This is a genomic window from Streptomyces sp. NPDC041108, assembly GCF_055592645.1.
In genome coordinates this window covers 1-229,241 of the sequence record NZ_JBVIYK010000007.1, presented here as the reverse complement: position 1 = coordinate 229,241, position 229,241 = coordinate 1, and the positions used below count along the sequence as shown (strand labels likewise).

At 69.9% G+C, this 229,241-nt stretch carries 194 protein-coding genes and 21 pseudogenes (1 of these 215 running past the window's edge); 128 read left to right on the top strand and 87 right to left on the bottom strand.

Translation table 11 applies throughout. The features are described 5' to 3' along the window. Both ACZ6BB_RS21660 and ACZ6BB_RS21655 read right to left on the bottom strand, forming a co-directional pair. Positions 1-259, bottom strand: partial view of an SHOCT domain-containing protein gene (locus tag ACZ6BB_RS21660; protein ID WP_471616778.1) — the 5' portion only. 35 nt of this gene lie to the left of the window's left edge; 259 of the gene's 294 nt are visible here — the first part of the coding sequence; it begins with the start codon at positions 257-259; the stop codon falls past the left edge of the window. Positions 260-298: 39 nt separating this feature from the next. Further along, positions 299-745, bottom strand: a complete 447-nt coding sequence (locus ACZ6BB_RS21655; protein ID WP_471616777.1) for a DUF6325 family protein — start codon at positions 743-745, stop codon at positions 299-301. A 151-nt stretch (positions 746-896) separates the two neighbouring features. Between ACZ6BB_RS21655 and ACZ6BB_RS21650 the strand changes: the two genes are divergently transcribed. After that, complete coding sequence (locus ACZ6BB_RS21650) at positions 897-2,216, top strand: hypothetical protein (RefSeq protein WP_471616776.1); 1,320 nt, start codon at positions 897-899, stop codon at positions 2,214-2,216. Between the two features lie 184 nt (positions 2,217-2,400). Here the strand turns inward: ACZ6BB_RS21650 and ACZ6BB_RS21645 are convergent, their stop codons facing one another. After that, positions 2,401-2,769: a PAS domain-containing protein gene (locus ACZ6BB_RS21645; protein WP_471616775.1), complete on the bottom strand. Its 369-nt coding sequence runs from the start codon at positions 2,767-2,769 to the stop codon at positions 2,401-2,403. Positions 2,770-2,809: 40 nt separating this feature from the next. Next, a complete protein-coding gene (locus tag ACZ6BB_RS21640; protein ID WP_471617007.1) occupies positions 2,810-3,316 on the bottom strand; it encodes a pyridoxamine 5'-phosphate oxidase family protein in 507 nt (168 codons plus the stop codon). Positions 3,317-3,770: 454 nt separating this feature from the next. Between ACZ6BB_RS21640 and ACZ6BB_RS21635 the strand changes: the two genes are divergently transcribed. Continuing rightward, positions 3,771-6,146: a glycoside hydrolase family 65 protein gene (locus ACZ6BB_RS21635; RefSeq protein WP_471617006.1), complete on the top strand. Its 2,376-nt coding sequence runs from the start codon at positions 3,771-3,773 to the stop codon at positions 6,144-6,146. Between the two features lie 26 nt (positions 6,147-6,172). Here the strand turns inward: ACZ6BB_RS21635 and ACZ6BB_RS21630 are convergent, their stop codons facing one another. Next, entirely contained in the window at positions 6,173-6,850 is a 678-nt protein-coding gene (locus ACZ6BB_RS21630; RefSeq protein ID WP_471616774.1) for a DUF4389 domain-containing protein, read from the bottom strand. Positions 6,851-7,198: 348 nt separating this feature from the next. On the opposite strand from ACZ6BB_RS21630, the gene ACZ6BB_RS21625 reads away from it, so the two are divergent. Continuing rightward, positions 7,199-7,936, top strand: coding sequence for a flavodoxin family protein (locus ACZ6BB_RS21625; RefSeq protein WP_471616773.1), 738 nt, complete (start codon positions 7,199-7,201; stop codon positions 7,934-7,936). A gap of 62 nt (positions 7,937-7,998) precedes the next feature. On the opposite strand, the gene ACZ6BB_RS21620 is transcribed toward ACZ6BB_RS21625, so the two are convergent. Then, positions 7,999-9,321, bottom strand: coding sequence for a hypothetical protein (locus ACZ6BB_RS21620; protein ID WP_471616772.1), 1,323 nt, complete (start codon positions 9,319-9,321; stop codon positions 7,999-8,001). A 115-nt stretch (positions 9,322-9,436) separates the two neighbouring features. On the opposite strand from ACZ6BB_RS21620, the gene ACZ6BB_RS21615 reads away from it, so the two are divergent. Further along, positions 9,437-10,699 (top strand): molybdopterin-dependent oxidoreductase, encoded by a 1,263-nt coding sequence (locus ACZ6BB_RS21615; protein ID WP_471616771.1) that lies wholly within the window; start codon positions 9,437-9,439, stop codon positions 10,697-10,699. A gap of 349 nt (positions 10,700-11,048) precedes the next feature. Here the strand turns inward: ACZ6BB_RS21615 and ACZ6BB_RS21610 are convergent, their stop codons facing one another. Genes ACZ6BB_RS21610 through ACZ6BB_RS21600 form a run of 3 tightly spaced genes read right to left on the bottom strand, consistent with a single transcriptional unit; the run spans position 11,049 to position 13,143 of the window. Next, a complete protein-coding gene (locus ACZ6BB_RS21610) occupies positions 11,049-11,819 on the bottom strand; it encodes a class I SAM-dependent methyltransferase (protein WP_471616770.1) in 771 nt (256 codons plus the stop codon). Then, positions 11,816-12,433, bottom strand: coding sequence for a TIGR04282 family arsenosugar biosynthesis glycosyltransferase (locus ACZ6BB_RS21605; protein ID WP_471616769.1), 618 nt, complete (start codon positions 12,431-12,433; stop codon positions 11,816-11,818). Before ACZ6BB_RS21605 ends, ACZ6BB_RS21610 begins: the two co-directional genes overlap by 4 nt. Beyond that, positions 12,430-13,143 (bottom strand): glycosyltransferase family 2 protein, encoded by a 714-nt coding sequence (locus tag ACZ6BB_RS21600; RefSeq protein WP_471616768.1) that lies wholly within the window; start codon positions 13,141-13,143, stop codon positions 12,430-12,432. Before ACZ6BB_RS21600 ends, ACZ6BB_RS21605 begins: the two co-directional genes overlap by 4 nt. A 115-nt stretch (positions 13,144-13,258) precedes the next feature. On the opposite strand from ACZ6BB_RS21600, the gene ACZ6BB_RS21595 reads away from it, so the two are divergent. Both ACZ6BB_RS21595 and ACZ6BB_RS21590 read left to right on the top strand, forming a co-directional pair. Continuing rightward, positions 13,259-14,020 carry a response regulator transcription factor gene (locus ACZ6BB_RS21595; RefSeq protein WP_471616767.1) on the top strand — a complete coding sequence of 254 codons (762 nt, stop codon included), beginning with the start codon at positions 13,259-13,261 and terminating at the stop codon, positions 14,018-14,020. Next, a complete protein-coding gene (locus tag ACZ6BB_RS21590; protein ID WP_471616766.1) occupies positions 14,017-15,129 on the top strand; it encodes a sensor histidine kinase in 1,113 nt (370 codons plus the stop codon). The genes ACZ6BB_RS21595 and ACZ6BB_RS21590 overlap by 4 nt, the downstream gene beginning before the upstream one ends. Positions 15,130-15,157: 28 nt before the next feature. Here the strand turns inward: ACZ6BB_RS21590 and ACZ6BB_RS21585 are convergent, their stop codons facing one another. Continuing rightward, positions 15,158-16,159 (bottom strand): NAD-dependent epimerase/dehydratase family protein, encoded by a 1,002-nt coding sequence (locus ACZ6BB_RS21585; protein WP_471616765.1) that lies wholly within the window; start codon positions 16,157-16,159, stop codon positions 15,158-15,160. Between the two features lie 236 nt (positions 16,160-16,395). On the opposite strand from ACZ6BB_RS21585, the gene ACZ6BB_RS21580 reads away from it, so the two are divergent. Next, complete coding sequence (locus tag ACZ6BB_RS21580) at positions 16,396-16,959, top strand: DM13 domain-containing protein (RefSeq protein WP_471616764.1); 564 nt, start codon at positions 16,396-16,398, stop codon at positions 16,957-16,959. 166 nt (positions 16,960-17,125) lie between these two features. Continuing rightward, a complete protein-coding gene (locus ACZ6BB_RS21575) occupies positions 17,126-17,995 on the top strand; it encodes a universal stress protein (protein ID WP_471616763.1) in 870 nt (289 codons plus the stop codon). Between the two features lie 164 nt (positions 17,996-18,159). Here ACZ6BB_RS21575 and ACZ6BB_RS21570 read toward each other — a convergent pair whose 3' ends face one another. Beyond that, positions 18,160-19,755, bottom strand: a complete 1,596-nt coding sequence (locus tag ACZ6BB_RS21570; protein WP_471616762.1) for a TIGR03086 family metal-binding protein — start codon at positions 19,753-19,755, stop codon at positions 18,160-18,162. 236 nt (positions 19,756-19,991) lie between these two features. Between ACZ6BB_RS21570 and tap the strand changes: the two genes are divergently transcribed. Together tap and tpg are read left to right on the top strand one after the other, a co-directional pair. Next, positions 19,992-22,262, top strand: coding sequence for a telomere-associated protein Tap (gene tap, locus ACZ6BB_RS21565; RefSeq protein WP_471616761.1), 2,271 nt, complete (start codon positions 19,992-19,994; stop codon positions 22,260-22,262). Positions 22,263-22,274: 12 nt separating this feature from the next. Then, complete coding sequence (gene tpg, locus ACZ6BB_RS21560; RefSeq protein ID WP_471616760.1) at positions 22,275-22,832, top strand: telomere-protecting terminal protein Tpg; 558 nt, start codon at positions 22,275-22,277, stop codon at positions 22,830-22,832. Positions 22,833-22,996: 164 nt separating this feature from the next. Here tpg and ACZ6BB_RS21555 read toward each other — a convergent pair whose 3' ends face one another. Both ACZ6BB_RS21555 and sigJ read right to left on the bottom strand, forming a co-directional pair. After that, entirely contained in the window at positions 22,997-24,223 is a 1,227-nt protein-coding gene (locus ACZ6BB_RS21555; RefSeq protein WP_471616759.1) for an NAD(P)/FAD-dependent oxidoreductase, read from the bottom strand. 156 nt (positions 24,224-24,379) lie between these two features. Further along, the gene (gene sigJ / locus ACZ6BB_RS21550) at positions 24,380-25,324 is read right to left on the bottom strand and encodes an RNA polymerase sigma factor SigJ (protein WP_471616758.1); all 945 of its coding nucleotides are present in this window, start codon (positions 25,322-25,324) and stop codon (positions 24,380-24,382) included. A gap of 224 nt (positions 25,325-25,548) precedes the next feature. Between sigJ and ACZ6BB_RS21545 the strand changes: the two genes are divergently transcribed. Both ACZ6BB_RS21545 and ACZ6BB_RS21540 read left to right on the top strand, forming a co-directional pair. After that, positions 25,549-26,145: a hypothetical protein gene (locus ACZ6BB_RS21545; RefSeq protein ID WP_471616757.1), complete on the top strand. Its 597-nt coding sequence runs from the start codon at positions 25,549-25,551 to the stop codon at positions 26,143-26,145. A 292-nt stretch (positions 26,146-26,437) separates the two neighbouring features. Next, a complete protein-coding gene (locus ACZ6BB_RS21540) occupies positions 26,438-26,809 on the top strand; it encodes a DUF418 domain-containing protein (RefSeq protein WP_471616756.1) in 372 nt (123 codons plus the stop codon). Between the two features lie 26 nt (positions 26,810-26,835). Here ACZ6BB_RS21540 and ACZ6BB_RS21535 read toward each other — a convergent pair whose 3' ends face one another. The 3 genes from ACZ6BB_RS21535 to ACZ6BB_RS21525 form a co-directional block, all read right to left on the bottom strand. Then, positions 26,836-28,482 (bottom strand): glycoside hydrolase family 27 protein, encoded by a 1,647-nt coding sequence (locus ACZ6BB_RS21535; protein ID WP_471616755.1) that lies wholly within the window; start codon positions 28,480-28,482, stop codon positions 26,836-26,838. Between the two features lie 85 nt (positions 28,483-28,567). Next, positions 28,568-29,980 carry a non-reducing end alpha-L-arabinofuranosidase family hydrolase gene (locus ACZ6BB_RS21530; RefSeq protein WP_471616754.1) on the bottom strand — a complete coding sequence of 471 codons (1,413 nt, stop codon included), beginning with the start codon at positions 29,978-29,980 and terminating at the stop codon, positions 28,568-28,570. 164 nt (positions 29,981-30,144) lie between these two features. Then, positions 30,145-32,451 carry a beta-L-arabinofuranosidase domain-containing protein gene (locus ACZ6BB_RS21525; RefSeq protein ID WP_471616753.1) on the bottom strand — a complete coding sequence of 769 codons (2,307 nt, stop codon included), beginning with the start codon at positions 32,449-32,451 and terminating at the stop codon, positions 30,145-30,147. Positions 32,452-33,069: 618 nt separating this feature from the next. On the opposite strand from ACZ6BB_RS21525, the gene ACZ6BB_RS21520 reads away from it, so the two are divergent. The 3 genes from ACZ6BB_RS21520 to ACZ6BB_RS21510 all read left to right on the top strand — a co-directional run bounded on the left by ACZ6BB_RS21520 (position 33,070) and on the right by ACZ6BB_RS21510 (position 37,674). After that, positions 33,070-35,022, top strand: a complete 1,953-nt coding sequence (locus ACZ6BB_RS21520; RefSeq protein WP_471616752.1) for an alpha-L-fucosidase — start codon at positions 33,070-33,072, stop codon at positions 35,020-35,022. 149 nt (positions 35,023-35,171) lie between these two features. After that, positions 35,172-36,251: a homoserine dehydrogenase gene (locus tag ACZ6BB_RS21515; RefSeq protein WP_471616751.1), complete on the top strand. Its 1,080-nt coding sequence runs from the start codon at positions 35,172-35,174 to the stop codon at positions 36,249-36,251. Then, the gene (locus ACZ6BB_RS21510) at positions 36,244-37,674 is read left to right on the top strand and encodes an aldehyde dehydrogenase family protein (RefSeq protein WP_471616750.1); all 1,431 of its coding nucleotides are present in this window, start codon (positions 36,244-36,246) and stop codon (positions 37,672-37,674) included. The genes ACZ6BB_RS21515 and ACZ6BB_RS21510 overlap by 8 nt, the downstream gene beginning before the upstream one ends. Positions 37,675-37,927: 253 nt before the next feature. Here ACZ6BB_RS21510 and ACZ6BB_RS21505 read toward each other — a convergent pair whose 3' ends face one another. Continuing rightward, positions 37,928-38,881, bottom strand: a complete 954-nt coding sequence (locus ACZ6BB_RS21505; RefSeq protein WP_471616749.1) for a LysR family transcriptional regulator — start codon at positions 38,879-38,881, stop codon at positions 37,928-37,930. Between the two features lie 174 nt (positions 38,882-39,055). On the opposite strand from ACZ6BB_RS21505, the gene ACZ6BB_RS21500 reads away from it, so the two are divergent. Together ACZ6BB_RS21500 and ACZ6BB_RS21495 are read left to right on the top strand one after the other, a co-directional pair. After that, the gene (locus ACZ6BB_RS21500) at positions 39,056-40,174 is read left to right on the top strand and encodes a PrpF domain-containing protein (RefSeq protein ID WP_471616748.1); all 1,119 of its coding nucleotides are present in this window, start codon (positions 39,056-39,058) and stop codon (positions 40,172-40,174) included. A gap of 106 nt (positions 40,175-40,280) precedes the next feature. Beyond that, complete coding sequence (locus ACZ6BB_RS21495; protein ID WP_471616747.1) at positions 40,281-41,534, top strand: SLC13 family permease; 1,254 nt, start codon at positions 40,281-40,283, stop codon at positions 41,532-41,534. Positions 41,535-41,629: 95 nt separating this feature from the next. On the opposite strand, the gene ACZ6BB_RS21490 is transcribed toward ACZ6BB_RS21495, so the two are convergent. Both ACZ6BB_RS21490 and ACZ6BB_RS21485 read right to left on the bottom strand, forming a co-directional pair. Further along, positions 41,630-44,638 carry an aminotransferase gene (locus tag ACZ6BB_RS21490; RefSeq protein WP_471616746.1) on the bottom strand — a complete coding sequence of 1,003 codons (3,009 nt, stop codon included), beginning with the start codon at positions 44,636-44,638 and terminating at the stop codon, positions 41,630-41,632. A 50-nt stretch (positions 44,639-44,688) separates the two neighbouring features. Further along, on the bottom strand, positions 44,689-45,129 hold the full coding sequence (locus ACZ6BB_RS21485) for an Lrp/AsnC family transcriptional regulator (RefSeq protein ID WP_471616745.1): 441 nt from the start codon (positions 45,127-45,129) through the stop codon (positions 44,689-44,691). Between the two features lie 384 nt (positions 45,130-45,513). On the opposite strand from ACZ6BB_RS21485, the gene ACZ6BB_RS21480 reads away from it, so the two are divergent. From ACZ6BB_RS21480 to ACZ6BB_RS21455, 6 genes are all read left to right on the top strand, one after another. Next, a complete protein-coding gene (locus ACZ6BB_RS21480; RefSeq protein ID WP_471616744.1) occupies positions 45,514-46,131 on the top strand; it encodes a TetR/AcrR family transcriptional regulator in 618 nt (205 codons plus the stop codon). Positions 46,132-46,827: 696 nt separating this feature from the next. Beyond that, positions 46,828-48,408 carry an ABC transporter substrate-binding protein gene (locus ACZ6BB_RS21475; RefSeq protein ID WP_471616743.1) on the top strand — a complete coding sequence of 527 codons (1,581 nt, stop codon included), beginning with the start codon at positions 46,828-46,830 and terminating at the stop codon, positions 48,406-48,408. 123 nt (positions 48,409-48,531) lie between these two features. Continuing rightward, positions 48,532-49,959 carry an amidase gene (locus tag ACZ6BB_RS21470; protein WP_471616742.1) on the top strand — a complete coding sequence of 476 codons (1,428 nt, stop codon included), beginning with the start codon at positions 48,532-48,534 and terminating at the stop codon, positions 49,957-49,959. Continuing rightward, positions 49,956-50,987, top strand: coding sequence for an ABC transporter permease (locus ACZ6BB_RS21465; protein WP_471616741.1), 1,032 nt, complete (start codon positions 49,956-49,958; stop codon positions 50,985-50,987). The genes ACZ6BB_RS21470 and ACZ6BB_RS21465 overlap by 4 nt, the downstream gene beginning before the upstream one ends. Beyond that, positions 50,977-52,827, top strand: a complete 1,851-nt coding sequence (locus ACZ6BB_RS21460; RefSeq protein WP_471616740.1) for an ATP-binding cassette domain-containing protein — start codon at positions 50,977-50,979, stop codon at positions 52,825-52,827. The genes ACZ6BB_RS21465 and ACZ6BB_RS21460 overlap by 11 nt, the downstream gene beginning before the upstream one ends. Beyond that, positions 52,827-53,651: an ABC transporter ATP-binding protein gene (locus ACZ6BB_RS21455; protein ID WP_471616739.1), complete on the top strand. Its 825-nt coding sequence runs from the start codon at positions 52,827-52,829 to the stop codon at positions 53,649-53,651. Before ACZ6BB_RS21460 ends, ACZ6BB_RS21455 begins: the two co-directional genes overlap by 1 nt. 94 nt (positions 53,652-53,745) lie before the next feature. Here ACZ6BB_RS21455 and ACZ6BB_RS21450 read toward each other — a convergent pair whose 3' ends face one another. The 3 genes from ACZ6BB_RS21450 to ACZ6BB_RS21440 form a co-directional block, all read right to left on the bottom strand. Continuing rightward, positions 53,746-54,117, bottom strand: a complete 372-nt coding sequence (locus tag ACZ6BB_RS21450; protein ID WP_471616738.1) for a hypothetical protein — start codon at positions 54,115-54,117, stop codon at positions 53,746-53,748. Positions 54,118-54,167: 50 nt separating this feature from the next. Continuing rightward, the gene (locus tag ACZ6BB_RS21445) at positions 54,168-54,377 is read right to left on the bottom strand and encodes a hypothetical protein (protein WP_471617023.1); all 210 of its coding nucleotides are present in this window, start codon (positions 54,375-54,377) and stop codon (positions 54,168-54,170) included. Between the two features lie 83 nt (positions 54,378-54,460). Further along, positions 54,461-55,897, bottom strand: a complete 1,437-nt coding sequence (locus tag ACZ6BB_RS21440; protein ID WP_471616737.1) for an FG-GAP and VCBS repeat-containing protein — start codon at positions 55,895-55,897, stop codon at positions 54,461-54,463. Positions 55,898-56,124: 227 nt separating this feature from the next. Between ACZ6BB_RS21440 and ACZ6BB_RS21435 the strand changes: the two genes are divergently transcribed. Continuing rightward, positions 56,125-56,271, top strand: a complete 147-nt coding sequence (locus ACZ6BB_RS21435) for a hypothetical protein (protein WP_471616736.1) — start codon at positions 56,125-56,127, stop codon at positions 56,269-56,271. Positions 56,272-56,493: 222 nt separating this feature from the next. Beyond that, on the top strand, positions 56,494-57,255 hold the full coding sequence (locus ACZ6BB_RS21430; RefSeq protein WP_471616735.1) for a LamG domain-containing protein: 762 nt from the start codon (positions 56,494-56,496) through the stop codon (positions 57,253-57,255). 256 nt (positions 57,256-57,511) lie between these two features. Here the strand turns inward: ACZ6BB_RS21430 and ACZ6BB_RS21425 are convergent, their stop codons facing one another. Then, entirely contained in the window at positions 57,512-59,566 is a 2,055-nt protein-coding gene (locus tag ACZ6BB_RS21425; protein ID WP_471616734.1) for an alpha-L-fucosidase, read from the bottom strand. Positions 59,567-59,984: 418 nt separating this feature from the next. Continuing rightward, positions 59,985-60,257, bottom strand: a complete 273-nt coding sequence (locus ACZ6BB_RS21420) for a hypothetical protein (RefSeq protein WP_471616733.1) — start codon at positions 60,255-60,257, stop codon at positions 59,985-59,987. Between the two features lie 137 nt (positions 60,258-60,394). Here ACZ6BB_RS21420 and ACZ6BB_RS21415 point away from each other — a divergent pair, with 137 nt between their 5' ends. From ACZ6BB_RS21415 to ACZ6BB_RS21405, 3 genes and pseudogenes are all read left to right on the top strand, one after another. Further along, the gene (locus tag ACZ6BB_RS21415) at positions 60,395-60,544 is read left to right on the top strand and encodes a hypothetical protein (RefSeq protein ID WP_471616732.1); all 150 of its coding nucleotides are present in this window, start codon (positions 60,395-60,397) and stop codon (positions 60,542-60,544) included. 43 nt (positions 60,545-60,587) lie between these two features. Beyond that, complete coding sequence (locus tag ACZ6BB_RS21410) at positions 60,588-61,028, top strand: VOC family protein (protein ID WP_471616731.1); 441 nt, start codon at positions 60,588-60,590, stop codon at positions 61,026-61,028. Between the two features lie 49 nt (positions 61,029-61,077). Further along, positions 61,078-61,777 (top strand): annotated as a pseudogene (locus ACZ6BB_RS21405) (SDR family oxidoreductase). Positions 61,778-62,113: 336 nt separating this feature from the next. Here ACZ6BB_RS21405 and ACZ6BB_RS21400 read toward each other — a convergent pair. From ACZ6BB_RS21400 to ACZ6BB_RS21390, 3 genes and pseudogenes are all read right to left on the bottom strand, one after another. Next, positions 62,114-62,209 (bottom strand): annotated as a pseudogene (locus tag ACZ6BB_RS21400) (hypothetical protein); the annotation flags it as partial. 185 nt (positions 62,210-62,394) lie between these two features. Beyond that, positions 62,395-62,721 (bottom strand): annotated as a pseudogene (locus ACZ6BB_RS21395) (hypothetical protein); the annotation flags it as partial. Then, positions 62,694-63,965: an acyltransferase family protein gene (locus ACZ6BB_RS21390; RefSeq protein ID WP_471616730.1), complete on the bottom strand. Its 1,272-nt coding sequence runs from the start codon at positions 63,963-63,965 to the stop codon at positions 62,694-62,696. The pseudogene ACZ6BB_RS21395 and the gene ACZ6BB_RS21390, both read right to left, overlap by 28 nt. A gap of 216 nt (positions 63,966-64,181) precedes the next feature. On the opposite strand from ACZ6BB_RS21390, the gene ACZ6BB_RS21385 reads away from it, so the two are divergent. Continuing rightward, complete coding sequence (locus ACZ6BB_RS21385) at positions 64,182-67,808, top strand: nSTAND1 domain-containing NTPase (protein WP_471616729.1); 3,627 nt, start codon at positions 64,182-64,184, stop codon at positions 67,806-67,808. A gap of 10 nt (positions 67,809-67,818) precedes the next feature. On the opposite strand, the gene ACZ6BB_RS21380 is transcribed toward ACZ6BB_RS21385, so the two are convergent. From ACZ6BB_RS21380 to ACZ6BB_RS21355, 6 genes are all read right to left on the bottom strand, one after another. Next, positions 67,819-68,070, bottom strand: a complete 252-nt coding sequence (locus ACZ6BB_RS21380; protein WP_471616728.1) for a S1 RNA-binding domain-containing protein — start codon at positions 68,068-68,070, stop codon at positions 67,819-67,821. 96 nt (positions 68,071-68,166) lie between these two features. Continuing rightward, complete coding sequence (locus ACZ6BB_RS21375) at positions 68,167-68,328, bottom strand: hypothetical protein (RefSeq protein ID WP_471616727.1); 162 nt, start codon at positions 68,326-68,328, stop codon at positions 68,167-68,169. Between the two features lie 520 nt (positions 68,329-68,848). Further along, on the bottom strand, positions 68,849-69,871 hold the full coding sequence (locus tag ACZ6BB_RS21370; protein ID WP_471616726.1) for an aminotransferase class I/II-fold pyridoxal phosphate-dependent enzyme: 1,023 nt from the start codon (positions 69,869-69,871) through the stop codon (positions 68,849-68,851). After that, the gene (locus ACZ6BB_RS21365; RefSeq protein ID WP_471616725.1) at positions 69,868-71,208 is read right to left on the bottom strand and encodes a radical SAM protein; all 1,341 of its coding nucleotides are present in this window, start codon (positions 71,206-71,208) and stop codon (positions 69,868-69,870) included. The genes ACZ6BB_RS21370 and ACZ6BB_RS21365 overlap by 4 nt, the downstream gene beginning before the upstream one ends. A gap of 236 nt (positions 71,209-71,444) precedes the next feature. Further along, positions 71,445-72,395 (bottom strand): hypothetical protein, encoded by a 951-nt coding sequence (locus tag ACZ6BB_RS21360; protein WP_471616724.1) that lies wholly within the window; start codon positions 72,393-72,395, stop codon positions 71,445-71,447. 311 nt (positions 72,396-72,706) lie between these two features. Further along, entirely contained in the window at positions 72,707-73,177 is a 471-nt protein-coding gene (locus ACZ6BB_RS21355) for a winged helix-turn-helix transcriptional regulator (protein WP_471616723.1), read from the bottom strand. 104 nt (positions 73,178-73,281) lie between these two features. Between ACZ6BB_RS21355 and ACZ6BB_RS21350 the strand changes: the two genes are divergently transcribed. Continuing rightward, positions 73,282-73,785, top strand: a complete 504-nt coding sequence (locus ACZ6BB_RS21350; RefSeq protein ID WP_471617005.1) for a PaaI family thioesterase — start codon at positions 73,282-73,284, stop codon at positions 73,783-73,785. Positions 73,786-73,794: 9 nt separating this feature from the next. Here ACZ6BB_RS21350 and ACZ6BB_RS21345 read toward each other — a convergent pair whose 3' ends face one another. Further along, on the bottom strand, positions 73,795-74,370 hold the full coding sequence (locus ACZ6BB_RS21345) for a DUF6328 family protein (RefSeq protein ID WP_471616722.1): 576 nt from the start codon (positions 74,368-74,370) through the stop codon (positions 73,795-73,797). A gap of 226 nt (positions 74,371-74,596) precedes the next feature. Between ACZ6BB_RS21345 and ACZ6BB_RS21340 the strand changes: the two genes are divergently transcribed. The 3 genes from ACZ6BB_RS21340 (at position 74,597) to ACZ6BB_RS21330 (ending at position 77,092) form a co-directional block, all read left to right on the top strand. Next, on the top strand, positions 74,597-75,130 hold the full coding sequence (locus ACZ6BB_RS21340; protein ID WP_471616721.1) for an AAA family ATPase: 534 nt from the start codon (positions 74,597-74,599) through the stop codon (positions 75,128-75,130). 120 nt (positions 75,131-75,250) lie between these two features. Next, positions 75,251-75,964 carry an AAA family ATPase gene (locus ACZ6BB_RS21335; protein WP_471617004.1) on the top strand — a complete coding sequence of 238 codons (714 nt, stop codon included), beginning with the start codon at positions 75,251-75,253 and terminating at the stop codon, positions 75,962-75,964. A gap of 276 nt (positions 75,965-76,240) precedes the next feature. Further along, complete coding sequence (locus tag ACZ6BB_RS21330; RefSeq protein WP_471616720.1) at positions 76,241-77,092, top strand: RCC1 domain-containing protein; 852 nt, start codon at positions 76,241-76,243, stop codon at positions 77,090-77,092. A 231-nt stretch (positions 77,093-77,323) separates the two neighbouring features. Here the strand turns inward: ACZ6BB_RS21330 and ACZ6BB_RS21325 are convergent, their stop codons facing one another. After that, the gene (locus ACZ6BB_RS21325; RefSeq protein WP_471616719.1) at positions 77,324-79,852 is read right to left on the bottom strand and encodes a GH32 C-terminal domain-containing protein; all 2,529 of its coding nucleotides are present in this window, start codon (positions 79,850-79,852) and stop codon (positions 77,324-77,326) included. 557 nt (positions 79,853-80,409) lie between these two features. Between ACZ6BB_RS21325 and ACZ6BB_RS21320 the strand changes: the two genes are divergently transcribed. After that, positions 80,410-81,054, top strand: a complete 645-nt coding sequence (locus ACZ6BB_RS21320; RefSeq protein ID WP_471616718.1) for a dihydrofolate reductase family protein — start codon at positions 80,410-80,412, stop codon at positions 81,052-81,054. A gap of 769 nt (positions 81,055-81,823) precedes the next feature. After that, the gene (locus ACZ6BB_RS21315) at positions 81,824-82,759 is read left to right on the top strand and encodes a hypothetical protein (protein ID WP_471616717.1); all 936 of its coding nucleotides are present in this window, start codon (positions 81,824-81,826) and stop codon (positions 82,757-82,759) included. Positions 82,760-83,168: 409 nt separating this feature from the next. On the opposite strand, the gene ACZ6BB_RS21310 is transcribed toward ACZ6BB_RS21315, so the two are convergent. Continuing rightward, on the bottom strand, positions 83,169-83,840 hold the full coding sequence (locus ACZ6BB_RS21310) for an adenylate kinase (protein WP_471616716.1): 672 nt from the start codon (positions 83,838-83,840) through the stop codon (positions 83,169-83,171). A 217-nt stretch (positions 83,841-84,057) separates the two neighbouring features. Further along, on the bottom strand, positions 84,058-84,189 hold the full coding sequence (locus ACZ6BB_RS21305; RefSeq protein WP_471616715.1) for a hypothetical protein: 132 nt from the start codon (positions 84,187-84,189) through the stop codon (positions 84,058-84,060). 101 nt (positions 84,190-84,290) lie between these two features. Between ACZ6BB_RS21305 and ACZ6BB_RS21300 the strand changes: the two are divergent. The 6 genes and pseudogenes from ACZ6BB_RS21300 to ACZ6BB_RS21275 form a co-directional block, all read left to right on the top strand. Next, positions 84,291-84,398 (top strand): annotated as a pseudogene (locus ACZ6BB_RS21300) (IS5/IS1182 family transposase); the annotation flags it as partial. Between the two features lie 29 nt (positions 84,399-84,427). Next, complete coding sequence (locus tag ACZ6BB_RS21295; RefSeq protein ID WP_471616714.1) at positions 84,428-84,820, top strand: hypothetical protein; 393 nt, start codon at positions 84,428-84,430, stop codon at positions 84,818-84,820. A 275-nt stretch (positions 84,821-85,095) separates the two neighbouring features. Further along, the gene (locus ACZ6BB_RS21290; protein WP_471616713.1) at positions 85,096-85,347 is read left to right on the top strand and encodes a hypothetical protein; all 252 of its coding nucleotides are present in this window, start codon (positions 85,096-85,098) and stop codon (positions 85,345-85,347) included. 95 nt (positions 85,348-85,442) lie between these two features. After that, complete coding sequence (locus ACZ6BB_RS21285; protein WP_471616712.1) at positions 85,443-85,925, top strand: RNA polymerase sigma factor; 483 nt, start codon at positions 85,443-85,445, stop codon at positions 85,923-85,925. A 266-nt stretch (positions 85,926-86,191) separates the two neighbouring features. Next, positions 86,192-86,386 carry a helix-turn-helix transcriptional regulator gene (locus tag ACZ6BB_RS21280; protein WP_471617003.1) on the top strand — a complete coding sequence of 65 codons (195 nt, stop codon included), beginning with the start codon at positions 86,192-86,194 and terminating at the stop codon, positions 86,384-86,386. A 193-nt stretch (positions 86,387-86,579) separates the two neighbouring features. After that, positions 86,580-87,188, top strand: a complete 609-nt coding sequence (locus tag ACZ6BB_RS21275) for a YdcF family protein (RefSeq protein WP_471616711.1) — start codon at positions 86,580-86,582, stop codon at positions 87,186-87,188. Between the two features lie 228 nt (positions 87,189-87,416). On the opposite strand, the gene ACZ6BB_RS21270 is transcribed toward ACZ6BB_RS21275, so the two are convergent. Next, positions 87,417-88,880, bottom strand: a complete 1,464-nt coding sequence (locus ACZ6BB_RS21270; protein WP_471616710.1) for an FG-GAP-like repeat-containing protein — start codon at positions 88,878-88,880, stop codon at positions 87,417-87,419. A gap of 959 nt (positions 88,881-89,839) precedes the next feature. Here ACZ6BB_RS21270 and ACZ6BB_RS21265 point away from each other — a divergent pair. Beyond that, a complete protein-coding gene (locus ACZ6BB_RS21265; protein WP_471616709.1) occupies positions 89,840-90,940 on the top strand; it encodes a hypothetical protein in 1,101 nt (366 codons plus the stop codon). Between the two features lie 313 nt (positions 90,941-91,253). After that, on the top strand, positions 91,254-91,844 hold the full coding sequence (locus ACZ6BB_RS21260) for a DinB family protein (protein ID WP_471616708.1): 591 nt from the start codon (positions 91,254-91,256) through the stop codon (positions 91,842-91,844). Between the two features lie 266 nt (positions 91,845-92,110). On the opposite strand, the gene ACZ6BB_RS21255 is transcribed toward ACZ6BB_RS21260, so the two are convergent. Further along, positions 92,111-92,677, bottom strand: a complete 567-nt coding sequence (locus ACZ6BB_RS21255) for a rhodanese-like domain-containing protein (RefSeq protein ID WP_471616707.1) — start codon at positions 92,675-92,677, stop codon at positions 92,111-92,113. Positions 92,678-92,753: 76 nt separating this feature from the next. Between ACZ6BB_RS21255 and ACZ6BB_RS21250 the strand changes: the two genes are divergently transcribed. Continuing rightward, positions 92,754-93,035: a metal-sensitive transcriptional regulator gene (locus tag ACZ6BB_RS21250; protein WP_098750301.1), complete on the top strand. Its 282-nt coding sequence runs from the start codon at positions 92,754-92,756 to the stop codon at positions 93,033-93,035. Between the two features lie 36 nt (positions 93,036-93,071). Here ACZ6BB_RS21250 and ACZ6BB_RS21245 read toward each other — a convergent pair whose 3' ends face one another. From ACZ6BB_RS21245 to ACZ6BB_RS21235, 3 genes are read right to left on the bottom strand one after another with little or no spacing between them, the layout of a single operon-like run. After that, positions 93,072-93,824 (bottom strand): sulfite exporter TauE/SafE family protein, encoded by a 753-nt coding sequence (locus ACZ6BB_RS21245; protein ID WP_471616706.1) that lies wholly within the window; start codon positions 93,822-93,824, stop codon positions 93,072-93,074. Continuing rightward, positions 93,821-94,183, bottom strand: a complete 363-nt coding sequence (locus ACZ6BB_RS21240) for a rhodanese-like domain-containing protein (protein WP_471616705.1) — start codon at positions 94,181-94,183, stop codon at positions 93,821-93,823. Before ACZ6BB_RS21240 ends, ACZ6BB_RS21245 begins: the two co-directional genes overlap by 4 nt. A gap of 39 nt (positions 94,184-94,222) precedes the next feature. Continuing rightward, on the bottom strand, positions 94,223-95,599 hold the full coding sequence (locus ACZ6BB_RS21235; RefSeq protein ID WP_471616704.1) for an MBL fold metallo-hydrolase: 1,377 nt from the start codon (positions 95,597-95,599) through the stop codon (positions 94,223-94,225). A gap of 411 nt (positions 95,600-96,010) precedes the next feature. Between ACZ6BB_RS21235 and ACZ6BB_RS21230 the strand changes: the two genes are divergently transcribed. Next, positions 96,011-96,898, top strand: coding sequence for an aldo/keto reductase (locus ACZ6BB_RS21230; RefSeq protein ID WP_471616703.1), 888 nt, complete (start codon positions 96,011-96,013; stop codon positions 96,896-96,898). A gap of 18 nt (positions 96,899-96,916) precedes the next feature. On the opposite strand, the gene ACZ6BB_RS21225 is transcribed toward ACZ6BB_RS21230, so the two are convergent. Both ACZ6BB_RS21225 and ACZ6BB_RS21220 read right to left on the bottom strand, forming a co-directional pair. After that, on the bottom strand, positions 96,917-98,035 hold the full coding sequence (locus ACZ6BB_RS21225) for a fatty acid desaturase family protein (RefSeq protein ID WP_471616702.1): 1,119 nt from the start codon (positions 98,033-98,035) through the stop codon (positions 96,917-96,919). Between the two features lie 7 nt (positions 98,036-98,042). Then, positions 98,043-99,104 carry a ferredoxin reductase gene (locus ACZ6BB_RS21220; RefSeq protein WP_471616701.1) on the bottom strand — a complete coding sequence of 354 codons (1,062 nt, stop codon included), beginning with the start codon at positions 99,102-99,104 and terminating at the stop codon, positions 98,043-98,045. Positions 99,105-99,191: 87 nt separating this feature from the next. Here ACZ6BB_RS21220 and ACZ6BB_RS21215 point away from each other — a divergent pair, with 87 nt between their 5' ends. Beyond that, on the top strand, positions 99,192-100,331 hold the full coding sequence (locus ACZ6BB_RS21215) for a PucR family transcriptional regulator (RefSeq protein WP_471616700.1): 1,140 nt from the start codon (positions 99,192-99,194) through the stop codon (positions 100,329-100,331). A 494-nt stretch (positions 100,332-100,825) separates the two neighbouring features. Then, positions 100,826-101,374 carry a YciI family protein gene (locus ACZ6BB_RS21210; RefSeq protein WP_471617002.1) on the top strand — a complete coding sequence of 183 codons (549 nt, stop codon included), beginning with the start codon at positions 100,826-100,828 and terminating at the stop codon, positions 101,372-101,374. Positions 101,375-101,664: 290 nt separating this feature from the next. Here the strand turns inward: ACZ6BB_RS21210 and ACZ6BB_RS21205 are convergent, their stop codons facing one another. Further along, complete coding sequence (locus ACZ6BB_RS21205) at positions 101,665-101,820, bottom strand: hypothetical protein (protein WP_471616699.1); 156 nt, start codon at positions 101,818-101,820, stop codon at positions 101,665-101,667. A 587-nt stretch (positions 101,821-102,407) separates the two neighbouring features. Beyond that, the gene (locus ACZ6BB_RS21200; RefSeq protein WP_471616698.1) at positions 102,408-104,408 is read right to left on the bottom strand and encodes a serine/threonine protein kinase; all 2,001 of its coding nucleotides are present in this window, start codon (positions 104,406-104,408) and stop codon (positions 102,408-102,410) included. A 1,225-nt stretch (positions 104,409-105,633) separates the two neighbouring features. Between ACZ6BB_RS21200 and rph the strand changes: the two genes are divergently transcribed. The 3 genes from rph to ACZ6BB_RS21185 all read left to right on the top strand — a co-directional run bounded on the left by rph (position 105,634) and on the right by ACZ6BB_RS21185 (position 110,233). Continuing rightward, positions 105,634-108,237 carry a rifamycin-inactivating phosphotransferase gene (gene rph / locus ACZ6BB_RS21195; RefSeq protein WP_471616697.1) on the top strand — a complete coding sequence of 868 codons (2,604 nt, stop codon included), beginning with the start codon at positions 105,634-105,636 and terminating at the stop codon, positions 108,235-108,237. A 377-nt stretch (positions 108,238-108,614) separates the two neighbouring features. After that, positions 108,615-109,115, top strand: coding sequence for a peptidylprolyl isomerase (locus ACZ6BB_RS21190; RefSeq protein ID WP_471616696.1), 501 nt, complete (start codon positions 108,615-108,617; stop codon positions 109,113-109,115). Between the two features lie 734 nt (positions 109,116-109,849). Further along, complete coding sequence (locus ACZ6BB_RS21185) at positions 109,850-110,233, top strand: AQJ64_40280 family protein (RefSeq protein WP_471616695.1); 384 nt, start codon at positions 109,850-109,852, stop codon at positions 110,231-110,233. A 411-nt stretch (positions 110,234-110,644) separates the two neighbouring features. Here the strand turns inward: ACZ6BB_RS21185 and ACZ6BB_RS21180 are convergent, their stop codons facing one another. Both ACZ6BB_RS21180 and ACZ6BB_RS21175 read right to left on the bottom strand, forming a co-directional pair. After that, positions 110,645-112,084, bottom strand: coding sequence for a hypothetical protein (locus ACZ6BB_RS21180; RefSeq protein ID WP_471616694.1), 1,440 nt, complete (start codon positions 112,082-112,084; stop codon positions 110,645-110,647). A gap of 37 nt (positions 112,085-112,121) precedes the next feature. Next, positions 112,122-112,592, bottom strand: a complete 471-nt coding sequence (locus tag ACZ6BB_RS21175; protein WP_471616693.1) for a GtrA family protein — start codon at positions 112,590-112,592, stop codon at positions 112,122-112,124. Between the two features lie 99 nt (positions 112,593-112,691). On the opposite strand from ACZ6BB_RS21175, the gene ACZ6BB_RS21170 reads away from it, so the two are divergent. Continuing rightward, positions 112,692-113,684, top strand: a complete 993-nt coding sequence (locus ACZ6BB_RS21170) for a glycosyltransferase family 2 protein (RefSeq protein WP_471616692.1) — start codon at positions 112,692-112,694, stop codon at positions 113,682-113,684. A 48-nt stretch (positions 113,685-113,732) separates the two neighbouring features. Here ACZ6BB_RS21170 and ACZ6BB_RS21165 read toward each other — a convergent pair. Together ACZ6BB_RS21165 and ACZ6BB_RS21160 are read right to left on the bottom strand one after the other, a co-directional pair. Next, positions 113,733-114,046, bottom strand: a pseudogene (locus ACZ6BB_RS21165) (helix-turn-helix domain-containing protein); the annotation flags it as partial. 108 nt (positions 114,047-114,154) lie between these two features. Continuing rightward, complete coding sequence (locus ACZ6BB_RS21160) at positions 114,155-115,078, bottom strand: hypothetical protein (RefSeq protein ID WP_471616691.1); 924 nt, start codon at positions 115,076-115,078, stop codon at positions 114,155-114,157. A 312-nt stretch (positions 115,079-115,390) separates the two neighbouring features. Here ACZ6BB_RS21160 and ACZ6BB_RS21155 point away from each other — a divergent pair, with 312 nt between their 5' ends. Together ACZ6BB_RS21155 and ACZ6BB_RS21150 are read left to right on the top strand one after the other, a co-directional pair. Beyond that, entirely contained in the window at positions 115,391-116,080 is a 690-nt protein-coding gene (locus ACZ6BB_RS21155) for a hypothetical protein (RefSeq protein ID WP_471616690.1), read from the top strand. 299 nt (positions 116,081-116,379) lie between these two features. Beyond that, on the top strand, positions 116,380-117,012 hold the full coding sequence (locus ACZ6BB_RS21150) for a DUF2461 family protein (protein ID WP_471616689.1): 633 nt from the start codon (positions 116,380-116,382) through the stop codon (positions 117,010-117,012). A 251-nt stretch (positions 117,013-117,263) separates the two neighbouring features. On the opposite strand, the gene ACZ6BB_RS21145 is transcribed toward ACZ6BB_RS21150, so the two are convergent. Then, on the bottom strand, positions 117,264-117,641 hold the full coding sequence (locus ACZ6BB_RS21145; RefSeq protein WP_471616688.1) for a nuclear transport factor 2 family protein: 378 nt from the start codon (positions 117,639-117,641) through the stop codon (positions 117,264-117,266). A 330-nt stretch (positions 117,642-117,971) separates the two neighbouring features. Further along, complete coding sequence (locus tag ACZ6BB_RS21140; protein WP_471616687.1) at positions 117,972-118,118, bottom strand: hypothetical protein; 147 nt, start codon at positions 118,116-118,118, stop codon at positions 117,972-117,974. Positions 118,119-118,395: 277 nt separating this feature from the next. Here ACZ6BB_RS21140 and ACZ6BB_RS21135 point away from each other — a divergent pair. From ACZ6BB_RS21135 to ACZ6BB_RS21125, 3 genes and pseudogenes are all read left to right on the top strand, one after another. Then, positions 118,396-118,592 (top strand): annotated as a pseudogene (locus ACZ6BB_RS21135) (ISAzo13 family transposase); the annotation flags it as partial. Positions 118,593-118,627: 35 nt separating this feature from the next. Continuing rightward, positions 118,628-119,446 (top strand): annotated as a pseudogene (locus tag ACZ6BB_RS21130) (transposase); the annotation flags it as partial. A 90-nt stretch (positions 119,447-119,536) separates the two neighbouring features. After that, a complete protein-coding gene (locus ACZ6BB_RS21125) occupies positions 119,537-121,297 on the top strand; it encodes an RNA-guided endonuclease TnpB family protein (RefSeq protein ID WP_471616686.1) in 1,761 nt (586 codons plus the stop codon). Positions 121,298-121,543: 246 nt separating this feature from the next. Here ACZ6BB_RS21125 and ACZ6BB_RS21120 read toward each other — a convergent pair. Beyond that, positions 121,544-121,962: pseudogene (locus tag ACZ6BB_RS21120) on the bottom strand (NF041680 family putative transposase); the annotation flags it as partial. A 41-nt stretch (positions 121,963-122,003) separates the two neighbouring features. On the opposite strand from ACZ6BB_RS21120, the gene ACZ6BB_RS21115 reads away from it, so the two are divergent. The 3 genes from ACZ6BB_RS21115 (at position 122,004) to ACZ6BB_RS21105 (ending at position 123,912) form a co-directional block, all read left to right on the top strand. Next, on the top strand, positions 122,004-122,339 hold the full coding sequence (locus ACZ6BB_RS21115) for an ArsR/SmtB family transcription factor (protein WP_471616685.1): 336 nt from the start codon (positions 122,004-122,006) through the stop codon (positions 122,337-122,339). Beyond that, on the top strand, positions 122,339-123,055 hold the full coding sequence (locus ACZ6BB_RS21110) for a cation efflux transmembrane domain-containing protein (RefSeq protein WP_471616684.1): 717 nt from the start codon (positions 122,339-122,341) through the stop codon (positions 123,053-123,055). The genes ACZ6BB_RS21115 and ACZ6BB_RS21110 overlap by 1 nt, the downstream gene beginning before the upstream one ends. A 71-nt stretch (positions 123,056-123,126) precedes the next feature. Then, positions 123,127-123,912, top strand: coding sequence for a TSUP family transporter (locus tag ACZ6BB_RS21105; protein ID WP_471616683.1), 786 nt, complete (start codon positions 123,127-123,129; stop codon positions 123,910-123,912). Between the two features lie 65 nt (positions 123,913-123,977). Here the strand turns inward: ACZ6BB_RS21105 and ACZ6BB_RS21100 are convergent, their stop codons facing one another. From ACZ6BB_RS21100 to ACZ6BB_RS21055, 10 genes are all read right to left on the bottom strand, one after another. Next, positions 123,978-124,649: an MBL fold metallo-hydrolase gene (locus ACZ6BB_RS21100; RefSeq protein ID WP_471617001.1), complete on the bottom strand. Its 672-nt coding sequence runs from the start codon at positions 124,647-124,649 to the stop codon at positions 123,978-123,980. A gap of 2 nt (positions 124,650-124,651) precedes the next feature. Continuing rightward, complete coding sequence (locus tag ACZ6BB_RS21095) at positions 124,652-124,885, bottom strand: hypothetical protein (protein WP_471616682.1); 234 nt, start codon at positions 124,883-124,885, stop codon at positions 124,652-124,654. A gap of 59 nt (positions 124,886-124,944) precedes the next feature. After that, positions 124,945-125,154, bottom strand: a complete 210-nt coding sequence (locus tag ACZ6BB_RS21090) for a hypothetical protein (protein ID WP_471616681.1) — start codon at positions 125,152-125,154, stop codon at positions 124,945-124,947. 324 nt (positions 125,155-125,478) lie between these two features. Continuing rightward, positions 125,479-128,415 carry a discoidin domain-containing protein gene (locus tag ACZ6BB_RS21085; protein ID WP_471616680.1) on the bottom strand — a complete coding sequence of 979 codons (2,937 nt, stop codon included), beginning with the start codon at positions 128,413-128,415 and terminating at the stop codon, positions 125,479-125,481. 93 nt (positions 128,416-128,508) lie between these two features. Then, on the bottom strand, positions 128,509-129,984 hold the full coding sequence (locus tag ACZ6BB_RS21080) for a glycoside hydrolase family 32 protein (protein WP_471616679.1): 1,476 nt from the start codon (positions 129,982-129,984) through the stop codon (positions 128,509-128,511). A gap of 137 nt (positions 129,985-130,121) precedes the next feature. After that, positions 130,122-132,338 carry a glycoside hydrolase family 3 N-terminal domain-containing protein gene (locus ACZ6BB_RS21075; RefSeq protein WP_471616678.1) on the bottom strand — a complete coding sequence of 739 codons (2,217 nt, stop codon included), beginning with the start codon at positions 132,336-132,338 and terminating at the stop codon, positions 130,122-130,124. A gap of 247 nt (positions 132,339-132,585) precedes the next feature. Continuing rightward, positions 132,586-133,473, bottom strand: a complete 888-nt coding sequence (locus tag ACZ6BB_RS21070; RefSeq protein ID WP_471616677.1) for a carbohydrate ABC transporter permease — start codon at positions 133,471-133,473, stop codon at positions 132,586-132,588. Between the two features lie 6 nt (positions 133,474-133,479). Beyond that, positions 133,480-134,466, bottom strand: coding sequence for a carbohydrate ABC transporter permease (locus tag ACZ6BB_RS21065; protein ID WP_471616676.1), 987 nt, complete (start codon positions 134,464-134,466; stop codon positions 133,480-133,482). Positions 134,467-134,500: 34 nt separating this feature from the next. Beyond that, positions 134,501-135,799, bottom strand: a complete 1,299-nt coding sequence (locus tag ACZ6BB_RS21060; RefSeq protein ID WP_471616675.1) for an extracellular solute-binding protein — start codon at positions 135,797-135,799, stop codon at positions 134,501-134,503. Positions 135,800-136,196: 397 nt separating this feature from the next. Next, complete coding sequence (locus ACZ6BB_RS21055; protein WP_471616674.1) at positions 136,197-137,204, bottom strand: LacI family DNA-binding transcriptional regulator; 1,008 nt, start codon at positions 137,202-137,204, stop codon at positions 136,197-136,199. 543 nt (positions 137,205-137,747) lie between these two features. On the opposite strand from ACZ6BB_RS21055, the gene ACZ6BB_RS21050 reads away from it, so the two are divergent. The 7 genes from ACZ6BB_RS21050 to ACZ6BB_RS21020 all read left to right on the top strand — a co-directional run bounded on the left by ACZ6BB_RS21050 (position 137,748) and on the right by ACZ6BB_RS21020 (position 146,462). Then, on the top strand, positions 137,748-140,309 hold the full coding sequence (locus tag ACZ6BB_RS21050) for a GH32 C-terminal domain-containing protein (RefSeq protein ID WP_471616673.1): 2,562 nt from the start codon (positions 137,748-137,750) through the stop codon (positions 140,307-140,309). 1,199 nt (positions 140,310-141,508) lie between these two features. Beyond that, positions 141,509-141,844, top strand: a complete 336-nt coding sequence (locus ACZ6BB_RS21045) for a helix-turn-helix domain-containing protein (RefSeq protein WP_471616672.1) — start codon at positions 141,509-141,511, stop codon at positions 141,842-141,844. A gap of 946 nt (positions 141,845-142,790) precedes the next feature. After that, positions 142,791-142,994 carry a cold-shock protein gene (locus ACZ6BB_RS21040; protein WP_471617000.1) on the top strand — a complete coding sequence of 68 codons (204 nt, stop codon included), beginning with the start codon at positions 142,791-142,793 and terminating at the stop codon, positions 142,992-142,994. Positions 142,995-143,318: 324 nt separating this feature from the next. After that, entirely contained in the window at positions 143,319-144,830 is a 1,512-nt protein-coding gene (locus ACZ6BB_RS21035) for a DEAD/DEAH box helicase (protein ID WP_471616999.1), read from the top strand. 52 nt (positions 144,831-144,882) lie between these two features. Then, positions 144,883-145,290, top strand: a complete 408-nt coding sequence (locus ACZ6BB_RS21030; protein ID WP_471616671.1) for a CBS domain-containing protein — start codon at positions 144,883-144,885, stop codon at positions 145,288-145,290. Between the two features lie 52 nt (positions 145,291-145,342). Beyond that, entirely contained in the window at positions 145,343-145,654 is a 312-nt protein-coding gene (locus tag ACZ6BB_RS21025; protein ID WP_471616670.1) for an SCO5918 family protein, read from the top strand. A gap of 196 nt (positions 145,655-145,850) precedes the next feature. After that, positions 145,851-146,462 (top strand): hypothetical protein, encoded by a 612-nt coding sequence (locus ACZ6BB_RS21020; protein ID WP_471616669.1) that lies wholly within the window; start codon positions 145,851-145,853, stop codon positions 146,460-146,462. A 259-nt stretch (positions 146,463-146,721) separates the two neighbouring features. On the opposite strand, the gene ACZ6BB_RS21015 is transcribed toward ACZ6BB_RS21020, so the two are convergent. Together ACZ6BB_RS21015 and ACZ6BB_RS21010 are read right to left on the bottom strand one after the other, a co-directional pair. Then, positions 146,722-147,186 (bottom strand): hypothetical protein, encoded by a 465-nt coding sequence (locus ACZ6BB_RS21015; RefSeq protein WP_471616668.1) that lies wholly within the window; start codon positions 147,184-147,186, stop codon positions 146,722-146,724. Positions 147,187-147,594: 408 nt separating this feature from the next. Then, the gene (locus ACZ6BB_RS21010; RefSeq protein ID WP_471616667.1) at positions 147,595-148,032 is read right to left on the bottom strand and encodes an Lrp/AsnC family transcriptional regulator; all 438 of its coding nucleotides are present in this window, start codon (positions 148,030-148,032) and stop codon (positions 147,595-147,597) included. A 181-nt stretch (positions 148,033-148,213) separates the two neighbouring features. Between ACZ6BB_RS21010 and ACZ6BB_RS21005 the strand changes: the two genes are divergently transcribed. Continuing rightward, the gene (locus ACZ6BB_RS21005) at positions 148,214-149,488 is read left to right on the top strand and encodes an ArgE/DapE family deacylase (protein ID WP_471616666.1); all 1,275 of its coding nucleotides are present in this window, start codon (positions 148,214-148,216) and stop codon (positions 149,486-149,488) included. Between the two features lie 76 nt (positions 149,489-149,564). On the opposite strand, the gene ACZ6BB_RS21000 is transcribed toward ACZ6BB_RS21005, so the two are convergent. Next, positions 149,565-149,735, bottom strand: coding sequence for a DUF5670 family protein (locus ACZ6BB_RS21000; protein ID WP_045562163.1), 171 nt, complete (start codon positions 149,733-149,735; stop codon positions 149,565-149,567). 1,108 nt (positions 149,736-150,843) lie between these two features. Here ACZ6BB_RS21000 and ACZ6BB_RS20995 point away from each other — a divergent pair. Continuing rightward, positions 150,844-151,383 (top strand): TetR family transcriptional regulator, encoded by a 540-nt coding sequence (locus ACZ6BB_RS20995; RefSeq protein WP_471616665.1) that lies wholly within the window; start codon positions 150,844-150,846, stop codon positions 151,381-151,383. 8 nt (positions 151,384-151,391) lie between these two features. On the opposite strand, the gene ACZ6BB_RS20990 is transcribed toward ACZ6BB_RS20995, so the two are convergent. Further along, positions 151,392-152,018 carry a ScbR family autoregulator-binding transcription factor gene (locus tag ACZ6BB_RS20990; protein WP_471616664.1) on the bottom strand — a complete coding sequence of 209 codons (627 nt, stop codon included), beginning with the start codon at positions 152,016-152,018 and terminating at the stop codon, positions 151,392-151,394. Positions 152,019-152,091: 73 nt separating this feature from the next. Next, positions 152,092-152,907 (bottom strand): response regulator transcription factor, encoded by an 816-nt coding sequence (locus ACZ6BB_RS20985; protein WP_471616663.1) that lies wholly within the window; start codon positions 152,905-152,907, stop codon positions 152,092-152,094. A gap of 277 nt (positions 152,908-153,184) precedes the next feature. On the opposite strand from ACZ6BB_RS20985, the gene ACZ6BB_RS20980 reads away from it, so the two are divergent. The 23 genes and pseudogenes from ACZ6BB_RS20980 to ACZ6BB_RS20870 all read left to right on the top strand — a co-directional run bounded on the left by ACZ6BB_RS20980 (position 153,185) and on the right by ACZ6BB_RS20870 (position 175,275). Continuing rightward, the gene (locus ACZ6BB_RS20980) at positions 153,185-154,207 is read left to right on the top strand and encodes a ScbA/BarX family gamma-butyrolactone biosynthesis protein (protein WP_471616662.1); all 1,023 of its coding nucleotides are present in this window, start codon (positions 153,185-153,187) and stop codon (positions 154,205-154,207) included. Continuing rightward, a complete protein-coding gene (locus ACZ6BB_RS20975) occupies positions 154,204-155,124 on the top strand; it encodes an NAD-dependent epimerase/dehydratase family protein (RefSeq protein ID WP_471616998.1) in 921 nt (306 codons plus the stop codon). Before ACZ6BB_RS20980 ends, ACZ6BB_RS20975 begins: the two co-directional genes overlap by 4 nt. 94 nt (positions 155,125-155,218) lie before the next feature. Further along, positions 155,219-155,715, top strand: a pseudogene (locus ACZ6BB_RS20970) (biotin carboxylase N-terminal domain-containing protein); the annotation flags it as partial. A gap of 1 nt (position 155,716) precedes the next feature. Continuing rightward, positions 155,717-155,944, top strand: a pseudogene (locus ACZ6BB_RS20965) (transposase); the annotation flags it as partial. An 845-nt stretch (positions 155,945-156,789) separates the two neighbouring features. Next, a complete protein-coding gene (locus tag ACZ6BB_RS20960; protein ID WP_471616661.1) occupies positions 156,790-158,265 on the top strand; it encodes an FAD-dependent monooxygenase in 1,476 nt (491 codons plus the stop codon). Between the two features lie 230 nt (positions 158,266-158,495). Next, positions 158,496-158,627 carry a hypothetical protein gene (locus ACZ6BB_RS20955; RefSeq protein ID WP_471616660.1) on the top strand — a complete coding sequence of 44 codons (132 nt, stop codon included), beginning with the start codon at positions 158,496-158,498 and terminating at the stop codon, positions 158,625-158,627. A 37-nt stretch (positions 158,628-158,664) separates the two neighbouring features. Then, the gene (locus ACZ6BB_RS20950; RefSeq protein WP_471616659.1) at positions 158,665-158,994 is read left to right on the top strand and encodes a TcmI family type II polyketide cyclase; all 330 of its coding nucleotides are present in this window, start codon (positions 158,665-158,667) and stop codon (positions 158,992-158,994) included. After that, positions 158,951-160,300 (top strand): beta-ketoacyl-[acyl-carrier-protein] synthase family protein, encoded by a 1,350-nt coding sequence (locus ACZ6BB_RS20945; RefSeq protein ID WP_471616658.1) that lies wholly within the window; start codon positions 158,951-158,953, stop codon positions 160,298-160,300. Before ACZ6BB_RS20950 ends, ACZ6BB_RS20945 begins: the two co-directional genes overlap by 44 nt. Further along, positions 160,297-161,514, top strand: coding sequence for a ketosynthase chain-length factor (locus ACZ6BB_RS20940; RefSeq protein ID WP_471616657.1), 1,218 nt, complete (start codon positions 160,297-160,299; stop codon positions 161,512-161,514). The genes ACZ6BB_RS20945 and ACZ6BB_RS20940 overlap by 4 nt, the downstream gene beginning before the upstream one ends. 100 nt (positions 161,515-161,614) lie before the next feature. Further along, complete coding sequence (locus tag ACZ6BB_RS20935) at positions 161,615-161,884, top strand: acyl carrier protein (protein ID WP_471616656.1); 270 nt, start codon at positions 161,615-161,617, stop codon at positions 161,882-161,884. A 141-nt stretch (positions 161,885-162,025) separates the two neighbouring features. Further along, on the top strand, positions 162,026-162,811 hold the full coding sequence (fabG, locus tag ACZ6BB_RS20930) for a 3-oxoacyl-ACP reductase FabG (protein ID WP_471616655.1): 786 nt from the start codon (positions 162,026-162,028) through the stop codon (positions 162,809-162,811). Positions 162,812-162,883: 72 nt separating this feature from the next. Further along, entirely contained in the window at positions 162,884-163,828 is a 945-nt protein-coding gene (locus ACZ6BB_RS20925) for an aromatase/cyclase (protein WP_471616654.1), read from the top strand. A gap of 2 nt (positions 163,829-163,830) precedes the next feature. Next, positions 163,831-166,164 (top strand): SDR family oxidoreductase, encoded by a 2,334-nt coding sequence (locus tag ACZ6BB_RS20920; protein ID WP_471616653.1) that lies wholly within the window; start codon positions 163,831-163,833, stop codon positions 166,162-166,164. A gap of 192 nt (positions 166,165-166,356) precedes the next feature. Further along, positions 166,357-167,748, top strand: coding sequence for an MFS transporter (locus ACZ6BB_RS20915; protein WP_471616652.1), 1,392 nt, complete (start codon positions 166,357-166,359; stop codon positions 167,746-167,748). After that, complete coding sequence (locus ACZ6BB_RS20910; protein ID WP_471616651.1) at positions 167,738-168,322, top strand: NADPH-dependent FMN reductase; 585 nt, start codon at positions 167,738-167,740, stop codon at positions 168,320-168,322. Before ACZ6BB_RS20915 ends, ACZ6BB_RS20910 begins: the two co-directional genes overlap by 11 nt. A gap of 83 nt (positions 168,323-168,405) precedes the next feature. Beyond that, positions 168,406-168,816: an acyl carrier protein gene (locus ACZ6BB_RS20905; protein ID WP_471616650.1), complete on the top strand. Its 411-nt coding sequence runs from the start codon at positions 168,406-168,408 to the stop codon at positions 168,814-168,816. Further along, positions 168,813-169,682 carry a 4'-phosphopantetheinyl transferase family protein gene (locus tag ACZ6BB_RS20900; RefSeq protein WP_471616649.1) on the top strand — a complete coding sequence of 290 codons (870 nt, stop codon included), beginning with the start codon at positions 168,813-168,815 and terminating at the stop codon, positions 169,680-169,682. The genes ACZ6BB_RS20905 and ACZ6BB_RS20900 overlap by 4 nt, the downstream gene beginning before the upstream one ends. Further along, the gene (locus ACZ6BB_RS20895) at positions 169,679-170,665 is read left to right on the top strand and encodes an ACP S-malonyltransferase (RefSeq protein WP_471616648.1); all 987 of its coding nucleotides are present in this window, start codon (positions 169,679-169,681) and stop codon (positions 170,663-170,665) included. The genes ACZ6BB_RS20900 and ACZ6BB_RS20895 overlap by 4 nt, the downstream gene beginning before the upstream one ends. Before the next feature lie 79 nt (positions 170,666-170,744). Continuing rightward, the gene (locus tag ACZ6BB_RS20890; RefSeq protein ID WP_471616647.1) at positions 170,745-172,307 is read left to right on the top strand and encodes an acyl-CoA carboxylase subunit beta; all 1,563 of its coding nucleotides are present in this window, start codon (positions 170,745-170,747) and stop codon (positions 172,305-172,307) included. A 14-nt stretch (positions 172,308-172,321) separates the two neighbouring features. Next, the gene (locus tag ACZ6BB_RS20885; RefSeq protein WP_471616646.1) at positions 172,322-172,537 is read left to right on the top strand and encodes an acyl-CoA carboxylase epsilon subunit; all 216 of its coding nucleotides are present in this window, start codon (positions 172,322-172,324) and stop codon (positions 172,535-172,537) included. A gap of 674 nt (positions 172,538-173,211) precedes the next feature. After that, the gene (locus ACZ6BB_RS20880) at positions 173,212-173,709 is read left to right on the top strand and encodes a nuclear transport factor 2 family protein (protein ID WP_471616645.1); all 498 of its coding nucleotides are present in this window, start codon (positions 173,212-173,214) and stop codon (positions 173,707-173,709) included. 35 nt (positions 173,710-173,744) lie between these two features. Further along, positions 173,745-174,626 (top strand): SCO6745 family protein, encoded by an 882-nt coding sequence (locus ACZ6BB_RS20875; protein WP_471616644.1) that lies wholly within the window; start codon positions 173,745-173,747, stop codon positions 174,624-174,626. A 43-nt stretch (positions 174,627-174,669) separates the two neighbouring features. Beyond that, positions 174,670-175,275, top strand: coding sequence for a dTDP-4-dehydrorhamnose 3,5-epimerase family protein (locus tag ACZ6BB_RS20870; RefSeq protein WP_471616643.1), 606 nt, complete (start codon positions 174,670-174,672; stop codon positions 175,273-175,275). Positions 175,276-175,335: 60 nt separating this feature from the next. On the opposite strand, the gene ACZ6BB_RS20865 is transcribed toward ACZ6BB_RS20870, so the two are convergent. Further along, positions 175,336-176,007, bottom strand: coding sequence for a hypothetical protein (locus ACZ6BB_RS20865; protein ID WP_471616642.1), 672 nt, complete (start codon positions 176,005-176,007; stop codon positions 175,336-175,338). Positions 176,008-176,197: 190 nt separating this feature from the next. On the opposite strand from ACZ6BB_RS20865, the gene ACZ6BB_RS20860 reads away from it, so the two are divergent. The 10 genes from ACZ6BB_RS20860 to ACZ6BB_RS20815 all read left to right on the top strand — a co-directional run bounded on the left by ACZ6BB_RS20860 (position 176,198) and on the right by ACZ6BB_RS20815 (position 188,813). Then, positions 176,198-177,688: an FAD-dependent monooxygenase gene (locus ACZ6BB_RS20860; RefSeq protein WP_471616641.1), complete on the top strand. Its 1,491-nt coding sequence runs from the start codon at positions 176,198-176,200 to the stop codon at positions 177,686-177,688. Positions 177,689-177,731: 43 nt separating this feature from the next. After that, positions 177,732-179,045 (top strand): activator-dependent family glycosyltransferase, encoded by a 1,314-nt coding sequence (locus ACZ6BB_RS20855; protein ID WP_471616640.1) that lies wholly within the window; start codon positions 177,732-177,734, stop codon positions 179,043-179,045. Beyond that, positions 179,042-180,631 (top strand): MFS transporter, encoded by a 1,590-nt coding sequence (locus tag ACZ6BB_RS20850; RefSeq protein WP_471616639.1) that lies wholly within the window; start codon positions 179,042-179,044, stop codon positions 180,629-180,631. The genes ACZ6BB_RS20855 and ACZ6BB_RS20850 overlap by 4 nt, the downstream gene beginning before the upstream one ends. Positions 180,632-180,760: 129 nt before the next feature. Then, positions 180,761-181,936, top strand: coding sequence for a DegT/DnrJ/EryC1/StrS family aminotransferase (locus tag ACZ6BB_RS20845; protein WP_471616638.1), 1,176 nt, complete (start codon positions 180,761-180,763; stop codon positions 181,934-181,936). Positions 181,937-181,949: 13 nt separating this feature from the next. Continuing rightward, positions 181,950-183,029 carry a glucose-1-phosphate thymidylyltransferase gene (locus tag ACZ6BB_RS20840; protein WP_471616637.1) on the top strand — a complete coding sequence of 360 codons (1,080 nt, stop codon included), beginning with the start codon at positions 181,950-181,952 and terminating at the stop codon, positions 183,027-183,029. Then, positions 183,026-184,024 carry a dTDP-glucose 4,6-dehydratase gene (gene rfbB / locus ACZ6BB_RS20835; RefSeq protein ID WP_471616636.1) on the top strand — a complete coding sequence of 333 codons (999 nt, stop codon included), beginning with the start codon at positions 183,026-183,028 and terminating at the stop codon, positions 184,022-184,024. The genes ACZ6BB_RS20840 and rfbB overlap by 4 nt, the downstream gene beginning before the upstream one ends. Further along, positions 184,017-185,333, top strand: a complete 1,317-nt coding sequence (rfbH, locus tag ACZ6BB_RS20830; protein WP_471616635.1) for a lipopolysaccharide biosynthesis protein RfbH — start codon at positions 184,017-184,019, stop codon at positions 185,331-185,333. The genes rfbB and rfbH overlap by 8 nt, the downstream gene beginning before the upstream one ends. Beyond that, positions 185,330-186,742, top strand: a complete 1,413-nt coding sequence (locus tag ACZ6BB_RS20825; RefSeq protein WP_471616634.1) for an NDP-hexose 2,3-dehydratase family protein — start codon at positions 185,330-185,332, stop codon at positions 186,740-186,742. The genes rfbH and ACZ6BB_RS20825 overlap by 4 nt, the downstream gene beginning before the upstream one ends. Next, positions 186,742-187,722: a Gfo/Idh/MocA family protein gene (locus ACZ6BB_RS20820; protein ID WP_471616633.1), complete on the top strand. Its 981-nt coding sequence runs from the start codon at positions 186,742-186,744 to the stop codon at positions 187,720-187,722. The genes ACZ6BB_RS20825 and ACZ6BB_RS20820 overlap by 1 nt, the downstream gene beginning before the upstream one ends. Positions 187,723-187,931: 209 nt before the next feature. Further along, positions 187,932-188,813, top strand: coding sequence for an alpha/beta hydrolase (locus tag ACZ6BB_RS20815; RefSeq protein ID WP_471616632.1), 882 nt, complete (start codon positions 187,932-187,934; stop codon positions 188,811-188,813). A 467-nt stretch (positions 188,814-189,280) separates the two neighbouring features. Here the strand turns inward: ACZ6BB_RS20815 and ACZ6BB_RS20810 are convergent, their stop codons facing one another. Next, positions 189,281-190,186, bottom strand: a complete 906-nt coding sequence (locus ACZ6BB_RS20810; protein ID WP_471616631.1) for an NADP-dependent oxidoreductase — start codon at positions 190,184-190,186, stop codon at positions 189,281-189,283. A 426-nt stretch (positions 190,187-190,612) separates the two neighbouring features. Between ACZ6BB_RS20810 and ACZ6BB_RS20805 the strand changes: the two genes are divergently transcribed. The 3 genes and pseudogenes from ACZ6BB_RS20805 (at position 190,613) to ACZ6BB_RS20795 (ending at position 192,382) form a co-directional block, all read left to right on the top strand. After that, positions 190,613-190,969, top strand: a complete 357-nt coding sequence (locus ACZ6BB_RS20805; protein WP_471616630.1) for a MerR family transcriptional regulator — start codon at positions 190,613-190,615, stop codon at positions 190,967-190,969. 557 nt (positions 190,970-191,526) lie between these two features. Next, positions 191,527-191,710 (top strand): annotated as a pseudogene (locus ACZ6BB_RS20800) (site-specific integrase); the annotation flags it as partial. Between the two features lie 339 nt (positions 191,711-192,049). Then, entirely contained in the window at positions 192,050-192,382 is a 333-nt protein-coding gene (locus tag ACZ6BB_RS20795) for a hypothetical protein (RefSeq protein WP_471616629.1), read from the top strand. A gap of 212 nt (positions 192,383-192,594) precedes the next feature. On the opposite strand, the gene ACZ6BB_RS20790 is transcribed toward ACZ6BB_RS20795, so the two are convergent. Together ACZ6BB_RS20790 and ACZ6BB_RS20785 are read right to left on the bottom strand one after the other, a co-directional pair. Next, positions 192,595-193,575 (bottom strand): NADPH:quinone reductase, encoded by a 981-nt coding sequence (locus ACZ6BB_RS20790; protein ID WP_471616628.1) that lies wholly within the window; start codon positions 193,573-193,575, stop codon positions 192,595-192,597. A 20-nt stretch (positions 193,576-193,595) separates the two neighbouring features. Beyond that, positions 193,596-194,174, bottom strand: a complete 579-nt coding sequence (locus ACZ6BB_RS20785) for a PadR family transcriptional regulator (RefSeq protein ID WP_471616627.1) — start codon at positions 194,172-194,174, stop codon at positions 193,596-193,598. Positions 194,175-194,301: 127 nt separating this feature from the next. On the opposite strand from ACZ6BB_RS20785, the gene ACZ6BB_RS20780 reads away from it, so the two are divergent. From ACZ6BB_RS20780 to ACZ6BB_RS20770, 3 genes and pseudogenes are all read left to right on the top strand, one after another. Then, on the top strand, positions 194,302-194,694 hold the full coding sequence (locus tag ACZ6BB_RS20780; protein ID WP_471616626.1) for an ester cyclase: 393 nt from the start codon (positions 194,302-194,304) through the stop codon (positions 194,692-194,694). Between the two features lie 635 nt (positions 194,695-195,329). Then, the gene (locus ACZ6BB_RS20775; RefSeq protein ID WP_471616625.1) at positions 195,330-196,751 is read left to right on the top strand and encodes a hypothetical protein; all 1,422 of its coding nucleotides are present in this window, start codon (positions 195,330-195,332) and stop codon (positions 196,749-196,751) included. Between the two features lie 111 nt (positions 196,752-196,862). Beyond that, positions 196,863-197,397: pseudogene (locus ACZ6BB_RS20770) on the top strand (hypothetical protein). Positions 197,398-197,788: 391 nt separating this feature from the next. Here ACZ6BB_RS20770 and ACZ6BB_RS20765 read toward each other — a convergent pair. The 5 genes and pseudogenes from ACZ6BB_RS20765 to ACZ6BB_RS20745 all read right to left on the bottom strand — a co-directional run bounded on the left by ACZ6BB_RS20765 (position 197,789) and on the right by ACZ6BB_RS20745 (position 201,484). Further along, a complete protein-coding gene (locus ACZ6BB_RS20765) occupies positions 197,789-197,941 on the bottom strand; it encodes a hypothetical protein (RefSeq protein WP_471617022.1) in 153 nt (50 codons plus the stop codon). Positions 197,942-197,993: 52 nt separating this feature from the next. Next, positions 197,994-198,098: pseudogene (locus ACZ6BB_RS20760) on the bottom strand (IS5 family transposase); the annotation flags it as partial. A gap of 319 nt (positions 198,099-198,417) precedes the next feature. After that, positions 198,418-198,954, bottom strand: a complete 537-nt coding sequence (locus ACZ6BB_RS20755; protein WP_471616624.1) for an SMI1/KNR4 family protein — start codon at positions 198,952-198,954, stop codon at positions 198,418-198,420. Between the two features lie 167 nt (positions 198,955-199,121). Then, positions 199,122-199,702 (bottom strand): annotated as a pseudogene (locus ACZ6BB_RS20750) (transposase); the annotation flags it as partial. 354 nt (positions 199,703-200,056) lie between these two features. Next, positions 200,057-201,484, bottom strand: a complete 1,428-nt coding sequence (locus ACZ6BB_RS20745; protein WP_471616623.1) for a non-reducing end alpha-L-arabinofuranosidase family hydrolase — start codon at positions 201,482-201,484, stop codon at positions 200,057-200,059. Positions 201,485-201,753: 269 nt separating this feature from the next. Between ACZ6BB_RS20745 and ACZ6BB_RS20740 the strand changes: the two genes are divergently transcribed. Beyond that, positions 201,754-202,368, top strand: coding sequence for a helix-turn-helix domain-containing protein (locus ACZ6BB_RS20740; protein WP_471616622.1), 615 nt, complete (start codon positions 201,754-201,756; stop codon positions 202,366-202,368). A gap of 872 nt (positions 202,369-203,240) precedes the next feature. Continuing rightward, positions 203,241-204,713: a non-reducing end alpha-L-arabinofuranosidase family hydrolase gene (locus tag ACZ6BB_RS20735; RefSeq protein WP_471616621.1), complete on the top strand. Its 1,473-nt coding sequence runs from the start codon at positions 203,241-203,243 to the stop codon at positions 204,711-204,713. Positions 204,714-205,183: 470 nt separating this feature from the next. On the opposite strand, the gene ACZ6BB_RS20730 is transcribed toward ACZ6BB_RS20735, so the two are convergent. Next, the gene (locus tag ACZ6BB_RS20730; protein WP_471616620.1) at positions 205,184-206,944 is read right to left on the bottom strand and encodes a PucR family transcriptional regulator; all 1,761 of its coding nucleotides are present in this window, start codon (positions 206,942-206,944) and stop codon (positions 205,184-205,186) included. A 260-nt stretch (positions 206,945-207,204) separates the two neighbouring features. On the opposite strand from ACZ6BB_RS20730, the pseudogene ACZ6BB_RS20725 reads away from it, so the two are divergent. The 13 genes and pseudogenes from ACZ6BB_RS20725 to ACZ6BB_RS20665 form a co-directional block, all read left to right on the top strand. Beyond that, positions 207,205-207,315: pseudogene (locus ACZ6BB_RS20725) on the top strand (general stress protein); the annotation flags it as partial. Positions 207,316-207,367: 52 nt separating this feature from the next. Next, positions 207,368-207,733 (top strand): hypothetical protein, encoded by a 366-nt coding sequence (locus ACZ6BB_RS20720; RefSeq protein ID WP_471616619.1) that lies wholly within the window; start codon positions 207,368-207,370, stop codon positions 207,731-207,733. Between the two features lie 67 nt (positions 207,734-207,800). Next, entirely contained in the window at positions 207,801-209,717 is a 1,917-nt protein-coding gene (gene dnaK / locus ACZ6BB_RS20715) for a molecular chaperone DnaK (RefSeq protein ID WP_471616618.1), read from the top strand. Between the two features lie 10 nt (positions 209,718-209,727). After that, positions 209,728-210,312 (top strand): nucleotide exchange factor GrpE, encoded by a 585-nt coding sequence (locus ACZ6BB_RS20710; protein ID WP_471616617.1) that lies wholly within the window; start codon positions 209,728-209,730, stop codon positions 210,310-210,312. Between the two features lie 6 nt (positions 210,313-210,318). Further along, positions 210,319-211,254: a DnaJ C-terminal domain-containing protein gene (locus ACZ6BB_RS20705; protein WP_471616616.1), complete on the top strand. Its 936-nt coding sequence runs from the start codon at positions 210,319-210,321 to the stop codon at positions 211,252-211,254. Beyond that, on the top strand, positions 211,254-211,622 hold the full coding sequence (locus tag ACZ6BB_RS20700) for a chaperone modulator CbpM (RefSeq protein WP_471616615.1): 369 nt from the start codon (positions 211,254-211,256) through the stop codon (positions 211,620-211,622). The genes ACZ6BB_RS20705 and ACZ6BB_RS20700 overlap by 1 nt, the downstream gene beginning before the upstream one ends. Next, positions 211,613-214,252, top strand: a complete 2,640-nt coding sequence (gene clpB, locus ACZ6BB_RS20695; RefSeq protein ID WP_471616614.1) for an ATP-dependent chaperone ClpB — start codon at positions 211,613-211,615, stop codon at positions 214,250-214,252. Before ACZ6BB_RS20700 ends, clpB begins: the two co-directional genes overlap by 10 nt. Continuing rightward, complete coding sequence (gene trxA / locus ACZ6BB_RS20690) at positions 214,249-214,707, top strand: thioredoxin (protein ID WP_471616613.1); 459 nt, start codon at positions 214,249-214,251, stop codon at positions 214,705-214,707. Before clpB ends, trxA begins: the two co-directional genes overlap by 4 nt. 6 nt (positions 214,708-214,713) lie before the next feature. Next, complete coding sequence (locus ACZ6BB_RS20685; protein WP_471616612.1) at positions 214,714-214,974, top strand: UBP-type zinc finger domain-containing protein; 261 nt, start codon at positions 214,714-214,716, stop codon at positions 214,972-214,974. Beyond that, positions 214,974-216,755 carry an FAD-dependent oxidoreductase gene (locus ACZ6BB_RS20680; protein WP_471616611.1) on the top strand — a complete coding sequence of 594 codons (1,782 nt, stop codon included), beginning with the start codon at positions 214,974-214,976 and terminating at the stop codon, positions 216,753-216,755. Before ACZ6BB_RS20685 ends, ACZ6BB_RS20680 begins: the two co-directional genes overlap by 1 nt. A 41-nt stretch (positions 216,756-216,796) precedes the next feature. Beyond that, positions 216,797-217,120, top strand: a pseudogene (locus ACZ6BB_RS20675) (Hsp20/alpha crystallin family protein); the annotation flags it as partial. A 313-nt stretch (positions 217,121-217,433) separates the two neighbouring features. Continuing rightward, on the top strand, positions 217,434-217,718 hold the full coding sequence (locus ACZ6BB_RS20670) for a hypothetical protein (protein WP_471617021.1): 285 nt from the start codon (positions 217,434-217,436) through the stop codon (positions 217,716-217,718). Between the two features lie 21 nt (positions 217,719-217,739). Then, complete coding sequence (locus ACZ6BB_RS20665) at positions 217,740-218,132, top strand: DUF2267 domain-containing protein (protein WP_471616610.1); 393 nt, start codon at positions 217,740-217,742, stop codon at positions 218,130-218,132. A 176-nt stretch (positions 218,133-218,308) separates the two neighbouring features. On the opposite strand, the gene ACZ6BB_RS20660 is transcribed toward ACZ6BB_RS20665, so the two are convergent. Further along, complete coding sequence (locus ACZ6BB_RS20660) at positions 218,309-218,767, bottom strand: SpoIIE family protein phosphatase (RefSeq protein WP_471616609.1); 459 nt, start codon at positions 218,765-218,767, stop codon at positions 218,309-218,311. Between the two features lie 145 nt (positions 218,768-218,912). Continuing rightward, positions 218,913-219,353: a hypothetical protein gene (locus ACZ6BB_RS20655; protein ID WP_471616608.1), complete on the bottom strand. Its 441-nt coding sequence runs from the start codon at positions 219,351-219,353 to the stop codon at positions 218,913-218,915. 298 nt (positions 219,354-219,651) lie between these two features. Here ACZ6BB_RS20655 and ACZ6BB_RS20650 point away from each other — a divergent pair, with 298 nt between their 5' ends. The 4 genes and pseudogenes from ACZ6BB_RS20650 to ACZ6BB_RS20635 all read left to right on the top strand — a co-directional run bounded on the left by ACZ6BB_RS20650 (position 219,652) and on the right by ACZ6BB_RS20635 (position 224,231). Then, positions 219,652-219,774 (top strand): hypothetical protein, encoded by a 123-nt coding sequence (locus tag ACZ6BB_RS20650; protein WP_471616607.1) that lies wholly within the window; start codon positions 219,652-219,654, stop codon positions 219,772-219,774. Positions 219,775-219,866: 92 nt separating this feature from the next. Further along, positions 219,867-220,997 carry a hypothetical protein gene (locus tag ACZ6BB_RS20645; RefSeq protein WP_471616606.1) on the top strand — a complete coding sequence of 377 codons (1,131 nt, stop codon included), beginning with the start codon at positions 219,867-219,869 and terminating at the stop codon, positions 220,995-220,997. Positions 220,998-221,150: 153 nt separating this feature from the next. Then, positions 221,151-222,639, top strand: a pseudogene (locus tag ACZ6BB_RS20640) (FUSC family protein); the annotation flags it as partial. 554 nt (positions 222,640-223,193) lie between these two features. Beyond that, positions 223,194-224,231 carry an acetate/propionate family kinase gene (locus ACZ6BB_RS20635; protein ID WP_471616605.1) on the top strand — a complete coding sequence of 346 codons (1,038 nt, stop codon included), beginning with the start codon at positions 223,194-223,196 and terminating at the stop codon, positions 224,229-224,231. Positions 224,232-224,383: 152 nt separating this feature from the next. Here the strand turns inward: ACZ6BB_RS20635 and ACZ6BB_RS20630 are convergent. Continuing rightward, positions 224,384-224,581, bottom strand: a pseudogene (locus tag ACZ6BB_RS20630) (ATP-binding protein); the annotation flags it as partial. Between ACZ6BB_RS20630 and ACZ6BB_RS20625 the strand changes: the two are divergent. Further along, positions 224,580-224,801, top strand: a pseudogene (locus ACZ6BB_RS20625) (hypothetical protein); the annotation flags it as partial. The pseudogenes ACZ6BB_RS20630 and ACZ6BB_RS20625 sit on opposite strands and share 2 nt — an antisense overlap. 95 nt (positions 224,802-224,896) lie before the next feature. Here ACZ6BB_RS20625 and ACZ6BB_RS20620 read toward each other — a convergent pair. From ACZ6BB_RS20620 to ACZ6BB_RS20605, 4 genes and pseudogenes are all read right to left on the bottom strand, one after another. After that, positions 224,897-225,151, bottom strand: coding sequence for a hypothetical protein (locus ACZ6BB_RS20620; RefSeq protein ID WP_471616604.1), 255 nt, complete (start codon positions 225,149-225,151; stop codon positions 224,897-224,899). Beyond that, complete coding sequence (locus ACZ6BB_RS20615) at positions 225,139-225,783, bottom strand: hypothetical protein (RefSeq protein WP_471616603.1); 645 nt, start codon at positions 225,781-225,783, stop codon at positions 225,139-225,141. Before ACZ6BB_RS20615 ends, ACZ6BB_RS20620 begins: the two co-directional genes overlap by 13 nt. Before the next feature lie 29 nt (positions 225,784-225,812). Next, positions 225,813-226,631, bottom strand: a complete 819-nt coding sequence (locus ACZ6BB_RS20610; RefSeq protein ID WP_471616602.1) for a hypothetical protein — start codon at positions 226,629-226,631, stop codon at positions 225,813-225,815. Between the two features lie 316 nt (positions 226,632-226,947). Next, positions 226,948-227,108 (bottom strand): annotated as a pseudogene (locus tag ACZ6BB_RS20605) (M15 family metallopeptidase); the annotation flags it as partial. A 733-nt stretch (positions 227,109-227,841) separates the two neighbouring features. Here ACZ6BB_RS20605 and ACZ6BB_RS20600 point away from each other — a divergent pair. Next, on the top strand, positions 227,842-228,333 hold the full coding sequence (locus ACZ6BB_RS20600) for a hemerythrin domain-containing protein (RefSeq protein WP_471616601.1): 492 nt from the start codon (positions 227,842-227,844) through the stop codon (positions 228,331-228,333). Between the two features lie 365 nt (positions 228,334-228,698). Here the strand turns inward: ACZ6BB_RS20600 and ACZ6BB_RS20595 are convergent, their stop codons facing one another. Together ACZ6BB_RS20595 and ACZ6BB_RS20590 are read right to left on the bottom strand one after the other, a co-directional pair. Continuing rightward, positions 228,699-228,869 carry a DUF5670 family protein gene (locus ACZ6BB_RS20595; protein WP_045562163.1) on the bottom strand — a complete coding sequence of 57 codons (171 nt, stop codon included), beginning with the start codon at positions 228,867-228,869 and terminating at the stop codon, positions 228,699-228,701. A gap of 238 nt (positions 228,870-229,107) precedes the next feature. Beyond that, positions 229,108-229,241 (bottom strand): annotated as a pseudogene (locus ACZ6BB_RS20590) (IS5/IS1182 family transposase); the annotation flags it as partial.

Genomic DNA, 229,241 nt, shown 5'->3' with positions numbered 1-229,241 from the left:
ACTCGGTCTCGGTGAGCACGCCCTGTGCCTTGAGTTCCCCGAGCTGCTTCAGCTGTTCGATCCGGTCGGCCATGTCGGGGGCCGCGGAAGCCGCCGGGGGCTCCGGGGCGGGCGTCGGCCGAGGGGCGGGCGCTTCGTAGGCGTACTGCTGCTGTTCGGCCCATCGTCCTTGCTGACGGCGGGTCACACGGTTCGACACCGCGGTCGCCGTTCCGGCGACGACGGCGGTGCGGGCGACCCCGCGGATGAGACCTGGCATGGCCGTTCTCCTTCTGTCGGGTCGACCGTCCGGCCGCCCTCACCGAGTGGGTTCGGTGGCGTCCAGGGCGGCGACAAGAGCGGGCACCGGGATGCGTCCGGACGCGACCAGCTCGGCGCCGCCGCGGCGCAGCGCCGCGGCGAACGGCGCGGCCCACCGGTTCTCGTAGACCAGGATCCCGGCGGAACTGCCCGGCTGCAGGGCGACGGCCGCCTCCTCCACGTCGTCCTGACCCAGCAGCCCGGACGACGCGCCCTCGAAGACGGACAGGTCGAGTTCGCCGTCGCCGGTGAGGTCGGCGATCTCCATGCCGGCCACGGAGCCGTCGTCGTTCTTCCTGATGAACACGAGATCCAGGATCCTGATGAGGCCGCGGTCCACGAGATCGACCAGGAGGGGAAGACCCTCGCCCGTCATCCGGCTGCCGGGGAACTCGACGACCAGGTAGTCGATCGGGCCCACTTCTTCTTCGAGTGCGTCGCTCATGGTGTCATCCCTGGTGCCGACGGCTTCCCTCTGAGGCGTCCCCCACGGACCCATTGCATCACCGGGCCACGACGCGCGCACGCCAGCCGCCGTTCACCCGCGCGGTGCTCCCGGGTGGCGCACCGCCCGCCGCGCGACTCTGCTGGTCACCATGAGCGACACAGGTGGTGAGGAGCTCTCCGCCCGGGAGCGCGGCGAACTGGATCAACTTCGGCACCGGGTGAGCGCTCTGGAAGGCACCCGGTCCGGGCGGCATCACCCGTTCCGGTCGTTCGGCGCGTTCCTGCTGATCCTGCTGGCCGCGATCCTCTCCCTGCTGTCCGTCGTCGCCGTGTGGGCGAACAGCATCGTGCAGGACACGGACCGCTACGTCGCCACCGTCGGACCGCTGGCCGAGGATCCCGACGTGCAGCGGGCCGTCACCGACCGGGTCACCGACGCCGTGCTGGACCGCGTCGACGTGGACGCGCTGGTCGCTCAGCTGACGGACGCGGCCTCGCAGCAAGGCGTACCGCCGAAGGCCGCCGACCTGCTGAAGAACCTGGACGGCCCGATCGAGAGCGGCCTGCGGCAACTGGTCAGCAGCACGGTGGAGCGGGTGGTCGGCAGCAGTGCCTTCGAGAAGGTCTGGGTGGAGGCCAACCGCAGGGCGCACGCGGCCGTGGACGAGGCCCTGACCGGTGAGTCCGGCGGCGCCGTCGAGCTGAAGGACAACCAGGTCGTCGTCGACGTCGGCCCCATCGTCCAGCAGGTCAAGGATCAGCTGGTCGACGCCGGGTTCTCGCCCGCCGCGAAGATCCCGGACGTGAAGACGGACTTCGTGGTCTTCGCCTCGAAGGACATCGGCGAGATCAAGACCTACGTACGCGTACTGGAGATCCTCGGCGGCTGGCTCCCCGTCATCGCGCTCCTCGTCGCGGCCGCCGGCGTGTACGTGGCCTTCAACCGCCGGCATGCCGTGATCGGCGCGGGCCTCGCGGTCTTCCTCGCCATGCTGTTCCTCGGCATCTCCCTCACCGTCTTCCGTGACATCTACCTCGACCGGCTGCCCCCGGGGACCTCGCAGGCGGCGGCGGGAGCCGTGTACGACGCCGTGGTCAAGTTCCTGCGGGCCGGTACGCGGGCCCTGGGAGCGACGGCCCTGTTCGTCGCCGCCGCGGCCTTCCTCGCCGGACCGTCCCGGCCCGCCGTGCTGACGCGCACGGGCTGCCGCAGGAGCATCGGCGCGCTGCGCGACGTGGCCACCTCGGCCGGGTTCCGTACGGGACCGGTCGGCCGGTTCGTCCACCGGTTCAAGCACTGGATCGGCGTCGCCATCCTGCTGATCGCGGGCGTGGTCCTGTTCACCTGGACCTATCCGACCACGGCCGTAGTGGTGTGGACCGCGGTGATCACGCTGGCGGGCTTCGCGATCCGTGAGTTCCTCGACGACACCTCCACACCGCCGGCCCGGCCGCCTACGCGAGCCTGACGGTGAACCAGGTGGTCTTTCCGTCGTGCGTGGGGCGTACCCCCAGCTGTCGGATCAGCACGCCGACCCGGCCCGCGCCCAGCGGAACGAGGTCGAACCAGTCGCCGCCGACGCCCGCGCCCTGGGTGGCGGGACGGTAGCGGCTCGCGGTGGCCAGCCCGGCGATCGCGGGCGGGGGTCCCCATCAGGCTGCGCTGCAGGGTGAGCGCGATGTGCCGCTGCTGCTCGTACAGGGCCGTGGTTCGGCCTCCGCGCGCTTGCGGTCGCTGATGTCCCGCACGATGGCGCAGGCGCCGACGACCGTGCCGTCGGTGTCCCTGGTCGGCCACAGCGTGACGTCGACGTCCAGCAGCGCCCCGGCCCGGGTGACCCGGAGCGTCTCGAAGTGCTCGACCTTCTCACCCCGCCGCAGCCGCTGCATGAGCGCGCTGATCTCGTCCCTGCGGTCCACCGGAGCGAGGAACGACATGTGGCGGCCGATGGCCTGCTCGGCCGTGTAGCCGTACAGCCGGTGGGCGGCGGCGTTCCAGTGTGCGGCCCCCGCGCGTGCCACGGGAACGGGAGGACAGGGGGGTGCCGGATCCGGGTCGTCGTCAGCCGCCCCTGTCGATGCCCGTGTCGATGCCCGTGTCGACGCCGACGTCGACAGGAGCGTCGACGGCCGTGAGACGGATGCCGGTGACCAGGTCCGGGCGGATGCGGACCGCGTGGTCCATGGTTCCGCTCACCCAGGGGCGCAGCATCGCCCGATAGCGGGCCAGCTCCTCGGGGTCGGTGACCGGGCGGGCGTAGCCGGTGACGACCACGCTCCAGCCGAGGTGGGTGTCGGGGTCGATGACGTCGGCCTCGTACGCCACCACGACGCCCTGGCCGTCCGCCTCCTGGGCGCGAGCGGTCAGCGCCGTGCCCTCCAGGGTACGGATCACGATCTCGCCCCCGTCCAGCACATGGTTGACGGGGCGGACGGTCGGCAGCGCGTGCCGGGTGAAGACGATCCGCCCGAAGGACACACTGCCGAGCAGCCGCAGGGCCTCGTCGCTGTCGAGGTCGACCGACCGTCGGGGCGTGGCGGCTCTTTCGTGGTGGCTGCTGATCGGCATCGTGGTCTTCCGCGCGGGTGAGAGGGGGCTGTCGGGTTGCGGCATGGACGTCCTCCATGGAACGGCGGCGGGGTCGGCCGCGGTAGGGCCGATCGGCCCCGGTCCTCCGGGAGAGCGGCCCGGATGGCCTCCGGATGGCCTCCGGATGGCCTCCGGATGGCCACGGAGGCGGAGACTCCGCCTTCCCACCCACTCTCCACCTCCGCCGGTCACCCCTCCACGGGCCGGCCGGCCCCGCCCGGGGACCTGCGGTCCCCGATCCCCACGACGTCATGGCCACTGGCCGCCGCCGTCCGACCACCGAGGGTGCCGCGCGCGATCCCCCGTCCGGCGCCGCGCCCGCGTCGAACCGGGAGCGCGGCTCTAGGCTCGGCAGAGCGACGGGACGCCCACGGGCTGTGCCAGGCCCCGCCGCCGAGGCGGCCTCGCGGAGCCCGACGTGCCGGAGGACCGGATGCGCGACTGGATCTGGGAGTACGAGGGCTACGACCCGGAGCAGGAGGGTCTGCGCGAAGCGCTGTGCACCCTCGGCAACGGCTATTTCGCGACCCGTGGCGCGCTGCCCGAGTGCGGCGCCGACTCCGTGCACTATCCGGGCACCTACGCCGCCGGCTGCTACGACCGGCTCACCTCCGAGGTGGCCGGTCACCGGGTCGACAACGAGGACATGGTCAACCTGCCCAACTGGCTGCCGCTGCGCTTCCGCCTCACCGGCGAGGACTGGCTGAACCCGGACCGCCACCGGCTGCTCCACCACAGCCTCGGCCTGGACCCGCGGACCGGCCTCCTGGAGCGCCGCTCCACCTACGCCGACGGCGCCGGCCACCGTCTGCGGGTGCGGCAGCTGCGGCTCGTGCACATGGGGGATCCCCATCTCGCCGCGCTCCGCACGGAGTTCACCGCCGAGGACTTCGCCGGCGAACTGGAGGTGGAAGCCTCCCTGGACGGCCGGGTGCGCAACACCGGAGTGGCACGCTACCGGGACCTGGAGACCCGCCACCTCGTGCACGTCCACACCGGCTCCGCGGACGCCGACACCGTGTGGCTGCGCTGCCGCACCAGCACCTCGGACATCCGTGTCGGCATGGCGTCACGGACCGTCAGCCTGAGCGGGGAGAGCGCCGAGACCCGGCACGACGGTCGACGGGCGGTCCAGCGGTTCCGCCTCGCCCTCACCCCCGGCCGTACCGTCACCGTGGACAAGACCGTCGCCCTGTTCACCTCCCGTGACCCGGCCATCGACGACCCGCTCCGGGCGGCCGTCGACCGCGTCGGCCGCGCACCCGGCTTCGATCAGCTGCGGGAGTCCCACGTCACCGCGTGGGACCTGTTGTGGCGCCGGGCCGACCTGGAGGTGCCGGGCAAGGCCGGCCGCGTCCTGCGGCTGCACCTGTTCCACGTCCTGCAGACCCTCTCCCCGCACACCGCCGACCTCGATGTCGGCGTCCCCGCGCGAGGACTGCACGGCGAGGCCTACCGCGGACACGTCTTCTGGGACGAGCTGTTCGTCCTGCCCTATCTGAACCTGCACTTCCCCGAGGTCTCCCGAGCGCTGCTGACCTACCGTCACCGCCGCCTGGCACGAGCCCTGGCCGCGGCCGAGGACAGCGGCCGGACCGGGGCCATGTACCCGTGGCAGAGCGCGAGCGACGGCCGTGAGGAGACCCAGCGGCTGCACCTCAACCCGCGCTCCGGGCGCTGGCTGCCCGACCACTCACACCTCCAGCACCACGTGGGCTCGGCCATCGCCTACAACGTGTGGCGCTACTACGAGGCCAGTGGCGACACCGAGTTCCTGCACACCAAGGGTGCCGAGACGCTGCTGCAGATCGCCCGTTTCTGGGCGGACGCGGCCACCTGGGACGAGCACCTCGGCCGCTACCGCATCCGTGGTGTCGTGGGGCCGGACGAATACCACGACGCCTACCCCGGGGCCGACCGGCCGGGAATCGACGACAACGCCTACACCAACGTCACCGCCGCCTGGGTCCTCGCCCGTGCCTGTGAACTGCTGGAGCAGCTTCCGTGGCCCCGCCGCCGCGAACTCGCCGACCGCACCGGCTTCGACGGTGGCGAGACCGCACGGTGGCAGGAGATCTCCCGCTCCCTCCACGTCCCGTTCCACGACGGCGTCATCAGCCAGTTCGAGGGGTACGGCGAACTCGCCGAACTCGACTGGACGGCGTACCGGGCGAAGTACGGTGACATCCGGCGGCTGGACCGGATCCTGGAGGCCGAGGGCGACACCGTCAACCGGTACAAGGCGTCAAAGCAGGCCGACGCGCTGATGCTCGGCCACCTCTTCTCACCCGCCGAACTGCGTACCCTCTTCGGCCGACTGGGGTACCGCCTGGACGACGACACCTGGCATCGAACCGTGGACCACTACCTGGGCCGTACGTCCCACGGCTCCACGCTCAGTGCCCTCGTCCACGGCTGGGTCCTGGCCAGGGCGCGGCGCACTGAGGCGTGGACCTTCGTCCAGGAAGCACTCGCCGGGGACATCGCCGACCTGCAGGGCGGTACCACCGCCGAGGGCATCCACCTGGGCGCCATGGCGGGCACCCTCGACCTGGTACAGCGCGGGCTGACCGGCCTGGAGACGCGAGAGGAGACGCTGAGGCTGGATCCCGTGCCGATCCCTGAGCTGTCCGAGTACGGGTTCTCCCTCCGTTACCGGGGCCACTGGGGTGTGCACCTGCGGCTCCGGGCCGGGCGGCTGGACATCGCCGTGCCCGAGTCCGACCGTGCCCCCGTCACCGTCGCGCTCGCCGACCGCACGTTCAGCGTCGGACCGGGGGAGTCCCGCACCCTCGACCTTCCCGACTGAGCGGGGCGGGACGGCGACGACCCGGGTCACGGCCGTGTCCCGGGTTCGCTGCCGCCCTGGTCGAGCCGGAACGGCGGGTAGACGTCCGTGAGGAGGGCCGCGTACGCGGCCACCCGCAGCACCCACCGGTCGAGGCCGATCACCAGGTCGAAGATGCCGCGCGGATAGACGCCCGTGAAGAGCAGGGCGACGCCGGCGAAGAAGGTCAGGAGCCCGATGAGCCCTCCCGAGGTCCAGGTCATGTGGATGCCGCCCCCGATGATGCCCAGGACCAGGTAGTGGGGGATCGCCAGGAGCCACCACTTCACCAGGACCAGACCGCGGGACAACTGCTCGGGGTACGCCACGTCCAGGTGGGCCGGGTAGTCCGGCACCTCGGCGAGCGTGAAGGGCGGGTAGCGGTCGGTGCCCAGGGCGCCGTACGTGTAGAAGGCCACCCGCCAGCTCCAGCGCAGGACCCCGGTGGTGAAGTCGAACAGAGGGCGCGGATAGCGGCCGGTGAACAGGATCGCGAAGAACGCCACCACGCCCACCACCGTGAACGCCACCCACAGGAAGACCAGGACGACATAGTGGGGGAGCGCGAGCAGCCACTTCACCAGCCACAGCCACCGGGACAGCTGTGGATCACAGGTCGCGGTCAGCCGGACCGGCTGCACCGGCTGAGGCGGATTCACACTCGGCGGGACTGTTTCCGAAGCCATGGTTCCAGCTCCCTTCCCGGGATCTTCGGCCCCCTCGCGGCCCGGGACCAGGCGTGCGCCGGGGCCGGTCGGCCCCGCGCGGCCCCAGCCCGCGGCCCCCCACCATCCAGTACACGCCTGTCACCGGTGGCCCCGCCTGCCGGAGGGCGGGACCGCGCCCGCCCCCAGCGGCAGCCGGCCCGGCTGATCGACGTCCGGCCGACCGACGAGCAGACCGAGAATGCCGCGCGGGAACATCAGCCGGTGCGTCGCAACGGGACAGTGCGCGCACTCCGCGAGAAGCTGCTGCCAGGGCGCGCGGAGTGCCGCCCGCCGACCCCTGCCCGCTCTCCTCCCCAGGAAGTCGCCATGGCCGTACCGTCCGCCCCGTCCGCCGAGAAGAGCTACCGCTTCGACGACCTGCGCGCGCTCTTCATCAACTGCACGCTCAAGCCCTCACCCCAGGTCAGCCACACCGAGGGACTCGTGGCCAGGAGCAGGGCGATCATGGAAGCGCGAGGGGTGGCCACGGAGGTCGTCCGAGCGGTCGACGAGGACATCGCGCCCGGCGTGTACCCGGACATGACCGAGCACGGGTTCGCCACCGACGCATGGCCCGCGCTGTACGAGCGGGTGATGGCCGCGGACATCCTGGTGCTGGCCGGGCCCATCTGGCTGGGTGACAACAGCTCTGTCACCAAGCAGGTCATCGAGCGCCTGTACAGCTGCTCCAGTCTGCTCAACCCCCAGGGCCAGTACGCCTACTACGGGCGGGCCGGCGGTTGCCTGATCACCGGCAACGAGGACGGGGTCAAGCACTGCGCCATGAACGTCCTCTACAGCCTGCAGCACCTCGGGTACGCGATCCCGCCGCAGGCCGACGCGGGCTGGATCGGAGCGGCGGGTCCCGGTCCCTCGTACCTCGACCCGGGGTCGGGCGGTCCGGAGAACGATTTCACCAACCGCAACACCGCCTTCATGACCTGGAACCTCATGCACCTGGCGGCCATGCTCAAGCGCACCGGGGGTTTCCCCGCCCACGGCAACCAGCGTTCGGAGTGGGACGCGGGCTGCCGACCGGGCGCGGACAACCCCGAGCACCGCTGAGCCGGGCCCGAGGCCCGGTCGCGGCCGGCCGGCCGGGGGACCGCACGGTCTGCCGCCGGCACTCACCAGCCCGTCAGCAGCAGGTGGTTGAGGAGCAGTCCCAGCCCCGCCTGTGAGGTCAGCCAGACGCGGGGGCGGTCGAGGAGGGCGCCGGCCGCGAGCAGCCACACCGCGAACGGCAGCCAGATCCGTTCCGTCTCCGCCTTGCTCATCCCGGACAGGTCGGCGACGAGCAGCATGAGCAGGGCCGCGGACAGCAGCAGTCCCATACGGCGCTCGGGGCCGGGCGAGGCGTGCCATCGGGCGAGAAGGGCGCCCGTGCGGCGCAGCCCCGCGACCGTGGCCGGGCCCACGACGAGGACCGTGCAGGCGAGGTTCGCCCACACCCAGTAGCCGTACGGGCGGAAGCCGCCGGCGCCCTGGTAGTAGCGCTCGACCAGCAGGTGGTACGCCTCCCACCAGTCGAAGCCCGCCGTGGTGAACACGAGCGGGGCGACGACGAGTCCGGCGGTCACGAAGGGGAGGAGGGCCACTCTCCGGGAACCGAGGAGCAGGACGGCGGCCGCCATCACGGCGAACAGGGTGAGGCCGTACGACAGGTAGAGGACCAGGCCGAAGAGGAGGCCGGCGAGGACGGCGGTGGTCCGCGGTCGGTGCCCCGTCGCCGCGAGGGCGAGGAACGCCACGGCCCAGGCGGCGACCGCCGTGAAGTAACCGTCCGCCGAGGTGCCCATCCATACCGCCGCCGGGGCCAGGACGAGGAACGGGGCGGCGCGACGGGCCAGTGCCTCGCTCGCCAGTGTCCGTACGGTGACGAGGACCGCGACCGCGGCGGTCGCCCCGACCGTGATGACGAAGGTGCCCGCCCAGCCTCCGCCTGCCAGGCCGACCCGGTCGAGGAGGACGAAGGTGAGCGTGGCTCCCGGAGGGTGCCCGGCGACATGCGGGGGCCAGTGGTCGGCGGTGCCGAGCAGGATGTGGTCGGTGAAGCTCCGCAGGGTCGCGGGGATGTCGTCGAACCGGTCGATGACCCGCAGGTACTCGTACCTGGTCGTCAGCCGGCGGGCGATGCCGCGGTGCCAGCCGTCGACGAGGGCGAGGGAGAACGTCCATGCCATGGCGGTGGCCCACACGGTCCACAGGAGGAGGCGCCAGGGCAGTCGGGCGGCCAGCGGGGGGCCGTACGCGACGACGGTGACGGCGACGGTGACCGCGACGGGGGTGCCGGGGCCGATGTGGGGCAGCCAGTCGGCGTACAGGGGCGGCCGGCCGACGTGCAGGACGTCCTCGGCGCGTTTGACGGCGATGCCGACCGATGCGGCCGTCACGACCAGCAGAGCGGCGGAGGCGACGGCGTACAGGTCGTGGCGGAGATCGCGGTTCACGCTGGGAGACGTTAGGCCGCAGGGGAGCCGGTGCCCGCCCGACAGGCGCGGACGTCAGCGTTTCGTCATGAGTCGTGCGCCCTCTCACCGGGTGCTGCGGGCCTAGCGTCGGGGCATGCAACGGTCACCGTCCTCGCCCGCCTTCTGGCGCAGCCCGCTGCGCGGCCCCTGGTTCACCTCCCTCCTCGGCGTGGTCCTTCTCGCCGGGATCACCGTGCTGTTCGTGACCGGGCTGCTGTCGTACGCCGCCTACAACCCGGATCTGTCACCGGTGAACGACAAGACCCCGGACAAGGGTCTCCTCGGCTTCTATCTGTTCTCCTGGCCGACGGACCCGCACTGGCTGTACCGGCTCACCCAAGGCGTGCACGTCACGCTCGGGATCACACTGGTCCCGGTCCTGCTGGCCAAACTCTGGTCGGTGGTGCCGCGGCTGTTCCAGCTGCCTCCGGCCCGGTCGGCGGCCCATGCGCTGGAGCGGATCTCGTTGCTCCTGCTGGTCGGCGGCGTGCTGTTCGAGTTCGTCACCGGAGTGCTGAACGTGCAGCTCGACTACGTCTTCCCCGGCTCCTTCTATCCGCTGCACTTCTACGGGGCGTGGGTGTTCATCGCGGCGTTCGTGGTCCATGTGGTGCTGAGGGGGCCGACGGCCGTACGCAACCTGCGCCGGATGCGTGCGGGCGAAGCGGATGGGGCTTCGCCCGAGGTGTCGCCAAAGGAGCCCTCGCTGGTCTCCCCGGCCCCGGCCGAGCCCACGGTGTCGCGACGTGGGGCGGTGTGGCTGGTCGGGGGTGGCTCGCTGCTGCTGTTCGGGACGACCGTGGGGCAGACCGTGGACGGCCCGCTGCGGCGCACCGCCCTCCTCGCCCCGCACGGCGGTGCCGAACCGGGCAGCGGGCCGGGCGGCTTCCAGATCAACAAGACGGCCGCGTCGAGGGGGATCGACGCGGCCGAGACGAGCGAGGAGGGGTGGCGGCTGGTCGTCACGGGTCCTTCGGGGACCGTCCGGCTGAGCCGCGCCGAGCTGCTCGAACTGCCTCAGCACAGTGCGGCGCTGCCGATCGCCTGCGTGGAGGGCTGGTCCACCTCCGACCAGTGGTGGCGGGGCGTGCGCCTGGCTGACCTCGCAGTGCTCGTCGGACACCCGGTGGGCGCGGCCCCCGATGTCCTGGTGGAGTCCCTCCAGCGGCACGGTGCCTTTCGCCGGGCGGCACTGCGTGCCAACCAGGTCCGCGACCCCCGCTCCCTGCTCGCCCTGGACGTCAACGGTGAGCAGCTGTCCCTCGACCACGGCCGTCCGGCGCGGATCATCGTGCCGGCCGCGCCCGGTGTGCTCAACACCAAGTGGGTGGCCCGGATGACGTTCGGAGAGCTGTGATGGGGAAGTTCCGTCCGCCGTTGGGCAGCCCCTTCCAACTGCTGCTCCTGGCATGCTCGTTCGCGCTCGCCGGGTACGCGGGGGTACGGCTGCTGCAGGACGACTGGCTCGCTGTCGCGCTGTGGTTCGTGGGGGCCGCGGTGGTCCACGATCTGCTCCTGCTGCCGCTGTACGCGGCGGCGGACCGGGCGCTCGTCCGCGCGATGTCCGCCGCCGGTCACCGGGTGGGGACGCCGCCCATGCCCTCCGAGCGGGAGGGCCGGGCCGCGTACGTCCGCGTGCCCGCGGCCCTGTCCGGGCTTCTGCTGCTGGTGTGGTTCCCGCTGATCAGCGGGCGGGTGGCGGACCGTTACGAGTCCGCCACCGGGATGCCGGCGAGTGGCTTCCTCGGCCGCTGGCTGCTGATCACGGCCCTGCTCTTCGGCGGTTCGGCGCTGCTGCTGGCGCTGCGGGTGCGCAGGGCGACGAAGGAGCGTCCGCCCGCCGTCCACTGATCGGCGGCGCGCCAGCCGTGCGGGCGGGCGTGCCGCAGCAGCGCGGGTGTGCCGAGGCGGGCCCAGGGGAACGCGGCCTCGCCCTCCGCGTCGGTCCCGACACCGCTCACGAGGCGGACCTCGGCACGCTCGTCCACGTCCATCGGCACAGTCTCGGCGATCAACAGGCCGCCTGGGCACAATAGTTGGGCCGTCCGGTGCAGGAGAGCGGACGGGTCGCCGCCGATGCCGAGGTTGCCGTCGAGGAGCAGGACGGTGGCCCAGCGCCCCTCGCCCGGCAGCGGTTCGAACACGGAGCGGGTGAGGGCCTGACCACCGAGCCGCAGCGTGCGGGCGACGGCGGCCGGGCTGACGTCGATGCCGAGCACGGGCCGCCCGCGGGCGGCTAGTTCGGCGACCAGCCTGCCCGGCCCGCACCCCACGTCGAGGACGGCACCCTCGCACCGCTCCAGGACCTGAAGGTCCACGGTGTCGGCGCGGGCGCACCACCGCTCCACCTCCAGCGGCAACAGCCAGCCGTCGCCCCGGCGCAGGAAGAGCGGTCCGCGACCGGAGCGCAGGGCGTCGGAGTAGGGGTCCGAGGACCAGTCCGGCCGCCGCATGGTGTCCTGTCCCGGCCCGCTCATCGGCCGCTGACCGCTCGCAGCCGGGACAGTTCCGCCGCGAACCGGCTGTGCGGCGCGAGGGCGGCGACGGCTTCCGCGTCGGCGGCCGTGTCGACGTCCCTCAGGACCGGCAGGTCGCGGACCCGCAGGCCGGCGGAGACCAGCCGGGCCCGCTGGACCGCGCCGGTGACGGGGGTCGACATGGGCACCCCGCGCAGGAGCGCGGGGTCCGGCCGGGCGAGCCCGAGAGCCCAGAATCCGCCGTCCTCGGCCGGACCGAAGCACGCGTCGCACCCGGCCGGGTCCATGGCCAGCAGTTCCGGCGTGACCTGCGGGGTGTCCATGCCGATGAGGAGGGCCGGGCCGTCGCAGGCGGCGAAGGCCGCGGCGAGCCGCTCGTCGAGCCCTCCGTCCGGCTGCGGTACGACGTCGAAGCCGGGCGGCAGCCAGGGGCCCGGCTTCCCGGCCAGTACCAGGACACGGCGGTCCGCGGGGGCCGTGGCCACCGCGCACAAGGTGTCCACGAGGGCGGCCTCGGCCAGCGCCGCCGCCTCCACCGGGGTGAAGGGCGGGGTGAGCCGGGTCTTCACCCGGCCCGGCCTCGGTTCCTTGGCGACGACGAGGAGCGTGGTCACCGGCGGACCCCCGCCTCGGCCGACTCCGGCGCCTCGTTGAGGACGCGGCTCATGTCCCGTACCGCCTGCCAGGTGCCGCGCCAGGTGCCGGTCACCTTCGACGCCCCCTTCCGGGGCAGGTACGGCACGTCGTGCTCGGTGACACGCCAGCCCGCGTCGGCGGCGCGCACCACCATCTGCAGGGGATAGCCGCTGCGCCGGTCGGTCAGTCCGAGGGTGAGCAGCCCTTCGCGGCGCGCGGCGCGCAGCGGACCCAGGTCGCGCAGACTCAGGCCCGTGCGGTGGCGCAGCATCCGGGAGAGCGCCAGATTCCCGGCCCGGGCGTGGGCCGGCCACGCGCCCCACTCCTGCGGACGCCGCCTGCCGAGCACCAGATCGGCGCGCCCGTCCGCGACTTCGGCGGCGAAGGGTACGAGGAGCGACGGATCCAGGGAGGCGTCGCAGTCGCAGAAGCACACGACGTCGGCCGTGGCGGCGACCAGTCCCGCGTGGCAGGCGGCGCCGAAGCCGCGGCGCGGTTCGTGCACCACGGTCGCGCCCAGCCCACGGGCGATGTCCGCCGAACCGTCGGTCGAGCCGTTGTCCACGACCAGAGCGCGCCATCCGGCCGGGATCCTGGCCAGCACCCAGGGCAGGGCCTCCGCCTCGTCCAGGCAGGGGAGCACGACGTCGACGCCCGAAGGCGGGGGAGAGGTAGTCACGGCTTTCACCCTACGAGGACGAATTTCGCATACCGGGCGCAGCGTCCTTACGAAACGCGGACGTCGCGGACCTCCGCACGGTCCGGAGGGGTCTCGACGCGGGGTGAGGTGCGAGGCTGACCGCATGGAAGAGCAACCGAGCGGACCAGCGGCCACGCGCGTGCTGGTGGTGGACGACGACCCCACGGTCGCGGAGGTCGTCACCGGCTACCTCGACCGGGCCGGATACACGGTGGACCGCGCCGACGACGGTCCGGCCGCGCTGGCCCACGCCGCGGCGCACCGGCCCGACCTGGTCGTGCTGGACCTGATGCTGCCCGGCATGGACGGCCTGGAGGTCTGCCGCCGGCTGCGGACGCGTGGCCCGGTGCCGGTCATCATGCTCACCGCGCGCGGCGACGAGGACGACCGCATCCTGGGGCTGGAGGTCGGCGCCGACGACTATGTCACCAAGCCGTTCAGCCCGCGCGAACTGGTCCTGCGCGTCGAGTCCGTGCTGCGCCGAACCCGGCCCGCCCCCGACGCCCGCCACGTGAGCTCCGCCGGTCTCCGCCTCGACCCGGCCGCCCGGCGCGCCACCCGCGACGGCGCCGAACTCGCCCTGACCCTGCGGGAGTTCGACCTCCTCACCTTCTTCCTCCGCAACCCGGGCCGCGCCCACAGCCGCGAGGACCTGATGCGCGAGGTCTGGGGCTGGGACTTCGGCGACCTGTCCACGGTCACCGTCCATGTCCGCCGTCTGCGCGGCAAGATCGAGCACGACCCGGCGCGCCCCCGGCTGATCCGGACCGTGTGGGGCGTCGGTTACCGCTTCGAGCCGGCGGACACGCCGGTCGACGGCGAGGGACAGCACGCCCCGTCCGAAGAGGGCAGGGATGACGCATGAGCGACACCCTGCTGATCGCGCTGTACGCGTTCCTCGGCGCCGTCGTCGCCGGTGTGCTGGGCGCGCTCGCGCTGTGGCCGCTGCGCCGTCGCTCGCTCACCGCGTCGCTCACCGTCGTGGCCGCCGTCGCCGTGACCGCCATGCTCGCCGGCACCCTCGCCGTGGCCTGGGCCATGTTCCTCTCCCCGCACGACCTGAGCGTCGTCACCACGGTCGTCGCGATGGCCGCGGTCGTCTCACTGGCCACCGCGCTGCTGCTCGGCCGATGGGTCGTCGCCCGTAGCCGAGCCCTCCAGACCGCCGCGCGGTCCTTCGGCGACGGCGGCGACTTCACGGCCCCCGACGGGCCGGTCACGGCCGAACTCGCCGCGTTGGGAGCCGAGTTGGCCGTCACGAGCGCCAAGCTCGCCGCGTCCAGGGAACGCGAACGTGCCCTGGAGTCCTCCCGGCGCGAACTCGTCGCCTGGATCTCCCACGACCTGCGCACCCCGCTGGCCGGTCTGCGCGCGATGGCCGAAGCCCTGGAGGACGGGGTCGCCGCCGACCCCCACCGCTACCTCAGGCAGATCCGTACCGAGGTCGAGAACCTCGACGCCATGGTCGGCGACCTCTTCGAACTCTCCCGCATCCACGCGGGCAGCCTGACCCTCACCCTCTCCCGGATGTCCCTCTACGACCTCGTCGGCGACGCCCTGGCCGGCGCCGACCCGCTCGCCCGCGAACACGGCGTGCGGCTCGTCGGCGCGCGCGTCGAACCCGTACCGGTCGAGGTCGACGGCAGGGAGATGAGCCGCGTCCTCGCCAACCTGCTGGTCAACGCCATCCGCCGGACCCCGGTCGACGGGACGGTCGCGGTGGCGGCCGAGCGGTCCCCCCACGGCGTGGTGGTCTCCGTCACCGACGGCTGCGGCGGCATCGCCGAGGAGGACCTGCCCCGCGTCTTCGACACCGGCTGGCGGGGCACGCACGCCCGCACACCCCCGGCCGGCGCGGGCCTCGGCCTGGCCATCGTCCGCGGCATCGTGGAGGCCCATCGAGGGCACGCCACCGTGCACAACATTCCCGGCGGCTGCCGCTTCGAGGTGGTGCTGCCCGCGGCCGCTTCCTGACACGGACAGCACCACCGGTCCAGGGGGCCTACGATCCCCGCATTCCGGCCCGCGCGAACTCCCGCATCCCCTCCACGAACCCGACCTCGGGCTTCCACCCCAGCTCGGCCCGCAGCCGCGACGAGTCGGCGGTGATGTGCCGGACGTCCCCGAGCCGGTACTCCCCGGTGACCACCGGCTCGGGTCCGCCGGACGCGGCGGCCAGCGCCCTCGCCATCTCCCCGACGGTGTGCGGTTCACCGCTCCCGGCGTTGTACGCGGTCAGTGCGCCCTGAGCCGCCCCCGCCTCCAGCGCCGCCACATTGGCCGCCGCCACATCCCGGACATGGACGAAGTCCCGCCGCTGGCGGCCGTCCTCGAACACCCGGGGCGCCTCCCCGCGGGCGAGCGCCGAACGGAAGAAGGAGGCCACCCCGGCGTACGGCGTGTCGCGCGGCATCCGGGGCCCGTACACGTTGTGGTACCGCAGCGAGACCGCGGTACCGCCCGTCGCACGGGCCCAGGCCGCCGCCAGATGCTCCTGGGCGAGCTTCGTCGTCGCGTACACGTTGCGCGGGTCGACCGGTGCACCCTCGCCCACCAGCGACGGCGACAACTCGGCCCCGCACCTCGGGCACAGCGGCTCGAAACGTCCGGCCGCGAGGTCGGCGACGTCCCGAGGCCCCGGCCGCACGACCTCGTGCCGCGCGCACCGGTACCGCCCCTCCCCGTACACCACCATCGAGCCCGCCAGCACGAGCCGTCGCACGCCCGCCTCCGCCATGGCGGTGAGCAGCACGGCTGTTCCCAGGTCGTTGTGGGAGACGTACGCGGGGGCGTCGGCGAATCCCGTGCCGAGACCGACCATCGCCGCCTGATGGCACACCGCGTCCACCCCGTCCAGCGCACGGACGACGGCCTCCGGGTCCCGCACGTCGGCGCGGGCGTCCGCCGCGGTGTCGAACACGAGGGGGTCATGACTGTGTTCCGCCAACGCGTCGACGACATGGGACCCGATGAACCCGGCACCGCCGGTGACCAGTACTCGCATACGGACCACGCTAGAACCGACTGCCGGCCGCATCGCAGGCCCACGCCCGGCATGTCACGGTTCCGTAAGACGACGACGGCCGCACGACCTGCGGGCGGCCGATACCCGGCCGGACGCATGAGCGGGGGTCCGGGACGTAAGGATTTCGTCATCGACGGAGCCGGGGCAGGGGGACCGTGCTCCCCGTTGAATGGAGGACGGCAGGGACACACCGAGCAGGAAGAAGGACGGATCGCATGAGACACACGCCGAGGAAGCGACTGATCACCGGTCTCACCGTGGTGACGGTCATGGGCGTGGCCGCCGGGCTCCACTGGTTCCAGCCGTGGAAACTCTGGCAGGACGAGACGGTGACGGAATCCCTGCCGGGTACGGTCGTCGTGGAAGCCTCCCCGCCCTCCGAAGCGAACGCGGGAGCGTCGTCCTCCCCCTCGGCGCCGAGGGGACCCGTCACCGTGGCGAGCGGCGCGCTGATCAGCCACGAGCACACGACCACGGGCACGGCGAGACTCGTACGTCTCGCCGACGGCACCCACGTGGTCCGCCTGGAGCGCCTCGACACCAGCAACGGCCCCGATCTGCGCGTGTGGCTGACCGACGCCCCCGTCAAGGAGGGCCGGGCCGGCTGGCACGTCTTCGACGACGGCGCGTACGTCAGTCTCGGCAAGCTCAAGGGCAACAAGGGAAGCCAGAACTACCCGCTGCCCGATGACGTCGACCCCTCCGGCTACACCAGCGTCACCATCTGGTGCGACCGTTTCGACGTCTCCTTCGGCGCCGCCGAACTCACCGCCACCTGATCCGGAGCGGCTCCACATGCGAGGCTGCCGGGATTGGGGTAGTTGTCGAAGGAGGGAACACAGCACCCGCTCGGCATGTCGGCGAGGTTCGGGCCGCAGGGGCGGACGGGCTCGTCGCCGTCGGCCACCGGCGTATCCGGCCTCGTCCGAGAAGGAGGCCGCCGCCATGGAACCAGTCGTCACCGTGGGCCTGGACGGTTCACCGGAGAGTCTCGCCGCCGCCCGCTGGGCCGCCGAGGAGGCCGAGAAACGCAGGCTCACCCTGCGGCTGATGCACGCATGGCCGCTGCTGGCACCGGAACCGGCCGGCGCCCCTACCGAGGTCGACCAGAACTACTGGGCCAAGCGCCTGGTCCACACCGCTCAGGCGGAGCTGAGCGCACGCCATCCCGGGCTGTCCGTCGTCGGCAGCCTGGTCGCCGACGACGCGCGGGAGGCGCTGCTGCGGGCCGCCTCCGAGTCCGAGATGCTGGTGCTGGGCTCACGGGGGCTGGGGTCCGCCGAGAGCTATTTCATGGGTGATGTCAGCCTGCCGGTCGTGGCGCGGGCCGGACGGCCCGTGATCCTGGTCCGCTCGGAGCCGGCCGGCAATCGGCCCGCCCCCACCGCTGCCGACAAGGTCGTCGTGGCGATGGAGACGCACGGATCCGGGGACGAGCTGCTCGACTTCGCCTTCCACAGCGCCGCGGCCCGGGGCATTCCCCTCCTCGCCGTCCAGGGGCACAGCGTGCCGCTCCACGCGCGCATGCCCTGGGGCGCCGACCACGGTGTCACCGAGGAGCTGACCAGGGAGGCGCGGGAGGCCCTGAGCAAGGTGCTGAAGCCCTGGCGCGAGAAGTATCCACAGGTGGAGGCGGAGGACAGCATCCGCCTCACGAGCCCCGCCAAGGCCGTCGTGCACGCCGCCGAGGGCGCCGCGCTGCTGGTGGTCGGACGGCGCATGCACCGGCACGGCGCTACGCACCATCTGGACCACGTGGCGCACGCCGCCATCCACCACGCACGCTGCCCCGTCGCGGTCGTCGCCCACGACTGAGTCGCTGCCCAGACGTCCGTGACGGGGACCGCGCCAGGTGCGGATCCGCCGAGATGGGCGGGACCGGGTCGGTCCGTGACGACCGCGTCGACGGGAACCCGATCCGGCACTCGTGAGCCGCTGCGACACCGGCGCGGCCCCCTGCCGCCCGGTGGACCTGGACCTCAAGCCGGGCGATCGGCGCCCAGGATCTCTCGGCCCAGGAACGCGGCCACCCGGTCGAGGGCCGGCGCGTGCTCGGGTGCGGGCCGGGCCGGGGCGATGGATCCGCCGGCGGTACGTGGCAGCGCGCCGTAGATGTCCCGGACGACCGGCAGGGAGGCGCGCGCGATGTCCGGCACCAGGTCGCGGTCGCGGCCGAGCGCGGCCGCGAGGTCCCAGCCGTGGACGAGCAGTTCGATGAGGAGCTGCTCCACCACGCGTCGGCCGGGGGCGGGACCGAAGGAGCGCTCCAGCAGGCCCGGTTGCCGGAAGACGTCGCCGGCCTGGGCGGCGGCGGTCTCGAAGGCGGCGACGTGGTCGTCACCGAGGTGGTCCTCGGTGTGGCCGTCGGCGGGGGGCGCTCCCTGGGCCAGCCCGCCCCAGATGAGGTGCTCCCACACCAGATGGTCGAGCAGATCCCGTACGGTCCAGCCCTCGCAGGGGGTCGGCAGGCCGAAATGGTAGGGCGTCGTTGCCTGGACGAGCGTGCGGACGGTGTCCTGGACGCGTGTGAAGGCGTCCAGGACACCGCCCGGCCAGGGGTCGATCTCGTCCGCGTAGAGGGCTTCGAGACGGGCCTCGCGCTCGCCGGGCACGGGGTTCGCGCGCAGTGCGGTGGTCAGCCACTGTCCCGCCTCGGCGATCCCGGCGGGTGCGGGGCGGCCGCCGAGGACGCACAGCAGTTGCCAGAAGCGCTCGACGGTGGGCTCGGCCGCCGCGGTGAGCTGGTCGAGCAGGCGTGCGCGTGCCGTGGCACCGTCCGAGGTCAGGGTGGGGTCCGAGTTCGCGCGGCTGGGCAGCCAGGCGGCGACGACGTCCGCGACGACGCGGTCGGCAGCGGGGGAGTCCGCTGCCGTGCCGGCCCGCATCGCCGTGCGGACGCGCGCGGTCCAGGTGTGGGTGAGGACGCGCATCTCCTCGGCCATGGCGGGGTCCTGCGCCCCCTGCCCCTGACGGGCGGCGTACTCCGCGATACGGCGCATGGCGCGGCCCAGCTCCCCGCCGGCGACCAGCTCACCCAGCTCCAGCCAGGCTTCGACCTGCTCGTCGCTGGGACGGTCGGGAAGCTCGGCGCCGGCCGAGAGCAGTCCCTCGCGGAAGTGAGGTACATCCAGGTCGCCGAGCGTCCCGGTGAGGAAATCGTGGACGAGCCTGTGGCGTTCGTCGGGGGACATGTGGGCGGTCCGGGTCATGCGGGCCAGTCCTTCGGAGGTCGTGCGGCGGGTGACGGTGCGCAGGACGGCCTGGCGGGTCCGCAGGCGGCGGATCTGTGTCTCCAGAGCGTCGGCGTGGGCCGCCGCCACCTCCGCGAGTCCGTCCCCGCGGTCCAGGGCGGCCCGTATCTCACCGAGCCCCAGCCCCAGGTCCCGCAGGGTTCGGGCCAGGTGGAGCCGGGCCACGCCGGCGGTGTCGTAGCGGCGGTAGCCGCCGGCGGTCCGGCCGACCGGCGCCACGACGCCCAGGTCCGACCAGTGCCTGACCACCTTCACCGGCAGTCCGACCTGCCGTGCCACCGCGCCGATGCTCCATGTGGGCCGCGACCCGTCGTCCGTACGCATGCGCTCCACCTTCGACTCTCCCTTCGTAGGAGAGTCAAGCAGCACGTACGGGGGCCGACACGTCACCCGTCCGAGTCGGGGCTGGTCTCCGTCCGGACCGCGAATTGCACCTTCGCCGAGCCGCCACCGTGCCGTGCAGCCGCACCAGGGGCGACGCGTGAACGCTCTCCGTACGCGCCACGTACGTCGAACGTGCGCTTCACGCTAGGGTTGGGCGGAACAGGAGGTGTCACCCCATGTCCGAGCTGTTCGACGCGGTCGACGCGCTCATCGCGTCCCGGTCCCCGCTGCCGCCCCCGGCGGAACGCAGGCGACTGCGCCAGGCTCATGGCCTGACCCTGGACGAGGTGGCCACCGCACTCCAGGTGCGGCGCGCGACGGTCAGCGGCTGGGAGGCAGGCAAGACCGAGCCCCGGCCCCCGGAGCGCGACGCCTACGCCCGCATGCTCAAGCAGCTCGCCCGGCTCTACCCAGCCGACCCCACGGCCGCCGCGCCCGCGACGGACACGGCGGCCCCCGAGCCGCCAGCCGTTCCCGCCGTCCCCGAGACCCCCGCCCTCCCCGAGACCCCCGCCGTCCCAGCCGCTCCCGCGGCGGCAGCCGAACCGGCCGCCGTCCGCTCTCGGCCAACAGGCCCGGCCCCGGAGCCTGCCTCCGAGAGCACCACGCCCCACCCGGCCCCCGCCGAGCCACGTCCGCCAGCCACGACCAGGCCGACGCCGACCCGCCCGGGCACCCGGAGCGCTGACCCTGCCCGAACCCCGGCCGACGGCACCGACGCGCGGTTCGAGAACGGCCCGTTGGCTGTCGTCGACGTCGAGGACGGCAAGGTGCTGGCGTACTGCACCGGCGGCCTGGTCCTTGACGTGCCCGCCAGGAGCCTGCCCTCACTGGTGGACTGGACGCTCAGGGAAGCGAGGCTGGGGCAGCCCAGGCTGTCCGGTCCCGGCAAGGACGCCGACCCGCTGCTGGTGCTCACCGAGTCGGCGCTGGAGCGCTACGGTCTGCCGGTCGCCCTCACGGAACAGGAGCGGCTCGCCGGGCGGATCCCGGAGAGCCACAAGGTCGTCAAGCAGCTGGTGCGCGCGCAGTGGAAGCTCACCAAGCGCGGGTTCGGGCCGTGGGCGCGGATCTACCGCCCGGCCACCGGTGCGGAGCGGGCCTGCGTGCAGCTGTGCATCCCGGCATGGAACGCGCTGGACACCCGGCACTGGGGCGAGGCCGGGCGCCTGGCACCGGCGGAACTCGCGCGCGTGCTGGGCGTGTACGCGACCCGGGTGATGACCCCGCGCGGATCGACCGCCGTGACCGGTCTGGAGCTGATGACCGCGCTCCACCCGCCGACCCGGGCCTCCGAGCCCGACGCGACGGGCACGCGGCACTCCCAGTACAACCCCGGCTCGCTGGGGAAGGACCCGGTGGACTGCGCGCCGTGCGAGGCCCCCGACGGACACCCGCTGCTCAAGGACCTGCCGAGATTCCACGTCCGCGGCCCCGGCGAGAAGCTGTTCGAGGAGGCGTACGACTGGGCGCGGGCGATGACCGATGCCGAGTGCACCCTGCGGCACCTGGTCGGCATCGATGTGAACATGGCCTTCGCCGCGGGCGCCAACGGCCTGGTCGTCGGCCTCGGCGAGCCGACGCACGTCCACGCGCCGGCGTTCGACGCGAAGCTGCCCGGCTCGTGGCTGGTCGACCTCAGCCATGTGGACCTGTCCCGGGTCAGGGTCGGCAAGGACAAGTGGGCCGACCTGGACGCGGGTCTGCTGCCCAGCCCGTTCACGCCGAAGGGCGAGCGCCCCGAGGGCCCGGCCTGGTACGCGACACCGACCGTGGCGTACGCGGTGGAGCTCGGCTACGACGTCGAGCCGATCGAGGCGTACGTCCGCTACGACCACGGCCGCTACCTGGACGCCTGGTACAACCGGCTGCGTGACGCGTACCTCGCCACGATGGCCGACCTGGGCGTCGGCGCCGACCTGCCGCCGGCCGACTTCCTCGCGGCGATGGACGGCTGGGCGAGCCGTGACCCGGAGCTGGCGATCGTCGTCTCGGCGGTCAAGGCGACCGTGAAGGGCGGCCTGGGCAAACTGCGCGAACGCCCGCGCGGCGAGGGCTGGCGGCCCGGCCAGCCGTGGCGCGCGCTGTCCCGGCCGACGTGGCGCCCCGACATCCGCGCGGCGGTCATCTCCCGCACCCGGATCAACCTGCACCGCAAGATCGTCAAGCACGCGGCCTTCACCGGGCAGTACCCGGTGGCGGTCCTGTCCGACTGCGTCGTCTACGCGGCCGACGGCACCTCGCCGCTGGACTTCCTGCCGTACCGGGACGGCAAGCCGCTGCCCGGCGGGTTCAAGCTCGGCATCAACCCGGGCCTGGTCAAGCACGAGGGCACCCAGAGCGTCCTGTGGGGCGAAGAGGTCCGCGAGCGGTTCGACGCCCCGGAGCTCAATCTCGCCCGGTACATCAAGGACGGCACCGTCACCGACGTCGACAACGGAGAGTAGGAAAAGACGACGATGGCCCTGTTCGGGGACGGCCTGGACGCCGCGGTGCAGAAGGCGTTCACCCGCCCGGCGCCCAAGAGCGCGGGCCCGCAGATGCGGTACCTGGTCAAGAAGCTGGGCAGCACCAAGCAGGTCGCCCAGCTGCTGCGGATCTCCCAGCGCACCGTCGAGCGGTATGTGAAGGACCAGATCAAAAAGCCACGCCCGGACCTCGCCGCGCGCCTGGAGCGCGAGGTGAAGAAGCGCTGGCAGCCGCAGATCCGGGCCAGGGCCCGCCAGAGGGCGGCGACCACCGGTGGCATCGTCATCGACACCCGCGCCCGGCTCGGCTACACCGCGCCGATCGGGTCGACGGACCAGGACCGCGTCCGGCACCTGACCGTCGCACTGCCACCCCGGTACGCCGCGCGCCTCTTCGACGCCCAGGACCAGGGTGCCACCGAGCAGCACCTCCGGGAGATCGCCGCCGAGGCGCTCAGGGAGGTGTACTTCCAGGACGGCGGCCGCCGCGCCGGAAGCCTGGAAGAGGTCCGCTTCACCGACATCGAACACCTCGACTTCGACCTGTAGAGCTCCGACAGCGGGTCCGATCGGCCGGCGGGCGCCCGAGGGCCGGAGTACCGCGGGTCCGGACCCTCGCGTCGAGGGTCCGGTTCCCGTTGTACTGCGGTGCGGACGCTCCGGCGCAGTACGGGCCGGACCACGTCGTCCGGGGCCGGGCCGCGCCGGCGGGGTCAAGCCGCGGCCTCCACCGCCGAGTCCGCCTGCCCCGCCGGGGCGTACGCACCCACCTGGTCCGACGGCTGTACCGCTCGGCGCCGGCGGACCGGCATGCCCACGGTCGGGTGGGCGACGCTCCAGGCCGCGCCCTTGCAGATGATCTCCTTGTAGGCGGCGGCGAGGCGGCCGGTGAGAGCCTTGGGGAGCGTCTGGTCGTCCGCGGTGACGAACTGGATCAGGCCCTCCTTGCGGCCGAGCGAGATGCACTGCTGGAAGTAGCGGATCGAGTTCTTCGGCAGCTTCGTGCCGGTGAGGCGGGCCGCGACGGTGTCGGCGGCCAGCCACGCGCTGGGCACGCCGGAGGCGCACGACATCCGCAGCGGCTTGTCTCCTGGGCCCATCACGAGGGCCGCGTCGCCGATCGCGTACACCTCGGGGTGCGAGACCGAGCGCAGGCTCGCGTCGACCACGATCTGGCCCGTGCCGGAGACCTCCAGTGCGCTCGCCTCGGCGATCGGGTGGACGGCGAAGCCGGTGGCCCACACGGTGACGGCGGCCGGGAGGGACACGCCGTCGGCCAGGACGTGGTCGGCCTCGACGGCGGTGACGGCGGCGTGCTCGTGCACCGTGATGCCGAGTCCGGCGAAGACCTTCCGCAGATGCCCTCGGCCCTTGTCGGAGAGCCAGTCGCCGAAGCCGCCGCGAGCCACGAGAGCGACGTCCAGGTCCGGGCGGGACTCCGCGATCTCGGTCGCGGCCTCCAGGCCGGTGAGTCCGCCGCCGACGATCACCACGGGCTGTCCCGCGTCCAGCCGGGCCAGCCGCTCGCGCAGCCGGAGCGCTCCCGGGCGGCTGGAGATCTCGTGGGCGTGCTCGGCGGTGCCGGGGACGCCCTGGGGGTTCCAGCCGCTGCCGAGGGCGTAGACGAGGGTGTCGTACTCCAGTTCCTGCTGCCCGGCGCCGTGCGCGTCGGTCACGGTGACGGTCCTGCGGTCGGCGTCGACGCCCGCGACCTCGGCGACCTTCACCTCGACGCCGGTGCCCGCGAACATCTCCGCGAAGGGGCGGGACTTGAGCTCCTGGCCGACCGCGACCTGGTGCATCCGGACGCGTTCGACGAAGTCGGGCTCGGAGTTGACGAGGGTGATGGCGACGTCTGCGCGGTGCAGCCGCTTGGCGAGGCGCCCGGCGGCGGAGGCTCCGGTGTAGCCGGCTCCGAGGACGATGATGCGGTGCTGCATGTTCTGCTCCTGTCTGCGCGGATCTGACGCTTGCCCTGCTCGGTTACGCCCCTTGAACCGGGCAGCCCGCGATTTCCTGACAGGATCGGGATGTGAAGCAGGTCACACTCTCCTCGGAGAGTGTGACCCGGTGCGCAGAAGGGTGCCGGAAGCGGCTCAGAAGGCGTGGAACAGGGGTTCTCCGTGCTCGGTGGCCGCCCACACCTCGGTCGCGCGTTCCAGCTTGTCGGGGTTGACCTGGCTACGGAAGGCGAGGATGCCGTCCGCGCCGATCTCCAGGCAGACGATCCCGACGACCCGGCCGTCGACGACCGCGAGGATCGCGGGGCCGCCGTTGGCCGTCGAGATGTGGATCTCGGGTGAGCCGCCGACCATGGCCCGCTTGACCGGAGCCGGTTTGAACAGGCCCCGCATGAACTTCGCGACCGCGAGAGCGCCCTCGAACGCCTTGGCGCGGGCCGGGACCTTGCCACCGCCGTCGCCGACCGCGATGGCGTCCGCGGTGAGCAGCTTGACCAGCGGCTCGGTCCTCCCGCTGGTGGCCGCCGCGAGGAACTCCTCGACGATCAGCCGGGCCGCCGCCTCGTCGATCTCCGTACGGGCCTTGCCCGCCGCCACGTGCTTCTTCGCACGGTGGAAGATCTGCTGGCTGGCCGCCTCGCTGATGTCGAGGATCTCGGCGATCTCCCGGTGCGGATAGTCGAAGGCCTCCTTCAGCACGTACACCGCCCGCTCGTTGGGACTGAGGCGCTCCAGCAGGGTGAGGACCGCGTACGAGACGGATTCGCGCTGTTCGGCGGTGTCGGCGGGGCCCAGCATCGGGTCACCGGCGAGCAGCGGCTCGGGCAGCCACTGGCCCACGTACGTCTCCCGGCGTGCGCGGGCCGAGGTGAGCTGGTTGAGGCACAGGTTGGTGAGCACCTTCGTCAGCCAGGCCTCGGGGACCTCGATGCGGTCCATGTCGGCCGCCTGCCAGCGCAGGAACGTCTCCTGCACGGCGTCCTCCGCCTCGCCCGCCGATCCCAGGAGGCGGTAGGCGATCGCCTCCAGACGGGGTCTCGTCGCCTCGAACCGGTCCACGTCGTGCGTCGTCAGCGCCATGGTGCGGATCTTAGTACTGGGACGGTTCGGGGGCGTCGACTCGTTGCCGACCGGATGCGGACCTGACCGTGCGTCACCCGACGGCTGCCGGACGGCAGTCGATCGCGATCACGCAAGTGCTCCTCAGCCGATCGCGTTCACAGAACGGCTCCTTGGGATCGGTCCGCCGACTCCAGCCGACCGCCTATACCGCCTATGCTGCGGCGAGGTGAGGGGAGACGTGTATGAGTAGGCCCGGCAGCCGGATGCTGACCTGGGGTTCGGCGTCGGTGTGGGTGATGGCGGCAGTGGTGGCCTGCGGTCACTCCGACCCGGCGGCGGACGACGCCTCCGGGGGCCCCTCCCAGGACTCCTCGGAGTACGCCTCCGAGCTGGGCAGGAGCGACCTCCCCTGGAGCGGCGGGCGCAGTCCCTACAACGCCGAGGTGCGACTCGACGACGGCCGCCGGGTGGCCATGTACTACCTCCGGGACAAAGGGCTCGCCGAACAGCACTACAGTCCTCGCGCGAAGGCGTGGACCGAGGCGACCGTCATCCACCGCACCGAGGCCGACGCCTGCCAGGGCATCGAGCTGCGGGCCCAGGCAGGGACCGTCGCCGCGATCGCGGACTTCGGGCCCTACTGCAACGACGGAGAACCCCCGACCGAGTCCATCGCGGCCGTCGGGGTGGACGGCCTGACCCGCTGGGACGTCAACGTCACCAAGGATTTCGACGGCTGGGAGCGGGCCTCCGTCTCCGAAGACGGGAGTGAGGTCGTCTTCAAGAGGAGCACCACCCTGCGCTGGAGCCGTGCCGACGGGTTCGCCGAGCAGCAGTAGCCGCCGTCGGCCCCGAGGGCCGTGGCCGGGGCGTCGCTCGCCCGCGACCGAACGCACCTGAGACGGCGGAGCGGGTCGTAGGCGTCGGCGATCTCGGGCATGGCGCCGGGCCGCCTCGGCCTGTCCTCCGGTACGGTCCGCCGGCGCCCGGCCGCGCTCGGCGCCGCCCTCACCGTCACCGCGTACGGCATGTCCCTTCTGCTCGCCGGCCAGGGCGCGTTGCGGACCCTCATGAAGGCGGGTCGTCCTCGGGTTCCGGTTCGATGCCCCCGGCGGCGGGTCGCTCCCCGACATGCCGGCCTCGTTGCTCCTGACGGCCGGGCCGCACAGCGGCACCACGTTCGACCTCATCGGCAGCGTCGGAGTCGCGATCCTCGTGATCGTGGGCGCGACGGCGGCGACGGACCGACTGCCCCGGTTGCGCCGCCCGGCGCAACCGGTCGTCGCCGTAGGGACCATGTCCCTGACCGCCCATGTCGGCCTTTTCCTCGCACAGTCCGTCCTGCCCGGGGCCGGGGGACGGCGTTCAGCAGTCCTGGGTGCCGCTGCTCACGTACGTCACGGGGCGATCGTGTTCGCCACGATCTGGTCCCGCTTCTTCCGCCGCGGCCCCCCGGAGTATCTGCTCAACGCCGCCACCGAGCCGGTCAACCACGTGCGGTGAACCACATCAGGTGAGGCCGGGGCGGGTCACGGGAGCCTGGTCCACCTCTGGTTGTTCTGGCCGTTGCAGGTCCACAGGATGGCCGGGGTCCCGTTGACGGTCGCGCCCTGTTGGGCGTCCAGGCACAGGCCGGCGTGGACGTTGCGGACCGACCCGTCGGCCTGCACGGTCCACTTCTGGTTGTTCTGGCCGTTGCACGGCCAGATGATGACCCGGGTGCCGTTGGTGGTGCCCTGGTTGTACGCGTCCAGGCACTTGTCGCCGTAGACACGGATCTCGCCGCCCGCCCAGGTGGTCCAGAGCTGGTCGGCGGTGGTCTGGCAGTCCCAGATCACCGCCGCCGTCCCGGCCGCGGTGGAGGACCGGTCCAGGTCCAGGCAGCGGCCGGATCCGGTACCGCGCAGGCGGGCGGTGGTGGAGGCCACCGGGCTGCCGCCGGTCATCCTGAACACGGCGGCACCGTGCGCCGGTACGCTCGCGGAGATCTGGCCGGAGGTGCTCGACGTGCCGCCGGTCCACAGGTCGGTGAGGGTGAACGGCCCTCCGGTGAGGCCGACCTGCGCCGCCGTGGCGGTGACGGTCGTGGCGCTCCCTCCCCGGTTGAGCAGGCCCACGGCGACCGAACCGTCGGAGAGGGGCTTGGCGAACACCTCGGTGTCGCCGTCGTCGCGCACCCTGCGTCCGCCCGCGCCGAGGGAGTCCTGGTTCACCGCGATCAGGCGCGGGTTGCGCAGGATCGCGCTCACGTCGGCCGACATGGTGCGGATGTCGTTGCCGGCCATGAGCGGGGCCGAGAGCAGCGACCACAGGGCGAAGTGGGAGCGGGACTCGGTCAGTGACAGACCGGGACGGCCGACGACCAGCATGTCGGGGTCGTTCCAGTGGCCCGGACCCGACTGGGCGGCCAACGGAGCGGTGATGTCCAGGACGTTGCCGACGCCCATCGGATAGCTGTTGGTGTTGCCGTTCTGCCAGATGTCGAGCAGGTCCTCGGTCGTCCGCCACAGGTCGGCGACCTGGCCCCAGTCGTAGGTGTTGCCGGTGGGGGCGTGGAAGCTGTTGGGGTTGATGCTGTAGACGATCGGCCGCCCGGTGGCGCGCAGGGCGTCGCGCATGAGGGTGAACTGCGCGATCTGCTGATCGAGGGTGCCGCTGCCGGAGCACCAGTCGTACTTGAGGTAGTCCACGCCCCAGGAGGCGAACGTGGTGGCGTCCTGGGCCTCGTGCCCCTTGCTGCCGGTGGAGCCGGGGTAGGTGCCCACGCCCTGCGCGCAGGTGCGCTCGTTGGGAGCCTGGTAGATGCCGAACTTCAGGCCCTTGCCGTGGATGTAGTCCCCGAGCGCCTTCATGCCGCTGGGGAACTTGGTCGGGTTGGCCCGGAGGTTGCCCGACGCGTCGCGCTGGGGATCGAACCAGCAGTCGTCGACCACCACGTACCGGTAGCCGGCGTCCCGCATCCCGGAGGACACCATCGCGTCGGTGGCCTGGCGGACCTGCGCCTCGGTGATCCCGCACCCGAAACTGTTCCAGCTGTTCCAGCCCAGCGGCGGGGTGACGGCGGGGCTGCCCGGCGCGGCCTCGGCGCTCGTGCCGGCGGAGGCGGTGACGCAGGCGGTGAGCGTCAGTGCGGTGGCCGCGAAGAGACGTAGCAGTCGCTTGTGCAGGGGAACCATGGGAGGTCCTTCCTGGCCCGTACGGCGGAAGCCGTCCGTGCGGGCCTCGGGGGCACGGTCACGAGCTGGTGATCATGTGCGGAGGTCAGCGCTGCAGGGTGAGCAGCCCCGGCCTGTACGGCAGTTCCACATAGGGGGTGTTCGACGGGGTGTTGGGGGACAGGCCCTGGTAGAGGAACTGCAGGTTGCAGGGGTCGACGGTCATGGTCTGGTCGGGGTTGTCGCGGACCAGGTCGCCGTGGCTGATGTCGTTGGTCCAGGTTGCGCCGCTGTTGGCCTTGCCGGCGAAGGGGTTGCTCTCCGTGGCGGCCTGCGGGGTCCACGCACCGTTCAGGCTGGAGGCCGTGAACGAGCGGAAGAACCGCTGCTCGTTCGCGCCCCGAGCCTCGACGATCATGAGGTACTGGTTCTGGCCCTGGACCTTGTAGACCTGCGGCGCCTCGAACAGGTTCTTCACGGTGTCGCTCATGATCGTCGTGTACGACGAGCCGAAGCTCGCCGGGAAGTTTCCGATCGGCATGGCCGACCTGTAGATCTGGCCGTTGTCACCGGCGAAGAACATGTACATGTTCTGGCTGTCGGCGATCAGGGTCGGGTCGATCGCGCTGCCGTTGGGGACACTGCCGGTGAACAGCGGCTGCGGCGCGGACCAGCCGTTGGGGTTGGTGGGGTCGCTCGACGTCCGGTAGACGAAGGGCCACTGGGTCCCCCACCCGTTCGAGGTCAGCACCCAGATGTTCTTGGGCGCGAAGTGGAACAGCGTGGGAGCCACCGCCCCCTGGTTCATCTGGGTCTGGGGGGCCGAGGCCATGTCGGACCAGTTCGTGAAGGGGCTGAACATCATCGAGTGCCATCCCGATCCCGAAGCGTTCGTCGCGTAGACCAGGTGCTTGCCGTTGTACGTCACGGTGGTGAAGTCCTTCAGCGAGTACCACCCGTTCGACGGCTGCGCCAACGGACCGGTCGAGCTCCACCGGTACGTCGACGGGAGAGAGCACGCGCTGCCCGACCCGGACAGGCCGGTCCACTTCTGACTGCCGGAGCCGTTGCAGTTCGCGAGCTGCACCGCCGTGCCGTTGGCCGTGGCGCCGCCCGACACGTCGAGGCACAGCCCGGACTCCACGCCGACGACCGTGCCGTCGGCGTTCACCCGCCACTGCTGGTTCGTGCCGCCGTTGCAGGCCCAGATCACCGGTCGGGTCCCGGCCGTGGTGGCGTGCCCCGGAACGTCCAGGCACTTGTTGCCGTACACGGTCAGGCGGTTGTCGTCCGTCAGTGTCCATTGCTGGTTGGTCCCGCCCCAGCAGTCCCAGATCTGCACGTTCGTCCCGTCGGCCTGGTTGGCGCCCGGCACATCGAGGCACCGGCCGGAGCCGGCACCCCGCAGGGCGCCGCTGGTGGCCGCCTGGGCGGGGTGGGCGACGAGGGTCGTCGCCGAGGCGACCAGGGCCGCGAGGAGCAGGGACAGACGTCCACGGCGGAAGGTACGGCGGGGCACGGGGACCTCGTTTCTTCGGGGAGCGGTGGTCCCCTCGGTCCGGCACGGAACGCCCGGACCGAGGGGCGGCGACCGGACCCTGCCGTTCGGCCATTCGAACGACGGTCGGGGCGTCGGGCAGTCGTAGGGGTGGGGCGCGATCAGGACACGGCTGTGTGGTGGTCTCAGTTCTTCACGATGCGCCAGCGGTTGTCGGCGGTGCCGTCGTCCGGGGCCTGGACCGCGAACGCGCCGACTGCGGTGGAGTTGTTCGCGATGGCGAGGAGCTTGCCGCTGTTCGCGTTGCGGATCTTGTAGGTCCCGTCTCCCTGGTCGAGCAGCGTCCACCGGTGGTCGGCGGTGCCGGTGTCCGACCACTGCAGGACCGTCGCGTTGTCGGCCGTGGACATGTCCTGGACACCGAGCACCTTGCCGCTGTGGGCATTGCGGAGGCGGACCGCGCTTCCGTCGGTGATCATCTGCCAGTCGTGGTCGGCGGTGCCCGAGTCGTTCCACTGCAGGGCCCGGCCGCCGTCGGCCGTGGACATGTTCTGGATGCCCAGCACGAGTCCGCTTCCGACGTTGGTCAGACGGACGGTGTCGCTGGTGTTCCAGTAGACCGTGTAGTTGTGGCCGTGCGCGTCGTGGAAGGGACCCAGGTTGACGGTGGAGCCGTTGGCGGTGGCGGTGAAGGCGAGCGAACTGCCGCTGGTCCGGGTGATCGACGACGTGTTCAGCGACGGCAGGGAACTGAGCGTGGAATCACCGTAGTTGCCGGACAGGACGACCGGGCCGTAGGTGATCGCGGCGACGTTCGCGTTGTCGTTGGCCGCTCGCATGACGATCCGCATGGGCAGACGGACGGTGACCGTGTCGCCGGAGGTCCAGGAGCGGGTCAGGGTGGCGTAGTTGCCGGGTGTGGTGGTGATGTTCTGTGCCGTGCCGTTGACGCTGACGGTGGCCCCGGCGGTCCATCCCGGGATGCGCAGGCGCATCGACCAGGTTCCGCCGACGCTGCCGGTGACCCGCAGGGTGGTGGTGTCGCCGGCAGGGTAGGCGGTGGTCTGGGTGACCGTGATTCCGCGCTCCGACCAGTTGAGCACCGAGGGCACGAACAGGTTCACGATCAGGGTGGTGTCACTGCGGAAGTAGATGGAGTCCATCAGCCTGGTGTGCATCTCCAGGCCCGTTCCCTGGCAGCACCAGAACGTGCCGTAGTCGGTGCTCCAGGTGCCGCCGCCCCACGCCGGGCCCACGCCGCGTCGGCCTCCCGGCTTGAGCGGGGTGAAATAGGTGACGTGGCCGTGGTCGTCGGCCGGGTTCTGCTGTCCGATCATCTGGTTCAGCCAGGCCCGCTCGTAGTAGTCGAACAGCGCGACCCGGTCCGGGTCCAGGGCGAACAGTTCCCGGGTGAGGACGAGCATGTTGAAGGTGTTGCAGCTTTCGCAGGTGTCCTGGTTCAGGTAGCCGGCGATGGCGTTCGGGGCGCGGAAGTGCTCCGCCTGGCTGTTGCCGCCGATGGCATAGGTGTGCGCGCCGACGCAGATGTTCCAGGCGTTCGTGGCGATGTCCCGGTAACGGGTGGTGCCGGTTGCCTTGTACGCGCGGGCCGCCCCGATCCACTTCGGTACCTGGGTGTTGGCGTGCAGTCCGCTGAGCCGGTCCTGGTTCGACGCCAGCGGGTCGAACACCGCGGCGTGGTCGAACCGCCGGGCGGCGGTGAGCCACCGGGCGTCGCCGGTCTGCTGGTAGAGATCGGTCAGTACGGCGTTCATGCCGCCGAACTCGGTCTGCAGCATGGCCTGCATCTGCTGGCCGCTCAGCCGGCCGGTACGCCAGTCGACCCAGCCCGCCAGAGCGAGCAGCACGTCACGGGCCTGAGTGCTGCCGATGTGGCGCCAGACGTCCAGAAGGCCCACGAGGGTCTTGTGGATGGTGTAGTACGGCACGTTGCCGTTGCTCAGGGTCCGCTGCTCAAGAGCGGTGAAGTCGGACTCGGGATAACCGGAGAGGTACCCGGCGTTGAAACCGGCGGCGCTGTTGTTGGCCTGGCACTTGGCCAGTTCCGCGACCATGCGGGTCGCCTTGTCCCGGCAGGTGGTGTCCCCGGTCACCGCGTAGAGCTGGGCCCAGGCCGTGAGGAAGTGCCCCTGGACGTGGGTGCGGAAGGGGAACGTCGGCGCGTCCCAGCCGCCGGTGGCGACGGCCCCGGCGGTCGACAGCCGGTGGTTGGCGCGGAAGTTGTACAGCAGCCGGTCGACATCGACGAATCGCAGGTAGTTCCGCGTACGGTCCTGGTTGTCCAGCCACCGGCCGGCGGTGAGCCGGACCTGGTCGAGTCCGAAGGGGTGTGCGGAGACGCCGATGTCGGCTCGTGCGGGAGGGACGGCAGCGTGGGCGGCGGACGAGCCGATGAGGGATCCGGCGGCAGAGGCGGCCGCGGTGGCCCCGGCGGCTTGCAGGAGGCGCCGTCTGCTGACGGGGGAGGCCATCTTGGACCTTTCGGTGAGGAGAGAGCGACAGCTCGGTCGCTGTGGCGTTGACTCACGGATCCGGCAGTCGGGTGCGGCACGAACACGGGCATCGGCATCGCGGCGGAGGCCTGGAACGCGGCCGTCGTCCTGACCGCCGGGCCCGAGTCCACGGAGGGCCCGGTCCCCTCTGCCCGCTCCACTGATACATGGGATGGATTAAGGGACAAGAAGTTGTCCGTGTCTAGTCATGCGGCAGGAAATACTCGGCTGCTTCGGGGAGATGTGTCCGACTGGCGCTCTGGTGCTGATCCAGACATTGGATGTGCGCCGGGGTGAGTTCGACAAGCGCAAGAGCTGAATGTGGTCATCGTGCCCGTCGACCCGGAGAGCGTCCTGCGCCTCGAAACATGGCATGTCTGGGATGGTTCGGTCAGGAGCTTATCCTGATAAATCTAGCCAACTCATACTCTGTGAAGACACTTTCATCCTCTTACCCGTTGACATGGGGCAGCCGCGTCATCGAACTTCATGCGTAACACCCGGCGCCGTAGAGCCAGAACCGCTCCCAGCCCGCCAGCCGCCCCACCTGCCCCACTCCGGCCATCTGAATCACCGTCAACAGGAGTGAGTACACCCATGTCGTCAGGAAACCTGTCCCGCCGCGCGCTGTTGGGTGCCGCGGGGGCCGCTGCCGCCACCACCGCCCTGCCCGTGATCCCCGCGTTGTCGCCGCTGCTCGCGCAGGCGGCCGCGGCGGACCCCCAGACGAATCTGGAGAAGCTGGTGAACATGCGGTTCGGCATGTTCAACCACTTCAGCCTGGGCACGTTCACCGACGAGGAGTGGGCGGCCCCGAACCAGAACCCCGCTCTGTTCGCGCCCACGGCCGTGGACTGCGCCCAGTGGGCCGCCGCCGCGGCGGCGGCGAAGATGAGCTACGGCATCCTGACCACCAAGCACCACGACGGCTTCGCGCTGTGGCCGAGCGCGTACGGCACCCAGAACGTCGCGAACAGCTCCTACAAGCAGGACGTGGTGAAGGCGTACTGTGACGCCTTCCGCGCGAAGGGACTGAAGGTCGGGTTCTACTACTCGATCTGGGACCGCACCTTCGGCGTCGAGGCGTGGGAGAGCCGGCACAAGGTGTCCGGACTTGAGGCAACGGACGCCATCCAGCCCGGCGACATGACCTTCATGCTCGGTCAGATCACCGAACTGCTCACCGACTACGGCACCATCGACATGTTCATCACCGACGGCTACGCATGGCAGATGGGCCAGCAGTCCGTCTCCTACCAGCGCATCCGCGAACACGTGAAGTCTCTCCAGCCGGACATCGTCATGATCGACCACGGTGCCCTGTCTGTGCCGTTCCTCGGCGACGCGATCTACTTCGAGGAGCCGCTGGGCGTCTCGGCGCCGGCCGGGAACACCTACGCCGCCACGCAGGGGCAGACGATCAGCAATGGCTGGTTCTGGCATCCGTCCACGCCGACCGAGGGCCTGATGAGCAAGGACGCGATCCTGTCGCATCTGGCCGACCTGGAGCCCAAGTACACCTCGTTCATCCTCAACTGCCCGCCCAACCGCAACGGCAGGCTGGACACCAACGTCGTCAACCGACTCGCCGAGGTCGGAGCGGCCTGGAGCCCCGACACCTCAAGGCCACCCCTGCCCACCCAACTGCCGCGCGCCGAACACCCCGTGACCCCCGTCAGCGCCTACGCGACCGCGTTCCGCGCCGGTGAGGGCCCGCTGAACGCCATCGACGGACTGAGCGACAAGGGCTACGAGACCTGCTGGTCGACATGGGGGCTGTCGACGCCCCTGCCCCACTCGATCACGATCGATCTGGGCGGTGTGTGGAGCAATGTCTCCACCTTGGAGTACCTGCCCAAGCAGTGGAACCGCACCGGCACCACCGACGGCGACATCACCTCGTACACCATCTCCACCAGCACCGACGGCACGACCTTCACGCAGGTCGCCACCGGCACCTGGGCCGGCGACCGCGCCACCAAGGTCGCCGAATGGCCGGCCCGGAACGTCGGCTTCGTGCGGATCCGGGCCAACGCGGCCACCGGCGGCTATGCCAACATGGGCGGCGTCCACATCGGCGGCCGGACGGCCGAGCCGGCACTGGTGTCGAGAGTCCTGCCGGGCGACGGCACCGTCTACCGCCTCGTCAACCGCAAGAGCGGCAAGGTGGCCGACGTGTACGACTTCGGCACCGCCAACGGCACCAACATCCAGCAGTGGCCCTGGCTGAACAACGCCACCCAGAAGTGGACCTTCACCTCCACCGGAGACGGCTACCACGAGATCAAGGGCGTCAACAGCCGCAAACTCATGGAAGTGGCCGGGCTCTCCCGCGACGACGGCGGCAATGTGGCCATCTACGCCGACTCCGACGTCCCCCAGCAGCACTGGGCCGTCACGCCCACCGGCGACGGCCACTACTTCCTCCTCAACCGCTACAGCGGACTCTGCCTCGCCGTCGACGAGGGCAGCACCGCCGACGGAGCCAACATCGAACAGCAGTCGTACGCTGCACAGCCCCAGCAGCAATGGCAGATCATCGCCCTGTGACGACAGGGCCCAGGGGCGGGCGAATCGCCGCCGGACACGGCAGATCGGCATGCGTCGTGGCCGTTGTGACAGGGAGCGGGTGACAGGCGGACAAGCGAGGCTCTGAGCAGCCGCACCGTCAAGGCGGCGGACTGCGAAGGAGCGATCTCATGGGCCGATACGATCTCGCCCTCATCGGCTTCGGCGGCGTCAACCGCGCGCTCGCCGAACTCATAGCCCACAGCGGGGAACGCCTGGCGAAGGAACTGGGCTTCGCCCTGCGGGTGGTGGCGATCACCGATCTACGGGCCGGTTCCCTGGTGGACACCGACGGCATCGATCTGGCGCCGCTCCTGGCCGCCGACCCCGGAGAACTGAGCTTCGCGGACCTCGCCGGCGGCAGCGCGGAGCCTCGCAACGAGTGGGTGATCCGCGAGGTCCCGGCCGACATCGTCGTGGAGGCGACGTTCACCAACCCCACCGACGGCGAGCCCGCCCTGTCCCACGTGCGCTGGGCCCTGGAATCGGGCAAACACGTGACCACCACCAACAAGGGGCCCGTCGCGCTCGCCGGCCGCACGCTGAAGCGCCTCGCCGCCGAGCGCGGCCTCAGCTTCGAGTACGAGGGTTCGGTGCTCAGCGGCACCCCCATCCTGCGCACCGCCGAGCGCATGTTCGGCGGCCTGGAGATCACAGGCGTCGAGGGCATCATGAACGGCACCTCGAACTACATCCTCGGCCGACTCGAAGAAGGCGTCGACCTGGCGGCGGCCATCGCCGAAGCCCAGGAGCACGGGTACGCCGAAGCCGACCCCACCGCCGACGTCGAGGGTCACGACGTCCAGCTCAAAGTCATGATCCTCGCCAACGAGGTCCTCGGCGCGGACCTGCGCCGAGAGGACGTCTTCTGCGAGGGCATCTCCGCGATCACCCCCGAGGAGGTGCGGAACGCCGCCTCGAAGGGCCTGCGTTGGAAGCTGGTCGGCTCCGCCACCCGTCACGAGGACGGCAGCGTCGACGCCCGCGTCGCCCCGCTCGCCCTGCCCGCCCAGCACCCGCTCGCGGGGATCTCCGGCCCCGCCAACGCGGTCGCCTTCCACACGGACCTCCTCGGCACCGTCACGGTCTGCGGACCGGGCGCCGGCCGCGTCGAGACCGCCTACGCCCTGCTGTCGGACATCATCGCCATCCACCAGCGCCACGCCGACGACGACGCGCGCCCCGCTCTCCAGGAGACCCACCGTGTCTGACACCGCCGTGCCCGCCGCCATCGAACTCGACACCGCCACCACGCCCGTGCACAACCCCTACACCGGCGAGGTCATCGCCTCGGTGCCCACCGTCGACGAGGGTGCCGTCGGCAGCATCCTGCAGCAGGCCAGGTGCGGGCGACGTACAGCCGCCGCGCTGTCCCGCGCCTCCCGGGCCGCGATACTGGAACGCGCCGCCCACCTGATCGAGCGGCGCGCCGAGTCCTTCGCCCGGCTGATCGTCAGCGAGGCCGGCAAGACCATCACCCAGGCCCGCAAGGAAGTCTCCCGCGCGGTCAACACCCTGTCCCTGTCCGCCGCCGAGGCCCGGCGCAACGCCGGCGAGGTCATCCCCTTCGACTCCTTCGAGGGCTCGGAGAAACGGCAGGGCTGGTTCACCCGCGAACCGCTGGGCATCATCGCCGCCATCACCCCGTTCAACGACCCCCTCAACCTGGTCGCCCACAAGCTCGGCCCGGCCGTCGCCGGAGGCAACGCGGTCATCCTGAAACCGTCCGCGCTGACACCGCTGTCCGCGCTGCGCCTGGTCGACACCCTCATCGAGGCCGGCCTGCCCGAGGAGATCGTCACCGTCGTCAACGGCGACGCCGGGATCGGCGCCGCCGTCGTGGCCGCCCCCGACGTGCGCATGGTGTCCTTCACGGGCGGATTCGCCACCGGCGAGGCCATCTCCCGGACGGCCGGTCTGAAGAAGCTCGCCATGGACCTGGGCGGCAACGCCCCGGTCATCGTCATGGACGACGCGGACCTGGACGAGGCCGTGGCGTCCTGTGTCTCCGGCGCGTTCTGGGCGGCGGGCCAGAACTGCATAGGCACCCAGCGCATCCTGATCGCCCGCGAGGTCTACGAGCGCTTCCGCGACGCCTTCGTCGCCCGCACGGGTCTGCTGCGCGTCGGCGACCCGCTCGACGAGCGCACCGACGTCGGCCCCATGATCACCCCGGAGGCCGCGGCCGCCACCCGGACCAAGGTCGACGCGGCGGTGGCCGAGGGCGCGGCGCTGTTGTGCGGCAACGAGGCCACCGGCGCCCTGTACGCGCCGACCGTCCTGGAAGACGTTCCGGCGACCTGCTCGATCTGGCAGGAGGAGGTGTTCGCCCCGGTCGTCGTGCTGCAGCCGTTCACGTCCTTCGAGGACGCCGTCGAGCAGGCCAACGCCATCGACTACAGCCTCCACGCGGGCATCTTCACCTCTCGCCTGGACCACGCCCTGAACGCGGCCAGGCTGCTGCAAGCCGGCGGAGTCATGATCAACGACTCGTCCGACTACCGCTTCGACGCCATGCCGTTCGGCGGATTCAAGTACGGCAGCATGGGCCGCGAGGGCGTGCGCTTCGCCTTCGAGGAGATGACCCAGCCCAAGGTCGTCTGCGTCAACCACATCGGCGAGGCGACGCGATGACAGCCGTCCGTACCGGACACATGTGACCCTTCCGCGGTACCGAGCACCTGCCGGCGCGGTTCCGGCCGTGGCGGACGGGGCGCGAGAGAGCACCTGGCCCGTGGGCACCCACCGATGTGTTCGACGGGTGCCCCGACCGAGCACATCGAGGTACGACGATGGCGCCGGCCGTCCAGGTGCTCTTCACCGTTGCCCTCCGCGCGGCCGGTCGGCGATGCCGGACAGGGCGAACCCGGTCACCGTGTCCGCGCCGTCAGCCCCGCCGGACCGCGCCGAGCTGGGTCCGGTGCAGATCCGCGGCGGTGAAGCGTTGCGCCACCGTGCGCAGGACGCGGGCCATGGCCTGGGCGGGTGGGGTGGCGGGGCGTGCCGCGGCGCGTGCCAGGAGGATGCGGCGGGTGGGGGCCGGGACGTCGGAGGCGAACGGCAGGAGGCGTACGTCGCTGCGCCGGCTGGTGAGGGCCAGGCGGGGGGCCAGCGCGATGCCCAGACCGGCGGCGACCATGGCCTGCGCCTCCTGGTAGTCGTGCGACGAGTAGGCGATGCGTGGCTCGAAGCCCGCCTGGCGACAGCTTCGGCGCAGCACGTCGGCGACGGGATGGTTGTCGGCGCGGATGATCCACTCCTGGTCGGCGAGGTCGCCGAGACGCACGGAGGGGTGCGTGCGCAGAGGTGAGTCGGCGGGGACGACCAGCACGGTGGGGTCGTCCAGCAGATGGGTGAGGGCGAGCGCCGGGTCGTCGAGGCGGTTCCACTCGTAGTCCCAGAGCAGTCCCTGCTCCACCTCACCGGTGTGCAGCATCTCCCTGAGCTTCGCGAGGACTCCGGCGCGCACCTCGATGCGGATGCCCGCGTGACGACGCCGGAACCGTGTGAGTGCCAGCGGCAGCAGGGACGCGCTCGCGGTGGGGAAGGAACCGAGCCGCAGGGTGCCCTGGTCGAGGGCGGTGAAGGAGTCCAGGTCGGCCTGGGCGGCGCGCAGTTCCCGGCGGATGGTCCGACCGCGCTCGGCCAGCGCGGCACCCGCCGGGGTGGGACGGATACCGCGGGGCAGCCGCTCGATGAGCGGCTGCCCCGCCTCCTGCTCCAGCAGGGACATCTGCTGGGAGGCGGCGGAGGTCGTCATGCCGAGGGCTTCCGCCGCGGCGGTGAGCGAACCGCGTTCGGTGGCCTCGGTGAGCAGCAGCAGGCGGCGCACGTTGAGCATGCCGACGACTTTAGCTGAGCTAAACCCTGGTGAAGCGAACTGCGATTGTTCCCAAGTCGTGGCTCTGCGAAGGTCTCCGCAGCCACCGAGCGGTTCACCGGTCCCCACCCTGCGGCCGTGACGGCTCGTCGGCCCTTCCGCCTCCCCTCCGCTGCCCCAGAAAGAGCCTCAGACGTGCACATTCCCGCGACCCTGGTACGTGGCGGCACGAGCAAGTGCTGGCTGTTCAACCAGGTCGATGTCCCCGCCGACCGCGGCCACCTCGAAAGGCTGCTGGTCGCCGCGTACGGCGCCACCGATCCCGTGGAACTGGACGGGGTGGGCGGGGCGACCCCCACCACCTCCAAGGCGGCCGTGGTCAGCGCCTCCTCCCGGCCCGATACCGACGTCGACTACCTGTTCGCCCAGGTCGGCATCGGGACGGGCTCGGTGGAGTGGACGAGCAACTGTGGCAACTGCGCCACCGGCGTCGCCCTGTACGCGGTGAGCAAAGGGCTGGTGCCGGTCACCGGCGACCTGACCCGCGTGGTGATGCGCAACATCAACACCGGCGCCGTCCTCGAAGGAACCGTGGACACCCGCGGAGGAGTGGTGCACCACTTCGGCCGCCAGACGGTACCGGGCACCCGCGCCGGCGGGGTCGCGGTCGGCCTCACCTTCCGCGACCCCGCCGGCACCGCCGCCTTACTGCTGCCCACCGGCCGGGCCGCCCAGGACCTGCGGGTCGGCGCCGCGGAGCCGGTACGCGTGAGCATGGTGACGGCGGGAGCGCCGGTCGTCCTCGTCGAAGCCGCCGGAGCCGGACGTACGGGCGCCGAGTCACTGGAGCGGATCAGCGCGGACGTCCCGTGGCTGCGCACCGTCCGTCACGCCGCCGCGCCCCTGATGGGGCTGGTCCGGCCGGGAGAGGAACCGGGTGACGCGGTGCCCAAGGTCGGCTTCGTCGGCCCACCGGTCCCGTACGTCACCACCCTCGGCGAACCGGTCGCCGCCGAGGACCACGACGTGTCGGTGCGCATGCTCAGCATGAACGCCCCGCACCCCGCGATCGGCCTGACCTCCGCCGTCGCCGTCGCGGCTGCCGGACTGGTGCAGGGCTCCGTGGTCTCCCGGATCACGGGCGGCCCGACCGACGAATGGCTGCGACTGGGCACGCCCGCCGGTGTCGTCGCGGTCCGCTGCACCGATGTACGGGACGGCCTGCCGCACCGGGTCACCGTGCAGCGCGCGGCCCGGCTGCTAGCCGACGCCCGCATCTACGTACCGGAAGCCGACAGCACGCAAGCCGCCTGATCCGCGACGAACATCACCTCGGCCGGGCCGGTTCTGTGCCGTCCGCACCGGGATGACCTCGCGCCCTCGGGGCGCGCCACCCGTCCCCACCGCACCAAGGACAAAGATGTCTGCTGAAGTGATCTCCATAGGCGCCCTGCTGGTGATGTTCGTGGTCGGCACCGTACTGCCGATCAATCTGGGCATCCTGGCCTTCGTCGCCACCTTCGCCGTCGGCACCGCCTCGCTCGGCCTCACCGAGGACGAGATCTTCGAGGGGTTCCCGGCCAAGCTCTTCGTCACCATCGTCGGCGTCACCTATCTGTTCTCCGTCGCCCGCCGCAACGGCACCATCGACTGGCTGGTGGCGGCCGGGGTGAGACTCGTCCGCGGCAAGGTCGAACTCATCCCCTGGGTGCTGTTCCTGGTGGCCGCACTGCTGACGGCCTTCGGCACGTTCACCCCGGCCGCCGTCGCGATCCTCGCGCCGATCGGCATGAACTTCGCCTACCGCTACAAGCTCAACCCGCTGGTCGTCGGCATGATGGTGATCAGCGGCGGGCACGCGGGGGCGTTCTCCCCCCTGGCCGTCTCCGGTGCGCTGGTGCTCGGCCTCGTCGACAAGACCGATCTGCAGGTCTCCGCCGTGGCGCTGTTCAGCGCCAGCTTCGTGATCAACCTGGTGCTCTCGATCCTCACCTACGCCCTGCTCGCCAAGCGTCCAGCCCCGCTGGCCGAGGATGCCGTGGAGATGACCGACGACGAGGACCTCACCGTCTCCGGCAGGCCGGACTGGCGGCAGTGGCTCACCCTCGGCTGCCTGGTGGCGCTGGTCGTCGGCGCGCTCGGCTTCCACCTGGAGATCGGCTTCCTGGCCCTGGCGGCCGGCGCGCTGCTGGCCCTGGTGGACATGAAGCGGCAGGAGAAGGCCGTGGACGGCGTCAGCTGGTCCACCCTGCTCCTGGTCGCGGGCATGATGACGTACATCGCGATGCTGGAGAAGGCCGGCATCATCGAGAAGATCTCCGAACACGCCGCCGATCTGGGCGCCCCGCTCGCCGTCGCCCTGCTGCTGTGCTTCACCGTGGCCATCACCTCGGCCTTCGCCTCTTCCACCGCGATCCTCACGGCGATCATCCCCATCGCCGTACCGCTGCTGCTCTCCAGCCACCTCAGTGCCGCCGGACTGATCGCCGCGCTCGCCGTCTCCACGACGATCGTCGACACCTCTCCCTTCTCGACCAACGGGGCGCTGGTCCTCAGCAACGCCCGCGGGGTGGACGGCCGGCGCTTCTACCGCCAGGTCATCGGCTACACCGGCGGAATCGTCGCCCTCGGCCCCATCGTCGCCTGGGGTGCCCTGGTCCTGCCCTGGTCATAGAGACAGAAGAGGTGGGCGGCGGGCCCGCGCCGATGAGCGGGCCCGCCGCCCGGCCGGATGCCGGCACGGGGGCTACGAGGCGGGAGAGCCCGGTGTCAGTGGGAGTGGCCGAGTTGGGTGAGGGCCAGGTCGAGCATGTCGGCGAAGAAGTCGGCCGCGGCGGTGTCGAGGCACAGCGGTGGCTTGATCTTGAGGATGTTGAGGTGGTCCCCGGTGGGCTGGACGATCACGCCGAGGTCGAGCATACGGTCGCAGAGTTCGGCGGTGTCCTCCGTGGCGGGTTCCAGGCCGGTGCGGTCCCGGACCAGTTCGAGGCCGAGGTAGAGGCCCGAGCCGTGGACGGCGCCGATGATGCCGTGCCGGTCGGCCAGTGCCTGGAGCCGGCCCTTCAGACGACCGCCGACGCGCGCCGCGTTGCCCTGGAGGTCCTCGTCGCGCAGGGTGTCCAGCACGGTGAGGCCCACGACGCTGGAGACGGGGCTGCCGCCGGTGGACGAGAAGAAGTAGCCCTGGTCGCGGTACCGGTCCGCGACCTCCCGGGACGTGATGACGGCGCCGAGGGGGTGTCCGTTGCCCATGGCCTTGGCGACACAGACGATGTCGGGGACGACCCGCTGCTGCTCGAAGCCCCAGAACCAGTGTCCCAGGCGGCCGTATCCGACCTGGACCTCGTCGGCGACGGCCAGGCCGCCGTGGCGTCGTACGGCCGCGTACACCTGGGCGAGATAGCCGTCGGGAAGGGCGACTCCTCCGGCGTTGCCGTAGAAGGTCTCGCCGATGAACGCTCCCGGCGGCCGGCCGGTGGAGGCGAGTTCGTCGATCACCGCGACGGCCTCGGGCGCGTAACGCACGGCGTCCGCCCCGCGGTGGCGGCCGCGGTACGAGTTGGGCGAGTCCACGGTGTGCACCCAGCTCGGGCGGGTGGCCAGGGCGTTGGGGTTGTCCTGGAGCGAGGTGGAGACCGCGTCGGAGGCGTACGTCCAGCCGTGGTAGGCCTCGCGCAGCGCGACGACGTCGTGCCGGCCGGAGGAGCCCATGGCAAGGCGCAGGCCCAGATCCACCGCCTCCGAACCGGAGTTGACGAGGAACACCGTGTCCAGGGGGTCGGGGAGAAGGGCGGCGAGGCGCTCGGTGAACTCCACCACGGAGGCGTAGTGGAAGCGCGAGTTGGTGTTGAGCCGCCGCAACTGCCGTGAGACCGCCTCCTCGACGCGAGGGTGGGCGTGGCCCAAGGGGGTGACGTTGTTGACGATGTCGAGGTACGACCGGCCGTCGGTGGAGAGCAGGTGGTGGCGCCAACCACGTTCGATGCGCGGGGGGTTGGCGTAGTAGTGCTCCTGCACGGTGGCGAACGCGGCGTCACGCCGGCCGAGCAGGTCCCTCTCGTACGTACGGTCGCGGGTGGTGGCCGGAAGGCCGAGGAGCGGGGCGGGGTCTGCGGTGAGCGCGAGCCAGCCTGCCGCGTACTCCGGGCGGACCAGATGGGGCACGGCTGGGCCGTCGGTGTCGCGCAGCGCGATGTGGACGCAGGAGCCTGAGCCGAGCCGGGCGACGCCGTCGCCCGCCCGCACCGTCGCACCTGTGGTGACCAGCGGCTGGAGCGCGTCGGGGAAGACCAGTGACAGGGTCCGTGGGCCGTAGGTGAGTTCCACGCGGCCCGGCACCGCGGTGAGGACCCTCCCGGGGGCGGGTGCCTGGACCACGGTGTCCCGGCCGAGCCGGAGGTCCACTCCTGTGGGCACCGTGGCGGGGGAGACCGCCGACAGCGCAGAGGTCCGAGTGAGCCGCGCGTCGGCGTACCGGGTGGCCACGGCGGCCGCGCCGGCGGCGAGTGCGGAGGTCACCAGCCGGTCCTCGGCGTCGGCGTCCGTCCAGGCTCCGTGATCCATGGAAACGGCGTCGGTCGACAGGTCGAGGAGGGTGATGTCCGCGGGGGCGAGGTCCCGCAGGAGGGGGCGTCCCGGCGTCCCGGCCTCGGTGGCACGGGCGGTGCGGGCGGTGCGGGTGGTGCGGGTGGTCCGGGCCGGCGTGCCGGCCGTGCCGGTCGCGTCCTTGACGAGGCGGATCATCACGGGCAGGGGCAGCGAGGTGGCCTGCTCGAAGATGCGCCATTCGTGGTCGAGCGCGCCCGTGGCGTAGGCGTTGTCCTCGTCGACGGCGGCCTGGTGGTGGCCACTTGCCACCAGCACGGCGGCGCGCAGGACCACGATCGGCCACACCGCCTCGGCTTCCTCGGCGGAGAGCGGCCGAACGGCGTGGAAGGCGCGGACGGCCGGCAGCACGTGGTGCGGCTCGACACCGTCGTGGTGGAGTATCGAGGACACCGACACGGCGAGTTCGCCGACCGCCCAACTCGTGGTCACGTCACCGAAGTCGATGACCCCGTCCGGCACGGGCGGGCGGCTGCCGGGACGGCGGATCAGGTTGTCGTCGGTGAGGTCCAGGTGCACGGCCTGCGACGGCAGCGAGGCGGCGAGCCCCTGGACATGGGCCCAGGCTTCGGCGGTCGCCGTCCGGACGGCGGTGCGCCGCTCGGGCTCGCCGATGTGCCCGGCGAGTCTGGCGACGACGCGGTCGGCGTGCCGCGGGTCCCACTGGAGTACGCGATCGAGGCCCGGGTGCCGGAAGTCGCGCAGGGCGGAGCTGACCTTTCCGGCGATCGTGCCCATGCCCGCCACGGTGCCGGGGGACAGGTGCCGGGGTCCCGACAGTGTGCCGCCGGGCAGGTGGCGCAGCAGACGTGCGACGGCCGGACCGTTCTCGGTGTCCACCGTCGTGAGCCGCGGGGAGCCGTCCGGGCCGCGCAGGACCGTGGCGATCCGCAGTTCCGGGCAGGTCCGGGCGATCAGGTCGGCCGCCGCGTCCTGGGCCTCGATCTCCACCGTTCCGAAGGCGGGGTTGGCGATCTTCAGAACCGCCGTGGGCGTCCCGTCGGCGGCGTGCAGCAGGAAGTTGGCGTCCTGCTGGCTGCCCAGTGCCTGCGCGCGAGCGGTGATGCCGAGGTGCTCGGCGGTGATGAGTTCGGCTTCGGCCGCTGTGGTGCGGGGCGCGGGGAGGGCGTCCTCGGTGAAGAAGTCGATGGTGCGGTACTCGTCGGGCAGCATGCGGGTTCCTCGGCTGGTGTGGGCGAACAGGGCTCGGACGCTCGTCTGCCTCAGTCGACGTGCCACAGGAAGCGGTGCGTGTGAATCGCGAAGTAGGGGAAGTTCTCCACGGACGTGACACCCTCGACGGGCCGGACGACGTCGTTGACGAAGTCCAGGAGATCCCGGGGCTGAGGGCACACCACCTCCACGAACAGGTCGAAGCCACCCGCCGTCAGGACCGTGTACACGACCTCGTCGTGCCGGGACAGTTCATCGGCGACCGCCCGGGGGTCGCCGTCGATGCGCAGGCCCAGCAGCGCCATCGTCTGCTGGCCCATGGTCATCGGGTCGGTCACGCCGACGACCTGGACGGCGTGGCTGTCGATCAGCCGCTGCAGCCGGTGCCTCGCGGCCGAGGGTGACAACCCCACCTTCGGCCCCAGATCGGCGTACGGGATCCGGCCGTCGACCTGCAGTTCCCGCAGGATGGCGCGGTCGATGTCGTCCATGGGACACCCTTCCTCCCTGCGCGTGACCCGGCAGGCATGGTGCTTGTTTCAAGCACCATGGCGGATTTACTCGCTCGATTCAAGTGTGCGAGCGATGGAATCGAGCGAGTGCTGAGTTCGCTGTCTGCATCGGCTGCCCCCTGCTCGGCCGGTGACCGGAGGGAGCGGTCCGGGGCCGTGGCCGCCCCGGTGACCGAGCCCTGGGCGTTCCCTTCGACATCAGTCGCTTAGGCTGGCTTCTCGTCGCCGGTGAGGAGACGCAGGTTCACAGGTTGCGGCGGCGTGAGCGCTCGCCGTCCGTCCGAGGGAGGCGTTCGCGTGGCAGTTGCTGGGGGGCGGTCGCCGAAGCGGCTCCAGCGGGGGACCCTTTCCCAGGGACTCATCGTGGACACCGCGCTGCGGATCCTCGACGAGAACGGGCCGGACGCGCTCACCTTCCAGCGGCTGGGCAAGGAGCTGTCCTCCTCCGCGACCGCGGTCTACCGGTACTTCGCCAGCCGCGACCACATCATGGTCGGCGTGGCGGACGAGCTGGACAGGATCTCCCTGGAGGGGTACGAGCCGCACGAGTCGTGGACCGAGTCGCTGCGGGACCTGGCGACCCGGGCCTGGGACACCGCGCTGGACCACCCGGCAGCCGCCGCGCTCTGCATGGGCAGAGTCACCCGGGGCGTCCACGAACTGCGTGCCGTCGACGCCGTCCTGGAGGCGTTCCACCGCGGCGGCTGGCGCGGCCGGGCGGCCGTCCTGCACTACCAGGCGTTCTCGAACTTCCTGCTCTCCGTCGCCAGCAACAACGCCTGGCGGCTCGTGAACCAGCGGTTCGGCACCGAGGTGAACTGGGTGCAGGAGTACCAGCCGGCCAATCCTGACGAGTACCCCTATGCCGAGGCGGCGAAGGAGTATCTGCGCAGCATCGACATGACCGACGTCTTCCACCGGCAGACGGACCTCCTCCTCGCCGCCCTGGAGGCAGAGGCGGCGACGCTCCCGCGCGACTGACGCCCGGCGTTCTCGCGTGGCGGATGCGGCTCCCACCGGGGGTGGATGCGGTTCCCGCCGCGTGACCGGCGCGTGACGCTCCCGGGGGCGGCCGGTGCGGGTCGCTTCCGCGCGACTGACGCGCGAAGCCCCCCCCGCCTGGCGGACGCGTGGCGTTGCCGTGCGACTGGCCTACGTCGCTCCCGTGTGACGTGGGCGCGGTGTTCTCGCGTGGTGGACGGGGCCGTCAGCGGGGGCTGGGCCCGCGGCGTTCTCGCGGGGTGGATGCGGTCCCTGCCGGGCGGCCGACGCGCGATGCTCCCGCTTGGCGGATGCGGTCCCTCTCGCGTGGCTCACACGCGACGCTTCCCGGCAGCCGGCGCGGGTCCCTCCCGCGCGAAAGAGCGGCCACGCCCACACGCCAAGGGCGCGGGTCGCCCCCGCGTGTGCTGACACGCGTCACTCTTCGGCGGTGTCGACCGGCGGCGCCCGCGCCGCCGGAACCAGCGGCAGCACCGGCCCGCGCAAAGATAGTTAACGGTATTGACTACGCCGTTCACTTGGCTGCATCCTCTCCACACCGAGTGCTCCACGGCTCGCTTCCCAGCGGCGTCCACCGAGCGCCGCGCGCACCGCCTCCACCCCGAACTGCTCGCGCTCGTCCCGCCCGATCCCGTGCGACCTGCGCAGAGCGCGACTCCCTCTCCAGGAGCACCCATGCGCCAGACCCGTACCCGCGCGGTCCCCGTGACCGCTGCCGTCGCCATGACGGCCGTACTCGCCGGCTGTACCACCACGGGATCGACGTCCGGAGACGCGAGCGGCGGCGACGCCGCCACGACGACGAAGATCCGCACGACGATCGATGTGCCGGCCGGCTTCGACCCGGCCAAGGCCCTGTCCCTGCCGGACTACCAGCTCGCCCGGAACAGTTACGACACCCTCGTGCGCAAGGACGACGGCGGGCTGGTGGGCGGGCTCGCCACCAAGTGGACGAGCACCCCCACCTCCGCCACGTTCACCCTCCGCGCCGACGCGACCTGTGCCGACGGAACACCGATCACGCCGGCGGTCGTCAAGGCATCCCTCGACCGCTACGTCGACCCGAAGACGGCTGCGCCCGATCTCCCCACGGTCTTCGGCCCCGGCAACACGGTGAAGGTGACCGCCGACGACGCGGCGCGCACCGTGAAGATCACGCTTGCCAGGCCGTGGGGCGACATGGTCACCGGTCTGTCGGTCGCGAGCACGGGCATCATCTGCCCGGCGGGACTCAAGGACCTGAAGGCGCTCGCCGCCGGCAAGGCCAAGGGCTCCCAGTCCGGCCCGTACGTCCTCGCCAAGTCCCAGTCCGGCGTCTCGTACTCCTACACGCTGCGGCCCGAGTACAAGGCATGGCCGGCCTGGCGCACGAAGATCCCCGGCAAGGTCGCCACGACGACGGAGTACCTGGTCTCGCCCGACCCGACCGCGACGGGCAACCTCGTCACGAGCGGCCAGCTCGACATCGGCAAGATCGACGCCTCCGGCATCCCACGCTTCGACGGCGTGGACGGCCGCAGCGTGAGCGTCAGCCGGTTCTCCGACTTCTACCTGCTCTTCAACGAACGCCCCGGCACGGTCTTCGCGGACGTCGCCACCCGCCGGGCCGTCGCCCAGGCCGTGGACCGCGCGGCCTTCACCAAGGTCGTCTCCAAGGACACGGGCGAGCCGTCGACGATGTTCGTGCAGAAGGGCATCCCCTGCAACGACCCCGCCACCTCCTTCCTCGTACCGAAGGACAAGGCCGCGGCGGCCGGCGTGCTCAAGGGCAAGAAGATCCGCCTCGTCGGCCCCCAGGTCGTCGGGCCGGCCGGCGCCGGGAACCAGTACATCCAGGAGGCGCTGCGGGCCGCGGGCGCGGACGTCACCCTCGCCAACGTCGACGTCGGAGCCTGGGTCGGGACCGTGTTCGGCAAGCCCGACGCCTGGGACCTCACCGTCTTCGCCGACCTCAACTTCCTCGGCAGCCTCGCCAACCCGCTCGCCCACTTCGTCGGCCCGACCGTGCCCGACGGCGGCGGCAACCTCGGCGCGGTGAAGAACCCCGCGTTGGACAAGGCCTTCGCCCAGGGCACCGAGGCGAAGACCGCCAAGGCTCGCTGCGCCGCCTACCAGAAGGCCGCCAAGGCCGTGATCTCGCAGGTGGACGCGGTGCCGCTGGTCAACGACCCGTTCATCTACGCACTGCGCAAGGGATTCAGCGCACGGATGCTCGGCGGCTCGCTCGACGACCCCATCCTGCGCATCACCGGCTGACGGTCTCCGCCCGCACGGCGCAGACCCCTGCCGCCGGACCCCACGGCGTCCGGCACGGCCAGTCCCGCGCCGCCGCGGAGCCCCGCACCGCGACCCTCGCACCCATCCGACAGGAGTCCCCTGGTGATCGACCCCTTCAGTACCGCCCAGCAGATCGCCGACCTCGTGCGCACCAAAGAGGTCAGCCCCGTGGAGGTCGCCGAGACCTACCTCGACCGCATCGAGCGGATCAACCCCGCCGTCAACGCCGTCGTCTGGCTCGACACCGACGCCGTGCGCGCGGCGGCCGTCCGGGCGGAGCGGGCGGTGCTGCGCGGCGACCGGCTCGGCCCGCTGCACGGCGTCCCCGTCCCCATCAAGGACCTCAGCTCCGTCGCGGGACAACCCAACACGATGTCCTCACTGGCGATCCGCGACACCCCGCAGACGGTCACGGACCCCGACGTCCAACTCCTCCTCGACGCCGGCGCGATCCCCCTCGGCCGGACGAACTCGCCGGAGTTCGGCGCGCTGACCGTCTCCGAGAACGCCCGGCACGGCAAGACGCGCAACCCGTGGAACCCGGCGCACACCTCCGGCGGGTCCAGCGGCGGCGCGTCGGCGGCCGTCGCGGCCGGGCTCGCCCCGGTGGCGCACGCCGGCGACGGCGGCGGCTCGATCCGGGTCCCGGCGTCCGTCACCGGCCTCGTCGGCCTCAAGCCGAGCCGGGGACGCGTGCCCGCACTGGTGCGGGGCTGGGAACACTCGACGACCGAAGGCGCGATCACCCGGACCGTGCACGACGCGGCCCTCATGCTCGACGTCATGGGCCGCGCCGACCGGCTCGCCTGGTACAGCGCACCCGAACCGGTCCGCCCGTACATCGAGGAGATCGGCGCCGATCCCGGGCGGCTGCGGATCGGCCTGCTCCTCGACGCACCGACCGGGCTGCCGGTCGACGACGAGTGCCGCACGGCGGCGCTGACGGCCGCGCAGGCCCTGCGCGACCTGGGACACGACGTCGTCGAGGCCCGCCCGAGGATGTTCTCGTACGAGGCGATCATGGGCTTCACCTGGACCATCATCAGCGCCTCCACCTACGCCATCGAGGTCGACGACCCGGACGCGGTGGACCCCTACATCCGGCGCCGCCGCGAGACCGCCCTGGAGGTCAGCGCGGGCGACTACGCCCGGACGGCGGCGCGCCTGCAGGCCGAGTCGCGCGACGTGGTCGCCCAGTGGGGCAGGGACTTCGACGTTCTCCTCACCCCGACCACGGCGGTCGTGGCGCCTCCGGTCGGCCCCGTGTACGACGAGGCGAACTCCGACCCGGACGGCCCGCGGGCCACCGAGACCCGGATGGTCTCGTTCACCGCGTTCGTCAACATCGCCGGGCTGCCCGCCATCTCCCTGCCCGTCCACACGACCGCCGACGGACTGCCGGTCGGCGCACAACTCATCGGCGCGCCCTACGACGAGGCCACGCTGCTGCGCCTGTCGGCCCAGCTCGAACCCCGGTTCCGCTGGCACGAGCGGCACCCGGACGACGCGGCACTCGCGGCGGCGCTGTGAGCGCCGGGTCCGCGGCCCCGGCAGGGCCGCTGCCGGCCGCGCCCGTCCGCCGTGCTCCCCGGCTGCGGCTGCGCGGTGGCTGGGCCGGGTTCGCCGTCCGCCGGGCGGGCGGGCTGCTGATGTCCATGCTGCTGCTCGTCCTCGTGACGTTCCTCATCGTGCCGCTGCTGCCCGGGGACCCAGCCCGCGCGATCGCCGGCACCAGCTCGTCCCCGGCCACGCTCGCGGCGATACGCGAACGACTGGGCCTCGACGAGCCGTTGGCGACGCGGTTCGTCCACTACCTCGGCGACATCGCCTCCGGACGGCTCGGCACCTCGTTCCGGTTCGACACCCCGGTCGCGGACATCATCGCCACCCGGCTGCCGTACACCGTCCAGCTCGTCATCCCGGCCGTCCTGCTCTCCCTGCTCATCGCCGTCCCGCTGGGCATGACCGTCGGCGTCCTCACCCGTGACGGACGCCGCCGCCGGCTCGGCGTCGGATTCGGCACGCTCGCCGGGCTCCTCGCGTCGGCGCCGGTCTACGTCGTCGCGACCCTCCTCATCGTCCTGTTCTCGATCAGTCTCGGGCTGCTGCCGTCCGGTGGTGCCACCACACCGAGCGCGCTCGTCCTCCCGATCGCCGCGCTCTGTGTCGGCCCGGCCTTCGCCATCGCCCGGGTCGTCCGGCAGGAGACGGCCTCGGTGCTCGCACAGGACTACATGAGGACCGCCCGCGGCCACCGTCTGGGATCCGTACGCCTCCACCTTCGCCACGCGCTGCCCAACCTCGTGACGAGCGTCCTCACCCTGAGCGGTCTCGTCCTCACGTCCCTGCTCGGCGGAACGATCATCCTGGAGAACGTCTTCACCTATCCGGGGCTCGGCACCGAGGTCGTCCAGGCGATCATCTACAAGGACTATCCGGTGATCCAGGGCATCATCCTCGTCGTCGGCATGCTGGCCCTGCTCGTCAACCTCCTCGTCGACGTCGTCCTCGGCATCGTCGACCCCCGCACCCTCGAGGGAGGTCGTCGTGGCCACTGAAACGACCGTGCGCCGATGGCGCCGCAACCCGTCGCTGCTGGCCGGCGCCGTGATCCTCGGACTGCTCCTCGTCGTCGCCCTCGTGGCCCCACTGCTGCTGAGCGGCTCCGCCGAGACGCTCACCGGCGACACCCGGCTCGGACCCGGCGCCGGGCATCTCCTCGGCACCGACGCCTTCGGCCGTGACGTCCTCGCCCGGGCGCTCGTCGCGACCCGGCTCACCCTGCTCATGGCCGCCGCGGCCACCGCCGTCTCGTTCGTCGTCGGCGTCGGGATCGGCGCGCTGGTCCACCTCGCCCCCGGGTGGCTGCGCGAGACCTGTCTGCGGCTCATCGACTCGGCGGTGGCCTTCCCCTCGCTGGTGCTCGCCCTCGTCATCGCGGCGGTGCTCGGGCCGGGCACGGTGTCCGCGATCGTCGCGATCGCCGTCGCCGGCGTCCCCGGCTTCGCCCGCCTGACGGCGAATCTCGCTGCCACCGTCGCGGACAAGGACTACGTCCTCACCGCCCGCCTGCTCGGCGTTCCCGGCCTGCGCATCCTGGGCCGGCACGTCCTGCCGAACATCAGCGGGCCGCTGCTGGTGCTCCTCAGTTCCAGCTTCACCCTGTCCCTGCTCGACATCAGCAGCCTGTCCTTCGTCGGCCTCGGTGTGCAGAACCCGCAGTACGACTGGGGCCGGCTGCTCAACGAGGCGCTGCCGTCGATCTTCGCCCAGCCGTCGCTGGTCCTCGCCCCGTCGATCATGCTCATCGTCACCGGTGTGGGCGCCATGCTCCTCGGAGACGGCGTGGCCTCACTCGTCGACCCGCGCACCCGCGGCACGGCGCCCGCACCGGCCAGGTCGGCGGACGGGGCCGGGCAGGCCGTCCCGGCACGGAAGGGCGGGACACAGGTGCCGGCGTCGGTCTCGGACGGTGCGGGGGCAGCGGCCGATCCGGATCCGGACGGCCTGCTCACCGTCGCCGGGCTGACCGTGCGGGCCGGCGACCGGACCCTCGTCGACGACGTGTCGTTCACCATCGGGGCCGGCCAGATCGTCGGCCTCGTGGGGGAGTCGGGCTCGGGCAAGTCCACCATCGCCATGGCGGTCGCCGGGCTGCTCCCCGAGGGCGTGCGGGCGAACGCCGCACGCCTGGCCCTCGACGACCTCGACCTCCTCGCCGCCCCGCCGGAGCGACGTCTCGCCACCGAGATCGGCATCGTCTACCAGGACCCGATCGGCACGTTCAACCCCGCACTCAGGCTCGGCACCCAGCTCACCGAGGTGACCCGGGTCCACCTGGGGACACCCCGGCGTCAGGCGGCACAGGACATGGTCCGTGCCCTGGCCGACATCCGCGTCACCGAGCCGGAGCGGCGGCTGCGCCAGCACCCGCACGAACTGAGCGGCGGCATGCTCCAACGCGCCTCGATCGCCTCCGCGACGACGACGAACCCGCGCCTGCTCATCGCCGACGAGCCGACGACGGCCCTCGACGTCACCGTCCAGGCGGAGGTGCTGCGCCAGTTCCGGCGCATCAACCGCGAGCACGGCACGGCGATGCTGTTCATCTCGCACGACATCGGCGTGGTCGGCGTGCTCTGCGACACGGTTCTGGTGCTCCACGGCGGCCGGGTCGTCGACCGGACGACGGGCGCCGACCTGCGCCGGGGGACCGTCACCCATCCGTACACCCGCGCACTGCTCGCGGCGACCCCCGCAGCGGTCGAGGCCGGTGGAACCCTCAGCGCGGTCCGGTGGACGGCCGACGCCCACGCGGCACCGCCGGGCGGGGCGCCGGCGGACGACCTTTCCGACACCGCCGCGGACCGTTCCCCGGCCGCGGAAGGGAGCCACTGATGTCCGCCACCGCCAACCCACCGGAGCCGCGGGCGGCCACCCCGCTGCTGCGCGTCGAGGACCTCACCGTCGAGCTGGGCCACGGCGTCGCGGCCCGCAGGGTGCTCAGGTCGGTCTCCTTCGACATCCCCCGGGGCAGCACCCTCGCCCTCGTCGGGGAGTCCGGATCGGGCAAGACGACGCTCGCGCGGACACTCGTCGGCGTGCACAGACCGTCCGGCGGCCGGATCCTCGTGGACGGCGCCCCGCTGCGCCTCGCGCGCGGACGGGCGGGGGCGGCGACGGTCCAGATGATCCCGCAGGACCCGTACTCCTCGTTCGACCCGCGGCGCACCGTCGCGCAGTCCCTCGCCGAGGCACTCGATCCCGTCCGGGCCAGGGTCGGGCCGGCCCGGACCCGGATCGCCGAGCTGCTCGGCCAGGTGAGCCTGGACCCCGACAGCATGGACCGCTACCCGCACGAGTTCTCCGGCGGCCAGCGGCAGCGGCTGGCGATCGCACGGGCCCTCGCGCCGGGTCCCCGGTTCGTCATCGCCGACGAGATCACCTCGGCCCTCGACCTGACGACCCAGGCCGAGATCCTCAACCTGCTCGCCGACCTGCGCCGCCGGCTCTCGCTGACGATGCTGTTCATCTCGCACGACCTGGCCGTGGTCCGGCACGTGAGCGACTCCGTCGCGGTCCTGCTGCACGGGGACCTCGTCGAACTCGGCCCGACCGGGGCCACTTTCGCCGAGCCGAGCCACCCGTACACCGCGCAACTCCTCGCGTCCGTACCGGGCGACCCGAGGTTCCGTCTCGACGAGGAACCCGCCACGGCGTGAACCACGCGACGCGGCACGCCCTTTCGGGCCGCCGACCGGCTCGCGCCGGCGGCGGGCCGAGCCGCGCGACCCGGATGGGGCGAGCCGTGTGCGGTCACGCCAGGAGCATGCGGGTTCCGGTCACGGCCAGGAACGTACAGGCGAGAGTGAAGAGGCCCTGGACGACGCAGGTGATCGGCATCCGGAGCAGGGCGTGCGTGACCGCGCTGGTCGCGCCCACGGCCGGGATGCCCCAGAGGATGAGCCACGTCAGGACTGGGACGCCGTCGGAGTCCGTGGCCGAGGAGGGCGGCGAGGCCATGATGCTGTAGCCGAGCATCATGAGCAGGTACCCGGCGACCACGACGATCACGGTGTCCACGATCAGGAACAGCAGGGCGACCGCGATGTCGAGGAGCCAGGAGGGGCGTTCGCGGTCCCGAGACGACACCGGGGTGTCCTGGTCGTCCTGGGGTGGTGAGGCCATGTGTCGACTGCACCACGGAATGGTCCGTTCGACTCCCCGCGGGCCGTCAGTTAGTGGTCGTTGGAGAGGATGTCCAACTCGGGTGCCCAGCGCCAGTGGTCCAGCGAGTCGAAGGTGCGCAGCACCATGAAGTTGGTCGTGGCGCCTTCTGCTGGAGCGGGGAGTACGAGGAGACGTCGGCCTTTCCTGGAGGCGGCGATGCCGGGGCCGGCCTTGAGGTAGAGCTGCTCGGCCTCGGGGGTGCCGAGGAACTCCGCCATCCGCCACCCCACCGACCGCCGGGCCCGCCGACCGGAGATCGGCGTGCCCGGCGGTCGGTGGCCCGTGACGGGCGAGTCGGTGCCTAGAGGCCCAGCACCTCGCCGTACTTGAAGACACCGTTGACCAGCGCGAAACCGTACGGGGTCAGCGCCTTGCCCGGCGTGTACGTCTCCACGGTGCTGCTCGGCACGAACCAGACGCCACCCGACGTGGGCCCACCGGCGTTCTCACCGGGCGCGCTCACCGCGGTGTCCCGCAGGCCGTCGCGGTTGTAGTCGCCGACGGCCACCTGCGCGCCGAAGCGGTCACCGGCCTCGGCCGCGCCCTGCATGTTCGGCGTGCTCTGGCTGCGGGCGAGGCCCCCACGGGGACCGTCATCCGTGCCGTTCAGGACGACGTAGCCGCCCGCATCCTTCAGAGTGCCCACGTCCTCACCGGGCACGCCGACCACCAGTTCGGGCAAGTCGTCGCCGTTCAGGTCACCGGCGGCCAGCGCGGCACCGAAGTCGTCGCCCTCCTCTGCGTTGCCCCCGACATCAGGGCTCGACTGGGTGATGCACTCGTTCTCGGTGCCGAATGCCGTGCTCTTCGAGCCCTTGAACAGGAGCACCGCACCGCCGAGCCGGTCCTGGCAATGGGTCGTTTCCGACTCGGAGTTGGGCTGTACGGGACCGACCGCGAGGTCGTCGGTGCCGTCCCGGTCGAAGTCGGCGACGGCGAGCGCACTGCCCCGGTCGGGGTCGGACCACCACTGGGCGGGCTCGGCCCGGTCGTCCCAGCGCGTGATGAAGGTGCCGGAGTCCTCCAGGGCCCGCCAGGTGGTGGCGAGGTCGTCCCGGCCGTCGCCGTCGAAGTCGCCGGTCGCCAGGTCGAGGGTGCGACCGCCCATGCTGTACCTGCGCAAGGAGGTGCTGGTCACCGGGTCGGAGGTGAGCGGGCCCGGGCGGAACCGGAGGGTGCCGTCCTCCTCGCTGTTCTCCCCGTACGCGAGGTCGGCGTCACCGTCGCCGTCGTAGTCACCCGCGGCGACGGTGCTGCCGATGCCGCTGTACTCGGTCGTTCCCCTGGCCACGGTGGTGCCCTTGATGTTCCCGTTCGAGTAGTCCAGGACGGTGATGATGCCCTCGTCCTGGTACTGGTCGGAGGTGAGCGATTCGCCGCTCGCGCCGACGGCGAGTTCGAAGTCGCCGTCGCCGTCCACGTCGACCGGCGTCACGGAGGAGCCGAAGCGGTCGCCCGCCTCGGGCGTGCCGGGTATGCCCGGCTCGGCCTGGCCGATTTCACCGTTGGACTGGTACGGGGCCCCCGAGCCGCCGTAGATCACGCTGACATAGCCCGCCTTGGCCTTGCCGTTCACAGTGGCGTCCGGCATGCCGACCGCGATGTCCATGTATCCGTCGCCGTTGAAGTCGAACCGCACGGTCGTCGCAGCCGCGGCGCTCCCTGCGAGCGGCAGGGTCAGGCCGGTTGCGGTCAGTGCCGCCACGGCGGCGGTGGCGGCAAGGGTGCGTGCGCGCACGTTGAACTCCCCAGTAGAAGCGGATGAAGAGGGCGGAGGTGAACCGCTCTCGGGGGTGTGACACACGAGGTGTACGAAGGGTTGTGTGAAGGTGGCCGCCCGGACAACACGACGTGGGACCACCGCCCGACGCGGCGGCACGTCCCAGCCGCTGGGAGGGCTGAGTCGGCACACAGGGGGTAGCCGGACCGTAGGAGACACTCGCCGATACCGAGGGACGGAGTCCCATGCCACGCATGCTGGAACGCATCAAGCAGTTCGCAAGGAGCCCGCAGGGGCGCCGGATGGCCGAGCAGGCGCGACGGGCCGCTGCCGACCCCCGCCGCCGGAGTCAGGCCAAGAGCCTGCTGGGCAGACTCCGCGGCCGTCGCTGACCGCACCCTCCTGGCGGGTGTCCGGGTCGGCGAGATGTCATCTTTCTTTTCCAGCGGGGCGGTTGCCTTCTGGCAGGACTGGACTCTCGCGAACGCGACCGTGGAAATCGCCTGAGCGGCCGTAGTCGGATACGTCCCGGCGTATTCGCCCGTACGAGTTGTCTTCGCCGCGGGTTCACCGGTATTCGCATGCCCAAGTCGGAAGCGGAGCAGCCTTCGTGCATGGAGAATGCTGCATCTGACGGAACACCGTCGGCAGAGGGGATCCTGTCCGGACCTGAGATCGTCTTCACGGCGGACTTCGCGTCCACCCGTCAATGGGTGGCGGGGCGTTCGTGGGCATATCCGAACGGCGGACCGGTCAACCCCGGTGACAACAAGCTGGATTACCTGACGGCGGACCCCTCCTACAGCCGCTCGGGCACATTCCGCGCCACCCGCCGCAGGGACGGCCGATGGAACGCGGGGCTGCTCACCACGGAGGAGAGCGAGGAGGGGTTCACCGTCCGCGCGGGGGACGTGCTGGAGGCGCGGGTCAGGTTGCCGTACGAGGCCGGAGCCTGGCCGGCCATCTGGACCTGGCGGGACGGCGACCAGGAGATCGACGTCTTCGAGTACCACCCCGACAACCCCGACCTCCTGGAACTGACCAACCACGTCCGCGGCGCCAACCTGTACTACCGTGACCCCGCCATCAGCCCGGGCGCCTGGGTCGACCTCCGCGTCGAGTTCGGCGTGCGGTCCGTGATCTGGTGGGTGAACGGCATTCGGGTGTTCGCCGACCGCCGAGGCGTGGGACGTTCCTGGCACGCCTACCTCATCGTCAACCTGTCGGTCTGCGCGGGCCGCTACCACCCACCGCCGGCTCCCCAGGTGAAGGAGATGTCGTACACGGTCCAGCACCTCGTGGTGCGGCGGCCGGCCACGCTTCTGGAAGAACCGTCCGACGAACCCGAAGAGGTGGCGGACAGGGACGGACCGTGAGCCTCGAATTCCTGGATCAATCTCTTTGGGCACGAGGAGAAAATGCTTCTCGGGCGCGACGAGGGGGAAATCGTGCAGGTCGTTGAAGTGCTCCGGTAAATGGCAGCTGAAGGCCCCCGATTTCGTCCGTCCATGGGTGATCAAGGAATAGGGTGGGCGTCCATCGGTTTTTGATCGCATCCGCGCCCCTGCGGGCGCCTACCGTTTCGTAGGCGCCCGCAGGGGATTCCGCGATTGTGCCGCCGGGCGGTGTCGGTCAGGCGACGCCGTCGAAGGTCCACAGCAGGTTGTTGTTCTGCTGCCACGTCCACTGCTTGGCCACGGATCCTTCAGCGACCGTTCCGCCGCCGTCGAGGACCAGCCCTGTGCTGCGGTTGGCGATCGAGTACCGGCCCTGGCCGCGGTGGGTGATCTGCCACTGCTGGGTGTTGCCGCCGTCCCAGGCCTTCTGCCGGGCCGGGTCTCCGTTGGCGGTGGCGCCCCAGCCGTCGGCGACCATGCCGTTGGTGCGGTTGACGAGCCTGTAGTACCCGTTTCCGAGCTCGATCGCCTGCCACTGGAGATTGGAGTGGACCACCGCCTCCCACAGTTTCAGGTTCGATCCGGAGGCGACATTGCCACCGCCGTCCAGGGCCAGATGGTTCGTGACGTTGGTCAGCCGGAAGTACTTGTCGGGTCTGAACGTCACTCTCAGGGACCTGATCGCGTCGTTGTTGCCCGTCACCCGAAGGTCCGGGGTGTTGGCCGTGAACGTCCAGGCCGTGCCGGTGAAGTTGTCACCGGAGTAACCCGTCACCTGGAATCCGGCGGGCAGCAGGATGGACGACGCCGTGGCGGGCGCGAGGCCGGCCGCGGACAGCTGGGAGGAGGTGTAGCTGCCCAGCGGCAGGACGGTGCGGCCGGCTTCGTAGTCGACGTTCTGGAACACCAGGGCGGAGACCCTCACGGGCATGCCCTGGACCTCGACGCACACCACGGAGTCGTTGGCGTTCGGAGCCGTGGCCGGCACGGTGACGTTGATCTGGTCGGTGACGGTGTAGGGGAGCGAGACCGAGGGGTTGTTGAGCAGATAGACGCGGCTGATCGCGTTGTCGACCACCGGGATCCGCAGCTGGCCGTTCGTGGGCCAGGTGAAGACATGGGCGAAGAGCTTGCCGCTCTTCCTGGTGATCTTCCCCCATGTGGGTTCGGCGGCGAACGGGCTGCCGCTCGTGCCGTGGATGCTGTCGCTGTACGTCGACATCCATGAGGCGAGGCCGTTCAGGACGGTCTGCGTTCCCGCGGTGACCGAACCGTCGCCCTTGGGCCCGATGTTCAGCAGGAGGTTGCCGTCCCGGGAGACCACGGTGACGAGTTCCTGGACGATGTCCTTGAGGGATCGGTAGGAGTTCTCGCTCGACGCGTTGTAACCCCAGGCGCCGTTCATGGTGCTGCACCGCTCCCACGGCCGGCCCATCGGCTCGGAGGGTATCCCGAACTCCGCGACCGCGTAGTCACCGAGACCGTGGTCCCGCTTGACGCGTTCGTTGACGATGAGGCCGGGCTTGCGGGCGATCAGCCAGTTGTAGAGGTCGACGCCGTCCGCTTCCAGCCACCAGTCCTCCAGGGTGGGGCTGGAAGGATTGTCGAACCAGTCCCCGTCGAACCACAGCAGTGCCGGGTCGTAACGGTCCAGCAGTTCCTGAAGCTGGGCCTTCATGTCGGTGATGTAGGCGGTGCGGGCTGCCTGCGACGACATGGTCGTGAGGCCGCTCTCGTGGCGGTCGATCTGGGACGGGTGGTTCCAGTCGAGGATCGAGTAGTACAGGCAGAACTTGATCCCGCGGCTCTCGCACTCGCTCTTGAGCTCCTGGAGCGGATCGCTCTGGATGCCGTTGTAGTCGCGCAGGTTGTAGAGCTTGGTGGCCGTGGTGTCGGTGAAGCTCGCCACGTCGGAGTTCCACATCGCGTAGCCCTCGTGGTGCTTGGCCGTGATCACGAGGTACTTCATGCCGGCGTTCTTGGCCAGTTCGGCGATGGTGGCGGCGTTGAACTGGGCCGGATTGAACTTCTGGGTCACCTGGGTCTGGTAGTTCGCCTTGCTCCACTGCTGGCTGTCGAACGCCCACTCGCCCTGGCCCAGCTGCGAGTAGGACCCGAAGTGGATGAACATGCCGAACCGGGCCTGGTACCACCAGTCCATCTTGGAGGGGACGGCGTACGCCTCGGCGGTGGCGGGCCACAGGGCCTGCGGCAGGCCGACGGCCGCCATCCCTCCGGCGAGGGCGGCGGCCTTCATCAGTGCGCGTCTGCTGAGACGGGCTGAGGACATGGTGCGGCTCCGTGGGTCAGGGAGAGGCAGGACAAAGCGGCACGGGCACGGGGCCGGTCCGGCACCGTACTTGTGAGTCGAGAGGAGACATCGGACGATAGAGACATCGGATGGATTTATAGAAGCGTGAGAGTGTCTTTGTCTAGAGGTGTGACAAGGCCATCTGCGATGATGCTTGCCAATAGGGGTGATTGGGGTCGATGCGGAGAGTGCTCATCCGTCGACTGTCGGCATATACGTAGGATCTATTTGATGGTCGGTGCGCTGTCGTGTCGAACACGGCGTCGTCCCGGACTCCGCCCGCGTCGCGCGGCTGTCGGCTCGAACGGAAGCCCTGTGGCGTGATGCCCTGTTCGTGATCGCGCGGGCGGACAGATCGTCCGGGCGGGGATCGTCGGCTCCGTCGAGTACGCACCCCTCACCTCCGGTTCCCTCGCCCTGGACCGGCCGGGAACTGCGCCGGGCCGGATGTCGGACCCGCCGTCTGCCGTGCCCGGTCATTGCCGATGACGTACTCGACCACCAGGGCTGCGGCGTCGACCACTGGATCACCGAGTACGGGAACCCGGACCAGCGGCGCTGGGTGCGCGGCGACACCGAGCACCTCGGCAGGTCGTACGTCGAGCGGCCCGAGGATCTCGCCGCGGGCGAGTTGCTGACCGGCGGCGAGGCGTGGGGTCAGTATCGTCAAGGATCGGTCGACGGGCAGGAGTCCGGGGTTGCCGGTGTCGATCACGCCTGGGGGCCGGCCGAGATCAGCGGCAACTGGTCCGCGACCTCGCGGCGCTCTGCAAGAGGGAGATGCTGCGCCGGGACGAAGGGGCCCGGATGAGCGACGCCTGTCAGGGCAGGACGGGCCCCGACCACGACCGGCTCATCGACGAGGTCGCCGAAGCCTGCTCCCAGGACGATCCGCTCGCCCTGGCCGGTCTCTTCGCCCGAGCGGACCTGGCGGTGCCCCACGCCACGGCCGGATGACCGGAACCGAAACAGGCAGCACGAGGAGCAAGGAGGGACCAGCATGGCGATTCAGCGGATGGACAACGTCGGCATCGTCGTCGAGGACATGGATGCCGCCATCGCGTTCTTCGTGGAACTCGGCATGGAGCTGCAGGGCAGGGGGCAGGTCGAGGGCCCCTTCGCCGACCAGTGCACCGGGCTCGACGGCGTTCGCTGTGACATCGCGATGATCCGGACCCCGGACGGTCACAGCCGGCTCGAACTGGCGAAGTACCGCAGCCCAGCGGCGATCAGCGCCGGACCGCGAGACCGGCCGCACAACATCGTGGGCACGCACCGTGTCATGTTCGCCGTCGACGACATCGAGGACACGGTAGCCCGCCTGCGCCCGCACGGTGCCGAACTCGTCGGCGAGATCGCCCGGTTCGAGGACAGCTACCTGCTCTGCTACGTCCGCGGCCCGGAAGGCATCATCGTCGGCCTGGCCGAGCAGCTGCACTGAGCATCGGACCGACCTGCTCCCCGGAGTGAAATACCGATATGGGGTATGTATCACTCTATGGGAGTTCATTTTCGTCACAGGTGCCGGTTCGGGGATCGGCGCGGCGGTCGCGGAGGTGTTCGCCGAGCGAGGGGAGGAGCAGTTGCTGCTGGCGCGGGACGAGGCGCGGGCGGGTGAGCTGCGTGACCGGTTCCCGGCGAGCCGGACGCTGGTGGCCGACCTGTCCGCGCCGGGGTCGATACGGGCCCGGCTGGCGGCCGTTGCCCTGCCCGAGCGGCTCGACTCGTTCGTGCATGTGGCCGAAGGTCGTCGAGTCGGGCCGGGTGGAGGAGCTGGACGCGGCCCTCTGGAAGGACACGCTCGCGGTGAACCTCGTGGCCCCGGGCGAGCTGACGGGCGTGTTTCTGCCGGCGCTGCGCGAGGGCGGGGCACACGTCGTGTTCGCCAACTCGGGCGCCGGTGTGCACGCCCCACCACGGCTGAGTGCCTACGCGGCGTCCAAGTTCGGCCTGAAGGCGCTCGCGGAGTCGCTGCGGGCCGAGGAGTACGCGCACGGTGTCCGGGTCACCACCGTGTATCCCGGGGAGACGGACACCCTCATGCAGGTCAAGCTGCACGAGCAGTTCGGTCTCCCCTACGAGCCGCAGGCTCATATGCGTGCGGCGTCGGTCGCGCCCGCGCTGGTCATGGCGCTGGATCTGCCGCAGGACGCGACGATGAGCGATGTGATGCTGCGCCCGGGGTGCTGAGCCCCGTCCCCGGCGCGGCCGGCGCCGGTGCGGCCGGTCACGGGCCGCCCGGTCCCGGCCGCGTCGTCGTGCCAGTGGCCCATCAGGTCGGCGTAGAACGGAACCCGGGCCAGGAGCGTGTCGTGCGTGCCGATGGCCGGGCGGGTTCCGTCCAGGAGCAGCACCCGGTCGGCGCGGCGGGCCACGGACAAAACGGTGTGCGACGGTGACGACGGTGCCGGGACGACGCCGGAACGCCTCCTCGACGCGTCGCTCGGCCGTCGCGTCCAGGTGCCGGGTGGCCTCGTCGAGGATGACCAGCCGGGCGTCGGAGACGTAGACGCGCGCCAGGGCCACCAGTGCGCGTTCCCCGGAGGACAACACGGCGGGGTCGACCGGCCCGTCCAGGCCTCCGAGCCGTTCGGCCAGCGCGTCCATCCCCAGTTCCCCCATGGCGGAGGCCAGGACGGCACCGGGTGTGTCCGGCGCGAGATAGCAGAGGTTCTCGCGCAGGGTGCCGGTGACGACGTAGGGGTTCTGCGGTGCCAGGACGCGGGCGCGGGCCAGGTCGTCCCGGGCGCGACACGCTCCAGGGGCACGCCGCCCAGGACGACTCGTCCCCGGTCGGGCGGGAGCATGCCGGCGAGGACGTCGGCCAGGGTCGACTTGCCGATCCCGGACGGGCCGACGACCGCCAGGTGATGGCACACGCGTCGGGCTCGACGGCTCGGGGTGTCGTCGGCGAGGGTGGGGAGGGGGCCGCGAGCGGTGGCGGCCGCGGACGTCCCCGGAGCGGGCCGCGTCCGTGCAGGGGTGTCGTGACGGCGCAGGTGTGCGGAGGCCGGCCCTGCGGGCGCCGGGGTGTCGGGAGCCTGGCATTGGTGGCGGGCCGCGGCGTGGTCGCCCCGTATGTGGACCCGGACCCGAGGCCGGATCGTCAGCGCTGTTGTGCGCGGCGTGCCCATCCGCGCCCGAAGCTCTGGCTCGGCGCTTCGATCCAACGGTAGGTCAGCAAGCACAGCGGAAGCAGCGCGATGAAGAACGCGACTTCGAGCGCGAGGCTGTCGTGCCGGCGTCGGCCGACAGTGCCGTCGACGACCGCCAGCACCACCGGATGCACCAGATAGACCGAGTAGCTGATCGTGCCCAGTGCTGTCAGGACACGCGGCAGGCTACGGCCGCGTATCGCCGGTCCGGCACCGAAGGTGACCAGGGCCAGGAGGAACGCGCTGATCCAGCCGCGCCCCGTGAAGTGCTCCCCGCCGCCGTAGCAGTACGCACTCCCCACGGCGCAGACGGCCACGACGACGGCGATGCCGGCGGCGAAGCGCCAGGTGCACTGACCTTTCTCGGCGCGGTGGACGGTTGTCCCGAGGAACATCACAGCGAGGATCACCAGCCCCTCCCACAGCGGGACCGTGCCGTTGAAGGGAAGCAGCGCGAGTGCCAGTACGCCCCCCAACACGCCGCCGAACCAGCGGAGTACGGCCGGCCCGGCACTCGCGCAACAGACGGCGACTCCCATGGCGATCGAGGCGAACGCGATCACCGGGCCGGTGCCGAACACTCCGGACAGGGCGGAAGGCGGCAGCGCCACCCCGGCCGCCACGCTCACGGCGGCGAGCACGGCCAGGACGATCGCGACCGAAGCGGAGCTCTGGTGGAGGCGGAGGGTGAAGAGAGCGGCGACAAGCAAGTAGAAGGCCATCTCGTAGGAGAGCGTCCACAGGACGAGCAGGAGACTGGGTGTTCCCAACAGTTCCTGCAGCATGGTGATGTGAGCGACCGTCACGCTGATCGTGCTCTGCCGACCGAAGTCACGGATCTCCGCGATGCCGAGACCATCGAGGACCAGCAACATGGTGACGACGGCCGCCCACAGCGGATACACACGGAAGATCCGCCCGACCCAGAACGTCCGCACACAGCCCCGACGCTCCAGTGAACGCGGAATGATGTAGCCGCTCACCAGGAAGAACACCATGATGCCGTAGCGGCTGGTGTTGAAGTGGGGCATCAGCTCCCGCCGGAACTCCGGCATGAAGGTGTACGAGGAATGGTCGAACACCACGACGAGTGCGGCGATACCACGCAACGCGTCCGGCCAGTCCAGCCGCGACGGCCCGCCCGGAGAAAGGGTGCCGAGTAGTCGTCGTGCGACGGATGGTGACGGGTCTGGTGGAGTGGAGTCCAGGGATGGGAATCGCATGGGTGAGCAGCAACCTCTTCGGTCAGGAAGGCCCCGGTCAGGGTGTGTTGATCACCGAGTTCAGCGGCTGGGGATTTGTTCGGCAGTACCGTTCCGGCAGTTGAACAACGCTGTCGCGCACGCGGCTGAAGGGGTGAGGATGTGGCGGGACGTCCTGAAGTGCCGGTGGATCCGGCAGCGAGTCCGGTCCAGCGATTCGCTTTCGGATTACGCGAGTTGAGGGCGAAAGCGGGCGGCATCACCTACCGCTCGCTGGCCCAGCGGGCAGGCTTCTCGGTGACCACCCTGTCGCAGGCGGCGGCCGGAGAGCGGCTGCCCACGCTGCCGGTCACCCTGGCCTATGTGAGGGCGTGCGGTGGAGACCTGACGGAGTGGGAAGCCCGGTGGAAGGAGACGGTCACGCAGTCCGCCGCCGACGGCACCCGGGACGATGGGGGATCACCTACGCCTTACCGAGGGCTGGCACGGTTCGAGACCGGCGACAGCGGCCTGTTCTTCGGCCGGGAACAGCTCACCGACGACCTGGTCGACCTGTTGCGCCGCCGACGCTTCGCCGCGGTCTTCGGCCCCTCCGGCAGCGGCAAGTCCTCCCTGCTGCGGGCCGGCCTGATACCCGTCCTCCTGAGTGCTCAGGGGCGGGACCTGCGCCCGGCGGCCATCCGGATCCTGACACCCGGCGAACACCCCGCCCGCAGCCACGCACCCGTGCTCATGCCGGCGGTCTCCTTGGACGGTGCCGGCGGGGATACGGTCATCCTCGTCGACCAGTTCGAGGAAGTCTTCACGCTCTGCCACGACCCGGACGAGCGCGCTCGCTTCATCGATCTGCTGCTGACGGCCCGGCAGCCCGGCAGCCGCCTGCGGGTGCTGTTGGCGGTGCGCGGCGACTTCTACGGCCGCTGCGCCGAGCACCGAGACCTGGCCGAAGCACTGCGTGACGCCAACCTGCTCGCCGGAGCGATGAGCCCGGCCGAACTGAGGAGTGCCGTCGTCGGACCGGCCACAGCCGCCGGTCTGACTGTGGAACGCGCCCTCACCGCCCGGCTGGTCGAGGAGGTCGCCGACGCGCCGGGCGGGCTGCCGCTGCTGTCGCACGCGTTGCTGGAGACCTGGCGCCGCCGCCGCGGGAAGACCCTCACCATGACGGGCTATGAGGCGGCCGGGTGCCTGGACGGAGCGATCGCCAAGACCGCCGAGGAGGTCTACGAACGGTTCACCCCTGCCCAGGCGACCGCCGCCCGCCGGGTGTTGCTGCGCATGGTCGTTCCCGGCGACGGCACCGCCGACACCCGACGCCCCGTGCAACGTGCGGAACTGCCCGATGCAGATCAGGACGACTGCGCGGGTGTGGTGGAGGCACTCGCCAAGGCGCGGCTGCTCACCCTCGACGGCGACACGGTGGAACTGGCCCACGAGTCGCTGATCACGGCCTGGCCCCGGCTCAGCGGCTGGATCGAGGAGGACCGCGAACGCCTGCGTGTGCTGCGGAACCTGACCGAAGGAGCGTACGCCTGGCAGGATCTCGCCCGTGAGAAGGACGCCCTGTTCCGCGGAAGCCGACTCGCCTCCGCCCAGGAACACTTCGGCGACGCGGCGCACGGGGAACTGACCGACCTGGAACACGCCTTCCTCAAGGCCGGCCGCGATCATGAGCAGCGGGGCCGCCGCAGATACCGGCTGGTGCTCACCGCGGTCACAGCCGCCCTGTGCCTCGCCCTCGTGGCCGCCGGTCTGGCCATCGGGCAGCGGACGAGCGCGATCACCGCGCAGCGTCTCGCCGAGTCCCGGCAACTGGCCGCCCAGTCAAGTGCGTTGCTGCAGTCCGATCCCGAGCTCGCCTCGCTGCTCGCCGTCCACGCCTACCGGACCAGCCCGACCCGCGAAGCCGGCGCCGCCCTGTACGCCGCCGCGGCACTGCCGCTGCGCAAGCGCCTGGTCACCGGTACCCAACCTGTGATGTCCATGGCCCTCAGCCCGGACGGGCGCAGTCTCGCCACCCACAGCAAGGACGGCCGCACAGGGATCTGGGACCTGCCCGAGGGCCGTCCGCGGCACTCGTTCACCGCACACGGCAGTGGAGACGTCGCGGCGTTCGGGCCCGGCGGGCGCGTTCTCGCCGTCGCCACCGAAGGCACGATCGGCCTGTGGGATGCGACCACCGGCAGGAAGCTCTCAACCCTGCACGCCACCGACGGAGCAGTCCGCGGTGTGGCCTTCAGCCCGGACGGCCACACCGTGGCCGCGGCCTTCCCCTCGGCTGTACGGGTGTGGGACGTGGCCACCGGACGCATCCGGCATCACTTCACCGGGCACGGCGCTCCGCAAGCTGTCGTCTTCGGCCCCGGCGGACGAACCGTCGCCGCAGTGGGCCACAACGGCCTGGTGCGGGTGTGGGACACGGCCACCGGCCGCACCCGCATCGTCCGCGACGGGCGGAGCGGAGGCACCGCGGTGGCCTTCAGTCCTGACGGCCGGACCTATGCGACGGTCCGCACCGATGGCTCGACGCAGCTGCGGGAGGTGACCACCGGCAACCTCCTGCGTACGATCAGGGACGGCTTCGAGAACTCCCGCACGGTTGCCTTCTCCCCGGACGGACGCATCCTCGCTGTCCCGGGCTCCGGGGGAACCGTGCGCCGGTGGGACACCGCCACCGGCACCGAGCTGAGCACCCTGACCACCGGTCACCGCGGGCGAGGGATCCTCCGGGTGGCGCTCGGCCCGGACGGCCGCACCATGGTCACCGGCAACAACCTTGACCCCGCCGTCCGCGTGCACGACCTGTCCGCCGACCACCCATGGACCACCCTTGCGGGCCGTCCCGGCACATCCATCACCGACCTGGCATTCAGCCCGGACGCAAGCACGATTTCCACGGTCGCCCAAGGACCGCTCGGTCGGGCGGCGGTACAGCTCTGGGATGCCAGGACCGGCGATCGCAGAGCCACCCTGGCGCTCGACACGGATCCGGCACCGCGAGGAGGGCACCTGCCGGTGACGGTTCTACGCCCCGCGGCCTTGGGATTCGCCCCGCACGAAGAGGCCCTGGCCGCCCGAGTCGGCGAGAGCGGCAAAGCGGAGGTTCGCGACATCGCCACGGGCCGCTTGCGTCAGAGCCGTGCCCTGATGAACATCGACAAACCAGTCTTCAGTCCTGACGGGAGGCAGCTCGCCTTCGTCGGGAACGAGGGGGCACTGAGGATGTGGCATCTGGCCACCGGCGTCCTGCAGACCCTGCGCACCGGCCGCCACCAGTCCGTCAGGACGGTGGTCTTCGCTCCGGACAGCCGCACAGTCGCCGTCGTGACCGTCGGGGCCGACGGCGACCGGATCACGCTCCTCGACGCGGCCACGGGGCGCGCTCAGCGCACCATCGAACCGAGAGTACGGACCTCGCTGTCGCTCGCATTCAGTCCCGACGGACGCACCCTGGCCACCGCGAGCAGGGGCGGGTCGGTGAAGACGTGGGACCCGCGCACCGGCAGGCTCCAGGACAGCTTCCGCGCCGACGGTGAGGTGACATCGTTGGCCTTCGGCTCCGACGGACGCACGCTGGCCCTGGGTACCACGGCGGGGGTGGGCCTGTGGGATCTCGCCACCACCCAGAACCGAACCACCGTGCCGACGCGCTCCGTCGCAGCGGTGGCCTTCAGCCCGGACGGGCATGCCCTGGCCATCGCCACGGGCAGCTCTGTCGCACTGTGGACCATCGACCTGCCCGACCCGGCCCGCGCGATGCGCATCATCTGCGAAGCCGTCGACCGTACGCTCACCTCACCGGAACAGTCCCGGTACCTCCACGACCAGTCCGCTCGCACCGGCTGCCCACCGGCCGCACGGTGAGGCGGCCGCATCACTTGCCGGACACGCCCGGCTGGAGTGCTTTGAGCGACAGCTGCACTCGTTCCCGGACCATGTCGACGTCGAGGACCTCGGCGGCGACCTCCTGGCCGACGGTGACGACGCCGGAGGGGTGGTTGAGGTGCCGCCGGGACAGTTCAGGAGGGTGGGTCGTCGCGGTGAAGCCGCCGATGTCCACGAAGGTGACACCGCGGTCGGCGAACTCGGTCACCGTCCCGGTGACGACCTCGCCTCGGCAAGTCACAAGTGGTCATCGCCCCATGGACGCGGCTACCGTGCGCGGATGTCATACCGACTCAACGCCGCCATCAGCGATTTCGACCGCCTGCGAGGCTGGGCGTCAGGGGTGCCGTGGGCAGTGGTCGCCCCGCTCGCGCAGCGCATGGGGCTGCTGGTGCTGCCGACCGCGCTCGGCGGTGACCTGTCGCGAACGCTGAGCGACCTCTCGCAGGGCGGTCCGGTCGCCCATGTGGAAGCGGACTTCTGGGCCGGCGACGGGCATCAGACCGCCTCCCTGTGGCGGGCCGGCGTGCTGGACTGGGGGCCGTTGCACACCTCGGAGTTCGGCGGTCGTCGGGAGGAGTGGCCGATCAACGCGGCGCTGGCCAGGCTCGGCGTGGTGGGGGCCGACCCCTGCGCGGCGTCTGACCGAACCGATGGCCGCGCTCGTTGGGCCACGGCAGTCTCCCGGACCGGACCGGACCGGACGGGCGGACAAGAGGTTCCACGCTGCGCGCGTGCAAGGCCACCCGCCCGCCGTCGCGTTTGGCACCAGGTTCGTCCAAGTACGGATCGACCCGAACTCGCCTGCGTGCGTCGACGCCGACGTACCCCGGGCGGACGTGGTGTTCGTCGGTGCGGCAGGCCAACGCGACAGGCCAATTCGGAGCTTCTGACGGGCCGCCGAGATGCGGCCGTCGACGGTAGTGCGCGAAGCGCTCCGTCGTACTTCGGCGAGTCCGGCTCGTCGGGAAGGCGTCCTGCCGCGTCCCACCGGATGCCGTGCGAAGTCAGGAGCAGCTTCATCGTGCCACCGTCGGCGTCGGCGTCGGACCGAAGGCGTCGGCGAGGCTGGTCAGGACCGAGCCGGCCCAGTTGTTCTCCCCGAACACGCTCACCGGCGTGGCGAGTACGCCGTACTCGCGCTGGAGCACCTGCGCCGGAATGCCGACCGGAAAGAAGTAGTTGCCGGGACAGGTCCGGCTCGCCGTGGGGATCGCCCCGAGCACGTCCTTGGGCAGCCGTTCGAAGAGCCGGTCAGCCCTTGCGGCCAGTTCGTCGACGACCTGCCGAGGCACGTCGCTGTGCTCCGTCAGCAGCTGGTCGGCGAGCTGCAGCTGTGCCGGGGTCGGCGGATCCGTCCGGAACGCGTCGGCCAGTTCGGCGTCCGCCGGGCCCAGCAGGACCACCCCGAACGTGCGTGGCCACAGCCACCCCTTGGTGACCGAATGCAGCAGGACCGCACGACCGGTGTCCAGCAGACGCCGGGTGCCGGAAGCGAACGGTGCCTCCAGGTCGTAGACGGTGTCGATCAGCAGGCGGCGGTGTGGCGATTCCCTCAGCCACGAGATCAGCTCGGCGCACTCGGCGTCCGACAGGTGTCGGCCGAGCGGCTTGCTGGGGTTGGCGAGCAGCAGGTACTCGGGTCGAGGGGCCGCCGGCGACCTCGGCAGGGCCGGCGCCGGTAGCGTCGGATAGGAAGCGGGATCCAGACCCGCAGCGCGGGCCAGCTCGAAGTACACCGGGTACACGTCACTGGGCAGCCACAACCGCCCCTGCACACCACGCAGCCAGTGGAACACCACACCGAGCCCGTGCCGGACTCCCCGGCAGACCATGGCGTGGCCGGACCACTCTGCCGGCAGTTCGGAGCGCCGCAGCCAGGCACGGGCGAGATCACAGCGGTGCACTGTGCGTGTGCCGGTGGGTGGTTGCGGTCGTATCGGCGCGAGCGCCCTGTACACATTGGTCTCGGAGGCGTCCAGGAGCGAGGGGGAGGCGCTGAGCTGCCGCTGCCGGAATTCCTGGAACTCCTGGAACCTCATGCCGTCGCGCCTTCCGGCACGATCTCGCTGGCGCGGTCCTCCAGGGAGGCGTAGCAGCGTCCGTCGGCCATGACGTTCCAGCTGCGTGCGATCCCGTTGGCGCGTTCCCAGAGCAGGCTCGGTTCGGTGTACGCGGCGATCCGTATCGGCCGGCCGTCCCAGGCGCCGTCGTAGACCGGTGACCCCCAGGGCAGGCGGCTCGCCAGCTCGAAGCCGTGCTGCTCGGCGAACCGGGTGACGATGGACAGCGAGACCTGGTGCTCTCGGCTCCAGACGTTGGCGGCGCGGTCGAAGTAGAGCGACTCGGTGCTCGTGGATACGTAAAGCTCTTTGAAGCAGACTTCCTCGACACCGAGAGCCACGGCCCACGAAAGGAACCCGGCGATGTCGGCCGCGTCGGCGACGCCGCCGTGCTGGAGCACGCAGATGAGCCTGGTCCGCAGCCCCGGCCAGCGGTCACGGTCCACGCGCCAGGTGTCGACGACCGAGCTGACCGGAGTGCGCAACATCATCAGCCGCTCGTTGACGGCGTCGTCCTGATGGTGCCGGGAGACGGCGAGCACGCTCAGCCCCGCGGCGCTCAGAGCCGCGAGACGCTCGGCTCGGTCGGCGTGCTCGCCCTTCGCCAGCGTGTGTGCGTTGGTGATCAGGACGACTTTCGGGAAGGCCGCCGAGCAGGCCGACACCAGGCGCAGTTGCTGGTCGAAGGGTATGAGCGTGGGCTCCCCGCCGCCGGTGATCACCGCGCGCTCCGCGCCTGCCGCACGGGCGCGCTCCAGCCAGTGGGCGACCGCGTCCCACGGCACCCGTGCCGGCGGCTGGTCGCTGGAGATCGAAGCGGAGGAGAAGCAGAACGAACACCGGGCCTGGCAGGCGGAGGCGACCGGCAGCAGCGACACCGAGCGCGGTCGTGTGTCGGCGTAGCGACGCTGTGCCGAGGGGTGAAGGTGCAGGGAGGCCGCCATCGCATCCTCGACGGTCGTCGGGCGCAGAGTGAACTCGGCGCCCGCTTGGTCGAGTTCGTACAGGGCCGACAACCGGATGCGGGACTGGTGCAATTCCATGCCGAGTCCGGTCGACACGTTGGGCACCAACTCGTCGGGGTCCACCATGGTTTCCAGCACCAGCAGCCGGTCGCCCGGAATCGCCAGACGGTCCAGCAGCCGGCGTGCCTTGCCGACGCCGATCCCCAACTCCGCACGGGTCAGCAGGTGGAACCGGTCGGAATACGTGCTCTCCGGGATCCCCGCCTTGCCGTAGGCGTAGGCGTACTTGTCGAAGCCCTTCGCGAAGTTCGACAGCACGATGACGTGGAAGCGCTGGTCACTATGGTTCATTCCGTCATCATGCATGAACGGGCATCGGACGACAGGGGTCGAACTGCAGGCGGAGCGTGGCGCTCCGGGCTGGTCGGCCGGCCACGGCAGCCCCTGCCCTGTCGCGTTCCTCGACACTCCCAACGGCTCGGCGCCGGCACCGTCGGGCAGGTCGCCCCACCACACGCGGTCCCCGGCCGGCCGCAGCCAGTGGCAAGCACAGCCGGCCCTTGACGATGGCGCCCACCTCCGCAGGGTCAGCATCCTCGGTCGTAGATCGCCCGCAGCCACGGCTCCCTGACGACGGGCGTCCGCGCGAGCGTGTACCGGAACGCCTCCGGGGACGGACGGAACGGGTACCACGGGTGCGGCGGCAGTGGGTCGTCCCGCTCCACGCCTGCCGGCAGCCCGCCGAGCACCGGCAGCCGGGTTCGGTGCGGTGGGAAGGCGAGCTCGGCCCAGAGCGCGGCATCCATGGGTACCGGCACCGCCCCGGTGCTCGGCTGCCACATGGCTCCGGTCTGAGGGTGGACCGGTACCAGCAGCAAGTCGGCGGTCGGCTCGCCGACCTCCGGTCCCCCCAGGTCCAGCCGCTGCGCACCCTCCCCGGTGGGCAGCAGTGCGCCGAGCGCCCGGCCGAGGAGCTCGGCCACCGGCCCGGGCGCCACCTCGACCGGCGCGCCCCGGGCTGCCATCACCACCTGGGCGAGGGCCACGCCCGCCGGGATGTTCCGGTACTCGCTGAGCCGGTGCCACAGCGCGCCCGTGGCCAGCAGCTCCGCCCAGTCCATGACCGGCCGCTCAGGTGGGCCGGGCAGCCGTACCACCGCCTGCGGATCGAGCCGGACGACCTGCCAGCACCCGCAGTCGTCCATCCTCGTCCCGACCGGCAGATCGCAGCTCAGGCAGGCAAGGTTCGGGCCGTCCCTCCCGTCGATGCCCATGCAGTAGCCCCCGGCCCGCTCCAGGATCAGCTTCGTGCCGCGTGTGTCGCCGGGCGCGAGAAGGATCGTGTCCGACGGTCCGTCGGACAGTGCGCCGAACGGCGCGAAGCGCCCCTGTTCCGTCGCCTCGTGTGCCCCGGCCTCGTCCCACTGCCGCCACGGAGGCCCGTACGGCGCGGGGTCGACGGCGTAGGACCCGGCCTCCAGCAGGGGCGGGTGGAGCCTCTCCCAGTGGGTGTCGGCCAGGTGGATCGGCAAGGCCACCTCCGACACCGCCGCCGTCAGGACCGCACCGCAGCACGCACAGCCGAACACCGCCAAACCGTCCCCCCGACCTCGAATCCTCGCATCCCACCAAGCAGGCCGACCGGGGAGCAAGGGGTTTTCGGACGACGCCGACGTCCCGCCGACAGGCGGAGCAGCCTCGTCGTCCCGGTCGCGGCCCCTCCCTGAGCCGGAGGGGGCATGCGGGCAACCTTCGGTGACACACATGGGAGCGCGTTCTTCTTCGCGGCAATCGGTCAGTCTTCGATCGGTACGGCCTCACCCTGCCCGGACAGGGGCGAGGCCGGCGCTCAGCCGCTCCGGCGGCGGGCTCCCGGACCCGGCCGGGCCGTGACATCCCTGGGGGTCAGCGCGGAGTGCTCGGTGGCGCACTCGACCACCACCCGGACCTGCGCCCCGCAGTCGGAATGGTGCAGGTCGAGCACAGGGCCCGCCGGGTCGGCGGCATACGTCTCCCCCCACTGGCGCAGGGCGACCAGGACCGGCCACAGATCCCATCCCTTGCGCGTGAGCCGGTACTCGTTGCGGGCACGGCTGCCGGGATCCTGGTAGGGGACGGTGGTGAGGATGCCCGCCGCGGTCAGTTTCCGGAGCCTGTCGCTCAGGACCGCCTCCGACAGGCCCATGTGGCGGCGGAAGTCATCGAACCTGCGTACGCCGTTGGTGGCGTCCCGCAGGATCAGCAGGCTCCACTTCTCGCCGACGACGTCGAGCGTGCGCTGCACGGGGCAGTTGTCCGTGCTCACCTCAAGCCACTCCATGCCGTCATGGTAGGGACTCTGACTTCGTCATTGACAGTCAGAGAAGGTCACGGCTAACTTCGGTCTGCGAAGTCAGGTGAGAGTGGGCAGCGGGAGGCGTGACTGTGGGGCGGACGCGGACGTACGAATGGGAGGACCCCCAGCTTTCGGCAGCAGCCGTCGGCCGCGTCTCCGGTCTGGAGTTCCTGCGTGACGTGAAGGACGGCCGACTGCCCGCCGCGCCCATCGCGGCCACCCTGGACATGGGCCTCGAAGAGGTGGAGTTCGGCCGGGTCGTGTTCTCGCTGATGCCGGGGGAGGAGCACTACAACCCGATCGGCAGTGTGCACGGAGGCGTCTTCGCGACGCTGCTCGACTCGGCTGCGGGTTGTGCCGTGCAGTCCACACTGCCGGCCGATATGGGATACACCTCCCTCGACCTGACCGTGAAGTTCCTGCGGCGCATCACGGTGGACACCGGCAAGGTGCGCGCCGTCGGAACGGTCCTCAACGGCGGCCGCCGGACGGCACTGGCCGAGGCGACGCTCATCGACGGCGAGGACCGCCTCCTCGCTCACGCCACGAGCAGTTGCATGCTGTTTCCGCTGCCGCCCCGGTCACAGACCTGACAGCGCCGGTCAGGCATCCTCGCCGGACCGGCCGCGCCGGGTGGCACGACGGCGCAGCAGAAGCGGCAGCGCGTACCAGCACAGGCCGAACCACAGCATGACCGCGCCGACGAGCACCTCTGCGAGGACGCCCGGGACCACGAAACGCAGGATCAGCAGAAGCGTGCAGCCGATGGTCAGGGCGAGGAGGACCATGCCGCACATCATCATGCGGGCGGCGGTCTCCACCAGGTCGTCCTTCATGCGCTGACCCGACAGGAAGCGGTGCATGGAGACGGGCGCTATCAACGCTCCGGTGGCCGCCGCGCCGAGCACCACGGTGGTGACGTAGATATTGCGGTCCAGCGTCTCCAGCTCCCGGAACAAGGGCGTGAAGGCCACGCTGAGAAGGAACCCGAAGAGGATCTGCACGCCGGTCTGGGTGACCCGCGTTTCCTGCAGGATCTCGTTCCAGCGGCGGTTGACCCTCTCGTGCGCCGATTCCGGCGCTTCGGCCTCCGCAGTCGGGTGCTGGTGATCGCGCCGGGCGCAGCAGGCGGTGTCCTGTTCTGCCGCCGGTTCGGCCGGCCGCTCCGTCAGGGCCATGGCATCCTCCAGGTTCAGGGAGCCACCGTTTGCCCGCCCGGGGAGCTTTCATGCCTACGGAGCGGAGAGAAGCCGCTGCTTGGACAGCCCCGCGGGGGTGCTCCGCCGGAGGGCGGAGTTCGTCGCCACGGTGCCGGCCCTGGCGGAGAGAACGAACCCTGAGATTGCGAGACAGCGTGCAGTGGGTAGGGGTGGTGCCGTCGCTACCTTGGCACGGGGAGGCCCCATGGTGGGAACCGACGGAACCAGGCTGGTCGTCATCCGAGGCAACAGTGCCTCGGGCAAGTCGTCCGTAGCGGAAACGCTCCGCGAGAAGTTCGGCCGCGGCCTGGCCCTGGTGAGCCAGGACAACCTCCGCCGCACCGTCCTACGTGAGCGTGACCGGCCGGGAGCCGTGAACATCGGCCTGATCGACCTGACCGCCCGCTACGCCTTGGACGCCGGCTATCACGTCGTCATCGAGGGCATCCTGTACGCCGATCACTACGGCGACATGCTCGCGCGCCTGCGTACCGACCATCGCGGCCCGACCCATGGCTACTACCTGGACGTGCCGTTCGCCGAAACTCTCGCCCGGCACGCCACCAAGCCGTTCGCCGGAGACGTCGGCGAGCCGCAACTGCGGGAGTGGTACCGGCCGGGCGATCTGCTGCCCGGCGGCATCGAGACGGTCATCGGTGTGGACAGCACACTGCACGAGACGGTCGACCGCATCATGTTCGAGACCGGCTTGGCATACCTGCCTGCGGTGGACCGCTGACCGGCGCACGCCCCGTGCTTCGCCCACAGCGGACCGGCTTCGCGTCGAGGCCGCTTGACCGAAGCGCTGACGGGCGAGCGAGCGTGCGTGCGTGCGCCGAGCCCGGGTGACACTGGTTGGGTGATTGTCGAACGCGCGTATGCGCATCTCCCTTCGTACGACGAGGATGCCTGGCCTTGGTCGGTGCCCTGCGTGCGACAGATGCTCCACGAAGGGCTGCGGTTCACCGCACCGGTGACCTTTCTGGTGGGTGAGAACGGTTCGGGCAAGTCGACGCTGGTCGAGGCGCTTGCGGAGGGGTTCGGCCTGGACTCCTACGGCGGCTCCCACGACTGGCGTTACGCCTCCCCGCGCGGCAAGTCCGTCCTGGGTGAGCGTATGAAGTTCGACGCCGCTTCGGGGCGCGGCCGCCGGATGGCCACCAGCTGGTCGGCCCGCAAGGGCTTCTTCCTGCGTGCCGAGACCGCGCTGGACGCCTTGGACCGGGAGGGGTTCTCGCCGGAGGACGTCAGCCATGGCGAGGGCTTTCTCGCCGCGTTCCGCGGGAAGTTCGTCCACGCCGGGCTCTATGTTCTCGACGAGCCGGAAGCGGCGCTCTCCTTCTCTTCGTGCCTTGAGCTGATCGGGCACATCGACCGGTTGGCCAGGGAGGGCGGCCAAGTCATCTGCGCCACGCACTCGCCCTTGCTGACCGCGCTTCCGGGGGCGGACATCATCGAGGTCGGTGAGTACGGAATGCGAAGAGTCGCCTGGCGGGAGCTCGGCCTCGTGGATCACTGGCGCCGCTATCTCGCCGATCCGCACGCCTATCTGCGGCACATCGTGGAACCGTAGGAGGCTTGCCCTCAGCCCCTCAGCCCCTCAGCCCTGAACCCCGGGAAGGTCACACGGGCATGATCGGGGGAGTGTCCACGACCCTGTTGGACGGCCGGGGCCGTCGCCGTGACCGGCAGCAACGACAGGACGGTACGAGTGGGGGACCTGGCCGGGCTTGCGGGGCTCGCCCGCGGACACACCGGTTGACCCCGGCCAGGTCACCAGATCGGCAACAGCACGGCGACCTGCGCTGCCAGGTCTTCGACCATCCACATCCAAGGACGAGGAGTCGGAATGTTTGCCCATTCGTCGCCGCTGGCGGCCGGAAGGCGTCATTCGGTCGGACGGCGCTCGGACGGAACCGTTCTCGCCGTGGGACATGACGCAGCCCGTGAATGTCGTGTCGAGGGGTGGAGAGACGTCGTCGCGGTGGCGGCCGGCAACGTCCACACCGCGAGGAACACGGGCAAGTCCCATACGGTGGGACTCCGGTCGGACGGCACCGTGCTGGCAACGGGCTGGAACGGCGATGGGCAATGCGATGTCGCCGGATGGCGTGGTGTCACGGCTGTGGCCGCGGGCTGGCGCCGCACGCTCGGACTGCTCGCGAACGGCCGTGTGCTGGCGACTGGCCGGAATGCGGAAGGACAGTGCGACGTGCGGACCTGGCGCGAGACGGTTGCCCTTTCGTGCGGTGACTGGCATTCGGTCGGCGTCCGGTCGGACGGTTCCGCACTGGCCGCGGGTAACGGCCGACGACGTCAGTGCGCCGTCGCAGGGTGGCGTGACCTCACCGCCGTCGCGGCCGGGTACTTCCACACCGTCGGTCTCAAGGCCGACGGGCGAGCCCTCGCGACCGGAGACCGGACAACCGGTGCGTGCGAGGTCGACGAGTGGGAGGAAGTCGTGGGGCTCGACGCGGGCAGCTACCACACCGTCGGGGTCACTGCGTCCGGGCGAGCCCTCGCCGCGGGAGACAACGGCTATGGCCAGTGCGACGTCGGTGACTGGCGCGACATCGTCGCGGTGGCGGCCGGTTCGACGCACACGCTTGGCCTGCGTGCCAACGGCACAGTCGTGTCGACGGGCAACAACGCCGACAGACAGTGTGCGGTCGAAGCCTGGTCCGGAGTCGGGCTTCCTTGAGTCTGCGCGCCGCACCCGCCGCGAACTGGCTCTCGTGGTACGGGCATCGCCCCACCGACCGTCCTGGGGTGGCCAAGCAGGGCGGCTGACCGCGCGGACGGCCGCCCTGCTCGTGCCCTAGACGACCGCCCCGGACGCCGAGACATACATCGACGTCTGAGAGCGCCGCCCAGCTCGACGCGCAACGATGTCGTGTCCTTTGCGTGTTGTGGCGCTGGGCGGCAGCCGGGATCAGTCGTGGATGGAGTCGAGATGCCAGACGGTTGCCTTGTCGAGCTTCACCGAGCCGTTCTCGGCGAAGACCTGGACTCCCTGGCTGGCGGGGTCGGGGAAGATCTGGTCGGTTATCACGGCTTCGCCACTGCCGCCGAAGACCTCGACGGACGACCAGTCGACCAGGATCCGTAGCTTGATCTTGCCGTTCGCCGCCTTCAGCGGTGCGGTCTGGATGCCGGGGAAGGTGGTGTTGAAGTCCACGGCGCCGGAACGGGTTCGGTCGACGTACAGCTCCTGGGTCGTGGTGTCGTAGCCGATGACCGTTTCCTCGCCTGCGGTGCCGGTGCGTACCTTCAGTCCGAACCGTTCGGCATCCTCGGGGGAGAAGGTCGCCTCGATGTCGAGTGCCTTGCCGTGGGCGGCGGGACCGATCAGCGCCTGCGAGGTGTTCGTCACGACAGTGGTGGTCGCGGTCGCCGTGGGGTCCTGGCGCAGGGACTTCACACTGTTCACCGGCTCGCTGGTCAGCCGGACGCGGCCGTCGACGGTGCGCAGGGCCATCTGGCGGGGAATGCTCTGTGCCCCGCGCCAGGGGGTGGTGGGGGTGGCGCCGGCGTAGTCCCAGTTGCTCATCCAGCCGATCATGTGCCGCTTGCCGCCCGGGGTGTTCTCCCAGGACACGGCCGCGTAGTAGTCCTTGCCGTAGTCGGCCCAGCCGGCGCGCTGCAGGACGGAGTGGGCGGGGGAGTCGGCGGTGGTGAACTGGTCGGCGAGGATGTGTCCCCAGCCGCCGGTGTTCAGGTCGACGAGCTGGATCTGTGCCTTCTTGCCGCGGTAGGGGCGCATGTCGAAGGAGGCCCAGTCCAGTGTCTCGCTGTCGGATCCGGTGGCGCTGCGGACCACCTGGCCGTCGACGACCAGATTGACGGCAGTTTCCTGGGAGCCGGGCTGGGCCTTGGTGTCGGACAGTGTGATCTGGTCGGCGTTGATGTGGCCCCAGCCACCGGTGTTGTCGTCGACCACTCTGATCCGCGCCGTCTTGCCGGCGAGGTCACGGACGTCCCAGGAGGCGGCCTGGAGCGCCTCGGCGTCTCCTCCGGTGGCGCTGCGCACGACCTGGCCGTCGACGAGGAGTTCGAGGGCGGTGGGGTTGGCGGATCCGGCGGGGTGGTTGCCGCCGCCGATGAGGAAGTTGACGTAGCGCTTGTCGATGGTGAACTCGGGTGAGGTGAGGGTGCCGGTGGTGGCGTCCCCGTTCAGGAACGTGTTGACGAGGCCGCTGCCCTGGAAGCCGGTGACCTGCTGCTGGCCGGAGAGGGTGCCGGTGGCCGGTGCCGTGCCGAAGGCGTCGCCGGTCGTCGTCCAGTCGCCGTAGGTGCCGCCCTCGAAGCCGGCGAGGGTCTTCCCGGGCGGGTGCGGGTGCCGGCCGCCGCCGATCTTGAAGTTCAGATAGGGGCTGTCGACGGTGAAGGAGGGGGAGGTGAGGGTGCCGGTGGTGGCGTCGCCGGAGTGGAAACTGTTGGCGAGGCCCTTGCCGTCGAAGCCGGTGACGGGCTGCTGCCCGTCGAGCGTCCCGGCTGCCGGTCCCGGGCCGAACGCGGTGCCCGTGGCCGTCCACGAACCGAAGCCGGTGCCCTCGAAGCCCTGCTCGACGGTCCCGGCGGGCGGGGTGTAGGTGCCGTTGTCCTCGGCGGTGAACTTCGTGCCGTCGAAGTCGCCGATGAAGTACTGCGCTGCCGAGCCGCCCGCGATACCGCCGGGGTTGATGTTCACGACCAGGACCCACTTGACGTTGCTCTTGTCGCCGTCGACGGGGAGGGGGAACAGGTCGGGGCACTCCCATACGCCTCCTGTCGCGCCGGCCGGGCCGAAGTCGCTGAGGCGGGTCCAGTCCTTGAGGTTCTTGGAGGAGTAGAACCGCACCTTGTGCTCGGTGGACAGCGACACCGTCATCAGCCAGCTCTGGGTGGGCGCGTACCACTGGACCTTGGGGTCACGGAAGTCCTTGGAGCCGATGTCGATGACGGGATTGCCCTGGTACTTGGTCCAGGTGCGGCCGCGGTCGGTGCTGTAGGCGAGCGACTGGGCCTGCTTGCCTCCGTCCTTGTAGGCGCTGGTGTAGATCGCCACCATCGGCGGGTTCTTCTTGGTGCCGAAGCCGGTGGTGTTGTTCTCGTCGACGACCGCGCTGCCGGAGAAGACCATCTCTTCGTCGTCGTGCGACAGGGCGAGCGGCAACTCCTCCCAGTGCACGAGGTCCTTGCTCACCGCGTGTCCCCAGGACATGTCGCCCCACGCGTTGCCGCTCGGGTTGTACTGGTAGAAAAGGTGGTACTCGCCCTTGTGGTACACGAGGCCGTTGGGGTCGTTCATCCAGTTCTTCTCCGGAGTGAAGTGGAACTGGGGACGATAGGTCTCGGAGTACGGCGGCGCGTCGGCCGCGACGGCCTGAGGGGCGAGCAGGGCGGCTGACAGCGCGCAGACGGCCGCCGCGGCTGCTGCTGTCCGCAGGCGGGCCCGTCGGGCTGCACGTGCAGGGCTCATGGTGTCTCCTGTGATCCGAGCTCCACGCGCCCCAGCCTGCGGCGGGCGGCCCGTGAAATGTGACGCCCCGGTCCGCGACTGAGATCCACATCGCCGACCAGGGATGTCAACGATGACTTGTGTCAACGATGACAGCGGGTGGCCCGATGATGAACGCCATCCGGCCGACGCGTCAACGGTTCGGACGGGATTACCCGATGGCCTGTCAATCCGCCTGCCCGTCAGCCTGTCCGCCTGCCTGTCCGTCAGCTTGGGCGCGTCCGACGGCTGAACGGGACCGCGGGCCGGCACGCGAGGCTGCAGTCGTCCATGTGGGCCGTCGTCCGGCGAAGAAGCTCGGCGCGGCTGCCGACTGCGCGCGGGACGAACAGGGAGGTCGAGGGTCTGACGGCGGTCTGCGTCGTCGGTGTCGCCGCCGGCCCCGGGGGCGGCGAGTGCTGACCTGTACCGGCTTGATTCAGCCGTTCCTGGTCGACTTGGGTCGGCGCGGCGATGAGTACGCCGGTCCCCGCAGGTCTACGTTTTGACCGCGACGACCATCTCATCGGGAGCAAGCCATGGGCCTCATCCACATCGAACTGTTCGCGACACTCGACCTCGTCGGGCAGGCGCCCGGCGGTCCCGACGAGGACCCGGCCGGATTCCCGTTCGGCGGCTGGCAGGCACCCCTGCTGGACGAGGTCGCCGGGGCACAGGTGGGCGCCGCGTACGAGGGCACGGATGCCCTCCTGCTCGGTCGGCGGACGTACGACATCTTCGCCGGCTACTGGCCGCACCAGAAGGGCGGCGAGGACGGGGAGATCGCCGACCTCTTCAACCGTGTCCCGAAGTACGTGGCTTCGCGCGGCAGGCCCGATCTGTCGTGGGCGGGGTCCACGCAGCTCGGCCCGGACCTCGCCGCCGCGGTACGGGAGATCCGGGACCGGCACGAGCACGTGAAGGTCGTCGGAAGCCTGGACCTGGTGCAGAGTCTCCTGCGCGAAAAGCTCTTCGACCGTCTCGACCTGTGGGTACACCCGATCCTGCTCGGAGTCGGGAAGAAGGTGTTCGACGGCGGTGAGGTGCCCACGAACCTCACGCTCCTCGAACCTCCGGCAGCCGGCCCCAAGGGCACCGTGTATCTGCGCTACGGGCTCGCCGACGGTACGCCCCGCACAGGGGACATGAGCGCACCTGATCGCGGCGTCGGGAGCGCCGACTGAGGCCGGTCTTCTGATCGCGTTCACAGGTGGCGGTGTGCGATCGCTTCGCCGACTGCAAGGTGGGACAGGGCGTACGCCGCCTGCTGAACGCGCGACCGGCTGTGCTTCTGCGAAACCACGTGATCCCATGCCGCGCCGACGATCGACTCGCGCTGGACACCCGCCCCGCGCCGTCCGCCGCCTGCGGGGCCGTGAGACGGAAGCCGGGCAGGGCGCCCGGCACGAGGGAACACCCCTTCGGCGCCCGAGCAGGGGCCTGGGCGGGAGACTCGACGGCGCCCACGTAGCGCTCACACGCGTTCATCTGCCGGCGGTTGTGATCACGGCTTGACGTCCGCGCGCGGTAACCGCGGCTCTGCGCGTACCGGAGGCGTCCAGGGGGTGGCCAGGACGGCACAGGCCCGTCTCCGCGTCTCAGGACGGCGTCCCAGGCAGTGTATGTTTCCGCAGCTCAGGGTGGGTGGGATGGTTGCGTTGTTGCGGTTGGGCGGCGGCGGTTGCGGCGGAGCCCCACCTTCTTCGAACCTGTGGGTGTCGCACCGGCCGGAACGGGGCTGAGGGTCCCGGCACAAGCCTGGTGGCGACTCCCGTCTGCTGCCTGCCTACCGGGCATCGGTGCGCCCGGATGAGGTGCACCGCGGCCCCGGCGGCGGTCTGCCCGACGACGGCGTTCGGCGATTGACGTTCGGCGTTCGGCGTTCGGCGGGACAGGAGTCGGCCCGGGCTGGGAGCGGCCCCGTACGGAACACGAGAAGAAGGAAGACACGACATGAGCAGGAACATGCACGCACGCCGTCGTCCGGGCCGCTGTGCGGCCGTCGCCGCCGGGCTCGTCCTGGCCGTCGGACTCGGCGTGTCGACGCAGGCGGTGGCACAGACCGCCGCTCCTGCGGCTGCTACGGCATACGGGAATGCGTCCACCGCGCCGCGGTCGGTCACTGGCGTCAACGGTGACCTGGTGACGCGGGTCGCCGACTTCTACGGCGCGTACGTCGACGCGAAGGTCGACTCCGAGGACCCGGACACCACCCTGGCCAAGGCGCTGCGTGCCCACTACCTGACGCCGGCCTTCGCCAAGCGCCTGGGGGCATGGGAGAAGAAGCACACCGTGGACGGAATTCTGCGGGCCCAGAACGTTCCGGTGGAGTGGACGGTGAGCGAGGGCGGCAAGGGCCTCGAGGTCGTCGTCACGCTGACCTTCGGCGGAGGGGAGTCGCCGACGGTAAGGACCAAACTCGTCGTGGAACTCGAGCCGGTCTACGGCCAGATCACCGGCATTCGCACCAAGAGCATCACCCCCGCGAAGGCCGCCCCGAAGGCGTCCGCAACAGTGCGGTCGATCAGTGGCAGGACTGGTGACTCGGTGACGCGGGTCGCCGACTTCTACGGCGCCTACGTCGACGCGAAGGGGTTCCCCGAAGGCCCGGACACCAGGTTGTCCAAGGCGCTGCGTGCGCACTACCTGGCGCCCGCCTTCGCCAAGCGGCTGAAGACCTGGGAGAAGCAGCACAAGGTGGACGGTGTCCTGCGTGCTCAGAACGTCCCGGTGGACTGGGTGGTCCGTGAGGGGCGCAAAAGCCGCGAGATCATCGTCACCCACTCCTTCGGCGGCGGGGAGTCGCCGACGGTGACGACCGACCTCGTCGTGAAACTGGAGGCGGTCCACGGCGACGTCACCAACATTCGCACCGAGAACGGCCACTGACGCCGCGCCCGCTCCGCCCGGCCCACTGACGCCGCGCGCTCCGCCCGCCTCGTCGCTGCTTCGGCCGACAGCGGACCGAGCCTGACCGACCGCCCGCGGTTGCGCAGTGGGGGCGGGCGGTGCGGCGGGCCGGGGCGGAGGACGCGAAGCGGCGCGTCGGTCGGCGTTCGAACAGCCCGGAGACCCTGCAGGAGAAGCTCGCCGCGAACCACCACCAGGCCGGGACGAAGGAGTGGCCGCGACGGTGACCACCGTTTTCCCGCCTGAACGGATCCGCATCGTAAGCGTTCGGTCAGCCCCGGCGTCGCCAAGTCGGGGCGCCTACAGGCCTCAGCGGACGGGGCTACTGTCCTCGGCGCCGGGCCGTCGGGGAGGACTGCCCCGCGCCTTCCCGGCGGTGGGGAGGGCATCACCCCGACGCGCCGGGGACATCGACCTGGCCGATCGCATGCAGTACGCGGTCCAGTACCTCCTGGACGTGGCCGAGGGCCGAGATCGTGGTCACCAGACCCATGGCCTGGTAATGGTCGACGACCGGCGCCGTCTCGCGACGGTGAACCTCCAGTCGCAGACGAACAGTTCGCTCGCGGTCGTCATCGCGCTGGTACAGCTCACCGCCGCAAGCGTCGCAAACTCCCGCCACTTCAGGTGGGCTGTAGTCGACGTGGAAGATGTGGTCGCGGTCCTGACGGCACAACCGTCGTCCGGCGATACGCCTGACCACCTCGGCCTCGGGAATCTCCAGAGCGAGCACGGCATCCAGCGCCGACCCCGAGTCGGCAAGGATGCCGTCCAGCGCCTCCGCCTGGGCAAGATTGCGAGGGAAGCCGTCCAGCAGGAATCCGCGCTCGATGTCCGGACGGGCAAGGCGCTCTTTGATCACCTCGATGGTGACGTCGTCCGGAGCCAGAAGGCCGGCGCGCATGTGTGTGTGGGCGTTCTGCCCGAGCTCGGTGCCTTGGCCGATGTGCTCGCGGAACAGGTCACCGGTGGAAATATGCCGGATCGACAGACGCGCGGCCAGGCGCACTGCCTGCGTGCCCTTGCCGGCTCCGGGCGGCCCCATCAGGAGGACGCGCATCGATGAGGTATCCCTTCGTCGTACGCAGCCATCGGGTCGTCTCTGGGACACACGATCGCCCCGCATCAATCTCGTTGTCTCATGCCCTGATCGTTCGGACAGAGCCAGGCCCAGGCCCAGGACGATGAGCACCGTGTCCGTGGCCGATCAGGGTTCCTCAATACGTATTCGGCCAGACGTCCATGGTCCGGCGTCGGCCTTGGGTCTTGCTTGTGCGTCAGTCCCATGCGTTGAACAGCACGCCGCTCAATGTGGTGATGCCGTAGCGAACTTCGCGCCACTCGCCAGGAGTGAGGACCGAAGTGTCGATACCCGAAAGCGGCAGAGTGAGCTGCGCGCGATCAAGCACGGTAAATCCTAGGTCGGCAAAGGCCTGAGCCCAAGGTGGCGGAGAGGCCGACTGCGGTGAGCTTCACCGGCCCTGGCCGGAGCGGTCCACGATGTAGGGGCGCCACCCTCAATTCCTGGCGGCTCCTCCGCGAACTCCGCTGCTCAACGACCCGGATCACGAACGTTGTCCGGGCCGCCCTGACCCTCCACCCGGCAGTTTCAGACTGAGGCCGTCACCGAATTCGTATGATCTCGCGGTGAGGATCTGGACGGAGCACCCTGCCAAGGCGGACGTCGAAGCTGTCGTTCACCGCTACTTCAGCCTGCTCCGAGCCGGGAGGATCCCCGAGGCCGAACAGCTCATCGATCACCACCCGGTCCGTCATGTGCTCAAGTCGCTGTGGACCGGCACCGTCGAGGCAAGCGCCGATGGGGACGAGGCGAGCGGAAGCCCTGCTGCCGACGAGTGGGAGCAGGATCTGTCCTGGCTCGGTGAACTGGATCTCGCGGACTTCCGTTGGGGCCACACCGACAGCCATGTCCACGTAGAGATCACCTACCGCGTGCAGATGATCGAGGTCGCACTGGGCTTCTGGGTAAGGCCCACCGACGCCGGCTGGGTCCTCACGGGACCGGCCACGTACTGGTAGGACACGCGAAGAGCAGCACGATCCCGGTGTCGGCGCGCACCCCTCCCACTGGCAGACCGTCACATGCTGTCGATCAAGCACCTGGCCGGTCAGGGTCGCCGCGCCCTGACGGACTCCTGAGGCATGGCGGAGCCAGGCGGTCCAATGAGCGGTGTTCGAGCGCGTGGCCCAGACTCGCTGCGGAGTTGGCCCGTGAGTTCACGATCATGGCCTGTTCAGGCTCTTACCGAGTGACAGGCCTCCTGAGGCCGCGACCGGAAGAGAAGGGCAAGCCCATGGACACGGCCACGACCGTCGTCACCATCGTCTCGATCATCGCTGCGAAGACGTGTGCCTTGCTGGGATTGTGGTTGCGCTTGCGCTGGCGTGTGCGTCGCGAGCAGGCGCATCGCCAGTACCTCCTCAGCGTCGCCGAGGCGGTGGCAGAAGGCGGTCAGGTAGAACTCGACGATCAGGACGGCGACGGATGCCACCTCCGGATGAAGATCACCTGCACTCCGGCTCGGCGGCTGGACTCGGCAGCGTGAGCAATCCAGAACCGTCAGACGGCCGGAACCGTCCGGCAATCAGTCCCGCAGCGCACGGCGGTTTCCCTGAGGGACGCCACGAGGAACGCTTGGAGGTGGACGAAGAGTTCTCCGTGTTCTACCGAAGCACCATCCGCCAACTGGTCGCTTTCCTGATCAATCAGGGTGCCGCGGTGCACGTCGCCGCAGACATCGCTCAGGACACGATGGTCAAGGCATACCGACGCTGGGCCGAACTCCACAACCCCCGGGCATGGGTTCACACGGTCGCCTCTCGCGCACTGGTTCGTATGATCGCCGCGGTCCATGAGGACCCGGTCGAACAGGTGCCTGAGCCCACGTCGTTGCTGACCTGCCCGGACGCCATCGCGGAATGGGAGGGCCGGTACGACGTGCTGCCGGTGCTGCGGAGCCTGCCGTCCCGGCAGCGCCAAGTCCTGGCCTGGACACTTGCCGGCTACAAGCCGAGCGACATCGCCGAGGAACTCGGCCTGTCGTCCGAGACGGTACGCGCCAGTCTGGTGAAGGCCCGCCGCGCCGCAGCCGCCCACCTCGAGAAGAGGGAGGCGCGGCAGTGACCCCCCAGCCAGAGTCCGACGCGGGCGGTGAGGTCGTGGAGCGGCGGCTGTACCAGCACCAATGCGCCCTGCTCGACGGACTCGACAGTCTCCTCGACGTCGAAGCCGGCCTGGGGGACGCCATCGTCCAGTCCCGTCACGATGCCGCTGTCGAGGAACTCGGTGACCTCCTGGATGCGGAAGCCGGACTTCGCGAGGCACTTGGGGGACGGCCCGGCACGGACACGGTTGTCCCTCTTCGAACTCCGCGCCCTGCAACTGACCGCGTGCTGTGGTCGTACAAGGAGATCGCGGCGTACGTCGGTGTCCGGACCGACGTGGTGCGTTCCTACCGCAAGCACGGCCTGCTTCCACCTCCCGATCTGGTGGAGGGCGGCAAGCCGTACTGGCTCGCGGATACCGTCCGGGCCTGGTTGGCCCGTAGTTCCGTCAACCGCCCCCGCCGTGACACCAACGACTAGGTGCTGCGGGTCAGGATGTTGGTGACGGCGCATAGTCGTTGGCAAAGGCTCCGTCGCGCTCGCTCGATCTGGGTCCGGTCGATCGAAATGGGATGGCGGAGGTGCTTCTGCCAGGGCGAGGATCTGCAATGTGTCTTCTCCAAGGCGGCTGATTTCTTCGCTGCCCAATACGGCGCTGTTCTAGAGTCGCCGCATGCGACGAAGAACAGGGCTGGCGATGGCTGGTGCTGCGGCGCTGGCCTGGGGCGAGTGGTTGAACTGGCGCTGGTCCCGAGCCCTCGTGGGGAGCATGGGGAGCAGTGGGGGTGTTTCCGAGGCCGTGGTCGTGTTGGGCTACCGGAACCCACGATCGACGGCGAATTTCATCAACCGCTGGCGCGTTCGTGCCGGGATTCGCTCCGTTCCCGCTGACGGTGCGCGAGGCACTCTCGTGATCTTCAGCGGTGGTGCGGCCGGCAGTTACGCCGCGGAAGCGGAGCTGATGGCTGACTACGCGAAGTCGGTGCTGGGGTTCGACGGCACCGTGCTTCTCGAGGACCGGAGCGCGACAACATGGGAGAACATCACGAACGTGATCCCGCTGCTTGAGGATGTCGACCGCATCAAGATCGCCTCCCAACCAGCTCACGCGCTCAAGGCCCGTGCGTACTTGCGGCGGCAGCGCCCTGATCTTGCTGAGAGGCTCGTGCGAGCGGATGACTACCGTCCTGGCGAGTGGATGATGGGTAAACCGCTGCTGGCCTTGTACGGGCTTTGGACACTCCGCGGCCTCAAAGCCGATGAGCGGAGGGTCTCGCTGTAGGCAGCCGCTGTCGCCCAGGTCTCGCACACGGGATTCTTGAGCCGTCGCCGGCAGACGGGTGCGCATCCGGGGGTGAGGGAGGCTTCGTGGATGCCGCCACGGATCTCCCAGCGGATCCGCAGGCGGCGGAACCAGTGCAGGTCCGTGCCGCCGCACGTGCCGGGGGCGGTCGTCGGGCCCGCCCGGAGTTCCCGCTCCGGGCGGGCCCGTCCGTATGACGCCGGCCGGTCAGCGGAGGAAGCTGCCGAACAGGGCGTTCGTCGAGGGGGCCGACAGGTCCTTCGGGCCGAAGGCCAGGGCCGACTTGGTGGTCAGGCCGGACGCGTTGCCGTGCAGCAGCCAGACGGCGCCGCTGGAGGCGTTCTCCGCCGTGGACGCGGCGGCCAGGTCGCGGTGGCCGTCGCCGTTGACGTCGAGCAGGGCGGTCGTGGCACCGAACTGGTCGTTCTCCTCGGCCACTCCGGGGACACCCGTGGTGTTCTGGTGGAAGACCTGCGCCCCGGTGCCGGTGAGCCCCGCGGCGCTGCCGTGCAGCAGGGCGACCGAGCCGGCGTCGGCGACGCTGCCGACGTCCTCGCCCTCGATGCCGAGCGCGACATCCCCGTAACCGTCCCCCGTCACATCGGCGATGGACACGGCGGAGCCGAGGCGGTCGCCCTCTTCATCGGCGCCCGGGAAACCCGGCAGATCCTGGGTGAAGGCATGGGTGTTCCCGGGAGTGAGACCGGCCGCCGAGCCGTAGGTGATGTGCGCCTTCCCGGCGCCGTAGCCGGACACCACGTCGTCGTAGCCGTCGCCGTTCACGTCCCCGGCTCCGATGGCCTCGCCGAGACGGAGTTCGGACGTCTCCTGCCCGGTGAAGCCCGTCGCGCCGCCGCCCAGGAGCAGACGGTTCCCATAGTTGCCGTCGCCGCGGTAGGCCGTCTGGAGGATGTCGTCGCGGCCGTCGCCGTTGAAGTCGCCGACCTCGCCGGCGACGACCGGGCCGGTGATCGACGCGGGGCCGTTCTCGCAGCCGCCGCCCGTCTCGCAGGAGTCGTCCTCCTCGGACCAGCCCCACCACAGGGACCTGTCCAGGAGGGGCAGGACGGCGGTGGGCTTGCCGTCCCGCTTGATCGGCCCCTTCCACAGCGCTGCCGGGGCGCCCGACGGGTCGTCGCCGCTCACCCGCTGTGCGGAGAACAGTGCCAGGTCGGTCTTGCCGTCGCCGTCGAAGTCACCGGCCTGGGGCGAGGCCCCGTACGCGATGCCCGTACCGCCGGTCAGGCCGGACGCGGAGCCCCACAGGATCACCGAGCCCTCCTTGCCGCCCGCGATCACGAGGTCGCCGTAGCCGTCGCGGTCCAGGTCGGCCCTGGCGAACGTGGCGCCGAAGGACTGTTTCACGGTGGCGGCCCCCGGGACCCCGGCGGTCGAACGACTGACGATCTTCTTGTTCGCCGTCGACAGTCCGTTCGCCGAGCCGTACGTCACGGCCACGTACCCGGCTTGCGTCTTGCCGGACACGGCCGCGTTCGGCGCGCCGACGACCAGGTCGGCGTAGCCGTCCCCGTTGAAGTCGTCCGCGGCCGGAACGGAGGCCGGGGCGGCCGACGCGGAGCCGGAGCCGGTCAGCACCACCGAGGCGGCCAGGGGTACGGCCAGGAGGGCGCTGCTGATCCTGCGTCGGGTGGCTCGGGGCGCTCGGAACATGGACGGTGCCTTTCGAGTCGGTCGTGAGAGCTGCTGCTCGGCAAGTGCGACTCCGACAGAGGGACGAGGGTTGTACGGGACGCGCGTGGCGAACCGGCTCTGGCGCGATCAGTGGCCTGTGGCCGGAAGCTCTGCCCGCACTGATGCCGTCAGGCTTCGGGCGACCGGCTCTTTCCAACCGGGCGCCATCCAGCACGAAGCGCTGACCCCCTCGGCCGCACTCCGCCTGCCCTTCGTCGAGTTCGACAGGACGCCGGTGGCCGTGGACGACATCGGCCGCACCACCGGCTCCGAATCGGGGGCACCGCTGCGGCTGAGCTTCGCCGCCCGCGCGGCCGGAGGGCCGAGGAGACCGAACTGTCAGTGTCCCGCCGTAGGGTGTGGGGTGTGGTCGGTCATCGGCCTCGACCAGCAGTTGTGCACCACCGCACCGGCCTCGCACCGTCGCCCGGAAAGCCCGTCAGAGAGCAGATCCCGCTGTGTTCCAGGAGACCCCCATCTTCAGCCGCCTCGTCGACGAGCGTGGCGATGTCCCCGCCCAGGTGCGTGGTGAAGCCGAGCGCATACGCCGCGACCTGGAACGGGTACTGCACCGGACGGCAGGCTCCTTCCCGAGCGCACCGCCGAACCTCCCCGGTCCGAAGGCTCCTTCCGCCGGTCTGTAGGGCGGAAGGAGACGGCAACCGGCCGCGTCGGGACGCTCCGGTCGAATCCGGACGCGGCTTGACGCCGTCCGGATTCGTCTCCCGTGCCGGTGGTGACGAGGCGTTGGGTGTCCGCAGACGCGTTCAGCCGTTCGGCGTGTGCCTTGCCCTCTGATGCGTCCTGTACGGCGACTTGAGAAATGGGGCGCGGCCACACCGTCCGCCCAGTCGGCCCGGCTGTCTGGGCTCTGTGTCATTGTGCGGGCGCGTCCCAGGGGGCGGTCGCACGGTCTACTGAAAGCCAGGGGGTAGGGGATGGGAGCGGGGAGGGAGCCGGACGGCTCGTCCAGGTCCGACGAGGAGTGGGACCAGTTCCTGCGCGAGTCCGTGGCGGGTGCCGCCGACTCGCCCAAGGAACCCTCGGCGCGGGCCCGTGGCGTGGCGAATCGGCTGCGCGAGCAGCCTGGACCGGGTCCCGAGGGCCGGCGCACCTACACGCCCGCGCAGCCCGGGCGACGCACACGCTGGTATGTGGTCGGACTGCTGGCCTCGTTGGTGCTGCTCGTCGTGGCGCTCGCGCCGGGGCGGACAGTGGACCTGTTCGCCGGCGACGACCCCGACTCCTCGCCGCTGGCGGCCGAGAGCGCCCGCCCGACCCAGGCACCCCCGACGGAGGTGGCCCAACGCCCCACCATGGACAAGCCGTTCCGTGGTTCGCCGGCGGCGGCCTGGGCGAGCGGAGCGGCGGGGATCACCTTGCCCAAGGCCGAAGCGGTCGGCTGGATGAGCGCGGCCGAGGCCGAACGGGCCCTCGCCCGCAGCCGGGACTTTCTCGTCGAGTCCAGCCTGGACCGCGCGGTTCTGCGGGGCGAGCGCCCCAGGACGGCGATCGCACTGATCAACCCGCACCAGAAGGACGTCCAAGACCTTCTGAGCACCGCTTTCCGCTCCCCGAGCGAGAAGAACGACCCCCTTCTCCTCTTCAGCCGTTTCCAGCCCTCCGGGACCCGCCTGGTCGGCGACGTCGTGAAGACCAGGGGCAGGCTCACCTACCGGGAGGGCGAGCGCGGCGCACTCCAGGTGACCGCCGATGTCACCTTCGTCTACCCGGTCACCCGCGCGGACCCGGGCGGCGACGACGAGATCGTGCGTACGATCGTCCGGCGCGAGCTGGTCCTGAGCTGGGACGACCCTGACAAGGTGATCACCGAGCCGGGCACGTTCTCGATCGTCTCGTACAAATACGACGTGACCAACGGTGGCTGTGGCGCCCCCACGGGCTACTTCACCCCACCCTTCGGCGCGGACCGGCGTACGGACGAGACCGGCACAGAGGTCGACCCGTACGACCGCAGCGTGCCGGTCGGGAGAGCCGGGTCCTCGGGGGAGGAGTGCGGGGCGGCGACGCGTTCCTAGCGCCGCTGCTCGGCCGGGGGAGCCCTGAACGACCGCCGTGGGCCTTCGGGTTGGTGAGTGGGACGCTGGCGCTGTGACAGAACAGAAGTCTTTCCGGACCCATCTGTGCCTTCTGGATCCTCGACGGCTTTGACAAGCTCGGCAACGTCCCTGAGGACCCGTTCGGCGCCCCGCTCTACGAGGAGAGGGCCAGGAACCTCGGCATCCGGTACGACGGCGAGTTCGCTCCTGCCCAGAGCCACTCGTCGACGGCGGCCGGCCTGCCCTTGCTGGATCTTGAGACGACGACCGGCCCATGGCAGGCTCATGCCGCATGATCGATGAGTTCGCGAAAGACCATCTGCACGGGAGACTGCGGCGGGACCGCCAGGCGCTGCTCTGGAAACTCGACGGCTTGTCCGAGTACGACTCCCGCCGACCTTTGACGGCGACCGGAACCAGTCTCCTCGGCCTGGTCAAACATGTGGCCACCGTCGAGGCCAGGTACTTCGGCGAGGTCTTCGACCGCCTTCCGCCGGAACCGCTGCCCCGGTGGCAGGATTCCGACGGCAGCGATCTGTGGGCGGCCGAGGATGAGACCCGCGATCAGATCGTCGGGTTCTACCGGCGGACGTGGGAACAGTCGGACGCGACGATCAACGCGCTTCCCCTCGACGCCCCCGGCCATGTGCCGTGGTGGCCGGAGCCTCATGCCGACACGAACCTGTTCGCCGTCATGGTGCATGTCATCGGCGAGTCCATCCGGCATGCCGGGCACGCCGACATCCTGCGCGAGGGCCTCGACGGCCGGACCGGGTTGCGCGCCGAACACGAGGAGCAGATCGACGAGGAAGCCCGTGCGGCCTACTGCGCGAAGATCGAGCAGGCCGCCAGGGCGGCCGCACCGAGCAGGGCCTGGCGGTAGTCGCACGTGACTTGATGTTCGTGCGGCATGATGCCGGGCGCGGGCGCTGTCCATCTGAAGCGCCTGGTTCCTGATGAACTCTGGAAGCCGGCCGCCCCGTTGCTGCCGCGTTCGCTGCTCGCCCGCTGAGTGGGTTGCCCAGGACGCCCCGACTCGATGCAGGCTTCCGGGGTGCGTACTTCAGTGTCGCTACCGTCGGAACTGCCGGACGACGCGGAGCCGTCGCCCTCCCCGGATAACACGTCACCCGCCCTGAGACCAGGGTGTCAGCCGGTCAGGGTCGCGAGGGTGTCGTCCAGGTCGGTGGTCCTGGGCTGGTTGTGGGGGAGCTTGGCGAGGATCGTGGCCATGCCGCAGGTGTTGGTGAGGGCGGAGAAGACCAGGCCGCCGGCGATGCCCGCGGAGAGCCACCGGGCCGAGTTCCAGCGTCGTCCGGCGACGAGGCCGGACAGGACGAGGGAACCGGCGAAGAGGCGGACCTGCCGGTCCATGGCCCAGGGGGTGCGGGTGCCGGCCGGGCGGTGAGTGTCGTGGCCGAGCTGCGTCCAGGTGGCGGTGCCGCCGGTGAGAGTGGCGGCGCTGATGCCCTGGTCGGCCAGACGCCGGCAGGCTCGGTCGGAACGGGCGCCGGAAGCACACACGATGAGGAGGTCGCCGCGGTCTGCGGCGGCCTTCAGGGCGGGCAGGGCGGTATCGAGGCGGTCGAGGGGGATGTTGTGGGCGCCGGGCAGGTGGCCGGAGGCGTATTCGCCGGGGGTGCGCACGTCGATGACGGTCAGCTCGTGCAGGCGGGTGAGGGCCTGGTCGGCGCTCAGGGCGGTGACGGGTGCCATGGGGATCTTCCTTTGCGTGGTCCGGGTCACCCCTTCGGTAGGATACCCAAGGGGGTATCTCGAAGGAGCGTGGGTTGTGGAACTGGCGATGGCGGCCGAGGAACTGAAGACGGTGGTCAACCGGCTGCGCCGGGCGCAGGGGCAGATCGCGGGTGTGATCAAGATGATCGAGGAGGGGCGGGACTGCGAGGACGTGGTCACCCAGCTCGCGGCGGCGTCCCGGGCACTGGACAAGGCCGGTTTCGCGATCATCGCCACCGGCCTGCAGCACTGCCTGACCGACGAGGACATGGCGGCCTCCGGAGACCGGGAGCAGATGCGCGCCCGACTGGAGAAGCTGTTTCTGTCTCTGGCTTGAGCGGGTGATGCTGAGGCGCCGCGTTCGTCCGACTCCTCAGGTGAGGGTGTCGATGAGCATGAGGGCTGCCACGGCCGACAGCACGACGGCGAAGGTGCGTTGCAGCAGGTTCCCGGTGATCTTGGCGGCCAGGCGCCTGCCGTCCCAGGCGCCCAGGATCGCCGCCCCGGTGAAGGGGCCGATCACCGCCCAGTCGACGCCGACGGTGGTGGCGCCGCGGGTGGCCAGGGAGGCCAGTGAATTCGCCGAGATGACCAGCAGGCTGGTGCCGACGGCGGCCTGCATCTCGAATGCGAGCACGGTGACCAGGGCCGGGACGGTGAGGAAGCCTCCGCCGACCCCGAGCAGACCGGTCAGTGCACCCAGCCCCGCGCCGGTGCCGGCGGCCCGGGCGGGCTGCACCTCGCCGGCTGCCGGGCCGGCGGCGGTGCGGCTGGGGCGCAGCATCGTGACGGCTGCGAGTGCGGCGACGACCGCGAATGCGGCGGTCAGCAACGGCTGGGGCAGGGCGGATGCCGCAGCCCCGGCTGCGGCGGCGGGCAGGAGCCCGGCCGCGGCGAACAGAGCGCCGGCTTTCCAGCGGACGTTGCCGGTGCGGGCGTGGGCGTACAGAGCGGTGAGCGAGGTGGCCGTGACGATGATCAGACTGGCGGTGGTCGCGGCGGCCGGAGTGAAGCCGAGCAGGTAGATCAGCGCCGGAACGGCCAGGACGCTGCCGCCCCCGCCGAGCGCGCCGAGCGCGAGCCCGATCACTGCCCCCGCGACGAGGGCCAGGGCCGCTGCGCTCACGCTATGACACCGTTGCTGCCGTCCTGGCCGATGACCGGCAGGCCCGCACGCGCCCAGGCGGTCATGCCGCCGGCGACATCCGTGGCCTTGACACCGCGTTCGACCAGCAGCTTGGCGGCCTGCTGGGAGCGGTGACCGGAGCGGCAGATCGTTATCACCGGCCTGCCCTGCGCGGCTGACGGGAGCGGGGCCCCCGCCGTCAGACGGGAAAGGGGCAGGTGCAGCGCGCCGGGCGCGTGGCCGGCATTCCACTCCGGCGACTCGCGGACATCGAGCAGGACGGCGGTGCCGTCGCTGGTCCGCTCGTGGGCCGGCCGGGGGGTGAGGCGGCCGGGGCGGCGGCGTAGAAACGAGAACATCGTGTGATCGCTTTCGTGCAGATGGCGGGGAAGGGCGGGTCAGTCGGTGCGGCCGGGGCGAATGAGCGTCAGTCCCGCCTCGGCGGCGGCGTCGAAGGCGTCGTCGACGGCGACCACGTCGCGACCGGCGCCATCCAGCAGCGAGGCGGCGATCGCCGCGCGCATCCCGCCGGCACAGTGCACCCACACCACCCCGTCCGGCACCTCGCCGATGCGGCCCTGCACCTCGTGGATGGGCAGGTGGACCGAGCCGTCGATGTAGCCGCCCGCACGCTCCGCGTCACGGCGCACGTCCAGAACGACCACGCCTTCGCCGCGCTCACGGGCGTCGGCCAGGTCGGTGAAGCGGGCGCGAGGGAAGGAGGCGAGCCGTTCGCCCTCACGGATCCAGTCGGCCGGGTCGCCGATGGCGATGGCGGCCGGGCGGTCGATGCCCACCCGCGCCAGCTCCCGCTGTGCCGCGGCGACCTTCCCGGGTGTCTCGGCGAGCAGGGTGACGGGCTTGCCCCATGGGATCAGCCAGGCCAGATAGGTGGCGAGCTTGCCGTCGCCCTCGAAGTTGAACGACCCGGCCACGTGCCCCTCGGCGAAGGCCATGCGGCTGCGCAGGTCCACCACCCACTCACCCGCGGCCAGCCGGTGAGCGATCTCCTCCGCGTCCGCACGCCCTGGCGGGGTGAGGTCGACCGGTGCGGGACCTGCGGCGTTGGCCGGGCCCATGTGGGTGTAGTAGGCGGGCACGTCATCCAGCCCGGCGAGCATCCGGGCGACGAAGCCGTCCACGTCGAGAAGCAGCGCGTCGTTGGTCTTGCGCTCCTTGCCGATCGTGGTCGCGTCCCCCTCGGTCTGGGAGGAGGAGCAGAAGCTGCCGAACCCGTGCGTGGGCAGCACCGGCACGTCGTCGTCCAACTCGTCGGCGAGCCGATGGGCGGAGGCGTACTGGGCGCGGGCCAGCTGCTCGGTGAGTCGTGGCTCGACCAGGTCCGGCCGGCCGACCGTGCCGATGAGCAGGGATCCACCGGTGAACACCGCCACACCGCGCCCGTCCTCGCTGAGGACGTAGGAAGTGTGGTGCGGGGTGTGCCCGGGAGTGGCGATCGCGCGCAGCACCAGCCCCTCGTCGACCGCCGCGGTGTCGCCGTCGGCGACCGGGGTGCGGGCGAACGACACGTGCGCCCCGGCCGGCACCAGGTACTGGGCGCCGGTGACACGGGCCAGCTCCAGACCGCCGGTGACGTAGTCGTTGTGCACATGGGTCTCGGCCACGCAAGCGATGCGCACTCCACGGCGGGCCGCTGCGGCAATGACCTGGTCGATGTCGCGCGGCGGGTCTATGACCACCGCGGCACCGGGCCCGCCGGCCAGGTAACTGCGGTTGCCCAGGCCTTCGAACTCCAGGGTGTCGACGAAGAACACGGCTCACGACTCCTCTCGGACGATGTACCCCGGGGGGTATATGGCCTTCACTCTAACAGCTATACCCGGGGGGGTATTCCAGAGATGGAGGACGCCTCTCGCAAGGATTCGCCTGAGGTCGGCTCCCCGGTGGGGTGGGAGAGGCATCAGTAGCCGTTCAGGGACCGACGCCCGGTGATTGCGGGCATCGCCGCATGCCGGTGCAGGACTGTCTGACGGCCGCGGAGACCGGCCTCGACGTCCCCAAGACGGTGCGGCCAAGGTAGGAGGCCCTCGGCACGTTTGGTGAACCGAGTCAGTCGTCGATCAGGTGGCTGCGTTCGGATCGGGGGACGGTGTCTGCCGGTGGACGCGTGTCGTGGCCAACTGCGCTGTTAGCGTTGTCGCTTCAGCGAGGGGGAAGACGTCAACGTGACATCGACCGCGTTTTGCATCGGTGGAGATCTGAACGTACGGCGGTTGGGGTTCGGGGCCATGCACCTGCCGACGGAACCGGGCCCCGGCCGCGAGACCTCTCTCGCGGTCGCCCGGCGAGCCGTCGAGCTGGGTGTCACGCTGATCGACACCGCGTATCTCTATGGTGAGGGAGCCAATGAGGAACTCCTGGCTGAGGCCCTGCACCCTTACCCGAATGAACTGCTGATCACGACGAAGGTCGGCGTCGCCCGATCGGGCTCCTCGGGCGAGTGGAAGCTCGACGGGCGGCCGGCCGTCCTGCGGGAGCAGGTCGAGCAGGCGCTTCGCCGGTTGCGCGTCGAACGGATCGAGCTTCTGCAACTGCACCGCATCGACCCCGAGACGCCGCTCGCCGATCAGGTCGGCACACTGCGGGACCTGCAGGCTGAGGGCAAGATCGGCCGGATCGGACTGTCCGAGGTCACCGTCGACGAATTGGACCAGGCGCGGGAGATCGTCGACATCGCGAGCGTGCAGAACCGATACAACCTGCTCGACCGTGAGCACGAACCCGTGCTCACGGCCTGCGAAGCGGCAGGGACGGCGTTCCTGCCGTGGCGACCCGTCGCCTGGGGCGAGTCAGGAGCGAAGGCCGAGGTCGCCTCCGTGGCGACCGAACTCGACGTCACCCCCACGCAGGTTGCGCTCGCCTGGCTCCTCGGCCACTCGCCCGTCATCCTCCCGATCCCTGGCACCGCCCGGATCGATCACCTGGAGGAGAACCTCATGGCGGAGAAACTCGACTTGAACCCGGCGCACCGCGCCCGCCTCGACCGTCTGTACGAGGCGGTGTCCGTAACGGATCTCCCTGAAGGCCGCGGTGCCGCCGGTACGGCCGAATGATCCGAACCGATACCGCGATCAGGCCGCGACGAGCTCCTGCTCACGGTCCGGCGTCCTGACCTTGGGCTTCCTGTTCGGCAGCGAGAGCCGGAAGACCTTGTGCCACGCGGAGAACACCTGCTTGGGCAGCGGCCCGGTGACGTACTCCAGCTCGTACTTCTCGAACAGCGCGCGGACCTTCACCGCGACCTCGGCGTACCGGTTGCTCGGCAGGTCCGGGAACAGGTGGTGCTCGATCTGGTGCGACAGGTTGCCGGTCATGAAGTGCATGGCCTTGCTGCCGCTGATGTTCGCCGAGCCCATCATCTGGCGCAGGTACCACTGGCCGCGTGTCTCGCCCTTGATCGACCGGCGCTCGAAGACCTGCACGCCCTCGGGGAAGTGCCCGCACATGATCACCGAGTGGGTCCAGATGTTGCGGACCAGATTCGCGGTGAAGGTGGCGGCGAGCGTGGGGAGGAACGACGGGCCCGACAGCAGCGGGTGGATCACGTAGTCCTTGAGCACCTGCTTGCGGATCTTGCGGCCCACTGCCCTGGCTCGCGCGCGGAACTCCGGATCCTTGCGGCGGCGCTTGCGCAGGTTCTTGCCGAGCTCCAGGTCGTACGCGGCGATGCCGTACTCGAAGAAGCAGGCGTTGATGAAGTTCCACAGCGGCTGGCCGAGGTGGAACGGGTACCACCTCTGGTCCTCGTCGACGCGCATGATGCCGTAGCCGAGGTCGTTGTCCTTGCCGATCACGTTGGTGTACGTGTGGTGCAGCTCGTTGTGCGAGTGCTTCCACTGCTCGGACGGCGAGACGTGGTCCCACTCCCAGGTGGTGGAGTGGATCTTCGGGTCCCGCATCCAGTCCCACTGGCCGTGCAGGATGTTGTGGCCGATCTCCATGTTGTCCATGATCTTCGCCACGGACAGACCGGCGGTGCCGATCAGCCACGCGGGCGGGAAGATCGAGAACAGCAGCACGCCCCGGCTGACCAGCTCGAGCTTGCGCTGCGCCGAGATGACCTTGCGGATGTAGGCGGCGTCCTTCTCACCACGGCTGGCGATCACCTCGTCGCGGATCGCGTCCAGCTCGCGGCCGAGTTCCTCGATCTGCTCCGCGGTCAGGTGGGCGGTGGGGTCGATGGCGGTCAAGGTGCTCCTACCGTTCGATGTCGCAGGGGCCCGCCGCGGCGGACACGCAGGTCTGGATGAGGACGCCCGGCTCGGCCTCGGTGATCTCGCCGGTGCGCAGGTCGCGGACGGCGCCCGCCTTGAGCGGCGTGACGCAGCCGAAGCAGATGCCCATGCGGCACCCGGACGGCATGAGCACGCCGGCTTCCTCGCCGACGTTCAGCAACGGCGTGACGCCGTCCGCGTCGACGGTCCTGCCGGTGGTACTGAACGTGACCGCGCCACCGCCGCCTTCGTCGGCGACGACGACGTTGGGGCGGAAGCGTTCGGTGTGCAGGCGCTCTCGGACGCCGTGCTCGCTCCAGTGCTCCTCGGCGGCGTCGAGCAGGCCCGCGGGCCCGCAGGCCCAGGTCTCGCGCTCGGCCCAGTCGGGCACGAGTTCGTCGAGACGAGTGATGTCGAGCATGCCGTCCGTGTCGGTGTGCAGCTCGGTGAGACGCAGCTTCTCGTCCGCGACCAGGTCGTGCAGCTCGTTGCGGAAGATCACGTCGTGCGGCTGCGGCGCGGAGTGGACCATGACGACGTCGTCGAACTCGGTGTCGCGGAGCATGCCCATCACAGGGGTGATGCCGCTGCCGGCCGTCACGTAGAGCACCTTGGCGGGCTTGGCCTCAGGCAGCACGAAGTCACCGGTCGCCTGGTCGAGCTGGACCAGTGTGCCCGGTTTCGCCCTGCGGACAAGGTGGTTGCTGACCTTGCCGTCCGGTATCGCCTTCACGGTGATCGTGACGCGGCCGTCCCGGCGGTTCGTCGGCGAGGTGAGCGAGTAGGCACGCCACAGGCGCACCCCGTCGACGTCGACCCCGATCCGCACGTACTGACCGGCCGTGTGGCCGCGCCAGCCCCGTCCCGGCCTGATCACGATGGTCGCGGCGTCACCCGTCTCGGGGTGCACGGCCTCGATGCGCCCACGCAGGTCGCCGCCCGCGCGCAGCGGGCTGACCAGGTCGAGGTAGTCCGACGGCAGCAGCGGCGTCGTGACCATCTCCAGCAGTTTCCACGCCCCACTGCGGAGGGTTGCACTCGTCATGGCTCCAGCTTGATGCGCCACAGGGTGTAAAGTCCTGTCCGCAGGATGTGAATCTGGTCGGCTGAATTGTTCGCAAGGAACAAAGACGTGAGTCATGCAGTCCGGAGGGCCAGCGAACTGACCCTCGATGAGACGACGGTCACCGCACTCCGCGCCGCGCTGAGGACCACCGCCGACGAGGTCGTCCAGGCGATCATCGACGAGGTCCCTCCCTACGCCAACGCTCTTTCGGGCCGGATGGGCGGCACCATCCGCCGAGCCGTCCGCACCGCCCTGGGGCACTACCTGGACCTCGCGAGCGGGAACGCCACGGGCGGCGATGCGGGTGACGCGGCCTACGAGCTGGGCCGCGGCGAGGTGCGCGACGGCCGTTCGATGGACGCCCTGCTCGGCGCCTACCGCGTCGGCGCCCGGGTGGCCTGGCGATGCCTGGCAGCGGGAGCCGTACCCGCAGGTCTGCCCGCCGCCGAGGTCGCCAAGTTCGCCGAGCTGACCTTCGCCTACATCGACGAGCTCTCCGCCGCGAGCGCCGCGGGCCATGCCGACGAACTGGCGGCCCGGGGCCGGGCTCACGAGCGCCACCTGGAACAACTGGTCCGCGACCTCCTCGCGGACGCGAGCCCGGACGTGCTGCTGGCCTCCGCTCAACGGGCGGGGTGGCAGCCTCCGGTTTCGCTGACCGCGGTCCTGCTGCCCGCCGCCCAGGCCCGGCCTGCCTGGCGCATGCTCGACCCGAGCACCCTCGTCCTCGACGATCTGCCGGACTCCGTCGGCGTGCTGCTCGTCCCCGATGCCGACCGAGCCCATCTCCTGAGGCAGCTGACCGACCGCAGCGCCGTGGTCGGACCGGCCCGGCCATGGACGCGTGCGTCCGCCTCGTACGCACGAGCCGTACGCGCGCGCTCCCTCTCCTCCGACATCCGCGACACCGAGGAGCATCTGCCCGAGCTGGTGCTCAGCGCCGACGTGGACGCGTTCGCAGACCTGCGTGCCCGAGCCCTCGCCCCGTTGCGGACCTTGCCTGTCGCGACCGCCCGGCGGCTGGAGGAGACGTTGCGGGCGTGGCTGCTGCACCAGGGCAGGCGGGACGAGGTGGCGGCGGCGTTGTTCGTCCACCCCCAGACCGTCCGGTACCGGATGGCGCAGCTGCGGGAGCTGTTTCCGGATCTCGCATCGCCGCACCGGGTCCTTGAACTGACGCTGGCGGTCGGTCTTCGGGACAGCTGAGGGGCGGTCTTCGACCGTTCACGGCTGTCCATGACCGCCCATGACCGTCCATGACCGACTAGAGGTGCGATCCGGCGAAGCGTTCTCGTTGCGTACGGACGGGCCCACCGGTTCATCGCGGGAGCAGTGCAGTACTGGCACAGGGGAGGGTGATCCCGCTGGCGAGATAGATCCTCTGCCAGGAGGTGATCCCCCTCACCGAGTTCCCGGTCGAACGGATGAAAGCAGTGGGGCTGTACCGAGCCGGGTCGAACGGCGCGGCCCGGTACAGCCGTTGAGGCGCTGGTTCACAGCCATCACAGCCCTCGTCAGCCGGCGGTCGGCTTCCGGCGAGGCTTCGAGTTCGGCCTCGTGTTTCTCCGCGGCGGAGGTCAGGCTGAGGTTGCCCTGTTCCAGTCGGATGTCGTCTGCCGATCTGGCTCGCTCGGAGCGCGGGGTCGCCGGCGCCGAAAGCCAGTTGAGATGGTGCCCTTGATGGGGAAGGGTCTGTGGCCATGGAGTTCTTCTGCTACCACCGTGATCGGCCCGGCTCCCTCGCCTTGCGCGAGGAGTTGGTGGAGGAGCACTGGTCCTACATGGACCGGTACGCGAAGGAGCTGATCGCTCGCGGCCCGACCTTCGCCGATGATGGTGAAACACCGACGGGCAGCGTACACATCGTCGACCTGCCCGATCCGGCCGCCGCCCGAGCGTTCGCCTTCGACGAGCCCAACTACCAGGCCGGCGCGTACCGGGACGTGCTGCTCCGCCGGTGGCGCAATGTGCTGGGGCGCACCATGTGGGATTTCCCCGGCGGCCGGTCCGACGGCAACCGGTACCTGGTGCTCGGCCTCGGCGAGGGCCCGGCCGCCGACCTCGCCCTGCCGCTCGACCAGGAGGAACTGGTCGCGTACGGGCCGCTGCTGTCCGACGACGGCGGCACCTGGCTGGGTACGGCGGTGCTGCTCAGGGCGCCGGACGCGGACACGGCACGAGCCGTCCTGACCGCGGACCGGTATGCGGACATCGAGGTCCACGACTGGGAGTTCGGCGGGCGTCGTTGAACCACGGAGGCACCGGGGGGTGAGGTCACCTCCGGACCGCCTCGACCGTGGACCGGAGCTGTGAGGTGCCGCGTTGGTCGCCCGCGTGGACCGAGGAGCAGTACCAGGACCCGTCGGCCTTCGGGGTGACCTTGATGTCTTCGGGGTGCCGGAGTCCCCGGACGGTAGAGGTCGCAGTGCGGTGGCGTGGCTGACCGGCCGGGTGGGCTGCGGCGCGCCAGTTCTCGCCTGCTGTTGCCCTGAGCAGGGCGCTGCAGGACAACTGTGTGCCCTCCCGGCCGCCAGGCCGGTCACCCGCTTCTTTTGTTGAACCATCCGAGCGACTGGACGACGGACGCGCCGGTAACCAGAATGCCGAGCGGAACGATCGTGAACCAGGTGGCATCGGCCTTCACGGCCGCGAGCAGGGCGATGGCGCCGCCGGCCAGCGCCAGCAGCACGAGCATGCCCAGAAGGACACGGGTCTTGGAAACCAACGGAGACTCTCCAATGTTCAACTGGGCTCTATGGGCTGGACAGCGTTCGCTACCCGAACCCGTCGAACCGCTGGCGACAGTTGTCCGGGAGGAAGGCAGCAGGCTCCCCGGCGTGACACCACGACTCCCTCGGGAACCTCATGGGGCGAGTCTCCCAACGCGGCCTTCCGCAGGCGCCAGTAGAACTACGTAATCGAATACGTAGGCTCACCGGCAGGGGCGGAAGGAAGCAGCGGACAGCCGTACGGTGAGCCGCTTCCCACCTCACCTGGCGGAGGGGGCAGCCCGCACGTTCCGTCAGTGGGCGCCGACCACGCCCAGGACTTCGGGTGATCCTTGCGCCGAGCGACCCCGCCGACATCCTGGCCTGCGGCGCTCCGGACGCCGTCCGCTCGGACTGCTTCGACCACAACGCGTCCGGCCGGCCGCTGACGCGTTCGTTGCCGCTGGCGACGGAACCTGTCACACCGAAACACTTCTCCGAGCGAACCGGCATCAGAAGGGAGAAGGCTTCGACCGTGCCGCGAGTCGACCTCGCCTCCTCCCCCCTTCCCCGATCAGGTGGGGCAGTCGGCGAGCGTGGTGGCCGTGCCCCAACGGATCATGAGATAGCCCGAACCGCCGATCTCCGCCACGGCGTAGCGCGTGTACGGCCAGCCCGAGCCCGCGTTCTGCCGCTGCTTCACCAGAGCACGGCATGCCTCACCCGCGGCCATGCCGGCCCAGCTCTCGACCTGCCCCTGGTTCCACATCAGGTAGTCCGACCACACGTACATGGCCGAGTGCGCGGGGTCGAAGCCCACCTTGATCTCATCGTGGCCGAGGACCTGACCGGTGCCGAGCGTCGGACGCATCTCGTTGCTCCGCTCGATGACCTTCTTGGCGGCGCGGTCCGCAACCCGGATCTCGTCACCGTCGGTACTGGGGACCATCGCCTCCCCGAGGCCGTTCTCGTCCGGTTCCCATTCCGACTCCGCCTCGGTGCCGTCGCTCTGCGCTGTGCCGTCCTCGGCGGCCGACCGACACCGTTCGTCGGCGACGAAGTCCTCCTGCCACGTCACCTGCGGGCCGCGGCCGACCTCCTCGCGCACCGTGACGTAGGTGCGATACGGCAGATCCGGGTGGACGTTGAGAACCACATCGCGCAACGACAAGCACATCGCTCTCGCGATCTCGGTCTCGGCGATCAGCGTTCCGTGCGCGTCGGTGTCCAGGCTGTACGAGAAGTAGACCTCTCGGCGTGCCTCATGGAACGTCACGCTCCCCGTAGAGAGCCCGACGTCGCTCATCTCCCCGGACAGAACACTTTGGTCGTGCAGTACGGAGCGTGCCACGTCGTGTTCGCCCTGCCCCTGAGCCGTACGGGCTTCCGCCCAGCTCACCGCACTCGCCGCGCCGTCGCTCACGACCTTGCCCCGCTCCGCCGCGGTATCCGCCCCATCGGATTTCACGGCCCGCGGCCCGGACCCGGCGGGCGCGGAAGGTGAAGCCGATGCCCCGCTCTTCCCGCCATCGGACGTGTCGGGCAGCAGGGCCGTCACTCCGCCGACCAGGGCGCCGATCAATGCCGCCGCCACGACCACCGCGCCCACCCGTCGCCTGGTCGATCGGCCCGGCGGCGCCTGCCATACCGGGTCCTCTCCGGCCGGCACATCCCAGACCTGGGCGACCACGTCCCCGGCCTGGGTCGGCAGCGCGTGGACGCCCACGACCTGGGTCGCCTGGGAAGCCAGCAACGCCCCGCACAGCTGTGCCACTTCGGTGGCCGTCGGACGGTCCCCCGGTTCCTTCGACAGTGCCTTGTCAAGGATCCGGCGCAAGGACGCGGCGACGCCGTCCAGGTCCGGTTCCCCCGACATCACGCGGAAGGCGACCACATCGGGTGGGCCGGCGCCGAAGGGCAGCCTTCCGGTCGCCGCGTAGGCCACGAGCGCTCCCCACGCGAACATGTCGCCCGCCGGGCCCGTGGTGCCCTGGCGGTACTGTTCGGGGCTGATCCAGCCCGGTGTCCCGGTCATGACTCCGGTACGGGTGACACTGGTGCCGTCGGAGGCGTGCGCGATACCGAAATCCAGAACGCGGGGGCCGGCGGGCGTGAGAATGACGTTCTGAGGCTTCACATCGCGGTGCACCACGCCGACGGCGTGGATGGCGGCCAGTGCCTGCGCGGTGGCCGCCGCGAGAGCGTACAAGCTCCCTTCGGAGAGCGGCCCACGTTCGTGCACGTGCTGGTCCAGGGTCGGGCCGGGGACGTAGGCGGTGGCCAGCCACGGGGTCGCCGCTTCGGTGTCGGCTGCGAGCAGCGGAATCAGATACGGGCCGGTGACCCGGGACGACAGGGCCACCTCACGTGCGAAACGGGCCCTGAACTCCGGCTCCTGCGCCTGCTCGGGATGGATCACCTTGACCGCAACGCGCGTTCCGTCGGAGGTGACCCCGGCGTGGACCGTGCCCATGCCGCCCGCGCCGAGACGACCGACGATGCGGTAGGGGCCTATACGGGAGGGATCGCCGGGACGGGCCGGTTGGACTCTTCCGCCGGAGCCGATTGCGCTCACGCGTACTTCCTTGCACTGAGGGACGGTCTGGAACAGGCTGACAGGAGGTGACGGATCGACAGGTGGAGTGTCTGCGGGAAGACCGACGGCCGGTGGGCGGACGAGGTGTCGAGTGGGCACGAGAACGGCACCCCGAGCCCTCAGCCGCAGCGAACACCGGCCACCTCATGCGCGCCCGCTGCCGCTTCAGACTCCCTTCCGGGTCCGGCCGGCCGCCCAAGATGTCAGCATTCATCGCATCATCATCCCTGATCTCGCAGCTCGTCATGGCGTGAACGGCGCTAATACACGCGCCCGTTGACGGGATCGCGGCGCTCGGGGTCGTTCTCCTCGCAGGTCTCGACGTAGAAGCCGAGGTCGGCCGGCTGCCCTGTCAGTGAGGACTGGGCTCTGGCACAGATCTTGGGGTGGGTCGCGGAGCGCCACTGCGGCGTTTGCTTGCAAGAGCCAGGGAATCGCGCGAGAGGGTGTACGCCGTCCCGCCCTGCAGCGGAGAGTGACCGTCCGTCAGGTCTGTGCTGGACCTTTCCGGTGAACCCTGAGCGAAGACAAGCACCCTGCGTCGAGACCTCGACGCGGTGACCGCCGGCCTCACCCTGCCCTGGAGCCCTGGAGCCCTGGAGCCCTGGAGCCCTGGAGCCCTGGAGCCCTGGAGCCCTGGAGCCCTGGAGCCCTGGAGCCCTGGAGCCCCGGTGGCACGGGAGGCGCCGTGAACCGCATCAGTGGGGAGCCGTGCGCACTCCTGGCTTTGGCCGCGCCGTCGGCACCGGAGATGACAGCTGGAGTCGAGCCCCGCACCCCGCCTGACGCCGCATTGGCCCGTGCCGGTATGCGCCTGCTGGTGCCCACCGGGAAGGCGAGGCGCGTGATTTCCCTCAAATGGGCGGCGACCTGGTCCCATTGCTCCGGGTCGACGTCGCGCGACCTCTTGCCCCGGATCGTCACCCGGACATGGCCGAGGGTAAGGAGTCCTCTCCTTACCCTTCTCAACGTATAGCGCACCTGGGGGCTTGCGGCAAGGCCCGGGTGATGCCGCAAAATCGTCGGCCGAAGCCACAAGCTGCGGAAATGAGGGCACTGACGTGCGTGTGTTGTCGACGTACCGGGGACGCGATGACGTCGGACCAGCGGTGGGAACGGAGTGGCCGTCGGGACCGTCCGCGCCGGCGAGGCGATCGGACGGTGCGGTGCGACGACGGGACACGACTGCTGCGGAGGCACGCCGATGAACGGGCCGTACGTGTGGAATCTTCACGACGTCGACGAGAAGCAGGTCGCGGCCGTCGGCGGCAAGGGCGCGAACCTCGGCGGGCTGTCGCGGATCGAGGGTGTCCGAGTGCCGGCCGGATTCTGTGTGACGACGGACGCCTTCCGCCAGATCATGGCGCAGGTGCCGTCGATGGACGAACGGCTCGATCAACTGTCGCGTCTGGACCCGGAGGACGGGGAGGCGATCCGCACGCTGAGTGCGGAGATCCGCCGGACCATCGAAGGGGTCGTCGTGCCGGACGAGTTGGCGTATGCGATCGCCGCCGCGCTCGCCGAGCTGGGCGAGGGGACCGCCTGCGCCGTTCGCTCCAGCGCGACGGCGGAGGACCTTCCGACGGCGTCCTTCGCCGGCCAGCAGGACACGTATCTGAACGTCGTGGGACCGGCGGCGGTACTCCGCCACATCAGCCGGTGCTGGGCCTCGCTGTTCACCGAGCGCGCCGTGGTGTACCGCCGACGCAACGACATCGACCACCGCACGGTGCACATGGCCGTGGTCGTGCAGCAGATGGTCTTCCCCGAGGCGTCCGGCATCCTGTTCACGGCCGACCCCGTCACCGGCAACCGCAAGGTCGCCACCGTGGACGCCGGCTTCGGCCTCGGTGAGGCCCTGGTCTCCGGCCTCGTGAACCCGGACGTCTTCAAGGTGCGCGACGGCGAAGTCGTGACGCGGACGATCGCCGCCAAACGCCGGGCCCTGCACGCTCTGCCGGACGGCGGTACGCGAGAGGTGGCCGTCGATCCGCAGCGGCAGGAGCAGCCGGCGCTGACGGATGCGCAGGCGGTGCGGCTCGTCGGAATCGGGCGGCGGATCGAGGCGCACTTCGGCCGTCCGCAGGACATCGAATGGTGCCTGGTCGACGGCGACTTCCGGATCGTCCAGAGCCGGCCGATCACGACGCTGTTCCCGGTCCCCGTCCCAGAGACCGGCGACCGGGAGAACCACGTCTATGTCTCCGTCGGTCATGGGCAGATGATGACGGACCCCATGAAGCCCCTGGGACTGTCCATGTGGCGGCTGACGGCCATGGTCCCGATGCACGAGGCAGGGGGGCGGCTGTTCGTCGACGTCACCCCGCGTCTGGCCGCGCCCGCGAGCCGCGCCGGTCTCCTGGACGTCATCGGGAGGGGTGATCCACTGACCAGGGACGCGCTGGAGACCGTCCTCCAGCGAGACGACTTCGTGGCATCGCTGCCGGATACGACTCCGGGCCGACCGCCGGTCGGCGGTGAGTTCGACCCGGCCGACACCGACCCGTCCGTCGTCGCCGAACTGATCGGCCGCAGCCGGGCCTCCGTCGCCGCCCTGGAGCGTGACATCCGCACGAAGAGCGGACCGGCGCTGTTCGACTTCCTGTCAGAGGCATTCGAGGAGCACAAGCGCATCCTCAGCGACCCGCTGAACATCCGGGCGATCATGGTGGCGATGGAGGGCACCTGGTGGCTCAACGACAGGTTGCAGGAGTGGCTGGGCGAGAAGAACGCGGCTGACACGCTCACGCTGTCCGCCCCCGACAACGTCACGTCGGAGATGGGACTGGCGCTGCTCGACGTCGCGGACGTGATCCGCCCGTATCCGGAGGTGGTGGCGTTCCTCCAGGGCGTCCGGGACGAGGACTTCCTCGACGAGCTGGGCCGACTCCCGGGCGGGGCCGAGGCGCGCGACGCCATCGAGGCGTACCTCGACCGGTACGGCATGCGGTGCGTCGGCGAGATCGACATCACACGACCGCGTTGGAGCGAGCGCCCCACCACGCTCGTGCCCGTGATCCTCGACAACGTCAGGAACATCGAGCCCGGCGCCGCCGAGCGGCGCTTCGAGGAGGGCCGGCAGAAGGCGCGGAAGAAGGCGGCGGAGGTGGTGTCTCGTTTGCGGGCTCTGCCGGACGGTGACCGCAGGGCCGACGAGACGCAGCGGATGATCGACCAGGTCCGCGCCTTCATCGGATACCGGGAGTACCCCAAGTACGGCATCATCAGCCGCTACTTCCTCTACAAGCAGGCCCTTCTGAGGGAGGCCGAACGCCTCGTCCGAGCCGGTGTGCTCGCCGCGGAGGAGGACGTCTTCTACCTCACGTTCCAGGAGTTCCACGAGGTCTCGCGCTCGAACCAGGTGGACGACGGGCTCATCCGGCAGCGCAAGGACGCGTTCCGGTCGTACCACGCGCTGACGCCACCCCGGGTCCTCACCTCGGACGGCGAGGCCCTCACCGGGGCATACCGACGCGACGACGTACCGGCCGGAGCCCTGGCCGGTCTCCCGGTCTCGGCCGGGGTCGTCGAGGGAAGGGCCCGCGTGATCCTCGACATGGCGGAGGCCGACCTCGAGACGGGCGACATCCTGGTCACCACCTACACCGACCCCAGCTGGTCGCCGCTCTTCGTCGGGATCACGGGCCTCGTGACAGAGGTGGGTGGGCTGATGACCCACGGCGCGGTGATCGCCCGGGAGTACGGACTGCCGGCCGTCGTGGGCGTGGAACAGGCCACCCGCCTGATCCGGGACGGGCAGCGGATCCGGGTGCACGCGACCGACGGGTACGTCGAGATCCTGTCCTGACCGATCCGACGACCCCGGAGTCCCGCAGGCGCCCCGCGCGGGACCATCGGGGAGGTGCCGTAGAGCAGATGGGGGCTCTGTCCTCGACCGGCGTGCTCCTTTGCAGGAGGGCCAGGTCGTAACCGGCCTCGCCCTTGCCGTAACGGGGGTGCACGACGATGCTGTCGACGTAGAGCAGCTTGCCCTGCCCGCCGGAGCTGTCCCGGGCGCCGTGCACACCGACCTTGGCCGCCGGCCCGGGCCGTACCAGCGTCACTGTTCAGGCTCTCCCGGCTGCTGCCTCACCCGACCGGCGCGGGAGGCGACCGTGGTTCCTGGAGGTGACGGCGCCGACGCCGATTCACGCGGATCTGAAACCATGGTGGAGAATCGCTGCCATGAGTGAGAACGTATATTTCCAGGTTTCCGCGAACGGTGAGGACCTCGGCCGCATCGTCTTCCGGCTGTTCGACGACGTCGTGCCGAAGACCGCCCGCAACTTCCGCGAGCTGGCCACCGGCCAGAACGGCTTCGGCTACAAGGGTGCGCCCTTCCACCGGGTCATCACCGAGTTCATGCTGCAGGGCGGCGACTTCACCAACGGCAACGGCACGGGCGGCAAGAGCATCTACGGGCAGAAGTTCGCCGACGAGAACTTCCAGCTCAAGCACGACCGACCGTTCCTGCTGAGCATGGCCAACGCGGGTCCGAACTCCAACGGCTCGCAGTTCTTCATCACCACGGTGGTGACCCCGTGGCTCGATGGCAAGCACGTCGTCTTCGGCGAGGTCGTCGAGGGAGAGGACATCGTCAAGACGATCGAGGCACTCGGTAGCTCCTCCGGCGCCACCAAGAAGAAGATCGTCATTGAGGAAAGCGGCGTCGTCCCCACCGTCTGATCCTCGTTCGTTCGGGGCGCCTGTCCAGCGCCCCGAACGGATGTCCAGGTGCCCGTGCTGCCCGTCCGCGAGGCCCACCGCCTGTCCGTGCCCGCGGTTTCGCAGGTCCTGTCGGCTTGAGGGCTCCGCCTCGGCAACGGACGGTGACTGCTGACATCCGCGCCGAAGAAGTCGGAGTTGAGGTCGTCGGCGCCGGTGTCGATGCGTCTGGATGATCTTCAGCGGTCGTGCCGGGCGCTGAGCTGCGACGCTGCGGGTCTGCTGGTCGCGGACCCGCCGCTCGGACAGGAACTGGCCGTGGGCGTCACTGGCCCGGCGGGCTGCGGTGTCGAAGACCTCCCGGTACTCCTCGTGCAGAACCTCTGATCCGCGCCCTTCTCCTGGTGCGGCGTCAGCAGCATCGCCGGACCCTCTCTGCCCGGCAGCCGGGCGGACGTCTCGTACGCTTCCGCTTCGGCCTGCGCGTTCAGCCGGATGAGCGCCCCCTTCCGCGCGCCGAGTTGGTTGGTGGGGCGGTTGGATGTGCGGTGCTGTTCGGTCCGGCCGCTGGGTCGCGCAGGCCTGGAGCGTGGACGGAGCAGTCGCGGATCGTTCGGTGCTGTGCTCGTTCCGTGTCGAGCAACCTTCGCGCAGGGCCGAGCGGTCTTGCTGGGTGCAGGTCGGGGCACTGCCCTTGCCGATGGGTCGGCATACGGGCAGAGGGCGCCTTACCGAGTGCCTGAGCGAGGGTGGAGATGACGAATCTGAACACCGTGGTGACGTGGGTGGACGCACGCGACAGACTGCCTCGGAGCGGTACACCGGTGGCAGCAGCGATCACGGGTCGGTACCCGGCTGACAGCGGCGCTGAGTCCGATGCGGCCATGGGGGAGGAGTTCTGGCTGGTGCGCCCGATGTACTTCACGACTCGGCACTGGAGTGAGGACGGGACAGAGTACGGCGACTGCTTCGTCGACTCCGATGGGATCGTCCGTTTGCCTCACGGTCGTACCAGCGCCGAAACCGTGACTCACTGGGCTGAGCTGCCCACCCTGCCAGGCGGCATGACACACATGGTTCTCGGGAAGGACGTGCAGACAGCTCTCCAGGACGCATGGGGTCTTCCTCCCATTGGCTGACCCACAGCCTGCGCGGACAGCCTGCGCGAGTGCTTGCACAGCCGATCGGCTGCGAAGGGCGAGGGGCATTTCGTGCGATGGCCGGGGCCAGGGTGTCGGGCGACTTGGTGAGCGCAGCCCACCAAGGCCGGTTCAACGGTCGTGACCAGGCACGCAGAATCGTCTGTCTGGCAGGCCGATGCCGAGCCGCCGCTTGCTTCGCGTGGTGGCATCACCACGAACTCCGAGCGGCCGCCTGCCTCTCCGGGAGGAGCATGCCGAGTTTGCCGAGCGCCCGATCGGGATGGAGTCCGGCGGGTCGAGCAGGCGCTGGAGCCGCGGTCGCACCGGCGGTGAGGGAGTGCGATGGGCAGCGGGGATTCGTACGAACGCCCGTGCGGACGCCCCCCGGCACACGCGGGTGAGAGGTCATCACGTCGCAGGCCGATCCTCGGGGGGAGCCGGCTGATGTGCCGTCACGGCGCTGGGGACGGTGACCGCGGCGCTGCCGCGCTGGACGCCGGAGCCGGCTGTGGTCCGGCCCGTTCTGCCGCGGTCCAGCCAGAGCAGGACGAGACCGAGCGCGCAGGCGAGCGCGGGCCAGTAGACGTAGCGGTAGTTCGTCGCCGGCACGGTGGGCAGGTAGCCGAGCACGTACGCCAGCGAGCTGATGCCCAGGGCGCGGATCGGCAGGGAGAACGTCCCGCGGCCCGGGCGGACGGCGAGCACGAGCGCGACGGCGACCCAGAACCATCCCCGGAAGAGCGGCTTCAGATCGGTGGCCGCACCGTTGACGTACGAGGCGAGGGTGGCCTCCAGTCGGGGGCGGGCCACCTCGATCCCGAGGTCGTTGGGGAAGACCCCCGCCTGGTACGGGTATCCGGTCTCGAAGAGCAGGGCGGTGAACACCCGCAGCCGGTACTGGAGATAGCCGGAGGCGTGTCCGCGCATCTCGCGCAGCCACAGGGACGTGAGCTCGTCCGCGTCCCGCGTCAATCCGTCCGCCCGGCGTTGGTAGCAGGCCCAGTAGGCGTCCGTCAGGGCGCCGACCCGCTCGCATTCCTGGGCGGCGGCCACCAGGCGGTCCCGCAGGTCCGGCCGGACGTCGGCCGACCGCAGTTCCTCCACGGTCAGGACGTGGAGGAGGTCGTCGAGCATGATCTGCGCGCCCTGATCCGTCTGTACGGGCCGTGCGATCAAGGAGATCGCGGCGGCGGGCAGGACGACGGCGGCCACGAGCGCCGCTGTGCACGCGGCCCATGTGCGGCGCCCGGGGGAGCGCCACAGCGCGAGGACGAGCAGGACGAACATCGGGATCGCCGCGAGGAAGGCGTTCTTGCGCACGAGCACCGCGTAGGAGAGGAAGAGCACGCCCAGCCAGAGCAGACCCCAGCGCGTCCTGGCGGAGAGGCCGCGGTCCCGCAGCCGCAGTCCGACGAACGCCACCGCGCAGGCCGCCAGCAGCGCGCAGGCCGCGTGGACGTCCTTCCACACCACGCCGACGAACGTCAGTACGGGGGGAGTCAGTCCGAGGCCGAGAACGGCGAGCGAACCGGCACGGCTGGCGGTCAGCTCCCAGACGCACCGGGCGAGCACCCACAGCGCGCCCCACAGGACGACGGACTGGAGGGCGGCCATGGCCGCGGGCGTGCCGGTCACGGCGATGAGCGCGCGCCACACCAGGCTCAGGACGGGCGGATGCCAGTCGGTCAGGGGCGTCCTGCCCATGGCCTGCCGTAGCTGGTCGATGCTGTCGGGACTCATGTATCCGGGGACGAAGACGACGGTCGTGGTCAGGCAACACGCCACGGCAACTGCGGCCAGCCACCAGTTCCAGCGCCTTTCGACCTGAATACGGATGTTTTGTCCCATGCGGCGGATGTTAACAGCGCCGACCGGGCCGTACGGATCAGGGCGCGACGAAGACGTAGCGCCGGTAGGTGAAGAAGCGGAACAGGGTGGCGAGGCCCCAGCCGAGGACGCGGGCGGCGTTGTCGCTGGCCATCGATTCCAGTCCGAGCAGATGCCGTGAGGCGAAGACCGTGCCCGCGGTGATCGCGACACCGGCCGCGTTCACGACCAGGAACAGCGCAAGCTCCTGCGTCATGTTCTCGCGATGCTGACGGCGGTAGGTCCAGTAGCGGTTCCCCGCCCAGCTGAAGAGTGCCGCGGCAGCCGTCGCGACGACGGAGGCGCGCACGGGGGCGGACCGCATCACCCCGCCCTCGGCGCCGCCTGGAAGGCCGAACACCAGCAGGTTGTAGCCGCCGTTGTCCACCACGAAGGCCAGCGCCCCGACGACCCCGAACTTGGCGGCCTCGCGCCAGACACCCCGTACGGCGTCACGCACACGCAGCGTCATGGATACGAGGACCAGCACACGGCGAGAGTAACGACCCGGCGCGCCACGACCGCTCGGACGCGCCCATAACGCATTATTTCGTATCGTAATCCGACGCCGGGTCAGGTAAGGAGCGCCGTGCAACCGACGATCGCGTGTGTCGTGCCATGCCACAACGAGGAGGCCACCGTCGGCAAGGTGGTGCGCGACCTGAGGATGGCACTCCCCGAGGCCGACATCTACGTGTACGACAACGCCTCGACCGACCGCACGGTCGAGGTCGCCCGTGAGGCGGGTGCGATCGTCCGGGAGGAACTGCGCAAGGGAAAGGGCAACGTCATCCGGCGAGCCTTCGCCGATGTCGACGCCGACGCCCTGCTCATCATCGACGGTGACGACACCTACGACGCGTCCCGGGCGCGCGACCTGGTCAACCTCCTCTTCGAAGGACCGTACGACCAGGTGGTCGGCGCCCGACGCGAAACGGTCAGCGCCGCCTACCGGGCGGGGCACGCGACCGGCAACAGGCTGCTCACGGGCGCGGTGCGGTCCCTGTTCGGCAACGACGTGACCGACATGCTGAGCGGCTACCGCGTCTTCTCGCGCCGCTTCGTCAAATCCTTCCCGGCGCTGGCCCGCCAGTTCGAGACCGAGACCGAGATGACCGTCCACGCGCTCCACCTCCGGCTCCCCACGGCCGAGGTGGAGGTGGACTACCGGGTCAGGCCGGCCGGGAGCGAGAGCAAGCTGCACACCTTCCGGGACGGCTGGCGCATCCTGCGGGTCATCCTCGATCTCGCCCGGCGCGAGCGGCCCTCACTCGTCCACGCCGTGGCCGCGGGGCTCTTGGCCCTCGTCTCGGTCGTCCTCGGTATCCCCGTCATCGCCGACTTCGTCCGCACGGGCACCGTGCCGCGCATCCCCACGGCGATCCTCGCCGCCGCGATCATGACGATCGCCGTGCTCGTCCTGCTCGTCGGGTACATCCTGGAGTCCCTCATGCACATGCGTCAGGAACACTCCCGGCTCGTGCACCTCGCCTACGCGGCGCCGGGCCGCACACAGCGCCACACCAGGCCCCGGCCCGGCTCCGGTCCGGCGCCCGCCACCAACATCTCCAGCAGTCGCTGACCGGCCGGAACGTCCAGGTGTGGCTCGTGGGGGCGGGAACGGAACCCCCGGCGGCGCCATCGCGAACCCGGCCTCGTCCTCGAAGACGAGCCCCGCCCGCAGGTGCCGCCGCGGTGCTTCCACCCGCGGCCACACGTCCTTCTTCCACAGCCCGACGGCGGCTTCGTCGCGCTTGAGCGCGCGACGCGACGGGCTCTGCCAGGACCATCCGTGCCGGTGCAGCAGCCGCCAGACCCCCGCGATCGAGCAACCGACCTGGAACCGGCGGCCGATCAGCGTCCTGAAGCGTTCCAGATCCACCGCTGGTCCTCCCGGCCGTGTGCCGCCGGCCCTTTCGCCAGTTCCTCCTCCAGTACAGCGAACCCGCTCATCCGATCAGTACCGACGGCAAGACCATCGGGCGCGCGCAGGCATTCCCCCCGAACCGGGCTGAGACGGGAGCGGACGCCCGCCCTCGGCAGGCCGCGCGCTCAGGATCCCTGGCTGATCGTCTTCTCTCGCATCATGTTCTCCAGTTCCTCGTCGGACAGCGGGTGCAGTGTGTCCAGCAGGTGGCGCAGGCCGGCTTCGTCGAGGGACTGGCTGGAGACCTCGACCTCCGCGCCGCGGTGCCCGCGGATCAGTCTGATGTGGTGGCCGTCGTCGGGGAGAGCACTGGCGACCCGGATCTCGCCGCGCTCGTCCACGGTGCACGCCACGTCCTTCTGCACGAGCAGAGCGCATGTCGCTTTCGGCGTGTGCGGCGAGCGAACCGTCAGGTTCACGTATCCACCCCGGCCCGGCTCGACCGGGAGGTAGTCGACGCTGAACTGGCCGCCGCCCACCACGGCATGGGAGACCCGCATCCCCGCCGGGGTGCTCCCCACATACAGCAGCTCCGGACGCTCCCGGTACCCCGCGACCTCGGCAGCGTGCCGACGCCGCTCCGCCTGCTCCGGACCGACGAGACCCCCGTAGACCACGCATGCCGCCAGCACGGCGATCGCCCCCAGCCGCACCCACCGGCTCGGTACGAAGAACGCCGCGGCCACGGCGTACGGCATTCCGGTCAGCGCGATCCGCATGCCGGCGCTCCCCAGGTCGACCTCCCCGCCGTAGGCGGCCAGGCCGGCCAGGACGCCGACGGTGCCGAGGACGAACACCAGGACCGCCCAGCCGAATCGACGCGGCGTGGATTCGCACAGCGGCACGACCCTCCGCGCGGGGAGGCCGGCCGTGGCCAGCAGGATCACCGTCAGCGGCACGCCCAGGGCGAAGGCAGACGCGACCGCCCCCGCGCCGCCGCCCCAGCCCGCCATCAGCAGTCCGAATCCGAGTATCGGCACCGCGGCCGCCATCGTCGCCCAGACCAGAAGGAGATGAAGTGCCGTCAGTGCGCCTCTGCCACGCGTCATGTCAGAAGGCTGTCAGCCCGTGTTCCGGCGGACATGAGTACGCCTACTCAGTCCATGCCCCTCCCTCATCGGCGGCGTGCAGGCGGAAAGGCCCGCCGCGTCGGCGGCCTGATCGGACGCGGCTGAAGCCGCTGGGCCGGCCCCGTCCGCTCCGCTGGGCAGGGGCCGGGAGTTACAGAACAGGGACAACTCGGTGCAACCGTCCCCCACCCGTCCACGTCTCCGCTCCTGCCCAGCGGGAATGCCGGGCCAAGGTGCGACGGGGAGTGACGAGTGAACCGATCCAGGGGTTGGGCGAGACGGGTGTCCCAGATGGCCGCCGCGGGGATGGTCGCGGGGCTGGTCGTGGCCTGCGGGCCGAAGGACTCGGCTGCGGGGGAAGCGGCCGTGAGCGGGAAGCCGGACAAGACGTCGAAGCCGGCGACCGCCACACCGACGAAGACGCCCGACAGCCCGGCGAAGACACCCGGTACCCCCACCGCGCCGCCGTCCCCGAAGCCGAGCGGTACGGCAGCCGGCGGCGCCAAGGCCCTGACCTGCGAGCAGCTGCGGACCGCGTCTCTGGACGGCGGAGGGCTGGAGGGATACGGCATCTCGGGAGCCGCCCTCAGCGCAGGACGCTGGGAGGGCGCGGACGGTGTCGTGATCGAGTTGCAACCGCAGTGCGCGATCGGTGACATCACCGGGGACGGCGCGCCCGACGCCGTGGGAGCCCTGAAGATCTCGACCGGCGGCACCGGAAAGTTCTACACGCTGGTGACCTGGCGCAACGACGGGGGCACCCCCGTCCCCGCGGCCGTCGCCGAGCTCGGCGACCGTACGCCTGTGGTCTCCATCGACTTCCCGTCCGGCGGGGCACCACGACAGGTGACCGTCGTCTACCGGACTCGCGGCGACGACGATCCGGCGGCCGTCGTCACCCTCACCCGTACCGCTGTGTACGAAGTCAGCGAGCCCACCATGGTGGAACTCCACCACAGCGACGCCCCGTACACCCCGTAACCGGCGACAGCCTGGACCGGCGGGCACCGCCCGGGACGGCTCCGGTCGAGGAAGGGGGGAGACGTCGCTGACGTCGCGGGGCGAGGCGGGCATGGCGCTGCCGGGCCCGCTGCGCGGCTGGTGTGCCTGGGTCGGCGCACCAGTTCCCGCCTGCCCACGGTGCCCCCCCACAACACCCGTCCGGTCCCCGCCGTATCCGCCCGCGCGGCCGCCCTCGCCCACCTCGCACGACGCAGCGACATCCTCCCGCTCCTTTCACTCCGCCCGCGCGCGGATCGTGCGTGAGCTATCCTCCGTGCATGCGCGGACAGTTCACCGGCTGGCCGGAGCAGGCCATGGACGTGTTGTGGCAACTCCAGGGCGAACCGACCCACGCGACCCGCGAGCGCTACCGCGCGGACCGCGAACGCCTGGTCCGGCAGCCGATGATCGCCCTGCTCAACGAGGTCGCGGACACCGACCCCCGGTACGAGGACTTCTCCGTCTGGCACTACCGCACCGACTCCTGGTGGTGGCAGCACCAGGGAGCGGTGATCAGGCTCGGCCGCAAGATCGAGATCGGACTGCGGTTCGACCTGGACGGCCTGCGGATCCAGGGTGCCTGGTGGTACCCCGATCCAGGCCAGGTGGAGATGTTCCGGATGGCCGTGGCCTCCGAGGGGAGCGGCCGCGAACTGTCCGCCATCGTCGAGGACGTGCGGAAGAAGGGTTACGACATCTCCGGGGACGTGATGAAACGCCCCCCGCGCGGCTATCCGACGGACCACTCCCGTACGGGCCTGCTGCGCCACCGTTCGCTGATCGCCGCCCGTCCCCTCGGCTGCGAGGAGTGGCTGCACACCCCCGAAGCGGTCGACCGGGTCCTCTCGTCCGCCGCCGACCTGGACGCCCTGCTGATGTGGCTGGTCCGCCACGTGAAGCGCGCCACCTGACATCAGGAGGGGGCCGCGCGGCATGGGAGGAACCACATCACGCGCCGTCGGCCCCCGCGCCCAGAAGATGATGCGCACCTTCAGCGCCGACCAGTCGTCCATCGCCCGGTAACCGTACGGCACCGCAGTCGGGGGGACCGGCACCGGTCGAAGACGGGCAGGGCCCTGCGCAGCGTCGCCGGCACCGCCGTCCGGGCCTGTATCGACCTCCCCCGAGCACCGCCGGTCCCCCCACACCGAAGAAGGATGACTCAGGAGGCGGACGCCTCGATCTCCCCCGCGAAGACGATGACCTGGTCGATGAGGCTCCGCCGCAGATGGACGACGTCCGTTCCCGCCAGGCGGGGGCCTCCGTCCGGCGTGGTGAAGACCCACTTGTACCGGGCCCACTCGTCAGGCATGTCCACCGCTGAGCAGCGCACCATCGTGCCGGTCCCCGCTGGGTGGCGCCGGATGTCCAGCACGAACCGCTCGACCGCCGCGATTCCTTCGCTGCGGCCCAACGGCCCCCAGAAGACCACGTCTGAGGTCAGGGCCTGGGAGAGCAGGGCAGTCACATAGCTGTCGTCCGAGGTGTTGAACGCGGAGATGAACGTGTCGATCGCGGAGCGTGCGGTCTCTTCCTGCATGCTCCAGTAATACCAGCCGTTTCGCGTGTGCTCGTCCCGCGAGCCGCCTTCCGATCGCGGTGAACCATCCCGGTCACAGCACTGGTCGACCTCTGAGGTCTCGTCGTTCGTGGGGCACTTGTTCGAGCACGTCGTCGATGCTCCGGCGGGCGTGACACGGCGCGGGCACGTGCTTCTGGCGCGGTTGCGCCCCGGTAATCCGTCGGTAGTGGAGGAATGCCCTTCCTGATTGAGGTGCTTCCGGCGGGCGGTGTTCCGAGGTGAATCCGGAAAGCCGGTGGTGTGGCGGCGTCGTACGACCCTGCTTACCGGCCCGTTACTGTCCGAGCGTTACTTGTCGTGGTCGTAGCCCCGGTCGGCCAGCAGCGCGTCCGGCCGCCTGCGCGGTCTGCCGACCTGGTCCGCGATGGCCGGGAGCTTGTCGAGCGGGGACAGAAGTAGGGCGACGGCGTTGCGGTTTCCGCCGGCCAGTGACACCGCGAGCGGGATGCCCCGCCCGTCGACGAGGGCGTGATGCCTGCTGCCCGGTCGTGCGCGGTAGACCGGGCTGGGACCGCTTTTGGGCCCCTGCGGGCCGCCCGCTCAGGGGAGGAGTCGATCACCGTCCGAGACCGGTTCAGCCGCTTCGCCGACCGCAGCTCCTTCAGCACCACGTGCAGCTGGTCCCACACACCGGCCTCGTTCCAGGCGGCCAGGCCCCGCCAACAGGTCATGCTGGGATCGTTGTTCTGGTACGGGGAGACCGGAGGGGGGCGTGGCCGTCCTGGCCGTGAAGGTCCAGGTGTTGTTGCCGCATCTGGACGAGCGTCGGCGTCGCCTGGCGAGAGGGGGCGGGAAGCTCGGTCGCTGAGGCATGGCGGGATCAGGCTCGTCGCCGCTGCGGCCGGAGTCCGGAAGGACACGGTCTCGCGCGGTGCCGCTGAACTGGAGTCCGGCCAGGCCCCGTTGGGGGCCCTCGTCATGGTGGAGGCCGTCCTCGGCACAAGGACTTCCTGCCCCGGCGCATGTGTTACGGGTTCATGGCCCGCTTGGCAGCCGTCGGCGTCATCGGACAGATCCGTGACCAGCTCCGCAAACGCATCCGCCGCGAGATGGGCAAGGCGCCCGGAGCGGGCGCCACCGTCGTCGACTCCCAGTCGATCAAGGCTGCCGACACCGTCGGCAAGGACTCCCGCGGCTACGACGCCGGCAGGGAAATCAACGGCCGCAAGCGCCACCTGGTCGTGGACACCAAGGGCCTGCCGCTGTTCGTCATGGTCACCCCGGCCGACATGACCGACCGCAACGCGGCCAAGGAAGTGCTGCTCCGGCTGCGGCTGATGCACCCCGAGATCACCATCGTCCGGGCCGACTCCGCCTGTGCCGGACAGCTCGTGACCTGGGCGAGGGCTTGCCTGAACCTGACGATCAAGACCGACGGCCGCCCGAAGAACGTCCCCGGGTTCGTCGTTGTGCCCCGGCGCTGGGTCGTCGAACGCTCCCACGCCTGGCTCATGCATGCCCGTCGGCACGCGCGCGACTATGAACGGCTCATCCAGCACTCGGCATCGCTCGTCACCCGGGCCGTGATCACCCTTATGACCAGGGCCGCATCACCTGCCGAAACTCCCGCAGGAGCGGACGGCCCGGCTCCCGCGAGGCCCAACGCGACTGATCATCTCGGCCCTGACGGCAAGGAGCCCCAACAAGAGGCCACCGGGCCCTCGAACCGACCTCCTTGTCGCACCACCACGACAGCCCCATCAGCACAACCGGCAACACTGGGGCCCGATTTCGGCATATGCCGAAAGAGCCCATACGCGTGATCACTGGCTGGCTCACCGCTTTCCCCACCTTCTACAGTACGGAACGAGGTGATCACCTGGGTCACGAAGTCATGTGGGGAGGGAACGTTCATGCCCGGAACGGAGGTGTTGCGGGCGTACCGGTTCACCCTGGACCCCTCCGATGCCGAGCTTGCCGCCCTGTCCCGCTATGCCGGCGCCTGCCGGTGGGCCTACAACTACGCCTTGGCCAAGAAGACCCAGGCCCATCAGGCATGGGCCGGCCGCCGGGCCGCCTACCTCGAGAGGGGACTGAGCGAAGCCGAGGCGAAGGAGCGGATCAAAGCCGACGGCGCCGAGCTCACCGACCGCATCAAGGTGTGGGACCACCACCGCAAGAGCCTCACTCTCACCGTCGCCGGAAAGCCACCGCTGCCCGCGATGCAGCCCCCGGCCGGGCAGGAGGCCCTCGTCCGCCGACTGGCCGCTGTCCGCGCGGACGCCGCCGGTACCAGCCGTGAACGCGAGGTCCTGGCCGAAGGCCGTGCCACGGTGAACGCGCTCAAGGCCCAGGCGTTCAGCGCCGGCTTCCGCACGCCGACCGCCACCGACACGAGCGCCCTGTGGCGGATGGAACGGGATCTGCCCAAGGAGGAGGGCGGCAGCCCCTGGTGGGCCGAGGTCAACGTCTACTGCTTCACCTCCGGCTTCGACCGCGCCCAGGTCGCCTGGAAGTACTGGCAGGACTCGCTCGCCGGCCGCCGAGCCGGCGAGCGCCAGGGATACCCCCGCTTCAAGAAGAAGGACCAAGCAGAATCGTTCGCTCTCTTCCACGACGTGAAGAGGCCGATCATCCGCCTGGAGGGCTACCGGCGCCTGGTGATGCCAGGCCTGGGCAGCATCCGCGTCCACGACTCCGGCAAGCGCCTCGCGCGGCTCGTAGAGCGTGGGCGGGCGGTCATCCAGTCCGTGACCGTCACCCGCGGCGGCCACCGCTGGTACGCCTCAGTGCTGGCCAAGGTGCAGCAGGACGTGCCCGTGCTGTGGGAGCACGTCCACGACGACGGCACTCGCACCCGGTACCTGAGCCGCACCCAGGCCGAGAAGGCCGCCGCCAACGGCGGACACGTCGAGCAGATCGGCCGCCCCACCGCCCGCCAACGCGGCGGCGGGATCGTCGGCGTCGACCTCGGCTCCCACCACCTGGCCGCCCTGTCCAGCCCCCTCGACCCGGCCGACCCCACCACCGCCCTCGTACAGCACCCCCCTCTACTCGTCGACAGCCTGGCCAAGCTCGCAAAGACCCAGCGCGCGATGTCCCGTTGCCGACAGGGGTCGGGGCGGTGGAGGAAGGCCACCGCCCGGGTCTCCCGCGTCCACCAGCAGATCACGGTGCGACGCGCCTCGTTCCTGCACGGCCTGTCCAAGAAGCTGGCCACCGCCTTCACGCACGTGGCGATCGAGGACCTGGACATCATCGCTCTCACCGCGTCGGCCAAGGGCACCCGGGACAAGCCGGGCAAGAACGTCAAGATCAAGGCCCGCCTCGACCGGCATCTCCTGGACGCCGGCCTGGGCAGCCTGCGCAAGAAGCTCGCATACAAGACCGCCTGGTACGGCTCGCAACTCCTCGTCCTCGACCAAGGAGAGCCCGTCACCGGCACCTGCGCGAAGTGCAAGGAGCGAAACCCAAGCTCCGACCCATCGTGCAACACGTTCCACTGTCCCTCGTGCGGGGCCGTCGTACCCCGACACGAGAACAGCACCGCGAACATCGTCGACGCGGCGCACAGGCATCTCAAGACGGTCGCCTCCGATAGGGGGGAGACCCAAAACGCTCGCCGAGCCACTGGAATCCCGAAGCCCGCAAGGCTCCCGGGCAAGGGGCGCTGAAGCGAGAAGACACCGGCCGACGCCGGTGCCACCCCCGGAGAGCAATCTCCGGGCGTCCCACAACAGCCCCACAACCAATGCGGCAGGGCAGCCACCACCGAGGGTCACCAGACCATTCGGCCGCCGCCCCCTACGCGCCTGGGACGATCCGTGTTCTGGCAGATCGACAACTGCACCACGATGCCTCGGACGAGTCAGTGCCTCCCACTCACTCTCCGTCGGAGACCGTCCGCCACGCACATCGGGTCCGACCCGGTCATGTTCGGCGATGGTCTCGGGCCGCCTGACCGTTTTGCCCACGTCGTAGCTGGTGGCGGGGCGGCAGTCCTTGGAGCCGGCGGGCCGTGCCGGCCCTGGCCGTGATGGTTTGGGTCCGCGGGCCGGACAGGCGTGGTGCGGGCGGAGGTTCCTGAAGCCCGGCGGACCCGTGCGAGGGTGAGCCGGCCGGGCTCGGCGGGCTTCTCCAAGGGCGGCGGAGGTCCGCGGTCAGCGGCCGGGCGAGGGCGGATTCGGGCGTGGGCGGCGACGACCAGCCTCGTCCACCGGTCCGCGGCTTCGGGTGTGCGGAGCTTCGGGCGGGTCCAGCCCAGCGTCTGCTTGATCATCCGAGACGTGTGCTCCAGATCGGATCTGCGCAAGCACGACTGCCGGCGCAGGTCGACGTCCATGGTTCTGTGAATTCAGGATTCCCTGTACTGTCGTGGTCGTGTTGACCGTTGCCTCCGACATCGACGTGCTGGCCCGCTTCGGCCGCGCGCTCGCCGACCCGATCCGCTGCCGGATCCTGCTCGCCCTGCGCCAGGCGCCGGCCTACCCGGCCGACCTCGCCGACGCGTTCGGCGTCTCCCGCACCCGACTGTCGAACCACCTGGCCTGCCTACGGGACTGCGGCCTGGCCGTGACCGTCCCGGACGGGCGGCGCACCCGCTACGAACTCGCCGACGAACGCCTCGGCCACGCGCTCGACCACCTGCTCGCCGCGGTCGTGGCGGTGGAGACGGACAAGACCTGCCCCGACGCCGCCACGGAGGGCTGCTGCTGATGGTGTCCATATCCCTGGGGCCCACCCCGGCCCGCCGCGAACAGCTGGCGAGCCGCATACGGCTGCTGGTGGCGGCGACGATCACCTACAACGTCGTCGAGGCCGTCGTCGCGCTGACCGCGGGGACCGTTGCCTCCTCCACCGCGCTGATCGGCTTCGGACTGGACTCCGTCATCGAGGTCTCCTCCGCGGCCGCGGTCGCCTGGCAGTTCTCCGCCCGCGAGCACGCGGTCCGTGAGTCCCGGGAGACGACCACCCTGCGGATCATCGCCCTCTCCTTCTTCGCCCTGGCCGCCTACGTGAGCGTCGACGCGATCCGCGCGCTGGCCGGCACCGGCGAGGCCGACCGCTCGATCACCGGCATCGTCCTGGCCGCACTCTCCCTCGCGGTCATGCCGTTCCTGTCCGCCGCCCAGCGCAGGGCCGGCCGTGAGCTCGGCTCCGCCTCCGCGGTCGCGGACTCCAAACAGACCCTGCTGTGCACGTACCTCTCCGCCGTTCTCCTCGTCGGCCTGGTCCTCAACGCCACCCTCGGCTGGACCTGGGCCGACCCGATAGCCGGCCTCGCCATCGCCGCCATCGCCATCAAGGAAGGCCGCGACGCCTGGCAGGGCAAAGGCTGCTGCGCGCCCGCCGCGGCGAGCAGCGCGGCGCCGGGGGCCGGCGCGGACGAAGACGGGTGCGGCTGCCGTCCTGGATGCTCCTGCTGCTCGTGAACATCAACTCGCCGTTGGCTCGCTCGCTCCGCTGATACTGGCCGGGCAGCGACGGGAGGGTGGGAAGCAGCGTGGAGTGGACGGTGTGGGCGGGTCTGGCCGCGGGGCTGCTGATCGCGGTGGTGACCGCGCCGGTAGGGGTGTCCGGCGCGGTGTTCCTCCTTCCGGTCCACCTGAGCGTCTTCGGTGTGCCGAGTCCGGCGATTACGCCGACGAATCTGCTGTTCAATGTGGTGGCCGGGCCGGGCGCCCTGTGGCGGTACCGCCACGACGGCGCTCTGCGCGGCGGCCTGGCCCGGCGCCTGGTCGTCGGCACCCTGCCCGGCGTCGTCCTCGGAGCCGCGATCCGCATCTTCGCTCTCCCTGGTCCCGGCGTCTTCCGGTTCCTGATCGCCGTACTGCTGCTGCCGCTCGGCTTGTGGCTGTGCGTCCGTACCCTCTCCCCGGCCCGCCATCGGCCGGACGTCGCGGCGGAGCCGTCTCCGGCCGCGCTCACTGCCCTGGCTCTCGGGGTGGGCGTGATCGGTGGCATCTATGGCATCGGCGGCGGCTCCCTCCTCGGGCCGGTCCTTGCCGCCCGCGGCCTGCCTATGACCCGGGTGGCGCCGGCGGCCCTCGCGGCGACGTTCGCCACCTCCGTCGTCGGTGCCGCCGCCTATGCGCTCCTGTCCTTGCTCAGCTTCGGGGACGTCGTTCCCGACTGGTGGCTGGGGCTGGCCTGCGGGGTGGGCGGCCTGGTCGGCGGCTACGTCGGGGCCCGGCTTCAGCCCCGTCTGCCCGAGACCGTGCTGCGGCTCCTGCTCGGCATTCTCGCCACCACCGTCGGCGGGATGTACGCGCTCCAGGCCCTGACGTGAGCCCGTCCGGCCTCAAGCTCGCTGTCTGCCGCATCCAGCGGAGCGGCTGATCGTCTGGCCGGCGATCAGGCGGAAGGCTCGGGGCTGCCGTGGAAGGCGAGGACGGTGGCCCCGGTGAACTCTCCCCGCTCCCAGGTCCTCCAGCGGGCACCGGCCTCTAGGCCGAGCTGTGCGGCGACCTCCTCGAAGGGGAGGCCGGCGGTCTTCAGTTGCGCTACGCGGTCGCGGATGTGGGCGAGGAAGTCGCGGTCCTGGCGCAGGACACTCACGTCGGTGACCTCGCCGTGCCCGGGCAGGACCGTGCGCGGGGCGAGGTCGAGCAGCTGGTCGAAGACCTCGATCCAGTGGTTGCCGTCCGCGTCCGTGTCGTGGGGGCCGTGCATCATGTAGGGCACGATCGGGAACATGCGTGTCACCGCCAGATCGCCGCTGAAGAGCACACTGTCGTCGACGAGCACGGTCTGGTCCCCGTGGGTGTGCGCCGGGCCCCATTCGCGCAGCACCGCGATGCGCCCCCCGAGGTCGAGGTGCAGTTCACCGTCGTACGCGATGTCCGGGTCCACGAACTCGACGTCCGCCAGTTCGGCGGCGATGCTCTCGGCGAAGCCCTTGAACATGACCAGGTCGGCGGCGCCCTCGCGCTGAAGCTCGCGGTGCTGCCTGCGGTCGTGGACGATCGTGGCCGAGCCACGGAACGCCTGGGCGCCGAATCCGTGCTCGGGGTGGCAGTGAGTGATGGTCAGATACGGGTGACGGTCGCCTGCCAGGCGCTTGGCCTGGTCAAGGACGTAGGCACCGTTGCGGGGCCCATGCAGGTGTCGATCACGAGGGCGGCGCGGTCGCCGAGGACGATGCCGATGTTGGGGACGGCCGGCTTGCGCTGGTCGGGGATCACGAAGACGCCGTCGGCCATTTCATGGGGCTCGCCCTGCACCAGGGGTGCCGGAACGGCGCTGAGGTCAGGAGTGGTCATGGAAGGACTCCGATCTGAGGAGCTGGGTGTCCGGCTGGGACAGGCCCGGCCCGGAAGGTTCATCCGGAGGTGGAGGGAGAGGGCTGTGGACCTGTGAGTTGGGCGGAGCGGTCCCACAGCTGCCGGGCCGGCTCGGGGTCACGGGCTTGCCCCGGGGCGGGGTTCTCGGGCGTGAGGCGGTTGAAGCAGGCGCCGTTGACCGCCAGCGGGTCGGCGACGGTGGCCATGTGCAGCAGGGGTGCGGCGCCCTGGGCGGGCGTGGACAGCACAGCCCTGCCCTGCCCAGCGGCGAGTTCATGAGCCGGAAGAGGGCGTGGCGGGCATGGCCCGCCACTTGATCCCGTTGGCGGCGAGGTAGCGGATCGCGTCCAGCATCGCCCGGTGGCAATACGCCTCCGGCTGCCCGCCCCGACCGCGCAGCCAGCCAGCCAGCCGGGCACGGGCAGTGACGGCCGGACCTCAGCCCACTCCGCGTCCGTCATGCCCGTCGGATACCGGCGCGCTGCGGCTCAGCCCGGTCACCCGCGTTGCCGTACACGTGCGCGAGGCAATCACGCGATGGAACAGCCGAGTTGGAGCTGGCCCGGCCATGATCAGCTGTAGACGTTGAATTCTGCGACTGACCACCAGCTACGCGCCACATTGCCGGTATTGACGACCTTGATGTAGCGAGCTGTCTGCGTCGGGAAGGAGACCAGGTGGACTCGTTGGCCGTCCGCTACCGAAGAAACCTTGGTCCAGTCGGTTCCATCCGCAGATACGTGGACGTCTGCGCTTCGCGCATAGTCGCTGAAACTGCCGCCGACATCCAGCACGATCTTGTCGAAAGTCCGCGTCTGCCCCATGTCCACTTGGATCCAGAGACCGTCGTACTGCCCTGTTCCGGAGCTGTACCGAGTGTCGGCGTTTCCATCCAGCATGTTTCCGGGCGCATCCCACTGGCTTGCATCCGAAGCCTTTGCGGTCCACCCCGTCCGCGGCAGCGCAGGACCCAGATCCGTGACCTCGAACGAAGATCGACCTGCGTCCACTCCGCTCGTTCCCTTCACGGAAACCGTGACCTTCCCCGACGGAAGCCCTTTCGGAACGTAAGCGCTGATGCTCGTGTCAGACCAGCTGTCTATTTCGGCATAGCTTGTTCCGAAATACACCGTGCCCAGCCCTTGCGCGTCGCCGAAACCAGTACCGCGAATCGTGAACTTGGAGCGCGGCATGCCGTGTTCCGGAGCCAGACTGCTGAAGACCGGCGTCGGGAAGCCGGACAGCTTCTGGGTGGTGAACATCGCCGAGGTCCCGCTCGGCAGCGTATAGGCGTACGAGCCGTCGCTGGACATCTTGAAACTCTTGCTTCCGGAGGTTCCGTTGAACACTACGGTGACCTGGGCCCCTTCCTTGCTGCTCCAGGTTTTCAGCTGGAGGCCGTTCGACACCGCTGTCGGAGCTGTGACCGAACCGGTTCCACGCGAAGAGCCGTACACCTCGATGTCGCCGATGGCCCACCAGAAACCGGATGCCGCGGTGCTGACGACGCGAATGTACCGCGCCGTCCGGGTGGGCAGAGTGACGGCCACCTTTCCTATGCCTCCGCTGCCGCCGGCGATCGCGCTGCCCCAATCGGCACCGTCGTTCGACACGTATATCTGGTACTTGGGGACGTAGTCGAACGAGTTGTTCACGCCGGTGTCGAGCACGATCTTGTCGAAGTTCGTAGGACTCCCCAGATCGATCTGGAACCAGTCGCCGCTCGTCGTCCCGTGCCCGAGACTCCATCTGGTGTTGATGTCACCGTCGATCGCGTTCGCGGCCACCCCCCAATCCGGCTGCGCCGAAGCCGTGGCGGTCCACTTGCCGCGGCTCAGCGCCCTTCCTGTCGTCTGGATGGAAGCGCCGACCGGAAGGGAGTACGTGAGCAGCTTGTTTCCGGTGCGGATCGAATTTTGGTAAGGCAGGAGTGCCGGATCGTACGTGACGGTGACCGGGCCGGATGGCGACTTGAACGTAAAGTCGTGGGTCGGGTCCGAGACCTTGGTCGCCGCAGGGGTGCGGCCGCTCTGCGCAGGCCCGGAGTACGTGAAGGTGACGGCGTCGCCGGCGTCGAGGGTGTAGTCGAACGATTGCGTCCCGTCGGCCACGCTGAAGGTTTTCGTGGCGCTTCCCGAGTTGTACGCGATCAGGACCTTCGATCCGTCCGGGTTCTGGAACGCGACGTTCTCCATGCTCCCGTCCCCGAAGATGTTCGAGTAGATCCGACGTGCTCCAGGCCTGACGAACCTGCTGGCGTGAGCGAGGGCGTAGTAGTCCACGTTGTAGGACACCCGCCCGTCGGCGGGATCGATCGTGAGCAGGCCCCGGCACATGGGTATACCGCCGGTGTCGCTGTTGAGCGGACCCAGATCGGGGTCGAGTGCGATGTTCCACAGCATCACCCCGTTCGCATAATTGCGCACGCCCTTGATGATCCAGGTACCAAGAGCCTCACCGAACGCTGTCTGCTTGCTGTCCTGCCAGACACCTCCAGTGGCTTCCGTGATGTAGGTCTCTTTGCTCGGATAGTCGTTGTGGACCAGAGTCTGGGAGGTCGGATTGCCGCTGTAGATGTGCCATCCGGTTCCCGCGGTGTACTTGGAGGCAGCGGGGTCGCTGAAAACTGTCTCGGGATACGAGGGCACATCCCAGTTGTGGTCCCAGGCCAGGATCTTGGTGGAGATTCCGTTGTCCTCGAACGCCTTGCCGATCTCCTGAATCAAGTCGGACTCCTGGTAGGCGGACAGGAACATGCCGGGCCAGGAGGGAGTGCCCATCGGTTCGTTCTGCGGCGAGATGTAGGAGATGGGCACGCCGGCCTCACCGTAGGCCTGGATGAACTTCACGAAGTAGTCGGCCAGCGCGGACGTGTACTCGCTCTTGAGAGTGCCTCCTACCATGGAGTCGGAGGTCTTCATCCAGCCTGGTGGGCTCCACGGATTGGCCATGACCTTGAGGGACGGGTTGAGCGAGAGAGCCTGCCGCAGTGCCGGAATGATGTACGACTCGTCGTGCTGGATGGAGAAGTCGGACAGCTTCGGATCCGTCTGCCCCGCCGGCATGTCGTTGTAGGAGTAGTTCCCGGAGGCGTTGAAATCCGTGGCGCCCATCGGAGAGCGCAGCAGGCTGAGGCCGATGCCCTTCGAGGGGTCAAATAGCTTCTTCATCAGCTTGGCCCGCTCGGTATTGGACAGCTTGTCGATGAGCCAGGCGGAGGAGTCGGTCATGGCCGCCCCGAAACCCTGGATCTTTTGATACTTGACGCTGTCGTCGATCTTGATCGTCAGCGGATTGGCCGCTTTCTCGGTCGTGAACAGCACATCGCTCTGGCCGGCAACCCACTTGTCGGCCGATACGTCTGTCAGCCAAACCTGCACGGAGTTGCCAGGTGCGGCTTTCTTCGGCCGCGGGGCGGCGATGGCATGCCCGGAGACCTGGGTCCAGGCGGCGGCGACACCAACGGCGGTGGCCAGGAACTGGCGTCGTCCGAGACCGTACGAGCTCATGGAAGATCCTCCTTCGGACCTGCTTGATCAGTACTTTTGAGGCGGGGTGGGAGACCAGGCCGAGGTGGGGGGACCGACCGGATGAAGTCGGCTCTACGGCGACACCGGCGCCGGCTCCGTGGCACCGGTGCTCGGCTCCTTGATCACGAGCGGGTGCAGCTCCCACGCGTCGATCGCGTAACCGAGGCGGGTACCCGGTGTGGCGGTGCGGGCCTGGAGTCGCCACGGGCCCTGTCCCGTCGGGTAGCAGCGCAGCGTGAGCACCTGGCCGGTGGTGGTCAGGAAGATTTCGGCGATGGAGTGGTCGACGACCACGCGCAGGCCGACGGGCTGGTCGGCTGGGCAGGGCATCCGGTAGGAGCCACCGTGGGCCCGGGGGTCCAGTGAGGCATGGTCACGGTCGACGACCAGTTCGCCTGCGTCGGCATCGAGGCGGATGTCGAGGTACTCGGAGCCGTCGGGGGTGGTGAGCAGCCGCAGACCGGCGCCTCTGGTCGGCTCCAGACGTGCCGTCAGATCGAACGCGTGCCCCACGCTGCCGAGGTCCACCGGCCGTGGGCCGTGCGTCTGGCCTGCGGCGTGGATGAGGTGTCTGCCGCGCAGGGCGAGCAGTTCGGTGGCGGGCTGCTGGCGCAGTGTGCCGTCGCCGTCGACATGGATCTCGCGGGGCAGGGTGAGGACGCCGGCCCACCCGTCCGCGACCGCCCAGGCCTCGTCGCGGGCTTCCCATGACCAGCCCCACAGCAGCCACCGGTTGCCGGGTGCACGCAGGAGGGCGGGTGCGTAGCAGTCGGGGCCGTGGTCGGCGGGTACCGCCGGGCCGGCCCTGAAGTGGCCGTCGTGCTCGTCACCGATCAGGGCTGCGACGCTCTGCGGGCCTGTGGGTTCGGTCCATGTGCTGACGATGAGGGCGCCGCGTCCGTCGGTTGCCGGGAGGTACTGGGGGCATTCCCAGCCTTCCCCGGTAGGTGAGCCGGTGCCGCCGACGGGCTCCGGACGGCGGGCCGCGAAGGGCCCCCGGTAGGTCCAGGTCTCCAAGTCGGGTGACTCGTACAGGAGGGCGGCGGCGCGGCCGTCCGCGAGGGCGGCGCCGACCAGCATCCGCCAGCCGTCGCCGTCCTGCCAGACGTACGGGTCGCGGTACATGGTGCAGTCCTCGGGCAGCTCGGGGATGAGCAGTTCGCCCCGTGGGCTGAAGCTTCTGCCGCCGTCGCGGGAGACGGCGCAGGTGACCGGCTGGTGCTGGAACGAGCGGTCCTCGCGGTGCGCGGAATAGAAGGCGACGACACGGTCGCCGTCGGAGACGGCGTTGCCGGAGAAGCAGCCGTCGGTGTCCACGCCATCGGGGGTCGGGGCGAGGGCGATCTGCAGGGGCTCCCAGGTCAGCAGGTCGGGGCTGCGGAAGTGGCCCCAGTGCAGGTTCGCGTGGGTCGCTCCGTACGGGTTGTACTGGTGGCACACGTGGTAGTGGCCGTCGTGGAAGACCAGCCCGTTGGGATCGTTGATCCAGTTGTGGGGCGGGCGCAGGTGCGCCACGGGGCGGTGTGGGTCGCGAGGTGGGGTGGACACACGTGTGCCTTTCGGTATGTCAGACGGTGCCCGCCCCGCCGGCCCTCGGTTCGGCGGGGCGGCAGGCCGGCGGGGCGGGGGTCTTCGAGCCTGAATGCGGGCTCACCGGATACGGGCTTCAGATCCGTGTACGGCCTTCAGGTCCGGACGCGGAATTCTGCGCTCAGTTGCTGCTCCCGTCGTGAGTTGGGGCCGACGCGGAGTGCGAACTCACCTGGTTCGACCACTCGGCGGTTGTCGGCTGTGACGAGTGAGCACTGCGCGGCCGGGATGCCGATGCGGACGTCCAGGCTTTCGCCGGGCGGGATTTCGACCTGGGTGAAACCCTTCAGCTCCTGCTCGGCCCAGGTGACGCTGGTGGTCAGGTCGCTGATGTACGCCTGGACCGTTTCCAGGGCCGGGCGGCTGCCGCTGTTGGTGAGTCGTACCGTGGCGTCGACGGTGCCGTCAGCGGTGACGTCCGGGTCGTGCACGACCAGGTCGGAGTAGGTGACGGTGGTGTAGGTGAGGCCCTCGCCGAACGCGAACAGGGGGTCCTGGGTGAGATCCGCGTAGCGGTTCCCGTGCTGGCCTCGCACCTGGTTGTAGAAGACCGGTTGCTGTCCGACGTGGCGGGCGAAGGAGACCGGGAGCCGGCCACTGGGTTCGATGAGTCCGAGGAGCAGTTCGGCGACGGCGCGGCCACCGCGCATGCCCGGGTTGAACGCCTCGATGAGTGCTGCCGCGTCCAGGGCCGAGTCCGGGAGGGTGCTCGGCTTGGATTGAACGAGTACGACGATCATCGGTGTGCCGGTGGCGGCGACCGCGTCCAGCAGAGCGATCTGGCCGCCTTGGAGGTCGAGTGTGGCGGTGGAGCGCACCTCGCCGGTGAGGTCGATGGTGTCCCCCACGACCACGACGGCGTAGTCGGCGGCCTGTGCGGCGGCGGTGGCCTCCCGAAGTTGTGCCTGGTCGACCGGGGCGGGGGTGAAAGCGGGCGGCTGTGGTTGGCCGTCGGGCCCGAGGGACCACTCGGAGTCGGAGGCGGGGCTTGCGATGTCGGCTCCGCGGGCGTACGTGATGGTCCAGTCGGCGGGTGCGACGGCGCGAAGGCCGTCGAGCACGGTCTCCACCGACTCGCGGGGATGTCCTTCGGGCATCCAGGGGACCTGGCCGGTGGCGCCCGCCCAGTCGCCGAGCATGGCTTCCGTGCTGTCGGCGTTGGGGCCGATCACCGCGATCGTCCGCGGTGCGCCCTGGCTCGCGGATCGGCCGGCTCCGTCCGCGGTCAGCCCGCCTTCCAGGGGCAGGATCCCTTCGTTGCGCAGCAGCACCAGGGAGCGTCGGGCGGTCTCCAGGTTGAGGTCGGCGTGTGCGCGGGAGCCGATCACCTGCGCCTGCCGCTCGGGGTCGGGAGTGCGGGGGTCCTCGAAGAGTCCGAGCTCGAACTTCAGCCGCAGAACCCGCCGTACCGCGTCATCGATCTGTTTCTCTTCGGTCAGGCCGCGGGCGACCGCCTCCTGGGCGCCCTCGAAGAACGCGGGTGTGGCCATGATGAGGTCGTTGCCGGCGTTGACGGCGACAGCCGCCGCCTCGGCGTGGTCGGCGCAGGTCCGCTGGTCGTAGACCATCCGGCCGACGTTGTCCCAGTCGGTCACCAGCGTGCCCGTGAAGCCCCACTCGCCCTTGAGTACATCGTTGATCAGCCACTTGTTCGCGGTGATGGGCACGCCGTCGATCGACTGGTAGCCGAGCATGAAGGCGCGGCAGCCGGCCCGAGCCGCCTGCTCGAACGGGGGCAGGAACCACGAGCGCAGCTTGCGCGGGCTGAGATCGGCTTCGCTCGCGTCGCGCCCGCCGAGGGTCTCGGAGTAGCCCGCGAAGTGCTTGGCGTACGCCAGCACGGCGGTCGGGTCGCTGAGGCCCTCACCCTGATAGCCGCGCACCATCGCCGCCCCGAGTTCACCGATCAGGAACGGGTCCTCGCCGAATGTCTCGTTGATCCGGCCCCAGCGCAGGTCGCGGGTGATGCACAGCACCGGGGAGAACGTCCCGTGGATTCCGGTCGCCGCGATCTCGATCGCGGCGACACGGGCGACCCGACGGAGCAGAGCGGGGTCCCAGGTGCAGGCCATGGCCAGCTGGGTCGGGAAGATGGTCGCGCCCGGCCAGAACGAGTGGCCGTGGATGCCGTCGTCGGCTGTCAGCAGCGGAATGCCGAGCCGCGTCCGCCGGGCCAGTTCCATTGCCTGAGGCATCAGCGTGGGTGACACGTGCAGGACCGATCCGGCGAGCTTGGCCGACACGATGTCCGTCAGGTCCCCGTGTTGTGCGTCGAGCATCAGCAACTGCCCGACCTTTTCCGGCAGGGTCATCCGGGACAGCAAGTCCTCGATCCTTGCTTCCACGGATGCTTCCGGATCCAGGTACGCGGCAGGGCGGACCGGCTGTCCCACTTTGGTCTCCAAGGATGAGTCGACACAGGTCAGAGAGTTGGTTGGCGACGGCGTGCGTTTCGTCGCAAGGACGCGTTCACCTGCCGCGGCGGGGCTCGCGCGCCTGCTGCCCGCCGCATCGGGCGGGGCCGGTGGCGCACAGGGCGGCGGGGTGGGAGCCGGGGTGTCACTTCAGGCCGGTGGTGGCGATGCCGGCCACGAACTGGCGTTGGAAGAGGAGGAAGACGATCATCACCGGCAGCAGGACGACGACGGCGCCGGCGAGCAGGATGCCGAAGACGGTGAAGGACTGTCCGCTGCTGGCCAGCGCGAGCCCGACGGGGAGGGTGTACTGGCTCTCGTTCTGGGCCACCACCAGCGGCCACAGGAAGTTGTTCCAGGAACCGAGGAAGGTGATGATCCCGAGGGTGGCGAGGGCCGGCTTGGTCAGCGGCAGGATGATCTTCGCGAAGATGGCCAGTTCGCGGCAGCCGTCGACGCGGGCGGCGTCGATGAGTTCGTCGGGCAGGGTGGAGATGAACTGCCGCATCAGGAACACCCCGAAGGGTCCGGCCAGGAACGGCAGGATCAGCCCGAGCAGGGAGCCGGTCAGCTGCATGTTGGACACCAGCACGTAGAGGGGGACGAAGGTGACCAGGCCGGGGATCATGAGTGTCCCCATGACCAGCAGGAAAACGGCGCGCCGGCCGCGGAACTCCAGCTTGGCCAGGGCGTATCCGAGCATCGAGCAGAAGATCAGGTTGCCCGCGGTGACGGCGAGGGCCACGATCACGGAGTTGGCGAACATGCTCGTGAAGTCGAGCGAGCTGAACAGCTCACCGTAGTTGGCCGTTGTGGGCGCCGTGGGTATCAGGACCGGCGGTACTCTGCGGATGTCGGCCTCGGGTTTGAAGGAGCCGGAGAGCATCCACAGGAACGGCGCGATCATCAGCAGCAGGGCACCGGCGAGCGGCAGATACAGCCAGGGTCGGCCCCAGGTCTGGCGGATGCGGCGGCGCCTCAGCACGCGGTCCGTGCCCGGGTGCGGCGTTGGGAGAGTGGAGAGGGTGCTCATGGGTCGTCAGTCCTTGTCTCGCAGCACGCGGAACTGCAGCACGGTCAGCGCCACGATGAGGACGAAGACGACGTAGCTGGCGGCCGACGCCATCTCGTAATTGCCGTTGCCGAACTGTTTGTAGGCGTACAACGTGGCCGACAGGGTGGAGTCCAGCGGTCCGCCGCCGGTCATCACGAACGGTTCGTCGAAGAACTGCAGGTAGCCGATGCCGGTGGTGACGGCGGTCAGCAGCAGGGCAGGACGCAGGAGCGGGAAGGTGACACGCCAGAACCGCTGCCAGGGCCCGGCGCCATCGAGTTCGGCCGCCTCCATCAGGGACTGGGGCACGGACTGCAGCCCCGCCAGCATGATGATCATGACGGTGCCGAGGTTGCGCCACATCGCCATCACGATCATGACGGGAAGAGCGAAGCGGGTGTCCGCCAGCCAGGCCGGGCCGTCGATCCCGAACCAGCCCAGGACGAGGTTCACCAGTCCCGCGCGAGGTTCGAGGAGCGTCTTCCACACCACGGCGACGGCCACGATGCTGGTGATCACCGGCAGGTAGAAGCCGACCCGGAAGACGGCCCGGAAGCGGCGGATACCGCGGTCGAGGGCGACCGCCGCGGCGAGCCCGGCGGCCAGCGTCAGAGGCAGGGCCACCAGGACGAACACGGCCGTGTTGCGCAGGGCCGTGAAGAACTGCTCGTCCTGGAAGAGCCGTACGTAGTTGTCGAGGCCGGTGAACGACACGTTCAGCGGCGTGCGCAGGTCGGCGCTCCGGGTGTCGGTCAGGCTCATCAGCAGCGACCAGACCACCGGCAGCAGCATGAAGGCCGCGAACAGCGCGAGGAACGGGGCGGCGAGGGCCCAGGCGGCCCGGGCCTGCCTGCCGTGCGCCGTGCTCCGCAGCGGGGAGTGCCGGCGATCGGCGCTCCGCTCCGGCCCCTTGGTGCCCTGCTTGCTGATGGCGTCCCGCCCGGGGAGCGTTTTCGTGGACATGGATGTCATCCGTCCGTACGAGGGGTGCTCATTGCGGTGGCGCTCAGCGGCCGGTGCCGATGCCGGTGGCCTTGGACTGCAGCGTCTTCTGCACCTCGGCGACGGTGGCCTTGCCGAGGATCAGCTTCTCCAGTTCGGAGTCGATGGCGTCGGCGATCTGCTGCCAGGTCGTGATGGCGGGCGGCGCCTTGCTGACCTTGAGCTGCTCGTCGAACGCCTTCATGTTCTCGTCCGCGCTCAGATTCCCCTCCGACCACGCGCCGGGCGAAGCGGGCAGACTGCCGGTGGCCTTGGCGTAGGTCGCGAGGTTGGCGGGCTCGGTCAGGAACCGGGCGAACTTCCATGCGGCGTCGGGGTTCTTGGCTTCCTTGAACACCGCCAGGTCGCTGCCGCCGGCGAACCCGGCGGGCTGCTCGGAGTAGGGCACCGGCATGGTCTTCCACTTGCCGTCCAGCTCCGGGGCGTCCTTGTGGAAGCTGCCGCCGGCCCACGCGCCCTCCTGGTAGACGGCGATCAGCCCGTCCCGGAAGCCCTGCACGTTGTCCGCCCTGTCGGTCGGCGCCAGGCCCTGCTTCGGGACACTCGCGTAGTACTCCAGCGCCTTGGCGACCTCGGGCGAGTCGAAGGTGAACTTCCCGGTCTCGGCGTCGTAGATGTCACCGCCCTGCTGCCAGACCATCGGCACCCAGAAGATCCAGGAGTTGAAGCCCATCACCAGCCCGCTGGCACGGCTCAACTTGGGGTTCTCCTTGCCGGCGGTTGCCTGAATGGCCTTGAGGTCCTTCAGGTATCCGGCCCGGTCGCCGGCCAGGGCGCCCTTGATACCGGCCTTCGTGGTGATGTCGGTCCGGTAGTAGATCGCTTGGGTGTCGGCGATGAACGGGACGCCGTAGGAGGTGTCCTTGTACTTGGTGGTGTCCCACTGGCCGGGGTAGAAGTCCGACGACCTGATCGACGCCGGGGTGGCCTGGAAGCCGTTCATGGCGGCCATCTCGGCCATCCAGGTGGTTCCGACCACGGACATGTCCGGGGTGTTGCCGCCGGCGATCGAGGTGGTCAGCTTGTCGTGGGCGGCGCTCCACGGGACCGCGGTGATCTTGACGTCGGCGTCCGGGTTCTCCTGCTCGAACTTCTTGGCCAGGGACTTCAGGTTTTCGTCGGGGTCGCCCATGGACCACATGACCACGGTCCCCTTGGCCTTGCCCGCGCCGATCTCGGCGGGCGCGTCCTTGCCGGGGCCGGAATCCTCGCTCCGGCCACAGCCGGTGGCCACCAGGGCGGCCGTGACGGCGAGGCACAGGGTCTGGACGGTCCTGACGGTGTGACGGGTGGTGATGCGCATGATGCGGCTCCTTGCCGTTGGGCGATACAGGCGCGGGGGGGCGAAGGGTGAGGGCGGGCGGGTGCCCGGATGAGTCAGCACACGAGGGGAGACCGTCTGCGGTGGCAGCGCCGTACGGCGGTCGGTCGCGGGTCGCGCCGGGAGCGTCCGACGCGAAGTGGGTAGCGGCCGGGCGAGGTGTGCCAGGCGCATCGTTCGGTGTCCCGGATCGGGAACGCACGGGCGGAAGGGTGCATGTGGGCGGTGCCGCGTGAACGCGGGTGCAGCCGCCAGGGTTCGTGAGAGGCGAGACCTGAGTAGCTCGACGAGGATTCAATGAGACAGGGGGCGGTGCGCCGCCGGCAACGCACCGCCCGGCTGCGAGGCGCCATCATGTGCGCGTCGCGATGACTCCACGTCAGTTCGAGTTCGGCTCCAACGTCGAGCCACGGATCACGAGGCTGGTGGGAATGATGCGCGAGGGGGCGGCCTCCGGCGATCTGCGCACGTGGTCGAGCAGCAGACGGGCCGCCGCCTCGCCCATTTCCCGCATCGGCTGGCGGATGGTGGTCAGTGCCGGATAGGTGTACGACGCCAGCTCGATGTCATCGAACCCCACCACGGCGACGTCCTGCGGAATCCGCAGGCCGGCCTCGTGCAAGGCCGTGAGCACGCCGGCCGCCGAGGGGTCGTTGTGTCCGAAGACCGCGTCGAACTCCACGCCGTCCGCGAGAGCTCGTGCGACCGCGCTCCGGCTGCTGTCGAAGAGGAAGTCTCCGTCAATGATGCGGCGTTGGTCGAGCTCGATCCCCGCCTGCGCATAGACGTCGACGAAGCCGCCCAGCCGTTCCTGAGTACAGCCGTACGCCTCAGGACCGGTCACCACCAGAGGACGGCGGCGGCCGAGGTCCAGCAGGTGGCGCGCCGCCTGCTCACCGCCCTCCCGGTTGGTGGTGGCCACGTACGGGAATCCCGGCCGCTGGAAGCGGTCGTCGATCAGCACCACCGGCAGTCCGGCTTCGTGCAGTTCCGTGATGGCTCCCAGGGCCCCCTCGGGCTCTATCACCAGCAGACCGTCGAACGACTTGGCAGCGACCTGCAAGCCCAGCCTTCGCAGTGACTCCTCACCTCGGTTCACGGTCAGCATGCGCAGTCCGAAGCCCTCGGTCTCCAGCGTCTCGACCACCGCCTGCACGATGCCGGCCCAGGCCCAGGCCATGTCAGGGACCAGCATGCCGATCATCTGGGTCGTGCCGCGTGCGAGCCCCACTGCCCCGGCGCTCGGCACATAGCCGAGCTCCGAGATCGCCTGGCGGACCTTCAGGACGGTGTTCTCGTTGAGCTCGCCCTTGGCGTTCAGCACCCGCGAGACCGTCGTCTTGCTGACCCCGGCATGCGCGGCCACGTCGGCGATAGTGACTCCCATGTCACCTCCCCTCCTTCCCTGCAGAGGCGGAAGACGTCCTCCCGCACCGAAGGGCCGATCGTACACAGACCCGTGGAAGCGGTACCGGAAGCGGTACCGGAACCGGTTTCGGTACCGGTTCCGGAAGTGAAGCACCGAGAGGCCCGACCGGTCAACAGGCCGGAAACAACTCGTTAACTTGCTGATCTCGGTCACTCGCGATGCAGGCGGAAGCGCGCTGGTTCGCCACCCAGGTCACCGCCCTGACCTGGATGTTTACCGACCTCAGCCCGCCTTGCCCGAATCAGGCGGCGAAGTTCGCGACCGCCGGCGACGCCTGATGGTCTGCGATCGGCACCGAAACAGTCGCGCCCGCACCGTTGACGCACTGGCGGGATTGCGCTTCATAATCGGGCACTCGATGTCATCGCTGACATAGGTCAACGTTGACACCTCTGGTCGACGGCGTGGACGCCGCGTCGGCCAGGGTGTGTCACTTTTCGGTCCGTCCGCGCCGGGGCCGCAGTCACCGCTGCGCGGACGACCGCGGGACAAGGAGACACCATGAGCTCTGTACACGTATCCCGGCATGCCCGCATGCGGCTGATGGCGGCGGTGACGACGGTCTGCGCCCTGTCCGCAGCCCCGCTCGCCCCTCAGGCCGTCGCGGCCGGCGCCCCGCCGTACTCCGAGACCTACAGACCCCAGTTCCACTTCACCCCGCAGAAGAACTGGATGAACGACCCCAACGGCCTCGTCTACTACAAGGGCGAATACCACCTCTTCTACCAGTACAACCCGAACGGCAACTCCTGGGGCGACATGTCCTGGGGGCACGCGGTGAGCAAGGACCTCGTGCACTGGGAGGAGTTGCCGCTCGCCCTGTCGCACGACGACGAGGAGATGGTGTTCTCCGGCAGCGCGGTCGTCGACGAGAACAACACCACCGGCTTCGGCACCAAGAAGAACCCGCCGATGGTGGCGATCTACACCAGCGCCTACAAGGACGGAGGCAAGCAGGCCCAGTCGCTCGCCTACAGCACCGACCGCGGCCGCACCTGGACCAAGTACCAGGGCAATCCCGTCATCGACATCGGCTCCAAGGACTTCCGTGACCCGAAGGTCCAGTGGTACGCGCCGACCAAGAGCTGGCTCATGACGGTCTCGCTGTCCGAAGAGCACAAGGTGCGGTTCTACTCGTCGAAGAACCTCAAGGACTGGGACCTGCTCAGCGAGTTCGGGCCGCAGGGTGCGACGGGCGGCGAGTGGGAGTGTCCGGACCTGTTCCCCCTCGCGGTCGACGGGGACAAGAAGAACATCAAGTGGGTCCTGGTCGCCAACATCAACCCCGGTGGTATCGCGGGCGGGTCGGGCTCGCAGTACTTCATCGGCGACTTCGACGGCAAGAAGTTCACCGCCGAGGACAAGGGCACCTACACCCCGCCCACCGGCACGGTGATGCAGGACTTCGAGGGCACCGACTTCGGTGAGTGGACGACAGTCGGCGCCGCGTTCGGCCAGGGACCGGCAGCCGGGGCGGTGGACTGGCAGGGGGCCGTCACCGGCTTCGACGGCAAGGGCCTCGCCAACAGCTTCCACGGCGGTGACGGCGCCACCGGCATCCTCACCTCCCCCTCCTTCACCGTCGACAGCCCCTACCTGAACTTCAAGGTCGGTGGCGGGCGGCATCCGCACGAGGCCGGAACCGTCATGGACAGGACTCCACCCGAGGGCACGGTCCTCGCCGACTTCGAAGGCGGAACCTATGGCGACTGGGCGGCGACCGGGGACGCCTTCGGCACCGCACCGGCCACCGGCACCCTCCCCGGCCAGGGACAGGTCTCCGGCTTCCTGGGAGACGGGCTGGCCAACACCTTCCAGAACGGCGACGCCACCACCGGCACCCTCACCTCACCCGAGTTCACCATCGACAAGAAGCACATCAACTTCCTCATCGGCGGCGGCAACCACCCGGCCGACTCCGACAGCCCCACCGCCGTCGAACTCCTCGTCGACGGCCAGGCCGTCCGCAGCGCCACCGGCAAGGACGCCGAGACACTCAACTGGGCCTCCTGGGGCGTCAGCGACCTCGCCGGCAAGAAGGCGCGGATCAAGATCGTCGACAGCAACACCGGCGGCTGGGGCCACCTCAACGTCGACCACATCATGCTGTCCGACACCAAGGCCCAGCCCGTCTCGCAGGAGACGTCCGTCAACCTGCTCCTCGACGGCAAGATCGTCCGCAGCGCCACCGGCGCCGACAGCGAGAGCCTGGACTGGGCGTCCTTCGACATGCGCCCGTACGTCGGCAAGAAGGCGCAGATCCAGGTCGTCGACATGAACACCGCCGGCTGGGGCCACGTCATGGCCGACCGGTTCACCGCCGCCGAGAAGCCCGCCAAGTCGGTCGTGCAGCGCGCCGACTGGGCCGACTACGGCAAGGACTACTACGCGGCCGTTTCCTGGGAGAACGCCCCGGGCGGCAAGCGGTACATGATCGGCTGGATGAACAACTGGGACTACGGCCAGTCCGTCCCCAACGTCCCCTGGCGCGGCGCGCAGAGCGTTCCGAGGGAGATGGCCCTGCGCACCGTCGACGGCCGAATCCGGCTCACCGGCAAGCCGGTGGGCAGCCTGGATTCCCTCCGCCAGAAGCGCCCGGCCGCGACCGCGTCCGGCGTCACCGTCAAGAACACCTCCAAGCGCCTGACCGGCCCCGCGGCCAAGGGCAAGGCACTCGACATCGAGGCGACCTTCTCCCTGAAGGACGCCGACCGCTTCGGTCTGAAGCTGCGCACCGGCGCGGGTGGCGAGGAGACCGTCATCGGCTACGACAGCACGACCCAGGAGCTGTACGTCGACCGCACCCGTTCCGGCGCCGGAGACTTCAACAGCACCTTCCCCAGCGTCCAGACCGCACCGCTGAAGGCGGCGAACGGCAAGATCAAGCTGCGGGTCCTGGTCGACCGGTCGTCCGTCGAGGTCTTCGGCGGCAGTGGCGAAGCCGTGATCACCGACCAGATCTTCCCCGACCCTTCCAGCACCGGCGTCGAGGTCTTCGCCGAGGGCGGCGCCGCCACCCTCGACCGCATGCAGGCGTGGCAGCTGAGGTCCATCTGGCGGTGACGGTTCCTGGTCCGTGCGCCTTCGCAGGCAGGATCAGCTGACACGGGCCCTGCTCTGCCGCGCCGTCCGGACGAGGCAGAGCAGGGCCGACCAGCGAAGCGCGGTGAGCCGTGCTCGTTCCGACGGCGACCGCTCCCGGGCCCGTACACCACCGTTCCCACTCGCCTGATCGGCCGAGGCTCGGGGAGCAACCACGCCGAAGCCATAGGCGGCGTGCTCCCTGTCGGACGACCGGCCGGGACCACGCTCAGACGGCCTCCAGCAGGCTGGGTTCCCGAACAGCCGCTCGGAGTCGCCTGTCCATGAGAGCGAGCCCGCCGTCGATCTCCTCGTCGCTCGGCTCGCCGGCGGCGGTAGCCCTTCGGCCGGGATCGTTCCGGAGAACCGCCAGGTCGACGCCCCCTCGACGTCTGTGGCGAAGGCGTCCTCATCTCCGTGGACAGCGCCGCGAACCGGAACCAGGTGTCTGTTTGTTCGCTGTTCCGACCGTGGGCGACTACCTCGCCGTCAGACTCACGAAAATCTGCATCGGTCAGAGTAGACATTGGGCGCTGGGCTGGTTATGGTTTCTCTCGTAGCCGAGATCAAGAGGGCCCGGCAGAGATGAACTGCCGGGCAGCAGTACGCAGTTGCAGTACGCAGGGCGGTGCGGCGGTGGAGTTCCGAAGCCAGGGTTGTCGCAGGACGGTGACGGGACTGACGGCCGGACCGGGTGGCCCGCAGTGATCAGGGGCCGCCATGAGCAGGACCGCAGTACCCGCAGTGCATTTTTCGAGTGGTACCCCGGTAAAGGCGTCTGACTGCGGGCGCGCGTGCCGGGAGGTTCGGCAGTGGGGTTCTAAGCCAGAGCAGATGCAGGACGGGCGACGGGGCTGGCTGCCGAAGGGTGGTGCTGTGGCAGGCCACCAGCAGTACCGCAGTACCGGTTCGGCAAGTGAGTGATCAGAGGAAGAACGGAGGAGCAGAGCGCCATCAGGATCGCCCGGACGAGCAGTGGGTCCGGGTACCGCAGGACATCGATAGTGAGGTGGTCTCCGGTCACGCATCCGCGATCCCCGCACCCCCGGCAGCGTTCAGGCCGGGCTCGCGGAAACAGAAGGCCGGCGCATTACTGGGGCCGGCAGATGGTGTAGCAGTTCCTTCGGGGCCCTGGTGCAAAATGGCACCAGGGCCCCTCCACGCGTCCACAGAGAGGTGCGATGACAGCAGACGATTTCTTCGGGCGTCTCGACGATGACGACTATCCCGCATACACCATGGGCCGGGCCGCCGAGATGCTCGGCACCACCCAGAGCTTCCTCCGCGCCGTCGGCGAAGCCCGCCTCATCACCCCGCTGCGTTCCGCAGGCGGACACCGCCGCTACTCCCGCTACCAGCTGCGCATCGCCGCCCGCGCCCGCGAGCTCGTCGACCAGGGCACCCCCATCGAGGCAGCCTGCCGCATCATCGTCCTCGAAGACCAGCTCGAAGAAGCCCAGCGCATCAACGCCGAACACCGCCGCGCCGCCGAAGCATCCAAACCACCCGCAGCCTGAGGCGGTGGGATCATTGCCTCAGATGACAGAGTCCACGGCGTGCAGCGCCTGCGTCAGCTGTCATGGCGTGAAAGTTCTCCCTCGCCCACGTCTTCGGCGTGGGCGTTCTGCTGTGCTACTGGACCAGGCGGTCACCTCCGCCTTGGAAGTGGCGACGCGGCGGTCCTGGTCGCCTGCGTGCTGGTCCCCGGCGACCAGGGTGTGGCTCGGAAGGGGCAGGGGCACCGGTCCGGAGGATGAGGGCTGCGAGGCCCGTGGCTGCGGGCGGCGTGGCGGTCGGGGGCCGCAAAACCGGTGTGGCAGTCGTGCGGTTTGGGGGAGCGGGCGTTCGGACACTCGTCCAGACTTCGAATCCCTGGCCGCGCCGCGTTCGGGCCGGGGTATCTCATCGACAGCCGAGACGATCCGTCGGGTCAGGCCGGTTCCTTCACCTGTCAGGGCCTGCAGCACCTCGGCCTTGATGTCGGCGGGCAGCGGGTGAGTGAGGCCCGAGGGTCACTGCACACCTGGCGGCCTGCCCGTCGGCTCGGCTCACCTCACCAGCGCCCGGATGCGCGGCGGGACCAGCGCACGGGTCACTGGAGTGCACGCCGGGCAGGCAATCGCCACCGGAATGCGCGCTCTTTTGAGCGCTCAACGGTCCGCTGTTCCTGAAACCCTGCGCTTCGGGTCGGTCAATATCTATATCCGCGACATGAGGGTTTGGCACGTGGCACGGAAAGCGTTTTTGCTGCAATCGGCAGGATGGAGCCGCTTATTGCACCCGGCCCGCCATGTCATGCTACTGTCGATCTCAGTTGCAGTTGTGGTTCCCAAAATCTGCGTCGGCACTTTCCGCCGCCGGCGGCTTTTCGTATGGCCGGTTGTTTCCGGACGGGGCATCATCGCGGCGACCCGGTATCCGTGCATCGCGGGTCCCGGCGTACTGCCCAAGAGGAGACATGACATGGCGTCAGGCACTGTGAAGTGGTTCAACGCGGCCAAGGGATTCGGCTTCATCGAGCAGGACGGTGGAGGGCCCGACGTGTTCGCCCATTTCTCGAACATCGCCGCCCAGGGCTTCCGTGAGCTGCTCGAAGGCCAGAAGGTCACTTTCGACATCGCGGCGGGCCAGAAGGGCCCGACGGCCGAGAACATCGTCATCGCCTGACGCTGACGCGCACTTCGTAGCTGGGGCCCGCATCCCTCGGGGTGCGGGCCCCAGCTACGGACATGCCCCGCAGTGGTGCGACCTGCGGGACGAGAGGCGTCCGTGGTCCCTCGTCCAGGGACACGCGCCTGGTCCTGGTGCGCAACCGGTAGGCGTCCGGGATTCACGTCCTTATGGTGCCAGAGATTCCGTCGATGCAATCCGCGCCAGATCTGCCGCACTCCTAATTCTTTTCGCATTCAATTCGGTCCGTTCTTGCGATTCTCCGCGCTGCTTCTGCTGCGGGAATTCCTTGATACGTGCCGTATCAAGGAAGGGTTCTCGATGAACTCCGCACGTACGAATACTCGTTCTTCCCGCCGCAGCCGTGGCGACGGCACCGCTTTCGGCGCCGGCGGCGGTTCGAGGCGGGGCGGCCGTTTCGGATCGTCCGCCCCGAGCCGTTCCGGGGGTCCGAGCCGTTCGGGCGGCTACGGCCGGCGGCCCGCAGTGGTCCAGGGCGAGTTCGCCCTGCCGGAGACGATCACTCCCGCACTCCCCGCGGTCGAAACCTTCGCCGACCTCGACATGCCCAAGCCACTGCTGGCGGCGCTGACCGCGCAAGGCGTGAGCGTCCCGTTCCCGATCCAAAGCGCGACCCTGCCCAACACCCTCGCGGGTCGCGACGCCCTGGGACGCGGGCGCACCGGCTCCGGCAAGACCCTCGCTTTCGGCCTGGCCCTGCTGGCCCGCACCGCCGGACAGCGCGCCGAGCCGCGCCAGCCGCTGGCCCTGATCCTCGTCCCCACGCGTGAGCTGGCCCAGCAGGTGACCGACGCCCTCACCCCCTACGCCCGCTCGGTGCACCTGCGTCTCGCCACAGTCGTGGGAGGAATGTCGATCGGCAGGCAGGCCAATGCGCTTCGCAGTGGAGCCGAGGTCGTCGTCGCGACGCCGGGCCGTCTCAAGGACCTCATCGACCGCGGGGAGTGCCGGCTGAACCAGGTCGCGATCACCGTCCTGGACGAGGCGGACCAGATGGCCGACATGGGCTTCATGCCCCAGGTCACCGCGCTCCTGGACCAGGTCCGCCCCGAGGGCCAGCGGATGCTGTTCTCCGCCACCCTCGACCGTAACGTCGACCGCCTGGTCCGCCGCTATCTCGTCGACCCGGTCGTCCACTCCGTCGACCCGTCCGCGAATACGGTCAGCACGATGGAGCACCACGTGCTGCACGTCCACGGCGCGGACAAGAACTGGACGACGACGCAGATCGCGGCGCGCGAAGGCCGGGTGATCATGTTCCTGGACACCAAGCACGCCGTAGACCGGTTGACGCAGGACCTGCTGAACAGCGGGGTGCGGGCTGCCTCCCTGCACGGCGGCAAGTCACAGCCGCAGCGCACCCGCACCCTGACCCAGTTCAAGACCGGGCACGTCACCGTGCTCGTGGCCACGAACGTCGCCGCCCGCGGCATCCACGTCGACAACCTCGACCTCGTCGTCAACGTCGACCCGCCGACCGACCACAAGGACTACCTGCACCGCGGTGGCCGCACCGCCCGCGCCGGCGAGTCCGGCAGCGTCGTCACCCTGGTCACCCCCAACCAGCGCCGCGACATGACCCGCCTCATGGCCGCCGCGGGCATCACGCCCCAGACCACGCAGGTCCGCTCCGGCGAGGAGGCACTCGGCCGGATCACCGGCGCCCGGACACCTTCCGGCATCCCGGTGACGATCACCGCGCCGGTCACCGAGCGGCGTCAGCGCAGCACGTCGTCCTCACGCGGCCGACGCAGCCCCGCCTCGTCCGCCCGGCGCAGGACCCGGCAGTCCTCGCTCGACCCGGCGGCGTAAAGACTTCGTGTTCAGGTCCAGGAAGCCGGCCCACCTTCGGAGGAGACACGTTTTGACGATGGTTCAGATGCAGCTTCGTTCGACGGGCGCCGCCGCCCCCGTGCCCAGGACGGTGGCCGATGTCATGGAAACCGCCGGACCGCAGGTCTGCGACGACATGACCGTCGAGGTGGCCCTGTCCGTCATGGCGAGCGCCCGCACCGGGCACCTGCTCGTCTGCGACGACGACGGCGTGTGCACCGGACTCGTCACCCGGGCCCAGCTCACCGCCGTCCTCGACAGCTCGGTGTACACGGACCGGGTCCAGCTGCGGGACATCCTCGTCGACCCGGGGCCCTTCGCCTCCCCTGTGACCACGATGGCCGAAGCCGAGCACGCGATGCGCTACCGGCGCCTCGTTGCCCTGCCCGTGGTCGACGAACACGGCAACGCCCTGGGTGTCCTCGCCCTGGCCGGCTGACGGCCTCGACCGTGACAGAACCATCCCCTCGTCCTTCTCCCTGTGAGGCATCATGCGCTGTGTCATCGCCCGCTTCCCCTTCGACCTCACCAAGAGCGGCGTCCTGGAATCGATGAAGGGCGTCAAGCCCGAGGAAGTCGTCGGGGCGTCCGTGACCATCGGTCGTCGCACCTACCCCGTCAAGCAGGTCGGCCAGGTCATCACCCGCCAGGACCGCCGCGACTTCAGCGCCGGTGAGGTCCTGCGGGCCATGACCGAGCTCGGCTTCACCTGCCGCGACCTCTCCCGGGCTGCCGCACCCGAGCGCATTGTCAGCCCGTTGCAAAAAGCCTCCGCCATGCTCGGGGCCCCCGCGGCAGTCTGACCGACATACAGGTGTGAGCCGCCGTCGCCATCAGAACCGGCGGCCACCCCGCGCAGGTCAAGTCTGTCGTGGTCGTTCAGTACACGCGCAAGGATGGGGACGGGAGGCATGACGCCGTCCGTGGACAGAAGATCGGCGTCATCAACGCCTTCTCCCGCAACCAGCCACAGAACAAGTGCCCCGCATGGGTGAACCAGTGATCGATTCCGAAGACCGGGAGCAGCAGGCGGCTGTCAGCCGCCTGCTGCTGTACTACCTCAACGCGCCCATCGCTGAGGGCTGCCGCCTGCGCGGGGTCCTGCCCGCCCCAGGCGCCGTCCGGATCGCCGTCCATGCCGGAGACGACGAGGACGGCACGACCTTCCTGTACGAGATCCCGAACGACACCGTCGCGCCCTACTACATCCCCGGCATCCTTCGCACCGTCCTGGCCGGCACCCAGCTCTACAGCAGCAGCGACATCAGCGAAGCCATGGGGATGACCGTCATCCGCCTCCGTCCCACGGAGCTCACCCCGGACCCAGAACCCGAACAGGGCCAGGCACTCACCGTCCTGCGCGCCCTGTCGGACCCCGATGACGAGGAGAACCCCTTCGTGATCGGGTTTCTGCTGCTGGGCCGCAGCCTGTTGCGCCTGTACGTGCAGCGTCCTGATCTCCCGGGCGTCATCGGCGTCGACACCCGCCTCACGGGTACGCCCACCGCGCTGATCGCCTCTCTGCCGAGCCTCATCGAAGAAGAGCAGCACCAGTGCCCGGCCCCCGACGACCCGCACTGCGATCTCCTGGTGGACCTGACCGGCCGGTAGAACATCCGAGCCGCACCTGGCACTTGATCCCACCGGGGTCACCATCGACGGCGACATGGCCTTCACGTGCCGGGTGTTCTCCGGTGGCAACGGGGCCTCACCAGCGCGAGGTTCTCCGGCGGCAGCGTGTTCTTCGGCGGTGCGACGTTCTCCTGCAGCAGCATGGACGTCGAGGTGTCGATACCGGCCCTGTTCCGAGGGCAGGCGGCACCCCGGTGCCATCCGGGTGAGCCTGCGCGCCGACTGGCTCTCTCCTGGTTCATGAAGGCTCAGGGCGAGTCAGATCATGGGGACGGGCTCGGTGGCCGACGGGGTGAGGGTCGATGACACTCGCTCGACGCTGCGGCAGTAGGGCAGGCCCTCCAGCGGCTTGCCGGCGAGGAAACGGGTGATCGCCGTCGGACTGGGCGGCCTGGATGAGGGTCGTCAGGGCCGCGCCGGCGCGGTCCTCGTCGGCCTTGTCGTCCGGGACGGCACCCAGCGTCTGAGTGGCGGCCTTCACGGCATGGTTGGTCGCCACCTCCTCGGTGAGCCGGGTCAGGAACCCGGTGACCTCGTCCCACGCGCGGGCTCCCGACGCGACGCGCGCACAGGCGGCCTCGGCGTCGGCGGCCACCTGCGCGACGAACTCCTCGACGACGGCCGCCACCAGGTCGGTCTTGGTGGGGAAGTGGCGGTACAGGGTCTCCGGGTCGGCCAGCGCGTGAGCGCCTTCGGAGAGCACGGCTCACGTGCGCCGTCACCGGCGAACTCTGGCGTACGCGTGTGCCCTCGCGTCTGAGGACGGCGTGCAGGCGCGGTGAGCCGTAGGTTTCGCTGGACTCCGTGTGGACTCCTTGATCCGCTCGGCCGGTTCGGCGTCGCGGCGTCGCCGTTCGCACGGTTCCTTCTCCGCGCGGCGTCGGTGCATGCCGAGGCCGACGGCCAGCTCCTTGATCTGCGGCTTCGGCTCGGTGATGCGATACGTCCGTACCGGACGCTCACGCAACTCGGGCGAGTATTTCCGGGGTGCAGCCATGGTCACAGGCGCTATGAAGGGCGGCACGGCAGTGTCATCGGGCCCGGCCTGTGTCACAGTCGCACTGGGCGGTTGCCGCGACCTCGTTGCTTGCGGCGGACTTGGGGCGTGTGGTCACGACCGAGGCCGGTTGAGCAGTCGGGAGAGCACGATGACGCTCTCGGTCCGGTCGACGGGGGCGGTGGCGCGTACCCGTTGGATGGCCAGTTCCAGATGGGTGATGTCTCTGGCAAGCATGTGGAGCACTGCGTCGGCTGCTCCGGAGACGGTGCAGGCTTCGACGACTTCGGGAATGTCTTCCAGGGCTTGGCGCAGCTGGGCGGGGGTGGGGTTGCCCGTGCAGTAGACCTCGACGAATGCCTCGGTGTGCCAGGCCAGCGCCTGAGGGTCGACGAGAGCGGTGAATCCACGGATCGCGCCCGTGGCCACCAGGCGGTCGAGACGCCGTTTCGCGGCGGGAGCGGACAAGCCTGCTGCCTGGCCGATCTCGGCGTACGTGGAGCGGGCGTTGCGCAGCACGCAGCGGATGATCGATTCGTCGATGGTGTCCACGACTTCGCTCCAGACGTCAGCAGGCGCAGCAAGGGCACAGCAGGGGCGCAACAAATAACTATATGAAGGTCGATATTGCAAGAAATCAATAGAAGATTGCATTGAATGGCGATTGTTTGCGTCCTGTCGCAACCGTAGCCTCCGGCTTGTCCTGATGTCATATGCCGGGAGAGCGTTTTCGATGACAGCACACGTGAGCGGCAGGGAAGCGTCCGCGCTGGCCGCAGTGGACGAGGAGGGCATCGCCCGGATCTTGCAGGACCTTCTCAGCGTCCCCAGCGTGACGGGGAGCGCCGCGGAGTCCGAGTTGCAGCACATCCTGGCCCGCCACCTGGAGCGGTTGGATCTCGATGTCGACCTGTGGTCCATGAACCTGCCCGAGTTGCGTGTGCACCCCCGGTTCCCGGGCGGCGAAGCCCCGCGTACGGAGGCGTGGGGCTTGGTGGGCGGCACGCGGCAGCAGGGCGACGGGCCGATCCTGGTCCTTCAGGGGCATGTCGACGTCGTTCCTCCCGGGGACATGGCGCAATGGGAGGGAGACCCCTTCCGGCCTCGGGTCGGCGCAGACGTAGTGCATGGCCGCGGAGCATGCGACATGAAGGCGGGTGTGGTGGCGATACTCGCCGCCCTGGCCGCGATACGGCGGGCGGGCGCGAAGCTGCGTGGCCAGGTGTCCGCGCACTTCGTTGTCAGCGAGGAGGACGGAGGACTCGGAGCGTTCGGCACCCTCCAACGCGGCCACACCGGTGATGCCTGCATCATCACGGAACCGACCAGCGGCGCCCTCATGACCGCGAACGCCGGCGCCCTTACTTTCCGCATCGAGGTACCCGGTCGCGCCACCCACGGCAGCACCAGATACGCGGGCATGAGCGCCGTCGACGCCTACCTGCCCATCCACCGCGCGCTCGCCCGTCTCGAAGCCCGCCGCAACACCGACGCCGATGCCCTGATGGCCGAATACCCCATTCCGTACCCGTTGTCCGTGGGGACCGTCCGGGCCGGCGACTGGGCCAGCAGTGTGCCCGACCTGCTGGTGGCCGAGGGAAGACTGGGTGTCCGGCTGGGCGAGGATCCGGTCCGGGCGCGCACCGAACTGGAGGTGTGCGTGGCCGAAGCCTGCGCTGTCGATCCGTGGCTGCGCTCTCACCCCGCCGTGGTGACGTGGCCCGGAGGTCAGTTCGCCAGCGGACGGCTGCCCGCCGGACACCCGCTCGCAGCCCTGGTCGGCGACGCGCACGCCGACGTCACCGGCGGCCCACGACCGCCGGAGCGAGGCGCTCCCTACGGCAGCGACCTGCGATTGTACGCAGGGGCGGGCATCCCCACGCTGCAGTACGGCCCCGGCGACGTACGCCTCGCGCACGGCCCGCAGGAACAGGTCCGCGTCAGCGAAATCGTCACCGTCACCCGGGCACTGGTGCTCGCCACGCTGCGTGCAGTCGGCACCGAGTAGAACCGCCAACACCCCGGGAACTGCCTGTGGGCCCCGGACGTATCCGGGGCCCACAGGCATGCCGCTGCTTGGCGGATTACCAGCGATACCAGCGTCCCCTGCGGCCGCCTGCGTCCGCGGAGCGCATGACGAAGCCGAGCAGCCAGACGACCAGCACGATGACGGCGATCCACCACAGTGCCTTGAGCGCGAAGCCCGCGCCGAAGAGGATCAGAGCCAGCAGAAGAACGAGAAGCAGGGGAACCATAGTTATCAACCTCCGTCGCTCCTCGTGCCCGGCGAATGCAAGAACACACGGTCGATTTCCTTGGTTTCTCCACTGCTCTTGCGGGCACTCAACCCAGTTCCTCAATGGCGTTCCCCTCACCACCGGGTGGGCGGTTGTCGGTTCAGCCGAGTTCCACGCAGGGTGGCCGCAGGACCGAGTACGGGACACGGCGGCCCCGCTACCGCCACCCCGGTCGGCGCAGCCTGGTGACCGGACGGCGGGGCATTGGCATCGACGGCCCTGGGGTGTCTCCTTCCGCTGCGCGCCGGTCTGCGCGGGGCGGCGGCGTCGCATCCTCGAATCGGCTGCGGCACCCTCCTTTGGTGCCCGTCCTCGCCTGCACGGCCATGAAGAGCGTGGGCGCGGTGACCCCTCGGCTCGCGATCAAGTACGGAGGCGTGCTCCTGCAACAGGACACGTGAGCCCGGGTGAGGCCATGACTGCCGGGCCGGGCCGGGCGCAGCGGTGGGCGGCGGGGCCACGCGCCGCTGGTGTTGAGCGGGGCTGCGGACACGGGCCGTGCGGGTTGCTCAGGACGACTCAGGGGCGGAGGCGGCAGTCTTCTTGGTCAAAATGGGTTCCAGGTGGCGGGCCTGCGTCTGCTCTCGGAGGGGCTGAGACGCTGTTGTCCTTCCGGTGGTGAGCGCTGCGTGGCCTTGCTTCCCGAGGACGTACCGAGGTGCTCTCGCCTCAGCGGCCGAAGACCGGAGGGCTTGCGAGGCGAGTGCCCGTCCTGCGAAAGCTGGGGCATCTTCACCCCGGTATGCCCGGGGCGGACGGCGCCGGGACTCTGCCGCTGAAAATATCAGTGGATACAGACCTGTCTGATTGGCGCGGGCCAAATTTCGCTTTGGCGCGCCCAGGGGCTCCGGCGCCAGACGAGTATCGGCAAGGCAGCGCCTGTTAAAGAGAACGTCGGGATTGAGCCCGATCTCGACGACTGCCTTGTCAGCAGAAGCAGGCAAGGTTGTATGCTTTCCCTATTGATGCACCCCCCCCGTAAGCCCCCGTGCCCCTGTGCGTAAGGGGGGTGCAGTGAGGAAGAAGCGGGAAGTTGATGGAGAAGCAGTCCGAAGGTACCCGACAGATGCTCATCCATGCCGCGGCGTCCCTCATAGCCAACGGCCAGCCGGCCGACGCCGGACTCGTGAACATCTGCCGTGTCGCAGGGGTGAGCCGGGGCGCGCTCTACCACCATTTCCACTCCGTCGCGGAACTGGTGGGGGAGGTGCACGCGCAGGCCCGGGTCCGTGTCGAGGCATTGGCCGGCGAGGCGTTCCAAGGGGGCGCGGCCGAAGCCCCGGAGAAGTTCAGCACCGATCTGGGCGTGACCCTGCGCGAGGACCAACTGGTCCGTGCGGGCATCCAGGTCGCGGCCGACGGTACGAGCGGGCCGCCGCGGCTGCGTGAGGAGGCGCTGACGCGGCTGCGTGAGCGGATCGCCGCTAGCGCCCCCGAAGGTGCTGACATGCACTGCCTCGCAGACCTCGCCGTGGTGGTCACCGCCGGCCTCGAGTCGCTCGGCCACGCCGACGACTACTGGTGGGACCCCAAGACGGCAGAACACGTCTGGGGTCTGCTCAAGCCCTTGTTCTCCGTGGCGGGTTGGGCCCGGCAGCGAGATTGAACCGGTTGTCAGTCGGCCCTGTCGGTCCGTTGCTGCGGCGGAGCGACCCGAAGGTGGCCGATCATGCCGGGGCTGACAAGCCCCGGCAGCAGGAACCGCCACATGATGCTGACGCGTTCGGGCAGATCCTTCCGGCCGGTCTGCACCCTTGACAGCACCTGTATCCCGGTGAACGTGCCATTGATCATCTCGGCGGCCTCCAGCAGTTCGACGCCGGGCAGGAGTTCGCCCTGCTCCTTCGCCTGGGCCAACAGCTCTCGTACGGCCATGCTGGACTGTTGATACGGGGCGGCCGCCGCGCCTCGCAGGGAGGACTGCTCCACCGCCAGGCGTACGCAGGCGCGCAGCATCGGGTCACGTTGGAGCTGGAAGGCATAGGCGAAGGTGAGGTCGATGACGGCCTGCATCTTCGTTGACTGCGCGGGTATCTCGAGGGCTTCGCGGTGCGTAGTGAGCAGCGCGACGGCGATGGCTTCCTTGGAAGGGAAGTGGTGGTACAGGGCCCCGCGGGTCAGTCCTGACCGTTCGAGGATCTCGGTGGTGCTCGCCGAGTCGTAGCCGCGCTCGTCGAAGACCTCCGCGGCCGCTTTCAAGAGCAGTTTCCGGGACCTGATCCCACGTTCCTGCTGTCTCATGCCTCGGGTCCTCACATAGAAATATACCGACTTATCTGCATCATAGGCCCGCTCGTCGGGGCGGACGGCGTGCTCAAGGATGGCCGAGCCGGAAGCCGACACCGCGGACTGTGATGATCCAACTGCTGGAACCGAGCTTGCCCCGCAGGCTGCTGACGTGGGTATCGATCGTACGCCCCCGCTGTGACCAGGTGTCTCCCCAGATCTGTGCCATCAACTGCCGACGCGAGACGATGGAACCGGGGTGCGTGGCGAGGAGGTGCAGCAGGTCGAACTCCTTGCGGGTCAGTTCCACCGGGTCGCCCTCCAGGGTGACTTGGCGCGTGGTGGTATCGATGTGCAGCGGTCCCTGGGAGATGGCTCGAGCCGCTTCCGCGCGAGGCCCGGACCGCCGCATCACCGCCTCGATGCGGGCCAGGAGTTCACGGAAGCCGTACGGCTTGACCAGGTAGTCGTCCGAGCCGGCCTGGAGGCCGAGCACCCGGTCGAGCTCACTGCCGCGTGCGGTGACGGTGATGATCGGTGTGTCGCTGACGGCTCGGATGCCGCGGCAGACCTCAAGACCGTCCAGGTCGGGCAGGTCGAGGTCAAGTAACACCAGGTCGGCGTGGTGATGGACGCGCAGGGCCTCGCCGCCGGTGTTCGCGCGCTCGGCGTGGTGGCCCTGCCGCATCAGCCCTTGAACCAGGGTGTCGGCGGCGGCTGTCTCGTTCTCGACGACCAGGACATGCAGGTTCTTGTGCTCGGCGTTGGGAGTCCAAGTGGGGCGAGGCGCGGGTGCAGTGGTGTGCCGCGGCGAGGGGTTCGCGGGGTGGTGCCCTTCCCTGCGATGAGGCCGGAGCTGGTCTATGGCCTGCTGGTTCATCGGGTTCTCCTGGGTGACAGGCATGACGTCGAGGGTTGTCGGAGCGTGACGCAGCCCCAACATACCAAACAGACTTGTCTGATTGTAAGGGAGTGTACAACTTATGTACCTGCCCCCGGGGTCCGCCAGGAGACGGGGGCGTTGGGGCGGATCTTCGGTGGAAGGGTTTGCGCCACAGTAAAATCTTTCCCTTGATTTTTCGAGCAGACATGTCTGTACTTGCCGAGTCAAGCATCGAGCCGAAGGGGGACGGCGATGTTGAGTGCTCTCCCCTGCCCACAACAGCTCAGGAGGGGCACGCATGCAGACGCAGGCCTTAGCAGTGCACGAGCCCGGCGGGAAGATCGAGGTCCACAGCCCGAGCGGCGATCCGGGGCTCACCACCACGGTGCCGCGCGAGTTCGTCCACCGTGCCGCGGTCGCGGAAGTACTGCTCACCGGCTGGGAGGCGGTTCCGCAGCCGGAAGGGCGGTCCGAGTGCTTCATGGTCAGAGCGCAGTGGCCCCGAGGGCACTCTCTCTTTGCTCAGTCCGGCGGGTACCAGGACACGATGCTCCTGGTCGAGTCGGTCCGCCAAGTAGGAGCACTGCTGGCTCACGCCGAGTACGCGGTGCCGTTCGACCATCAGTTCATGATGCGGGACATGGCGATAACCGCAACCCCAGACCTCCTCCTCGCGACTCCGACGCCGGCTGAGGTCGAACTGCGCACGGAATGCCGTGAGGTGGTCCGCCGGGGTGGGAACCTCGCCGACATGCGGTATGTGGTGACCGCGCTGCTCGGGGGCACGGCCCTGGCCACCGCATCGGCGTCCTTCAAGTGCATCAACCCGGCCGTCTACCGGAGACTGCGCAGCGACCGGCCCACGGGTACGACGCAGGTGGCCGGCGCGCCTGTCGACCCGGCGAGGGTTGGACGGTGCAACGCCGAGAACGTAGTGCTCACCGAGGATATGGCTGTGGTCGACGGCCACCGCTCCTGGGGGCTGCGCGTCGACAGCACGCACCCGATCTTCTTCGACCATCCTGTCGACCACATCCCCGGCATGATGCTTCTGGAGGCGGCCCGACAGGCCGCGTACGCGGTCACCGGCCGGCCCGACAAGCTCGTCACCGGCATCAGCGGCATCTTCACGCGCTATGCCGAACTCGACGCGCCGTGCCGTATAGAAGCGATCCAGGGAGTGTCCGTCGCCGGTGAGACGCCCGTGCGGGTAACAGGCGTGCAGGACGGCGAGTCGGTATTCACCGCCGACATCACGCTGAGCACGACGAACCGCTGCCCTCCGGAGCAGCCGAGAGGTGCCTGGTGCACACTGTCATGATCACGGGCGCGGCCGGGTTCGTGGGCCGGCACGTCGCTGCGGAGGCCGCCCGTCGAGGAGCAGCCCTGAAGTTGCTGTCACACCGCCGTTCTCCGCCCCGATCCGGCCCTCGCCCGGTGCGGTTGGTGCAGGCCGACCTCGCGAACCCACACTCACTGCGCGGGGTCTGTGAAGGCGTCGACGTACTGCTGCACTGCGCCTCGCAGATCGGGGGGACACCTGAGGCCAACGACATCGTCAATGCCCGGGGGACTGCCGAGCTGGTCGCCGACGCCCGACGTGCCGGAGTGTCCCGCGTCGTGTATCTCAGTACCGCCGCCGTCTACGGCCGCGGCACCTACCGTAGCGCTTGCCACTCGCAACTCGAACGCAGACCGCAGTCACCGACGTCACGGTCGCGGGTGGCGGCCGAGGACAGCGTGCTGGCCGCCGGAGGCATCGTGCTACGTCCGTACCTCGTATACGGGCGTGGTGACCAGTGGGTCATCCCCGGGCTCGCCCGACTGCTGCGGGCCATCCCCGGCCGGCCGACGGGCTGGGACGCCAGACTCTCCGTCATCTCGGTGGCCGAACTCGCGGCACTCGTGGTGGGAGTCGGGCTTGCTCCGGGCGAGAAGCTGTCGGCTTCCGTGTATCACGCGGCGCATCCCACCCCGGTCCCGGCGACGGAGTTGCTGCGCGCGGTGGCCGACTGCGTGGGCCTTTCTCCGGCCCCGCCAGCGATCACTCCCGCAGAGGCCCGCGCCGAGTTGCGCGACGACAGGGAAGCTTCGCACGCGCTGGACATGGTGGCCACGGACCACTGGTTCGACAGCAAGCGGATCTGGAGCGACGTGGGGCGCGCGGCGCCGGGCCCGGCATGGGACGTGGACTTCCCCAGGTTGCGCGAGTGGTACGCGGGCCGGTCGGCCGACTGAGCAGTGCGCGGAGCCGCGGCATCCGCGCGCATCACGGCGATTCGCCCGGTCCTCGGACCTCCGGGGTGCCGATCGTCGGGAGAGTCGATCCATCGTGGGCAAGGTGCTCATCGCCAGCCGTGGCGAACTAGCTGTCCGTGTGGCCCGGGCGTGCCGGGATCGCGAGCACTGCCGTCTGCGCCGACCTCGACCGGGACGCTCTGCACGTCCGCACTGCAGATGCGGCGTTCGCCCTGGGCGGTGACACTCCGGACACCAGCGATCTGGACATCGACAAGGTCCTCAGGGCCGCGCGCGAGTCCGGGGCGGACGCGGTCGCCGCGGGCTACGGCTTCCCCTCGGAGAACCCGGAGTTCGCCCGGGCGGTCCTGGACGCGGGTCTGATCTGGATCGGCCCGCCCCCGCAGGCGATCCGTGACCTGGGTGACAAGGTGGCGGCCCGTCACATCGCCCAGCGCGCCGGCGCGACGCTGGTCGCGGGCACGCCCGATCCCGTCTCGGGAGCCGAGGAGGTCGTGGCGTTCGCCCGGGAGCACGGTCTGCCGGTTGCGATCAAGGCGGCCTTCGGTGGCGGGCGGCCGCGGCCTGAAGTCCGAGCCCCGTGGACCGGGGTGAGCCCGGTTCCAGGATGCACGTCCTGTCCGACGCGAACGGACTGCCCCTGCGCGTCGGACTCTCCGCGGCCAACACCCACGACAGCCAGGCCCTCAAGCCGATGCTGTCCCATTTCCACATGGGACACGAATCCCACGCGACCGATTCCAGGCTCCGGCGCCTTCACGCCGACAAGGTATACGACGTGCCTCACCTGAGGCGATGGTGATGGGGCAAACGCACGCCATGTAGGAAACGGTCCAAGAACTGAGGCGTCAAGGGGCCGGGCCCAGCTGACCCTTTCCTGGGTGATGAACCAGTGCACCCTGCTTCCCCGGCGACGGGATTACCGGCCTCAATGCCTTCCGGAATTTGGACGAGAACGACTCGTGGTCTTCTGTCACATTTCCGATGGTGCGTGCGGGGAAACCGGTGGATGACCCTCCGGTTGTATGGAACTCGCATTCTCCTCGGCCGAGTGACACCAGCCGTGCCGAACCGGCGTTCGCGCCTGTGGTCACCCGGCGGCCCGTCCCCGGCTCGAGCGCCCTCCCGGCATCCCTCGTCGACTGGCTGCCTCCTGGGGGTCGTACGGCCTTGCCGGCCAGGCGCCGCTGCCCCGCGCCCGGCCCTGCCGACGGACTCACGACGCAGGCATCCCGCGCCCACGCTCGCGCACGCTACGTCACTGAGGCAGTACTGATGGTAGTCCCGTGCCGCACCGCAACCCAACTCCTGGCTCCGGTCCCGGTCTCTTCAGCAACGGCAAAGCTGATTACGAGGCTTGGTGCGGGCGACCTGAGAAACACGGTATGGGCCGCCGTGCCCGGCACGGAGTTTGCAAGCCTCTGACGCTCTTCGCACATGCTCTTTTCCCTCATGTAGCTGCCTGGCGGAACATTGCGGAAACCTGAACAGCGAAGCCTTGAAGTTCCATTCTCCGGCGAAGAGGCTCGCTACTAGCTTCCGCTGCTCTGTCTTGAGCCGCACGTGGTTCGGCATTTGTGTGCCATCGATATGCCGATGCTCCAACCCTTTGACGCAACCCCTGAGATGGCCGAGGAGAGGTACATGGACGCCACAGTTATAGTCGTGGGCGCAGGTCCCGCCGGAATCGTGCTGGCCGGTGAACTACGGCTCGCGGGAGTCGACGTCATCGTCCTGGAGCGTCTGGAGAAGCGCACCGGGGAATCCCGCGGCCTGGGCTTCACCGCGCGCACCATGGAGGTCTTCGACCAGCGCGGCATCCTGTCCCGGTTCGGCGAGATCGAGACCAGCAACCAGGGCCACTTCGGCGGGCTGCCGATCGACTTCGGCGTGTTGGAAGGCGCGTGGCAGGCGGCCAAGACCGTTCCGCAGTCCGTGACCGAGACGCACCTGGAGGAGTGGGCCACCAGCCTGGGCGCCGACATCCGCCGCGGCCACGAGGTCACCTCCCTGACCGACGACGGCGCCGGTGTCACCGTCGAGGTCCGCGGCCCTCAGGGTGAACAGACGCTCCGCGCCGACTACCTGGTGGGCTGCGACGGCGGCCGCAGCCTGGTCCGCAAGGCCGCCGGCTTCGACTTCCCCGGCACCGCCGCGACCATGGAGATGTTCCTCGCCGACATCAAGGGCGTCGAGCTGCAGCCGCGCATGATCGGCGAGACGCTGCCCGGCGGCATGGTCATGGTCGGCCCGCTGCCCGGCGGGATCACCCGCATCATCGTCTGCGAGCGCGGCACCCCGCCGCAGCGCCGGGAGGCCCCGCCGAGCTGGCACGAGGTTGCCGACGCCTGGAAGCGGCTCACCGGCGAGGACATATCGCACGCCGAGCCGGTCTGGGTCAGCTCCTTCGGTGACGCCACCCGCCAGGTCACCGAGTACCGACGCGGCCGCGTCATCCTGGCTGGCGACTCCGCTCACATCCATCTGCCCGCCGGCGGCCAGGGGATGAACACCAGCATCCAGGACGCGGTAAACCTGGGCTGGAAGCTCGCCGCCGTAGTCAACGGCACGGCCACGCAGGACCTCCTCGACACCTACCACAGTGAGCGTCACGCGGTCGGCAAGCGGCTCTTGATGAACACCCAGGCCCAGGGCCTGCTGTTCCTGAGCGGCCCCGAGGTGCAGCCGTTGCGTGACGTACTGACCGAACTCATCGGATACGAAGAGGTAGCCAAGCACCTCGCCGCCATGGTGAGTGGCCTGGAGATCCGCTACGACGTCGGCACCGGCGAGCACCCGCTGCTCGGCAGCCGCATGCCGCATCTGGAGCTGACGACCGCCAAGCGCACCACGTCCAGCACCGAACTGCTGCACTCCGCCCGCGGCGTGCTCCTCGACCTCACCGACAATCCGCGTCTGCGCGCCCGTGCCGCCGACTGGTCCGACCGGGTCGACATCGTCACCGCCGAACCGGGCGAGGTGTCTGCGACCAGCGGGCTCCGCGACACCACGGCCGTCCTGATCCGTCCTGACGGCTATGTCGCCTGGGCCGCACCCGGTTCCCACCACGACCTGCCGATGGCGCTGGAGCGCTGGTTCGGCGAGCCCCTCGGCGGCTGAGCACCGAGCGCGCGGAGGCCGAACCCTTCCGGTGCGGGCCCAGCCGATGGACCAGCACGTGAATCGAGAGGAGAACCGAATGGCTACGCAGGCAACCGTCGAGCGTGTCCAAGCCGGTCCGGCGGAAGAGCGCCGGGAGGTCGCGAGCCGGCCCGCAGGCTGCAGCGCCTCGCCGACGCGCGTCTGCTCGACATCCCTGACCCCGACCACGTGGCCGGACCTTCGTCCAGTTGGTCGCCGCGGGCGTCGTGCAGCGCTCGTTCCACGGCGCCCTGCCGCTCGCGGACTTCGCGACCGACGCACCGACCACCGCCGGGGTGGCGGACTTCGTCCGGCTGTTCAGCCCGAGGCCGCTGCGATGACCCACGAAGAGCTCCCGTCACGGAAGAGAGAGAAGACATGCACAGCACCCTGATCGTGGCCCGGATGGACGTGGAGTCCAGCGTCGAAGTGGCCCGGCTGTTCAGCGAGTTCGACCGGACCGAGATGCCGCATCGCATGGGCACCCGGCGCCGCCAGCTGTTCTCGTACCAAGGCCTGTACTTCCACTTGCAGGACTTCGACGGCGAGAACGGCGGCGAGCTGATCGAGGAGGCCAAGACGGACCCGCGGTTCGTGCAGATCAGCCAGGACCTCAAGCCGTTCATCGAGGCGTACGCCCCTGCGACCTGGCGCTCGCCCGCCGATGCCATGGCCACGCGCTTCTACAACTGGACGGCCGCTCAGTGAAGCCGTCCTCCGCCGACACGATGGGAGGCCACCGCTAGTGGGCCGCCGGGTAGTAATCACAGGAGTGGGAGTGCTCGCGCCGGGCGGTATCGGCGTCAAGGACTTCTGGAGTCTGCTGAGCGAAGGACGCACTGCGACCAGGGGGATCACCTTCTTCGACCCCTCCTCCTTCCGTTCCAGAGTCGCGGCCGAGGCCGACTTCGACCCCTCCCTGCACGGTCTGACTCCGCAGGAGATCCGCCGCATGGACCGTGCCGCACAGTTCGCCGTGGTCACCGCGCGTGAGGCCCTGGCCGACAGCGGACTCGATCTCGCCGGCTTCGACCCGCACCGAGCCGGAGTCACCATCGGCAGCGCGGTCGGCGCCACCACCGGACTCGACGACGAGTACCGCGTGGTCAGCGACGCAGGCGCACTCGACCTGGTCGACCACACCTACGCGCCGCAGCACCTCTACAACTACTTCGTGCCCAGCTCCTTCTCGGCCGAGGTGGCCTGGGCGGTCGGCGCCGAGGGCCCGGCCACGGTGGTGTCCACCGGCTGCACCTCCGGCCTCGACTCGGTCGGCCACGCCGTCGAGCTGATCCGCGAGGGCACCGCCGACGTGATGATCGCCGGCGCGACGGACGCCCCGATCTCGCCGATCACCATGGCGTGCTTCGACGCGATCAAGGCCACCACGCCGCGCAACGACGACCCCGAGCACGCCTCACGGCCCTTCGACGGCACCCGCAACGGCTTCGTGCTGGGAGAGGGCAGCGCCGTCTTCGTCCTGGAGGAGCTGGCGAGCGCACAGCGGCGGGGGGCACACATCTACGCCGAGATCGCCGGCTACGCCTCGCGCTGCAACGCCTTTCACATGACAGGTCTGCGCCCGGACGGACGCGAGATGTCCGAAGCCATCAACGTCGCCCTCGGCGAGGCACGGATGAACGGCGATCAGATCGACTACATCAACGCACACGGCTCCGGCACCAAGCAGAACGACAGGCACGAGACCGCCGCGTTCAAGCTGAGCCTCGGCGACCACGCGTACCGCACACCGGTGAGCTCCATCAAGTCGATGGTGGGCCACTCGCTCGGCGCGATCGGCTCCATCGAGATCGCCGCGTCCGTCCTGGCGATGGAGCACCACGTGGTGCCACCCACCGCGAACCTGCACACGCCCGACCCCGAGTGCGATCTGGACTACGTGCCGCTCACCGCGCGTGAGCAGCGGACCGACGCGATCCTGACCGTCGGCAGCGGATTCGGCGGGTTCCAGAGCGCGATGGTGCTGGCCCGACCCGAGAGGAGCGCGGCATGAGCGCCCGGACAGTCATCACCGGCATCGGCGTCGCGACGGCCAACGGACTCGGCGTGGACGAGTTCTGGGCCGCCACGAGGGTCGGCAAGAACGCCATCGGCCGCGTCACCCGCTTCGACCCCTCGTCCTACCCCGCGCGGCTGGCCGGCGAGATCCGTGGCTTCGAGGTCTCGGAGCACCTGCCCAGCCGGCTCATCCCGCAGACCGACCGGATGACCCAGCTCGCCCTGGTCGCCGCCGACTGCGCCTTCGAGGACGCGGGGGTCGAGCCCGGCAACATCCCGGAGTTCGACATGGGCGTCGTCACCGCCTCCACCTCGGGCGGTTTCGAGTTCGGCCAGAACGAGCTGAAGAAGTTGTGGAGCCAGGGCAGCCAGTACGTCAGCGCGTACCAGTCCTTCGCCTGGTTCTACGCCGTCAACAGCGGCCAGATCTCCATCCGTAACGGCATGAAAGGCCCCAGCGGTGTGGTCGTCAGCGACCACGCAGGCGGCCTCGACGCCATCGCCCAGGCGCGCCGTCAGATCCGCAAGGGCAGCAAGCTGATCTTCTCCGGCGGCTTCGACGCCTCGATCTGTCCCTGGGGCTGGGTCGCCCAGGTCGCCGGCGGGCGGCTCTCCACCAGCGACGAACCCGAGCGCGCCTATCTGCCCTTCGACGCGGACGCGAACGGTTATGTGCCGGGCGAGGGCGGTGCGCTCCTCATCCTTGAGGACCTGCGGACCGCCCGCGAGCGGGGCGCTCAGAACATCTACGGCGAGGTCGCCGGTTACGGCTCGACCTTCGACCCGAAGCCCGGAAGCGGCCGTGAGCCGGGGCTGCGCCGCGCGATCGAGGTGGCGCTCGCCGACGCCGGCGTCCAGGCCGGTGACGTCGACGTGGTTTTCGCCGACGCCGCCGGCAGCCCGGATCTGGACCGTCAGGAGGCCGACGCGCTCACCGCGGTCTTCGGGCCGTCCGGGGTCCCGGTCACCGCGCCCAAGACGATGATCGGCCGCCTCTACTCCGGCTCCGCCCCGGTCGACGTCGTCTCCGCCGTCCTGACGATCCGCGAGGGTCTGATCCCGCCGACCACCAATGTCGAGCTGTCGCCCGAGTACGACCTCGACCTGGTGACGGGCCAGCCCCGCACCGCGTCGGTGCGCACCGCCCTGGTGCTTGCCCGCGGTGTCGGTGGCTTCAACTCCGCCGTCGTCGTCCGCGCAGCCGACTGACCTTCCGTCCGTCCCCGCCGCCCGTCCAGTTGCCCGGGCGACGGGTACTTCACCGCTCCGCACCCGTGCAGCCGGTGCGGCAACCAAGAAAGGGACCCCTATGTCCGAGCAGGAATTCACCATCACGGCCCTCAAGCGCATTCTGCTCGAGGGCGCCGGTGCCGACGAGGGCGTCGACCTCGACGGCGACATCCTCGACACGGACTTCGAGGAGCTGGGCTACGAGTCCCTCGCTCTCCTGGAGACCGGTGGGCGAATAGAGCGCGAGTACGGCATATCCCTCGACGACGACATCTTCACCGACAACCGCACGCCGCGGGCCCTGGTGGCAGCGATCAACGCCCACCTCAAGGGTCTCGTCGCCCCCTGACGGGCAGGGTCCCCGGCCCGCCCGGAGGCCCGCCCGGAGGCCCGCCCGGAGGCTCGCACGTACCCGCCGTCACGGCTGCCGCGCCGGAGCCGGCCCGGCGGGCGCGTACGCCAAACCCCTTCGCTCATGGAGAACTGACACATGTCGCAGCAGGACAACAGGGTCGCCCTCGTCACGGGTGGCACCAGCGGAATCGGGCTCGCCGTCGCCCGGCTTCTGGCCCGCCAGAACCACCGGGTGTTCATCGGCGCCCGCAGTGCCGACAACGTCGGCGAGACCGTCAAACAGCTTCGGGACGAGGGACTCGACGTCGACGGCACCACGCTCGACGTCCGCTCGACGGACGACGCCCGCGTGTTCGTGCAGGCCGCGGTCGACCGCTTCGGCACCGTCGACGTGCTGGTCAACAACGCGGGGCGCAGTGGTGGCGGGGTCACCGCCGACATCACCGACGAACTGTGGGACGACGTCATCGACACCAACCTCAACAGCGTCTTCCGGCTGACCCGCGAGGTGCTCACCACCGGCGGACTGCGCGCCAAGGACCGCGGCCGCATCATCAACATCGCCTCCACCGCAGGCAAGCAGGGTGTCGTCCTCGGCGCCCCCTACTCGGCCTCCAAGCACGGCGTCGTCGGCTTCACCAAGGCCCTCGGCAACGAGCTGGCCCCGACCGGCATCACCGTGAACGCGGTGTGCCCCGGTTATGTCGAGACGCCGATGGCGCAGCGGGTCCGCCAGGGCTACGCGGCCGCGTACGACACCACCGAGGAGGCGATCCACGACAAGTTCCGGTCGAAGATTCCGCTCGGCCGTTACTCGACTCCCGAGGAAGTGGCGGGTCTGGTCGGCTATCTCGCCTCCGACACCGCCGCCTCCATCACCTCGCAGGCCCTCAACGTCTGCGGTGGCCTCGGCAACTTCTGAGCCGAACGGGGCCGAGCACACACGTCCGGCCCGCCCGCCCGAACCCGATCCCCGAAACCGAGGAGCAACAGCATGTCGCAGCCCGGCCTGCGTGAGGTGGAGCACGAGATCACGGTCGCCGCTCCGGCCGCCGCCGTGTACCGGCTGATCGCGGACGTACGCAACTGGCCGCGGATCTTCCCGCCGACCATCTACGTCGAACGTGAGGCCCAGGGCGAGGGCACCGAGCGCATCCGCATCTGGGCCACCGCCAACGGCGAGGCCAAGAACTGGACTTCGCACCGAACCCTGGACCTGGAGCAGCTGCGGATCACCTTCCGCCAGGAGGTCTCCGCACCCCCCGTCGCCGCCATGGGCGGCACTTGGATCATCGAGCCCGTCTCCGCGGGGGAGTCCCGGGTCCGGCTCCTGCACGACTACCGGGCCATCGACGACGACCCCAGGAGCCTGGAGTGGATCGACGAGGCGGTCGACCGCAACTCCCGCTCCGAGCTGGCCGCACTGAAGAACAACGTCGAGGCCGCGCACGCCGCCGAGGACCTGACCTTCTCGTTCGAGGACACGGTCCAGGTCAACGGATCGGCCAAGGACGTCTTCGACTTCATCAACGACGCGCAGGCCTGGCCCGAGCGGCTGCCGCACGTGGCCACCGTCCGCTTCGAGGAGTCCACCCCCGGCCTGCAGGAGCTGGAGATGGACACGCGCGCCAAGGACGGGTCGGTGCACACCACCAAGTCGTACCGGGTGACCTTCCCGCACGAGAAGATCGCCTACAAGCAGGTGACACTGCCGGCGCTGATGACCCTGCACACCGGCTACTGGACCTTCGCCGAGAACGACGCGGGCGTCGCCGCCTCCTCCCAGCACACCGTCACGATCAACACCGACAACATCACCAGGATCCTCGGCCCCGACGCGACCGTTGAGCACGCCAAGGAGTACGTCAGGAGCGCCCTGTCCACCAACAGCCGCGCGACCCTGGGGCACGCCAAGGACTACGCGGAAGCGCGGGCCTGACCATGACCGGGGACCCCACCGAGACCCAGGTGGTCGTGGTCGGCGCGGGCCCGGTCGGGCTGTTCCTCGCGGGTGAGCTCCGGCTCGCCGGCGCGGACGTGGTGGTCCTCGAGCAGCTCACCGCGCCGACCACCGAGTCGCGGGCCTCCACGCTGCACGCCCGCACCATGGAGATCCTCGACAGCCGCGGCCTGCTCACGCCGCTCGGCGACCTGCCGAACGAGCCGATGGGCCACTTCGGAGGGATACCGCTCGACCTCACCCTGCCCAGTCCCTACCCGGGCCAGTGGAAGGTCCCACAGACCCGCATGGAGGAGCTGCTCGGACAGTGGGCGAGCGACCTGGGCGCGGACATCAGGCGTGGTCACGAGGTGACCGGCCTGACCGTGACCGGGGACCACGCCGAGGCCGAAGTGCGCACCGCGGAGGGGACAACGGCGTACTTCCGCGCCCAGTGCGTCGTCGGCTGTGACGGCGAGAACAGCATCGTGCGCCGCCTGGGAGGCTTCGGCTTCCCCGGTGCCGACGCGGAACGTGAACTCCTGCGCGCCGACGTGGCGGGCATCGACATCCCGAACCGCCGCTTCGAGCGGCTCGACGGTGGACTCGCCATCGCCGCCCGACGTCGCGACGGAGTGACCCGGGTGATGGTGCACGAGTTCGGAGTCCGACCAAGAACGGGGCAGCCCGGGTTCGCGGACATCACGGAGGCCTGGAAGCGCGTCACCGGGGAGGACATCGGCGGTGGCACCCCGCTGTGGGTGAACTCCTTCGGTGACGCCTCACGGCAGGCGGACCACTACCGCGACCACCGGCTCTTCCTCGCGGGCGACGCGGCCCACCAGCAGATGCCGATCGGTGGCCAGGCCCTCAACCTCGGTCTGCAGGACGCCGTCAACCTCGGCTGGAAGCTGGCCGCACAGGTGGCCGGGCGGGGCCCGGACGGCCTGCTGGACAGCTACCACAGCGAACGGCACGCCGTCGGCCGGAAGGTCCTCGGAAACATCAGGGCCCAGGCGTTGCTGCTGCTTGGTTCGGCCGAAGTCGAGCCGGTCCGGCAGGTCCTCGCCGAACTGGCCGGCCGGAGCGAGGACGTACGGACCCACCTGGCCGGAGCGATCTCCGGCCTCGACATCCGCTATGAGGTGGGGCCCGGCGAACACCCCCTGCTCGGGAGCCGGTTGCCGCACTGGCGGCTCACCACCGACGAGGGAGCCCTCACCAGCACGGCGACGCTGCGCTCCGGGCGCGGCGTGCTGCTCCTGCTACCCGGCGACGAGGCTCGGCGCGAGGAGCTGCGCGCGGTCGCCGCGCCCTGGGCGGGACCGGTGCGCACGGTGACCGCCGGCTCGTACTCCGGCGCCGAGGCACCGCTCACCGGCGCCTTCCTGGTGCGCCCGGACGGATACGTCGTTTGGGCCGACGCCCCGGGAGCGGAGCTGGAGCAGGCGCTGAAGCGCTGGTTTGGAGCGCCGGCGGCCGGGCCGGCGGCAGCAAGGGCGAACAACACCTCGCCGGCCACAGCGACGGCGAAGAACACGGCGAAGAACACGGCGAAGAAGTGGAGAACAGACATGAACAGGCTCAAGGGCAAGACCGCCCTGGTCACGGGCTCCAGCCGAGGAATGGGCCGGGCGGCCGCGCTACGCCTCGCGCGGGAGGGCGCGCTCGTCGCCGTCCACTACACGGCGCGCAAGGACGCGGCCGACGAGGTCGTCACCGAGATCGAAAAGGACGGCGGCCGGGCCTTCACCGTCCGTGCTGAACTCGGCGTCCCCGGCGATGTGCACGAACTCTTCCTCGGTCTGGAGCGTGGCCTACGGGAGCGCACCGGCTCCACCGACCTGGACATTCTGGTCAACAACGCGGGGGTGATGGGCGGCGTCAAGCCCGAGGACACCACCCCGGAGAAGTTCGACGAGCTCTTCGCGGTCAACGCCAAGGCCCCGTTCTTCCTCATCCAGCGTGCGCTGAAGAACATGCCCGACGGCGGCCGCATCATCAACATCACCTCCGGCCTCACCCGGTTCGCGAACCCGGACGAGATCGCCTACGCCATGACCAAGGGCGCCGTCGACCAGCTCGCGCTGCACTTCGCGAAGTACCTCGGCCCGCGGAACATCACCATCAACTCCGTGGCACCGGGCATCACGCGCAACGACAACCCGGTCTTCGGCATCCCCGAGGCGGTGGAGCAGATGGCACGGCTGTCCGCCTTCAACCGCGTCGGCGAACCGGAGGACGTCGCCGATGTGGTGGCCTTCCTCGCCACCGACGAGGCTCGCTGGATCACCGGCTCCTTCATCGACGCCACGGGCGGCACGCTGCTCGGCTGAACGCCCCGCTCCCGGAGGGTCGTGTGCCCCGCCCCAGCAGCGCCGACCGGCTGGCTGCGGACGTCTGCGCCCGCGGCCGGGCCACGCTCCCTTCGCAACCCACCACTCCTTCCACCATCCCTGCGGCGAAACGGGACCATGACGCTTTCGACGACGCCCCGCGGCACGGGGCCCGCCCCGGCCGACGGGCGCTTGAGCTCTGGCCTGTGGGGGCTGCTGCTCGTGCTCGCCGGCAACATGCTCATCGACGCTCTCGAAGTCTCCGTGGCCCTCGTGGCGCTGCCCGCCATCGGCGCCGACCTGGGCTTGGCGGCCTCCCAACTGCACTGGGTGGTCTCCGGGTTCGCCGTCGGCTTCGGCGGTCTGCTGCTCTTCGGTGGCCGTGCGGTGAAGCTCCTGGGCCGCAGACCCGTCTATCTGGCGGCGCTGCTCGTGTTCGGTGCCGCGTCCCTGGCGGGCGCGCTCGCCGACAGTGCGGCGTTGCTCGTCGCCACCCGTTTCGTCAAGGGATTCTGCGCGGCTCTCACCGCGCCGACCGGGCTCGCCATCATCGCGTCCACGTTCCCCGAAGGGCCGGCACGCAGCCGTGCTCTGTCCGTCTACTCCCTCTTCGGCGCCAGCGGCTTCTCCGCGGGACTGCTTCTGTCAGGAGCGCTGACCGAGCTGAGCTGGCGCTGGACCTTTGCCGCCCCGGCCCCAGTGGCCCTGCTGCTCTTCGTCGCCGGACTGAGGCTGATCCCACGCGACCGACCCGACCCCGGCACCCCACGGCGCTACGACGCCGCCGGCGCCCTCAGCCTGACTGGGGCGACGCTGGTGCTGGTGTACGCGATCGCCTCCGGCGCGGGCGCCGGCTGGGACCATCCGCGCACCATCGGTGCGTTCGTGCTTGCCGCGCTGCTCACGGCGGTCTTCCTCCGTGTCGAACTCTCCGTCGCGCAGCCCCTGTTGTCCCTGGAGCTGTTCGCGCATGGAGCGCTGGTGCGCTCCGCGCTGGGTGCCGGCGCGCTCAACGGCTCGTATCTCGGGCTGCTCCTGGTCAGCACCCTGCACCTGCAGCAGAAGGCCGGATGGAGCCCCCTTCAGACCGGCCTCGCCTTCCTGCCGGCCGCCGCACCGCTCGCCCTGACGGCGCTCTGGTCGGGGCGGATCGTGGCCCGGTTCGGCCCCGCCCGGCTGATCGCGGCCGGTGCCCTCGCGGCACCGCTCGGCTATCTGCTCTACCCGCGCGACGGCTCGGCCACCGTGCACTACACCACCGACATCCTGCCCACCATGCTGCTCGTCGGCGCCGCCTTCGTCCTCGCCTTCACCGCCTTCCACGTACAGGCCACCGGCGCCGTACCGGACGGCCGGCAGGAGGCGGCCGGGGGTCTCTACCAGACCACTGTCCAGCTGGGCGCAGCTCTCATGACCGCCCTCTGTGCCGCCCTCTACCCGGTGAGCACCGCGGCGGTGCTCTGGCTGATCGCGACCGTCGGCCTGTCCGGCCTGGCCGTCGCTCTCTTCGGCCTCCTACCGCGAAAGGCGGCCCCACCGGGCGCCCCCACTTCACCGGATGAAAGGAAACACCATGTTGAATGAGCCCCTGAGGCTCGCGGTCATCGTCGGCAGCGTCCGCGAAGGCCGATTCGGGCCAGTGGTCGGCGAGTGGTTCGCCGGGCAAGCCAAACAGCGCGAGGACATGACGGTCGATGTCATCGACCTGGCGGACCACGAGCTGCCGGCCGCCCTCTCGCACGATCCGTCGCCGGAGACCGCCGAAGCGCTCTCCAAGGTGTCGCCCCGCCTGGCGGAGGCTGACGCGTTCGTGGTGGTGACGCCGGAGTACAACCGCAGCTTCCCGGCCTCGCTCAAGCACCTCATCGACTGGCACTACACCCAGTGGCGTGCCAAGCCGGTCGGTTTCGTCTCCTACGGCGGCCTGTCCGGCGGTCTGCGTGCCGTGGAGCAACTGCGCCCTGTCTACGCCGAGATGCACGCCGTCACCGTCCGCGACGTCGTCAGCTTCCACACCGCGTGGGAGCGGTTCGGCCGGGACGGCAAGCCGGTGGACGAGGAGGGCCCGGCCGGCGCCGCCAAGGTGCTGCTCGACCAACTCGCCTGGTGGGGCACGGTGCTGCGGGAGGGGCGCGCCAAGCTCCGGTACCAGGCCTGAGGGCAGACCGGACAGGACACCGGGCCGATGAGGTGCCCGGCACGTGCCACGCACCTCGTCGGCCCCCGGACTCGGGAAAGACCATGACAGCGAACCGTACGGCGCGGGCCGCCCGCGCCTGCCCGGCCGCCGGCCAGGTGACCGTGCCCGACCGGGTTGCCCTGGCCGCGGTCGGCCTCGCCGAACGCACTCGGATCCTCGACGGCTATGTACGCCAGGAGCTCGGCCGAGTCCTGGGCATCGCCCCGCACGTGGTGGACACCATGGGCCGCCCGATGAGCAGCCTGGGAATCGGGTCCATCGCCGGGCTCGAACTGCAGCACCGCATGGAGGCGGCGCTGCACGTCGAGCTGAACCTGCAGATGCTGCTGCTCGCCAACAGCGCCGCCGAGCTGGTGGACTGCCTGGCCGGACAGCTCGGGCCACGCGAGGAGGCCGGGCACCGGCCCGTCGGCGCGGTCGGTCACCAGCACGGCCCGGCGGTTTCGGCATGACGAGCCTCCCCCTGTCGGACACCGGCCCCGAGGACCTGCTGCCCGGCAGCCCGGCCGGGGAGTACACCGTCGCCCCGGACCGGCTCGACCTGTGGCTGGTGCGCCGGCCGGAGGACCACGCCGCCGAGCTGGACTGCTCGGAACTCGACGAGGGCGAGCGGCACAGGGCCGCCTCCTTCATCCGCCCGGCCGACGGACTGCTCTACGCGGCCGCCCATGTGGCCCTGCGTCGGCTGCTCGGCCGCTACACCGGCACCGCGCCCCAGGACGTACGGTTCGTCCGCGAGCCGTGCCCCGGCTGCGGCGGGCCACACGGCCGCCCCGCACTGGCGGCCGCGCCCCTGCACTTCTCCCTCTCGCACAGCAGCGGGGTCGCTCTGGTGGGGGTGGCGGCGGTGCCACTCGGCGTCGATGTGGAGGGACTGCCCCGGCCGGAGGCGGTCGAGGTGTGCACCGCGGCGCTTCACCCGGACGAGCAGGCCGAGCTGGCGGCCGCGGACGACGCGCACCGCAGCCTGCTCTTCGGCCGGATCTGGACCCGTAAGGAGGCCTTCCTCAAGGGGATCGGCACGGGTCTGAGCCGCTCCCCGGCCCAGGACTACCTCGGCGCGGACACCACCCGGCACCCTCCCGGCTGGACCGTGCTCGACGTTCCCTGCGACGACGCGCACGCGGCCGCGGTCGCGGTGCGCGGGGCGGCGCCGCGCTCGGTCAAGGTCCGTCGGCTGACGCGGCAGTGGCTCGGCGCCGGCGGTGGCACGGGTGCGTGCGCCGCCGACACGGGTGCCGCCGATCCCTCGACCGCCCCTGACATCCCGGGTGTTGAGCGGCCACTCCAGGCTTTCACCACGGCACTCGCCTGGTGACCGACGACAAGGACGCGATCAGGATGACCGACACCGCTTTCATCTTCCCCGGCCCGTGTGCCCGACGCGTGGGGATGGGCCGTGCGGTGCTCGCCGAGCGCCCCGACCTGGCCGACACGTACTGCCGCACTGCCGACGAACATCTCGGCATCCCGCTGTCGAGGCTGTGCCTGGAAGGTCCCTCCCGGGACCTGGACGACCCTGCGGTCACCCAGCCGGCCACCTTCCTGACCAGCCTCATCACCCTGGAACTGCTCCGCGACAAGGGCGTCGAACCGGATGTGGTCGCCGGCTACGGTTTCGGCGAGTACACCGCTCTGGTCGCCGCGGGTGTCCTGCACTGGACCGATGCCCTGTGGCTCGTCCGGCTGTGCGGCGAACTGGTCGCCACCGTCAACGACCGGGTGCCGGGCGGCGCAGCCGGCGTTCTCGGCCTGCCCGGCGCCGAGGTGGCCCGATTGTGCGCAGCCTCGGCCGCCGCCACCGGGCGGACCGTCGAGGTCGGCGGCGACCACGGGCCCGACCACACGCTGGTGTCCGGCGATGCCGAGGCCGTCGCCCACCTGAAGGACGCGGCCCTCGCCGCCGGGGCCGAACGGGTGGTCGGGCTGAACACCGGTGGCCCGTGTCACTCCAGCCTGCTGCGCCCCATCGAGGCGGAGTTCACCGAGGCGCTGATCGCCACCGAGTTGCGCGACCCGCGGATCCCGTTCGTCTCCAGCGTCACCGGCACCCGGCTCTCCACCGCGGCCGAGGTCGTCGTCGCCCTGCGCGAACAGCTCACCCAGCAGGTGCGCTGGAGCGGAGCCGTGCGGCTGCTCGCCGCGACGGGCACCAAGCGCTTCGTCGAGATCGGCCCCGGTCTCGTGCTCGGCGGCCTGGTCCGCCGGATCCTGCCGGGCGCCCGCGTCCATGCCACCGCCACCACCCGCCAACTCGCCCTGACCGCCGACGCACTGACTCCCGTGGCCACCGCCGGCTGAGCCCCGAAACCCGGACCCGGAGCCGAGCCCGGCGGCCGATGCCGTATCCACCGAACCACGAGAAGAGAGTGGCACGCCTATGCCCGCAACAGACGACACGATCCGAAACCGCGTCGACGAACTCGTCGAGATCAAGGAATCGGCGCGCAGCGGTGACCGGGTCGCCACCGAGCGCCAGCACGCCAAGGGCAAGCTGACCGCGCACGAGCGGATCCAACTGCTCCTCGACAAGGGTTCCTTCAACGAGGTGGAGCCGCTGCGCCGGCACCGCGCCAGCGGCTTCGGCCTGGAACACAAGAAGCCCTACAGCGACGGCGTGATGACCGGCTGGGGCTCCGTACACGGCCGTACGGTCTTCGTGTACGCCCACGACTTCCGGATCTTCGGAGGCGCCCTCGGCGAAGCCCACGCCGAGAAGATCCACAAGATCCAGGATCTCGCAGAGGCGGCCGGCGCGCCCCTTGTCAGCCTCAACGACGGCGCGGGTGCCCGGATTCAGGAGGGTGTCACGGCCCTCGCCGGCTACGGCGGTATCTTCCGGCGCAACACCAGGGCATCCGGCGTCATACCGCAGATCAGCGTCATGCTCGGTCCCTGCGCGGGCGGGGCCGCCTACAGCCCCGCCCTGACGGACTTCGTGTTCATGGTCCGCGACACCTCGCAGATGTTCATCACCGGTCCTGACGTCGTCAAGGCCGTCACCGGTGAGGAGATCAGCCAGAACGGCCTCGGCGGCGCGGACGTCCACGCGGCCACCTCGGGCGTCTCGCACTTCGTGTACGACGACGAGGAGCAGTGCATCGAGGACGTGCGCTACCTGCTCTCGCTGCTGCCGGCCAACAATCGTGAGCTGTCGCCGGTCGAACGCTCCGGCGATCCGGTCGACCGGCTCAACGACTCCCTTCTCGACCTGGTCCCGGCCGGCTCGGGACAGGCATACGACATCCGCGAGGTCATCGAGGAAGTCGTCGACGACGGCGAGTACTTCGAGGTGCACGCGGCCTGGGCCACCAACCTGGTCTGCGCGCTGACCCGCCTGGACGGCCATGTCGTCGGCATCGTCGCCAACCAGCCCGTCTCCATGGCAGGGGTCCTCGACATCAAGGCATCGGAGAAAGGGGCCCGGTTCGTCCAGTTCTGCGATTCCTTCAACATCCCGCTGGTCACCCTGGTCGACGTGCCTGGCTTCCTGCCGGGTGTGGATCAGGAGCACGACGGCATCATCCGGCGCGGTGCCAAGCTCCTGTACGCGTACTGCAACGCCACCGTGCCGCGGGTCTCACTGGTCCTGCGCAAGGCATACGGCGGCGCCTACATCGTGATGGACTCCCGCTCCATCGGCGCCGACCTCGCCCTTGCCTGGCCCACCAACGAGATCGCGGTGATGGGTGCGGAGGGCGCGGCCAACGTCGTCTTCCGCCGTGAGATCAATGCCGCGCAGGACCCCGAGGCCGTACGGCAGCAGCGCATCGCGGAGTACAAGGACGAGCTCATGCACCCGTACTACGCGGCTGAGCGCGGCCTGATCGACGACGTCATCGACCCGCGCGAGACCCGCTCGGTGCTGATCCGCTCGCTGGACATGCTCCGTGCCAAGCACGCCGACCTGCCCTCCCGCAAGCACGGCAACCCACCCCAGTGACGGAAAGGCCCGCCATGAGTGACCCCCTCACCCTGTCCGAGGTGTTCTTCCGGATCGAGAAGGGCAACCCCGACGCCGCCGAACTGGCCGCGCTCACCGCGGTACTCCTGGCGTGCGGAACGGCCGGCTCGGAGCCGCCCGCCGAGCGTCCGCGGGCCGTCGCGCGCTGGTCCGGCCCCGCGAAGTCGGCGGTGCGCCACCTGCCGCGCAGCTGGCGCACCGCCGCCTAGCACGCACGCATGTCAAGTGTCCGACACGGTCTTCAACTCCTCGTCAACTCGATTGCCTCCCTCGGCGGGGCCGAAGAGGGTTGTCTCCAGTGTCCGGCGCACTGGCTCCTACAGGTCGATGTGAGTTCCCGGCACCCTCATCGCCTTCGTTCCCTGCGCTCGCAAGAGAGACCTCCCATGACTGGAAAACCCATCAAGCTCGCCCTGCTCGTCGGGAGCGTGCGTGACGGCCGTTTCGGGCGCGAAGGCGGCCAACTGGTCCGTCAGGCAGGCCGAGAGGCACGAGGGCGTGGCCTCGACCTGGTGGACTCTCGTCGCCGCTGCAGCTGCCGGCCCGCGCCCGGCGGCCCGCGCCCGAGATCCAGGCGATCCGCGAGCGCCTCGGCGCCCGTCCCGCCGCGGACTGCGGGCCACCGATCACCTGCGGCAGGTCTTCACCGAGGAGCATGCCGCCACCGTGCGCGACGCGCTCAGCCTCCGCAACGCCCGGACGCGGTTCGGCTCCGACGACGCGCCGACGAGCCCGGACGGCAGCGAAGCGGCTGCCAGGTCCTGCCTCAGGCAGCTGAAGTGGTGGGGGACCGCGCCGTGCCAGGCCCGCGCCACACACCCGCACAAGCGCTCACGTACCGCTTGTCGATGACCGTATGCGAGGAAACGCCATGACGGCACCCGTGACAGAGACAGCCGGACCTGACCTGAAGGAGCAGCTACGGAATCTGGTCGACCGGGCCCAGATATCTGAGCTCATCGACAGCTACACCATCCTCCTGGACACCCAGGACGAGAGCGGCGTCGAGGGGGACTGGCCCCGGCGGATCTTCACCGAGGACTGCCGGCTCACCTTCCCGATAGGCGGCCACACCGGATGGGCGGGCCTGGCGGAGTTCCACCGCGAGGCGAAGCAGAAGTTCACCGCGACCCATCATCTCAGCGGGAACCACGGCATAGTGCTCGACGGTGACCGGGCGGACGTGCGGTTCCACATGGTGGCCGTCCACGTCCACCGACCCGAGGTGCGCCGGGCCGCGCGGACGGATCCCGGGCAGCTCTTCTCGATCGGCGGCCACTACCTGGGGGAGGCCGTGCGAACCGACGACGGCTGGCGCTTCAGTGACTGGACGTTCCATGTCGTGTGGACCGCGGGAGTGAGCCCGGCCGACCTGTCATGACCGAAGCAGCGCTGCGGGAAAGAGAGTCCTCACCCATGTCACCCCTGTCCGGGCAGGCGCTCAGACACTGCCACCACCTGCTGAACATCCTGCACTCCACGGTGTACTTCAGCCCCGACTTCGACAAGGAACTGTCGGGCCGAGGGCTGGACGACGCGATGGGGCGCTACCTGGCCGGCCGGTCCGCGGCCCTCGGCCGGGTCGGGCCGGGCGTCGTCACGGCCACCTTCTACAGCTTCCAGCACACCATGGTGGACCGGCACCTCCCGGCCGTATGGGATGTCGTGTCCCCGCAGGAGGCACTGGCCGCCAGGCTGCGGGCGGCCGACACCACGCTGCGACGGGTCCTGGGAGAGCGGATCGTCGACTCCCGTGCGATGAGGGAAGCGGCTGGGCTGGCTCTGCGCGCGGCCGAGGCGGGCGTCCGACCAGGACGGCCCCTCTACGCGGCCCACGCCGACCAGCCTGTCCCGCGGGAACCGCATCTGGCGCTGTGGTACGCCGCGACCGCATTGCGTGAGCACCGGGGGGACAGCCACGTCGCCGCACTCGGCGCCGCGGGTCTGGACGGCCTGGAAGCCCTGGTCTCGCACAGCGCGAGCGACGACGGCATGCCCCGCGAGGTCGTGATGACCAAGCGCGGCTGGACGGCCGAGGACTGGTCCCAGGCCGAGGACCGGCTGCGTGAGCGCGCTCTGATGGCTGCCGACGGTTCTCTCACCGAACAGGGGCGCCGGATGCGCCTCGCACTCGAGGAGGACACGGACCGCAGGGACCGCGCCCCCTATGAACACCTCGGTGAGCGGGGTGTGGCTGAACTCACCGCGCTGACCACCGAATTCGTCCGCGCCGCAGGCACCTCGGGAGTCTTTCCCGCCGAGCTCGAGGGCTTCTTCCTGGGTGCGGTCGGCGACTGAGCCGCACCGGCTTGTGGCCGACTGCGGGAGGAGATCGACATATATGACCTCCGGAGCTGATGTGCGTTTTACCGAGCTGGACATACCCGGGGTGTTCCGTATAACGCCCGAGCACATCCGTGACGCACGGGGATCCTTCTACGAGGCGCTTCGAGTGGACGATCTGGAACAGGACCTCGGACGTCCGTTCGCTCCCAAGCAGATCAATTACTCGGTCTCGCGCCGGAATACCTTGCGCGGAATCCACAGCGTGACCACTCCACCCGGTCAGGCGAAGATTGTCACGAGTGTGCGAGGGACGGTCAGGGATATTCTGGTCGATTTACGGATCGGCTCTCCGGCCTACGGCAGACACGTCAGCAACGTCCTGGACGCTGACACCGGCGTATCGGTCTTCGTGCCCGAAGGCGTCGGGCACGGATTTCTCACCCTCACCGACGACGCCTGTGTGTGTTACGTCCTCTCCACCGCGCACGTCCCCGGCACCCAGGTCGACATCAACCCGCTCGACCCGGAGCTCGATCTGCCGTGGGGGCTGACCGAGCCGCCTCTGATGTCCGACAAGGACGCGTCCGCACCGACCGCTGCCGAGGCGCTGAGGGCCGGGCTCCTCACGCCGTGGCACGGTGAGCTCCGGCCCGAACCATGACGGGCCGCCCGGCCGCCGGACACCATGTCAGCCGGTGTCCGGCGGCCGGGCGGCCAGGGCTCAGGAGGCGGGGCCGGTCAGCTGGTGGTGCAGCACATAGCACTTGCCGCCGAGGCCGCGCACTCCACCGAGCCCCTGCAGTGTGGTGTAGGCCCGGCTGGACAAGTCGCTTTCGAGGAAGGCCCGGTGGGCGTCCGCCGAGGTCCACTCGGCGTAGTTGAGGACGTGTACTCCGTCGGTGCTCAGATGGAAGTGCATCGCCTTCAGTCCGGGAAACGGCTCGCCCAGTGGCCCGTCGAGAAGCGCGTCCACCGCCTGTCGCTGCCGCTCAGGACCGTCCACGTCGAAGACCGGGGTGACCACACACACGGCGTCCTGCGTGCCCCCTGAGGTGTTGCTCCGATAGCGGCGAAACACCTGGGGGCACAGGCGGCCGACGTCCGCCTGGGTCTCCAGACCGGGGATCGGCTGCGGCGGATGGGCCTTGGAGAATTCATCGAACGACGACTCGTCAGACCACTGGGAAATGGTCATCACATGTTCGCCGTCGACGCTTTCGAAACAGCTGAGCGACCGGAACTCGGCAGGCAGGGAAAAGCTTGCCCATTGTTTCATGATGCTTTCCACGGCCGCCTTCTGGCGGTCCCGATCTCCGACGAACCGGCGGCTCACGAGCACGATCTCAGCGTCCGGTCGGTCCATGCGGGGCAACGGGGCACTGCTGACGGTCATGGTGACTCTCCTGTGATTTCGACAACCGGGGCGGGCAATCCCATCGTTGACGCCCAGCTGCCGCCGGCGGATGCGTTTTTTCGGACATTTGAAGCAAGCTGACCAAGCTCTGTACTGGAAGCTATTGAGCCTGCTCGCTGTCCTCCGTGATGGTTGAGGCGAGAGCTCGGCATCAACGCGAGGGAGAAAGATGGGTACGTCCGTCATCGTTGTGGGCGCCGGTCCGGCCGGACTGATGCTGGCCGGAGAGCTTCGCCTGGCGGGCGCCGAAGTCGTCCTCGTGGACCGTCTCGACGGCCCGACCGGCGAATCCCGCGGCATGGGCTTCACCGCACGAACCATGGAGATCTTCCGCCAACGCGGACTGCTCCATCGCTTCGGCGAAGTCGTCACCCCCATAGCCGGCCACTTCGGCAGTCTGCCGCTGGATTTCACCCCCGACAACGGCACGCACGCCGGCGTCTCAGGAGTGCCGCAGAGATTCACCGAACAGGTGCTCCGTGACTGGGTCGCGAGCCTTGGCGTCACGGTGTCGTACGGCCGTGAACTGACCGCACTGACCGACCTCGGCGTCGCGGTCGAGGCCGAGATCACAGGCCCGGACGGCACCGAACGGCTGCGTGCCGCCTATCTGGTGGGGTGCGACGGCGGCCGGTCCACCGTGCGCCGCCTCGGCGGATTCGATTTCCCTGGTCAGGACGCCACCGTGGAACTGCTCCTCGCCGACATCAGCGGCCCGGCCGTCAGCCCTCGCTTCACCGGCGAGCGTTCGCCCGCCGGCATCGTGCTCGCCGCGCCCCTGGGCCCGGACGTCAACCGCATCGTCATCCGACTGCACGGTGCCCGCCCCCAGCACCGCACCGAACCGGTGGAGTTCGCCGAGGTCGCCGCGGCCTGGAAGCAGTTGACCGGCGAGGACATCAGCGGTGCCACCGCGCACTGGGTCAGCTCCTTCACCGACGCCGCACGCCTCGCGGACACCTACCGGCGGGGGCGCGTCCTGCTCGCGGGCGACGCCGCCCACATCCATCTGCCCGCCGGCGGACAGGGTATGAACGTATCCCTCCAGGACAGCTTCAACCTGGGCTGGAAGCTGGGCGCCGTGGTCACGGGACGTGCCCCCGAGGGCCTGCTCGACACGTACCACGAGGAACGCCACCAGGTGGGCCAGACCCTGATCACCAACACCCTGGCCCAGGGCATGCTCTTCTTCGGTGGGTCCGAGACCCAGCCGCTGCGCGATGTGATGACCCGTCTCATCGGTTTCGAGGAGCCCAACCGCCACCTCATCGGGCAGGCCAGCGGTCTCGACATCCGCTACGACGTCGGCGGCGGCGCCCACCCGGCACTCGGCATGCGGATGCCGGACCTGGAAGTGGTCACGGGCGCAGCCCCCGGCACCCCGGTCCATGTCTCCCAGCTGCTCGGCCCGGGGCGCGGTGTCCTCCTCGATCTCGCCGAAGACGCCGCGCTCCGCGTCGCCGCCGCAGCCTGGAGCGACCGTCTCGAGGTCGTCACCGGAGCCTTCCGCGACCTGCCTTCCTACGAACCGTTCGCCGGGACCGACGCGGTGCTGCTGCGCCCCGACGGCCATGTCGCCTGGACGTCCCCGGGCACGGACGACGGACTGGAGACCGCGCTGAGCCGCTGGTTCGGCACCCCCCATCGACACTCCGAGTGATCGTGTCGTGCCGACCCCCCCCACCCACCAACGGAGAAAACCCTTGCGTGTCGTCTTCACGATGCTGCCGGTGACGGCGCATCTCTTCCCGCTCACGCCACTCGCCTGGGCCCTGCAGAGCCAGGGCCACCAGGTGCGTGTGGTCACCCACGCCCATCAGGAGACCGTCGACGCCATCACGGCCGCGGGACTGACCGCCGTGCCACTGAAGGAAGAGATCGACGTCCCCGCAGCCGTCGCTGCGACTGCGCACGACGAGCGGCTGGAGTCCATCGCCCGGACCCTCGACATCGACCCCGAAGACACCAACCGCTGGCAGATGGTGCGGCACTATCTGCTGGCCCTCTTCGCGATGTACACCTCCGGCGCGGGACACGCTCCCGAGGCGGACGGGCCGCCGGCCGTGGACGAGCTCACGGAGTTCCTGCGTGAGTGGCAGCCGGATCTGGTGCTGTGGGACCCGCTGTTCGCACCGTCCCCCGTCGCAGCCCGTGCCGCTGGAGTCGCACACGCCCGGTTCCTGTGGGGGATGGACCAGTTCGGCTGGGTCCGTCAGCAGTACACGCAGCGGCTGAGGAGCAGCAATCCGCCGGGTCAGGACGTCATGGCGGAGATGATCCGTCCTCTGCTCGAACGGTACGGCGACACCTTCGACGAGGAGGTGCTGCTCGGCCAGTGGAGCGTGGACCCGACCCCCCAGGGCATGCAACTCCCGGTCCGGGGCACCACCGTCCCGGTGCGCTGGGTCCCCTACACCGGGGCCGCGCCCTTGCCCGACTGGCTGCGCGAGCGGCCGGCCCGGCCCCGGGTCGCGCTGACCCTCGGCACCAGCGCCCGCGCCCTGTTCGCCGACAACGAGGAGTTCACCGCACGGCTGGTGGCCCTAGCCGACGGCCTGGACGTGGAGTTCGTGGCCACGCTCACCGCTGAGCAACTCGCCGGAGTGGGAGCCCTGCCCGACAACGTCCGCGCCATCGACTACATCCCGCTCACCCAGCTCTTGCCGACCTGCGCGGCCGTCATCCACCACGGCGGCGGCGGCACGATCTCCGCCGCCGTCGCCGAGGGACTGCCCCAGCTGATGCTGCCGCTCGAAGGTTCCGAGTACGTCGACATGGCGCGCTACGTCGAGCGCCGGAACGCGGGACTGGTGATCGAGGCCGGCCGCGCCACCGCGGAGGAGATGCGCAAGCAACTGGAACGGGTGCTCACCGAACCGGCCTTCCGGGAAGGGGCCGCCGCGCTCCGGGCGGACATGGCGGCCGCCCCGGCACCCGCGGACATCATCCCGCGGCTGGAGATGCTGTCCGCGGCACGCGGCCGCACATCTGCGTCAGACCGAAAGGACGCCTCATGAACACCTCCGCCACGCCGCGCGCCGGGCGGCGCGAGTGGATCGGCCTCGTCACCCTCGCACTGCCCACGGTGCTGCTGTCCATGGACCTCACGGTGCTGCATCTCGCCGTGCCGATGATCAGCGCGGATCTCAAGCCCAGCGCCGCCGAGCTGTTGTGGATCACCGACATCTACGGGTTCACCCTGGCCGGGTTCCTGATCACCATGGGAACGCTCGGGGACCGGATCGGCCGCCGCAAGCTGCTGCTGATCGGCGGAGTCGCCTTCGGCCTGGCCTCGGTGCTCGCGGCCCTGTCCACCAGCGCGGTCATGCTCATCGTCACCCGCTGCCTGCTGGGCATCGCCGCCTCGACGCTGATGCCTTCCACGCTGTCACTGATCCGCAACATGTTCCTCGACGCGAAACAGCGGTCCGTCGCCATCGGCGTGTGGATGACCAGCTTCATGGTCGGCGCCCTGGCCGGTCCACTGGTCGGCGGCGCGCTGCTCGGCTCCTTCTGGTGGGGGTCGGTCTTCCTGCTGGCCGTTCCGGTGATGGTGCTGTTGCTGGTCGTCGGCCCGGTGGTACTGCCGGAGTACCGCAACGAGAACGCCGGAAGGCTCGACCTGGTCAGTGCCCTGCTGTCGCTGCTGGCGGTGCTGAGCGTGGTGTACGGCGCGAAGAAGGTCGCCTCGGAGGGATTCGGGCTGCTGCCGCTGGGATTCGTGCTGCTCGGCCTGTGCCTCGGCGCGGTCTTCGTCCGGCGGCAACGCGTCCTGAGTCAGCCCTTCCTGGACCTGAACCTGTTCAAGAGCCGTTCCTTCAACACGGCACTGACCGCGATGACGCTCGGCACGCTCATGATGATGGGCGTCAATCTGCTGGTCGCCCAGCACCTTCAGCTGGTCGCCGGGCTCTCACCCTTCGTGGCGGGGCTGTGGATGATGCCGATGACCGTGACGGCGATCATCGCCGTGATGATCGCCACAACCCTGGTCCGGACGGTCCGCCCGGCCGTCATCATCGCCACCGGACTGGTCGTCGCCGCCGTGGGCTTTCTCATGCTGACCCGGCTGGACAGTTCATCCGGCATCGGCATGCTCGTGGCGTCCTCGGTGGTCTTCGCCGCCGGCCTGAGCCCGGCCGGAGTGCTGAGCACCGACATCCTGGTGGGTTCAGCGCCGCCGGAGCGGGCCGGCGAGGCGTCCGCCATCCAGGAGACCAGCACCGAGTTCGGCGGCGCCCTCGGCCTCGCCCTGCTCGGCAGTGTCTTCAACGCCGCCTACCAGGCCGAGATCACCGACAGCGTGCCCGCCGGGGTGCCCGATGCCGCGGTCGGCGACACTCTCGGCGGCACACTGGCGGCGGTCGGGCAGTACGGCGAGACCAGCTGGGGCGACCCCCTGATCGCCGCGGCCCGGCAGTCCTTCACCGAAGCCTTCCACGCCACGGCACTGGTCTGTGTTGCGATCGCCCTGCTGACCGCGGCTGTGGTGGCCGTGTTCCTGCGGCAGGCGAACGCAACCGGCGGACCCTCCTCCGACCAGGGGGACGAGACCCTCACCCCCACCGCGCAGGAGGCCACGGTCAGCCCCGAGGGCGCCTGACCCTTCGCCGTCCCGCCGCGGCACGGCCGTCACCGGGCCGCGGCGGGGTCCGGAACCGATCCCCGTACCCGACGGTGCCTCCGCCTGCCCGCGCCCGTACAGACCCATGTTTCTACAGGAGACGTACAGATGATCAACGTGTTCCAGCCCACCATAGGCGATGAGGAACTCACCGCGGTGGCAGAGGTGTTCGCGAGCAACTGGCTCGGACACGGCCCTCGCACCAAGGAGTTCGAGGAGAGGTTCGCCGCCCACCTGGGTGTCGAACCCGGCCATGTGCTGTTCATCAACTCCGCCACCGCGGGGCTCTTCCTGGCCACGGAACTACTCGGAATCGGGCCCGGCGACGATGTCGTCATGCCGTCCGCCAGCTTTGTCGCCGCGGGCAACGCGGTCGCCTCCACCGGCGCCCGGCTGGTCTTCTGCGATGTCGACGAGCGGACCATGAACCCGACCGTCGCTCACATAGAGCAGGCCCTCACCCCCGACACCAAGGCAGTCCTGATCCTCCACTACGGCGGTCATCCCGGGGATGTCGCCGCGATCGCCCGGCTGTGCCGGGAGCGGGGCATACGGCTCATCGAGGATGCGGCCTGCGCGGTGGCCTCCACGGTGGACGGCGTGGCCTGCGGCACCTTCGGTGATGTCGCCATGTGGAGCTTCGACGCGATGAAGGTCCTGGTCACAGGGGACGGCGGCATGCTGTACGTGCGGGATCCGGAACTCGCCGCGCGCGCCAAGCGACTGGCGTACCACGGACTGGAGCAGTCCAGTGGCTTCTCCGCGGCCAGGGTGTCGCACCGCTGGTGGGAGCTGAACGTCAAGGACTTCGGTCGGCGGATCGTGGGCAACGACATCACGGCCGCCATCGGACTTGTCCAACTGACCCGACTTCCGGAGTTCGTCGCGCGTCGCCGCGCCATCAGCGAGTTGTACGGTCGGCTGCTCGCGGAGGTCGACGGTGTGGTGCTGCCGCCCGAGCCGCCGCGGGGGCAGACGTCGTCGCACTACTTCTACTGGGTGCAGCTCGAGCCCGCGATCCGTGATCTGGTCGCCGCCGACCTCCTGGAGGAAGGCGTCTACACCACCTTCCGCTACCCGCCGCTGCACAAGGTCCCGGCGTACGGAGTGGATCACGCCGAACTGCCCGGCACCGAGGCATCGTCGGAGAACACCCTGCTACTGCCGCTGCATCAGGGGCTCGACGACGAAGACGTCTTCAAGGTGGCCGCCGTGCTGCGCAAGGCAGTGGAGTACCGCTCCGCGCCGGCCGGAAGCGGCCCGGCCACTTCTCTTACACAGTGAGGAACCCATTCCCATGAAGGCTCTGGTGTTGTCCGGTGGGTCGGGGACCCGCCTGCGTCCGTTCAGCCATTCGATGCCGAAGCAACTCATCCCGATCGCGAACAAGCCGGTTCTGGAGCACGTGGTCGAGAACATCCGGGGCCTTGGCGTATCGGAGATCGGAATCATCGTGGGCGACTGGGAAGACCAGATCGCCGCGGTGATCGGCGACGGCACGCGGCTCGGGGTGAAGGTCACCTACATCCAGCAGGACCAGCCGCTGGGGCTCGCCCACTGTGTCGCCCTTGCACGGCCGTTCCTGGGAGACGACGACTTCGTCATGTATCTCGGGGACAACATGCTGCCCGATGGCGTGGTGGCAGTGGCCGAGGCGTTCCGTGCGGAGCGGCCGGCTGCGCAGGTGGTGGTGCGCAAGGTGGCGGATCCGCGGGCGTTCGGTGTGGCGGAACTGGGTCCCGACGGCGTGGTGGAGAGGCTCGTGGAGAAGCCGTCGCAGCCGCGCAGCGACCTGGCCATGATCGGGGTGTACTTCTTCTCGCCGGCGATTCACCAGGCGGTCGATTCGATCACGCCGAGCGCGCGGGGCGAGCTCGAGATCACGGATGCGATCCAGTGGCTGGTCGAGCACGGTGAGGTGGTGCGGGCCAGCCAGTACCACGGGTACTGGAAGGACACCGGTCGCGTGGACGACGTCCTCGAATGCAATCACCACATCCTGGAGGGACTGCGCACCGACGGCGCTCACGCCGGACGCGGCGCGGTCGACGCGGACAGCACCCTGAGCGGCCAGGTCCGCATCGAGGCGGGCGCCCGCGTCATCAACTCCCGGATCGACGGCCCCGTGGTCGTCGGCGAAGGGACCGTCATCGAGAACTGTCACATCGGCACGTACACGTCCATAGGGCGTGACTGCGTGCTGCGCGAGACCCGCATCAGGGACTCGATCGTCCTCGACGGCGCCACCGTCTCCGGCGTACCGGGCCTCCAGGGCTCATTGATCGGCCGCAACGCGAACGTCGGAACCGGCGACGACGGAGTCGCCTGCCACCGCCTGGTGGTCGGCGACCACACCCGGATAGAGGTCGCGGCATGAAGATCCTGATCACCGGCGGCGCCGGCTTCATCGGCTCGCACTACGTACGCTCCCTCCTGGAAGGACACTACGAGGAGTACGCCGAAGCCGACGTCACCGTCATCGACAAACTCACCTACGCCGGGAACCGCGACAACCTTCCGAAGAACCACCCGCGGCTGCGGTTCGTCCAGGGAGACATCTGCGACGCGGAGCTGCTGGGTGAACTGCTTCCCGGACACGACGCCGTGGTGCACTTCGCCGCGGAGTCGCACGTGGACCGCTCCCTGCAGTCCGCTGCCGAGTTCGTCCGGACCAATGTGGGCGGCACCCAGACACTCCTCGACGCCTGTCTGACCAGTGGCGTCGGGAGGGTGGTACACGTCTCCACGGACGAGGTGTACGGCTCCATAGCGGAAGGCTCCTGGACGGAGAGCTGGCCCCTGGCCCCCAACTCGCCGTACGCGGCCAGCAAGGCCGCCTCCGACCTCATGGCCCGCTCCTACTGGCGGACGCACGGTCTCGACGTGTCGATCACTCGCTGCTCCAACAACTACGGCCCCTACCAGCATCCCGAGAAGTTGATCCCCCTCTTCGTCACCAACCTGCTCGATGGCGCCCGACTGCCGCTCTACGGCGACGGACGCAACGTCCGTGAGTGGCTGCACGTGGACGACCACTGCCGCGCCATCCAGCTGGTCCTGACCAAGGGGGCCGGCGGCGAGATCTACAACATCGGCGGCGGCAACGAACGCACGAACCTCGACATCACCGAGGCACTCCTCGAACTCTGTGGCAGCGACTGGTCCATGGTGCGCCGCGTTGCCGACCGCAAGGGGCACGACCTGCGCTACTCCCTGGACGACAGCAAGATCCGCGAAGAGCTCGGGTACGCCCCGCGCGTCGACTTCGACCGGGGCCTGGCCGACACCGTCGCCTGGTACGGGGACAACCCCGACTGGTGGAAGGCGATCAAGCAGCGCCCCGCACACACGGAAGGCTCACAGCATGGCTGAGACCAGTGCCAACAAGGCGAACGTCCTGGACGCGACCCGTGCCTACCACGAGGAACTGCAGCGCGCGAAGGGCCCGTTCGAACCAGGCGTCACCGAGGTCTGGCCGTCGGGCGCCGTCCTCGACGCGGACGACCGGGCCGCCCTGGTCGAGGCTGCGCTGGAGATGCACATCGCCGCAGGACCGAGTTCGCAAAAGTTCGAGTCCGCCTTCGCCCGCAGGCTCGGACGGCGCAAGGCCCACCTGACGAACTCAGGCTCCTCGGCCAACCTCCTGGCACTGACCGCGCTGACCTCGCACACCCTCGGTGACCGGCGGCTGCGCAGCGGGGACGAAGTGATCACGGTCGCGGCCGGCTTCCCGACCACGGTCAACCCGATCGTGCAGAACGGGCTCGTCCCCGTCTTCATCGACGTGGAACTGGGCACGTACAACACCACTGCGGAGCGGGTGGCGCAGGCGATAGGCCCCAAGACCCGGGCCATCATGATCGCCCACGCGCTCGGCAACCCCTTCGAGGTCGCCGAGATCGCGCAACTCGCCAAGGACCACGACCTGTTCTTCGTCGAGGACAACTGCGACGCGGTCGGCTCCACCTACGGCGGCAAGCAGACCGGCACGTTCGGCGACCTCGCCACTGTCAGCTTCTACCCGGCACACCACATCACGATGGGGGAAGGCGGCATCGTCGTCACCTCGGACCTCAAGCTCGCCCGAGTGGTGGAGTCACTGCGCGACTGGGGCCGCGACTGCTGGTGCGAGCCGGGCAAGAGCAACACCTGCTTCAAGCGCTTCGAGTACCAGTTGGGCAAGCTGCCCAAGGGCTACGACCACAAGTACATCTTCTCCCACGTGGGCTACAACATGAAGGCCACCGACCTCCAGGCGGCCCTGGGCCTGACGCAGCTGAAGAAGGTCGACACGTTCATCGAGGCGCGCAAGCACAACTGGCGCCGCCTGCGCGAGAGCCTCGACGGAGTGCCCCACCTGGTCCTGCCGGAGGCCACCGCCGGCAGCGAGCCGAGCTGGTTCGGCTTCGTCATCACCGTCGACCCTGACGCGCCCTTCACCCGGGCCGCCCTGGTCGACTTCCTGGAGAGTCGCAAGATCGGAACGCGTCGGCTGTTCGCGGGCAACCTCACCCGCCAGCCCGCCTACCTCGACCAGCCGCACCGCATCGTCGGGGACCTGCGCAACAGCGACATCATCACCGAGCACACCTTCTGGGTCGGCGTCTACCCGGGGCTGACCGACGAGATGACCGACTACGTCGCCTCCAGCATCAAGGAGTTCGTGGGGGCCAACGGATGACCGCCACCACTGTCGACACCGTCCGCGGCACCGACCGCACCGTGCTGCGTAAGCGCGAGGACCCGGGGCTGCCCGGACGCATCGCCCGGTCCGCGCGCACCACCGACGGGGCCGGGCTGCGAACCGAGGACTTCACGGACTGGCTCGAAGCACGCCGCCGCGCCCACGCGTTCCGGGTCGACCGGATCCCGTTCAGTGAGCTGGAGGGATGGTCCTTCCAGGAGAGCACCGGGAACCTGGTGCACCGCAGCGGGCGCTTCTTCTCCGTGGAAGGGCTGCACGTCACCGTCGGCGACGGCCCGTTTCGCGAGTGGCAGCAACCCATCATTAATCAGCCCGAAGTCGGCATCCTGGGCATCCTCGTGAAGGAGTTCGACGGGGTCCTGCACTTCCTCATGCAGGCCAAGATGGAGCCCGGCAACCCCGGCCTCCTTCAGCTCTCCCCGACCGTCCAGGCCACCCGCAGCAACTACACCAAGGCCCACCAGGGCGCGGACGTGAAGTACATCGACTACTTCACCCGGACAGGCCGCAGCCAGATCCTCGCCGACTCGCTGCAGTCCGAGCACGGCTCCTGGTTCTTCCGCAAGAGAAACCGCAACATGCTCGTCGAGGCCTTCGGTGAGGTGCCGCTCGACGACGACTTCTGCTGGCTGACCCTCGGCCAGATCGGCGAGCTGCTGCGCCGGGACAACGTCGTCAACATGGACGCGCGTACCGTCCTGTCCTGCGCCCTGGTCCCCGAACAGGGCACGGACTCCCTGCACTCGGACACCGAGCTGCTTTCCTGGTTCACCGCCGAGCGAGCCCGGCACCACGTCTGCGCCGAGCGTGTCCCGCTCAGGGACGTCCAAGGCTGGAAGCGCGGCCACGCCACCATGGACCACGAGGCGGGGCGCTACTTCAGCGTGGTGGCGGTCGGTGTGCGGGCGGGCAACCGCGAGGTGGCCCGCTGGACCCAGCCGCTGTTCGAACCCCATGGCCTGGGCGTCACGGCGTTTCTGACCCGCAGGTTCGGGGGAGTCCCGCACCTGCTGGCGCACGCACGCGTCGAGGGCGGGTTCGCCGACACCGTCGAACTCGGGCCGACGGTCCAGTACACCCCGGAGAACTACGCCCACCTGGCGGCGGCAGACCGCCCGCCCTTCCTCGACGCGGTGCTCGACGCGGACCCGTCGCGCATCCGCTACGAGGCCGTGCACTCGGAGGAAGGCGGCCGGTTCCTGAACGCGGTAAGCCGCTGTCTCTACATCGAATCCGATGAGCAGGAGGCACCGATCGACCCGCCGCCGGGCTACGTCTGGGTCACTCCCGGTCAGTTCGCCACATTGCTGCGGCACAACCACTACGTCAACGTGCAGGCAAGGACCCTCCTTTCCTGCCTGACCTCGCGGGCGGTACGGCTCTGATGGGTGCCGTGCGCATAGGAGTGCTGGGGTGTGCCGCGATCGCGCAACGCCGCATGCTCCCCGCGATGGCGTCGGACCCGGAAGTGGAACTCGTCGCTGTCGCAAGCCGGGACGCAGCCAAGGCCCGGGCCACCGCGGACCGATTCGGTTGCCGAGCGGTGCACGGCTACGCCGAACTCCTCGCCCGCGATGACATCGACGCCGTCTATGTGCCGCTGCCCGCGGCGTTGCACGCGCGGTGGGTGGAGGCGGCGCTGGACGCCGGCAAGCACGTCCTCGCGGAGAAGCCGCTGACCACGGAGCTGGCCGTCACCGAGCGGCTCGTCGAGCGGGCCGCGGCGGCGCGGCTGGCGCTGATGGAGAACGTCATGTTCGTCCATCACCCGCAGCACGCGGTGGTACGACGCCTGCTGGCGGAGGGCGCCATCGGTGAACTCCGGCTGCTGCACGCGTCGTTCGCCATCCCCCGGCTGCCCGACGGCGACATCCGGTACGCCCCGGTGCTGGGCGGTGGAGCCCTCTGGGACACCGGCGTCTACCCGGTACGGGCGGCGTTGTACTTCCTCGGGGAGGAGCTCCGGGTCGAGGGAGCGTTGCTCGTGACAGGCGCGGGCCGAGCGGTGGACACCGCGGGAACAGCGCTCCTGAGCACGCCGCAGGGCGTGGCCGCGCAGCTTTCCTTCGGTCTCGATCACGGCTACCGGTCGGCGTACGAACTCTGGGGCAGCGAGGGGCGCATCAGCGTGGAACGGGCCTTTACGCCCCCCGCCGACCATGCGCCGTGCATCCGTGTCGAGCTGGGCACGCGAACCGAGGAGATACGCATTTCCCCCGACGACCAAGTGGCGCGCACAGTACGGGCGTTCGTCGACTCCGTGCGGGTGGGCGCAGCGCCGGACCAGGCTTCGCTGCACCAGGCGGCTCTCCTGCAGGCCGTGCGACGGCACGCCTCGGTACCCGGCCCCTCACAGGCCACCTGAAAGCGCCGTTGCACCCGGTCACGCTCGCCCTCAGCGCTGAGGCACCGTTCGCGACCCGCGACCCGCGCACCGGTTGGAGGTCGGCGACCTCCGACAGACCTACCCGACCGCCCGCCCTGTCGGCGCTGTCGTCCCCATCGGCACCTCGGTGCGGCGACGCCTCGTGTGGGGCGTCGTCGCCGCCGCCAGAAACAAGGATGGCCGTTGACATGGCTGAAGCCCCGGAGATCCACAGGATCACGCTCGACGCCGCGGGCGTCCCGATCTCGGCCTTGCTCGCCGAGCCGCCCGCACCGACGCGTGCCGTGGTGGTGGCCATCCACGGCGGCGGCATGAGCGCCGGCTACTTCGACAGCCGTGCCAGGCCGGGCCTCTCCCTGCTCGAACTCGGCGTTCAGCTCGGCTACTCGGTACTTGCCGTGGACCGGCCCGGCTACGGAGCGTCCGCGGCCCCTCTGCCCAAGGGACAGACGGTCGACCGCCAGGCGGCCACGCTGCATGCCGCGCTCGGCGACTTCGCGGGCAGCCACGAGACCGGCGCCGGATTCTTCCTGGTGGCCCACTCCAACGGCGGCAAGCTGGCACTGGCCGCCGCGGCCAGACCGTCCACCGGCCGACTGATCGGTCTGGACATATCCGGACTGGGCAGCACCCTGGCTGTGGAGCCACACCAATTGCCCGGCCCGGACGGGCACGGCGACTGGCGTCGGCACTGGGGGCCTCTGCGCCTCTATCCGCCGGACGCGTTTCGGCTCGGCCGGGCACTGGTGAGCCCGGTACCCGGCCTGGAGGCGACGGAGGGGCCGCTGTGGCCCCGCCTGTACCCGGGCATCGCGGCCCTCGTCACCGTCCCGGTCCGGTTCACCTTCGCCGAGGAGGAACGGTGGTGGCGCTTCGACGACGAGGCCGTCGAGGCGCTCACAGCGCCTCTGTCCGGCACGAAGGTGACGGTGGACCACCAGCCGTACGCGGGGCACAACATCAGCCTCGGCTGGGCGGCCCGCACCTACCACCTCAGGGCGCTGGGATTCCTGGAGGAATGCCTGCTGGAACGGGACGCGGCGCCACCACGCCCGCGCGTCTGTCCCTGAGGCGGGCCACCAGCGCGGATACCTGTTGCTGGAGTGGATCCGGCAGGCCGAGCAGGACGCACCGAAGCCCATGAGGGGCTCTGCCGGCTTCCTCCGCCAGGACCTCGACGCGGTGATTTCAACAGCGTCGCTGTCCGCCCCGTTCACGGTCCGGGCCACCGGCTCGTGATCGTGCCTGGCGACGCCGCCACCAAGCACGATCACGAGCCGGCCATTACCACCGACAAGCCGCATCCCAGACATGAAGATCACGATCTACAGCTGGAGTGCCAGTGTCCCGTGGGCGACGGCTCATGTGCCACGTGCGGTGCCCGAGTGGGGGCGGCCTGCTTGACGAGGAGACATGGAGATCGGCCCGCTCCGGAACCGCCCGCTCGCCGGTACCGATCGAGGGCACGCTCGCCACGCAGGCCCGCACGTCGCGAGTTACCTACCTCGTGGGCCTGTTCAGATACAGATCGGCCTGTTCAGATGCAGACCACGATCTTTCCTCGGGTGCGCCCACGCTCGGCGTGCGCGTGGGCGTCGGCGATCCGCTCCAGGGGGTAGGCCTGTTCGATACGGGGTGTGTAGCGGCCTTGCCCGCCCAGTTCCGCCGCCGCGGACAGGAGAGTGGAATCGTTCTCCGCGTTGACCACGTGCGCGCCCAGGCGCTGCCCGCCCGCGTGGTCGGCGACCGTCGCGACGCGCTTCGGGTCGCCCGCGATCGCGACGAGGTCGTCCAATGAGCCGGAGGCGGCGGTGTCGAGCACGATGTCGACGCCCTGCGGAGCGAGGGTGGTGAGGCGCTGGGCGAGGCCGGGGCCGTAGGTGGTGGGAACGGCGCCGAGTGCGGTGAGGAACTCGTGGTTGCGTTCACTGGCTGTCCCGATCACAGTGGCACCTTGCGCTATCGCGATCTCGACCGCCGCGCTGCCCACGCCTCCGGCGGCGCCCTCGACGAGAAGGGTGCGCCCCGCGAGGGAGCCGAGCGCGTTCAGTCCGCCCATCGCGGTCACGGACGCGAGACCGGCACCGGCGGCCTGCTCGTCGTTCCACCTGGCGGGGGTGTGCGCCCAGGCCGAGAGGATGAGCAGCTCCGCGGTCGCGCCGGTGACGCCGCCCAGCCCGAAGACCCGGTCGCCGATGCTCACCCCGTGCACCCCGTCGCCGATCTCGTCGACCACACCGGCGCCGTCGCGCCCGGGAATCTCGGGCAGGTCCAGGGGAATCAGCTGGTGCAGGGCGCCGGAGCGCAGCTTCCAGTCGATGGGATTGACGCTGGCCGCCGCGACGCGGACACGGATCTCACCGGGGCCGGGGTGGGGGGCGGGGGCCTGCTCGATCACCAGGCTCTCCGCTCCGCCGTATTCGTGGAACCGGGCTGCGCGCATAATGGTCTGCCTTAATTCGAGGGGCCGGAATGACGTGTTCATCCGACGCTCGGCACTCTAGAACCTGACGTTGACGTGAGGTGCAAGTCGCAACTGCCGCCCGGCCGGAGGAGGGCAGGCGCGGATGGGTGAGGTGGCCGAGCGGGCGGGGGTGAGTGTGGGGGCCTGCGCCACTACGCGGGATCACGTCGCCCGTCACGGTCGACACCCATGTGCCCTCGGGCGGGCTCGGCGATCCCGGCACGACGCGCGGGCTGCCGTGCGTACGTGAACCGCGTGAACGCCCCTCGGGTCCGCCACCGGGTCATGATCAATGTCGGATCCGGCAACGGTTGGATCGGTCCCCAGGGCTGTCCCCGGAGCCGGTATTGCTAGCCTGAACCTGACGTCAACGCGAGGTACGAGCAGGAAAGGAGTGACCTGCGTATGCGCATCGGACAGCTCGCCAGGCGGTCAGGGGTCAGCGTGCGGGCCCTGCGCTATTACGAGGAACAGCGGCTCCTGGAATCGGCGCGGACGCCCGGTGGGCAGCGTGACTACCCCGACGAAGCCCTGGAGCGGGTCCAGCTCATCCAGGACCTCTTCGCGGCCGGCCTCTCCAGCCGTACCGTCGTCGAACTCCTGCCGTGCGTGAGCACCGGCGTCGCCACCCCCGCCATGCTCGACCAGCTCGTCATCGAACGCGACCGCATCGCCGCACGCATCCAGGACCTGACCCGGGCCAAGACCAAACTCGGCCGCGTGATCGAGAATGTGACCGCGGCGAACGTGGCGCAGGGCTGATCAACCCGTCGCGAGGGGTGGGGGCCCCGACCTATCCGGCACTACCGGGCGACATCGCGCGTGAACAGGTCTCCTCTCGTCGACCAGGTTCCTGCCGGTCGTGAAGGCAGCGGCGAGGGCCTGCGGGGAGAGGTTGTTGACCGCCCGCGGGTAGCCGCGCGAGGTGGTGTGGATCAATGTGAGGGCGTCCTCGGTGAACAGTTGGTCTGGGCGCCCGGCGATCTCCAGGTGGTGGGCGACGTAGCTGGTGGTTGGAGTGTGCGTTGTCGACCAGGTGGAGTAGTGGATGCCGGTGGTCGCCTTGGGTTCCTCGGTGGGTACTTCGGGCCTGGCCTTGGGGGGAGTGCCGCTCGATCTGGAACGGGTGGCGGTGCCCGCGTCCTTGCCGTCGAGACGGACCCGCAGGAAGGTCAGGTCGAAGGGTCGAAGACCATCTCGACCTTGTGACCGACCAGTTCGGGTTCGACTTGGTAGCGGTTGCCGTGCCGCGGGACGGTCGCGGTCCACGGGCCGGTCGGCCGGCCGGGCGGCCGGCGAAGAGCCAGCGCGATGCCGCGTTGACCGTCCGCGCGGCGGCCGACGCCTTCCTCGACTCGCTCCGCAACCCGAACACGGTCCGCAGCTACTCGGCCGGCGTCGGCAAGACCGCTGAGCGGATCGGAGAGGCCCGCCCGAACCCGGGTCCGTCGCGGCCACGAGATCGGCGAGGCCCTGGAACTGCTGTGGGGCACCGCAGATGTCCCCGGGGCCCGGTCTATGGGGTCGTGCTGTTCAACGACGCCGCTGCCGCACCGGACAGGTCACGAACTACCCCCGGACAACCCGCCACTGCCCTGCCATGGCGACGTACTCCCGCTCCTGCAGCCTGAGACACGCGCCGGCGTCCATACCCGGTTGACGACGCCCAGGCGGTAGCCGATCATCAGAATGATCAACACCCGTACATAGCAGGGGGTTTTAAGGCGGATGAAGAAGCGTTTTGCCACACTTCTGGCAGCCTGCACTTTCACGGTCGGCAGCTCGCTCACTCTGGGAGCGGGCCACGCGCAAGCGGAATCGTTCACCTTCGAGAAGAGCGCGGTGTCCGAGGACGGGAGCTACACCATCGCCGCCTACTACAACGGCACCTACGCGGGCCTCATGGAGTGGCGAGGCGACCCCATTCCGGACGACCCCGAGCACGAGCCCGGGGACGCGTTCCGTGTTCTGGACCGGCTGTCCGAGGGATACGGCATGGAAGCCACGATGATCTCCCCGGAGTACCGTCGCGCCACCACCCGGGGGCATTCGGCCGTCTACCACAGCCCCTGGCAATCTGGCAACCTGGCTGAGGGCACCAAGGTCTTCATCCAGCTCTGCGCCGTCAAGGGCGACTACGAGGCATGCAGCCTGGCGTACAGCGGACACGCCTAACCAACGTGTGCCGGCCGCGTGACCACGTCGCGCGGCCACCAGCCCGCACCTTGTGGCAATTCCCTGCACCTGTCGGCCAGCAGCACGGCCTGTGGGCCGGGGACGGCGGCGAGGGCGTGCTAAGCACTGGCTTGACATCCTCACCGAGATCAAGAACCGCGGTGTCACTACACCGCTCGTTTGACAGACCCGAGCAGTGTTCCGAGTCTGCGCTATTGGGGGATGGTGACCAGGATGCGGCCGTGGCCACCGCCGGTGTCGACGCGGTCGTGGGCCTTGGCGATGTCGTCCAGCGGGTGACGGTCGCCGACGGCGATGGTGAGAGCGCCGACGGCCGCGGCGGAGGTGAGGTCGCGGGCGGCCTGGCGCTTGGCCTCGGCGGGGAAGTCGTCGCTGCCGAGCAGCCGCAGGGTGACGTTGTTGAACAGCAGAGGCCAGAAGGGGATCTCGGTGCGGTCCGAGCGGGTGGCATAGGCGGCGATGACGGCGTTGTCGGCGGCGACGGCGTTGTCGAGATCGGCGTTGTCGGACAGCGCGACCTCGATGATCCGGTCGACGCCCCGCGGCGCGTACGAGCGGATGGCAGCGGCGGGCTCGCCGGTGTCCAGGGCGATGGCGTGGGCGACAGCCGGGTCGACGCGGTCGAGGTCCGCGGTTCGGCGGACCGTCGCGATCACGGTGGCGCCGGCCCAGTGGGCGAGCTGGGCGGCCAGGGAGCCGACGCCGCCGAGAACGCCGTGGACCAGGACCCGTCGGCCGTCGACCGGGCCGTCGGCGAAGACGGTGCGGTGGGCGGTGATGCCGGGGATGCCGAGGCTCGCGCCCAACTCGTCGCCGAGGTGGTCGGGCAGAGGTACGGCCTGGTGGTCGGGTACGACGGTGTACTGGGCGGCGGTGCCGAAGGGGCGGTAGGACTGGGCGCCGTACACCCAGACCCGTTGTCCGACGCGGTGGACGTCGACTCCGACACCCACGGCGTCGATGACTCCGGCGGCGTCGCTGTGCGGGATCACCCGCGGGAAGGGCATGGACGAGCCGAGCCAGCCGCGCCGTTTCTTGGTGTCGCCTGGGTTGACGCCCGAGACGGTGACGCGGACGCGGACCTCGCCGGGGCCGGGGACGGGATCAGGGAGTTCACCGACGTGCAGGACATCGGCGGCGGGGCCCTGGTCGTCGTACCAGGAAGCAAGCATGGGGGTACCTCCGGGGGCGGTCAGCTCGCGGGAGCGGCGGGCACATGCGGATCGCTGTCGGTGTATCCGGTGTCGAATACGGGCGGTTCCTCCCCGAGGGTCTCGCGCAGCCAGGTCCGTTCGGCGCGGCTGGTGGCGCGGGCGGTGAGCAGCATGCCCCGCCGGTAGGGGTCGGCGATCTCCTCGGCACGCAAGGGCCGCTGGTTGTCGTAGAAGAAGCTCGCCGGTTCCTCCAGGAACTCCAGCCGTCTGCGCAGCACCGCGTGCTGTTCGGCCACGTCGGGCAGGTGGGAGAGGAAGGCCAGGACGACGTAGAACCGGGTGAAGTCGGTGATCTCGTGGTCGGCGGGCTTGCGCAGGCGCTGAAGCATGTCGGCCCGTCCGGGCTCCGTCAGGCTGAGCACGTACCGGGCCGCCCCCGCGGCCGGGTCGGCGCGCCGCTCGATCAAGCCCGCCCTGGCCAGGCGATTGATCGCCGGATACAGGCTGCCGTCACTGACCGGCCGCGTGTAGCCGGTCAGCTGTGAGATGCGGCGGCGCAACTCGTGTCCAGGCAGGGGTCCCTCGGCGAGGAAGCCGAGTATCGCGAGTTCCAGCATGAGTCCATCTTCCCACGCGAACATCGAATCGATGTGAACATCGATTCGATGTTACGCTCGCCAGGTACCCGCCCACACGTCTCTGGAGAGGCACAGCAACATGCCATCGCAGTCCACCGAGTCAGTAATGAACCGTTTCGTCGAGTTCATCAACACGGGCAACGAGGATCTCGCCCGCGAGGTCATTTCCCCGGACGCGGTGTTCCACGCGCCGAGCCACCCGGAACCACTGCGGGGGCCCGACGGGTACTTGGAAGTCATCGGGATGATGCGCAGCGCCTTCCCCGACGTCCAGTGGACGCTGGAGGAGACGGTCGCCGAAGGCGACACCGTGGCCGCGCGGTTCACCATGCGGGGAACCCACGACGGTGAATTCTTCGGGATCCCGGCGACCGGCAACAAGATCTTGGTGCAGGCCATGAATTTCTACTACCTGGCCGACGGCCGGATCGTCGGCGAACGGGGCCAGCCCGATCTCCTCGGGGTGATGCAGCAGATCGGTGCCGTACCGGCGCCGTGAACCTCGTAGCGCCGGGTGAGCCATCTGCCGCGCGGGAGTGCCGCTGCCGGGAGGGGGCCGTACGGCGCGGTGGCAGAGGGCGAAGGCCCGCCGGCGCGCGGGTGTCCGTCGCGGGTTCACCGCAAGACGCCGATCTTCTACTTGATCCGGCGTCTTCGCACAGACAGCGCCCGTCGCAGCGAGAGCTTTACACCTTGTCACCGCCGACGTGACCGAGCCGGGTACGGAACTACTCGCTCTACGGCGAATACCGAGCCCTCTCCAACCTGCGCCTTGGGCGCAGCAGTTGGGCTGACAAGTGGCGAAGTTTCTGGTAGGAGAAGACCACGTCGTGGCCGACGCCGGCGGCGTCGAGCGAGGTGACGTCGTCCATGTCCCCGGATTGCCGAAGCACGATAGTTGGCACCACCGGCATCCGCCCGCCTGCGGCTTCAGTAGGGCAAAGCCTGGCGATTGTCACGGATGCGGCGCGCTACCTGGCATCAGCGGCAAGCGAAGCAGGGGCGATGTGACCGCGTTCGGCTTCTGGTGGGCAGGGTGCCGGGCGGCGGCCCTTGGCGATCACGGGCCATATTCGCGCGCCCTGCGCGAACCCCGCACCCTACGATCACCTGCTACGACTGCTGGGGGCGGGAATGCTTGAGGACATCGAGGACGGGACAGCGGCAGCGACGCGGCTCGCGGGAGGTGCGCCGCTTCCCAGCACGCTTGATGTCGCCGACCCCGCTGACTGGCTCGCGCTGGACGCAGGAGTGCGTGAGGTGGCCTGGCACCGCTCGGAGTTCCTGCCGGGGTGGGAGCACTCCGCCCCACTGCCCGCCGACCTGACTCAGCTCGGCGAGTCTCGGCTCGCACTGGCCCTCTGCCACCGCGACGGGAGGATCCGTCAGGAGGCGGTGCGTCAGTCGGTCCGATACCCCGGTCTGCTGCCGTTGGTCGTGATCCGCTGCGCCGATTGGGTCGCCCCAGTGCGCGAACACGCCCGGAAGTTGCTGCGCGAGGCCCTGAACGTGGACTCTGCCCTCGACCTCGCGCCGCTCATCCTCCGCGTCGGCCGCCGCGACAGAGGTGCCTTCGGCGTCGATGTGCTCGGTCAGATCCTGCGACAGGCATCCCACGGGCAGCTCGCTGTTCTCTTCGCTGACCCCGACCGCATTGTGCGGCGGTTCGTGTACCGGCTGGCCGTCGAGGGCCGACTGCTCCGTCCCGCTGAGCTGGCCCGCGTGGCCGCCCGGGACCAGGACACCGTGGTCCAGGACCTGTGTGCCACAGCGGCGCTCGCGGCTCTGGGGGATGAGGATGCCTACGAGGATGTGCTGCTTCTACTGCTGTCCGCACGCAACCCGCGTACCCGTTCGGCCGGCGTCACCGCGCTGAGACGGGCAGGGCGGTCAGAGCAGGCGGAGCCGTTTCTCAGCGACCGGTCCGCGCTCGTGCGTGCTTGCGCACGGTATGTCGTACGGCAGCAGGGCGTTGACCCGGCGGCCTGGTACCGGGAGCGGTGCACGGCACCGGACGACCCCGATGTGCCGCCCGGTGCAGTCATCGGGCTGGCCGAGTGCGGGAGCCGCGCGGACGCCAGGCTGCTGCGGCCGCTGCTCGTGCACCCGGCGGCCGGGGTGCGGGCGCGAGCGGTGGCAGGGCTGCGGGCACTGGACTGCGTGGATGCGAAGCAGTTGTGGCCGCTCCTCGACGACCCGGCCGCCGGTGTCGTCCGCGAGACCGCCGCCGCCCTGCTGCCCTCGGCGAAGGAACTGCCCGCCGACTGGCTATTGGAGCGCACCGGTACCGATCGGCCGCGGCACGTCCGCGTCGGCGCATTCCGGCTGCTCGACGCGCGCGGCGGCATCGTGGCGCTACGGGCGGCGGTCGGCCTGCTCGAGGACCCGGATATGAAGCTGCGCACCTGGGCTGCGCAATCAGTGCAGCGCTGGCATCCGTCGCCGGACGGGCGGCGCGGCGACGCGGAGGTGGGTGAGCTTCTCGACCGGAGCCGACATCTCTTCAGCGACTACGTACTGCGCCGACGCAAGTGGGAAGCCGGGCTGGACATCTGAGAAGTTGTTGTCCTTCCGGACGTGATCGCCGCGTTTCCGCTGGTCGGGCATAGGGCGGTGATTCGGTGGGAGTCGTGGCCTGTCGGGTTGTTTCTTGCCGGGAGGTCGCGGATGCCGTCGGTCGTTGGACTGCTGGAACAGCAAGAGCTCGCCGCTCGCCGTCGGGTCGACGGTCTGCGGGAGGAGGCCGACCGCATCCAGGCCGAGCTCGCTGCGGCCGAGCAGGAATGGCAGGAGTGGGCGATCGCCCGCAGGCGGGTCGATACGGTGCTGGCTCCGGATGGCGGCGACACCGCCGGCACGGAGGTGAGCCCGGATCCGCGGGATGCGGACGCTCACTCGGCGCCCCGGGATGCAGCGAAGCCGAAGTCGCAGGTGCCGGTGTGGCGTGAGGGGCTGGCCTGGTCGGTGTCGGTGGACTACCAGCGCATCCTGCAGACGCTCGCGGACCGTCTCCGGCTCGGTCAGGGGCCGCTGTCCTGCCGGGAGATGGCCACAGCGTTCGGCGTGGACCTGGTGCCGACGCGGGTTGAGGCACTGTGGTCGAAGGCGAAACCCCTGGTCGCGCGCGGCTGGCTGGCCGAGCCGACACCGGGCCGGTTCAGGCTCGCGAAGGGCGTGAACCGGGCCAGGCGACGGGACATGAGCAGGGTCCATGAGCAGGGTCATCGACCAGTAGACCATCGCCTCGGCGCTGGTGGTGCGCCGCTCGTAGTCGCGTGCCAGGCGGCGGGTGCGCATCAGATGGGCGAAGAACCCGCTCGACGATCCACCGCTTGGGCAGCACCACGAACCCCTTCTGGTCGTCGCTGCGCTTGACGATCGCCAGGACCAGTGCGAGCGCGGCCGGGAAGTACTCGACGAGGCTGCCGGTGTAGCCGCCGTCGGCCCAGACCAGGGCGAGGTGGTGGTGCGCGTTGGCCACCCGCTGCAGCAGTACCCGGGCGGCGGCCCGGTCGCGGTGTCCGCCGCGGTGACCATCACGCCCAGCAGCAGGCCGAGCGTGTCGGCCACGACGTGCCGCTTGCGCCCGTTGATCAGCTTGCCGCCGTCGAAGCCGCGGCGCGGCTGTCGCCGCCGACGACGGCGTCCGCCTTGACCGGCTGCGAGTCGATCACGCCGGCCGTCGGCTCCGCGTCCCGCCCCTCCCTCTCGCGGATCCTCACGCGCAGCCGGTCGTGGAACGCCATGGTCGAGCCAGCGGCGGAAGAACGCGTCTACCCGGTCCCACGGCGGGAAGTCCCCGGGCATCGCCCGCCACTTGATGCCGTTGTCCACCAGGCAACGGATGGCATCGAGTATCGCCCGGTGGCAGTACGCTTCCGGCTGGCCTCCCCGACCGCGCATCCACCCCGGCACCGGCAGCAACGGCCGGACCGCCCTCAACTCCACGTCCGTCATGTCCGTCGGGTGACGCGACTTCCGAAACCCGTTGTCGGCAGCGTTTCCGAACCGGTGCGCCAGACAGTCACACTCCCGGGCGACCGAACTGGGCTGCCCGGCCATCGACACGGAACACCGCGGCACCAGGGCCTCCTGATGCTGCTCGGTGATTCGACACCAACGAGCTGTTCAGGAGGCCCCGCTCGTATACACCAAGCACCCCGCGACCACCCGATCGAAACTCCCGTTCGACGGACACCGCTCAAGATCGCAACGACAACAGCTACTGATAGCGGCAGAGCTCGTCGAGGTCCGCGGCGAAGCTCGCGAACTGAGCCTTGGCCTCCGTGATGATCTCCTGGGCCGGCCGACGCGGGGTGGTCGCGTGCCGCTCGGCGAGCGCGGTCAGGACTGCGTCGGGACGCACGTCGTAAGTCTCGTACAGGGCGGCTTCTTTTGGTCCGATGCCATCGGCCAGCACCCACAGGAAGCTGGACAGGTCCCCGGCGACTACACCGCACTCGCCCTCCGAGTCCATGAACACCACGGGCTGCTCGGCGAGGGGGCGCCCCGGCCGCGCGCACCAGATGGCGGCCTGACCGCCGCTTCCGTCCATCCCGAAGAGCCGGTAGGCGTCGCCGTCGAGCTCGTGGTTCCCGGTCCAGTGACGCAGCCAGTCGGTGGTCTCCTCGGCGGATTCGAAGGCGTCGTACGGCTCGAAGTCCACGCCCTCACCGTCGTCGTCGTAGTCGAACTCGACCCTGGCCACATCGGCGAGAGCAGGCGGAAAGCGGCGGTCATCATCTGTCGTCTCGATCACCTGTGCAGACTAACCGCCACCACTGACACCACCGGGTCGATCCCGAGCCAGGACTGAGGCGGATGGCTGGACCGACGACGACCCGACATCCGAAGCTCACGGGTGTGCGAAGCAACCACACGACCGGGCGGACGAGTTGGACTCTACGGCCGTCGGCACGGAAGACCGATCCGGTCCTCGGCCCTGGCCCGCAGCCGGTGACGGAGCTCGAGTTCGGCGATCGGCCGTCTGGGGTGTTGGTGCGGAGCACGTGATCCGCATGCCGTCCGCGTCCGTGATCCGCAACTGGGCGCCAGGATGGGGCCGCTCCTTTCGGACGATCAGCCGCATGCACGTGGGCCAGCCGTCCAGGAGCCTGCCGGTGGGCGCGGCGACCCAGGCCCCGTCATGGGCCTCGCCGTCGGCCTCGACTGCCGGGGTCCAGGCTGAGGCGGGGACCCTTCAGTACGAGTTCGGGGATCGCTTCGGTGATCACCATGCCGACCGGGTAGGCCAGCCATCGTCCTCGTTTCGCGAACCAGGACATGAAGTCGTGGGTGCTGCCGACGGAGTCCGTGCGGATCAGCGCCTGCCGCGCTCGCCGGTAGTACTTCGGCAGCTGGGCGAGGGCCGGTTGGGCGGCGGTGATGCAGTCGGCAGCGGGGTTGGAGCCCGCGTTCCCCGGTCGCAGGAGGGCAGCGACGGGCTCGCCGGTTCCGCCCGGGCCGTGGTCGACGAAGGCCGTCAGGGGGCGATGGCCGTAGGTCTGGAGCATCGGCAGGTGACTGCCGAGGAGGGCGTCGGCGCCGAAGCGATGGGCTCGTAGTCGCAGCAGGAAGACGACGGGGCCATGAGGACGACGGCGACACGGGCCGGTGCCCCGGATGAAGCCGGCGGAATTCTCGGCACACCACGGCCGGCAGGCGGAACCCCGGTGGCGTCGTAGGGCTTCGGTCCGTATCCACGATGAGAGTCCACGAAAGGGAGGAACCCCAGCCGACGCGCGGCTGGGGTTCCTCGAGGCGGTGAGTATTGGTCAGCAGGTGGAGTCGCCCACGCCGTAGACCGCTCGTCCACGCGTCGGCGGACCGCACCCCATCGCGATCACCGTGGACCGGGCGGTTCAGCGCTGCAGGGTGAGCAGGCCCGGCCGGTACGGCAGGCTCATGTAGCCGGTGCCCGGCGGGATGTCCTTGAGGAGGCCCTGGTAGAGGAACTGCAGGTTGCAGGGATCGATGGTCATGGTCTGGTCGGGGTTGCTGCGGACCAGGTCACCGTGGCTGACCCCCTGGGCCCAGGTGGAACCGCTGTTGGCCTGGCCCGCGAAGGGGTTGCTTTCGGTGGCGGCCTGCGGGGTCCACGGACCGTCCAGGCTGGAGGCGGTGAACGAGCGGAAGTAGCGGTTCGTACCCGACGCCTCAACGATCATGAGGTACTGGTTCTGGCCCTGGACCTTGTAGACCTCCGGCGCCTCGAACAGAAGGTCCGTTTCGTCGCTCATGACCGTCGTGTACGAGGAGCCGAAGCTGCTGGGGAAGTTCGCGAGCGGCATGCTCGTCCGGTAGATCTTGCCGTTGTCACCGGCGAAGAACATGTACATGTTCTGGTTGTCGGCGATCAGGGTCGCGTCGAGCGGGGCGTCGTGCTTGTTCGGATCGGGGTTCGGGGGGAGGGTGCCGGTGAACAGCGACTGCGGGGCGGACCAGCCGTTGGGGTCGGTGGGGTCGCTGGACGTGCTGTAGAGGAACGCCGGCCACTGGTACACCATCACCCAGATGTTCTTGGTCGAGAGGTAGAACAGTTCGGGCGCCACCGCGGTGTGGTTCGTCTTGGTCTGGGTGGCCGCCCCCATGTCCGACCAGTTCGTGAAGGGACTGAACATCGTCGAGCCCCACCCGCTTTCGTTGGCGGTGGTTGCGTAGACCAGGTTCTTGCCGTTGTACTTCACGGTGGTGAAGTCCTTCAGCGCGAGCTGCCCGTTCGCCGGCTGCGCCAGCGGGCCGGTCGATGTCCAGCGGTAGGTCGATGGAAGGGCACACGTGTTGCTCGTCCCGGACAGGCCGGTCCACTTCTGGTTGGTGCCGCCGTGGCAGGACCAGATCTGCACTGCCGTGCCGTTGGCCTTGCCCCAGCCGGCGACCTCCAGGCACAGCCCGGACCGGACGCCGACGATCGTGCCGTCGGGGTTCACCCGCCACTGCTGGTTGTCACTGCCGTTGCAGTTCCAGATCTGCACCGGGGTGCCGGACGTGGTGGCGCCGCCCCGGACATCCAGGCACTTGTTGCCGTACACGGTCAGCTGGTTGCTGTCCGTCAGTGTCCACTGTTGGTTGACTCCGCCGTGGCAGTCCCAGATCTGGACGTTCGCGCCGTCGGTCTGGCTGAAGCCCGACACATCGAGACACTTGCCGGAGTCGACACCGCGCACGTCGCTGGTGGTGGCCGCCTGAGCCGGGCCGGCGACGAGCAGCGCCGCCAGCGCGGTCAGGGCCGCGACCGCGGCGGCGAGCACCGCGGAGGGGCGTCTGCGGCTGAAACTACGTCTGTGCATAAGGACCTCGTCATCCTTGAGCAAGCGGCTCCGGTTCGGCCCGTCCGGGGCTGTCCGAAGGCGGTGTGGTGCGACCCTCGATGTCCGGTATGCCGAACAAGGGTCGAAGTGTCGAGCAATTGGATGATAAGGATCCGGTGATCAACGTCAACACCTCGCGCACAATTCGCAAGCAGGAACATTCACAGACTGAAACCGGGCGGCTTCAAGACCCGTGGTCGTACGGGTCTTCGGCGTGAGGGGCAGGTAGCGGTGCGGGCGCAGGCTCGGTGATCATTACGTACCCCCGGCCAGGTCGCCCACCCGAGCCTCAGGCTCGGATCGATGCCCGACCCGCGCTCACGGCGGGGCCGGTGACACTCACTGACGCCGGTCCGGTCGACGTGCGCCCGCGGCGGCCGCCTGCGGTGCGGGGAGTGTCGAGAACTCGCCGAGCGGCACCGACCAGTACCGCGGAGGGATCGTCGGCGTCCGCACCCGGAGTTTGCGGTCCCGAAGGAACCGCACGAGGGGTGTGTGCCGAGAGCGTGCGGCGATGGCGGCGGGCGTGGGAGAAAGGTGACCCTTCGGCCTTGCGGCGGCGTGCGGCTACCGGTCGTCCGCCCAAGCTGGACGACGCCCAGGTCGAGACCGTCCGGGCCGCGTTGGAGAGTGGAGCCCAAGCCCATGGTTTCGAGGCCGACCCGGGGACCCTGGAGCGAGTCGGCGCCGTCGTGGAGCGCGTGACGGGAGTGGTGCCGTCAAGGGCGTCGGTGTGGCGGTTGCCGACCGGGCGTCTCGGATGGAGTCTGCAGCGGCCTGAGCGGCGGGCGGTCGACGGGGACGAGTCAGAGATCGCCCGCTGGATCGCGCACGAGTGGCCGCGGATCAAAAAGGGGCGGTGAACACACGTACCCGGATCGTCTTCCTCGACGAATCAGGCGGCTCCTTGCTGCCTCAGGTCCGCCGCACCTACGCACCCCGAGGTCGGACCCCGCTGCTGCGGCACCGGCTGAACTGGAAGCTGGCGTCGATGGCCGGGCCCTGGGATACCACTCCGCCGACCCCGGTCGAGGGGCCCGCTGTGTTTCCATCTCAAGCCTGGCAGCTACGACACCGCCGCCCTCATCGAGGTCATGGAGCAGATGAAGGCGTCTACTGCGGCGAGCGGGTGGTCCTGGTCAGGGGCGATCTGTCTGCCCATTGGAGCCGCGCGATGCGGGCGTGGGTCGCCGGCCAGGACTGGCTCACTCCGGGCGATTTCCCGCCTACGCTCCCGACCTCAACCCGGTGGAACCGCCGTGGCCCTCACTCAGGAAACGTGAACTCGCCAACCTCGTCGGCGACCACCTCGCCGATGTCGCCGACGCCACCGAGCAAGGCATCCACCACATCAACCGCAACCCACAACTGCCATGGTCCTCCCTCACTCACACAGGCCCGACCCTCCACCCACCACATGCACCGAACTTACGAAAAGATCAGTAGTACTACAACGGTGCCTGTCCAAGCCTGCGCCCGCACCGCTACCTGCCCCTCACGCCGAAGACCCGTACGACCACGGGTCTTGAAGCCGCCCGGTTTCAGTCTGTGAATGTTCCTGCTTGCGAATTGTGCCCGAGGTGTTGACGTTGATCACCGGATCCTTATCATCCAATTGCTCGACACTTCGACCCTTGTTCGGCATACCGGAACATCGAGGGTCGCACCACACCGCCTTCGGACAGCCCCGGACGGGCCGAACCGGAGCCGCTTGCTCAAGGATGACGAGGTCCTTATGCACAGACGTAGTTTCAGCCGCAGACGCCCCTCCGCGGTGCTCGCCGCCGCGGTCGCGGCCCTGACCGCGCTGGCGGCGCTGCTCGTCGCCGGCCCGGCTCAGGCGGCCACCACCAGCGACGTGCGCGGTGTCGACTCCGGCAAGTGTCTCGATGTGTCGGGCTTCAGCCAGACCGACGGCGCGAACGTCCAGATCTGGGACTGCCACGGCGGAGTCAACCAACAGTGGACACTGACGGACAGCAACCAGCTGACCGTGTACGGCAACAAGTGCCTGGATGTCCGGGGCGGCGCCACCACGTCCGGCACCCCGGTGCAGATCTGGAACTGCAACGCCAGTGACAACCAGCAGTGGCGGGTGAACACCGACGGCACGATCGTCGGCGTCCGGTCCGGGCTGTGCCTGGAGGTCGCCGGCTGGGGCAAGGCCAACGGCACGGCAGTACAGATCTGGTCCTGCCACGGCGGCACCAACCAGAAGTGGACCGGCCTGTCCGGGACGAGCAACACGTGTGCCCTTCCATCGACCTACCGCTGGACATCGACCGGCCCGCTGGCGCAGCCGAAGGCGGGGTGGGCCGCGCTCAAGGACTTCACCAGCGTCGTCCACAACGGCAAGCACGTCGTCTATGCCACGACGCACGACACCGTCGCCGGTGAGAATGGGCGCTGGGGATTGACGACTTTCAGTCCCTTCACGAACTGGTCCGACATGGCCACCGCCACCCAGAACAAGATTCCCTTCGACGGCATCGCGCCGACGCTGTTCTACTTCGCCCCGAAGAACATCTGGGTGCTCGCCTACAACGGGGGTTGGCCCTACAGCTTCTCCTACCGCACCTCTAGCGACCCCACCGACCCCAACGGCTGGGGCCCGCAGCAGGATCTCTTCACGACCACCCTCCCGGACGTCGTAGATCCCGACGGCACGAGCCGGAAGAGGGGCCCCCTCGACGTGACCCTTATCGGCGACGACACGAACATGTACATGTTCTTCGCCGACGACGAGGGCGGTATCTACCGCGCCAGCATGCCCATCGGCAACTTCCCGGGCACCTTCGGTTCGTTCACGAAGATCATGAGCGAGTCGTCGCTCGACCTGTTCGAGGCGCCGGAGGTTTACAAGGTCAAGGGTCAGAACCAGTACCTCATGATCGTCGAGGCCCAGAACTACACGGGGTATGGTCGCTACTTCCGCTCGTTCACGGCCACCAGCCTCGGCGGCACGTGGACACCTCAGCCGCAGGCCAACACCGTGACCAGCCCCTTCGCCGGCAGTGCCAACAGCGGCGCGACGGCCTGGACCAGGGACATCAGCCACGGCGATGTGGTTCGCACCAACCCCGACCAGACCAAGACCATTGACCCCTGCAATCTGCAGTTCCTCTACCAGGGGCGCGACCCCCGCACCGACGGCGGGGACTACGGCACCCTGCCGTACCGGCCGGGGCTACTGACACTGCAGCGCTAGCCCGTGGCGTGACACGGGTCCTGGTGTTCCTGACGTTCGCGGGCGTCCGCTTCGAGTCCGCCGCGGTATGAACTGATGGTCGTCTTCGGGGCCTTGGTGCCACTGCCGGTTCCAGGGCCCTTCGCCTCGGACGCGCGAGGGGCCCAGGGGCGCGCCGCATTTGGGGAAACGTCGTGCGGGTGGACATCACACGGCCTTGAGCTGGGTGTCGAGCCAGGCCACCGCGCGGTCGGTCAGGCCAAGATCCGTCCGGGTCATACTGGCGGAGCGACGCTCAGGAGGGGGCCGGCTGGAAGCCCAGGAGGCTCGCGAATCCGGGGCAACTGGTCTTGCTCACCATGCCCCGTACCTGGCAAGCCTGTGACTCGTAGCCCTCCTGAGGGGGATTCCCGGCGACCGAGGCCCCCCGGGAGGAACGCTGCGTACTTCGCGTGCCCCGCGTGCGGGCTGATGGGGGAGCCGGACTGTGGTCAGCGTCGCCCACTCAGGATGATTTTCCAGACGCGTGTTGCCACCTGCAGATTGAGCCGGGTGTCCACATCCGCCAGGTCGAGGTCGCTGATCTCACGGATGCGCTGCAGCCGGTAGCGCAGGGTGCTGCGGTGGACCGTCAGCGCGGCGGCCGCATCGTCGTAATTGCCTCCGCAGTCGAAGTAGCGCGAGAGCGTCTCCACCAACTGCGTGTCGTGCTCTGCGTCGTAGTCGATCAGCCGGCCGAGCCACTCCCGCACGAAGTCTTCGAGCTCCCGGAGATCGTTTCCGGGGCCCAGGATCCGGTACAGCCCGAGGTCGTCGAAGAACGTCGTCCCGCTGCGCTGGCGGGAGTTCTGTCGTACCTCCAGGGCCCGCAGTGCCTCCTGATAACAGCGGGGAATGCCGTCCGGGGAGTCACAGCGGGTGCTCACCCCGATCGCTCCGGCGGGCGTCCCCAGCTCATGGGCCAGCGCCGTGTACACGGCATCGTCGTCGGGCCTCGCTTCGGTCAGCAGGACCATCCGGCCGCCGCGACGGGTGATCAGCGGGCGGGTCGCCGTGGTGGCCGTCGCTTGCTCGACGGCACGGGTGAAGGAGCTGGTCGCGGCGTTGCCCGGCCAGTGCACCACGACCACGTAGTGGGTACGGCGCAGGTCGTGGCCGACGGCTTCGGCCCGGGCGTAGGCGCTCGTCTCGTCAGTGCCCTCCAGCAGGTCGTCGATCAGCTGGCGGCGCAGGCGCAGTTCGACCTCGGCGAGTTCGCGCATATGCATGAGCTCCTGGGCGAGCGAGCGCTGGGCGTGATCCAGGGCGAAGGTGGTGTACTCGTCGGCCGTCGCTTCGGGGTCCTCGATGATGAGTACGCCGAGGACGTCGCCGCGCGGGCGGGCCAGGGCGATCAGCCGGTCCTTGACTCTGACCGGGCCCGCCTCCCGCGCGACCTGCCGCAGCATCTCTTCCTGGTAGGTCGAGGACCGCACCGGATAGGGGTCGGGCCGGTCGGGACCGGCCCAGGACCGGAGGTTGCCGAACCGGTCCTCGATGAGCGCAGAAAGCCCGGTGAGCTCGTACAGCGCTTGGGTGATGGCGTCCTCGCCGCCGCCCCGGGCGGCGACACGGGCGAGGGTCTCGTGCACGGTCTTCTGCAGGTGCAGCTCGACGCGCAGTGTGTCCAGCTGCCGCAGTGCGGTGTCCCGTTCGGTGCGCAGTCGGCTCAGTTCGCCGGCGTTGTCGGGCTGCGCGGCGCGCGTGGCCGTCAGTGACAGGGCCGCCGATGTGAGGCCCACGAGGGTCGAGAGGAGGAAGTGCCCCTGCTCGTCGGGCCGGGAGCGGGAGGAGACCAGGAGGTAGCCCAGCAGACCTCCGGCCCCGCGCAGGCCGAACGCCCAGGTCCAGGACCGTTCCGGAAGGGATACGGAGCCGTCAGCCTCGCCCAGCTCCGTCATCCGTGCGTCGTCGCCCGTTGGCGCTCCCGCGTCGTGGCCCAGGATGCGGGACAGGCCGTCGCCCGTCGCGAGGTATCCGGCCTCGGCGTGGTAGGGACCAAGGGCACTGACGTGCCGCATGGCCAATCGCACGATCTCGCTGTGCTCCACGCAGGTGAACAGGGCGTGGGACAGCGTGAGCAGCCCGTGGGGGTCCAGCGCCGCGAGTGGACGGGGGTCGTGCCGTTCGGTGCCTGCGGCGGTGCTCGGGTGGCGGGTCACTTCCTGGTCGGAGACGTGAGGAGGCGGCCTCCGTGACGGATGGCTGGCCATGGATCACTCCGTTCTCCTCCGGTCATCGGAGATCGAGCGAGTCGTGGGATCCCCGCCCGGGCGAGCCCTGAGCACCCAGGGTAGGCAAGGCCACTCGGCTTGTCTGGAATTCAGCCTTGTTCTCGTGGGCCGACCGACTGCGTCGATTTCCGACCTGCCGGGTGCAGGCGGGGCGTGTTGCTCTGTTGCCACTCTGGGCTTGTCCGGGCTTGTCCGGGCTTGCCGGGCGCACCGGTGGCCGTGGCAGGAAGGGCTGGCTGATGAACGAGCAGGCCCGCAGGATCATCGCCTCGTACGCGACCTACCAGGGGGCGGAACGTGCCGTCGATCACCTTTCCGATCAGGGTTTTCCCGTCGAGAGGGTGGCCATCATCGGGCAGGACGTGCGCCTGATCGAGCAGGTGACCGGCCGCATGGGGCCTGGTGGGGCAAGCGCTGCACGGCGCGGCGAGCGGCGCCCTGCCCGGAGCACTGATCGGGTGGATCTTCGGGTTGCTGAACTGGCTGGATCCGGTCGTGTCGGGGCTGCTCCTCGCCTTGTACGTGCTGGCTTTCGGAGCACTCGTCGGCGCTCTGCTCGGCCTGCTGGTGCACGCGGCCCAGCGTGACCGCCGGGACTTCGCCTCGGTGAGTTTCATGCAGCCCAGCCGGTACGACGTCGTCGCCGACGACGCGGTCGCCGGGGAGGCGGTGCGGCTGCTGGCCGAGCCGCCCGGCGGGACCGGCACCGGCACAAGCGGCAGGGCTTGGAAGAGCAGCCGCCCTCGGAGCGGTCCGGCCGTCACCTGAGCGATTGCGGAAGACGGGCGTGACACCGAGTGCGCACGGGGGCCGTCCATTGCGGAAGGAGTTACTCATGGCCAAGGCAGTAGGCATCGACCTGGGCACCACGAACTCGGTGATCGCCGTCTGGGAGGGCGGTGAGCCGACGGTCGTACCCAACAGTGAGGGCAACCGCACGACACCGTCCGTGGTGGCCTTCACCGACACCGGCGAGCGCCTGGTGGGCCAGCTGGCCCGCCGCCAGTCGATTCTCAACCCCAAGGGCACCATCTACTCGGCCAAGCGGTTCGTCGGCCGGCACTTCGACGAGATCTCCGACGAGGCCAAGGCCGTCGCGTACGACGTGGTCGAGGGAGACGGCGGCGCCGCCCGCTTCAAGGTGCGCGACAAGCTCTACGCTCCCGAGGAGATCAGCGCACAGGTGCTGCGCAAGCTCGCCGACGACGCCTCCAAGCAGCTGGGCGAGCGCGTCACGGAGGCGGTCATCACGGTGCCCGCCTACTTCAACGACGCCCAGCGCACCGCCACCAAGGACGCCGGACGGATCGCCGGCCTGGAAGTGCTGCGGATCATCAACGAGCCGACCGCGGCCGCCCTCGCCTACGGCATGGACAAGAAGCAGCACGAGACGGTGCTCGTCTTCGACCTGGGCGGCGGCACCTTCGACGTCAGCATCCTCGACGTCGGCGACGGCGTGGTGGAGGTACGGTCCACGGCGGGCGACAGCCATCTGGGCGGCGACGACTTCGACCGCCGGCTGGTCGACCAGCTCGCCGACGGCTTCCAGAAGGAGAACGGCATCGACCTGCGCCAGGACCCGCAGGCGTTGCAACGACTGTTCGAGGCTGCCGAGAAGGCCAAGACCGAGCTCAGCTCCGTGACCCAGACGCAGGTCAGCCTGCCGTTCATCACGGCCGACGCCGCCGGGCCCAAACACCTGACCACGACGATCATGCGATCCACGTTCGAGCAGATCACCGGCGACCTGGTGGAGCGCTGCCTGGGCCCGGTGCGCCAGGCCATGGACGACGCCAAGGTCAGTGACACCGACATCGACGAGGTCATCCTCGTCGGCGGCTCCACCCGCATCCCCGCCGTCCAGGCCCTGGTGCGCAGGCTGACCGGCGGCAAGGACCCCAACATGAGCGTCAACCCCGACGAGGTCGTGGCGATGGGCGCCGCGATCCAGGCCGGGGTCCTCAAGGGCGAGGTCAAGGATGTCCTGCTGCTCGATGTCACTCCGCTGTCGCTGGGCGTGGAGACACGCGGCGGAGTGATGACGAAGATCATCGAGCGGAACACCACCATCCCGGTGCGCCGCTCCGAGACCTTCTCCACCGCCGAGGACGACCAGCCCGCCGTCGACGTCGTCGTCCTGCAGGGCGAGCGTGAGAGGGCCGCCGACAACAGGGTCCTGGGTCGCTTCCAGCTCACCGACATCCGCCCCGCGCCGCGCGGTGAGCCGCAGATCGAGGTCATCTTCGACATCGACGCCAACGGCATCCTCAACGTCACCGCGCGGGACAAGGACACCGGCAAGGAGCAGGGCATCACCATCAGTGAGAGCTCCAACCTCGACCGCAGCGAGGTCGAGCGGATGGTCCAGGAGTCCGAGCGCAACCGCGGCCAGGACCAGGCCCTGCGCGAGGCGGTCGACGCCCGCAACGAACTGGACGCCATCGCCTACCAGGTCGAAAAGCGCCTCGGCGAGCTCGGCGACGCCGCGCCCGCACATGAGAAGGCCCGCGCCGAGATGCTGGTGTCCGAGGCCCGCGAGGCGGTCAAGAACGAGGCCGGGGTGGACAAGGTCCGGCCGCTGGCATCCGAACTCCAGCAGGTCTTCGCGGGGCTCGCGGCCCACCAGGCGGGAGCCTCCGTGGGCGGTCCGGCAGGCACCGGCTCGCCGGACGGATCGCCGCCCGGCGGGACCGCGACGGGCGGCGCCGCGGGCGACGACGATGTGATCGACGCCGAGTTCGACAAGGGCTGAGGTGCCCGCCATGCCCATCCCACCCCGGGGCCGAGAGCCCGACCCGCCGCCGGAAGGCGCCGTACAGCCGCCGCGCGGGGGCCTTACGCAGCCCGGACCGCCGATCGAGGAGGCCGAGCCCGGGCCCGACGCCGCAACCGGCACCGCCGCACCCGACGACGAACACGCGGCCGCGCTGCGAGAGGCCGAGGACCGCTGGCGCCGCTCCCTCGCCGACCTCGACAACCTGCGCAAACGTCATGCCAGGGAACTGGAGCGGGAGACCGCGGCCGAACGCGCCCGTACGGCCGCGGCCTTCCTCCCCGTCATCGACAACCTGGAACTTGCCCTGAACCACGCCGCCGCCGACCCCGACGCGATCGTCGAAGGTGTCCGGGCCGTGCGCGACCAGGCCGTGAACGTCCTGGAGCGGCTGGGCTACCCGCGCCACGCAGAGAGGGGCGTACCGTTCGACCCGGCCCGGCACGAGGTGGTCGGTGTGGTCCAGGATCCCGACGCCGATCCGAACACCGTGGTCCAGGTGCTGCGACCCGGTTACGGGGAGGCCGAGCGGCAGCTGCGGCCTGCCGCCGTGACCGTCGCCAAGCGGGAGTGACCGTCCATGGCACGCGACTTCTACGAGGTGCTCGGCGTTCCGCGCACCGCCGACCGGGACGAGATCCAGCGGGCCTACCGCACCCTGGCCCGCAGGTACCACCCCGACGTCAACAAGGACCCCCAGGCGGAGGAGCGGTTCAAGGAGGTCAATGAGGCCTTCGGCGTCCTGTCCGATCCGGAACAGCGACCCCGGTACGACCGCTTCGGTGAGGACTTCCGGCAGGTCCCCGAGGACTGGGAGGAGCGGGTGGCCGCCGGCGCGGGAGCCGGCAGTGGCTTCCGGGGGGCCACCGGCGGCGGTCCCCGGGTGCGGTACTCCACGGCAGGCTTCGGGGGCGAGGGAGTCGACGTCGAGGATCTGTTCGGCTCGCTGTTCGGCGGCGCGGGGCGGATGCGCGTGCCCGGCGCCGATCAGGAGGCCGAACTGCCGCTCACCGTCGAGGAGGCCTATCGGGGCGGCCGCCGTACGGTCACTCTCGCCGGGCCGGCCGGGCAGCGGCGCTACGAGGTCGACGTGCCGCCCGGCACCCCCGACGGGCAGCGCATCCGGCTGGCCGGGGAGGGCGGGCGCGGCAGCGGCGGCGACGCTCCCGCCGGGGACCTGTACCTGAGGGTGCGGATCCAGCCGCACCCCGAGTTCCGCCTCGACGGCCGGGACGTCCATGTGCGGCTTCCGGTCACCCCGTGGGAGGCGGCGCTGGGCGCGACGGTTCCGGTGCCCACGCCGAGCGGTGCCACGGCGAAGGTGACCGTACCGGCCGGGTCCTCCAGCGGACGGCGCCTGCGGCTGCGCGGCGAGGGCATGCCGGGCCCGCGTGGCGCGAACGGAGACCTGTACGCGGAGCTGCGGATCATGGTGCCGCCCCGGCTGAGCGACCGGGAGCGCGAGCTGCTGGAGGAACTTGCCGCTGTCTCCTCGTTCGACCCCAGGAGGACGTGATGAGCGACCGACCGGCCGAGGCCCGCCCGTCCTACGCACGCACGACCGAGGTGGGCGTGCAGTACGCGATCGTGCACGTGCCCAGGCTCTCCCTGGAGACCGTGGCCCGCCGCTCAGGCCTCCATCCCGACCTGATCCGTCGGTTCGTCGCCCTCGGACTGGTGGACGCCGACCGCGACGCCTCCGGACGGATGGTGTTCGCACCCACGGCCCCGGCCGCCCTGGCCCGCGTCCAGCGGCTGCGCACCGGGCTGTGCCTGAACTACGCATCCCTCGGTCTGGTGCTCGACCTGCTCGACCACATCAGCCTGCTCGAAGCCGCGCTGCGACGTGCGGGCATGAGGAGTGATCTACCACCATGGACATGAACCGCCTGACCCAGAAGTCACAGGAAGCCCTGCAGGAGGCCCAGAGCGTCGCCGGCCGACTGGGCCACACCGAGGTCGACGGCGAGCATCTGCTGCTCGCCCTCCTCGACCAGGAGGAGGGCTTGATCCCGCGGCTGCTGCAGCAGGCGGGCACCGAGCCCGAGGAGTTGCGCGCGGCCGTACGCGAGGAGCTCTCCCGCCGGCCCAAGGTGACCGGCCCGGGCGCGGCGCCGGGCCAGGTCTTCGTCACCCAGCGCCTGGCCCGGCTGCTGGACGCGGCCGAGCGGGAGGCCAAACGCCTCAAGGACGAGTACGTGTCCGTGGAACACCTGCTGCTGGCGCTGGCCGAGGAGGGCTCGGCGACCGCCGCCGGGCGTCTGCTGAAAGAGCGGGGAGTGACCCGGGAGTCCTTCCTCGGCGCGCTCACCCAGGTCCGCGGCAACCAGCGCGTGACCTCCGCCAACCCCGAAGTGGCCTACGAAGCCCTGGAGAAGTACGGCCGCGACCTCGTCCTCGAGGCTCGGTCCGGGCGGCTGGACCCCGTCATCGGCAGGGACGCCGAGATCCGCCGCGTCACCCAGATCCTCAGCCGCAAGTCCAAGAACAACCCCGTCCTGATCGGCGACCCCGGCGTCGGCAAGACCGCCATCGTCGAGGGTCTCGCCCAGCGCATCGTCCGCGGCGACGTGCCCGAGGGCCTGCGCGACAAGATCGTCTTCGCTCTCGACATGGGCTCCCTGGTCGCCGGCGCCAAGTACCGCGGCGAGTTCGAAGAGCGCCTCAAGGCCGTGTTGTCCGAGGTCAAGGCCGCCGAGGGGCGGATTCTGCTCTTCGTCGACGAGTTGCACACCGTCGTCGGCGCGGGCGCCGCCGAGGGCGCGATGGACGCGGGCAACATGCTCAAGCCCATGCTGGCACGCGGCGAACTGCACATGGTCGGCGCGACCACCCTGGACGAGTACCGCAAGCACATCGAGAAGGACGCCGCCCTCGAACGCCGCTTCCAGCAGGTCCTGGTCGAGGAACCCAGCGTGGAGGACACCATCTCCATCCTGCGCGGCCTGCGTGAACGCCTGGAGGTCTTCCACGGTGTCAAGATCCAGGACACCTCGCTGGTCGCGGCGGCGACGCTCTCCCACCGCTACATCACCGACCGTTTCCTGCCCGACAAGGCCATCGACCTCGTCGACGAGGCCTGTGCCCGGCTGCGCACCGAGATCGACTCCATGCCCGCCGAACTCGACGAGATCACCCGCCGGGTGACCCGACTGGAGATCGAGGAGGCAGCCCTGTCCAAGGAGAGCGATCCCGCCAGCAAGGCCCGCCTGGAGGAACTGCGCAGGGAACTGGCCGACCTGCGCGGCGAGGCCGACGCCAAACACGCCCAGTGGGAGGCCGAACGGCAGGCGATCCGCCGCGTGCAGGAACTGCGCCAGGAACTGGAGCAGGTCCGCCACGAGGCGGAGGAGGCCGAACGCGCCTACGACCTCAACCGCGCCGCCGAACTCCGCTACGGCCGCCTCCAGGACCTGGAGCGCAGGCTCGCCGCGGAGGAGGACCAACTGGCCGCCAAACAAGGGCAGAACCGGCTGCTGCGCGAGGTCGTCACCGAGGAGGAGATCGCCGACATCGTCGCCGCCTGGACCGGCATCCCGGTCGCCCGCCTCCAGGAGGGCGAACGCGAGAAGCTGCTGCGCCTCGACGAGATCCTGCGCGAGCGCGTCATCGGCCAGGACGAGGCCGTCAAGCTCGTCGCCGACGCCGTCATCCGCGCCCGCTCCGGCATCCGCGACCCACGCCGCCCCATCGGCTCGTTCATCTTCCTCGGCCCCACCGGCGTCGGGAAGACCGAGCTGGCCAAGACCCTCGCGGCGGCCCTGTTCGACTCCGAGGAGAACATGGTCCGCCTCGACATGAGCGAGTACCAGGAGCGGCACACCGTCAGTCGGCTCATGGGCGCCCCGCCCGGATACATCGGCTACGAGGAGGGCGGCCAGCTCACCGAGGCCGTGCGCCGCAAGCCGTACTCGGTCGTCCTGTTCGACGAGATCGAGAAGGCGCACACCGATGTCTTCAACACCCTGCTCCAGGTCCTCGACGACGGCCGGATCACCGACGCCCAGGGCCGCACGGTCGACTTCCGCAACACCGTGATCATCATGACGTCCAACATCGGCTCCGAGTACCTCCTCGACGGCGCCACCGCCGAGGGGGAGATCAAGCCGGACGCCCGTGCTCTGGTGCTGGGCGAGCTGCGCGGGCACTTCCGCCCGGAGTTCCTCAACCGCGTCGACGACATCGTGCTGTTCAAGCCGCTCGGTGAGCGGCAGATCGAGCGGATCGTGGAGCTGCAGTTCGACGAGCTGCGCCAGCGGCTCGCCGAACGCCGCATCACCGTCGAACTCACCGACGCCGCCCGGGAGGTGATCGCCCACCAGGGCTACGACCCGGTGTACGGGGCCCGGCCGCTGCGGCGTTACATCTCCCACGAGGTCGAGACCCTCGTCGGGCGTGCCCTGCTGCGCGGCGACGTCCAGGACGGCGCGACGGTCCGCGTCGACGCCCAGCACGGAGAGCTGGTGGTCACCTACGACCAGCCCGAGGACGTGAAGGGAGCGAGGGCGGCATGAGTACCGCGCAAGCCACCAACGTCACCTGCCCGCACTGCGGGCGCACCAACCGGGTACCCGTGGCCGCCGAGGGCCGCCCCAGGTGCGGCAACTGCAAACAGCCTCTGCCGTGGATGGCCGACGCGGGTGACGACGACTTCACCGAGGTCGTCGAGCAGGCCACCGTGCCCGTCGTCGTCGACCTGTGGGCCACCTGGTGCGGCCCCTGCCGCATGGTCAGCCCCGCGCTGGAGAAGGTCGCCGCCGATCTCGCGGGAACGGTCAAACTGGTCAAGGTCGACATCGACAAGAACCCGCGCCTGGCGCGACGGTTCGAGGTCCAGGCCGTACCGACGCTGCTGGTCCTCGACAAAGGACAGACCATCGCCCGGCAGTCGGGTGCCGCACCGGCCCCTGCCCTGCGGCGGTGGGTGGAGCAGTCGATCGCCGGCCGCGAACCGGCCGGGAAAGGATGATCGGCCATGACCGTACGGACCGACCCCCACCTCGCCCTCGTACGCTCCGTCACCCCGCGCACCCCGGGATGCGAGGAATGCCTCGCCACGGGTTCCCCCTGGGTCCACCTCAGGCTCTGCCTGACCTGCGGCCACGTCGGCTGCTGCGATTCCTCGCCGAACCGGCACGCCCGCCGTCACGCCGCCGCCGACGGCCACCCGATCGTGGCGTCGATGGAGCCCGGCGAGGACTGGCGGTGGTGCTTCGTCCACGAGGCGCTCGTGTGATGCCCGGCGACGAGACGCGGCCGGGTACAGCGCCGGTGCCGGACGAGGCGCAGGAGAGCCTCCCCTTCGAGACCCCCGACGTCTACGGCGCCTATCCCCGCCTGTCGGACGAACAGATGGCCCGCCTGGCGCAGCATGGCCGGCGGCGCGCGGTCGACGCCGGTGACGTACTGATCCGGGAGGGGGAGCGGTGCGAGGCGTTCTACGTCGTCCTCAGTGGTTCGGTCGCCATCGTCGAGGGCTTCGGCACGCCCGGCGAACGCCTGCTGCGTGTGCACGGCCCTGGCCGCTTCATCGGTGAACTCGGCCTCCTGAACGGACAGGTGGCCTTCTACACCGCCGTGGTCAGGGACCCCGGCGAGATCCTCGCCCTGTCCATGGATCAGCTGCGTGATCTGGTGGCCCGGGACTCCCTCCTCGGTGATGTGGTGCTGCGCGCCTGCCTGGGCCGCCGTGCCCTGCTCGTCGGTCAGGGCGCCGGTTTCCGCATCATCGGCTCGCGCTACTCGCCCGACACCCGGCGGCTGCGCGAGTTCGCCGCCCGCAACCGGCTGCCGCACCGCTGGATCGATCTGGAGACGGACCAGGAGGCCGAGGCACTGCTGCGCCGCTTCGCGGTCGGTCCTGAGCAGACGCCACTGGTGATCTGGCGGGACACGACCCTGCTGCGCAATCCGAGCAACGCCGAACTGGCCCGGTTGATCGGCCTGCCGCCCCTGCCGTCGGGCAACGGCCGCGGCGACCTCCTGATCGTCGGCTCCGGTCCGGCCGGTCTCGCCGCCGCGGTGAACGCCGCCTCGGAGGGCCTCGGCACGACCGTGGTCGAGGCGATGGCCACCGGCGGCCAGGCCGGGACGTCCTCCCGCATCGACAACTGCTTCGGCTTCCCCTCCGGCATCTCCGGCGCCGAACTCACCGAGCGCGCGGTGCTCCAGGCGGAGAAGTTCGGCGCCCGGATCAGCGTCCCGGCGGAGGCGGCCCGGCTCGAACGGCGGGACGGCCACTACGCCGTCGGGTTCACCGACGGCAGCGAAATCACCGCCAGCACCGTCGTCCTGGCCACCGGCGCCCGCTACCGCCGCCTCCATGTGCCCGGCATCGAGCCGTTGGAGGGCGTGAGCGTCCACTACTCGGCGACCGTCCACGAGGCCCAGCAGTGCCGTACCGATCCGGTGGCGGTGGTCGGCGGCGGCAACTCCGCGGGCCAGGCCGTGCTCTTCCTCGCCGGGTACGCACCACAGGTGTATCTGCTCGTGCGTGGGCCGAGCCTCGAGGCGCACATGTCGCGCTACCTGATCGATCAGGTCGAGCGTCACCCGCGGGTGCGCGTGCTGCTGCACACCGAGATGACCGCGGCACTCGGCGACACGGCGCTGGAGGCGGTCACGGTGGTCGACCGCCGTACGGGCGAGCACCGCTACCTCGCGGTACGGGCCCTGTTCGTCTTCACCGGCGCCGACCCCCACACCGAGTGGCTGTCCGACGCGCTCGCCCTCGACGCGCGCGGCTACGTGCTCACCGGCGCGGAGGCGCAGGCCTGCGCCGTTCCCGAACTGTGGCAGAGCCAGGGCCGCGACTGCCTGACGTTGGAGACCAGCCTGCCGGGCGTCTTCGCCGTCGGCGACGTCCGCAGCGGCTCGGTGAAGCGCGTGGCCTCCGCGGTCGGCGAAGGCGCGATGAGCATCCACTTCGTGCACCGTTACCTGGGCCACACGGCCGCGCCCGGCGGCACCGACAGCTCCCCGCACACCCGTCCGAAAGAGTCCGCTTGGCTCGCATGACACCCAGCGGGTGACGAGATCACGAGAAGGAGAAGGAGGCGATGGAAATGACCACGCCCGTCCAGCGCCACCGCGGTGGCGCCATGCAGGACAGGCCCCTTGGCCGGGCACGCAATCCGCTGACGGAGTTCGACCAACTGCTCAGCGAGATGAGCGGACTGATCGAATCCACGGTGGGAGGCGCGGCGCCGGCAGTCGCGTGGGCACCCCTGGCGGGTGTCACGGGGTCCGACGACGCCTTCCACGTCGAGATCGAACTCCCCGGCGTGAAGAGCAAGGACATCAACGTCGAAGCGAACGGCCAGGAGCTGGTGGTCACCGGAGAGATCAAGGAGAAGGAACGCAAAGGCGTCCTGCGCCGGAGCACCCGCCGCACCGGAGCCTTCGAGTACCGGCTGCGGCTGCCCGGAGAGGTCGACACCGAGTCCGGGCCGAACAGCAGTCCCTGGAGAACATCGCCCGGCCGCTCACCGCCGAGAAACCGAGGCAGCCCGGCGCAACGAGCCCGCGCCACAGGACGCACGAGACCACCGTCGGCCCACACACGTCCGGCAGTCCGAGCACGAGCGGGAACTGCGGATCGCCGACCGCACCGCCCGCCGCCGGGAGCGGGAGCGCGCCGGAGCCCGCCGTTACCGCCCGGGCACCCGACCGGGCAGCAGGATGTACTCGCCGGGGATGACCGGCACCGCGGGCACGGCAAGCCGTACGTCCGCCATGGCCGAACAACGCCTCGACGACGAGATCGAACAGATCACCCACGCGCTCCAAGAAGCCGGCCCGACGAGCCGCGACCGACTCGCACAGGCCGTGGGCGGCCATTCCTGGGGCCCCGGTCGCTTCCGCCGTGCCCTGCGTGAGTCCGAGCTTCCGGGCCAAAGCCTTGCGAACGGCGGCTACGCGCCGACGGATGGACCCGGCCGGCCCGCCAGTGCACCGAGCGCCCCCCATGACCAGCGGTGACCGGCGCAGAAGGAGGCAGCGATGAAATACGACGGATTCCTCGCCCGTGTACGCGAGCGAGGCGAATACAACGACCAGGACGAAGCCGCGGACGTCACCAACGCCGTGTTGGAAGTGCTGGCCCAACGGATCAGCCCGGGAGAGGTCAAGGACCTCGCATCCCAGCTGCCCGGCCCGCTGAGACAGGTTCTGAACCAGGCCACGCCGCAGCAGGCGCGGAGCTTCGGGATCGAAGAGTTCTACCGCCGGGTCGCCGAGCGCACCCATGCCCGGCCGCGTACGGCGCAGTGGGACGCCGGCGCGGTCCTGACCACCGTTGCCGACGCTGTCACCGGCGGAGAACTGAATCAGATCATCAGCCAGCTCCCCTCCAGCTACGCGGTCCTGTTCGGCAAGCCCGAACTCGCGGACTGAGCCCGAGGCGCCCAGAGCGAAAGGCCCACGGAAAATGGGCGATACAGGTTTCTCCTCGTTCGACACCACGGAGGGCAAGGCCAATCGGCTCCTCAAGGACGTCGAGGAGGCCTTCGAATGGCCCAAGGAACGGCGCAAGCAGTGGTACGCGGCACTCCGAGCCGTGCTGCCCCCGCTCAGGGATCGTCTCCCGGTCGAGACGGCCGTGCATCGGCGCCCAGCTGCCGACCATCGTCAGAGGCATCTACTACGACGGCTCGAAGCCGGCCGAAACGCCCGTGAAGATGAGCAACGAGGAGTTCTTCGCACGGGTCCGGAGCGGATTCCCCTATGCGGTCGAGGGCGGCAGCGAGAAGCTGGTACGCACCGTACTGAAATCGCTGGGCTGCCACTCGAACATCAAGATCGTGGCGTCGTCGCTGAGTCGGGCGGTCCCGGGCGAGACCGACGGGCAGACCCCAAGGAGGCTCTGGTGGCCGCTCCAAGGCCTTGTGGAGCAGGCGGTGGCGGCGGATGAGCAACGGAGGCGGGTGGCCGCAATTGCACCAGCGCAGCACACCGGTGGGCATGTGCAACAGGGTGAAGACACCCGTGCAGAACTGCTCCGGAAGCCACTTCGCCAACGCCTCGTCCATGGTGCCCACGAGTTCGTTCAGGTCTGCCCCGCTGCCCCGCTGCCCCGCTGCCCCGCTGCCCCGCTGTGCCGGGCGTTACGGCAGCCTGCCATGGCGACGGAGGTGGCAAGTGCGGACGCCAGATCGTGCCCCATGCCGTCAAGGACTACGGCGTGCAGAACGTCCTCGGTGAACGCATGGTCGAAAGCATCGCCGCCCAGTTCGTACGCAGGCTCCAGAACCGCCGTCGACACGCCCCGCCCGGTGCCGATCGACCGGGGAGGGAGAAAGCCCCCACCCTCTCCGTGGGCAGGTGCATCGGCCGGGTACGCATGCGCTGCGCGATGGTGTCGCTGTAGGTGCGCTTGGACGTGATGATCAGTGCGAGGATCAGCGCCGCCGTTCGGCAGCGCCGTAGCTTGAGCCCGTCCAGGCTGCTCGTGTTCAGCTCCACGACGCCCAGCCGCTCCGCTCCGTCGGCCAGGGGCAGCCACATGTTCAGCCCTCCGGAGGGGGTTTCTCCCACTCGGAGAGAGTCGGTGCGGTAGGTCCATCCGGCCAGCGAAGTTTCGAGCTCCAGTTCCGGCTCGCCTTCGACGAACGGCACCAGCAGTCTGCTGGAAGTCGACCAGATAGATGACGGCCCTGCCCAAGCCCAGGGCCTCGGTATACCGGTTCAGGACCACGGGCAGTTCCGCAGGTGATGCCGGCTTGGCCGCCCTGACCAGTTCACCCAGTAGCCGCTCCCCGGACCCGACGGACACGTTCCTGTCCATGCCGCCCCGACGCCGGGCAGGACACAGCGCTGTGCCTCGCAGGCGTTCTGGATTTTCCCGCGTTGCAGGGCTCTGCCACCACTCCGGCTCCCGGCCCGGACACCGAAGCGGGGTGGTCGGTGACGCGGCGTGCGTCGTGTCGGGGTGATGCCGGAGCGGGTCTTCGCGGTGGCGGACGCGATCGTGGCCCGGTGGTGGGAGCAGGCCCTGTGCTGGGAGGACGAGGAGATTCGGCCGTACCGCCTGCACTGATGGGAGGCCAGCGTGTCACGCGGAGTCTAGGTTACCTCGGCGGCGTCTGTGGGCACTTGGGGTCGTGGGGCAGCCGACGAGAGGGTCCAGTCATGCGGGTGTCGTCTCAGGGCGTTACGGTCGTGGCTCTCCTGGCGGATCCGGACGCGCCGACGGAGATCGCGCAGCGCATGGCCCGGACACTTTCTGCTCGGCTCGCCGACAAGTCGGGCCAGGGGCGACGGTTCGACGTCGAGGTGGTCAGTGAGCCCTTCACCTCGGGGACGGAGGACCCACCCACCTTGATGCGCCGGATCATGGACCGTGGGAGTGCGGAGAACTGGGACATCATCGTGGCCCTCACCGACCTTCCGCTGCACTCACACGGGCGCAGGCTCGCTGTGAATCTGAATCACGAACACGGCTTGGCGCTGCTCTCTCTTCCTTCGCTGGGGGGCCTGCGGCTGCAGACGAGGGCCCGGCGGGCCGTCGAAGAAGCCGTGCTCGGCTTGGCGGGTCCGCAAACCACCGGGGCTGAAGGACTGCCGCGAAGTCAGCCGCTTCTGGGGCCTTCCGTCAATCGTCTCGCGCCCATTCATCGGGGCCCGACCGGTGAGAAGGAGACCGACGATCTTCGGTACGTCGCCGGCGGGCCGCGTGGCTACCTGCGGGTGCTCGTCGGTATGGTCCGCGCCAACCGGCCGTGGCGGTTGGTGCCGGGCTTGTCGAAAGCCCTGGCGGCCGCACTCGCCACAGGAGCGGTCGCCACCGTGAACTCCACCGTCTGGAGCCTGGCTGAGACCCTGAGCGTGCCACGCCTCGTGATCGCCACGGTCGGATCTGTCGCGCTCATGATCGGCTGGCTGATCATAGACGCAGAGCTGTGGCATCGATCAGCAGAGAGCTCGCCGGAGGCGAGACAGCGGGCGCGGCTCTACAACGCCTCGACGGTCGTGACCGTGGGTATCGGGGTGCTGGTCTGCTACGTGGGTTTGATGGTCATCAACTGGGTGTGGGCGCTGTTCATCCTCAACGACCAAGCGTTCGCTTCCGTGACACGAACCCCACTGCACGCCGAGGAGTACTTGACGCTGGCCTGGTTCGTCGCTTCGGTCGCCACCGTGGGCGGCGCGCTGGGATCAGGCTTGGAGAGCGACGATGCGATCCGGGCAGCCGCCTACTCCAAGCGGGAACAGGAACGTCGTCACATGCTCCAGGACCACGGTGACCAGCCCTCGAAGTGAACCGATACCGGCACAACCGGCAGTGCGATGTCGCGCCGACGGGTTGATCATGGCGATGACGGGGCGGGTGTTGTCCCGGTAGGGCAGGTCCGTGCCCCTTTCTTGGCCGGTACGCGGCCGCTGAGCTGAACGTCCGGTGCTGGGGGCGTGGTCATCCTCCACGGCCCCCGGGGCCTCGGCGAGCGCATTCTGCCGGTCGTCGCCGCGCTCGCCGAACCGGACGTCGGCGCCCCGGCGGAGGGATCCGGGCGGGACCGCGCACGGGAGTTTGCTCGATGCGGCCGCCGACGTCCTGGACGCGGCCGCCCGTTCGATCCGCCGCGGCACTCCCGCCGAGGTGCCGCCCCGGAGCGCGGACGTCCTGCGCGTCGACGAGGAGGGCGAAGTGCTGGAGGGGCCCGCCCGGCGGGCCGCCGAACGGCTCGTGGAACTGCTCGCCGAGGCGTTGGAGATCGCCGGGAGCGGCGGCGCGCGCGACAAGGCGCCTACGCAGCCCGGCCCCGCGATCGCCCCGTTCCTGGTGCGCTCGACCATGTTCCGGCTGCTCCCGGTCGTCGTCCGGGCGGTCCGCCGTGAGCTCCACCGGGACTCGCCCGTGTTCCGGCACGCCGTCCGCCTGGCGGCGGTGGCCACGCTCGGCTATCTGATCGCTTCCCGGCTCCCCCTGGAACACGGCTACTGGGCGCCCATCGCCTCGGTGATGGTGATGCGGCCGGACTTCCACCGGACGTACGCGCGTGCGGTGGGCCGTCTCGCCGGGACCTTGGCGGGGGTCGCGCTGGCCACCGGGACGGTGCAGGCCCTGGGCCCGGACGCCCATGTGTTCGGCGCACTGGCGGTGGTCTCGGCGGCCCTGTCGTACACGCTGCTCCGTACCGGCTACGCCTACTCCCAGTGCTTCACTCCCGCGTACGTCGTCTTCCTGCTCGGCATGGGAGGCCAGGCATGGGAGCAGACGGTCCCGGAGCGGGTGGTGCTCACCCTGCTCGGCGGGGCCTTGGCAATGCTGGCGTACGTGGTGTTCCCCGCATGGGAGACCCCCCGGCTGCCGGGTCGGCTTGCGGACCGGCTCGCCGCCGACGGCCGTTACGCGGCCGCAGTGCTCCGCAGCTACGCCGAACCGACCCGGGAGCATCGCGCCGACATGCGCAGGGCCCTGCCGGCGAGCAGGGAGGCACGTGCGGCCTGGCAGGAGGCTTACTACCAGGCAAGGCAGGAACCGGTCCGCTCCAGGGGTCTGACGTCGCGCGAGGCGGAGGATGCGCAGGAGGCGCTCAAGGGGTTCGACCGGGCGGCGATGCTCATGGAGAGCCACGTCCCGCGGGCCGGCAGCCGTTTCGCCCCCGAGGCGGAGCGGCTCGCCGAGGCCCTGGAGACGGACACCACGCAGGCGGCAGTCGACGTGCGCGAGCACAGGAATCCGGACTGGGGGCACGTGGAGGAAGCGCTCCTCGCATGGGACGGCGCCGCCGCTGGGGACCGGAGCCCGGTGCCACGGCGCGGGGCGGAACTGCAGAAGCGGGCCCTGGAGGACCTCGCGACAGCCGTAAGCCGCACACCCCTGGAACGGGACGTCGGCTCTGCTCGCGAGGAGCAGCGAGTGCGGGCGGCCGTGGCTCCGCGTCGAGGGTCTGGTTCCTGATGGTGAGGCGGACGGTGTGGAGCAGCTCGGCCACGTCGGCCGTCCGGCGCCCGGGGAGGATCCAGGCACGGGCGCCACGCGAGGCCGGGGCTGAGCACGTCCGCCTGGTCCTGGGCATGGCGTGCGCCAACCGCCCCTGGGCGGTGTTCCCCGGGGCCCTGCACGCGAGCTGCCCCGGCACCCGGATCCGGATGCCGGGGCAGCTCGCGCGCCCTGGCGGACGTCTTCGCCACCGCGGCCGTCGGGTTCATCAGCGGCACGACCTGGCAGGTCGTCACCGCTGAGTCCCGGGACGTCCGCAACCTGCCGAGTTCTTACCGTTCCGCGAGCAAGAGCGGAGACTCTGCGTTGCCGGAGTTCGCGAAGCGACGGCGGGGAACCTGTACTGGGCCCGTTGCTGCGCGGTGGGAGCACCGTGCCGGAGGATGCGAGAGCAGTGGAGGTGTGTGATGAGTGCTGACCGCTCCCACGAGAGCCGTGATGGTCACGTACTGGTCCTCGATGCCGGCTCTTCGAGCCTTCACATCGCTCTGTTCGCGGCGGACGGTGAACGGGTGGCGGATCGAGACGCCTCGGAGCCCCCGGGGCCTCCTGCGGCGGCGGAACTGCGGAACTTCCTCAGCGAGGTGCCCGCTCCTGCGGCGGTTGGACACCGCATCGTCCACAGCGGTCCGCACCTGACCGGACACACGCTGATCGACGCACGCGTACGGGCTCTGCTGGCGGACGTCGCCGATCTCGCGCCGCTGCACGTGACCCCTGCCCTGCCTGTGGTCGATGCCGCACGAGAACTCCTGCCCGACGTTCCTCATGTCGCCTGCTTCGACACTGTCTTTCACGAGGATCTGCCGGCACAGGCGCGTACGTACGCCGTGCCGGAGCGATGGCGAGCCGAGTACGGGTTGCGCCGGTACGGCTTCCACGGGCTTTCCTACTCGTGGGCACTGCAGAGGACGGCGCAGGCCCTGGGCCGACCCGTCGACAACCTCCAGGTCGTGCTCGTGCACCTGGGCGGCGGCTGCTCGGCCTGCGCCGTCCGGAACGGACGCAGCGTGGACACCACCATGGGCCTCACTCCGCTGGAAGGCCTGGTGATGAGCCGGCGCAGCGGCAGCCTCGACCCCGGCGCGCTGCTGTGGCTGCAGCGGCGGCATGGTCTGAGCGCGGACGAATTGGATGACACACTCCACCGGCATTCCGGTCTGCTCGGACTCTCCGGTACTTCGGGCGACACCCGGGACCTGGTGCGCGCCCGCGCGCAGGGTGATGCCGCGGCCGCGTTGGCGCTGGCGACGTTCACACTCAGCTGCCGCAGGGGCATCGCCTCGATGGCCGCCTCGCTGGACCGGCTGGACGCGCTCGTCTTCACCGGGGAGATCGGCGAAGACCAACCCGAGGTACGCGAGGAGATCTGCTCGGCCCTGACTGTGCTCGGTGTACGAGGCGGGCTGCTCGTCCCCGAACTGGAAGATCTGATGCGGGAAGGCATCCGACGCATCGATCGGGCGGGGAGAGGTGTCCCGGTCCTCGTGGTCGCTACCGGCGAGACACAGCAGATCGCCGCCGAGACCCGACGGGTGCTCGACATGTGACTGGCCAAGGCAACTGCCGGCACATCCACACTCGCGTGTGAACGATCACGTAATTCCCCGGGCCCAGCTTCACGTAATTCCCCAGGTCCTGGCCTGATCCAGTTCTACTTGATCGAGCGCTTGTTTTTCTTGTCGGTGGCGCCTTCCTGGGGTCACTTGTTGGGCCGGTAGCTGGGGCGGTTCATGAATACTTGACGGTTGGTGCTAATCAGCCTGTCCAGGAGCGACTCGACGACCACGGAGTTGGGCAAGAGCGGATACCATTCGCTCGGCGCCCGGTTGCTCGTGAAAATTAACCGGCCCGTGCGCTCGGAGACGAGCTCGTAGAGGTCGTCGACCTGGGCCGCGGTCGACGAGGCCCTCTCGCTCAACCCGGACATCGTGTCCACCGCCTGTCCGTTCCGCCTCGTGATGCTCACGGACTCCGTGAATGGCAAGAAGAACGACGGCAAGGCCAAGGAGTCGATCCAGGACGGCGACGTGGCTCAGCTGATGCTGGAGTCCGTGAAGACGCGGGTGGACCCGGAGAACGCGGCTGAGACGGAGAGTGAGCCGGAGCCGGCGAAGTAGCCGGTACGACTGTTCCGTTCGACGCCCCTGTCCTGTTGGCGAATTCCAGAGGGCGTCGTCGTACGTCAGCCGAAGCTGCGGAGCGACGTGAGGACCTACCCCAGCAGGACGAGGCAGGAGCTGCCGACGGCGATGAGCATCTGCGGCAGGCTCGGCAGGCTCGGCAGGATCCCCAGCATCAGGGGACTCCAGCCCCAGAAGACCAGCACGGTGCGCGCAGTGCGCACGGTCTGGAATGGCGCCGACCAGGCCACCTCCTGAAGGTCGTCGGCGTCGGGCACGAGGGTGAACACAGGGGTCAGGATCGCGCCGATGAGCGCAACGACGATGAAGGCGATCAGCGAGCCCAAGCCCAACTCGTTGTCCTGGAAGGCCTTCCAGGAGTTCTCGGCGAGCGTGGGCAGGTCCTTGCTCTCGTTGACGTAACCGCCGGGACCAGGGTCGGACCGGGCCCACAGGACGTCGACCTCGGTGCCTTTGCCGGGCTTCTCGTACGTGTAAGCGCCGGCGCAGTGAGCCGTTCGGCACCGCCGGTCATGGAGACCACGAGCCGGGACACGTACCCCTTCACCACGCCTTCGCTCAACTCCTGCCGTGTCGACTGGCGTTCCACAACCGTCGCGGTGTTCACCTCCGCGCCCGCGTCGCGCAGGGCATCGAGCTTCTCGCCCGCGTTGGACGAGGTCAGGAGGGCGACGGCGAACACGGCGGAGGAGAACGCGACGATGACCCAGAGGGCACCGGTGCGAAGCTTGACCCAGAACTCGTCCGTGAAACCGTCGGCCTTGGGCTCGCCGGGCAGCACCCAAAGCGCCACCACCCGCACCACCGCACACCCCACGGCGACGGCACCCCACACGAAGGGTTCGTGCCAGGGCCGGGCCATGGCGGTGGCCCCCAGCAGCCCCATGCAGGCGACGGCGGCCGCGACCCACGCCGCGAGCGAGCACAGCCGTACGAGCCGTATCAGCGCCGAACGCACAGATCCCCCCGATGACATGTGAAGCGACCTCACCGCAGCGTGCGCATCGACGTGCCGATGTACACGGCCAGGACGAGCAGGAAACCAAGCCCGGCGAAAGCCATCTCCGTCAGGGTCGTCTCCCGCCCCAGCAACAGGGGCCGAAAGCCGACGAACACCCCCACCGCGGGCACGGCTCGGACGGTCTGGGCGAGCGGCGACCAGGCCAGCCGCTGGAGGCGGTCGGCGTGGGCCCCGATCGTGAAGCAGGGGGTCAGTACGGCGCCCCCGATGCCGGCAAGGATGACGAACGCCACCAGCGCGGCGTCGCCGTTCTCATCGTCCGGGAAGGCCGCCCAGCCTCCCGCGGCAAGCGTGGGCAGGTGCTTGCGGTCGTCGACGTAACCGCCCGAACCGGCCCACAGGACGTCGGCCTCGGCCCCCTCGACGGGCTTGTCGTATGTGAACGCGTCCGGCACGGCGAGCCGTTCGGGACCGCCGGGCACGGAGACGACGAGGTCGGAGGTGTACCCCTCCAGGTCACCGTCACTGATTACCTCCCGCACCTGCCCCTGCCGCGCCACCACGGTCGCGGTGCTCACCTCGGCACCGGCGTCCCGTAGGGCGTCGACCCGCTCCTCCCAGTCGGGTGAGGTCATCATCGCGGCGAAGAACACCCCTGCCGAGAAGGCCACGAGCAGCCATATGGCGGCGGTACGGAGCTTGACCCAGAGCACGGAGTCGACGAAGGAGAGCGCGCGGGGGTCGCCCCAGACACTCGGGGCCTTGGCCAGAGGGACTCCGACGCTCGTACGCCTCCGCCACCAGGCCGCTGCCGCCGGCACCCGCAGCGCCCACAACGCCACCACCCGAACCAAGGCACACCCCACAGCGACGGCACCCCACACCAGAGGCTCACGAAAAGGCCGCGGCACAGGCCCGCTCCCGAGCAGCTGCCAGCAGGCGACCGCGGCCGCACCCCACGCGCCGAGCGCGCTCAGACGCACCAGCCAGACCACTACGTGCCGCATGCGCCCCCCACATGTTGAGGCAGCCGTCCTATCACATAAGAAGCCCGAGAAACCGCGCCAGCCCCTGTACATCAGGCGCCACGGTCAGGGAAACGCGTCGAGGCCACGCGGACCGTAGAGCACGTGTGCCGGGCCCGTGTCGAGTTTCCTGTCAGTCGGCGGACATGAGCGTGAGGGCGACTGCCCCGCCAGCGCTGTGGCGGCGATCTCGGGCGGGGAGACGTACCGGCTCGTGGCGGCCCGCAGTTCGTCGGCGTACTGCTGGGAGTAGGAGTGTTGCAGGGCGGGCGGCCGATATCCGTCAACGAACAGCAGGCCATGCCGCTGGCAGCAGCTCCTGTGCTTCAGCGGGCGGGCCAGGACTATGGCCCCCGCCACCCGTCGTCCCCATGGGGAATTACGTGACGGCGGGGGTGGGGAAATACGTGACGCGGAACCTACCCCACCTGGGGAATTTCGTGATCGCTCACACCGCGTAAAGAACCGGCCTCCTGTACCAGGACGGCACGGGGGAGTGGCGACGTCTGGTCCTGCACGCCGCCCGCCCCGTCTGGTCACGGGGCTCGACGGCCACTGCCTGCATCAGGGCCTCCGTACCGCCCCTTCGACGCCCATGAGAACACCCTGTTGCCGCATGTTCACCGACTGGCTCGCCGCTCTCGGCATCCCGGTTCTGGTCATACGAGGCTTCAGCTCTCAGTCCTACGCCGACATCGTTCGGGCGCGCACCGCGCACCGCGCACCGCGCACCGCCCGCGGTCCGCGCCCCGCGGTCCTGCTCACGCGAGGGAGCGCGTCCGGAGAGCTACCGCGACTACAACCACAAGGTGCCGCAGCTCTGACCACCACCTTGCGCCGGCTCACCCCGCAGGGCCCGCACGCGCCCCTACATTCATGCCGACGCCTTGGCGGGCTGTCTCGGTGAGGCTGTGACAGATCGGTGTCCGAGGGTTCTGCTCGTTGTTCGATCAGGTCGTCCTGCTGAACACCAGTGGATGGGGTAGCAGGATTTCGGCAAGGTCCCCCGCACGAAAGTGATGCTATTCCCATGGCAGAGACACGAGACGTCGTTGAACTCATTCTCCAGGACCACCGGAAGATGGAGGAGCTCTTTCGCCTGATGCGCAGCGTCGAAGCCGACCGGGCTGCCGCTTTGCGGGAATTCTCCGGTCTGCTGATCGCGCACGCACTGGCGGAAGAGGCGAAGGTCTATCCCGCGCTCAAGCGCTACAAGAAGATCGACGACGAAGAGGTGGAACACGGCGAGGAGGAGCACGAGGAGGGCAACAAGGCACTCCTGGCACTCCTGGAAGTCGACGAGGTCGGCTCCCAGGAGTGGGACGAGAGGCTGGAAGATCTCGTGCAGGCCGTCACCCACCACGCCGACGAGGAGGAGCGCACCATCCTCAACGGAGCGCGCGAGAACGTGGCCATGGAGCGCCGCGAGGAACTGGGCGAGGCGTTTGTGGAAGAGCGCGAGCGTCGGCTGAAGGAAAGCTGCGGTGCCGTCGACAACGTGCGCCGCATCGTCAGCTCCTGACAGCAACCCGTGCCACGCCCCCGGACGGTCGGCGCTGGGAGGAGGCGGCCGTGACCTTCCGGTTCCCGCGCAGTTCCTTCCCGGGTGCTGGACGACGGCCGTAGGCAGATCTGGGTCCTCACGGCTGCGCCCCGACTTGCGGGTGACCTGTTGTCTGGCGAGCGCGCGGTGCGGGATGTCGGGGTGGCTGGGGTCCGGTGGTTTGGAGGTGCAGGTTCCACTGCTTCACCGGGCCCCAGCTATGTGGCCCGGCTCACGGGAAGGTGGTAGTTACACCGTTTTCCCGAAAGAGATGTCCCGATCCGCGGCATGCCTGTGGGCCCCGGACGTATCCGGGGCCCACAGGCATGCCGCTGCTTGGCGGATTACCAGCGATACCAGCGGCCCCTGCGGCCGCCTGCGTCCGCGGAGCGCATGACGAAGCCGAGCAGCCAGACGACCAGCACGATGACGGCGATCCACCACAGTGCCTTGAGCGCGAAGCCCGCGCCGAAGAGGATCAGAGCCAGCAGAAGAACGAGAAGCAGGGGAACCATAGTTATCAACCTCCGTCGCTCCTCGTGCCCGGCGAATGCAAGAACACACGGTCGATTTCCCCGGTTTCTTCACCGTACTTTCGGGCACTGGACTCAGTTTCTCCTGACGTTCACCTCACCGCCGGTCCGCTGGGCGACTGTCGGTTCGTCGAGTTCCAGGGCAGAGTGACCGAAGGCACCGGCGCGACGGGACACGATCGACGCCTTCCGCCGGCTCACGATCGACTAAGACGTCGTCTCATTTGGTGAGTCTGCGGTAGCAGATGAGGCTGCAGGCGATGGCGGTGAAGGCCAGGAAGTGTTCGGCCTTGCGTTCGTAGCGGCGGTGCAGACGGCGGCAGCCGGCCAGCCAGGACATGGTGCGTTCGATCG

Coding starts and splice junctions, on each gene's coding strand:
- ACZ6BB_RS21655 (WP_471616777.1), bottom strand. CDS start 745: ATGAGCGACGCACTCGAAGAAGAAGTGGGCCCGATCGACTACCTGGTC.
- ACZ6BB_RS21650 (WP_471616776.1), top strand. CDS start 897: ATGAGCGACACAGGTGGTGAGGAGCTCTCCGCCCGGGAGCGCGGCGAA.
- ACZ6BB_RS21640 (WP_471617007.1), bottom strand. CDS start 3,316: ATGCCGATCAGCAGCCACCACGAAAGAGCCGCCACGCCCCGACGGTCG.
- ACZ6BB_RS21635 (WP_471617006.1), top strand. CDS start 3,771: ATGCGCGACTGGATCTGGGAGTACGAGGGCTACGACCCGGAGCAGGAG.
- ACZ6BB_RS21630 (WP_471616774.1), bottom strand. CDS start 6,850: ATGGCTTCGGAAACAGTCCCGCCGAGTGTGAATCCGCCTCAGCCGGTG.
- ACZ6BB_RS21625 (WP_471616773.1), top strand. CDS start 7,199: ATGGCCGTACCGTCCGCCCCGTCCGCCGAGAAGAGCTACCGCTTCGAC.
- ACZ6BB_RS21615 (WP_471616771.1), top strand. CDS start 9,437: ATGCAACGGTCACCGTCCTCGCCCGCCTTCTGGCGCAGCCCGCTGCGC.
- ACZ6BB_RS21610 (WP_471616770.1), bottom strand. CDS start 11,819: ATGAGCGGGCCGGGACAGGACACCATGCGGCGGCCGGACTGGTCCTCG.
- ACZ6BB_RS21595 (WP_471616767.1), top strand. CDS start 13,259: ATGGAAGAGCAACCGAGCGGACCAGCGGCCACGCGCGTGCTGGTGGTG.
- ACZ6BB_RS21590 (WP_471616766.1), top strand. CDS start 14,017: ATGAGCGACACCCTGCTGATCGCGCTGTACGCGTTCCTCGGCGCCGTC.
- ACZ6BB_RS21585 (WP_471616765.1), bottom strand. CDS start 16,159: ATGCGAGTACTGGTCACCGGCGGTGCCGGGTTCATCGGGTCCCATGTC.
- ACZ6BB_RS21580 (WP_471616764.1), top strand. CDS start 16,396: ATGAGACACACGCCGAGGAAGCGACTGATCACCGGTCTCACCGTGGTG.
- ACZ6BB_RS21575 (WP_471616763.1), top strand. CDS start 17,126: ATGGAACCAGTCGTCACCGTGGGCCTGGACGGTTCACCGGAGAGTCTC.
- ACZ6BB_RS21570 (WP_471616762.1), bottom strand. CDS start 19,755: ATGCGTACGGACGACGGGTCGCGGCCCACATGGAGCATCGGCGCGGTG.
- tap (WP_471616761.1), top strand. CDS start 19,992: ATGTCCGAGCTGTTCGACGCGGTCGACGCGCTCATCGCGTCCCGGTCC.
- tpg (WP_471616760.1), top strand. CDS start 22,275: ATGGCCCTGTTCGGGGACGGCCTGGACGCCGCGGTGCAGAAGGCGTTC.
- ACZ6BB_RS21555 (WP_471616759.1), bottom strand. CDS start 24,223: ATGCAGCACCGCATCATCGTCCTCGGAGCCGGCTACACCGGAGCCTCC.
- sigJ (WP_471616758.1), bottom strand. CDS start 25,324: ATGGCGCTGACGACGCACGACGTGGACCGGTTCGAGGCGACGAGACCC.
- ACZ6BB_RS21545 (WP_471616757.1), top strand. CDS start 25,549: ATGAGTAGGCCCGGCAGCCGGATGCTGACCTGGGGTTCGGCGTCGGTG.
- ACZ6BB_RS21540 (WP_471616756.1), top strand. CDS start 26,438: ATGCCGGCCTCGTTGCTCCTGACGGCCGGGCCGCACAGCGGCACCACG.
- ACZ6BB_RS21535 (WP_471616755.1), bottom strand. CDS start 28,482: ATGGTTCCCCTGCACAAGCGACTGCTACGTCTCTTCGCGGCCACCGCA.
- ACZ6BB_RS21525 (WP_471616753.1), bottom strand. CDS start 32,451: ATGGCCTCCCCCGTCAGCAGACGGCGCCTCCTGCAAGCCGCCGGGGCC.
- ACZ6BB_RS21520 (WP_471616752.1), top strand. CDS start 33,070: ATGTCGTCAGGAAACCTGTCCCGCCGCGCGCTGTTGGGTGCCGCGGGG.
- ACZ6BB_RS21515 (WP_471616751.1), top strand. CDS start 35,172: ATGGGCCGATACGATCTCGCCCTCATCGGCTTCGGCGGCGTCAACCGC.
- ACZ6BB_RS21505 (WP_471616749.1), bottom strand. CDS start 38,881: ATGCTCAACGTGCGCCGCCTGCTGCTGCTCACCGAGGCCACCGAACGC.
- ACZ6BB_RS21495 (WP_471616747.1), top strand. CDS start 40,281: ATGTCTGCTGAAGTGATCTCCATAGGCGCCCTGCTGGTGATGTTCGTG.
- ACZ6BB_RS21490 (WP_471616746.1), bottom strand. CDS start 44,638: ATGCTGCCCGACGAGTACCGCACCATCGACTTCTTCACCGAGGACGCC.
- ACZ6BB_RS21485 (WP_471616745.1), bottom strand. CDS start 45,129: ATGGACGACATCGACCGCGCCATCCTGCGGGAACTGCAGGTCGACGGC.
- ACZ6BB_RS21475 (WP_471616743.1), top strand. CDS start 46,828: ATGCGCCAGACCCGTACCCGCGCGGTCCCCGTGACCGCTGCCGTCGCC.
- ACZ6BB_RS21455 (WP_471616739.1), top strand. CDS start 52,827: ATGTCCGCCACCGCCAACCCACCGGAGCCGCGGGCGGCCACCCCGCTG.
- ACZ6BB_RS21450 (WP_471616738.1), bottom strand. CDS start 54,117: ATGGCCTCACCACCCCAGGACGACCAGGACACCCCGGTGTCGTCTCGG.
- ACZ6BB_RS21445 (WP_471617023.1), bottom strand. CDS start 54,377: ATGGCGGAGTTCCTCGGCACCCCCGAGGCCGAGCAGCTCTACCTCAAG.
- ACZ6BB_RS21435 (WP_471616736.1), top strand. CDS start 56,125: ATGCCACGCATGCTGGAACGCATCAAGCAGTTCGCAAGGAGCCCGCAG.
- ACZ6BB_RS21430 (WP_471616735.1), top strand. CDS start 56,494: ATGGAGAATGCTGCATCTGACGGAACACCGTCGGCAGAGGGGATCCTG.
- ACZ6BB_RS21425 (WP_471616734.1), bottom strand. CDS start 59,566: ATGTCCTCAGCCCGTCTCAGCAGACGCGCACTGATGAAGGCCGCCGCC.
- ACZ6BB_RS21415 (WP_471616732.1), top strand. CDS start 60,395: ATGAGCGACGCCTGTCAGGGCAGGACGGGCCCCGACCACGACCGGCTC.
- ACZ6BB_RS21410 (WP_471616731.1), top strand. CDS start 60,588: ATGGCGATTCAGCGGATGGACAACGTCGGCATCGTCGTCGAGGACATG.
- ACZ6BB_RS21390 (WP_471616730.1), bottom strand. CDS start 63,965: ATGCGATTCCCATCCCTGGACTCCACTCCACCAGACCCGTCACCATCC.
- ACZ6BB_RS21375 (WP_471616727.1), bottom strand. CDS start 68,328: ATGCCCGTCGCCGGCCCAGAAGTCCGCTTCCACATGGGCGACCGGACC.
- ACZ6BB_RS21370 (WP_471616726.1), bottom strand. CDS start 69,871: ATGAGGTTCCAGGAGTTCCAGGAATTCCGGCAGCGGCAGCTCAGCGCC.
- ACZ6BB_RS21365 (WP_471616725.1), bottom strand. CDS start 71,208: ATGAACCATAGTGACCAGCGCTTCCACGTCATCGTGCTGTCGAACTTC.
- ACZ6BB_RS21355 (WP_471616723.1), bottom strand. CDS start 73,177: ATGGAGTGGCTTGAGGTGAGCACGGACAACTGCCCCGTGCAGCGCACG.
- ACZ6BB_RS21345 (WP_471616722.1), bottom strand. CDS start 74,370: ATGGCCCTGACGGAGCGGCCGGCCGAACCGGCGGCAGAACAGGACACC.
- ACZ6BB_RS21340 (WP_471616721.1), top strand. CDS start 74,597: ATGGTGGGAACCGACGGAACCAGGCTGGTCGTCATCCGAGGCAACAGT.
- ACZ6BB_RS21330 (WP_471616720.1), top strand. CDS start 76,241: ATGTTTGCCCATTCGTCGCCGCTGGCGGCCGGAAGGCGTCATTCGGTC.
- ACZ6BB_RS21325 (WP_471616719.1), bottom strand. CDS start 79,852: ATGAGCCCTGCACGTGCAGCCCGACGGGCCCGCCTGCGGACAGCAGCA.
- ACZ6BB_RS21320 (WP_471616718.1), top strand. CDS start 80,410: ATGGGCCTCATCCACATCGAACTGTTCGCGACACTCGACCTCGTCGGG.
- ACZ6BB_RS21315 (WP_471616717.1), top strand. CDS start 81,824: ATGAGCAGGAACATGCACGCACGCCGTCGTCCGGGCCGCTGTGCGGCC.
- ACZ6BB_RS21310 (WP_471616716.1), bottom strand. CDS start 83,840: ATGCGCGTCCTCCTGATGGGGCCGCCCGGAGCCGGCAAGGGCACGCAG.
- ACZ6BB_RS21290 (WP_471616713.1), top strand. CDS start 85,096: ATGGACACGGCCACGACCGTCGTCACCATCGTCTCGATCATCGCTGCG.
- ACZ6BB_RS21275 (WP_471616711.1), top strand. CDS start 86,580: ATGCGACGAAGAACAGGGCTGGCGATGGCTGGTGCTGCGGCGCTGGCC.
- ACZ6BB_RS21270 (WP_471616710.1), bottom strand. CDS start 88,880: ATGTTCCGAGCGCCCCGAGCCACCCGACGCAGGATCAGCAGCGCCCTC.
- ACZ6BB_RS21265 (WP_471616709.1), top strand. CDS start 89,840: ATGGGAGCGGGGAGGGAGCCGGACGGCTCGTCCAGGTCCGACGAGGAG.
- ACZ6BB_RS21260 (WP_471616708.1), top strand. CDS start 91,254: ATGATCGATGAGTTCGCGAAAGACCATCTGCACGGGAGACTGCGGCGG.
- ACZ6BB_RS21255 (WP_471616707.1), bottom strand. CDS start 92,677: ATGGCACCCGTCACCGCCCTGAGCGCCGACCAGGCCCTCACCCGCCTG.
- ACZ6BB_RS21240 (WP_471616705.1), bottom strand. CDS start 94,183: ATGTTCTCGTTTCTACGCCGCCGCCCCGGCCGCCTCACCCCCCGGCCG.
- ACZ6BB_RS21220 (WP_471616701.1), bottom strand. CDS start 99,104: ATGACGAGTGCAACCCTCCGCAGTGGGGCGTGGAAACTGCTGGAGATG.
- ACZ6BB_RS21210 (WP_471617002.1), top strand. CDS start 100,826: ATGGAGTTCTTCTGCTACCACCGTGATCGGCCCGGCTCCCTCGCCTTG.
- ACZ6BB_RS21205 (WP_471616699.1), bottom strand. CDS start 101,820: ATGCTCGTGCTGCTGGCGCTGGCCGGCGGCGCCATCGCCCTGCTCGCG.
- rph (WP_471616697.1), top strand. CDS start 105,634: ATGAACGGGCCGTACGTGTGGAATCTTCACGACGTCGACGAGAAGCAG.
- ACZ6BB_RS21190 (WP_471616696.1), top strand. CDS start 108,615: ATGAGTGAGAACGTATATTTCCAGGTTTCCGCGAACGGTGAGGACCTC.
- ACZ6BB_RS21185 (WP_471616695.1), top strand. CDS start 109,850: ATGACGAATCTGAACACCGTGGTGACGTGGGTGGACGCACGCGACAGA.
- ACZ6BB_RS21180 (WP_471616694.1), bottom strand. CDS start 112,084: ATGGGACAAAACATCCGTATTCAGGTCGAAAGGCGCTGGAACTGGTGG.
- ACZ6BB_RS21160 (WP_471616691.1), bottom strand. CDS start 115,078: ATGACGCGTGGCAGAGGCGCACTGACGGCACTTCATCTCCTTCTGGTC.
- ACZ6BB_RS21155 (WP_471616690.1), top strand. CDS start 115,391: ATGGCCGCCGCGGGGATGGTCGCGGGGCTGGTCGTGGCCTGCGGGCCG.
- ACZ6BB_RS21150 (WP_471616689.1), top strand. CDS start 116,380: ATGCGCGGACAGTTCACCGGCTGGCCGGAGCAGGCCATGGACGTGTTG.
- ACZ6BB_RS21145 (WP_471616688.1), bottom strand. CDS start 117,641: ATGCAGGAAGAGACCGCACGCTCCGCGATCGACACGTTCATCTCCGCG.
- ACZ6BB_RS21125 (WP_471616686.1), top strand. CDS start 119,537: ATGCCCGGAACGGAGGTGTTGCGGGCGTACCGGTTCACCCTGGACCCC.
- ACZ6BB_RS21110 (WP_471616684.1), top strand. CDS start 122,339: ATGGTGTCCATATCCCTGGGGCCCACCCCGGCCCGCCGCGAACAGCTG.
- ACZ6BB_RS21095 (WP_471616682.1), bottom strand. CDS start 124,885: ATGACCACTCCTGACCTCAGCGCCGTTCCGGCACCCCTGGTGCAGGGC.
- ACZ6BB_RS21085 (WP_471616680.1), bottom strand. CDS start 128,415: ATGAGCTCGTACGGTCTCGGACGACGCCAGTTCCTGGCCACCGCCGTT.
- ACZ6BB_RS21075 (WP_471616678.1), bottom strand. CDS start 132,338: ATGACCCTGCCGGAAAAGGTCGGGCAGTTGCTGATGCTCGACGCACAA.
- ACZ6BB_RS21070 (WP_471616677.1), bottom strand. CDS start 133,473: ATGAGCACCCTCTCCACTCTCCCAACGCCGCACCCGGGCACGGACCGC.
- ACZ6BB_RS21065 (WP_471616676.1), bottom strand. CDS start 134,466: ATGACATCCATGTCCACGAAAACGCTCCCCGGGCGGGACGCCATCAGC.
- ACZ6BB_RS21060 (WP_471616675.1), bottom strand. CDS start 135,799: ATGCGCATCACCACCCGTCACACCGTCAGGACCGTCCAGACCCTGTGC.
- ACZ6BB_RS21055 (WP_471616674.1), bottom strand. CDS start 137,204: ATGGGAGTCACTATCGCCGACGTGGCCGCGCATGCCGGGGTCAGCAAG.
- ACZ6BB_RS21050 (WP_471616673.1), top strand. CDS start 137,748: ATGAGCTCTGTACACGTATCCCGGCATGCCCGCATGCGGCTGATGGCG.
- ACZ6BB_RS21045 (WP_471616672.1), top strand. CDS start 141,509: ATGACAGCAGACGATTTCTTCGGGCGTCTCGACGATGACGACTATCCC.
- ACZ6BB_RS21040 (WP_471617000.1), top strand. CDS start 142,791: ATGGCGTCAGGCACTGTGAAGTGGTTCAACGCGGCCAAGGGATTCGGC.
- ACZ6BB_RS21035 (WP_471616999.1), top strand. CDS start 143,319: ATGAACTCCGCACGTACGAATACTCGTTCTTCCCGCCGCAGCCGTGGC.
- ACZ6BB_RS21025 (WP_471616670.1), top strand. CDS start 145,343: ATGCGCTGTGTCATCGCCCGCTTCCCCTTCGACCTCACCAAGAGCGGC.
- ACZ6BB_RS21005 (WP_471616666.1), top strand. CDS start 148,214: ATGACAGCACACGTGAGCGGCAGGGAAGCGTCCGCGCTGGCCGCAGTG.
- ACZ6BB_RS21000 (WP_045562163.1), bottom strand. CDS start 149,735: ATGGTTCCCCTGCTTCTCGTTCTTCTGCTGGCTCTGATCCTCTTCGGC.
- ACZ6BB_RS20995 (WP_471616665.1), top strand. CDS start 150,844: ATGCTCATCCATGCCGCGGCGTCCCTCATAGCCAACGGCCAGCCGGCC.
- ACZ6BB_RS20990 (WP_471616664.1), bottom strand. CDS start 152,018: ATGAGACAGCAGGAACGTGGGATCAGGTCCCGGAAACTGCTCTTGAAA.
- ACZ6BB_RS20985 (WP_471616663.1), bottom strand. CDS start 152,907: ATGCCTGTCACCCAGGAGAACCCGATGAACCAGCAGGCCATAGACCAG.
- ACZ6BB_RS20980 (WP_471616662.1), top strand. CDS start 153,185: ATGCAGACGCAGGCCTTAGCAGTGCACGAGCCCGGCGGGAAGATCGAG.
- ACZ6BB_RS20975 (WP_471616998.1), top strand. CDS start 154,204: ATGATCACGGGCGCGGCCGGGTTCGTGGGCCGGCACGTCGCTGCGGAG.
- ACZ6BB_RS20960 (WP_471616661.1), top strand. CDS start 156,790: ATGGACGCCACAGTTATAGTCGTGGGCGCAGGTCCCGCCGGAATCGTG.
- ACZ6BB_RS20950 (WP_471616659.1), top strand. CDS start 158,665: ATGCACAGCACCCTGATCGTGGCCCGGATGGACGTGGAGTCCAGCGTC.
- ACZ6BB_RS20945 (WP_471616658.1), top strand. CDS start 158,951: ATGCCATGGCCACGCGCTTCTACAACTGGACGGCCGCTCAGTGAAGCC.
- ACZ6BB_RS20940 (WP_471616657.1), top strand. CDS start 160,297: ATGAGCGCCCGGACAGTCATCACCGGCATCGGCGTCGCGACGGCCAAC.
- ACZ6BB_RS20935 (WP_471616656.1), top strand. CDS start 161,615: ATGTCCGAGCAGGAATTCACCATCACGGCCCTCAAGCGCATTCTGCTC.
- fabG (WP_471616655.1), top strand. CDS start 162,026: ATGTCGCAGCAGGACAACAGGGTCGCCCTCGTCACGGGTGGCACCAGC.
- ACZ6BB_RS20925 (WP_471616654.1), top strand. CDS start 162,884: ATGTCGCAGCCCGGCCTGCGTGAGGTGGAGCACGAGATCACGGTCGCC.
- ACZ6BB_RS20920 (WP_471616653.1), top strand. CDS start 163,831: ATGACCGGGGACCCCACCGAGACCCAGGTGGTCGTGGTCGGCGCGGGC.
- ACZ6BB_RS20910 (WP_471616651.1), top strand. CDS start 167,738: ATGTTGAATGAGCCCCTGAGGCTCGCGGTCATCGTCGGCAGCGTCCGC.
- ACZ6BB_RS20905 (WP_471616650.1), top strand. CDS start 168,406: ATGACAGCGAACCGTACGGCGCGGGCCGCCCGCGCCTGCCCGGCCGCC.
- ACZ6BB_RS20900 (WP_471616649.1), top strand. CDS start 168,813: ATGACGAGCCTCCCCCTGTCGGACACCGGCCCCGAGGACCTGCTGCCC.
- ACZ6BB_RS20890 (WP_471616647.1), top strand. CDS start 170,745: ATGCCCGCAACAGACGACACGATCCGAAACCGCGTCGACGAACTCGTC.
- ACZ6BB_RS20885 (WP_471616646.1), top strand. CDS start 172,322: ATGAGTGACCCCCTCACCCTGTCCGAGGTGTTCTTCCGGATCGAGAAG.
- ACZ6BB_RS20875 (WP_471616644.1), top strand. CDS start 173,745: ATGTCACCCCTGTCCGGGCAGGCGCTCAGACACTGCCACCACCTGCTG.
- ACZ6BB_RS20870 (WP_471616643.1), top strand. CDS start 174,670: ATGACCTCCGGAGCTGATGTGCGTTTTACCGAGCTGGACATACCCGGG.
- ACZ6BB_RS20865 (WP_471616642.1), bottom strand. CDS start 176,007: ATGACCGTCAGCAGTGCCCCGTTGCCCCGCATGGACCGACCGGACGCT.
- ACZ6BB_RS20860 (WP_471616641.1), top strand. CDS start 176,198: ATGGGTACGTCCGTCATCGTTGTGGGCGCCGGTCCGGCCGGACTGATG.
- ACZ6BB_RS20850 (WP_471616639.1), top strand. CDS start 179,042: ATGAACACCTCCGCCACGCCGCGCGCCGGGCGGCGCGAGTGGATCGGC.
- ACZ6BB_RS20845 (WP_471616638.1), top strand. CDS start 180,761: ATGATCAACGTGTTCCAGCCCACCATAGGCGATGAGGAACTCACCGCG.
- ACZ6BB_RS20840 (WP_471616637.1), top strand. CDS start 181,950: ATGAAGGCTCTGGTGTTGTCCGGTGGGTCGGGGACCCGCCTGCGTCCG.
- rfbB (WP_471616636.1), top strand. CDS start 183,026: ATGAAGATCCTGATCACCGGCGGCGCCGGCTTCATCGGCTCGCACTAC.
- rfbH (WP_471616635.1), top strand. CDS start 184,017: ATGGCTGAGACCAGTGCCAACAAGGCGAACGTCCTGGACGCGACCCGT.
- ACZ6BB_RS20825 (WP_471616634.1), top strand. CDS start 185,330: ATGACCGCCACCACTGTCGACACCGTCCGCGGCACCGACCGCACCGTG.
- ACZ6BB_RS20820 (WP_471616633.1), top strand. CDS start 186,742: ATGGGTGCCGTGCGCATAGGAGTGCTGGGGTGTGCCGCGATCGCGCAA.
- ACZ6BB_RS20815 (WP_471616632.1), top strand. CDS start 187,932: ATGGCTGAAGCCCCGGAGATCCACAGGATCACGCTCGACGCCGCGGGC.
- ACZ6BB_RS20810 (WP_471616631.1), bottom strand. CDS start 190,186: ATGCGCGCAGCCCGGTTCCACGAATACGGCGGAGCGGAGAGCCTGGTG.
- ACZ6BB_RS20805 (WP_471616630.1), top strand. CDS start 190,613: ATGCGCATCGGACAGCTCGCCAGGCGGTCAGGGGTCAGCGTGCGGGCC.
- ACZ6BB_RS20790 (WP_471616628.1), bottom strand. CDS start 193,575: ATGCTTGCTTCCTGGTACGACGACCAGGGCCCCGCCGCCGATGTCCTG.
- ACZ6BB_RS20785 (WP_471616627.1), bottom strand. CDS start 194,174: ATGCTGGAACTCGCGATACTCGGCTTCCTCGCCGAGGGACCCCTGCCT.
- ACZ6BB_RS20780 (WP_471616626.1), top strand. CDS start 194,302: ATGAACCGTTTCGTCGAGTTCATCAACACGGGCAACGAGGATCTCGCC.
- ACZ6BB_RS20775 (WP_471616625.1), top strand. CDS start 195,330: ATGCTTGAGGACATCGAGGACGGGACAGCGGCAGCGACGCGGCTCGCG.
- ACZ6BB_RS20765 (WP_471617022.1), bottom strand. CDS start 197,941: ATGGCGTTCCACGACCGGCTGCGCGTGAGGATCCGCGAGAGGGAGGGG.
- ACZ6BB_RS20745 (WP_471616623.1), bottom strand. CDS start 201,484: ATGCACAGACGTAGTTTCAGCCGCAGACGCCCCTCCGCGGTGCTCGCC.
- ACZ6BB_RS20735 (WP_471616621.1), top strand. CDS start 203,241: ATGCACAGACGTAGTTTCAGCCGCAGACGCCCCTCCGCGGTGCTCGCC.
- ACZ6BB_RS20730 (WP_471616620.1), bottom strand. CDS start 206,944: ATGGCCAGCCATCCGTCACGGAGGCCGCCTCCTCACGTCTCCGACCAG.
- dnaK (WP_471616618.1), top strand. CDS start 207,801: ATGGCCAAGGCAGTAGGCATCGACCTGGGCACCACGAACTCGGTGATC.
- ACZ6BB_RS20710 (WP_471616617.1), top strand. CDS start 209,728: ATGCCCATCCCACCCCGGGGCCGAGAGCCCGACCCGCCGCCGGAAGGC.
- ACZ6BB_RS20705 (WP_471616616.1), top strand. CDS start 210,319: ATGGCACGCGACTTCTACGAGGTGCTCGGCGTTCCGCGCACCGCCGAC.
- ACZ6BB_RS20700 (WP_471616615.1), top strand. CDS start 211,254: ATGAGCGACCGACCGGCCGAGGCCCGCCCGTCCTACGCACGCACGACC.
- clpB (WP_471616614.1), top strand. CDS start 211,613: ATGGACATGAACCGCCTGACCCAGAAGTCACAGGAAGCCCTGCAGGAG.
- trxA (WP_471616613.1), top strand. CDS start 214,249: ATGAGTACCGCGCAAGCCACCAACGTCACCTGCCCGCACTGCGGGCGC.
- ACZ6BB_RS20685 (WP_471616612.1), top strand. CDS start 214,714: ATGACCGTACGGACCGACCCCCACCTCGCCCTCGTACGCTCCGTCACC.
- ACZ6BB_RS20680 (WP_471616611.1), top strand. CDS start 214,974: ATGCCCGGCGACGAGACGCGGCCGGGTACAGCGCCGGTGCCGGACGAG.
- ACZ6BB_RS20670 (WP_471617021.1), top strand. CDS start 217,434: ATGACCGGCACCGCGGGCACGGCAAGCCGTACGTCCGCCATGGCCGAA.
- ACZ6BB_RS20665 (WP_471616610.1), top strand. CDS start 217,740: ATGAAATACGACGGATTCCTCGCCCGTGTACGCGAGCGAGGCGAATAC.
- ACZ6BB_RS20660 (WP_471616609.1), bottom strand. CDS start 218,767: ATGGACGAGGCGTTGGCGAAGTGGCTTCCGGAGCAGTTCTGCACGGGT.
- ACZ6BB_RS20645 (WP_471616606.1), top strand. CDS start 219,867: ATGCGGGTGTCGTCTCAGGGCGTTACGGTCGTGGCTCTCCTGGCGGAT.
- ACZ6BB_RS20600 (WP_471616601.1), top strand. CDS start 227,842: ATGGCAGAGACACGAGACGTCGTTGAACTCATTCTCCAGGACCACCGG.
- ACZ6BB_RS20595 (WP_045562163.1), bottom strand. CDS start 228,869: ATGGTTCCCCTGCTTCTCGTTCTTCTGCTGGCTCTGATCCTCTTCGGC.